Source organism: Streptomyces sp. NPDC047081 (genome assembly GCF_040643775.1).
Lineage (GTDB): Bacteria > Actinomycetota > Actinomycetes > Streptomycetales > Streptomycetaceae > Streptomyces.
On record NZ_JBEYUY010000019.1, the window covers coordinates 1 to 192,721 of the forward strand.

Below are 192,721 nucleotides of genomic sequence, written 5' to 3' on the forward strand. Positions count from 1 at the left end.
GCGGGAGCGGAACGTGCCCGTGGTCGACGGGCGGGCCGTGCCGGGGATCCAGCACCCGGCCACCCCGGCGGCTTTCTGCGGCCTTCGGACACCTCGCGGGCACCGCCACGCCAGGGGGCCCGCAGCAGTCTCGCTGCGGGCCCCCTGGCAATGCCGTACCTCTTCGCCCGGACGTCCTAGGCCTCGTCCCGGCGGAGCGTCGGCTTGAGCTCCTTGAGCCGGCCCAGCAGGCCGTTGACGAAGGCGGGCGACTCGTCCGTGGAGAACTCCTTGGCGAGCTGCACCATCTCGTCGAGGACGACGGCGTCCGGGACCGCGTCGACCCAGATCAGCTCGTAGGCGCCCAGGCGCAGGATGTTGCGGTCCACGACCGGCATCCGGTCCAGCGTCCAGCCCACCGAGTACTGCGCGATCAGCTCGTCGATCCGCTTCGCCTGCTTGGCGTAGCCCTCGATCAGCTGCATCGTGTACTCGCTCACCGGCGGCTGCCGGGTGTCGTCCCGGGACAGCCGGATCCAGTCCGCGAGGACCGTCAGGACGTCCGCGCCGCGCTGGTCGCCCTCGAAGAGGATCTGGAAGGCGCGCTTGCGGGCCGTGTTGCGGGCAGCCACGGTTAGCTGTTCACCCGGCCGAGGTAGTCGCTGGTGCGGGTGTCGACCTTGATCTTCTCACCGGTGGTGATGAAGAGCGGGACCTGGATCTGGTGACCGGTCTCCAGGGTGGCGGGCTTGGTGCCGCCGGTGGAGCGGTCGCCCTGCAGGCCCGGCTCGGTCTCCTGGACGACGAGCTCGACGGCGGCCGGGAGCTCGACGAAGAGCACCTCGCCCTCGTGCTGCGCGACGGTCGCGGTGAAGCCCTCGATGAGGAAGTTGGCGGCGTCGCCGACGGCCTTGCGGTCGACCATCAGCTGGTCGTAGGTCTCCATGTCCATGAAGACGAAGTACTCGCCGTCCATGTACGAGAACTGCATGTCGCGCTTGTCGACAGTGGCCGTCTCGACCTTGACGCCGGCGTTGAACGTCTTGTCGACGACCTTGCCGGAGAGCACGTTCTTGAGCTTGGTGCGCACGAAGGCAGGGCCCTTGCCGGGCTTGACGTGCTGGAACTCGACGACGGACCAGAGCTGGCCGCCTTCGAGCTTGAGCACCAGGCCGTTCTTGAGGTCGTTCGTGGAAGCCACGGTTGCGGAATCTCCTGGACTGACGTGGACGACCCCGGCGCACGCCTCTGCCTAGAGGGCGAGCAGCTCCTTGGTCGTGATGGTGAGTAGCTCGGGTCCGCCGTCCGCCTCGGGGCGGACGACGAGCGTGTCATCGATCCGGACGCCGCCCCGGCCCGGGAGGTGGACCCCCGGTTCGACGGTGACCGGCACGCAAGCGTCCAGTTTACCCATGGCCGCAGGGGCCAGCTGCGGGTCCTCGTCGATTTCGAGCCCTACACCGTGTCCGGTCAGGGCGGGAAGTCCCTCGCCGTATCCCGCGGAGTCCAGCACCTGCCGTGCCGCGCGGTCCACGTCCCGGTAGGCCGCGCCGGGGGCCAGGCTCTCCCGCCCGGCGCGCTGGGCGGCGAAGACCAGGTCGTACAGCTCGATCTGCCAGTCCGCGGGCGAGGTGCCGATGACGAACGTACGGCCGATCTCGCAGCGGTAGCCGCGGTAGGTGGCGCCGAGGCAGACGGAGAGGAAGTCGCCCTCCTCGACGCGGCGGTCGGTGGGGCGGTGGCCTCGGCGGCCCGCGTTGGGGCCGGTGGCGACGGAGGTGGCGAAGGCGGGGCCGTCGGCGCCGTGGTCGACCAGGCGGCGTTCCAGTTCGAGGGCGAGGTGGCGTTCCGTGCGGCCGACGAGGATCGACTCCAGGAGTTCACCGAGGGCCTGGTCGGCGATCTCGGCGCCGATGCGGAGGGAGGAGATCTCCTCCTCGTCCTTCACCACCCTGAGCTGCTCCACCGCACCGCCGAGGTCCGCGACGCGGAGGCGGGGGGCGACGGAGCGGATGGCCCGGTACCGGGTGACCGTGAGGTGCTGCTCCTCCAGGGCGAGGGAGTCGGTGCCCTGGGCCGCGGCGAAGTCCGCGGCGGCGACGGCGGGGTCGCCGAAGGTGCCGGGCAGGGTCTGGATGCGGAGGGTCTCGTCGGGGCGGGCTTCTGTGGGGCGGTCCTCCGGGGGGCCTGCGCAGAGGAGCAGGTCCTCGGTCCTGCTCAGGAGTAGGACGGTGCCGTGTGGGGTTGGGCCGGCGAGGTAGCGGACGTTGGCCGGGTGGGAGACGAGCGCTGCCGCGTTGCCGGCGGCGTTGAACTGCTCCCTCAGCCGGGTTCGGCGGATTGCGTACATCTCGGACATGAGATGAGCGTAGGAGGGGTGGGGGTTTTGTGCCGGTTGGGAGGGTGCCGTTCGGGGGACGGGGTGCCGGGTGGTGTTGTGTGCCGGGTGCGGGTCATGGGGGCTGAGCGCGCAGTTCCCCGCGCCCCTTAGGGGCGTGCACTCATCCCTGGTTACCAGTTGGGTGGGCTTGCGATCGACCTTGCCAGTACGTCGTCCAGGACTCGGGCCGTCTGGGGGACGTCCAGTTGGCTGTTGTCGATGATCGGGAGGCCCGAGCCGTACCAGCCCGCCATGCGGCCGTGGATGCGGGCCACCTCCTCGTCGGTGAGGCGGCGGTTGCCGGCGCGTTGGGCGTTGCGTTCCAGGACTATTTCGAGGCCCGGGAGGAGGACCACCGGGAGGAGGCCGGGGCCCACGTGGCGTTTCCAGCCGCCCAGGCCCACCACCGGGCGGTCGGGGAAGACCGCGTCGTCGAGGATGCAGGAGATGCCGTTGGCCAGGAAGTTGCGGGCGGCGAAGCCGCAGGTGCGGCGGGCCAGGCGGTACTGGGCCTCGGAGTGGTCGTTCCAGCCCGACTGGGGGTCGGCGAAGCCCGAGCGGACCCATTCGCGTACGTCGTCGAGGCTGATGTGGGCGGTGGGGACACGGCGGTGGTCCGCCCAGTACTTGGCGACGCTCGTCTTGCCGGCGCCCGCGGGGCCGATCAGCAGGACCGCGAGGGTGGTGGTGGCCGGGTCGGGGGCCGCGGTGGTGGGCGGGGCGCTGGGCATGGCGACCGGGGCGCCGGACGGCAGCGGGACATGGCCGGTGGTGTCCGGGGCCGGTGGGGACGGTACGTGGTGGGGGGCGGGCTGGGGCGGGGCCGTGGGGGCTCCGGGGTAGCCAGGGGCGGGCGGCGGCGGAGGCACCGGGGCCGAACCCTGGTGCGACGGCGGCACGGAGCCCGGGGGCGGCGGCACGGGGGTCGGGCCCTGGTGGGGGCCCGGGTGACCCGGGTGGTGTGCGGCCGGCGTCCAGCCGGCGGCCGGTCCGTGCCCCGGCTGGTGGGGCGGCGGCAGCGGAGAACCCACTGCGTGCTGCATCCGGTGCCACTCCGTCTCGTACAGGCAATCGACGCTGGCAGCGGGGCATGCACCCCGCTCCCTACCGAACGGTACCTTCCCCGGCCGCCATTTGGTGAACGGCCGGGAACGGCCCTAAGTGCCCATGCCCGTAAGGCAAATCGGGCGGACGGCGCGCCGGCGGACTTACTCGCCCACTTCGCCGTACGCGGCGAGCAGCACGGCCGGGTCCGGGCCCTCCAGGACGGTCGGCTTGGCCAGGCCGTCCAGGACGATGAAGCGCAGCAGGTCGCCGCGGGACTTCTTGTCGACCTTCATCGCCTCCAGCAGCTTGGGCCACTGGTCGTAGCGGTAGTGGAGGGGAAGGCCGACGGCTTCGAGGATCGTGCGGTGGCGGTCGGCCGTGGCATCGTCCAACCTGCCCGCCAGGCGCCCGAGTTCGGCGGCGAAGTGCATGCCCACCGCGACCGCCGCGCCGTGCCGCCACTTGTAGCGCTCGTTCTTCTCGATCGCATGGCCCAGCGTGTGGCCGTAGTTGAGGATCTCCCGAAGGCCCGACTCCTTCAGGTCCGCCGAGACGACCTCGGCCTTGACCCGGATGGAGCGCTCGATGAGCTCGGCGGTGTGCGGGCCCGCCGGAGTGCGCGCCGCCTCGGGGTCGGACTCGACGAGGTCCAGGATCACGGGGTCTGCGATGAAACCGGCCTTGATGATCTCGGCGAGCCCGGAGACGTAGTCGTTGACCGGGAGGGAATCCAGCGCGGCCAGGTCGCACAGCACACCGGCCGGCGGGAAGAAGGCGCCGACGAGGTTCTTGCCCTCGGCGGTGTTGATGCCGGTCTTGCCGCCGACGGCCGCGTCCACCATCGCCAGGACGGTGGTGGGAATCGCGATCCAGCGCACTCCGCGCAGCCAGGTCGCGGCCACGAAACCGGCGAGGTCCGTGGTGGATCCGCCGCCGACGCCCACGATGACGTCGGTGCGGGTGAAGCCGGACTGGCCCAGCGCCTTCCAGCAGTAGGCGGCGACCTCGGCGGTCTTGGCCTCCTCCGCGTTCGGCACCTGGATGGCGACGGCCTCGTACCCCTGCCCGGCGAGGTCGGCGCGCAGCGCGTCACCGGTCTCGGCGAGCGCTTCGGGGTGGATCACGGCCACCCGCTTGGCCTTCTCCCCGATCAACCCACCGAGCTCGCCCAGCAGTTGACGGCCCACCAGGACCTCGTACGGGTCACTGCCGGCGGTCCCGCCGACCTGGATCCGGGTGACTGCCTCGCTCATGCTTCTTTCAACTCCAGTGCGTCGAGGGCGACTTGGGCGACCTCTTCTGGTGTACGGCCGTCAGTGGCCACCACCGCGGTCGCGACCTCCTCGTACAGCGCGCGCCGCGCCTCCATCAGCTCGCGCCACTGCTTGCGCGGGTTGACTGCGAGCAGCGGGCGCGCCTGGTTCAGGCCGGTGCGCTTGACCGCCTCCTCGACGTCCATCGAGAGGTAGAGCACCCGGTGCTCGGCGAGCAGCGCGCGCGTGTCCGGATCGAGGATGGAGCCGCCGCCCAGCGCCAGCACGCCGTCGTGCTCGGCGAGCGCCCGCTGCACGGCCCGCTTCTCGATGGCACGGAAGACCGGCTCGCCCTCGTCCACGAAGATCTCGGCGATGGTCCGGCCCTCGGCCGCGACGATGTCGTCATCGGTGTCCCGGTAGGCGACCCCGAGTCGCTCGGCCAGCAGCTCGCCGACAGTGGACTTGCCCACGCCCATCGGGCCGACCAGCACGACGACAGGCACTGCGCTCACCGGATGGCCAGGTTGTCGAGGTACGAGCGCACGTTGCGCCGGGTCTCGGTGACCGAGTCGCCGCCGAACTTCTCCGCGACCGCGTCCGCGAGGACCAGCGCGACCATCGCCTCGGCGACGATGCCCGCGGCCGGAACCGCCGACACGTCGGAGCGCTGGTGATGCGCCTGGGCGGCCTCACCGGTGGCCACGTCCACGGTCTGCAGGGCCCGCGGCACGGTCGCGATCGGCTTCATCGCGGCGCGGACCCTCAGCAGCTCACCCGTGGTCAGACCGCCCTCGGTGCCACCGGAGCGCCCGGAGACGCGCCGGATGCCCTCGGGGGTGTTGACGATCTCGTCGTGCGCCTTGGAGCCGGGGACCCGGGCCAGGTCGAAGCCGTCGCCGATCTCGACGCCCTTGATCGCCTGGATGCCCATCAGCGCACCGGCCAGCCGGGCGTCCAGCTTGCGGTCCCAGTGCACGTGCGAGCCCAGGCCCACCGGGACGTCGTACGCGAGCACCTCGACCACCCCGCCGAGGGTGTCACCGTCCTTGTGGGCCTGGTCGACCTCGGCCACCATCGCCTTCGACGCGTCCGCGTCCAGGCAGCGCAGCGGGTCGGCGTCCAGCCTCTCGACATCGGCCGGGGTCGGGTACACACCCGCCGGGGCCTTCACCGAGCACAGCTCGACGACATGGCTGACGATCTCGATGCCCGCCGTCTCCTTGAGGTATGAACGAGCCACGGCGCCGAGCGCCACGCGGGCCGCGGTCTCCCGGGCCGAGGCGCGCTCCAGGATCGGGCGGGCCTCGTCGAAGCCGTACTTCTGCATGCCCGCCAGGTCGGCGTGACCGGGGCGCGGGCGGGTCAGCGGGGCGTTGCGGGCCAGGCCCGCGAGGATCTCCGGGTCGATGGGGTCGGCCGCCATGACCTGCTCCCACTTGGGCCACTCGGTGTTGCCCACCATGATCGCGACCGGCGAACCGAGGGTCAGGCCGTGCCGCACACCGCCGAGGAAGGTGACCTCGTCGCGCTCGAACTTCATGCGCGCGCCGCGTCCATAGCCGAGCCGGCGCCGGGCCAGGTGGTCCGCCACCATCTCCGTGGTGATCGGCACGCCGGCGGGAAGGCCCTCCAGCGTCGCCACGAGTGCGGGACCGTGGGACTCCCCCGCGGTCAGCCAGCGCAACCTGCTCAACGGTGCTCCTCAGTGCTCGCGCCCTGGTACTGCCCTGCGTACGCACGTCCTCGCGTACGGCGACGGCTCGACCAGGTGCGCGGCCCTGGCCCGCCACCCCCGATCCTCCCACGTCCGGGCGGCGGCTCAGATCCGAGTCCGGCAAACGGACAGATCAGGCCAGCTGTGCGGCCTCGCGCATCGCGGCCAGCGGCGACCGGGGGTCCCCGGTGAACTGACGGAACTGGAAGACGGCCTGGTGGACCAGCAGATCGAGGCCGCTCAGGATGTGCCCGCCGCGCTGCTGCCAGGCGGCGGCGAGCGGCGTGGGCCAGGGCTCGTAGAGCACGTCGAAGAGAGTGCCGACCTGGGCGGGAAGCCGCTCGGCCAGCTCGTCGGTACCCCCGGCGGGCGTCGTCGAGATCACCAGGGGCGCCTCGAAGGCCCGTACCGCGTCGGCCCAGTCCGCCGGCCGGACCTGGACCCCGAGCCGCTCCCCCCACTGCCGCATCTCGGCGGCGCGCCGCTCGCTGCGCACGTACACGGTCACCTCACCGGTGCAGACACGGGCGAGTGCGGCGAGGGCGGAGGAGGCGGTGGCGCCGGCGCCCAGAATGGCCGCCGACTCGGTCTTCTCGACGCCCTTCTCGTGCAGCGCGGCGACCAGGCCGGGGATGTCGGTGTTGTCGCCGACCTTGCTTCCGTCGGGCCGGAAGACCACGGTGTTGACGGCCTCGACGGAGGCCGCCGTGTCGGTGATCTCGTCGAGCAGCGGTATGACCGCCCGCTTGAGCGGCATGGTCAGGGACAGCCCCGCCCACTCCGGTCCGAGCCGCTCGAAGAATCCGGGCAGCGCGGCCTCGTCGATCTCGAACCTGTCGTACGACCAGTCGTCCAGGCCGAGCGCCCGGTACGCCGCGTTGTGCAGCTGCGGCGACAGGGAGTGGGCGATGGGCGAGCCGAGCACGGCCGCCCGTCGGGTTGCTGCCATCAGTTCTTGTTCCTCGACGCGTTGAACTCCTCGACGAGTCTGTTGTGCTCGGCGAGGGTCTTCGTGAACTTGCTGGTCTTGCCGTCCAGCGAGATGAAGTAGTACCAGCCGTCTTTCGTCGGGGCGAGCGCGCCCTTGAGCGCGTCCTCACCGGGGTTGTCGATGGGACCGGGAGGCAGGCCCTTGACGTAGTACGTGTTGTACGGGTTGTTGTACTTCCGCAGCTCGGAGATGCTCAGGTCGATCTTGCTCTGGTTCTTGATGTAGTTGTACGTCGAGTCGAACTCGAGCGAGCCGTAGGTCTCGGGGTTGCCGGGCTTGAGGCGGTTGTAGACCACCTCGGCCATCTTGCGGAAATCGTCGTGGCTGACACCCTCGGCCTGCACGAGGCTCGCCACGGTGAGCAGCTGCCAGGGGTTGTCGAGTCCGAGGCTCTTGGCCTTCTTCGTCAGGCCCAGTTCCTCGTACTTGTCGTTGGCGCGGGTGACCATCTCCTTGAGGACGGTCTCGGGCTTCTGGCCCTTGGCGGCCGCGTAGCTGGAGGGGTAGAGGAACCCTTCCAGCGGGTCCTTGACGTTGGCGTGGTCGAGCGCCCAGGAGGGCAGACCGAGCTTCTTGTAGTCCTGCTTGGCGACCTTGGCCGTGGTGCCGTCCGCCACCCCGAGGCTCTTGTCGATCAGCTCGTAGATCTTCGAGTTGCGCCAGCCCTCGGCGATAATCAGGTTGCTACGGCTCTTCGGGCTGAGCATCAGTTCGACCGCGCTCGCGGCCGACATCTGTTTCTCCAGCGTGTAGACGCCGTCCTGGATCGTCTTGCCCTTGGGGTTCGACTCCTGAGCGGACACGAACGCGTCGACGCTCTCGACGACGCCCGCCTCCTTCAGCTTCTGCCCGATGACATAGCCGCCGGCGCCCTTCGGGATGACCACCTGGACCTTCGACCCGTTGCCGTCGCCCGCGTAGTCCGGGGCCGGGCCGAAACGATTTTGGTAGAACTGCCAGCCGAAATAGCCGACGCCGCCGAGGCCGCCGCCGAAGACCAGCACGAGCACCAGACAGGCGCAGCCGTTGCGGCTCTTCTTCTTGGGCTTCTTGCCGCCGCGGGCCTTGCGGCCGGCCCGCGGGTCGTCGTCCTCGTCCGCCTCGTCGTCGTTGTCGTCGCCGCCCGCGAAGAAGGCGTGTTCGCCCTGGTCGGGGCCCGGGTCCCAGTCGGTCTGCGGCGGTTCGGGCTCGGCCTGCCTGCGGCTCGGCGGTTCGGGCGGCGGGTAGGCGTCCGGGGTGCCGTAGTAGTCGTCACCACCGCCGTAGGCGGCGGCCTGCTGGGCGTACGGGTCCTGGGGGTCCGTGTACTGGACATGCGTGTGCGTGCCCTGGCCCCAGCCCTGCTGGTCGTACGACTGCTGCTGGCCCTGACCTGCGTAGTACTGCTGGTCGTACTCCTGGTACTGCTGCTGGTACTGCTGCGCCTGACCGTATCCGGCCTGCTGGCCGTCGCCCCAGCCGCCGTACTGCTGCTGCGGCTGCTCTGGATAGTGCTGCGGCTGGCCGCCGTAGGGGGACTGCTGGCCGTTGGCCTGCTGCCCTCCCCATCCGTCGTCCCCGTAGTACGGGTCCTCCGGATGCCACGGTTCGGAGCCTTGGCCCCGGCCATACTCAGTCATCGATCCCCTAGAGCCGCGAGGCGGTGATCACGCGGCCCTTTCGGGCCTGCCATCGTTCCGCCTCTTTCTGTGCGGCGCCTGTTCGAACGCCGCCACATCGCGCGGAACGTTACCGTATCGCGATCAGATGACCACTTCGACGCCCTCGCCGGGTGCTTTACCTGACACCCGTTCGGATTCCAGGGCCTGCTGCAGGATGATCACAGCGGCTGCCTGGTCGATGACCGAGCGGCCCTTCTTGGCCTTCACGCCTGAGGCGCGCAGTCCCTGACTGGCCGTCACCGTGGTCATCCGCTCGTCGACCAGGCGGACGGGGATCGGTTTGATGCCCTTGGCCAGCTCCTGCGCGAAGGCCCGAACCTTTACCGCGGCCGGGCCCTCGCCCCCCTTGAGGGAGCGAGGGAGTCCGACGACGACCTCGATCGGCTCGTACTCCTCGACCAGCTGGCGCAGTCGGCGGTGGGCCTGGGGGATGTCCCGGCCGGGGACCGTCTCGACCGGTGTGGCGAGGATCCCGTCGGGGTCGCAGGAGGCGACCCCGATCCGGGCGTCCCCGACGTCGATCGCGAGCCGGCGGCCCCGGCGCATGGACCGGCCCTCCCCGGTCTGGCCCTCGCCGGTCACTTGGCCGTGTCCGCCACGAGACGCTCGACCGCGTCGACGGCCTCGCCGATCGCGGCCGGGTTCTGGCCGCCGCCCTGGGCGACGTCCGGCTTGCCTCCACCGCCGCCGCCGAGGGTCTTGGCGGCCGTGCGGACCAGGTCACCGGCCTTGAGACCGCGCTCGCGGGCGGGTTCGTTGGTCGCGATGACCGTGAGGGGCTTGCCGTTGTTGACCGTGAAGACGGCCACGACCGCGGCCCGTCCGCCCTGGATGCGGCCGCGCACGTCGAGGACCAGCCTGCGCAGGTCGTCGGGGGTCGTACCGTCCGGGACCTGACCGGTGACGACCGCGATGCCGCGGACGTCCTTGGCGGACTCGGCGAGTCCGGCGGCGGCCTGCAGCACCTTCTCGGCGCGGAACTTCTCGATCTCCTTCTCGGCGTCCTTCAGCTTGCCGAGCATCGAGGAGACCTTCTCGGGGAGTTCCTCCGAGCGGCCCTTGAGCAGCTCGGTCAGCTGGTTGACGACCGTGTGCTCGCGGGCGAGGAAGTTGTAGGCGTCCACACCGACGAGGGCCTCGATACGGCGGACACCCGAGCCGATCGACGATTCGCCGAGCAGCTTCACCAGGCCCAGCTGGGCGGTGTTGTGGACGTGCGTGCCGCCGCACAGCTCCTTGGAGAAGTCGCCGATGGTCACCACGCGGACCCGCTCGCCGTACTTCTCGCCGAACTCGGCGATGGCGCCCTGCTTCTTGGCCTCGTCGATGCCCATGATGTCGGCGCGGACGTCGAGGTCGCGGGCGAGGACCTCGTTGATCTGCTGCTCGACGTCGCTCATCACGGCCGTCGGCACGGCGGACGGCGAACCGAAGTCGAAGCGGAAGCGGCCCGGCTGGTTCTCGGAACCGGCCTGGGCGGCCGTCGGCCCGAGCGCGTCACGCAGCGCCTGGTGGGTGAGGTGCGTGGCGGAGTGGGCGCGGGCGATGGCCTTGCGGCGACGGGCGTCGATGGAGGCGACGGCCTTGGCGCCGACGGTGACCTCGCCGACCTGGACGACGCCCTTGTGGACGTAGACGCCCGGGACCGGCTTCTGGCAGTCGCGGATCTCGATGACGGCACCGGAGTCGACCTTGATCTTGCCGGTGTCGCCGATCTGGCCGCCGCCCTCGGCGTAGAAGGGGGTGCGGTCGAGGACGATCTCGACCTCGTCGCCCTCGGTGGCGGCCGGCGAGGAGGTGCCGTCGACGAGGATGCCGACGACGGTGGACTCGCCCTCGGTGTCGGAGTAGCCGATGAAGTCGGTCTCGCCGACCTTGTCCGCGATCTCGCGGTAGGCGCCGGCGCCGGCGTGGCCGGTCTTCTTGGCCTGGGCGTCGGCCTTGGCGCGCTCCCGCTGCTCCTTCATCAGGCGGCGGAAGCCGTCCTCGTCCACGGAGAGGCCCTGCTCGGCGGCCATCTCCAGGGTGAGGTCGATCGGGAAGCCCCAGGTGTCGTGGAGCAGGAACGCCTTGTCACCGGCGAGGACCGTGCCGCCGGACTCCTTGGTCTCGGTGACGGCGGTGTCGAGGATGTTGGTGCCGGCCTTGAGTGTCTTGAGGAAGGCGTTCTCCTCGGCGACGGCGACCTTCTCGATGCGCTCGCGGTCGGTGACGAGCTCCGGGTACTGCTGGCCCATCATCGCGATCACGGTGTCGATGAGGTCGAGGACGACCGGGCCGGTGGCGCCGAGCAGACGCATGTTGCGGATGGCGCGGCGCATGATGCGGCGCAGGACGTAGCCGCGGCCCTCGTTGCCGGGAGTCACGCCGTCGCCGATGAGCATCACCGACGTACGCATGTGGTCCGTGACGACGCGCAGCGAGACGTCCGAGGCGTGGGCGTCGCCGTAGTGGACGCCGGTCAGCTCGGTGGCCTTCTTGATGACGGCCATCGAGGTGTCGATCTCGTACATGTTCTGCACGCCCTGCAGAATCATGGCGAGACGCTCCAGGCCGAGGCCCGTGTCGATGTTCTTGCTGGGGAGCTCGCCGAGGATCTCGAAGTTGTCCTTGCCGATGCCCTCGCCGCGCTCGTACTGCATGAAGACGAGGTTCCAGATCTCCACGTACCGCTCGTCGTTGACGGCCGGTCCGCCCTCGACGCCGAACTCCGGGCCGCGGTCGTAGTTGATCTCGGAACAGGGGCCGCACGGACCCGGGACGCCCATGGACCAGTAGTTGTCCTTCATGCCGAGGCGCTGGATGCGCTCCTTCGGCACGCCGACGACCTCGTGCCAGATGCGCTCGGCCTCGTCGTCGTCCTTGTAGACGGTGATCCAGAGGCGGTCGGCCTCAAGGCCGTAACCACCCTTGTCCTGGGGGCTGGTGAGCAGCTCCCAGGCGTACTTGATGGCGCCTTCCTTGAAGTAGTCGCCGAAGGAGAAGTTGCCGCACATCTGGAAGAACGTGCCGTGCCGGGTGGTCTTGCCGACCTCTTCGATGTCCGGGGTGCGCACGCACTTCTGGACGCTGGTGGCGCGGTCGAAGGGCGGCTTGACCTCACCCAGGAAGTAGGGCTTGAAGGGCACCATGCCGGCCGGGACGAGGAGCAGAGTCGGGTCGTCCGCGATGAGCGACGCCGAAGGGACGACGGTGTGCCCGCGCTCCTCGAAGAAGCTCAGCCAGCGGCGGCGAATCTCGGCCGACTCCATCAGTGGTCCTCATTCCGGTTGTACGAGTACGTCTGGTACGTCGAGCCCTCGACGTACTTCGGGCTGTTGCGGTTCTCGATGGCGGTGTACCGCCGGGCGGCGGGGAGTTCGGGGGCCACGTTGATACCGAGGGCCTCGCCGAGCTCGTCCTCCCGCTGGGCCATGTTGTCGCGGACGTCCAGCGCGAAGCCGACCGCGCGGTCCTTGAGCCGGTGACCGGCGTCGATGGCCTTGTTGGCGGCGGTGACGGCGAGGTTCTGAGGCGTCAGCTGCTTCAGCTTGCGGTTGACCTTGGTGGTGGCCCACACACCGGCGGCGACACCCGTGGTGAACCAGAACGTACGGCGGAACATCGGTCGGCTCAGTCCCTCTTCCCGCGGTTCTCGCGATCCTTGCGCTTCTCCCGCCGCGACGCCGGGACCGTCCGGCCCACGATCACGGTACGCCGGGACTCCTTGGCGGGCACGTCCTCCCGGCGGGCGCCCAGGGCCCGGCGGACGCCGTAGCCGAAGGCCGCGACCTTGACCAGGGGGCCACCGAAGGTGGAGGCGACGGTGGTCGACAGCGCCGACGCGTTCGACGTGACCTCCTGGACGTCCGTCGCGATCGCGTCCACCCGGTCGATCTGCGTCTGCGCGGAGCGCACCGCCGCGGAGGCGTCGGCCAGCAGCGGGACGGCCTGGTCGGTCACGTCCGCCACCAGCTTGGTGGTCGCCTTGAGCGTCTGGGCCACCCTCGCCAGCGCGACGGCGAGGAAGGAGACCAGGATCGCCCAGAAGACGGCCACCAGGATCCCGGCCACCTCTCCACCGGACACCTGGCACCTGCTCTCATGAACACCTGTAGATAACGGTGCCGAGCCTATCGCGCCGGGAACGGCGCTCCGCACCGGATTACCCTCCGCACGCGGCCGAGTTGCGCGAAGCGATTGTACGGACTGAATACGGTTCAGTACGCTCCGTATTCCATGCGGGATCATCAGCGCGGCGGCGGCTTCGCCAACGGCAATCTGCCCCTGGAGCTCAACGCCTTCGTCGGACGTGCGGCCGAACTGGCCGGGCTGGCACGGGCGCTCGACGCCGCACGGCTGGTGACCGTCACCGGGCCGGGCGGGGTCGGCAAGTCACGGCTCGCGGCCCGGGCGGCCGCGCGGTGCGCGCCGCTCGACGGGGTGTGGCGGGTGGAGCTGGCGCCGGTGCGCGACGCGGAGTTCGTCGACTACGCCGTCGTAGAAACCCTCGGTCTGAAGGATCACACGACCCGGCTGCCGCGCGAGACGCTGCTCGCGCATCTCGCCGAGCGGCAACTCCTGTTGGTTCTGGACGGGTTCGAGCATCTGGTGGACGAGTGTGCCGGGCTGGTGGCCGAGCTGCTGCGCGAGCTGCCCGGGCTGCGGGTGCTCGCGGTGGGGCGCCGCCCGCTGACGGTGGCGGGTGAGCGGGTGTTCCCGCTGGCGCCGCTGGGCGAACAGGACGCGGTCGAGCTGCTGCGCGAGCGGGCGGCGCAGCACGGGCCGGTGCCGGTGGACGGTCCGGAGGTACGGGAGCTGTGCCGGCGCCTCGACGGGATCCCCCTCGCTGTCGAGCTGGCGGCGGGGCGGCTGCGGGCGCTGTCGCCCGGGCAGTTGCTGGACCGGCTCGACGACCGGTTCCGGCTGCTGACCGGCGGCGGCCGGGACGTGCTCCCCCGCCACCAGACGCTGCGCACGGCGATCGGCTGGAGCCATGAACTGTGCACCCCGCGCGAGCGGCTGCTCTGGTCGCGTCTTTCGGTGTTCGCCGGGCCGTTCGAGCTGGAGGCCGTGGAGTACGTGTGCAGCGGGCACGGGCTGGACGCCGACGACGTCCTCGACGTGCTCGGCGAGCTGCTCGCGCAGTCGGTGCTCGGCCGCGAGGAGACACCGGTGGGCACCCGCTACCGCATGCTCGACACGGTCCGGGCGTACGGCGCCGAGTGGCTGGAGGCGACGGGGGACGCGGCCCGGCTCAGGCGGCGGCACCGGGACTGGTACCTGGGCCTCGCGACCTGGTGCGAGCTGGACTGGTTCTCGCCGCGCCAGGCCGAGGTGGCCGCACGGGTGGAGGCGGAGCTGCCGAACCTGCGGTGCGCGCTCGAACACTGCCTGAGCGAGCCCGGCGAGGCGCATCTGGGCCAGTACCTGGCGGGCTCGCTGTGGTTCTACTGGGCGGGCTGCGGGCGGCTGTCGGAGGGGCGGCACTGGCTGGAGCAGGTCGTCCAGCTGGACTCGGGCCACGAGCAGTCCCGGCTGAAGGCGCTGTGGGTGCTCGGTTACGTCGCGATCCTCCAGGGCGACAGCGTGCCCGCGCTGGCCGCGCTCGCCGAGTGCCGCGAGGAGGCGGAGCGCTCGGCCGACCCTATGGCGCTCGCGTACGCGGAGCACCGCACGGGCTGTCTCGCCCTGGTCACGGACGACATGCCGCGCGCGGAAACGCTGCTGCGCTCGGCCCTCGACCGCTACCAGGAGATCGGCGAGCTCAACAGCAACGTCCTGATGGGGCAGGTCGAGCTGGCGATGGCGCGGGCCTTCCAGGGCGATCTGCCGGGCGCGGTGCGGATGTGCGAGGACGTGCGCCGGGTCTGCGAGGACCACGGCGAGCGCTGGACCCGCTCGTACGCGCTGTTCGTCCTGGCGTACGCGGCCTGGGCCGAGGGCGATCCGGCCGCGGCCCGTGCCCTGCTCACCGACTGCCTGGGCAGCGCGCACGCGTTCCACGACCTGCTCGGCTCGGTGCTGGCGGTGGAGCTGCTGGCCCTGGTCACGGTGGTGGAGGGCGATGCCGCCGAGGCCGCGGTGCTGCAGGGCGCGGCGGGGCGGATGTGGCCGTCGGTGGGGCTGCCGCTGTTCGGCTCGGCGTACTACAACGCCCCGCACGAGCTGTGCGAGGCGACGGCCCGGGAGCGGCTGGGCGACGAGCGGTACGAGGAGTGCGTACGGGAGGGTGCGCGGCTGGTGCGGGAGGCTGCGGTGTCCCGGGCGCTGGAGCGGCGGCTGGACGCGCTGCCGGCGCCGCGCGGGCCGGTGCGGCACACGAGGGCAACCGTGCAGATGCACGAACCCGCCGCCTCCCGTGCCCGGAAGGGCGGGGAGACGGCGGGCTGAGGTGGTGCTACCGCCTGCTGAGGATGATCAGCGGGCGTAGTACTCGACGACGAGCTGCTCGTCGCAGATGACCGGAACTTCCTTGCGGTTCGGCTCACGGTCCAGGCGGAACGCCAGGGCCTTGAGGTTCACCTGCAGGTAGCGGGGGGTCTCACCGTCGGCCGCGAAGCCACCCTCGCGGGCGATCTCGAACAGCGGCTTCTGGCGGCTGCGCTCGCGGACCATCACGACGTCGTCGGGACGGACGCGGAACGAGGGCTTGTCGACCTTCTGGCCGTTGACCTCGATGTGGCCGTGAACGACCATCTGACGGGCCTGGTAGATGGTGCGGGCGATGCCCGAACGCAGGACCAGGGCGTCGAGACGGCGCTCGAGCTCCACGATCAGGGCCTCACCGGTCTTGCCCTGCACCTTGGAGGCACGCTCGTAGGCGCGGACCAGCTGGCGCTCGGAGATGTCGTACTGCGCGCGCAGACGCTGCTTCTCCAGCAGACGGACCTTGTAGTCCGAGTTCTGCTTGCGGCCACGGCCGTGCTCACCCGGCGGGTAGGGGCGGGCCTCGAAGTACTTGACGGCCTTCGGGGTCAGCGCGATGCCGAGGGCACGCGACTTCTTGACCTTGGGGCGGGACTGATTCGCCACTGTTTCTCGTTTCCTTGTTTTCGGCTCGTCAGGGTTGAGGGAGGTCGCATCCGCAGCCGGGGAAACCCGCCGGGTCCTTTGACGGACCTGGTGGGCAGCCGCTCCCTGGTCTGGGCACATACGTGCAGCACGCGAGTGGCCCACCGACCGGTCCCGTCGTACGACGAGTGGTGGTGGGCTGCCCGCGACACCAATCGAACGGTGCGCGACGCTCCTGGAACCCGCTGGGGGTTCCGGCTGACCGTCCCGTTCTGACAGCACGGGACACAGCACTCCGAGGGATTCTACAGGGTGCTCAGGACCGCTTCCGACCGAGGTGCTTCCTGGTCCACTCGACGGCGTCCGCGTACCGCGTCTCCGCCCCGTGCCGGGTCGGCGCGTAGTACTCGCGGTCCTTGAGGGCGTCCGGCGCGTACTGCTGCTCGGCGATCCCCTCGGGCAGGTCGTGCGGATACACGTACCCCTGCGCGTGCCCGAGCTTGGCGGCCCCCTTGTAGTGCCCGTCGCGCAGATGCGGCGGCACCTGCCCGGCCATTCCCTTGCGTACGTCCTCCAGGGCGGCGCCGATCGCCATGGTCGCGGCGTTCGACTTCGGGGCCAGGGCGAGGGCGATGGTGGCGTGGCTGAGGGTGAGGGCGGCCTCGGGGAAGCCGATCATGGCGACGGCCTGGGCGGCGGCGACCGCGATCGGCAGGGCATTGGGGTCGGCCAGGCCGATGTCCTCGCTCGCGGAGATCATCAGGCGGCGGGCGATGAAGCGGGGGTCCTCGCCGGCCTCGATCATACGGGCCAGGTAGTGCAGGGCGGCGTCGACGTCCGAGCCCCTGATGGACTTGATGAGGGCGCTGGCGACGTCGTAGTGCTGGTCGCCGTCGCGGTCGTACTTGACCGCGGCCCGGTCGACGACCTCCTCCAGGGTGGTGAGGGAGATCTCCGTCTCGCCCGTGTCGAGGGCGGCGCCGGCGGCGGCCTCCAGGGCGGTCAGGGCTCGGCGGGCGTCGCCGCCGGCGATGCGCAGGAGGTGGTCCTCGGTGTCCTCGGGCAGGGCGACGGCGTCCTTCAGGCCGCGCTCGTCGCTCAGCGCGCGCTTGAGGAGCCCGCGGACGTCCTCGTCGGTGAGGGGTTCGAGGGTGAGGAGCAGGGAGCGGGACAGGAGCGGGGAGATCACCGAGAAGTACGGGTTCTCGGTCGTCGCCGCGATCAAGGTCACCCAGCGGTTCTCGACCGCGGGGAGCAGGGAGTCCTGCTGGGCCTTGCTGAAGCGGTGGATCTCGTCGAGGAAGAGGACGGTCTCCTTGCCGTATCCCCCGGTGGCGCGGCGGGCGCCGTCGATGACCGCGCGGACCTCCTTGACGCCCGCGGTGATCGCCGACAGCTCGACGAAGCGCTTGTTGGTGGCCTTCGAGACGACATAGGCGAGGGTGGTCTTGCCGGTGCCGGGCGGGCCCCAGAGGATCACCGAGGACGGGCCCGCCGGGCCGCCCGCGCCCTCGCCGACCAGTCGGCGCAGGGGCGAGCCGGGCTTGAGCAGGTGCTGCTGGCCCACCACCTCGTCGAGGGTGCGCGGGCGCATCCGCACCGCCAGGGGGCTCCCGGTCGGGTCCTTCTCCTGGCGTTCTTCGGCGGCGGCGGTGAACAGGTCGGGCTCCACGCTGAAACCCTAAATCACCGCACTGACAATCCCTCCGGGCCCTTGCAAAGACCGGGTCAGCTGGTCCAGAAGTCCCACCAGCGCGTGAGCACCAGCATGCCGATGATCCCGATGTGCAGGACCGGCACGACCCAGGTGAACTCGCCGAAGAAGCTCTTCAGCCAGCGCGGGGTCGGCAGGAAGTCGTTGCGGATGTTGAACGAGGTGACGTACCAGAACATCGTGATCGTCGCGACCCAGGCCAGCGAGCACCACAGGCACAGGGCGTTGATCCGGTACAGGGACTGGAACTGCAGCCAGGTGCAGAAGGCGACGCCGAAGAGCGTGCCGAAGTTGAAGGTGAGCCAGTACCAGCGCGGGAAGCGGGCGCGGGTCAGCAGGCTCACGCCGACACAGATGACGATGCCGTAGCAGACCAGGCCGAGCATCGGGTTGGGGAATCCGAAGGCGGCGGCCTGCTTGGACTCCATGACGCTGCCGCAGGAGACGACCGGGTTGAGGCTGCAGCCGGGCGTGTAGCTCTTGCCCGCGACCTTGGCCTCCAGCAGCTTGAACTTGTCGGCCGTGATGACCCACGCCGCGAGCAGGCCGGCCGCGCCGGTGATGATCAGCAGCAGCGAGAACGCACGGCTGCCGCCCACCGTCCGGGGCCCGTCGGGCGCGTGCTCCTCGGAGGGCTCGGGCTCGGTGGAGACGTCCTTGACTGTCGTCTTGCTCATCACGCCGATTCCGTCTGCTTGAGAGTTGGACCTTCTTCGGGCAGGGGCCATTGTGCCGCACTGGAGCCGCTGTCCACCGTTCGGTGGACATAAGGAAGTACGCACGGTCGTCCCTGAGCGTTCGGTTCCGGACGAGGCTCGTCGCATGACAGCACACGCGAACGAACTCGCGGTGGACGTACGGGGGCTGCGCAAGCAGTACGGGGACGTGACCGCGGTGGACGGCATCGATCTCGGCATCCGCCGGGGCGAGGTGTTCGGCCTGCTCGGACCCAATGGCGCGGGCAAGAGCACCACGGTGGAGATCCTCCAGGGCAACCGGGACCGGGACGGGGGCGAGGTGTCGGTGCTGGGGTCCGATCCGGCGACCGGCACGCGCGCGTGGAGGTCCCGTGTCGGAATCGTCTGGCAGGACGAATCGGCGCCCGCGGAGTTGACGGTGCGCGAGACCGTACGGCACTTCGCGCGCTACTACCCGCGGCCGCGCGACCCCGAGGAGGTCATCGGTCTGGTGGGTCTGGAGGCCAAGGCGGACAGCCGCATCAAGGCTCTGTCGGGCGGCCAGCGCCGCCGTCTCGACGTGGCCCTGGGGGTGATCGGCGACCCCGAGCTGCTGCTCCTGGACGAGCCGACGACCGGCTTCGACCCGGCGGCCCGGCGGCAGTTCTGGGACCTGATCCGGCTGCTCTCCGACGAGGGCACGACCATCGTGCTGACCACGCACTACCTGGAGGAGGCGGAGGCGCTCGCCGACCGGCTCGCGGTCGTCGCCAAGGGGCGGGTCGTCGCGGAGGGCGAGCCGGGCGCGCTGCGCGAGCGGTACGGCACCGGGGCCACCGTGCGGTGGACCGAGGCCGACGGCAGCCCGCGCGAGGAACTCACGGACACCCCGACCAGGACGGTCGCCGAGCTGATGCGCCGTTTCGACGGCGAGATCCCGGGGCTGCTGGTGACCCGCCCCACCCTGGAGGACGTGTACCTCCGGCTGACCGGACAGGAGGACGCGCGATGACGACGACCGCCGCACCGACCCGGACCGAGGCGCCCGCGGGGCGGCTGCCCGGGGCGTGGGGGCTGGGCTTCCAGCGGGGTCTGCTGGAGATCAAGCAGTTCTTCCGCCAGCGCGACCAGGTGGTCTTCACCTTCTCCTTCCCGGTCGTCTTCCTGTTCCTGTTCGCGTCGATCTTCCACGACGACGTGCACGGCAGCGGCGTCACCGCCTCGCAGTTGTACGTCCCCGCGATGATGGCCTCCGGCATCATGTCGACGAGCTTCCAGTCGCTCGGCATCTCGATCGCCGTGGAGCGCGACGAGAAGGTGCTGCGCCGGCTGCGGGGCACGCCGATGCCACCGGCCGCGTACTTCCTCGGCAAGATCTGGCTGGTTCTGTTCACCGGGATCGTGGAGACGGCGATCCTGCTGCTCGTCGGGACCGGCTTCTACGGCGTCGACCTGCCGACGGACGCGTCCCGCTGGTTCGACTTCGCGTGGATCTTCGTGCTCGGGCTGACCGGGTGCTCGCTGCTGGGCATCGCGATCAGCTCGGTGCCCAAGTCGGCGAAGAGCGCGAGCTCGGTCGTCGTACTCCCGTTCCTGGTCCTGCAGTTCATCTCCGGGGTGTACATCTCGATCGACACGATCCCGGACTGGATGCTGAACATCGGCGCCCTGTTCCCGCTGAAGTGGCTGTGCCAGGGGCTGCGGGGCGTGTTCCTGCCCGACTCGGCGCGGGTGCTGGAGCAGGCGGGGAGCTGGGAGTTCGGGCGGATCGCGCTGGTGCTCGGGGCGTGGTGCGTCGGAGGATTGGTGCTGTGTCTGCTGACGTTCCGCTGGAAGGACCGGCGCACGGGATGAGCGGCCCGGCCGTGGCGCGTGACGTGCACGCCTGGGACCGGACGATCCGGCTCTGGGACGCGTACTTCGCGGTCGCCTGGGCGGCCACGCTCGCCTTCGTGCTCAACGCGGCGCACCCGGCCACTCCGGTCCGGGTGGCCGCGACCCTGCTGCTGGTGCCGCTGGTGCCCTGGTACGTGGTGGTGGGGCGCCCGCTGCTCCAGGAGGACCCGCCGGAGCAGCGGCGGGCGTTGCGCTATCTCGCCGGGGCGAGCGCGCTGTTCCTGCCGTCCGCCGTGCTGGTCGGCGAGACCCGGCTGATGGCGTTCGCGCTCATCCCCCAGTGCTTCATGACCCTGCGCATGCGGTGGTCCCTGGTGGTCGTCACCGTGATCAACCTGGCGCCGGTCGCGGGCTGGGCGCTGCTGTGGCGGCCGGACGCCGAGGCGCTGATCGCCAACTTCCTGTTCTCCGCGGTCACCCTCGTCTTCTCCGTGGTGATCGGCAGCTGGATCATCCGCATCATCGAACAGAGCATGGAGCGGGCGGAGTTGATCGCCGAGCTGGACGCGAGCCGCCACGAGATCTCCCGGCTGTCCGCCGCGCACGGCGCGTCGACCGAGCGCGAACGCATGGCCCGGGAGATCCACGACACCCTCGCGCAGGGCTTCACCAGTCTGCTGATGCTGATCCAGGCGGTGGAGGCCGAGCTGGACGACGACCTCCCGCAGGCCCGCCGCCATCTCGCCCTGATGGACGAGACGGCCCGGCAGAACCTCGCCGAGGCCCGCGCCCTGGTCGCCGGCGGCTCCCCCGCCGACCTGGACGGTGCCTCCCTCCCGGACGCCCTGCACCGCCTCGCCGCCCGCCACGGGGCGACCCTGGACGTGACCGGCCCGGTACGCCCGCTGCCCGCGGGCCCCGAGGTGGTGGCGCTGCGCTCCTGCCAGGAGGCCCTGGCCAACGCCCGCAAGCACGCGGGGAGTTCGGCGGCGGTGGGCATAGCGCTGACCTACGCCGACGACACCCTCACCCTCTCCGTACGGGACGACGGCTGCGGCTTCGACCCGGCCACCCCCTGCGAGGGCTACGGTCTCGCCGGACTGCGCGCCCGCGCCACGGAGGTCGGCGGCACGGCCCGTATCCGCAGCGCCCCGGGCGACGGCACGACCGTGACCGTCAGCCTGCCGGTATCCCCGTCGAGGAGCTCTTCGTGATCCGCATCATCCTGGCCGACGACCACCCCGTCGTACGGGAGGGTCTGCGGGCGATGCTCAGCGCCGAACCGGACCTGGAGGTGATCGCCGACGCGGCGAGCGGCCCGCAGGCGGAGGCACTCGCCGCCGAACTCCGGCCCGACATCGTGCTGATGGACCTGCGCATGCCGGGCGGTGGCGGCGTGGACTCGATCGTACGGATGACCGAGGCCGCGCTCCCGTGCCGGGTGATCGTCCTGACGACGTACGAGACGGACCGCGACATCCTGCGCGCGGTGGAAGCCGGAGCGGCCGGCTACCTGCTCAAGGACATGCCCCGCGCCGAACTGGCGGAAGCGGTACGGTCAGCGGCCCGCGGCGAGACGGTACTGGCCCCGTCGGTCGCGGCCCGCCTGGTCGACCAACTCCGCACCAAGCCGGACCGCCCCCGGCTCTCCGAACGGGAAACAGCGGTACTGCGACTGGTGGCGGAGGGCTGCACGAACGCGGAGATCGGGCGCCGGTTGTTCATCGGTGAGTCGACCGTGAAGACACACCTGCTGCGGATCTTCGGGAAACTCGGCGTCGACGACCGGACCGCCGCGGTGACCAACGCCATGCGCCATGGGTTGCTGGACCAATGACGGGCTTCACCGGCTGCCGCACGAACGCGGAGATCGGGCGCTGGCCGCGCGGCGGTAGCCGCAAATCGACAGGGCCATCGGTGAGTCGACCGTGAAGACCCATCTCCTGCGTGTCTTCGGCAAGTTGGGTGTGGCCGACCGCACGGCAGCTGTCACCAGTGCCATGCGGTACGGCCTTCTGGACTGACTCAGCCCAGGCGGGACTCCAGTTCCGCCACGATCTCGTTCACGCCGACCGCCGTCTGCTCGCCGGACTCCATGTCCTTGAGCTGTACGACGCCCTCGGCGAGGTCGCGTTCGCCGGCGACCACCGTGTAGCGGGCGCCGCTGCGGTTGGCGTTCTTCATCGCGCCCTTGAGGCCCTTGGCGCCGTAGGAGAAGTCCGCGGCGATGCCGAGCTTGCGCAACTCGGTGACCTTGGCGAACAGGATCCGCCGGGCCTCCTCGCCGAGCGGCACCGCGTAGACACTCGTGGCGGACGGGATGTCCAGCTCCACGCCCTCCGCCTCCAGCGCCAGGACCGTGCGGTCGACGCCGAGGGCCCAGCCGACGGACGGCAGCGCGGGACCGCCGATCATCTCCGACAGACCGTCGTAACGACCGCCGCCGCCCACCGCGGACTGGGATCCCAGACCGTCGTGCACGAACTCGAAGGTGGTACGGGTGTAGTAGTCCAGGCCCCGGACCAGCTTCGGGTCGTCCTCGAACGAAACGCCCGCCGCCGTGATCAGCTCGCGGACCTCCTCGTGGTACGCCTTGCACGCGTCGCAGAGGTAGTCGCGCAGCAGCGGGGCGTCACCGAGCTGCTTCTGGACCGACTCGCGCTTGTCGTCGAGGACGCGGAGGGGGTTGATCTCCGCCCGGCGCTGGGTGTCCTCGTCCAGGTCGAGGCCGCGCAGGAAGTCCTGGAGGGCGGCCCGGTACACCGGACGGCACTCCTTGTCGCCCAGGCTGTTCAGCAGGATGCGGAAGTTGCTCAGCCCCAGCGAGCGGTACGCCTGGTCGGCCAGGATGATCAGCTCGGCGTCCAGCGCCGGGTCCTCCGCGCCGATCGCCTCGGCGCCGACCTGCGAGAAGTGCCTGTAACGGCCCTTCTGCGGGCGCTCGTAGCGGTAGTAGGAGCCGGAGTACCAGAGCTTGACCGGCAGGTTGCCGAGCTTGTGCAGGTTGGCCTCGAGCGCCGCGCGCAGCACGGACGCCGTGCCCTCGGGGCGCAGGGCGAGCCTGTCGCCGCCCTTGGTCTCGAAGGCGTACATCTCCTTGGTCACGATGTCGGTGGACTCGCCGACACCGCGCGCGAAGAGCTCCACGCTCTCGAAGCCGGGGGTCTCGATGTAGCCGTAACCGGAGTTGCGCAGCGGCGCGGCGATCGCCTCGCGGACCGCCAGGTACTTGGCGCTGTCCGGCGGGATCAGGTCGTACGTGCCCTTGGGGGCCTTGAAGGTGCTCACGGGAAGTCTCTCGTCACATTCCTCGTCGGGGAGCGGGCTGGGCTCCCTGGCCGGCGGCCACCTGCCGCAAGTACGGGTTGGTGGCGCGCTCCTGGCCGATGGTCGTCTGGGGGCCGTGGCCGGACAGCACCACGGTCGAGTCGTCGAGCGGCAGGCACACGCGGGCCAGCGAGTCGAGCATCTCGGCCATGTCACCGCCGGGCAGGTCGGTGCGTCCGATGGAGCCGGCGAAGAGCAGATCGCCCGAGAAGAACACCGCGGGGATGTCCGTCGTCTCGGGCATCTGGAAGGTCACCGACCCCTTGGTATGGCCCGGCGCGTGCGCGACGGAGAACTCCAGGCCCGCGAGCGCCAGCCGCGTGCCGTCGGTCAGCTCCCGCACGTCGTCCGGCTCCCCCACGGTCAGCTCGCCCATCAGCGGCATGCCGATGGAGCGGCCGAGGGCCTTCTCCGGGTCCGCCATCATGTAGCGGTCCTCGGGGTGGATCCACGCGGGCACGTCGTGCGCGCCGCACACCGGGACGACCGAGGCCACGTGGTCGATGTGGCCATGGGTGAGGACGACGGCGACGGGCTTGAGCCGATGCTTCTTCAGCGCTTCCTCGACGCCTTCGGTGGCCTGGTGGCCCGGGTCGATGATCACGCACTCCTCACCGGCGGCGGGGGCGACGAGATAACAGTTCGTCCCCCAGGCCCCGGCGGGGAACCCGGCAATGAGCACGATCGTCCTTCGTTGTGTCGATACGGGCGGCTGCAGCTGTGGTCAACGAACGGATACAGCTGCCGTCAGAGCCTACCGGCGCTGCCGAATCCTCAGCGAACCCATATACGGTACGGGGCACACGCAGGCGGTCGGCCCACCAGTCGCACGCGTACCGGTCGGCGTACGAGAGGCATGAGGAGAAAACCCCGTGGTCACCCAGGAACAGCGGAAGCGGCAGCTCGCGCGGGAGAAGTTCTTGCGGCAGCAGCAGCGGCGCACGGAGGCGCGGCGCAAGGCGCGCATGCGCAACTCGGTGATCGCCTCGGTGCTGGGCGTGGTCGTGATCGGCAGCGTGGCGATCTACACGACCGGCGTGCTGAAGAACGACGACAAGGCCGACGCGAGCTCGCAGACGACGCCGAGCGCGGCGGCCACCAGCAAGGCGCCGGACCCGTGCGAGAAGGCCGCCGCGGGCTCCGTGAAGAAGCTCAGCTGGAAGAAGGAACCGGCGGTCACCATCGACAAGTCGGCGAAGTACACGATGAAGCTCGCCACGACGTGCGGTGACATAGACATCGCGCTCAACGCGTCGGCGGCCCCGCACACCGTGAACTCCTTCGACTTCCTGGCCGGAAAGGGCTACTTCGACCACACGAAGTGCCACCGCCTCACCACCAACGGCATCTACGTGCTGCAGTGCGGCGACCCCACGGGCAGCGGCAGCGGCGGCCCCGGCTACACGATTCCGGACGAGAACCTGAAGGACAAAAGCCTGAAGGGCGGCGTCTACCCGGCGGGCACGGTCGCCATGGCGAACACCGGGCAGAAGCACACCGGCGGCAGCCAGTTCTTCCTCGTCTATCAGGACAGTCAGCTGCCGGCCAGCTACACACCGTTCGGCACCGTTTCCGAATCGGGCATGAAGGTGCTGAAGAAAATCGCCGCGGCGGGCGAGAGCACGGGCCAGGGCGACGGAGCCCCGAACGCGACGGTCGTGATCAACAAGGCGACGGTCACGAAATCCTGACCCCGTCAGCACCGCTTCGGGGTCGCATCACGACCCCGAGGTGCGAAATTTCGGTCGCGCGGGATGCGGACAGGCAACCCGCCGGTCGCCTATGTTGGCCGTGACGAAACTGTGGACGATGCCCGGGGGCGGTGAGGCCCCTCGCAGGCATCATGTGGAGGAGGCGCTGTGAGCAGCGACCCGTGGGGCCGCGTCGACGAGACGGGGACCGTGTACGTGCGTACGGCCGACGGCGAGCAGGTCGTCGGTTCCTGGCAGGCCGGCTCTCCTGAGGAGGCGCTGGCCTATTTTGAACGCAAGTACGAGGGCCTGGTTGTCGAGATCGGCCTCCTCGAGAAGCGCGTGAAGACCACCGACCTGTCGGCGAAGGACGCGCAGACCGCGATCGACCACATCCGTGAGCAGGTCGACGCGCACCACGCGGTCGGCGATCTGGACGCCCTGAAGGTCCGTCTGGACAAGCTGGTCGCGACGGTCGACGCGCGGCGCGAGGAGCGCAAGCAGCAGCGCGCGAAGCAGTCCGACGAGGCGCGGCACGCCAAGGAGGAGCTGGTCGTCGAGGCGGAGCAGCTGGCCCAGTCCGACCAGTGGCGGGCCGCCGGTGAGCGGCTGCGGGCCCTGGTGGACACCTGGAAGGGTCTGCCGCGGCTCGACCGCAAGTCGGACGACGAGCTGTGGCACCGCTTCTCGCACGCCCGCTCGGCGTTCTCCAAGCGCCGCAAGGCCCACTTCGCGGCGCTCGACGCGCAGCGCGAGGAAGCCCGCAAGACCAAGGAGCGGCTGGTCGCCGAGGCCGAGTCGCTGTCCGGATCGACGGACTGGGGCCCGACGGCCGCGCGCTACCGCGAGCTGATGACGGAGTGGAAGGCCGCGGGCCGCGCCCAGCGCGAGCACGAGGACGACCTGTGGAACCGTTTCCGCGGTGCCCAGGACATCTTCTTCGCCGCCCGCAGCTCGGTCTTCGCGGAGCGGGACGCCGAGCAGTCGGAGAACCTGAAGCTGAAGGAGGAGCTGGCCGAGGAGGCCGAGAAGATCCTCCCGGTGACGGACCTCAGGACGGCGCGTGCCGCGTTCCGCTCGATCAACGAACGCTGGGAGGCCATCGGCCACGTCCCGCGGGACGCCCGGCCGAAGGTCGAGGGCCGGATGCACGCGGTGGAGCGGGCGATCCAGGAGGCCGAGGAGGCCGAGTGGCGCCGCACCAACCCGGAGGCACGCGCGCGTGCCGAGGGCCTCACCGGCCAGCTCCAGGCGGCCGTGGACAAGCTGCGGGGCCAGATCGAGCAGGCCCGCGCCCAGGGCAACAACGCGAAGGCCGACAAGCTGGAGCGTGAGCTGGAGGGCCGCCAGGCGCTCCTGGACCAGGCACTGAAGGGTCTGCAGGAGTTCGGCGGCTAGATCGGCTCGCATTGATGCCTGTACGACGAGAGGGGCCCCGTACATCGCGTACGGGGCCCCTCTCGTCGTATGCCCTATGACCTGCGCGCCGACGTCACGCGGTACACGTCGTACACGCCCTCCACGCCCCGCACGGCCTTCAGTACGTGCCCGAGGTGCTTGGGGTCGCCCATCTCGAAGGTGAAGCGGGAGGTGGCGACCCGGTCGCGGGACGTCTGGACGGCCGCCGACAGGATGTTGACGTGCTGGTCGGACAGGACGCGGGTGACGTCCGAGAGGAGCCGGGAGCGGTCCAGGGCCTCGACCTGGATGGCGACCAGGAAGACCGAGGACTGGGTGGGCGCCCACTCGACCTCGAGGATGCGCTCGGGTTCGCGGGACAGTGACTCCACGTTCACGCAGTCGCTGCGGTGAACCGATACTCCGCTACCGCGTGTGACGAAGCCGATGATGGGGTCGCCGGGGACGGGAGTACAACAGCGGGCCAGCTTGACCCACACGTCCTCGACGCCCTTGACGATGACGCCCGGGTCGGCGCTGGAGCGGCGCTTACGGCTGCGGCTGCGGGTCGGCGGGACCGACTCGTCGATCTCCTCGGTGGCCGCCTCCTCGCCGCCGAGCGCGGAGACCAGCTTCTGCACGACGTTCTGCGCGGAGACATGGCCCTCGCCGATCGCCGCGTACAGCGCGGAGATGTCCGGATAGCGCATCTCGTGCGCGAGCGTGACCAGGGAGTCGCCGGTGAGGATGCGCTGGATCGGCAGGTTCTGCTTGCGCATCGCGCGGACGATGGCGTCCTTGCCCTGCTCGATCGCCTCGTCGCGGCGCTCCTTGGAGAACCAGGCGCGGATCTTGTTCCGGGCGCGGGGCGACTTGACGAAGCCGAGCCAGTCGCGGGACGGGCCGGCGCCGGCCGCCTTGGAGGTGAAGACCTCCACCAAGTCGCCGTTGTCCAGGGTGGATTCGAGGGGTACGAGGCGGCCGTTGACCCGTGCTCCTATGGTCCGGTGGCCGACCTCCGTGTGGACCGCGTACGCGAAGTCCACCGGTGTGGCCCCGGCCGGGAGCGCTATGACGTCGCCCTTCGGCGTGAAGACGAAGACCTCGTTACGGGACAGGTCGAAGCGCAGGGACTCCAGGAACTCGCCCGGGTCCTCGGTCTCCTTCTGCCAGTCCAGGAGCTGGCGCAGCCACGCCATGTCGTTGAGGTGGTCGTCCTTCTTGCCGGCCTTGGGCACGTCGGTGCGCACCTTGGAGGCTCCGGCGACGGCCTCCTGCTTGTACTTCCAGTGCGCGGCGATGCCGTACTCGGCGCGGCGGTGCATGTCGAACGTGCGGATCTGGAGTTCGACCGGCTTGCCGTTGGGGCCGATGACCGTCGTGTGCAGCGACTGGTACATGTTGAACTTGGGCATCGCGATGTAGTCCTTGAACCGCCCCGGAACCGGGTTCCAGCGGGCGTGGACGGTGCCCAGGGCCGCGTAGCAGTCGCGGACGGTGTCGACGAGGACTCGGATGCCGACGAGGTCGTAGATCTCCGCGAAGTCGCGACCTCGTACGATCATCTTCTGGTAGACGCTGTAGTAGTGCTTCGGGCGGCCGGTGACCGTCGCCTTGATGCGGGCCGCGCGCAGGTCCTGCTGGACCTCGTCGGTCACTATGGCCAGGTACTCGTCACGCTTGGGCGCCCGCTCGGCGACGAGCCGCACGATCTCGTCGTACATCTTGGGGTAGAGGATCGCGAAGGCGAGGTCCTCCAGCTCCCACTTGATGGTGTTCATGCCCAGGCGGTGGGCGAGCGGCGCGTAGATCTCGAGGGTCTCGCGCGCCTTCTTCTCCTGCTTCTCGCGCTTGAGGTAGCGCATGGTGCGCATGTTGTGCAGGCGGTCGGCGAGCTTGATGACCAGGACGCGCGGGTCCTTGGCCATGGCGACGACCATCTTGCGCACGGTCTCGGCCTGCGCGGCCTCGCCGAACTTGACCTTGTCCAGCTTGGTGACGCCGTCGACGAGCAGGGCGACCGAGTCGCCGAAGTCGCGGCGGAGCTGGTCGAGGCCGTACTCGGTGTCCTCGACGGTGTCGTGCAGCAGACCGGCCATGAGAGTGGCCGGATCCATACCCAGCTCGGCGAGGATCGTCGTCACCGCGAGCGGGTGCGTGATGTACGGGTCGCCGCTCTTGCGCTTCTGGCCGCGGTGCCAGCGTTCGGCGACCTGGTAGGCCTTCTCGATCTGGCGGAGGGTGGCCGTCTCGATCTTCGGGTCGTTGCTGCGCACTATCCGCAGCAGCGGTTCCAGGACCGGGTTGTACGGGTTGGAGCGCTGGACGCCGAGGCGGGCGAGGCGGGCACGGACGCGGTTGGAGGAGCCGGTACGGGGCTGGCCGGTGTTCGGGCGGACCGCGGCGGGGGTGGGGACCGGGCGCTCGGGCGGGGCCGGCTTGGGGCGCGACTGCTCGGCGGACTTGTCGACGGGCGCGGACTGGGCGTGCTCGACCGGCCCGGCACTGTCGTTCTTCGGCTGCGGTGTGCTCGGCGCGGGCTTGGCCGCGGCTGCCGAGGCGGGCTCGGGCTTGGCGGCGGTCAGGTTCTGGGCCTCGTCTGGCAAGAGGACTCCTCGTGCGCGATCCGGGTCCCCCGGTCAGGCTCCGGAGACCCCATGGTAGCGATCCTGGGCTCCGGGATCGCCTTCAGGCCAATGTGAGGGACGTCTACCCGAGTAACACGGGGGGCTACCGCCGGCATTCCGGGAGGTGAAGCGGGGGTGCCCGAAGGGTGTGCAACACGGAACGGCCGCCCCGGACAGATGCCGGGGCGGCCGTTCTCGTATCGCTTACGAGGCGTGCTGCGGGCGTCAGACCACCAGCAGGGCCTCCAGTGGGGCGCCGCCGAGAGCCGGCTCCAGGCGGGCCCGGCCCGAGAGGAAGCCCAGCTCCATGAGGACCGCCAGGCCCGCCACCTCGGCGCCCGCCCGGCGGATCAGCTCGATGGACGCTTCCGCCGTGCCGCCCGTCGCCAGGACGTCGTCGACGATCAGGATGCGGTCGTCGGCCGACAGGTCCTCGGCGTGGACCTCGATCTCCGCCGAGCCGTACTCCAGGTCGTACGCCTGGCTGAGCGTGGCTCCGGGGAGCTTGCCCGCCTTGCGTACGGGGATGAAGCCGAGGCCGGCCCGGACGGCGACCGGGGCGCCCAGGATGAAGCCCCGGGCCTCCAGGCCGACGACCTTGGTGGCGCCGGTGCTGGTGGCGATCTCCGCCAGCGCGCCGGTGAGCGCCGTGAAGGCGGCCGGGTCGGCCAGGAGCGGGGTGATGTCCTTGAACATCACACCCGGCTCCGGGTAGTCGGCCACGTCACGGATGCGGCTGAGCAGCAGCTCCTCGATGCCGGTCACCGCGCGCGCTTCCCGGAGGGACGGCCACGGCCGCGGTTGCGGGACGCCGGCTGGTTGCGCGGGCCGACGACCGCCGGGGCGGCGTCCTCCGGCTCCTCGTCGTGCAGCAGGTCCGCGCCGCGGGCCTCCGCCTGCTCCTCCTCGCTGGCCGCCTGGGCGCGCTTGGCGAGGACGCGCTTCTTGAGCGCCTTCATCTGCGGCTCGCGCTCCTTGAGGTCGGCGACGAGCGGCGTGGCGATGAAGATCGAGGAGTACGCACCGGCCGCGAGGCCGACGAACAGCGACAGCGAGATGTCGTTGAGCATGCCGGCGCCGAGGATGCCGCCACCGATGAAGAGCAGGCCGCCGACCGGCAGCAGCGCGACGACGGTCGTGTTGATGGACCGCATCAGGGTGCTGTTGATCGAGCGGTTGGCGACGTCGCTGAAGGTCCAGCGGGTCTGCTTGGTGATGTCCTTCGTCTGCTCCTTGAGGCTGTCGAAGACGACGACCGTGTCGTAGAGCGAGTAACCGAGGATGGTGAGCAGACCGATCACGGTGCCCGGTGTGACCTCGAAGCCGACGAGGGCGTAGATACCGGTGGTGATGGTGATGTCGTGGATCAGGGCGACGAGCGCCGCCACGGCCATGCGCCACTCGAAGGCGATCGCCAGGTAGATCACGACGAGGACCATGAAGATCGCCAGGCCCTGCCAGGCCTTGTTGGCGATCTGGTCGCCCCAGCTCGGGCCGACCAGGTCGGCGTTGATGTTCTCCGAGTCGACCTTCAGGTCGGTGGCGAGCTTGTCCTTGATCGCGTCGGACTTGTCGGTGTCGATGCCCGCGATCTGGATGCGCAGGCTGCCGTCGCCGAGCTTCTGGACGATCGCGTCGTGGCCGGACGCGTCCTCCGCGAAGCTCTCGGCCGAGGCGACCGAGGTGGTCATGTGCTTCGGGGTGGTGAAGACCGCGCCGCCCTGGAACTCGATGCCCATGTTCAGGCCGCGCACCGCCAGGCCGAGGATGGCCGTGATGGTGATCAGGATGGAGACGCCGTACCAGATCTTGCGCTTTCCGACGAAGTCGTAGCCGACCTCGCCGCGGTGCAGACGGGCGCCGAGGCTGCCGAGTTTCGACATCTCACGCTTCCTTCGGGTCGACGGGGGCGGAACGACGGGTGCGGCGCAGCGGTGGCTTGGCGCCGAGGGCCTTCGGGTCGAGGCCGGACCACTTGTGGCCCTGGGCGAAGAACTTCCGGCGGGCGAGGATCGTCATCAGCGGCTTGGTGAACAGGAAGACGACGACCACGTCGAGCACGGTGGTCAGACCGAGCGTGAACGCGAAGCCCTGGACCTTGCCGACGGTCACGATGAACAGCACCGCGGCGGCGAGGAACGACACGAAGTCGGAGACCAGGATGGTGCGCCGGGCGCGCGGCCAGGCCCGCTCGACGGCCGGGCGCAGCGAGCGGCCCTCGCGGATCTCGTCCCTGATGCGTTCGAAGAACACGATGAACGAGTCCGCGGTGATGCCGATCGCGACGATCGCACCGCAGACGGCCGGCAGGTTCAGCGCGAAGCCGATGGCCGGGCCGAGCAGGGACATGATCACGTAGGTGAGGATCGCGGAGACCAGCAGCGACGGGATGGCGATGACCGACAGGCCCCGGTAGAAGATCAGCAGGTAGATGACGACCAGCGCGAGGCCGATCGCGCCCGCGATCAGACCGGCGTGCAGCTGCTCGCCGCCGAGCGCGGCGGTCACCGTGGTGACGCTGTCCTCCTTGAAGGTCAGCGGCAGGGCGCCGTACGACAGCATGTTGGCGAGGCTCTGCGCCTCTTCCTGGGTGAAGCTGCCGGAGATCTCCGCGCTGCCGCCGGTGAGCGCCTCGCTGACCGAGGGGTCGGAGACGACGTCACCGTCGAGGACGATGGCGAACTGGTTCTGCGGCGACTGGTTCTGCGCGAGCTGTCCGGTGATGGTGCCGAACTTCTTGGTGCCCTTGCCCGTGAAGTCCATGGTCACGGTCCAGCCGGCGGCGGTCGTCGTGTTGAAGACGGCCTGGGCCTTCTTCACGTCGGTGCCGTCGACCGCGGCCGGGCCGAGGATGTACTTCTGCCACTGGCCCTGCGAGTTCTGGCCGCAGGCGACCGTGGAGTCGGTGGGCTTGACGCCCTTGCCGGCGGTGGCGCGGACCGACTTCTTGGTGCAGTCCAGGGCGGTGTACTCGGCCTCCAGCTTGGCGGCCGCGGCGTCTGTGGCGGAGCTGCTGCTCGCGGACGGGGAGGCGCTCGCGGAGGCGCTGGAGGAGGCCTTCGCGCTGGACGAGGCGGTGGCGCTGGGCGTCGAGTCGGCCTTCAGGGCGTCCGTGACAGCGCGGCCCTGCGAGGTGGCGGTGGCCGACGGGGTCGAGGAGGTCGCCTTGTCGGTGGCCTTCTCGGACGCGCTGCTGGAGGGGCTGCTCGAAGCGCTGCTGGAGCTGCTCGGCGACGGCGTGGTCGTGGCCGCCGCGCCGGAGAGCTCGGTGGCGATCACCGGGCGGAAGTACAGCTTGGCGGTGGTGCCGACCTGCTCGCGTGCTTCCTTGGAGTTCGTGCCCTTGGGGATGTTGACGATGATGTTCTTGTCGCCCTGGGTCTGAACCTCGGCCTCCGAGACACCAAGACCATTGACACGGCGGTTCATGATGTCGACCGCGGTGTCCATGTTGGTCTTGTTGATCGCGGATTCCTGGCCCTTCTCCGGGACCGCCCGCAGCGTGATGCTCGTACCACCGGCCAGGTCGATGCCCAGCCGCGGTGTGGTGTGTCCGGAGGCGAACATGCCGCCGGTGAGCGCCACGATGGCGATCAGGATGAGGGCCAGCGAGCGCCCCGGCTTGCTCTGGGCGCTCGCGCTCCGGCCCTTCTTAGGTGCTGCCACCTTCTCGTACTCCCTCTCGGGCCGCTCCGCGCCGGGTCAGCGCGGTGGCGGCCATGACATGGTGTCGGGATCCCCGTGTGCGAGATGCGCACGTCCAGGGGCGCGCGGGGTCTGCCGCGCGTCCCTGGAGTGACTACTTCGCCTCGGAGTCGCCGTCGGTCTTCTTCGGCTCCTCGTCCGACTTCGCCTCGGCGGCGACGGTCTCGTCGGCCGAGTCCTCGGGCGCGTCCTTCTTGCCGAGGTCGACGGACTTGTCGTCGGAGGCGGCGGCAGCTTCGTCGGCGGAGTCGTCGGTCTCGGTGAGGGAGGAGGCGTCGTCCGGGACGACGTCGGAGTCGGACTTCAGGTCGTGCTCGATGCCGTGCACGATGCGGTTGTACTCGTCGTCGCTGAGCACGGAACCGATGGCGTTCTTCGCGAAGAGGAGCTCGACGCCCGGGCCGGCGTCCAGGAGGACCGTGTCCTCGTTGACCTCCTTGACCGTCGCGTACATGCCCCCGATCGTGCGGACGCCGCTGCCGGGCTGCATCTCGTTGCGCATCTGGGCGGCCTGCGCCTGCTTGCGCTTGGCCGAGCGGGTCATGAGGAACATGGCCCCGATGAGCACGATGAACGGGAGGAGCATGGTGATATTCACGGGACGGAGTTTCCTTCGCACGACCGCGATGGAGAGCGGCCTCATGGATGGGGGTATGTATACCGCCGACAAAGGCGGCATCGGCGGAGTCTAAGCGAGTCCGCGCGCATGGAACAACGCTCAGCATGGCACCTGGGTTCCTGACCCGGCCAATGCCCGCGCCGTCACAATGGCATCACGTCCCGAACAGGTCCTGTTGTCCGTTTCCTGTGCCCGCGGAGCGGGGCGGGGTGAGACCGAGATGCGCCCATGCGGCGGGGGTGCCGACCCGTCCGCGCGGGGTCCGCGCGAGCAGTCCTTCCCGTACGAGGAAGGGCTCGGCCACCTCTTCGACGGTCTCGCGCTCCTCCCCCACCGCGACGGCGAGGGTGGACAGCCCGACCGGGCCGCCGCCGAACAGCTTGAGCAGGGCCTCCAGGACGGCACGGTCGAGCCGGTCCAGGCCGCGGGCGTCGACCTCGTACACCTTGAGCGCCGCCGCCGCGATGTCCCGGGTGATGAGCCCGTCGGCCTTGACCTGCGCGTAGTCGCGCACGCGGCGCAGCAGGCGGTTGGCGATACGGGGCGTGCCGCGGGAGCGGCCGGCGATCTCGGCGGCGCCGTCGGCCTCGATCTCGACGTCGAGGAGGTTCGCCGAGCGGTGGATGACGCGCTCCAGCTCGGCGGGCTCGTAGAACTCCATGTGCGCGGTGAAGCCGAAGCGGTCGCGCAGCGGGGGCGGCAGCAGGCCCGCGCGCGTGGTGGCGCCGACCAGGGTGAACGGGGGCAGTTCCAGGGGGATGGCGGTGGCGCCGGGGCCCTTGCCGACGATGACGTCGACGCGGAAGTCCTCCATCGCCATGTACAGCATCTCCTCGGCGGGCCTCGACATGCGGTGGATCTCGTCGAGGAAGAGGACCTCGCCCTCCTGGAGGGAGGAGAGGATCGCGGCCAGGTCGCCGGCGTGCTGGATGGCGGGGCCGGAGGTGATGCGGATCGGGGCGCCCATCTCGGCCGCGATGATCATCGAGAGGGTGGTCTTGCCGAGGCCGGGGGCGCCGGATAGCAGCACGTGGTCGGCGGTGGCGCCACGCGCGCGTGCGGCTCGCAGCACCAGGTCGAGCTGCTCGCGGACCTTCTCCTGGCCGATGAACTCGTCCAGGTCCTTGGGGCGCAGGGCGGCCTCGACGGCCTGGTCCTCGCGGTCGGCGACAGAACCGACCAGCCGCTCGGGGGCGGGGGCGTCGGTCGGGTCGTCCCAGTTCATGTCTGTGCCTTACTCGGTCAGCGGGCTCGGTTCAACGTCTGCAGGGCCGCCTTCAGCAACTGCCCGACCTGAGGCGTGCCCTCGGCGGCCTCCGCCTGCGGTGTCACGGCGGCGACGGCCTCGTCGGCCTCGCGGGTGGCATAGCCGAGGCCGATGAGGGCGGCGTGCAGCTGGTCGCGCCAGCCCTGGGTGACGGGGGCGCCGATCGCGGGGGCGCCGACGGGCTCGCCGAGGCGGTCCCTGAGCTCCAGGAGCAGCTTCTGGGCGCCCTTCTTGCCGATGCCGGGGACGGCGGTGAGGGCCTTCTCGTCGCTGGTGGCGATGGCCCGGCGCAGGGCGTCCGGGCTGTGCACGGCGAGCATCGCCTGGGCCAGGCGCGGGCCGACCCCGCTCGCGGTCTGCAGCAGCTCGAAGACCTGGCGCTCGTCGTCGTCCACGAAGCCGTACAGGGTGAGGGAGTCCTCGCGGACGACCAGTGAGGTGTGCAGCTTGGCGGGCTGTCCCATGCGCAGCGTGGACAGCGTGTTCGGGGTGCACTGCACGGCCATGCCGACACCGCCGACCTCGAGCACTGCCGCGTCGGGAGCGAGGGCGGCCACTGTGCCGCTCACGAAGGCGATCATGCCGTACGGCCTTTCGATGCGTGCAGGGCCACGGCCTGCTGGAGTCGGTTCTGCGCGGGGGCGCGCCAGATGTGGCAGATGGCGAGCGCGAGGGCGTCGGCCGCGTCGGCCGGCTTCGGGGGTGCGTCGAGCCGGAGCAGGCGGGTGACCATGGCGCCGACCTGGGCCTTGTCGGCGCGGCCGCTGCCGGTGACGGCGGCCTTGACCTCGCTGGGGGTGTGCAGGGCGACGGGGATGCCGCGGCGGGCGGCGCAGAGCATCGCGACGGCGCTGGCCTGGGCGGTGCCCATCACGGTCCGTACGTTGTGCTGGCTGAACACCCGCTCCACGGCGACGAATTCGGGCCGGTGCTCGTCCAGCCACGCCTCGATGCCCTGCTCGATCGCGACGAGCCGGTGGCCCAACTCGGCGTCCGCGGGCGTGCGTACGACGCCGACGCCCAGCATCGTGAGCGGCCGGCCCGCGACTCCCTCGACGACGCCCACGCCGCACCGCGTCAGACCGGGATCCACGCCCAGTACGCGCACGGCCCCTCCCCTCGGTGATCTTTGACTTCACGCCAGGCTAGCCGCTGCCACCGACAACGGCGGCGGGCCGGTGGGACGTGTTGTCCCACCGGCCCGCCGAAACCGTTCAGCGCGCGGCAGCGCTACGCGTCGACCTTCTCCATGACCTCGTCGCTGACGTCGAAGTTGGCGAAGACGTTCTGCACGTCGTCGCTGTCCTCGAGGGCGTCGATCAGCTTGAAGATCTTGCGGGCGCCCTCCTCGTCCAGCTCGACCTGCATGGTCGGGACGAAGTTGGCGTCGGCCGAGTCGTAGTCGATGCCGGACTCCTGGAGCGCGGTGCGGACCGCGACCAGGTCGGTGGCCTCGGAGAGCACCTCGAAGGACTCGCCCAGGTCGTTGACCTCCTCGGCGCCGGCGTCGAGCACGGCGCCCAGGACGTCGTCCTCGGACAGCTCGCCCTTGGGGACGATCACCACGCCCTTGCGGTTGAACAGGTACGACACGGAGCCCGGGTCGGCCATGGAGCCGCCGTTGCGGGTCATCGCGACGCGCACGTCGGAGGCGGCGCGGTTGCGGTTGTCGGTGAGGCACTCGATGAGCACCGCGACGCCGTTCGGGCCGTAACCCTCGTACATGATCGTCTCGTAGTTGGCGCCACCGGCCTCCAGGCCGGCGCCGCGCTTGACCGCCGAGTCGATGTTCTTGTTCGGGACCGACTGCTTCTTGGCCTTCTGGATGGCGTCGTAGAGGGTCGGGTTGCCGTCGATGTCGGCGCCGCCCATGCGGGCCGCGACCTCGATGTTCTTGATCAGCTTCGCGAAGAGCTTGCCGCGCTTGGCGTCGATCACGGCCTTCTTGTGCTTCGTCGTAGCCCATTTAGAGTGGCCGGACATCTGCCTGTCTCCTTCGCGTAACCCATCCAAACAACGAACGCCAGAGATCCTACTAGGACTCCGCCGCCCGGTTCGCGTGCACCATGTCGACGAACAGGGCGTGCACGCGGTGGTCGCCGGTCAGTTCCGGGTGGAACGACGTGGCGAGCGCGTTGCCCTGGCGGACCGCAACGATGTGGCCGTCGTGCTCGGCGAGCACCTCGGTCTCGGCGCCGACGGACTCGACCCAGGGGGCGCGGATGAAGACGCCCTCTACAGCATCGCCCGCGATTCCCTTGACGTCGACAGCCGCTTCGAAGGACTCGTTCTGCCGGCCGAAGGCGTTGCGGCGCACGATCATGTCGATGCCGCCGATCGTCTCCTGGCCCGAGCGCGGGTCGAGGATCTTGTCGGCGAGCATGATCAGGCCGGCGCAGGTGCCGTAGACGGGCATTCCGGCACGCACGCGCGCACGTAGCGGCTCCATCAGGCCGAACAGGACGGCCAGTTTGGAGATGGTGGTGGACTCGCCGCCGGGGATGACGAGGGCGTCCACCTCGGCGAGTTCCTCGGGGCGCCTGACCGGCCTGGCCACGGCGTCGGCCGCGGCCAGGGCGATGAGGTGCTCCCGTACGTCGCCCTGGAGTGCGAGCACTCCGACCACGGGATCGGTCATTACCAGCCTCGGTTCGCGTAACGCTCGGCCTCGGGGAGGGTGTCGCAGTTGATGCCGACCATGGCCTCGCCGAGGTTGCGGGACGCGTCCGCGATGATCTTGGGGTCGTCGTAGAAGGTGGTCGCCTTCACGATGGCGGCGGCGCGCTTGGCCGGGTCGCCGGACTTGAAGATGCCGGAGCCGACGAAGACGCCCTCGGCGCCGAGCTGGCGCATCAGCGCGGCGTCGGCCGGGGTGGCCACGCCACCGGCGGAGAACAGCACGACCGGCAGCTTGCCGAGCTCGGCGACCTCCTTGACCAGCTCGAACGGGGCGCGCAGCTCCTTGGCGGCGGCGTAGATCTCGTTGTTGTCGCAGCCGCGCAGCTTGGCGATCTCGCCCTTGATCTGGCGCAGGTGACGGACGGCCTCGACGACGTTGCCGGTGCCGGCCTCGCCCTTGGAGCGGATCATGGCCGCGCCCTCGGCGATACGGCGCAGGGCCTCGCCGAGGTTGGTGGCGCCGCAGACGAAGGGGGTGGTGAAGGCCCACTTGTCGGAGTGGTTGACCTCGTCGGCCGGGGTGAGGACCTCGGACTCGTCGATGTAGTCGACGCCGAGGGACTGGAGCACCTGGGCCTCGACGAAGTGGCCGATGCGGGACTTGGCCATGACCGGGATGGAGACGGCGTCGATGATGCCCTCGATCATGTCCGGGTCGGACATCCGGGCCACGCCGCCGTCCTTGCGGATGTCGGCCGGGACCCGCTCCAGGGCCATGACGGCGACGGCGCCCGCGTCCTCGGCGATCTTCGCCTGCTCCGGGGTGACGACGTCCATGATCACGCCGCCCTTGAGCTGCTCGGCCATGCCGCGCTTCACTCGGGCGGTGCCGGTCTCGGGGGCCTGGTTGTCGGTGGTGGACACGGGTGACCTCACTGAAGTGAAAGAGGGTTTCTGCGAACACCGAGGAAACGCGAGTGGACCAGTCCACGGCAAGGGCCAATGAACAGCCGGTGGATCCTTTTCGCGCGACCGCCCCTAGGCCGCCCTGTCGACCAGGGCCGCCGGCGGTTCGTCGTCCATCTCGAAGGCCATCGGGAAGGGGGCGTGGCCGGCCAGCCGGAACCAGCGGACCTTGCGGTGCTCGCGGAGCCGGCGGGCCGCGCCGACCGCGTCGTTGTGGAAGCGGCGGGCCATCGGGACCCGTCGTACGGCCTCGGTGAGCTCGTGGGCCGCCGCGTCTCCCCCGGGTGCCTCGCGCACCGCCTCCACCTGCGGGGCCTCCGCGAAGACCGCGCGCAGCGCCTGGCTCAACTCGCTCTCGGTGACCTCCCGTTGCTCCTCCTCGGCCTGCCGGGCGGCGTGTGCGGCCTCGTACAGGACGATCGACGCGGCCGGGTCCAGGACGCCCGAGGTGGCCAGTTCCTGGGCCACGGAGGCGCGTCGCAGCAGCTGGGCGTCGAGGGCGGCGCGGGCGGCGTCGATCCGGGCGTGCAGGCGGTCCAGGCGGCCCGCGGTCCAGCTCAGATAGAGGCCGATCGCGACCAGAACGGCGAGGATCCAGATGAGGGTTGGGGTCACGGGCGCACACACTACGCGCCGCCGGACCGGCCGGGATCATGCCCGGCCACCGGGCGCCCGGTCAGTCCCGCGCGAGCCCGAACCGCGCCCGGAGCCCCGGCCCCCGCTCGTCGTCCTCGGCCGCGGCCACCGCCGCCGCGCCGTCCGTCACCGTCTCGTACACCGACAGGATGTCCGCGCCGACCGTCGACCAGTCGAAGCGCCGCACGTGCGCGCTCCCGCGCTCGCGCAGCTCGGCCCGCCGCTCCGGATCACCGAGCAGTCGTACGGCCGCCTCAGCCAGCGCCTGCGAGTCCTCGTTGGCGAACAGTTCGCCCGCCGCGCCCTGGTCGAGGACCTGGGCGAAGGCGTCCAGGTCGGAGGCGAGCACCGGGGCGCCCGCCGACATGGCCTCGACGAGGATGATGCCGAAGCTCTCGCCGCCGGTGTTGGGTGCGACGTACAGGTCGACGCTGCGCAGGAAGCGGGCCTTGTCCTCGTCGCTGACCATGCCCAGGAACTCGACGCGGGAGCGGAGTTCGGCGGGCAGGGACTCGACCGCCTCCTCCTCGTCGCCGCGGCCGGCCACCAGGAGCCGCGTCTGCGGGCGCTCGGCGAGGATCTTCGGGAGGGCCTTCATCAGGACCGGCAGGCCCTTGCGGGGCTCGTCGATGCGGCCGATGAAGCCCAGGGTGTCGCCCTGCCATTCGGGCTTGGGCTTGGCCTTGGCGAAGAAGGCGACGTCCACGCCGTTCGGGATCACCACCGCGTCGCCGCCGAGGTGTTCGACGAGCGTGCGGCGCGCGTACTCGCTCACCGCGATCCGGGCGCTGATCTTCTCCAGGGCAGCCTGGAGGATCGAGTAGGCGGCGATCATCGCGCGCGAGCGGGGGTTGGAGGTGTGGAAGGTGGCGACGATCGGGCCCGAGGCCGCCCAGCAGGTCAGCAGGCCGAGGGACGGCGAGGTCGGCTCGTGGATGTGGATGACGTCGAAGCCGCCGTCGTGCAGCCAGCGGCGGACCCTGGCGGCCGACAGGAAGCCGAAGTTGAGGCGGGCCACCGAGCCGTTGTACGGCACCGGCACCGCGCGCCCCGCCGAGACGACGTACGGCGGCAGCGGGGTGTCGTCGTCCGCCGGGGCGAGGACGGAGACCTCGTGTCCCAGGCGGATGAAGTACTCGGCGAGGTCACGGATGTGGAACTGGACGCCGCCCGGGACGTCCCAGGAGTACGGGCAGACGATGCCGATCCTCACGAGGGCCCCTTACTGGGGTCGAGGTCCTTGAGCCACAAGCGCTGGAGCATGTGCCAGTCCTCCGGATGGTCGGCGATCCCCGTGGCGAAGGCATCGGCCAGCGCCTGTGTCATGACAGACGTCTTTTCGGCCCGGTTGCCTGTCTCGGGTACCTCGATCGGGGGATGCACTCGGCCCTGCATGACGGGCGAGTCGTCGTACCAGAGCGTGACCGGGAGCAGGAGCGCGCCGGTCTGCTGGGCGAGGAGGGCCGGGCCGGCCGGCATCCGGGTGGCCTCGCCGAAGAACCGCACCTCGACGCCCGAGGACGACAGGTCGCGCTCGGCCACCAGGCAGACCAGGCCGCCGTCGCGCAGCCGCCGGGCCAGGGTGCCGAAGGCGGTGCCGCCGCTGTGCGGGAGGACCTCCATGCCGAGGCCCTCGCGGTAGGCGACGAACCGGTCGTACAGGGTCTCGGGCTTGAGACGCTCGGCGACCGTGGTGAAGGGGGTTTCGAGCTTGGTGGTGACCCAGGCGCCGGCGAGGTCCCAGTTGGCCATGTGCGGCAGCGCGAGGATGACGCCCTTGTCGGAGGCGATCCCGTCGGTGAGGTGGTGCACGTCCTTGGGGTCGAAGCCGTTCTTTATGCGCTCGGCGCTCCAGGCGGGCAGCCGGAAGGACTCCATCCAGTAGCGCAGGTAGGAGCGCATGCCCGCGCGCGAGAGCTCGGCCAGGTGCTCGGGGCTCGCGTCGGGCAGCACGCGCGCGTAGTTGCTCTCCAGGCGCTGCACGCCCTTGCCACGACGCTTCCAGGCGAGGTCGGCGATGGTCCGCCCGAGGCGCACGGCGGCGGGCTCGGGGAGCTTCTTCACGGTGCTCCAGCCGAGTCCGTACAGCCCGTCCGTGAGCTGATCGCGGAGACTCACTTCGCCGCCTCCCTCCCCTGGGAGGCATTCTCGCTCTCCTGGGCGGCCGCGGCCGCCTCGGCATCGGCCGATTCCCGGCGGACCGTGACCACGCGCTGGACCAGCGTGACCAGGCTGCCGACGGCGACGACCCACAGGGCGACCGGCAGCAGGTACTGGATGCCGGGCACGCCGAACTTGTGCAGGCCCGCCAAACCGGCCGCGACCAGCGAGATCACCAGGCGCTCGGCGCGCTCGACGAGGCCGTTGACGGCGACCGGAAGGCCGATCGACTCGCCGCGGGCCTTGGTGTACGAGACCACCTGGCCGCTGGCCAGGCAGAAGATGGAGACCGCGCACAGCGCGATGTCGTCGCCACCACCGGCATACCAGAGGGCGAAGCCGCCGAAGATCGCGCCGTCGGCGACCCGGTCGAGGGTGGAGTCCAGGAAGGCGCCCCAGCGGCTGGAGCGGCCCAGCTGGCGGGCCATGTTGCCGTCGACGAGGTCGGAGAACACGAACAGCGTGATCACGACCGTGCCCCAGAAGAACTCGCCCATGGGGTAGAAGACCAGCGCGCCCGCGACCACTCCGGCGGTGCCCAGGAGCGTGACCGTGTCGGGGCTGACCCCCCGGCGGATGAGAAACGCGGCGAACGGTGTGAGGACACGCGTGAAGAATGCACGCGCGTACTTGTTCAGCATGGCCTTCCCGACGGTCGGTGTGGCCGCGCGGCCCCTGCTGGCCACCGGCTGGCCCATCGTAGCCACGCGCGCGTGTGTACGACGTCCGGGCACCCGGAGGCCCATGTCACGACCGCACGGCATACGGGTAACGGCGGGATCGCGTCGTCCGTATGGACGCACCGTGACGGGAGTGGAAAGCTCGAAGGACCGCGGGCGTCATCGGAGCCGCCACCGCACGCGGCCCGGCATGCCCGCGCCCACAGAGACCTCACCGTGCACGGGAGGCAAGGCCATGGGCGACAAGGCAAACGCACACCCCGGAGCCGCCGGCAGGGCTACAGCGGCCGACCACCCCGCGTCCGTACGGAATGTGGTGCTGGTCGGCCACTCCGGATCGGGCAAGACGACTTTGGTGGAAGCTCTCGCGCTGACCGCGGGGGCGGTGAACCGGGCGGGCCGTGTGGAGGACGGCGGCACCGTCTCGGACTACGACGAGATCGAGCACCGGCAGAACCGGTCGGTGCAGCTCTCCCTGGTGCCGGTGGAATGGGACGGCATCAAGGTCAATCTTCTCGACACCCCCGGATACGCCGACTTCGTCGGGGAGCTGAGGGCCGGTCTGCGAGCGGCGGACGCGGCCCTTTTCGTCGTCTCGGCCGCCGACGGCGTGGACGGCTCGACCCGCATGGTGTGGGAGGAGTGCGCCGCGGTGGGCATGCCGCGGGCGATCGTGATCACGCACCTGGAGGCGGCCCGCGCCGACTTCGAGGAGATGACCCGGACCTGCGCGGAGGCCTTCGGCGGGGACGATCCCGACGCCGTGCTCCCGCTCTACCTGCCGCTGCACGGCCCGCAGGGGCCCGACGGGCACGCGCCCGTGACGGGGCTGACCGGACTGCTGTCGCAGAAGCTGTTCGACTACTCGTCCGGTGAGCGCAAGGAGTCCGAGCCGGGCGAGGACCTGCTGCCGGGGATCGAGGAGGCGCGCAACCGGCTGATCGAGGGGATCATCGCGGAGAGCGAGGACGAGACCCTCATGGACCGCTACCTCGGCGGCGAGCAGATCGACTTCAAGACGCTCGTCGAGGACCTGGAGCGGGCCGTGGCGCGCGGGGTCTTCTTCCCGGTCCTGGCCGCCGCACCCGCGGCCGAGGGCGCCCGGCAGGGGCTCGGCACGGTCGAGCTGCTGGAGCTGATCACGGGCGGCTTCCCGACGCCGTTCGAGCACCCCACGCCGGGGGTCACGACCATCGACGGCAAGCCGCGCGAGATCAAGGCCTGCGACACGTCCGGTCCGCTGGTCGCGGAGGTCGTGAAGACCGCGTCCGACCCCTACGTCGGCCGGGTCTCGCTGGTGCGCGTCTTCTCGGGCACCCTGCGCCCCGACGAGACGGTGCACGTCTCGGGCCACGGACTGTCCGACCGCGGGCACGAGGACCACGACGTCGACGAACGCGTCGGCGCGCTGTCCACGCCCTTCGGCAAGCAGCAGCGCACGGTGACGCACGCCATCGCGGGCGACCTGGTGTGCGTGGCGAAGCTCGCCCGCGCCGAGACCGGTGACACCCTCTCCGCCAAGGACGACCCGCTGCTGATGGAGCCGTGGGAGATGCCCGACCCGCTGCTGCCGCTCGCCATCCAGGCGCACAGCAAGGCGGACGAGGACAAGCTCTCCATGGGGCTGTCCCGGCTGGTCGCCGAGGACCCGACGATGCGGCTCGAACAGAACCAGGACACCCACCAGGTGGTGCTGTGGTGCCTGGGCGAGGCGCACGCGGACGTGGCGCTGGAACGGCTGCGCAACCGCTACGGCGTCCAGGTCGACGTCGTACCGCACAAGGTGTCCCTGCGGGAGACCTTCGCCGGGAAGTCGGCCGGGCGCGGGCGGCATGTGAAGCAGTCCGGCGGGCACGGGCAGTACGCCATCTGCGAGATCGAGGTGGAGCCGCTGCCCGGCGGCTCGGGCATCGAGTTCGTGGACAAGGTGGTCGGCGGCGCGGTGCCGCGGCAGTTCATCCCCTCGGTCGAGAAGGGCGTAAGGGCCCAGGCCGCCAAGGGAGTTGCCGCCGGTTACGCGCTCATCGACGTGCGGGTGACCCTGCTCGACGGCAAGGCGCACTCCGTGGACTCCTCGGACGCGGCCTTCCAGACGGCGGGCGCGCTGGCGCTGCGGGAGGCGGCGGCCGACGCGAAGATCCATCTGCTGGAGCCGGTGGCCGAGGTGACCGTGCTGGTCGGCGACGACTACGTGGGCGCCGTGATGAGCGACCTGTCCGGGCGGCGCGGCCGGGTGCTGGGCACGGAACAGACCAGCGGCGGCCGCACCCTGATCCGGGCCGAGGTGCCCGAGATCGAGATCGGGCGGTACGCCGTGGACCTGCGCTCCCTGTCGCACGGCACCGCACGCTTCAACCGCAGTTACGCGCGGCACGAGCCGATGCCGACCCAGATCGCCGAAAGGATCCGCGAAGAGGCGCGCGACGCTTCGTAGTTGGGACCCCTCCCGTAGGCGGGCGGCTTCGGCCGTCCGCCTACGAATGTCAGTGGCTGCGGATACTCTGATGACGTGATCAAGTTGTCACGGGATCACCACGATGACCTGATCAACAGGTGTGCGGAGCAAGGAAGTCGGGAAGAGCCGCAGAGGCGACGTCCGACGGCGATCGGGGGCGGGAATGACCGTTGAGAGCGGCTACGGGGACATCTTCGGCCCACAGGTGCCCCGCACCGGCGACGAGGGGCAGACGGCGACGTACGCCCTGGCCTCCGCCGCCTACCGGGACAACCCGGTCGCGGACATAAAGAAGGCCGACAACGAGTGGCACCAGACCGAGGTCAAGCCGGGCCGCCCCTGGGCGAAGATCTTCCGGCCGAACCTCGGCGAGGCCTACTCCCGGGCGGTCGCGGACCGCATGATCGGGCCCGGCCGCAAGCCGCTGATCCAGTCCTTCGGCGCCGAGCCGCAGGTCGTCGTGGAGCACGCCCTCGCGGCGAACAACATCCGCAAGGACCGGGACAACCTGCTCTCGATCGTCATGGTGCTGTGCGGCCTGCTGTTCCTGCCCGGGCTCCTGGTCTGGCTGCTGATCTTCCAGATCCGTACGACCGTCGCCAAGCGCGAGGACAAGCGGGCCGGTGCCCTGGCGACGACCCTGCTGGTGGCGGTGGGCGCGCTCGCGGTGCTCTTCCTGATCAGGATGCCGTTCACCGGCTTCTGGGCGTGGTACGCGCGTGCGTGCGTCGTCATGCCGGTCATCGGCTGGTTCTGGGCCAAGCAGATCTGCGAGCGCACGGCGAAGGACCTGCGCGAGCGCTGGGACAGCCTGCTGGCCGGCAGCAGCGTCGGCGCGAAGGTGCCCGAGGCGGTGCCGACCAGCCCCGGTGAGACCAAGGCGGACGCGCTGCGCCAGTCCCTGGCCAAGCTCGCCGCCGAGCAGCAGTCGAACTCCGTGTTCTACGCCGGCCCCAAGGGCATCCTCGGCATGGGCACGCGCTGGGGCAGCTGGCAGCTCGCGGAGGACCTGGTCTCGGCCGACCCGACGCGGGAGATCCACCCGTTCCGCAGCTGGGACGTGATCCGGGCGATCCACGACGACCTGCGCATGCTGGAGCGCAACACCATCAACACCGGTGGTTTCCCGACGCCTTCGGTCCGGCACTGGATCGTCACGCCGATCGGGGAGGGCGCGAAGGCGGTGTCCCGGCCCGAGGGCACCGACGTGGAGGCCTACCAGGTCAAGTCGCACGCGATACAGGACATCTGCAACAAGCAGCAGTTCGGCGCGGGCGACCGGCACTACCTGGGCGTGCAGTGGACGCTGTGGGACGGGCAGCTGGTCATCACCATGATGATCACGGTGACCGTGCTGCACCAGACGCTGCGCATCGAGATCACCGGGCACGCGCTCGGTCCGGTGAACCCGCTGTTCACCAGCAAGCCGGAGGCGCCCACGAAGGAGGTCCAGAAGTCCTTCAAGCCGTGGGAGACCCGGAAGGTGGCCCTCCCCCTGGTCAACACCGACGAGGTCGTACGGCTGGCCGTGCGGGCGCCGATCAGCTGGTACCCGCCGCTGCTCAACTGGCTCGGCGGCACGATAGGCCTGCCCGAGCCGTTCGGCCTGCGGCACGCGTGGGCGGATCAGCCCTGGCGGCACCGCTTCATGGCGGACGACGCGCTGCGCGCGGCCACGCCGGTGCTGCGCGTCGTGCACGCGGCGGCGATACGGGTGCTCGGGGAGAACGGCGTGGACACGGACAAGTTCGGCACGCGGTCGGCGTTCCTGTCGACGAACGTTCAGGACGCGTCGCCCAAGAAGGCCGACGTCTACGACGCGTGAGCGGAAGTCACTCGCTGGGCCAGGCCTCCGCCAGCATCTTCCGGGTGTCCGCCAGCAGCTGCGGCAGCACACGCGTATGCCCCACCACCGGCATGAAGTTCGTGTCGCCTCCCCAGCGCGGGACGATGTGCTGGTGGAGGTGGGCCGCGATCCCGGCGCCGGCGACCGTGCCCTGGTTCATGCCGATGTTGAAGCCGTGGGCGCCGGAGGCGGTGCGCAGGGCCGTCATCGCCTGCTTGGTGAGAGCCGCCAGCTCGATCGTCTCCGCGTCCGTGAGGTCCGTGTAGTCGGCGACGTGGCGGTAGGGGACGACCATGAGGTGGCCGCCGTTGTAGGGGTAGAGGTTCAGGACGGCGTAGACGTGCTCACCGCGGCGGACGACCAGCCCGTCCTCGTCGGACTTGGCCGGAATCGAGCAGAAGGGGCAGCCGTCGTCGGCACCCGGGCCGGTCGGCTTGTTCTCACCCTGGATGTACGCCATCCGATGGGGCGTCCACAGACGCTGGAAGGCGTCCTGGATCCCCACTCCCAGCTGCTGCTCCGGCTCACTCGTCATGAAGTGCAGCATATGGCGTCGCCCGTTCGCGGCGTGTCGCCGGGGTTGCGGGAAAAGCCGGCCGGGCGAAGCTGGGGCAGTGGACGATGACAGTCGAGTGGCCCGCTGGCAGCAGCGCACCGAGCTGCCGCTGGCGCTGGCGTCGCTGGCCTTCCTCGCCTCGTACGCGGTCCGGGTCCTGTCCCCCGGCCTGCACGACGCGTGGCAGGACCTGTGTCTCGCGGTACTGCTGACCTCCTGGGCGCTCTTCGCCGTCGACTACGCGGTGTCCTGGCGGCTGAGCGGACAGCGGCTGCGCTTCGTACGGACGCACTGGCTGGACACGGTGGTGCTCCTGCTGCCGCTGCTGCGGCCGCTGCGGATCGTCAGGGTCTACGAGGCCGTGCAGCGCCGGCACGGCAGGCCGCGGCTCGCCCTGCACGCGCGCGTGATCGCGTACTCCGGACTGGCCACGGTACTGCTCGGTTTCGCCGGCGCCCTCGCCGTCTACCAGCAGGAACGCGGGGCGCCAGGCGCGTCGATGCGGTCGTTCGGGGACGCCGTCTGGTGGACCTGCGCAACGCTCACGACCGTGGGGTACGGGGACATCACCCCGGTGACGGGGCTGGGCCGCCTGATCGCGGTCGGGATGATGGCCATCGGCCTGGCCCTGCTGGGCGCGGTGACCGGCACCTTCGCCTCCTGGCTGCTGCAGGTCTTCGCCCGGGAGGACGACAGGAGGCCCCCGGGAAGCTGACTTCCCGGGGGCCCTCGGATCCGTACCGGATCAGACCTGCGCGCGCTCCTCCACGACCTTCACGATCTTCGCGATGGCCTCGTCGAACGGGATGCCGTTCTCCTGCGAGCCGTCGCGGTAGCGGAAGGACACCGAGTTGTTGGACATGTCCTCGTCGCCCGCGATGACCATGAAGGGCACCTTCTGCTTCTGGGCGTTGCGGATCTTCTTCTGCATCCGGTCGGAGGAGGAGTCCACCTCGACCCGCAGGCCCTTCTTCTTGGCCTCGGCGGCGAACTTCTCCAGGTACTCGACGTGCCCGTCGCCGATCGGGATGCCGACCGCCTGCACCGGGGCCAACCACGCCGGGAAGGCGCCCGCGTAGTGCTCCAGGAGGACGGCGAAGAAGCGCTCGATCGAGCCGAAGAGCGCGCGGTGGATCATGACCGGGCGCTGCTTGGAGCCGTCCGGACCCGTGTACTCCAGGTCGAAGCGCTCCGGCAGGTTGAAGTCAAGCTGGATCGTCGACATCTGCCAGGTGCGGCCGATCGCGTCCTTGGTCTGGACGGAGATCTTCGGGCCGTAGAAGGCGGCGCCGCCCGGGTCCGGGACCAGGGGCAGGCCCTGCTTCTCGGCGACCTGGCGGAGGGTCTCCGTGGCCTCCTCCCAGACCTCGTCGGTGCCGACGAACTTCTCCGGGTCCTTGGTGGACAGCTCCAGGTAGAAGTCGGTCAGACCGTAGTCGCGCAGCAGGCCGAGGACGAAGGTGAGCGTCTTGTCGAGCTCCTCAGACATCTGCTCACGGGTGCAGTAGATGTGCGCGTCGTCCTGCGTGAAGCCACGGGCACGGGTCAGACCGTGCACCACGCCCGACTTCTCGTACCGGTACACGGTCCCGAACTCGAAGAGGCGCAGCGGCAGTTCGCGGTAGGAGCGGCCGCGCGCGTCGAAGATCAGGTTGTGCATCGGGCAGTTCATGGGCTTGAGGTAGTAGTCCACGCCCTCGTCGAGCTGCATGGGCGGGTACATGCCGTCGGCGTACCAGTCCAGGTGCCCGGACGTCTCGAAGAGCTTCCCCTTCGTCGCGTGCGGGGTGTAGACGAACTCGTAGCCCTCCTCCTCGTGCCGACGGCGCGAGTAGTCCTCCATGACCCGGCGGATGATGCCGCCCTTGGGGTGGAAGACGGCGAGGCCGGAGCCGATCTGCTCGGGGATCGAGAAGAGGTCCAGCTCGTTGCCCAGCTTGCGGTGGTCGCGCTTCTCGGCCTCGGCGAGGAAGTCGAGGTACGCCTTCAGCTCGTCCTTGGAGGGCCAGGCGGTGCCGTAGATGCGCTGGAGCATCGGGTTCTTCTCGCTGCCGCGCCAGTAGGCGGCCGCGTTGCGCATCAGCTTGAACGCCGGGATCAGGCGGGTCGAGGGCAGGTGGGGACCGCGGCAGAGGTCCTTCCAGCACAGCTCGCCGGTCTTGGCGTCCAGGTTGTCGTAGATCGTCAGCTCACCGGCGCCGACCTCGACGTCCGCGCCGTCGTCGTGCGACGCCGAGCCCTTGAGGCCGATCAGTTCGAGCTTGTACGGCTCGTTCGCCAGCTCCTCGCGGGCGGCCTCGTCGGTCACCACGCGGCGCGAGAAGCGCTGCCCCCGCTTCTGGATCTCCTGCATCTTCTTCTCGATGGCCTTGAGATCCTCGGGCGTGAACGGCTTCTCGACGTCGAAGTCGTAGTAGAAGCCGTCCTTGACCGGCGGGCCGATGCCCAGCTTGGCCTCGGGGAACAACTCCTGCACGGCCTGCGCCATCACGTGCGCGGTGGAGTGGCGCAGGATGTTGAGGCCGTCCTCGGAGGTGATCTCCACCGGCTCCACGACCTCGCCCTCGGCCGGCGAGTACGCCAGGTCCTTGAGCTCACCCGCCACGCGCGCGGCGATGACCGAGCGCTCGCCGGCGAAGAGCTCGGCGGCCGTAGTGCCCGTCGTCACCACGCGCTCTTCCCGCTCGGAATCGCGTTGGATGATCACACGGACGTCTGACACCGGTCTCTCCTGACTGAAGGTGGGTGCGGCGCCATACCAGGAGCGCGCGCAATAGGGGATCGTACCGACCCCGACCCGCCGACCGCGAAACGGTCACCCACAGTCGGGGCTCAGTCGCAGTCGTCCCCGCTGCACGCCTCCTCGAAGAAGTCCAGGTTCTCGTGCAGCGACTTCATCAGCCGGTCCCGCTCCGCCTCGTCCACCTGCACCGGTACGACCCCGGAGGCGCCGGTCAGCCGCCGGAAGCCGCCCCGGCTCTCCAGCCGCCCGTGCACCCGCACCGGCAGCCCCACCAGGTGGGCGTGCCCTGCGATGCGGTAGTCCTCCTCGTCCAGGGTGATGCGGACGTGCGGTATCTCGGCCCCGGCGATCACCCGCAGCCGTACGCTGCCGTCCCCGCGCGTGCCCGACCTGCGCAGCCGTACCACCGTGCCGGTGATCCGGACGGGCACCGACGGTTCGTCGCGCAGATAGCGGGCGCCGGCCTCGCGCAGCACGGGCAGGTCGCCCGGCGAGAACTCGACGGGCTCGGCGGTGGCCGCGCAGTCCTCGGGCACCCCGGCGGCGGGCGCCCACTGCACGCCGATCCGGGCGCCCTCGGTGCCGCGCACGAGGGCGATCAGCGCCTCGGTGAGCTCCCGGCTGACGCCGGCCTCGACGGCGCCGTCGAAGGCGTCCATGCCGCCAGTGGCCCGCTGGTAGTCGATGGCCTCGCGGGCCGCGTACAGCGCCTGATGGAGGCGTACGGCGAGCGGGCGCCCGGTCCCGACGGGCACGAAGGCGGTCAGGCGGTCGCCGCCGGTCGCGGAGCCGACCAGGACGTTCTCCAGCTGCGCGGCGGCGGCGCGGCGGTGCCGGGCGCCGTAGTAGCCCGCACGCGCGCGCGTGGCGAGTGCGCCCGCGAGCAGCATCTGGCGGGCGGCGGCGCGCAGTTGTTCCTCGACGACCCAGGGCGCGGAGTCGGCCGGGCCGGTCGGTACATCCCGCCACCAGCGGATCTCGTCGCTGGGCACGGCGAGTCCGACCAGCACCTCGCGGGCGGAGGGCGTGCCGCTGCGGGCCAGGGCGACGAGCGCCTCGCCGAGCAGGTCGTCGCTGTCGGGGAAGGCCCGGCTCTCGGGCACGAGCAGGCTCGTAGCGCTGCCGCCGGGCCCCGGTGGGGTCCAGCGGCCGTACCGTCCGGCGGCGCCGCCGCGGCGCTGCCAGCCGTGCCGGTGCAGCAGGGCGCTCAGCACGGCCGGGTCGACCTCGTCGGGCTCGGGGGGCCGGTGCCAGGCCGCGCCGGCGATGTCGTCGGGGTGCGGCCTCACCGGCCGTACTGGCTCCTCCAGGGGGCGGTGCGTCATGGTCTGCCTCCCGTCCCGACCCGCGTCATGATCTCGCACAGCGCTCGGTCGTCGAAGATGCGTGAGGTCGGTATCCGCACGGTGGTCCGGGTCCGGCCGGTGATCGGATGCCCGGCCAGGTTGACCCAGTAGCAGCAGTGCCGCAGGTCGAGCCGGTCGTGTCCGGCTCTGAGCCACTGGTCCTGGGACCGGGGGACGATCATCACAACGAGGATCTTGTGCACCGAGACCGGCGTGCGCGCGAGCTTGCGCAGATGGTCGTTGTCCAGCGTGAAGGAGAAGAAGCGTCCGGAAGGATTGGGCGCGATCTGATACGTGCACTTCAGCTGCACCTTGATGGTCACCTCGTCGTCGACGGTGTGCCCGGGTGAGCCGTGACTGACGTGCCAGTCGATGCCGTTGTCCGGAAAGGGTTGCGACAGCGAGCAGCCGGCCGCCGCGGCGACGGCGTGCAGATATCCCACCTGCAGTGTCTCCATGCAGGCGGTGGTGGCGAGTGTGCCGCGAAGGGGGCCCGTGCGTTCGGGCAGCAGCCCGCCCCGCTCGGGCTGCGCTATCGCCATGACCAAACAGCCTTCCAAGCCAAGTGAATCCCCGCGTCGGGCCGCTGAACTGCAAAGACCCGTACTCCTGTTGTGTCCTTCCGGCGTAGTGCGCAAACAGCCCGGGTATCACCAAACAGGCAGAAGACGGGACGTCAGCTGCCGTGGGTGAACGAGGAGTTGTGTAGGCATGACGTGCTGGTACGAGGGGCCCCTGGCCGCTTTCGACACGGAGACCACGGGCGTTGACGTCGAGACCGACCGGATCGTGTCGGCCGCCGTCGTCGTCCAGGACGCCCCGGGCACCCGGCCCCGGGTGACCCGTTGGCTGGTCAACCCGGGTGTGCCCGTCCCCGAAGGGGCGACGGCGGTGCACGGGCTGACGGACGAACACCTGCAGCGCAACGGCCGCTGGCCGGCGCCGGTGATGTACGAGATAGCGGAGGCACTGGCCGAACAGGCGGCGATGGCCCGCCCGTTGGTCGTGATGAACGCGCCCTTCGACCTGACCCTCCTCGACCGCGAGCTGCGCCGCCATCGCGCGTCCTCGCTGGACCGCTGGTTCGAGGGCTCGGCACTGCGAGTGCTCGATCCCCGGGTCCTGGACAAGCACCTCGACCGCTACCGCAAGGGCCGCCGCACCCTGACCGACCTGTGCGCGCACTACGGCGTGACGCTGGAGGGCGCGCACGACGCGGGGGCCGACGCGCTGGCCGCGCTGGACGTCGTACGAGCGCTGGGGCGCCGTTTCGCGGCCCGCCTCGAACGCCTCTCCCCCGCCGAGCTGCACACCCTGCAGACGACGTGGCACGCCGCCCAGGCGCGCGGTCTGCAGGCGTGGTTCACCAAGAGCGGCACACCGGAGATCGTGAACACAGAGTGGCCGCTGCGGCCGGACCTGCCGGCGGCGGCGTAAGCAGGGCGGGCGTAAGAACGGTGTGGGAGGCGCCCGTCGGAGCGGGCGCCTCCGCTGCACCGGCGAGCTCACCAGGAGCCGCCACCGCCGCCTCCGCCCCCACCTCCTCCGCCACCGCCGCCGCTTGAGGGCGGTGCGGCGCTGGAGGACGAGGAGGCGGTGATCAGGCCGAGGGCGAAGCCGGTGGTGAAGCCCGAGGTGAGGGTCGAGCGGCGTCCGGGAGCGACCGTGGAGCCGGCGACGGCGCTGTTCCACACATAGGCCACGTCCAGTGCGACCGCCCACGCGGTGTTCAGCTCCAGCTGTTCCGCGTCGAGCGGCTCGTCGCCCGCGTGCGCGGCCGGGTCCATGAGGTAGCGGCGGAACGCCTCGGTCTTCAGCCAGAGTTCGGTGCCTCGAGGGCTGCGGATCTCCAGCTCCCAGGAGCGCAGCCGCAGCGCGAACCCGGCGCCCACGGCGATCAGGCCCGCCAGGAGGACGGGCAGGCCGGCCCCGTTCCGGCCGCCGTCCAGCCAGGCGCCGAGGCCGCTCACGACGAAGCCGAACAGGGTCGCGGCGGTGCCGACCGGGCGGCCGAGGCGGGCGCGGCGGGCGGCGGCCTCGTCCCACAGGCCGCTGCCCTCCTGCCAGGTGGTCAGTTCGTGCTGCAGGCTCCCCCAGGCCGACCGGAACTGGGGGTCACGCAGACCCAACGTGACCGAGTCGCGCCCCGAGAAGATGCTGCCGAACACGACCCTGGCGACCGGGTCGACCGGTGCGTCGGCCGGGTCACGACGTCTGAGGGTGGGGTGTAGCTCGCTGCCCTCGATCGTGATGTGCCCGTCGATCGCCGCGCCGAGCAGCCAGGCCACCTTGTGGTGCTCCTCGACACGCTCGGCGAGCAGGATCCCGCCCTGGGCCGGGGTCAGGCCCTCCGGGGGCACGCGGGACGGGGTGAGCGAGGCGGCGCGCCGTTCCAGGGAGACGCGCCGCGTCCGGCCGGGTGTGTCCCCGGCGATCCGGTCACGGCCGAGGAAGCGCAGCAGCCCGACGGTCGCGGCGCCGCACAGCAGCGTGAAACCCACTGCGAACAGGGCGACTTGCTGCCAGCTCCGGACGCTCGCGCCGACGGCCTTCCCGGAAGGCGCCGCGGGTAGCGCGGGCCGCCCTCCGGTCAGCTTCTGACCGCGGGTGGCGTACAGCGTGACGCCCTCGTGTCCGCGGAGCCTGCCGAGGGTGACGTCGAGGCTGCCGGGCCGGGACGTGCGCACGGCACAGGGGTCCTCGGAGCCGTCGGTGCCGTGCACGCAGCGGGTACCGGTGAGTTGGTACGGGGCCACGACATGGACCTCGACGTCGGAGCGGTCGACCTGCCATCCGATGCCGACGGCGTCCCAGGCGACCCTGCCCTTCTTCACCGCGTCCGTGAGCGTGTACTGGACCCGGTACCGGTGCACTCCGCTGACGGAGCCGTCCGGGTCGCCCACCTTGATCCGGGTGGCGATCTCGCGCTGGCCGTCGGGCTTCTCGTAGTGGTTGCCGATGTCGAGTTCCCAGGGCACCCGGTGGCCGTCCATGCTGACGACGACCTTGGCGTAGTCCTCGTCGTACACGAGATCCGGCAGGTCGCGGTAGATGCCGTGCCGGGTGGTGTCCGGGTCGCCGAAGTCGTAGTCGATGACCTCGGTGACCCGCATGCTGCCGTCGGCGGCCACCTCGGCGCCCACCCACATCGTGTTGACGCGCTCCACGTTCCCGCTCGTCCGGAACAGCCCGACGACGAAACCGAGCGCAAGTACGAGGAAGAAGAACTTCACCCAGGTGAAGGCCCTGCGCCTCCGGCCCATCGTCCTGACCGGCCCGGGTCTCCTGCCTTTCGCGGCACTCAAGGAAACAACCCCCCAATCGTCACGGGGGCCTCCCCAGCCCCCACGAAGATCGGAAGCGTAACCCGGTCGCGAGCACACAAGAAGAGCCGGTCCGCATCATGCGGACCGGCTCTTTCCCGGTGGGCGATACTGGGTTCGAACCAGTGACCTCTTCGGTGTGAACGAAGCGCTCTCCCACTGAGCTAATCGCCCGGGAACGCACTGAACCATACAGGTCTCCGCGGGTTTCCTTCAAACCGCTTCCAAGTACCCGGCCAGTCCACGCCGTCCGGCCCGCATCATCAGCCGGTGGTTCGCCCGGAACAGCGGCCGCCCGGGTACGGCGAGGCGCCTGAGCAGCGGCTTGTGCACGTCGACGACCTGTTCGTAACGCGCGAGGGCCCCGTCCCCGTGCACCGTGATCGTCCAGCGGGCCCACCCTTCGACATCGCCGGTCATGGCGATCTCCAGCACGCCCGCCTCCGGGTCGCGCCGCGTCTCGCGCGCGGTGAACCGCAGGTCGTACGGCAGTACCGACCGGATCCTGATGTTCCCGCTGGAGTCGTCGAGCCGGGCGACCTCCCGCACCTGGGGCCACCAGTGGGGGTAGTCCTCGGCCCGCTCCAGCACCTCGTACACGGTGGCGGGCGACGCGGACAGCGCCCAGAGGCTGCGGAAGCGGTAGTGCGTCCAGTCCATGGGGGCAGTCTGCCCGGGAAGTGAGTACGTACTGAGTACCCGCACTCATGTCGTACGACGTGACCCGGACCACACTCCGAGTCATGACGCATGTGCCGCCCCCGGCGGAGGAGTTGAGGCTCCTCGACGCCGAGCTGTGGCAGCTGGACGCCCGCAGGCTCCAGCTGCTCAACCGCCGAGCCTGGCTGGTCTCGACCCTGCAGTCCTCCGCGCAGATGCCCGCAGGACCGCCACGGCCCGCGCAGCCGCCCCGGCCGGAGGCCTCGGCACCGCGCGTGCAGAACATGCTGCTCCTGCTCGGCGGTGTCCTGCTCACCATCGCCGCGATGGTGTTCACGCTGGTCAGCTGGGGGCACCTGGGCATCACCGGGCGGGCCCTCGTGCTCGGCGCCCTCACCCTCGCCGTCCTGGCGGCCCCCGTGCCGCTGCTGCGCCGCGGGCTGCGCTCGACCGCCGAGTCGGTGGCCGGGCTGGGCCTGGCGCTGACGGCCCTGGACTCGTACGCGCTGCACGAGACCGCGTTCGCGGCGGCGGGCGGCACTTCGTACGCGGCAGCGGCCACCGCAGCGCTGGCCACCGCCTGGACGGCGTACGACCGCGTTCTCGGGGCAACGGGCGGGCGTCTGCGCCTGCCGCTGCCCGCGGCGGTGGCCGTGGCCCAACTCCCCCTGCTCCTCTGGGCGATCGCCGCCGACGCGGGCGCCCACGGCATCACGGCCGCGCTCCTCCTGACGGCCGGGATCGACACAGCTGTGGCGCTCCACAGCACCGCCAGGTCCGTACGGTTCGTCGCCGCCCTCGGCGCGTACGGCACGGGCGCGTGGGGCGCACTGACGGCCGGCTGGCTCACCTGGGACGCAGCCGGCCCGAGCGCCGCCGCCCGTGCGGCGGCGCTCCTCACTCTTGGGGCGGCGATCGCGGTGGGGGCCGCCTGGCGTTGGGAACGCCTGGCGGCGAGGGACACGGAGACGGCCCCGAACAGCACGCCCGGCGGCATCGCGGCAGGCGTCAACGCCGTCGTCGGTGGCCTGCTCCTGGTGGCGGCGGGCGGGGGTCTGCTCCGGGCGGCACTGCCCGGCGGCTGGACCGTGCCGGGGTATCTGGCCTGCGGTGTCGCGCTGTTGGCGGCGCTGTGGACCCCGTTGCCCGCGACCGTCCGGCGCGGACTCGTCCACGCCTCCACCGGCGTCCAGGCGCTCGCCGTCACCTGTGCGCTGCCGCTGGTCGGCGTCGCCCTGCTGGGCCCGCTGGGGTGGACGGGGCGGGCCTGGTCCGGCGTGCCGACGGACGCCCGGGCCGCCGTGACCGTGGACACGCCGTGGCCGCCGCACCCCGCGCAGCTGCTGCTCGCGCCGGCGGTCGTGGCAGCCGTACTCCTCCTCCTGGCCCGCTCCGACACCTGGCGCCGACAGGCCACGGCCGGGGCCACGATCCTCATCTGGGCGACCGTCATGGCAGTCGCCCCGACCCTCCAACTCCCCTACCCAATCGCCCTGTTGCTGCCGACCCTCACCACCGCCGCGGCCCTCGCGGCCGCCGCCTTCCTCCCCCGCCCCCTCCTCGCGACAACCCTCGCCCTCACCACCCCCATCGTCCTGGCCTTCCTCGCGCTGCCCTCCGAGGCGGCCACCCTCACGCTGCTGCCCGTCCTCACCGCCCTGTTCGCCACGGCGTCCCTGCGACCACACCTGACCCCGGTCTCGGCACCGATGGCCTTCGTGTACGGCACCGCACTCACCTGCGCTACGGGCGCGGCGGCGGGCTGGTCACCGCAGTACACGGCGCTGCTGGTCCTGACGATCCCGGCGACGGCGGCCCTCCTGGCTCCCCGCCTCGCGCACGCGCGCGTGCCGGTCGAGGTGACGGGCGCGACCGCCGCGCTCCTCGCCGTCGGCCTCGCGATCACCGACCCGCCGATGCTCGCGCTGGTCCTGGCCCTCTGCGGAGTGATCGCCGCCGCCATGGCCGTACGCCCCGACCGCCGCGCCGTCGGTTACGCGGCCGCCGCCCTCTTCGTCCTGGCCGCCTGGGTACGGCTGGCGGCCTGGGACGTCGGCGCCCCGGAGGCCTACACCCTGCCGGTCACCGTCCCGGCGCTGCTGGTCGGCGCCCTCCGCGGGCACCGCGCCCCGCGGACCTCGTCCTGGACGGCGTACGCCCCCGGACTCACCGCCACCCTGCTGCCGAGCCTCGCCGCGGCCTGGGACGACCCCCACTGGACCCGCCCCCTGCTGCTGGGCACGGCCGCCCTGCTGATCACCCTGCTGGGCGCCCGCCACCGCCTCCAGGCCCCGCTCGTGCTCGGCGGCTCGGTCCTGGTCCTGGACGCCCTGCACGAACTGGCCCCGTATCTGGTCCAGATGACCGACGCACTCCCCCGCTGGGCACCTCCCGCGCTCGCCGGCTTCCTGCTGCTGGCCCTGGGTGCCACGTACGAGCGGCGCATCAGGGACGTCCGACGGGTGCGGGAGGTGCTGGGAAGGATGAACTAGCCCGCTACGAGGGCATCTTGTCGCCGAGCAGCGCCAGATTCTCAATCGCGGCGAGCCCGTACAGCGCCGTGTCGTTGGTGGACACCCAGCTCGCCTCGCTGCCCGCGACCAGGGCCATCGGCCCGGTCACCTTCTCCGTCTTCCACGGCGACGACTCCATGTAGCCGTCCGAGCTGTAGAACTTCGTCCAGGCCCGCTTGGCGAGCGTCGCGTCCCCCGTCTGCACGGCGGCGTACGCGTCGAGCCGCGAGTGCCCCTGGAAGAGCAGCAGCGTCCCGAAGTCCGAGCCGTAGCGCGCCTTCTGCTCGGCCTTCGTGGCGTTGAAGTAGCGGCAGTAGTCGAAGTACGCCTCGTTGAACTTCGGCATGTCGACCAAGTCGATCAACTCGGCGCAGAGTTCATTGAGCCCGAAGACAGCGGACAGGTGCGAGACGCCGACCACCGGGGTCGTCGCGACGGCGAACTTCCCGGTGTCGAGGTCGTACAGCCCGCTGCCCTGCACAAAGCCGTTGGGCTGCGCGGCGATGCCCTCCATCGTCGACAGCACCCGTGCCTTGGCCTTCTCCCACTTGGGCCCCTTGCGCTCCCACTCGGTCAGCCAGGCCGACACGAGCCCGCTCCAGTCCGTACCGAACCCGATCGACAGGGCGTGCCGGTCCGGTGTGTACGGGTCGGTCCGCACCTTGCGCTGCGGGTCCAGGACGAGGAACGTCTCGTCGGAGTCGACATTGGCGTGCATGAGGTCGCCGACCCGCTCGTCCGCGGTGAGGAAGTAGTAGTAGCGCCGGTACGTCGTGTTGGCGATGCGCTGCTGCTTGGCGCTGTCGGCGTAGTGCTGCACCCCGTGCCGGGTGCCGAGCCCGGCCCACTGCCCGATGTGGTAGACGTCGACCTCGCCGGTGTGCCGGGTCATCGCCTCGGCGAACCGGAAGATGTCGGAGCGGCCGCTTCTGAGGTACGCGAACCACAGCCAGAGGTCCGGCGACAGCTCGGAGTTGTCCCAGGCGTAGCCGCCGATGTCGTACCGCCACACGTGCCGCACCGTGTCATAGGTGTGCATGATGTCGCCGTAGTCCCAGAAGCCGTACCAACGCCGTTGCTCCACCTGGTCCTTGTAGTAGGTGAAGAGGAAGTCGAGGTGGTCCTCGATCTTCGCCTTGGCCGGCGTGGAGCGGTCCGGCTCGGAGTACAGCCCCGGCCCGAACACCTTCGCCTTGATGAGCTGCTTGGGCGGCGCGGCGAGCTGCGGCAACACCCGTACGGCCTCGACCTGTTGGGCCAGCGTCCCGGGCGTCGGCGTCGACTCGTTGGCCCAGAAGAGGAGTTCGGAGGTACGGGCGATGCCGTACGGGGTGCCGAACTCCGGCTCGTAGTCCTCGTAGGTGATGTTGAGGCCTTCGAGCTGCTCGGCGTACGTGTCCTGGCCCATGCCGTCGTGGTAGAAGCGCAGGTCCATGGGCTGCGCCTCGGGCGACCAGAGCCAGAGGGTGACCTCGGCGGAGTCCGTGTGCACGTCCCGGATGTCGAGCTGCGCCGGGTACTTCTCCCAGAAGTCCCGCAGCCCGAAGGAGAATCCGCCGCTCGCGCCGCCGACGTAACCGAACCCGGACGCCCGCTTGCCACCGCCGGCGCCGATCCAGCCGTACCCCTTCTTGGTGCGTTTGCGCAGCGTGAAGCCGTCGGCGGAGAGCTGGGAGAGCGTGTAGTCGCCCCACTCGGGGATGTACTGCAGGCGGGTGGTCACCCGCTGGTCCCAGGTGGACGGGTCGGGCAGCTTCTGCCCGGCGTACTGCGCCGCCTGTACGGCCGCGCCCGGGTCGCGGCGCAGACCGGTGATGCCCTTGACGGCCTCCCGCAGCAGGCCGGTGCCCTCGCCGCCGATGCGGATGTGGCGGTCGTACGACTCGTCCCGCATCGGCACGTCGAAGCGCACGCCGAGCCCGCGGATGAAGTCCCCGCTCGCCTTGCCCGGTTCCTGTGTGCCGTCGTACGTGATGGTGTGCACCATCCGGAAGGAGTCGGCGCCCGCGTAGAAGTACAGCCGGATCGAGAACGGCAGCCAGCTCCGGTCGCCCTTGCGGTGCTTGCCGTCGATGCGCACCACCGCCCGTACGGGCCCGTCCTGTTCGACGGTCACCGCGCCGATCGCCCCGTCGAAGCGCTCGGTCTTCACCGTGCCCTGGTCCTCGTCCTCGATCTCCGGCTGGCGGATGAGGACGAGCCGGCCGTTCTTGGCGATCTCGGTCGAGCCGCGGGTCACGGACTTGACGATGGTCGAGCCGTTCTTGCCGATCTTCGCCGTGATGACGCCGGTCGACACGTCGATCGTGCCGCCGCTCTTGTCGACGGTGACCTTCCGGTCGGGGGCGGCCGAATCGCCGGCGGCGAGGGTGAGCTTGCCGGTGCCCGAACTCACCGCGTGCGCCGACCACTTGAGGGATCCGTCCGGCCAGTAGGCGATCGGCCAGGACTGCACGGGTACGGCCTTGCCGTCGGCGTCCGTGACGGCGAAGGCCTGGTCGGGCTGGTACACGCCCTTGGGCCAGGGCACACCGACGGTCGAACCGGGGGCGGCGCCCAGACCGCCGTCCTCCAGCCAGTCCAGGGTCACCGGCTCGGCGTCGGCGGCCTCGGCTCTGGGCGCGGCCTGAGCGTCCTTGGCACCGAGCGCCCAGCTGAACTGCGCGGCGGCTCCGGCGACGGCGGCGGCCTTGAGGAGGGACCTGCGGGGGATGGGAGACATTTGGGTCGGCCTTTCCTATCCAAGGTGCGGGTGGTCAGGGGCATGACAGATGTAGGTCACAGTGGTATGTCACATTGCACCAGGAGGGGCCATCAGTGGTATGTCACATACCACTGGTGCGGCCCTCACCGAAGCCGCCGCCGCTCCTCCACAGCAACAGCAGCCGCCACAACGGCCCCCACCACAGGAACCGCCAACGGCGCGACAATCCAGGCGGACAGCCCGACCAGAGCCAGCCCGCCGATGATCAAGAAGGACCCGGCAGGATCGAGCACGGTCCGCCGCCCGGCGGCAGCGAGCAGCGCCCGCCACCGCTCCCCCGGCGCCCAGACCGCCGCCGCGCGCAGCCCGGCCACGGCGGCCCCGATCAGCGCGAACAGCCCGACGGCCCCGACCAGCGGCCCGCCCGGAATCCCGGCACGCACCGCCTGGACGTCCACCCAGGCCACCGCCACCGCGGCCCACCCGCCGAGCCCGACGACCCACCCGCCGCGCGCAGCCGTACGGAAGTCACTCACGAACTCCCGCCAGCCACCGCCCTGGTGAGCCGTCCGCCGCCGCAGATGCCGGGCGCCGGCGGCGAAGGCCGCCGGGTAGGTGACCACGCCCAGCGACGCGACCGCGATCCACACCCCGGTCAGCAGACACTCGGCGAACACGGCGAACCGTTCCGCCAGGAACGACTCCTTACGTGGCTTCACTCGCACCTGGGCCATGACGACCGCCTCAGCCCTTCAGTCCGGAGGTCGCCATTCCGTCGATCAGATAGCGCTGGAAGGCGAGGAAGAAGAGCAGTACGGGCAGCAGCGCGACCAGGGACATCGCGATGAGACCGCCGTAGTTGGCGGCGACGCCGTCGGAGTCGCGGAACATCATCATGCCGAGGGAGACGGTGTACTTGCCGGGTTCGTTGAGGTAGATCAGCGGGCCCATGAAGTCGTTCCAGGCGTTGATGAAGGTGAAGATGGCGCTGGTGATGAGCGCGGGCCGGCACAGCGGCAGCACGATCGACCAGTAGATCCGGAAGTGCCCGCAGCCGTCGATGCGCGCCGCCTCGTCCAATTCCCTCGGCAGGTTGCGCATGAACTGCACCATGAGGAACACGAAGAACGCCTCCGTGGCCAGGTACTTGCCGAGCAGCAGCGGCACATAGGTGTTGATCAGCTCCAGCTTCTGGAACATCACGTACTGCGGGATGAGCAGCACGTGGTACGGCAGCAGGAGCGTGCCGATCATCAGGGAGAAGAGGAGGTTGCGGCCGGCGAACCTGATCTTGGCGAAGGCGTACGCCGTCAGGGAGCAGGAGATCAGGATGCCGACGACGGCGCCGCCGGCGTAGAAGAGGGAGTTCTGGAAGAAGGTCCAGATGGAGATGTCGGCGATGCCGTCGGCGAGGCCCTTGAAGTTCGCCAGGATCGGGTGGGACGGGAACAGCTGGAGGCTGTTGATGATGTCCTTGCTGGGCTTGAAGGACGCGCCGATCACCCACAGGACCGGGTAGAGGACGACGGCGAGCACCAGTAGCGAGCCGATGTGCCAGGCGAGCGAGCCGGTCCGCCTGCGGTTCAGGGACAGGGGTTTGGTGGTGGTCGCGCTCATCGGGCGTCCTCTGTGTCGTTCTCGTAGTGCACCCACTTCTTCTGCGACCAGAACAGGACGGCGGTCACCAGGGCCACAGCGAGCAGCAGCATCCAGGCCATCGCGGAGGCGAAGCCCATCTGGGCGTTCTTGAAGCCCTGTTGGTAGAGGTAGCAGGTGTAGACGAGCGTGGCGTCGGCCGGACCGCAGTACGTGTTGGAGACGACGTAGGCGGAGCCGAAGATCTGGAAGGAGTGGATGGTCTCCAGCAGGATGTTGAAGAAGAGCACCGGGGAGATCATCGGCAGGGTGATGTTCCAGAAGCGCCGGAAGGGCCCGGCCCCGTCCATCTCGGCCGCCTCGTACAGCTCCCTCGGCACCTGCTTGAGCCCGGCCAGGAAGATGACCATGGGCGCGCCGAACTGCCAGACGGTGAGCGCGACCAGGCAGTAGAGGATCCAGTCGGGGTTGCCGACCCAGCCGCCCGCGTGGATGCCGAAAGCGGACAGCGTACGGTCCACGACGGCGTCGTCGGAGAAGATCGACCGCCAGACGAAGGCGACGGAGACGCTCGCGCCGATGAGCGAGGGGGCGTAGAACGCGGCCCGGTAGAAGGCCTGGCCTCGGCGGCTCTGAGCGAGCAGCAGCGCGACTCCGAGGGCGAGCAGCAGTTTGAGGGGCGTGCCGATGATGACGTATTTCGCCGTCACCTCGACCGACTTCTGCCAGCGCGGGTCGTCGAACATCTTGGTGAAGTTGTCGAGCCCGACCCACTTCGGGGTGTTGAAGAGGTTGTAGTCGGTGAACGCGAAGTAGAGCGAGGCGACCATGGGGCCCGCGGTCAGCAGCAGGAAGCCCGCGATCCACGGAGACATGAAGAGGTAGCCGGCGAGGTTCTCCCGGCGGCCCCGCCGCTTGACGGCGGCGGGGGCGGCGGAGCGGACCTTCCGGGTGGCGGTCGGTGAGTCCTTGACGAGCGTCACGGTGCTTCCCCATCGTTTCCGGTGCGGTCCGGGTCAGGCCTGGAAGGCGGCCTGTGCCTCGTCGAAGAACTGCTTCACCGCGTCGGAGGTCTTGACCTTGCCGAGGCCCAGGTCGCCGCCGATGCGCAGGAAGGCGGCCTCGATGGTGTCGGCGCCGGAGGGGTGCGGCGTGATCGTGCCGAGGACACCGGCCTTGGCGGTGTCGGTCTCGTACTGCGCGATCTCCTTGTTGACGGTGTCCGTCGGCTTGAAGGCGTCGTACTGCTCGGTGCTCGCGAGGATGCCGCGGTCGTAGCCCATGATCTTGCCGACCTCGGGGTCGTGGACCATGAAGTCGATGAACTGGGCGACTTCCTTGGGGTGCTGGGTGCGCGCGGAGCCGCTCAGCATCAGCGAGGCGAGGTACTGGCCGGTGTGCTTGCCGTCCATGGTGGGGATCGGCGCGAGGCCGTATTCGCTGTCACCCTCGGCCGAGTAGCGGACGGTGAAGTTGTCCCAGGTGAATTCGGAGGCCCCGTGCCCGGCGGACAGCGAGGACTTGGGGCGGTCCTGCGCGACGATCTTGGGGTCGGTGATGATCCCGGCCTTGGTCCGGTTGTAGCCGTCCTGCCACCACTCCGTCAGATCGGCCTTGTCGAAGCCGAGGCCGTCCTTGGTGTAGAAGGCCTTTCCGTTCTGCCGCAGGTACAGGTCGTACAGGTACATGATGCTGAAGTAGCCCGTGTCACCTGGGACCTTGGTCTTGTCGTGGATGGTCTTGAGGGCCTTGAAGTAGTCGTCCCAGGTCCAGCCGGCCTGCGGATCGACGCCGGCCTTCTGGAAGACCTTCTTGTCGATGACCAGCGCCATGGTGTTGGAGCCGACCGGGACGCCGAGCTGCTTGCCGTCGACCTCGCCGACCTTGGTGACGCCGGCCCGGAAGTTGTCGAGGCTGAGATTGCCGGCGTCGATCTGCGACTTGAGGTCGAGCAGAACGCTTCTCTTGTCGTACTTCCTAAGGAATGTGACGGCGTTTTGGAAAACGTCCGGCGGATTTCCGCCCGAGGCCTGCGTCTGGAACTTCTCCCAGAAAGAGACGTAGTCCTGGAAGTCCGTCTTCACCTTGATCTTCGGATACTTCTTCTCGAAGAGCTTGATGGTCTGGTTGATCTTCTTGGCCCGCTCGTCGGCCCCCCACCACGAGTAACGGATCGTCACCGTCCCGTCGGCGGACGTGCCGCTGTTCCCCCCGCACCCGGTCGTCGCGGCCAGCCCCAGCGTGGCCGCTCCGGCCCCGGCGGCCTTGAGGATCGTACGCCTCTCAACATTCCTGCTGGTTCCCACAGTCGGGCCCTCCCGGCATCGTCGCCGCCTGCATGAATCGTTTCAAGTAAGCGCTTGCTGGCACAAGTTACGGAGGGCCTCGGGGTGCGTCAATGATTCGGACAGGAATTTCTTGTGGGTTCACAAAGAGGCCGGGCGGCGGCGGGAGGTGGGTCGGCGTGGCAATGTGCGCGAAGTCGCAGGTGAGGGGCGCACGGTCGGCGGGCCGAACGGAAACCGGCCTGCCGGGCGTGATGGGCGTACGGCCGAAACCGGTCCCGGCGCCGGGGAGTTGACGGGGTGTCCGGTGAGGGACGGTGGGTGCGTGGTCGAACGGCGTCACCGGCTACCGGGGGTGACGGCGGGGCGCCGTACCCACGCACGCAACACGACGGCGGCCCACCTGCACTGATGCAGGTGGGCCGCCGTCTCCGGGTGGGCGATACTGGGTTCGAACCAGTGACCTCTTCGGTGTGAACGAAGCGCTCTCCCACTGAGCTAATCGCCCGGACGCAGGAAGAACATTACCCCATGTCAGGGGGTGCCTCCGCACCCTCCGCGCGGATCACTGGTCCTCGATCTTCCAGGGCATCACGAAGCCGAACTTCCAGAGGTAGACGCCGACCAGGACGGCCACGATCGTCAGGCCGATCGCCGTCAGCGTGATGTTGCGGCGCCGCACCTTGGGGTCGAGGGCCTTCTGCGCCGCCTCGGTGACCTTGCGCTTGGTCCAGCGGAGCACCAGCTGGGCCCAGACGAACTCGGTGGCCCAGATCGCCATGCCGGCGAAGATCACGACCCAGCCCGGTCCGGGCAGGGGCAGCATGACGATGCCGGCGGCCACAACGGCGAGGCCGATCACGAAGACGCCGACCTGCCAGCTCAGATGCAGTGCGCGACGCCGCTTGATGAACTCCGGCGCCCTGGAACCGAGCCCCCGCTCGCTCCCCGCCTCGTCCGGCTCCGCCTCTTCCGATGCCACGGCGACCTCGCCCGACGAGCCCTCGGTTCCGCTACTCCCCGTATTCATACGGCCAAACTTTACCTTACTTTACTGAGCGGAAACCAGTCACCGGAATGGCCGTAGGGTGCGAAGGGCCTCTCGGCCGGAAGAGTTACGTAAAGGCACGCAAAACACTCAGAGGGGTTTACAACGGCACCGTAGGTGGCATGTCGATTTCGCCGACGTGCGAATCCCCGAGCGCACACTGAGCGAAAGGCCCTGGCGCTTATGAACACCACGGTCAGCTGCGAGCTGCACCTGCGCCTCGTTGTGTCGAGCGAGTCCTCCCTGCCTGTCCCCGCAGGCCTGCGGTACGACACGGCCGACCCCTACGCCGTGCACGCCACCTTCCACACCGGAGCCGAGGAGACCGTCGAGTGGGTGTTCGCCCGCGACCTCCTCGCGGAAGGCCTGCACCGGCCCACCGGCACCGGCGACGTCCGTGTCTGGCCGTCGCGCAGCCACGGTCAGGGCGTCGTGTGCATCGCCCTGAGCTCCCCGGAGGGCGAGGCCCTGCTGGAAGCCCCGGCGCGAGCCCTCGAGTCCTTCCTGAAGCGGACGGACGCCGCCGTGCCCCCCGGCACGGAACACCGGCATTTCGACCTCGATCAGGAGCTCTCCCACATCCTGGCGGAGAGCTGAGGGCGAGGCCCCACAAGCCGCCCGGCGCCGTCGACTCGGGGTGACGGCTCGGGCCAGAACAACCGCATAGGGAACATGCCGACGCCGTCCCGCACCGGGACGGCGTCGGCATGTCCGCGTCCACCGCGCGCCGGGCGGGATCCCACCGGGACCGTGATCGGCCCCTGCTCCGGCGAAACCAATTACCATCGGCCAGCATCGGCGGGCTTGCGCCCGACCCACAGGCCAGGGAGCGAAACGTGCTGATCACCCACGACACCCGGTGCGCCCTCGACACCGTGGTGGATCTGGTGAACACCGCGCCGGAGGACGACACCACACCGGACGGACTGCCGGACGTCGCTGCTCTGACGGATTTCGTACGAAACCACGAAGTCAGCGATGTCGGGCTGCTGTCGGAGTTCGACCTGTCGGCCGTGCGGAAGATCCGCGGGCGGTTCGCCACGGTCTTCGCGGCGCCCGACGCCCGCACCGCGGCCGGTCAGATCAACGAGCTCGTCGCCGCGGCGGGCACCACGCCCCGTCTGACCGACCACGACGGCTACGACTGGCATGTGCACTACTTCGCGCCCGGCGCGTCCGTCGCCGACCACCTCGCGGCCGACTGCGGAATGGCGCTGGCCTTCTTCGTGGTCGCCGGTGAGCAGGAGCGGCTGCGCCGCTGCGAGGCGCCGGACTGCCGGCGCGCCTTCGTGGACCTGTCCCGCAATCGCTCGCGGCGGTACTGCGACAGCCGTACCTGCGGGAACCGGCTGCATGTGGCCGCCTACCGGGCGCGGCGCAAGGAGGCCGCGGGCTGACACGGCCCAGGCGGCGTCGACGTGATCCCCGACGGGTGGCGCCGGGGATCACGGGTACGGCTCACAGCATCAGCAGATCGTGCAACGAGGCCATGAGCAGCAGACACCCGATCACCGCCAGGAAGATCATCAGCGGTGGCTGGGAAAGGGCGAAGAGGCACCCGCGCGGCTCGTCCTTCGGCGGCGCGGTTTCGCCTTGTGTCGTGTCCAGCATCTCGCGCCGATGATGGCGCAGACTGGCCACCTGGCGCGATCAACACGCCCGGAATGAGCGGGAGTTCGCCGAATTCCGTGATGTCCGGTTCGGGTCTTGATCACTTCGGTGCGGCGCGATGATCCACTGTGTCGTTTCAGTCGTCATGCGCCGGTCATATGCCGTGCTTCTTCAGGATCGCCTCGATGTCACTGAAGTCCTCGGCGGACTCGGAGCGGGGCGCGGTCGCGGGCCGGGTCGCCGGGCGGGTGCCCGGGCCGAGCGAGGGCGCCGACGCCGTCGGAGCCACCGCGCCTCGTTGTGCCGCGGCCTTGGCCTCCTTGCGCTCCTTGCGGGTGCCGCCGCGGCGGCGCTCCACCGCGCGCGTGCTGGAGAACAGCAGCCAGGCAGCGCCGAGCACACCGAAGCCCGCCCAGGCCGTCGGGCTGAAGGCGGTGTCCGCCAGCCACTGCACGGTCCCGGTCATCACCAGACCGAGCGGCACCAGCGAGTAGGCGGCCAGGCGGGCGGCCGCGAGGAACCGCTTTCGGTACGCCGTGACCGCCGCGATGCCCAGGCCGGCCGCGGCGGCGGCGGAACAGACGGTCTCGGCAATCATCCGGTCCTCCAGGCAGTCCTAGGCAGTCCTCGGCGAGCGGGCACTTTTCGTCCCTTCCATCCTGCACCGCCCGGACCCCGCCGGGCCATGCCTCGGGCGGACATCAGGGACATCTCCGGGTCGGCTCCTCCGCAGGTGCCGGTCCCGCGCCCACCCCTGGGTGTGGATCGGGGTCGCGGGCGCGGGCCGTCGCGGCCGTGCAGCGGTCGGGCCCCGCGACCTCCGATTCGTCCACCCCCCTCCCGACCTGGGACACTGACCGCATGAGCGACTCCTCCCCCGTGCCCACCGCCGCGCCCGTCCTCGACGTCTGGTGCGAACTCCAGTGCCCCGACTGCCGCAGCGCCCTGGCCGACCTGAGCGCCCTGCGCGCCCGCTACGGCGACCGGCTCGAACTGCGGCTGCGGCACTTCCCGCTGGAGAAGCACAAGCACGCCTTCGCCGCCGCGCAGGCCGCCGAGGAAGCGTTGGAGCAGGGCAAGGGCTGGGAGTACGTCGAGGCCGTGCTCGGCCGGGTCGAGGAGCTGGACCGTAAGGGAGAACCCCTCCTGGTCGAGATCGCCGGCGAACTCGGGCTGGACGCCGACGAGTTCGACACCGCGCTGATCGACGGCCGGCACATGCTGATCGTCGACGCCGACCAGGCCGAGGGCAAGGCCATCGGCGTGACCGGGACGCCGACGTACGTCATCGGCGGGGAGCGCCTCGACGGCGGCAAGAGCCAGAAGGGGCTGCGGGAGCGGATCGAGGAGATCGCCGACCGGCTGCTGGCCGAAGGGGCCTGAGCCTCAGAGCAGTTCCTTGAACAGGTTGTGGTCGGTGGTCTCGTAGCCGAGGGACTCGTAGAGCCGTTCGGCCGGGGTGTTGTCCGCGAAGACGTGGAGGGCGATGCGGTCCTTGCCGCCCTCGGCACCCTGGGCCTCCGCGAGCAGCATCAGCGTACGGCCGTGGCCGCGCCCCCGATGGCCCTCGTCCACCTCGACGTTGAGGACGTACGCCATCTCGGGCCACAGCCCCAGCCACAGGGTGCCGGCCCGTACGCCCTCGTGCTCCAGGACGCTGATCAGCGTGTTCTCGGTCGCCAGACCGTGCGGCAGCCAGCGGGTCTGCCCCTGCTTCGCCTTGGCGTGCGCCTCCGCCTCGGGCACGCCGCGGTCGATCAGACTCTGCGCGAAGCGGGCCTCGTCGTCCTTGAGCCAGGGCCCGAACTCGGCCTCGGTCATGGGCCGGGCGACGCTCCCGGCCGGAAGTGCCGGCGCGGGCCCGTCCAGCCGTTTGGCCATGTTGCGGCTGCGCCGGACGTACCCGAGTGCCGTGGCGAGCCGGAGGGCGGCCTCGGCGCCGCCGGGCACGGACACCTCGATGCGCGTGCAGCCCCAGCCCCGGACGACCTCCTCGGCGGCGAGCGCGGCCACCGTGCCGCGGCCCCGCCCGCGGTCCGGCTCCTCGATGTACAGCTCGGCGAGACGGGCCACGCCCAGGCCGTACTCGGGGTGGGTCGAGAGGTGTATCCCGCCCACGGGACGGCTGTTCACGCACACCCGGTAGCGGCGCGACCGCGTCCCGTCGGCGTTGTGCTGGAGCGGCTCGGTCGGCCGCAGGGTCGTCGTCATCAGGGGTGTTCTACCCGCCGTACCCGCCCGTGTCAGCCAAATATCGGCTGGCTCTCACGGATCCTGGTCGTCCCCGGAGCGCTCGTCGAAGACCCGCATCGCCTTCGCGGTCACCGGCCCGGGCGCGCCCGGCAGTTCGCGGTCGTCGACGCGGTGGACCGCCTGGACATCGCGCAGGGTGGAGGTGAGGAAGACCTCGTCCGCCCGCTCCAGGACGTCCAGCGGGAGATCGGTCTCCTTGGCGCCGGTCCACTCGACCGTCAGCGCGCGCGTGATGCCCGCGAGGCAGCCGGAGGCGACCGGCGGGGTGTGGATCTCGCCGTCGAGGACGACGAAGACGTTCGAGCCCGTCCCCTCGCAGAGCTGTCCGACCGTGTTGGCGAACAGGGCCTCGGAGGCGCCGTGTTGGTGGGCGCGGGCGAGAGCGACGACGTTCTCGGCGTACGAGGTGGTCTTCAGGCCGGTGAGGGCGCCGCGTTCGTTGCGGGTCCAGGGGACCGTGACGACGGCCGTCGAGTCGGGGCGGCGGGTGGTCTCGCCGAGGGCGACCACGAGGGTCGGGCCATGCTCGCCGCGGTCGGAGCCGAGGGGGCCGTGGCCGCCGGTGTAGGTGATGCGCAGCCGGCCGAGCGCCATCGGGTTGGCCGCCAGTACGGCGGCGCAGGCGCGACGGACCTCGTCGTGGTCGGGGTCGGGCAGGCCGAGGCCGCGCGCCGAGCGGGTCAGCCGGTCCAGGTGCCGGGTCAGCGCGAACGGCTTCCCGTCGGTCGCCTTCACCGTCTCGAAGATGCCGTCGCCCACGGTCAGTCCGTGGTCGAAGACGGAGACGCGGGCGGACTCGATGTCCTGCAGCCCGCCGTCGAGCCAGATCTTCACGTTGCCAGTCCCTCTCCACTCACCTCGTACGTGCCCGACGCTACCGCGAGCAGCCGGGCCGCCTTCAGTTCGGTCTCCCGCCACTCCGCCTCGGGGTCGGAGCCCCAGGTGATGCCCGCGCCGGTGCCGAAGCGGAGCTCCCCGGCCGCGCGGTCGATCCAGAACGTACGGATGCCGACGGCCAGCTCGCCGGTTCCGCGGTCGGCGTCGACCCAGCCGATGCCGCCGCAGTAGGGGCCGCGCGGTGCCGTTTCCAGGGCGTCGATGATCCGCAGCGCGCTGGACTTGGGCGCGCCGGTGACCGAGCCCGGCGGGAAGGCCGCGTCGAGCAGCTCGGGCCAGCCGGCGTCCTCGCGCAGCTCGCCGCGGACCGTGGAGACGAGGTGGACGAGCCCGGGGTGCTTCTCCACGGCGCACAGGTCGGGGACGGTGACGCTGCCGGTGGCGCAGACGCGCCCGATGTCGTTGCGGACCAGGTCCACGATCATCACGTTCTCGGCGTAGTCCTTCTCCAGCAGATCGGCCTCGGTGCGCCCGGTGCCCTTGATCGGTCCGGACTCGACGACCCGCCCGTCACGGCGCAGGAAGAGCTCGGGCGAGGCGGTGGCGAGCTCGACCCCGTGTCCGGGCAGCCGGATCGTTCCTGCGTACGGCGCCGGGTTGCCGCGGGCGAGCAGCGCGGTGAGGGCGTCCACGTCGGCGTCCGGCGGCACGGGGGCGGTGAGCACCCGGCAGAGGTTCGCCTGGTAGACCTCGCCGGCCGCGATGTGCTCCCGGATCCGGCGCACACCGGCCGTGTACGCGGCGCGGTCGAGGGACGACGTCCAGTCACCGGCGGCGGGCCCGTGCCACGCCCCGGGCACCGGCGCGGGCACCGGTTCGTTCCGTACGTCCCTGAAGCGGGCGCAGGTCAGACGGCCCTCGAAGTCCGCGGCGACGGCCCAGAAACCGGTGGAGTCCAGGGCCGCGGGATCGCCGGTGACGTCGAGGAGGCCGGTGGCGACGCGGGTGCCGAAGCGGGCGAGGGGAGGGAGGTCGTGCACGCGGTCGAGTCTATGGCGGGTGTCCGAATGGTGACCTCGACGTGTCCCCGAGGACGCCCTGGCCACGCCCGTGAGCAGGTGCAGCGCAGCACGCTGCGCAAACGCGTTTTTGTACTGGCCCCGGAATCCGCTAGAGTTCAACACGTCGCCGGGACGCGCAAGCGGATCGGAAGGACAGGCGAACGTAGCTCAGTTGGTAGAGCGCAACCTTGCCAAGGTTGAGGTCGCGAGTTCGAACCTCGTCGTTCGCTCGGAAGAGCAAGGGGGATCATCCCGAACCCCCTCACTCCTGGTGGAGTGGCCGAGAGGCGAGGCAACGGCCTGCAAAGCCGTCTACACGGGTTCAAATCCCGTCTCCACCTCCAAGGACGATTAGCTCAGCGGGAGAGCGCTTCCCTGACACGGAAGAGGTCACTGGTTCAATCCCAGTATCGTCCACTGGATCCCTGGATCCTCCGCGCGATTAGCTCAGCGGGAGAGCGCTTCCCTGACACGGAAGAGGTCACTGGTTCAATCCCAGTATCGCGCACGCAGCACACACGATCTTGATCGTGGTTCCCGCGCGATTAGCTCAGCGGGAGAGCGCTTCCCTGACACGGAAGAGGTCACTGGTTCAATCCCAGTATCGCGCACATACCGAAGCCCCCGGCCCTGCGGCCGGGGGCTTCCTCGTGGTTCCGGTCAGCTGGAGAACAGCATGTGGCCGAAGCTCTTGTGGCGGTGGTGACCGCCGTGGTGGCCGCCGTAGTGACCACCACCGTGTCCGCCGCCGTGCGGGGCGCCCCAGGCGGGCGCGGGCGGGGCCGGGTAGGCCTGCGGGGCGCCCGGGGGCGGCGGCGCGGGCTGCTGCCACTGGGACTCCAGGCGGGTCAGCGCCTCCAGCTCGCCGTAGTCGAGAAAGATCCCGCGGCAGCCGCTGCACTGCTCGATCTGGACACCGTTGCGGTTGTACGTGTGCATCGGCGCGTGACACTTCGGACACTGCATCGTCGGCTCAACTCCTAGCCCGTCGGTCCTGCTTCGCGTTTCGCCAGGACAGACTCTGTCCGGCTGCGGTCGGTTGCACCCTACTTCGGGAAATCCGGCGCCAACTCCGGTGGGAGGGAACTCATTCGGGCACATGCGTCGATCATGGACATCTCGATCTCGTCCAGGTCCCGGTTCTCCGCCGTGGCCTTGGTGATCGCGCGGGCGGCGGTCTGCACCGTGAGGGCGCGGGCCGGGACGTCCAGGGCGGGCCAGGGGTCGCCGTCGGCGGGGACGGCCGGGCCGCCGGCGGCCCGGTAGGCGGTGAGGAAGCGGGTCCACTCGTCGGGCGGGAGGAGTCCGCAGGCGTACCAGGCGGCGGGGCGGGCGAGGTCCCAGGCGGGGACGCCGGTACCGAGGTCGTCGACGTCGATGAGAAGCCAGGGGCCGTCCGGTGCGGGATGCCGGACAAGCTGGCCGAGGTGGAGGTCGCCGTGGCAGAGGGTGCCGCTGTCCGGCATGGGCGCCTCGGCCCGGGCCCACGCGGGGAGGGTGCGCCAGGCGTGGAGGACGGGTTGTGCGGCGGGGTGGGTGGCGGCGGTCGTCGTGAGCCGGGCGATGGCTTGGGCCGCCTTGGCGGGGCCGCGCATGGGGGGTAGGGAGTGCGCGGTGGCGGGTGGGGTCGGGGCGGGGCTGAGGAGGGTGGGCTTGCGGGGCGTCGGCGGGAGGGCCGCGGAGGCGGTGTCAGGTGCGGGATTGGGGGAGGAGAGCGCGGGGCTTACGGATGCAACGGTCGTGGAGGCGGGATCAGGTGCGGGGCCGGGGAAGGAGAGGGCGCGGCCTACGGACTCGACAGGCGTCAGGGCGGAGGCACTGGTGGGGGCCGAGCTGAGGAGTGAGGGCACGCACGGCGCAGGCGGGGTGGGCATGGGCGTGGGCGTGGACACGGGGCTTCGGTGGAGGTGGGCCAGGAGGGTGCCGGCGGCCTCCCATGGAGCGGCGTCCGGGTCGTCCGGGTCCACCGGGGTGCCGTAGGGCCAGAAGGTCACCAGGCGGCCGTGCAGTTCCACCGGGGCCGGGGTGAGCGGGGCCAGGAGGATGCCGGGGAGGCGGGTGGCCGTGCTAAGGCGGAGGGTGAGGTCGGCCAGGGGGGTGCCGGGGGCGTGGGCCTTGGCGACCGTGTCCGCGTGGCGGACGACCGTGGCGTCGGGACGGTCGGCGAGGACGGCCGCGCCACAGGGGCAGGAGGCGGGGGCGGGGCGTGCGTGGGCCTTGGCCTTGGCTCGGGCGGTGAGCTCGGAGAGCAAGGGGGTGGCGGTCACGGGGCTCCCTGGAGTGCGGTGGCTGCTCCGCAGGGTACGGCGGGGACTGCCGGCGCGGTCCACGGGTTCTCCGGCAGAGGCGGCTCCGGTGCGGCGCCGTACCGTTTTCGGGCAGAGCAATGCCGGTTTCGGGCAAAGCAATGCCGGCGCAGCTCCCCAGCTGCGCCGGCATTTTTGCCGTCCGCCGCACCCCCGTCCCCACGGGGTTTCATGGGTGGATGTCCCCGCCCGGACCGCTCTTCCGGGCCTGGGGTCGCCGCTCAGCGCCCCAGCATCACGCCCACGGACGACGCCTGTGTGGCCACTGTCTCCCAGCCGTCGAAGACGAAGAAGAGCAGGGCCGCCAGGGGGAGGACCATGAGCGTCGCCACCAGGGGGTGGCGGCGGCCCGTGCGGCGGCGGAGCTCTGTGCGCTCGCTTGTGCGGATCATCGTCCGCGGTGCCGTTAGGGCCATGGTCCCTCTCCTGACCGTTCAGTTGTCGTTGGCAGCGGCGGGTGTCTGACCTCGGGGGACGAGTGCTGCACCCGCCGCTTGACCTCAAATCTAGGCGTCCGGCGCTCGTCGCACGTCATGCCCTCGTACCGATTGCCGGGCCTCCCGGAGGATGAGCCATCAGGTGGGGAGTACTCCCCTGGGTGGAGACGTGGACCTAGGTCTCAGGGTCTTCCCCGAGGGGACGCCCGGAGTGTCCCGCCTTTTCTGAGCTGTCCTCCCGCGGCACCGGCTGCTCGACCAGCGCCAGCACCCGGGTGGCCATGAAACGGGCGGTACGGACCACGGAGCCGCTCCGGGTGACTTCGCTCACTTCCACGACACCTCGTCGTACCGCCGTCTCCACCCTGCGTCCCGCCCTGCTCGCCACCACCTCATAGGTGCGGGTCGTGTCGCCCGCGTCCACGACTATCTCCACGCGATCACCCTTCACGTGTTCAATCCCCCTTCTGTGACGGGTGGTTGGGAGCCGGGCGAGGGCTAAGTGCGCCTGTCCGCGCGCTCCCTGACCGTCCTTCAAGTCTCCCACCCGGCACTGACAATCCATCTGGACGAGAGGGCGCGGCCTCTGCGCGCGGGCGGCCGGGTAAACGTAAGCTGTGCCACGTCACACGGACCGGGCAGCGGGGATGAACATGGCGATGATGCGCCTGAGGCGCGAGGACCCGCGCGTCGTCGGCTCGTTCAGGCTTCACAGACGGCTCGGCGCGGGCGGGATGGGCGTTGTCTACCTGGGCTCCGACAAGAAGGGGCAGCGGGTAGCGCTGAAGGTCATCCGGCCCGATCTGGCGGAGGATCAGGAGTTCCGGTCGCGGTTCGCGCGCGAGGTCTCGGCCGCGCGGCGGATCAGGGGCGGGTGCACGGCCCGGCTGGTCGCGGCGGATCTCGACGCGGACCGTCCGTGGTTCGCCACGCAGTACGTGCCCGGGCCCTCCCTGCACGACAAGGTCGCCGACGAGGGGCCGCTCAGCGCGGCCGACGTCGCGGCCGTGGGGGCCGCGCTGTCCGAGGGGCTCGTCGCCGTGCACGAGGCCGGGGTCGTGCACCGGGATCTCAAGCCGTCCAACATCCTGCTGTCCCCCAAGGGGCCGCGGATCATCGACTTCGGCATCGCCTGGGCCACCGGGGCCTCCACACTCACGCACGTCGGTACGGCCGTCGGCTCCCCCGGCTTCCTCGCGCCGGAGCAGGTGCGCGGCGCCGCGGTCACGCCGGCGACGGACGTGTTCTCGCTCGGTGCGACCCTGGCGTACGCGTCCATGGCCGACTCGCCCTTCGGGCACGGCAGTTCCGAGGTGATGCTGTACCGGGTCGTGCACGAGGAGCCTCAGCTGCACGGCGTACCGGACGCGCTCGCTCCGCTGGTGCGCGCCTGTCTGGCGAAGGATCCGACGGAGCGGCCCAGCACGCTCCAACTGTCGCTGCGGCTCAAGGAGATCGCCGCGCGCGAGGCGAACGGGCCGGCCGATGTGCGCCCGCCCGGGCCGCGCGTGAACGAGGCCGACCGGCCCACCGGCCGGCTCGCCGACACCTACCCGGAACCGCAGCGCGAGCAGCAGCGCCGGCCACAGGGCACCCCGCCACCGCGCGGAGCGTCCCCGTCGTCGTCCCGCGGGCCCGCTCCGGTGCGCGGTGGCGGGGTTCCGTCGCGGGGCGGCAGCACGGGGAGTGCGTCGCGCGGTGGTACGGCGGCCGGAGGTCCCGCGTCCCGTGGGGGTACGGGGTCATCGGTTCCGCGGAGCAGCGGCGCATCGGCGTCGCGTTCCGGGGCGCGGCCCACGCCCACGTCACGGAACGGCGCCCGCCCGGCCGGCGGCAACCGGCCCGGACCTCGCAGCGGTACGGGTCGTCCGGCTCCCCGGGCCACGGGCACGGGCCGACGCCCCGCCAATCCCCGGCTCCTCCGTCAACGCCTGTTCGTGTTCGTGGTCGTGACGCTGCTGGTGGCCCTCGGCATCGCCGCGGCCCAGGGCTGCCAGGGACCGTCACGGGGTCTCGGCGGCGACCGGGTTGTCGTACGGAATGAGCAGCAGCATGTACGACCGAGTCCGGCGTCGCAGGTGCCGGAAGGGAAACCGACCGCGGGTCAGTAGGGCGTCACAGGCCCGGCAGGATGTCCTCGAAGAACTCTCGGTCGCCCTCGAAGAGTGGGGTCAAGGCGAGGAATTCCTCCGGGGTCACCCAGCGGGTCTCCGCCACCTCGACCGGGTCGGGGACGATGTCGCCGTGGGCCGCGTCCGCCGTCCACCAGTGGAGGCGGAAGCGGCCGTCGTCCGTTTCCGATTCCCAGACCTTGGCGCCCGGGGAGACGGAGAGGCCGACCTCCTCCTGAACCTCTCTGACCAGCGCCTCCTGCTGGGTCTCCCCCGGTTCCAGCTTGCCGCTGAGCGGTTGCCAGTAGCCGGGGCGGGAAACGGACGGGCCGCGCCGGATGGCCAGGACCCGGCCGTCCCGGCGCAGTACCGCGACGATCGCCTCGCGCCGGACCAAGGCGCTACCCCTGCGGGCGGCCCGTGGCCACCGCGTAGAAGGCGACCGCGGCCGCCGCGCCGACGTTGAGGGAGTCGACGCCGTGGGACATCGGGATGCGTACCCACTCGTCGGCGGCGACCAGCGCCTGCGTGGACAGGCCGTCGCCCTCCGCGCCGAGCATCAGCGCCACGCGGTCCATCCTGTGCGGGGCGGCCTCGTCGAGGGACCGGGCCTTCTCGTCGGGGGTGAGGGCGAGAAGGGTGAAGCCGGCCTCGCGGACCGACTCCAGGCTTTTCGGCCAGGTGTCGAGACGGGCGTACGGGACCGAGAAGACCGCGCCCATCGACACCTTGACGCTACGGCGGTACAGCGGGTCCGCGCAGTCGGGCGACAGCAGTACCGCGTCCATGCCGAGGGCCGCCGCCGAGCGGAAGATCGCGCCGATGTTGGTGTGGTCGTTGACCGACTCCATGACGACGACCCGGCGGGTGGTCTGGAGCAGGTCGGCGGCCGTGGGCAGGGGCTTGCGCTGCATGGAGGCGAGCGCGCCGCGGTGCACGTGGTAGCCGGTGACCCGCTCGGCGAGCTCCGGGCTGACCGCGTACACCGGGGCCGGGAGCTCGTCGATCACGTCGCGCATGACGTCGACCCACTTTGCGGACAGCAGCATGGAGCGCATCTCGTAGCCCGCGTCCTTGGCCCGTCTGATGACCTTCTCGCCCTCGGCGATGAACAGGCCCTCGGCCGGCTCTCGCTTGCGGCGCAGTTCGACATCGGTCAGGCCCGTGTAGTCGCGCAGGCGGGGGTCGTCGGGATCCTCGACGGTGATGAGATCGGCCACAGGGTGATACTGCCTTGTCCTGGGTGTGGTGCCAACGGCTCGGAACGGGTTGGGTTACCCGCGGTTACGCGGACGCGCTCGGTCCGACGGCCGGGAGAGGCCCGGTCCGCCGATCAGGACGGCCGCGGTCCGACCGTCACCACCTCGCCGATGACGATGACCGACGGGGCCTTGACCTCCTCCGCGACGACCGTCTCGGCGATCGTGGCGAGCGTCGCGTCGACCCGGCGCTGGGCGGCCGTGGTGCCCTCCTGGATCACGGCGACCGGGGTGTCGGGGGACTTGCCGTGCGCGACGAGGGTCTCGGCGACCTTCCCGATCGTGCCGACGCCCATGAGGATCACCAGCGTGCCGGTCAGCTTGGCGAGCGAGGGCCAGTCGACCAGGGAGCGCGCGTCGTCGGGCGCGATGTGCCCGCTGACCACGGTGAACTCGTGCGCGACGCCCCGGTGCGTGACCGGGATGCCGGCCGCGCCCGGCACCGAGATCGAGCTGGAGATGCCGGGGACCACGGTGCACGGGATGCCGGCCTCGGCGAGCGCGTTGACCTCCTCCATCCCGCGGCCGTAGACGAAGGGGTCGCCGCCCTTCAGCCGTACGACCGACTTGCCCTGCTTTGCATGCTCGATCAGGGCGTTGTTGATGGCCTCCTGGGCCATGAAGCGTCCGTACGGCAGCTTGGCCGCGTCGATCACCTCGACGCTGGAGGGGAGTTCGGCGAGCAGGTCACGGGGGCCCAGGTGGTCGGTGATGACCACGTCGGCCTCGGCGAGCAGGCGCCGGCCGCGGACGGTGATGAGGTCCGGGTCGCCGGGGCCGCCGCCGACCAGCGCGACGCCGGGCGTGCGGGTGCGGTGGTGCGGGGCGACGAGGGTGCCGTCGCGCAGGCCCTCGACGACCGCGTCCCGGATGGCGGCGGTGTGGCGCGGGTCGCGGCCGCGGGCGTCGGTGGTGAGGACGGCGACCGTGACGCCCTCGCTGTGCCCGGTGGCCGGGGTCCACGCGGTGGCGGCGTCGGCGTCGTCGGAGCGCACGCACCACACGCGGTTGCGCTCGGCCTCGGCGGAGGCGGCGGCGTTCGCCTCGGCGTCACTGGTCGCGATCAGGGCGTACCAGGCGTCCGCCAGGTCACCGTCGGCGTACCGGCGCCGCTCCCAGCCGATCTCCCCCGCGTCCGCCATCGCCTCGACGGAGGGGGTCACCTCGGGAGACACCAGGAGGATGTCCGCGCCGGCCGCGATCAGCGCCGGGAGGCGGCGCTGGGCGACCTGGCCGCCGCCGAGGATGACGACCCGGCGGCCGGTGAGGCGGAGGCCTACGGGGTAGGCGGGGTGTTCGGCCATGAGGTGCGGCTCCTCGTCCTGGCAATGCGATGGGTGCTACGGCGCTGGAGCAGCCCTGACGTGCGGATATTTAGGGTGGCTTCGGATTTGAAGATGGCTTCAGCGTACGGCCGGGGTGGGGTGCACGCAGGAGCGCGTACCCCACCCCGGCCCGGGGTCACTTCTCGGTGACGCCCGCCGAGTCGAAGGTCGCGACCTCGTGCATGGCGCGGGCCGTGCTCTGCACCAGCGGCAGGGCGAGCAGCGCGCCCGTGCCCTCGCCGAGCCGGAGGTCGAGGTCGACCAGCGGGCGCAGGCCGAGCTTGTTGAGCGCGGCCACATGGCCGGGCTCGGCGCTGCGGTGGCCCGCGATGCAGGCCGCGAGGACCTCGGGGGCGATCGCGCGGGCCACCAGCGCGGCGGCACCGGCGCTGACGCCGTCCAGGATCACCGGCGTACGCAGCGAGGCACCGCCCAGCAGCAGACCCACGATCGCCGCGTGCTCGAAGCCGCCGATCGCGGCGAGTACGCCGATGGGGTCGGCCGGGTCGGGCTGGTGCAGCTCGATGGCGCGGCGGACGACCTCGGTCTTGCGGGCGAGGGTCTCGTCGTTGATGCCGGTGCCGCGGCCGGTGACCTCGGCCGGGTCGGTGTCCGTGAAGACGGAGATCAGGGCGGCCGAAGCGGTGGTGTTGGCGATGCCCATCTCACCGGTCAGCAGCGCCTTGTTGCCGGCCGCGACCAGGTCACGGGCGGTCTCGATGCCGACCTCGATGGCCTGCTTGGCCTCCTCGCGGGTCATGGCGGGCCCGGTGGTCATGTCGGAGGTACCGGCACGGACCTTGCGGGGCAGCAGCCCGGGGGTGGCCGGCAGCTCGGCGGCCACCCCGACGTCCACGACACACACCTCGGCGCCGACCTGCCCGGCGAAGGCGTTGCAGACCGCGCCGCCGCCGAGGAAGTTGGCGACCATCTGGGCGGTGACCTCCTGCGGCCAGGGGGTGACGCCCTGGGCGTGCACGCCGTGGTCACCGGCGAAGATCGCGACGGCCGCGGGCTCCGGGATCGGCGGCGGGCACTGGCGCGAGAGCCCGGACAGCTGCGCGGAGATGATCTCCAGCATGCCGAGCGCGCCGGCCGGCTTGGTCATCCGCTTCTGCCGCTCCCAGGCCTCGCCGAGCGCCTTGGCGTCGAGCGGGCGGATCTGGGCGACGGTCTCGGCGAGCAGGTCGTGCGGGTCCTCGCCGGGCAGGGCGCGACGGCCGTACGTCTCCTCGTGCACGACCCACGACAGCGGGCGCCGCTTGGACCAGCCGGCCTGCATCAGCTCGGGCTCGTCCGGGAACTCGTCGACGTACCCCACGCACAGGTACGCGATGACCTCGAGGTGCTCCGGCAGCCCCAGCGCCCGCACCATCTCGCGCTCGTCGAAGAAGCTGACCCAGCCGACGCCGAGGCCTTCGGCGCGGGCGGCGAGCCAGAGGTTCTCGACGGCGAGGGCGGCGGAGTAGGGGGCCATCTGCGGCTGGGTGTGCCGGCCGAGCGTGTGCCGGCCGCCGCGGGTGGGGTCGGCGGTGACGACGATGTTGACCGGGGTGTCGAGGATGGCCTCGATCTTCAGTTCCTTGAACTGCTTCGCCCGGCCCTTGGGCAGCGACTTCGCGTACGCCTCCCGCTGCCGCATGGCCAGTTCGTGCATGCCGCGCCGGGTGTCGGCGGAGCGGATCACGACGAAGTCCCAGGGCTGGGAGTGGCCGACGGAGGGGGCGGTGTGGGCCGCCTCCAGCACGCGCAGCAGCACCTCGTGCGGGATCGGATCACTGCGGAAGCCGTTGCGGATGTCACGGCGCTCCCGCATGACCTTCATGACGGCCTCGCGCTCGGCGTCGTCGTAGGGGGGCGCGGCCGGGCCGGTGGACTGACGTACTTCTTCCACTGCGGCCGTGCTCTCTTCCTGATCGGCGGCCCTGGTGTCCAGGTCCTCCGCGTGCTGTACGAGTTCGGTGTCGGCGTCCCGGGGAGCGGGGACGGTTGCGACGGCCTCCGCCGGGGGCTCCTCCTCCGGGGGGAGGGTGAGGGGGTGCGGCGGGGTCGGCGCGAGGTGGGGGGTGGTGGGGACGGTGCCGTCCACGGGGACGAACTGGCCGAGGGGGGCGGGGGGTTCGGGGTGCGTGGGGACTGGCACTGGGGCGAGGGCTGCGGGGTCAGTGCCGGCTTCGGCTTCGGCGAGGATCTCGGCAGGAGCTTCGGTGGGGGTTTCCACGGGAGTGTCGCCGGGGGCTCCCGCGGGCGTCTCGTCGAGGGGTTCGACGGAGAGCCCGGGCAGCGGTTCGGCGGGGAGGCCGGAGAGAGGTTGGGCAGGGAGCTCGGCAAGCGGTTCGACCGAGGGCCCGGAGGGGGCGTCGGTGGGGGCTGCCGCGGGCGTTCCGGAAGCGACCTCGGTGAGGGCTTCGGCCGGGGTCGCATCGGGGTGCTCGGGGGCGTCGGCGGCTTGCGGCGCGAGTTCTGGCTGGTCCGGGGCGGGGGTTACGGCAGCTTCCGGCAAGAGTCCCGGCTGGTCGCCGGTGGGGGTGACCGCACCCTGCGGCGCGAGCTCCGGCTGATCACCGGTGGGGATTACGGCAGCTTCCGGCGCAAGCAGCGACTCGTCGGCGGTGGGGGTGAGCGCGGACTCCGGTGCGGGACCCGGCTGGTCAGCGGTGGGAGTCACGGCGGTGTCGGGGGCGTGTCCGGCGGCCAGGGGCTGGGAGGCCTCGGGCAGGGGGGCGGCCGAAGTGGGGTCGGCCGAGGGGTGGGGTGCGTCCAGGACCGGCGTCTCGGCGGGGGCACTGGGCACGTCGACGGCGGCGTTCACCGGTGTGTTCAGGTGCGCGGCGGCAGGTTGTGCGTCAGCATCAGGCTCTGCAGCGGGGGGCTGAGAGGCTTCCGCAGCCGGCGGGAAGGGGGTTGCTTCGGCAGGTACGACGGTGTCGGCAGCCGGAGTTGCAGTGGCGGCGGCGAGGTGCGCGGCGGCGTCGGCCTGTGGCGCCTCGGGGGTCTCGACGGCGGGCGACGCGACCGGCTCCGGAGCCTGGAGGGCGTCCGGGGACGGCACCTCAGAGAGCTGGCCCGGCTGAGCTGCCACGGCAGCGTCGGAGAGTTGGGAATGGTCGGCTACGACGGCATCGGGACCCGGACCACTCCCGGCCGGCCCGTGCCCAGGCTCGACCGCCTCAAGGACCGTACCGTCCGCAGGTACGACAGCCTCGGCCACCTGCGCGCTCTCCGGCGCGGCGGCCTCGACGGCTGGCGTCGGCACACCGTACGCACCCTCACCGCTCTGCCCGCCATGACCACCGTGAGAGAAGTCGGCGCCCTGCCCAGCGTGCCCACCGACCGCGAGGTCTCCGGCATGCCCGGCATACGCGAAGTCACCGTTCTGCCCTTCACCCCCCGACTCCGCAGCCTCCGCCTCCGCCGCGATGCGCGTCATGACCGCCTGGGCCGCGCCCACCGGCTCGGCGTTCTGGTCCTGCGGCGGGACAACCGTTTCCGCAGCCGGGGCCTCCGGGGCGACCGGGGGCTGGGTGGGCCAAGGGGTCGCGGACTGGGGGTGCTGGTCGTGCAGCGCCGGTGTGTCGAGGTACTCCGGGCCGATCGTCGGCGGGCCGGCGTGGCGGACCGGCGCGCCCGCCGGGCCGCGGTCGGCCAGCGAGCGGACCGGGCTCGCCGAGGCGTCGGGGATGGGCGGGCCGAGGTGGAGCGGGCGCCGCGGGGTGACCGGGGCCGCCGCCGCGGCCTGGGCCGGTGCCGGGATCGGCGTCGGGTTCGGGAGGCGGACGCCGCCGAGGTCGACCGAGCCGCTGTCGCGGCCCGCCGTCTCGTGCGGGCCGGGCTCGTGCACGGCCTCGACGACCGGCTCGGGCGCGGGCGGCGCGACCTCGTTGCCCCAGGGGCTCTGCGCGCCCGGCAGCAGCAACAGGTCTTCGTCCTCGGCGGTGGTCTCGGAGAGGTAGGTGTACGCACCGTGCGCGGTCACGCCCGGCTGTTCCACCATGCCTGCGCTCTCCGGCAGTCCCTCGCCCGGGACCTGGCCGGTGTCCGTCATGCGTACCCCTCGCCCATCGGTTAGTGCTTCTGCGACCAGCTCACCGGAAACGGCGCACTGACCGCCCCCGTAGTGAAGAACGAGCGTGCGTGCCCAGCGGCACGAACGACCCGCCCCTAAAAGGCGACAAAGCCATTCAGTGGCATTCTCGCGGCCGTTCGACCGTCACGACAGCTTGATCCGCGACGGCCCGCTGTGGACTGCGCCACGTTGCGCGTCCTCCGGTTCTGCCGTACCACACCCACCCCAAAAGGGGCGCGTTTTCCGGACATTGGCGAACGAAGTGCCGGGCCACCCGGTGCGGTGCAACGATCGGCCAGCCTACCGCGAGCGGTACGACTACCGGATCACCGGGACGGCAGAAAACAGGATCACTGGGACGGCGGCGGGGTCACTGCGCGCGCTCCGGGAGCACGGCGCTGAGCAGGAACGCGACGCTCCGCTCCGTCTCCGTCCAGGCCCTGGTGTCGAGTTCGACGGACTGGATGAGGGCGCACTCGACGCGGTAGCCGTGCTCGGTGAGGTCGCGGCCGACGAGTTCGGCCGCGTCGCGGGTCGAGGCGTGGGCGACGATGCGCTGCGGGCGGCGGTCGGCGACCGCGGAGACCACGGCCGCTCCCCCGCCGCCGACGCGCACGACGTCGGGTTCGGGGAGGTTCTCCAGGACGTGCGGGGCGGTGCCCTGGACGATCTGCAACTGGACCCCGAAGCGCCGGGCGGCGGCGTCCGTGCGGGCGCAGGAGTCCAGCGTGCGGTCGACGGCGATGACGGCGGCGCCGGCGCGCGCGGCCTCCACGGCGAAGGCACCGCTGCCGCAGCCGATGTCCCACACGAGGTCTCCGACGCGCGGTCCCAGCCGGGCGAGTTGGGCGGCGCGGAGCAGATCCGTCTCGCCCTCGCCGAGCGGACCGTCGTACACCTCGTCGGGCTGTGTCCAGCCGCGGGGGCCGGCGCTCGGGTCGCGGCCGGCGAGCCAGCCGCCGCTCTCGCCGGCGACGCCGGGTGCGACGGGGCCGCCGATGACGATGACGACGTTCGGGTCGCGCCAGGTGTGGTCGGCGGCCTTGTCGGAGGTGACGACGGTGACCTGCTCGCGTTCGGTGCCGAGTTCCTCGCAGATGACGAAGGTGCGGTGGACGCCCTCCATCAGCAGGCCGAGTTCGGCGGGGCCGGCGCCGGGTGAGGTGAGGACGGCGACCTTGGTGTGGGCGCGGCACACATTCACCGCGCGTCGCAGGGTGCGCCGGTGTGCGACGACCACCTGTGCGTCGTCCCAGGGCATGCCTGCCCGGGCGAAGGCGGCGGCGACGGAGGAGACGGCGGGGACGACCTCGACCTCCAGGCCGAACTCGGGTGCGCGCAGGGTCCGTACGACTCCGAAGAACCCGGGATCGCCGTCCGCGAGCACCACCGCGGTGCCGCGGTGGCCGGCGATCCGGCGGGCGGCGAGGGCGACGCTGCCGAGGCGGATGCGCTCGGCGGCCGGGGGCACCTCGGGGAGCGCCAGGTGGTGGGCGGCACCGGCCACCAGCGTGGCGGCGCCCAGGGCGGAGCGTGCCGCGGCGGTCAGCGGCGAGCCGTCCCAGCCGATCACCGTGACACGGTCGGCCATCGTCGTCGGTCTCCAGGGGGTTTGCGCAGGTAGGGCTGTGAGGGTACCTGGTGTCGGGTGCCGTGGATCGGGCGGTGCCCTCCCTCTCGTGCCCCCAGGGTTCAGTTCCAGTCGGTGTAGGAGGTGAAACCACCGGTGTCGGCGAGCTGCTCGCCCGCGCCGTCGAGGTCCTCGGGCAGCAGGCTCCACACGATGTAGTCGGTGCGCACGTCGCTCCAGGTGCCGTCGTCGGCCCGGACGCGCGCTATGCAGGCGCCGCGCAGCACGCCCTCGCTGATACAGCCGATCTTCTGCGCGACCTGCTGGGAGGCGGTGTTGTCGGCGGCCGTGCGCAGCTCGATGCGCTCGAACTTCTGGTCGGTGAAGAGCCATTGGGCGGTGGCGAGCGCGGCCTCGGAGGCGTAGCCCTCGCCGCGTGCCCAGGGCGCGATGATGTACGACATCTCGGTGGAGCGCACCCGCCAGTTGGTCTTGGCGAGCTGGACGACGCCGACCAGGCGCTGGGTGAGGAACTCGGTGACGGCGAAGTCGAGTCCGCGGCCGGCCTCCCGCTCGGCGGGCGCGTACTCGGTGATCCAGCCGCGGGCCTGTTCCTCGGAGTAGGGCTGCGGCACGGCAGTCCAGGCCCCGACCTGTTCGTCGTTCATCATCTCGGCCAGCGCGGGCACGTCGTCCTCATCGAGGGGACGCAGCACCAACCGCTCCGTGCTGATGGAGATGTTGGGGAAGGTGCCAGCCATGCGCTGCTCCGTAACCTTTGGAAAATGTTCAGGGCCTGCTGAACTGCCCAGCATGCAGCATGACGGTCCGGAACCGCACCACGGGGTCCACTCCGGGTGAGCGAGTGGACCCCGTGCGTGGCGATACGCCGTATACGTGAGGTTAGAACGAAGGGATGACCGAGCCCTGGTACTTGTCCTCGATGAACTTCTTGACCTCGGGCGAGGTCAGGAGCTTCGCGAGCTTCTTGACCCGCGGGTCCTTCTCGTTGCCCTCCTTGACCGCGAGGAAGTTGCCGTACGGGCTGTTCTTCGCGGACTCCAGGACGAGGGCGTCCTTGGCGGGCTTGATGCCGGCGGAGATGGCGTAGTTGCCGTTGACGACGGCGGCGTCCACGTCGTCCAGGGACCGTGCGGTCTGGGCCGCCTCGACCTCCTTGAACTTGAGGTTCTTCGGGTTCTTGGTGATGTCCTGCGGGGTCGCCTCGCTGCCCGCGCCGTCCTTGAGGGTGATGAGCCCGTTCGCGGCGAGCAGCTTCAGGGCACGCGCCTCGTTCACGGCGTCGTTCGGGACGGCGATGGTCGCACCGCTCTTCAGGGCGTCGGCCTTCTTGACCTTGTGGGAGTAGAGGCCGAGCGGCTCCAGGTGCACCGTGACGACGGGCACGATGTGGGTGCCGCGCTTCTTGTTGAAGTCGTCGAGGTACGGCTGGTTCTGGAAGTAGTTGGCGTCCACCGAGCCGTCCTCGGTCGCGGTGTTCGGGACGATGTAGTCCTGGAACTCCTTGACCTCCAGGTCGAGTCCGGCCTTCTTCGCCAGGTTCTTCTTGACGAAGTCCAGGATCTCGGCGTGCGGGGTCGGGCTCGCGGCGACGACGAGCGGACCGCTGTAGTCCGAGGAGCTGGAGGAGGATTCGGAACCCGAACCGCAGGCGGTCAGCCCGAAGGTGAGGGCTCCGGCCGCGAGGACAGCAATGGTGAGCTTTGCGGTGTTACGCACGAAAAGTGCCTTTCCTTTTGGGTGCAGCGACCCCGCGATCGGTGGTGCGGGGAGTCTGAGAGGGGCTACTTGGCTTTCAGCAGCCGTAGCTTCGGCGCCGGTCCGGAGCGTCCGCCGCGGCCGTGCAGCGAGCGGGCCGCGAAGTCGCCGGCGAACTGGATGAGCGAGATGACCACGGCGAGGATCGCCACGGTGATCCACATCAGTTCGGTCTCGAAGCGCTGGTAGCCGTAGCGGATGGCGATGTCGCCGAGGCCGCCCGCGCCGACCGTGCCGGCCATGGCGGAGTAGCCGATGAGGGCGACGATCGTGGTGGTGGTGCCGGCGATCAGGGACGGCAGCGATTCCGGCACGAGGACCTTGCGCACGATCGTCCAGGTGTTGCCGCCCATCGACTGCACAGCCTCGACGAGCCCGCCGTCCACTTCGCGGACAGCCGTCTCGACCAGGCGCGCGAAGAAGGGGATCGCGCCGATCGCGAGCGGCACGATCGCGGCCTCGCGGCCGATGGTCGTCCCGGTGATCCAGCGCGTGAAGGTCATCAGCGCGACCATCAGGATGATGAAGGGCATCGACCGGGCGACGTTCACGACCTGCCCGATGACCTTGTTGGCGACGACGTTCTGCAGCAGTCCGCCCCGGTCGGTCAGGACGAGCAGGATGCCGAGCGGGAGTCCGCCGACGACGGCGATAAGTGTGGACCAGCCGACCATGTAGAGGGTGTCCCAACACGCCTGGGACAGCAGCGGCGACATCTCCGACCAGCTCACTTGGCGCCCTCCACGAGCAGTACGGGCTCCTGGCCCACGACGTCGATCTGCAGGCCCTGTTCGCGCAGGAAGCCGATCGGCACCACGTTGTCCTCGTAGCGGCCGGGCAGTTCGATGCGCATCCGGCCGACCTGGAGGCCGCCGACGGTGTCGATGGCGGCGCCGAGGATCGAGATGTCGATGTTGTAGGTGCGCGAGAGCTGGGAGATGACCGGCTGGGTGGCGGCCTCGCCGTGGAAGGTGACGTCGACGACGGTGCGGTCGTCGCCGGTGGCCTCGCCGGCGACCGGGAAGAGGGCGGAGGCCAGCTCCGAGCCGGGGGTGGCGAGCAGTTCGCTCACCGTCCCGGACTCCACGATCCGTCCGTTCTCCATCAGGGCGGCGGAGTCGCAGATCGACTTCACGACGTCCATCTCGTGGGTGATGAGCAGGACGGTGAGGCCCAGCTGCCGGTTCAGGTCGCGCAGCAGTTGGAGGATCGAGCGGGTGGTCTCCGGGTCGAGGGCGCTGGTCGCCTCGTCGGACAACAGCACCTTGGGGTCGCCGGCCAGCGCTCGGGCGATGCCGACCCGCTGCTTCTGCCCGCCCGAGAGCTGGGCCGGGTAGGCCTTGGCCTTCTCGGCGAGCCCGACGAGGTCGAGCAGCTCCAGAGCCTTCCGGGACCGCTCCTTGCCCGACTTCCCGAGGATCTCCAGCGGCAGCTCGACGTTGTCCTGGACGGTCCGCGAGGAGAGCAGGTTGAAGTGCTGGAAGACCATGCCGATACGGCTGCGCGCCTGCCGCAGCTCCTTGCCGGCCCGGGGTCCGCGCCCGGCGAGGGCGGTGAGGTCCTGCCCGGCGACGGTGACCGTCCCGGACGTCGGGCGCTCCAGCAGATTGACGCAGCGGATGAGCGAGGACTTGCCGGCGCCGGACTGGCCGATGACGCCGTACACCTCGCCTTCGCGGACGTGCAGGTCGACGCCGTCGAGGGCGGTGACCGCACGGCCGCGCGAGCGGTAGACCTTGGTCAGGCCCGTGGTGGTGATCACTGGGGTTTCCATCACTGTCGAGTACGAGGGCGTGGGTGTGCCCCGGTACGGGAGGGAATGCGTGCGCGGGCAACTCTTCACGTACGGCGTTCGGCGTACGGACATGCCACAAGGGCTCGCTTCGGGGCTCCCCCACTCTCGGCTTCGCTCGAGCGGGGGCACCCCCATGGCTCAGGAGGTGGTGCGGGGGCCCTCTAGAAGGCGCACATTCGACACATACAACGAGCACCGGGCGTCAGGGTCGCCTCGGTCGCAAAGCTGCGGCTGCTCGTCGTAGTCATGCGATCAGTAAAACAGAAGTACGGTCCTGACAAAGCGCCGCTGTCCGCATGCGGACAGCGGCGGACGGGTTTCAGCCGCGGACGGAGATCTCCACTCCCCCGTCGGTGACCAGTGCGGACAGGGCCGAGAGGTCCTTCACCACGAGGTCGGCGTCGAGCTCGTGGGCCTGGTGGGTTGTGGTCAACGCCACGGTGGTCATTCCGGCGGCGCGGCCGGCCGCGAGCCCCGCGGGGGCGTCCTCGAAGACGACGCAGTGGGCCGGGTCGACGCCGAGCTGGCGGGCGGCGAGGAGGTAGGGCTCGGGGTCGGGCTTGCCGCGGGTGATCTCGTCGGCAGTGATCATCGTCTTGGGCAGGATGCCGACGGCGTCGAGGCGAGCCTCGGCGAGGCGCCGGGTGGCGGAGGTGACGACGGCCCAGCGGTCGGCGGGCAGCGAGTCGAGGAAGTCCTTGGTGCCGGGCAGCAGGTGAACGCCCCCGTTGGGCACGTCCTCCACCTCCAGCAGCTCGATCCGCGCCACGGCCTCGGCGACGACCTCGGCGGGCAGCAGGTCGGCGGCTATCTCCGCGGCCGGCCGCCCGTGCAGCTCGACCCGCCCGAACTGCTCGGCGGTGATCCCGTACTCCCCCGCCCACCGGGTCCAGCACCGGTCCACGGAGGCGAGGGAGGACACGAGGGTGCCGTCGTTGTCGAAGAGAAGGGCTTGCGCGTGGATCGTCATGGTCTAGACCCTACGGTGTACGACGGGGTCGGCGGCGTCGGCCCTTTTCGGCCGTAATAAGGTCACGGCATGCTCACTGCCCTGACGCTGGCGACCGGTGTCGCCGCGCTGCTGCTCGCCGCCTGGTGCGGCTGGGCCGCCTACCGGGACCAGCCGACGAAGGACTGGCACTTCATCGGAATGGCCGTGGTGTCGCTGCTGGCCGTGGTGCAGCTGGTGATCGGGATCGTGCAGCTGGCCCGGGGCGAGAAGCCGGAGCAGGGAACGACGATCTTCGTGGCGTATCTGATCGGCGCCTTCGCGTGCATTCCGGCGGCGGGCTTCATGTCGCTCGCCGAGCGGACCCGGTGGGGCTCGGTCACGGTGGCCGCCGGCGGTGTGGTCCTGGCCGTCCTCGAAGTGCGGCTCTACGACATCTGGGGAGGGTGAGTTGACCACCGTGGAAGAGAAGCCGAAGCGGCTCATCAGCGGGCCGGGCATGCTGCTCGTCTGGTTCTACGGCGTGATGGTCGTCGGCGCGGTGTCGCGCTCCGTGTACCAGATCGCGACCGAGTTCGACCGCGCGCCGCTCGCCTACTCGCTGTCGGCGGTCGCCGGTGTCGTCTACGGCTTCATCACGTACTCGCTGGTCCGCGGCGGCGAGACCGCCCGCAAGGCGGCACAGGTGTGCTGCGCCGCCGAACTCGCGGGTGTGCTGATCGTCGGCACCTGGACCCTGGTCGACAAGTCGGCCTTCCCGGACGCGACGGTCTGGTCGGACTACGGCATGGGGTACGTGTTCATCCCCGTACTGCTGCCGCTGTCCGCGCTGTACTGGCTGCGGAAGAACCGCACGGTCACGCAGTAGTGACGTACGCCTCGGCCGGCTTCTCCAGCACGATCATGGGGACGCCGTCGTCGCCCTGGGAAGTACCTACGGTCTCGTAGCCCACGCGGCGGTACAGCCGCAGGTTGCCCTCGCTGCGGTGGCCGGTGTGCAGGCGGAAGCGCTTGGCGCCGCGCTCCTCGGCCAGCGCCGACTCGGCCGCCCGCAGCAGGCGCGCGCCGATGCCGTGGCCCTGCAGGCGGGGGTGGACGCAGAGCTTGCCGATGGAGGCCGAGCCGTCCTCGGTGACCCGGCCGCGCACCGAGCCGACCACTTCTTCGCCGAGCCGTGCCACGAAGACGCAGTCCGCGGCCACCTCCTGACGGACCGAGTCCAGACTCTGGACGAGCGGGTCGATGCGGTAGTTGCCGTACAGCGCCGCCTCGCTCTGGAAGCACAGGTACTGCAGCCTGAAGATCTGCTCTGCATCCTGCTCGGTCGCCACCGAGATGGTCACGCTCATGCCCATGTGCGCACGCCTCCCGCTCACCTGATCGCCATTTCGTCCCTCACTCCTATCCCCGCACTTCGCGGGCCGCAACCTCCGGTGTGAGCAAACGACGGAGACATCCCAGGCATCTGGAACGTTCCGGGCCGAGACTTCCCTGTGAGATACCCAACTCCCCCGCGATTTCCCGGTATGTCAGGTCTTTCGGTGAGAGCAGGGCCTCCATCAGCCGGGGGCAGCGGCCGGGCAGCCGGCGCACCGCGTCCCGCAGAGCCCGGCGGCGGGCGGCCGCGAGGGCCAGGTGCTCGGGGCCGCGCTCGGTGTCGTCCACCGGCTCAGTGTCGTACGGCCGTTCGAGGCGGTGGGTACGGCGGGTGCGGCGGGCCTCGGAGCGGACGGCCCGGCGCAGCCAGTCCGGCGGGTCGAGGGGCGGGCCGTCCGTGTCCAGGCGCTCCAGGAGGCGCAGCCAGACCGCCTGTTCCAGGTCGCCGGGCTCGGTACCGGAGGCATGAGCCTCCGCGGAGGCCTCGGCGGTGAGCAGGGGGCGCAGGGTGGCCACGAGGTCGTACGTCATATGCGGCACGACGCGGCCGCCCGGGCGGCGGGTTGCCCGGGCGGCCGACTCTCACCCCAACCGGGGCTTTTCGCTCAGCCGTTGACGAAGTCCTCGCGGGCGAGGACACCGGTGTCGGCGTTGTCGGTGAAGACGCCGTCGATGCCGGTCGCGAAGTACCGCTTGAAGGCGCCGAAGGGGTCGCCGTACGCGTCGGCGTCGGTGCCCTTGCGGTACTCCAGCGGCAGGAAGGGGTTCTCGTTGCGCATGGTGTACGGGTGCAGGATCAGGCCGACCTTGTGGGCGTCGGAGACGAGGGTGGTCTCCTTGTCGAGGCTGCCGTCCGCCTTCTTCGTGATGATCAGGTCGAGCGTCGGGCCGAGGCCCTGCGCGTAGCCGGCGATCTCCCTGAGCCCCTTGGGGGTGATCAGGTCGGCGACGGTGCGCGTGTCTCCGGCCTCGACGAAGTCCCACGGGCGGGTGTTGGCCGCGGACAGCAGCACGACCAGCGGGTTGTCGACGAGGGTGTTGAGGCGCTGGATGCTGCTGGGCTCGAAGGACTGCAGGATGACCGGCGAGTTCCGCTTGTCCTTGCCGTACTTGTGCAGCAGCTTGGCGACCCGCTCCTCCAGGCCGAGGCCCAGCTTGCGGAAGTAGGTGGGGTGCTTGGTCTCGGGGTAGATCCAGACCTGCCTGCCGCGCTTGCGGGTCTGCTCGTCCTGCCACTTGAGGACTTCCTCGAAGGTGGGGATCTCCCAGCGGCCGTTGTAGATGGTGTTGTGCGGGCGGTTGGCCGGGATGCGCTCGATGGCGCGCAGCGTCTTCAGCTCGGCGAGCGTGAAGTCCTCGGTGAACCAGCCGGTGGTGGAGACGCCGTCGAGGACCTTGGTGGTCTTGCGTCCGGCGAATTCGGGGTGGTCGGCGACGTTCGTCGTGCCGCCGATCTCCGGCTCGTGCCGGCACACCAGATGGCCGTCCTTGGTGGGGACCAGGTCGCCGGCCTCGACGATGTCGGCGCCCAGGTCGAGGGCGAGGTTGTAGGAGCCGAAGGTGTGCTCCGGCCGGTAACCGCTGGCACCGCGGTGACCGATGATCGTCGGCTTCGGCAGGCTCTTGAGCCCGCCGAAGCCGTACTGCGTGGCGCCGGCGGCTCTCGCCGTACCGGACAGGCCCAGGACGGCTCCGCCCGCGCTGAGCACCGCCGCCCCGAGGAGCGCCCGCCGCCCGGTGGTGCCTGTCTGCCCGTTCTCCTGCGTTCCCATGAGCGCCTCCCCTGACGTCGGCTTCTGGATGCGGGCCGATCGTAGGTGCGTGTACATGACGCGAGGGAGACCTCGGCCGGAACACGCGGGTGACGCCCGATGTCGTATGAGGAAGGGTGTCTGACGAGGTGTCCGCTCACCCTTTCGGCGTACGCGAGCTGTGTCACATCGTTGCGCCCCGGTTACCCGGGGTCCACGGCACGTCACCCCAGGTAAACCCGCGTCAACAGTGCGTAAGACCTGGGTGAACCCGATGTGCGAGACCCCGGAGACCGGGAGTATCGTCCTCACCTGCACAGACTCATACCAAAACCCTTGACACCGGAGGGCCCGTTGTCCCGCTTCGCGCTCATCAAGGCAGTGCTCGGACCGATCATGCGCCTGATGTTCCGCCCACAGGTGGAGGGCGTGGAGCACATCCCGGCGGAAGGGCCGGTCATCCTGGCCGGCAACCACCTCACGTTCATCGACTCGATGATCCTGCCGCTGGTCTGCGACCGTCAGGTCCTCTTCATCGGCAAGGACGAGTACGTCACCGGCAAGGGCCTCAAGGGCCGCCTGATGGCGTGGTTCTTCACCGGCGTCGGCATGATCCCGGTGGACCGGGACGGGGCGAACGGCGGGGTGGCCGCGCTCATGACCGGGCGCCGCGTGCTGGAGGAGGGCAAGGTCTTCGGGATCTACCCCGAGGGCACGCGGTCACCCGACGGGCGGTTGTACCGCGGCCGCACCGGCATCGCGCGGCTCACGATGATGACCGGGGCGCCGGTGGTGCCGTTCGCGATGATCGGCACGGACAAGTTGCAGCCGGGGGGTGCGGGGATGCCCCGTCCCGGGCGGGTCACGGTCCGGTTCGGCGAGGCGATGGAGTTCTCGCGGTACGACGGGATGGACCGGGATCGGTATGTGCTGCGGGCGGTGACTGACTCTGTGATGGCTGAGGTCATGCGGCTTTCGGGGCAGGAGTACGTGGACATGTATGCGACGAAGGCGAAGGCCGCGTAGTCGCTCTACAGCCGTTCGTTTCGGAGCATGAACCATGCTGCGATAGCCGTCGCCAGCAGGACGATTGCGCCCACGCCCGCTGCGATCGACAGGCCGTCGACGAAGGCCTCTCGGGCAGACGTCAGTAGAGCCTGCGCCGCGTCCGTCGGCATTCCCGCCGCCGCCTCCACCGCGCCGCCCAGTGACTCGTGCGCCCCGACCGGTGTGCCCGCCGGAGCCGGGAAGCCCCGGTAGACGCCCGTCACGATCGAGCCCAGGATCGCGATGCCCAGGGCCGCGCCCAGTTCGTAGGCCGTTTCCGAGACCGCCGATGCCGCTCCCGCCTGTTCCTTCGGGACCGACGACAGGATCACGTCCGACGTCACCGTGAAGGAGAAGCCGGCGCCGATGCCCACGAAGAGCAGGGCGGTGCCCAGGAGCGGGTAGCCCGTCGACTCGTCGATCACCGTGAGCGCGGCCAGGGCGAGGCCGATCGCCGCCAGGCCGCCCGAGACCACCGCGCGGACCGAGAAGCGGCGCGCCGCCCGGCCCGCGATCAGTCCGGCGACCACCGCGCCCACCGCCGCCGGGATCTCCGCCAGGCCCGCCTCGAACGGGCGCCTGCCCTGGACCAGTTGCAGGTACTGGGAGAGGAAGAAGACCAGGCCCGACAGGCCGAGGATCGTCAGCAGGTCGGCCAGGACCGCGCCGCTGAAGCCGCGGTGGCGGAACAGGCGCATGTCCAGGAGCGGGGTGGGGAGCGTCAGTTGGCGGCGGACGAACCAGTACAGGGCCGTCAGGCCGAGTACCGCCGCGGCCATCGCGTCCCACGAGAAGCCGTGCGTCGCCGCCTGCTTGACCGCATACACCACCGCGATCATGCCGATGAGCGACAGCGCCACGCTCAGTAGGTCCCACGGACCGGGATTCGGGTTCCTCGACTCCGGGAGGAGCTTGATGCCTACCGCCACCAGGACCGCCATCACCGGCAGGTTGATGAGGAAGACCGAGCCCCACCAGAAGTGTTCGAGGAGGAAGCCGCCCGCGATCGGGCCGATCGCCGTGCCTGCCGAGGCCGTCGCTCCCCAGATGCCCACCGCGAGGCTGCGTTCGCGCGGGTCGTGGAAGAGGTTGCGGATCAGGGCCAGGGTCGCCGGCATGAGCGTCGCGCCCGCAACGCCGAGCAGGGCCCGGGCCAGGATCATCAACTCCGGTGTCGTGGCGTAGGCGTTGAGGATCGAGATCGCGCCGAAGGCAGTAGCGCCTACCAGGAGGATCCGCTTGCGGCCTATGCGGTCGCCGAGGCTGCCCATCGAGACCAGGAGGCCGGCGATCACGAAGGAGTAGACGTCGCCTATCCAGAGGAGCTGGGTGCCGGAGGGCTTGAGGTCCTCGCTGATGTACGGGGTCGCCAGGCCGAGGACGGTCGCGTCGACGGCCACCAGCAGCACGGCGAGCACGAGGACGGACAGCGCCAGCCAACGGCCGGGACGCTTCACCGCCTCGGTCGTGGTCGCCGGCTGCAGGGCGCTGGTCATGATTCCTCTCTCCGTAGTGCGCCACCGAGCAACAGCTCGGTGATCATGAAGGTGAAGTCCTTGGCTGCCACCCGGCCCTCCAGCACCGCCCAGGCGCCCGAGGCCAGCAGGCCGTAGAGCGCCTCGGTGAGCCAGGCCGGGGTCAGGTCGATGCGGAACTCGCCGCTCTCCTGTCCGCGCCGGAACAGCGCGGAGATACGCTCGTCGATCCGGGTCCAGCCCGCGTTCTGCTGCTCGCCCTCGAAGAGCTGGTTCTCGGTGTAGAGGAAGGCCAGCAGGGCGGCCGACGGCTCGAACGCCCGGACCAGGCGCCGTACGGCGTCCGCCGCCGGGCCCTCGTCCGCGCGGGCCGTGTCCAGTGCCGACTCGCACTCGGCGATGCCGAGCGACTCCAGCGCGCGCACCAGCGCGTCGCGGCCCGCGAAGTGGCGGTGCAGCGTGGCGCGGCTGATGCCGGCCGCCTTGGCGACCTCGTCCATCGTCGCGGTGGACTTGCGGGTCAGCAGCGCCGCGGCGGCGCGCAGTACGTGGTCACGGTCGACAGCCATGAGACGAGCATAGCCCATGTGAGACATTCATGTCTCATTATGGGCGTCCTCGTCTCATGGTTCAGCGGGGCATGTCGGCTCTCAGTGCCAGGGCAGGCTGCTGCGCCTGGCCCAGTACTCCTGCGGTTCCTCGACCAGTTCGGCGAGGCGGGTCAGCTGGTCCTCGTCGAGGTCGACCACCGCCGCGTGCAGGTTGGAGGCCAGCTGGGTGACCGTCGCCGCGCCCGAGAGGACCACCCCGGCCCATGGCTGGCGCAGAATCAGGGCCAGGGCCACGGCGTCGCAGCCCAGGGACGTTTCCGCGGCCACGGCCTTCAGGGCTTCCGGCGCGTACGGGTCGGCGAGGCGGCCGTTGGCCATGCCCTCCTTGACGATCACCGTGAGGCCGGCGTCCTGTGCCTCGGCGAGGGCGGGGGCGGCCGAGGTCTCCAGGACGTTGTACGTCGACTGGACGGTACGGAAGAGGGGCTCGCCGTCGACCGTCACGGCGAGGGCGGCGCGGGTGGCGTCCGCCTGGGCGGGGCCGCTGGTGGAGAAGCCGATGGTGGTGCCCTGCGCGGCGGCCTCCGCGAGCTTGGCGTGGAGTTCCTTGTCGGTGAGGGCGGGGCTGTCCGGGGTCACCGAGTGGATCTGGTAGAGGTCGAGGCGATCGCCGAGCAGGGCGGCGGTCTCGGCGCGCTGACGCTCGTACGTGCCGAGGCTGTGGTCCTTGACCTCGTGCTTCTCCGCGTCCGTCGTCCAGCCGGCGGTGTAGGTGTAGCCCCACTTGCTGCCCACCACGATGTCGTCGATGTCGGGGCGGGCGCTGAGCCAGTCGGCGAGGAACTCCTCGGAGCGGCCGTAGGAGCGGGCCACGTCGAAGTAGCGGACGCCCTGGAAGTAGGCGGCGTCGAGGAGTTCGTGGGTACGGGCGCGCAGCGCGTCGACACTGCGGCCCTCGGGGAGGTCCTCGTCGCGGCCGAGGTTGATGTAGCCGGGTCGCCCGACCGCGGCGAGGCCCAGGCCGATGTGGCAGGTGGGGGTCGTCGCTGAGGCGAGACGGGCGAAGGGCATCGCGGGCTCCGTTCGGTCGGTACGGCTCATGACCAACGTAACCGCGATGCCCTTCCGGCATGCGTGCCGGTTTACTTCTTGGCGTTCGCCCACTCGTGCTGGGCCGCCACGTCCGTCTTCACCTCGGCGAGCTGGATCGCGACCGCGCTGGGGGCCGTACCGCCGCGGCCGTTGCGGGAGGCGAGGGCGCCCGGCACGTTCAGCACCGTGCGGACCTCGGGGGTGAGGTGGGCGGAGATCTTCGCGAACTGGTCGTCGGTCAGCTCGTCGAGCTCCTTGCCCTCGGCCTCGGCCGCCTTCACGCACTCGCCGGCGACCTCGTGGGCCACGCGGAACGGGACGCCCTGCTTGACCAGCCACTCGGCGATGTCGGTGGCGAGGGAGAAGCCGGCCGGAGCCAGTTCCTCCATGCGCTCGCGGTGCACCGTGAGCGTGGCCATCATGCCGGTGAAGGCCGGGAGCAGGACCTCCAGCTGGTCGATGGAGTCGAAGACCGGCTCCTTGTCCTCCTGGAGGTCGCGGTTGTACGCGAGCGGGAGGGCCTTGAGCGTGGCCATCAGGCCGGTCAGGTTGCCGATCAGGCGACCGGACTTGCCGCGCGCCAGTTCCGCGATGTCGGGGTTCTTCTTCTGCGGCATGATCGACGAGCCCGTGGAGAAGGCGTCATGCAGGGTCACGAAGGAGAACTCCTTCGTGTTCCAGATGATGACCTCCTCGGCGATCCGGGAGAGGTTCACGCCGATCATCGCGGTGATGAAGGCGAACTCGGCGACGAAGTCGCGGGAGGCCGTGCCGTCGATGGAGTTCGCGGAGCTGCCGTGCTCGAAGCCGAGGTCGGCCGCCACCGCCTCCGGGTCCAGGCCGAGGGAGGAACCGGCGAGGGCGCCGGCGCCGTACGGGGAGACCGCCGTGCGCTCGTCCCACTGGCGCAGCCGCTCCGCGTCCCGGGACAGGGACTGGACGTGGGCCAGGACGTGGTGGGCGAACAGGACCGGCTGGGCGTGCTGGAGGTGGGTGCGGCCGGGCATCGCCACGTCCGGGTGGGCCTCCGCCAGGCCGATCAGGGCGTCCTGGAGGTCGGCGATCAGGCCGCCGACCGTGCGGGCGTGGTCCCGCAGGTACATGCGGAAGAGGGTCGCCACCTGGTCGTTGCGGGAGCGGCCGGCGCGGAGCTTGCCGCCGAGGTCGGGGCCGAGGCGCTCCAGCAGGCCGCGCTCCAGGGCGGTGTGCACGTCCTCGTCGGCGATCGTGCCCACGAACGAGCCGTCGGCGACGTCGGCCTCCAGCTGGTCGAGCCCGGCGATCATCCGCTGGAGCTCGTCCTCGGTGAGCAGGCCCGCCTTGTGCAGCACGCGCGCGTGGGCGCGCGAACCGGCGATGTCGTAGGGCGCCAGTCGCCAGTCGAAGTGGACGGACGCGGACAGCTTCGCCAGGGCCTCGGCGGGACCGTCGGCGAAACGGCCGCCCCAGAGCCGTACGTCACCGCTGTTGCTGCTCACTTGCGTTGCTCCTAGGGAGGGTGGGTCGGTGTCGGGCCGGAACTTCAGGCCAGGTCGCGCTTGGACGCGATCTTCGCCGACAGACTGTAGATGTCGATGAAGCCCTTGGCCGCGGACTGGTCGAAGGTGTCACCAGTGTCGTACGTCGCGAGGTCGAAGTCGTACAGGGACGACGCGGAACGCCGGCCCGTCACGACCGCCCGGCCGCCGTGCAGGGTCATGCGGATGTCGCCGTTCACGTGCTCGTTGGCCTCGTCGACGAAGCCGTCGAGCGCCCGCTTGAGCGGGGAGAACCACTGGCCGTCGTAGACGAGTTCGCCCCAGCGCTGCTCCACCTGCCGCTTGTAGCGGGCGAGTTCGCGCTCGACGGTGACGTTCTCCAGCTCCTGGTGGGCGGTGATCAGGGCGATCGCGCCCGGGGCCTCGTACACCTCGCGGGACTTGATGCCCACCAGGCGGTCCTCGACCATGTCGATCCGGCCGACGCCCTGGGCGCCGGCGCGCTCGTTCAGCTGCTGGATCGCCTGGAGGACGGTGACGGGCCTGCCGTCGATGGCGACCGGGGCGCCCTTCTCGAAGGTGACGATCACCTCGTCGGGCTCGCGGGCCACGGCCGGGTTCTGCGTGTACTCGTAGACGTCCTCGATCGGCGCGTTCCAGATGTCCTCCAGGAAGCCCGTCTCGACGGCGCGTCCGAAGACGTTCTGGTCGATGGAGTACGGGGACTTCCTGGTGGTGGCGATCGGGAGCTGCTTCTGCTCGCAGAACGCGATCGCCCTGTCGCGGGTCATCGCGTAGTCGCGGACCGGGGCGATGCACCTGAGGCCGGGGGCGAGGGCGGCGATGCCGGCCTCGAAGCGGACCTGGTCGTTGCCCTTGCCGGTGCAGCCGTGGGCGACGGTCGTGGCTCCGTGCTTCTTCGCGGCGGCGACGAGGTGCTTGACGATCGTCGGCCGGGAGAGCGCGGAGACCAGCGGATAGCGGTCCATGTAGAGGGCGTTGGCCTTGATCGCCGGGAGGCAGTACTCCTCGGCGAACTCGTCCTTGGCGTCGGCGACTTCGGCCTCCACGGCGCCGCAGGCGAGGGCGCGCTTGCGGATGACGTCCAGGTCCTCGCCGCCCTGGCCGACGTCCACCGCGACCGCGATGACCTCGGCGCCGGTCTCCTCGGCGATCCAGCCGATGGCGACGGAGGTGTCCAGACCGCCGGAGTAGGCGAGTACGACGCGCTCGGTCACGGGGGTGCTCCTTCCATCGCGTTCCACTCTCATGCATGAGTATGCAGAGTTATGCATGATTCGTCAATCTGACGGGGGCTTGAACACGCGCAACCGCTTTCCCGTACCTCTCGCCGAACGCAGGCGCCGCGTTTGTACACCCCAGCCACACACCAGTGACCCAACCGTCACCCCACACCCGAGTGAGGCATCCGCATGTCCAGGGCTCTCCCGAAGTACAACAAGCGTCGCGTCGCGATCATCGGCGGCGCTGCCGCGGTGGCGCTGTCCGGAGCGGTCATCGCCGGTACCGCCCTCGCCGGGACACCGTCCAAGAGCAGCGGGGACAACGCCCGCACCCTGGCCGCGTCCCCGGGCACCATCACCTGCCCGGACGTCGCATCCCAGCTCCCGGCGATCCCCGCCTCCGCCCAGGCCGAGGTCACCCGCAACCTCACACTGCTGCAGACGCAGATCGACGAGGCCAACAAGCGACTGGTCGACACCGTGGGCCAGGGCGGCGACAACTTCGTCCAGAACGCCATCCTCGGCCCCCTGGAGGACAAGCGGATCGCCACCATCAACCGCATCGCCACGGCCATCGGGCGTACGGCGGACAAGCCGCAGGGCCTGGACGCGCTCGCGCCCTGCACGCTCAACGCCGACGGCGCGGCCGGCTCGGGTGCCGAGACCGGTACCGACACGGGTGCGGACACGGGCACGGGCGCGGAGGCCACGGCCACTCCGAGCGAGACCGCTTCGGCGGCGGACGACACGGGGGCCGGCGCCGACGCCTCCGCGGCGGGCACGATCACCTGCCCGGACGTCGCCTCCCAGCTCCCCGCGATCCCCGCCTCCGCCCAGGCCGAGGTCACCCGCAACCTCACGCTGCTGCAGACCCAGATCGACGAGGCCAACAAGCGACTGGTCGACACGGTCGGTCAGGGCGGCGACAACTTCGTCCAGAACGCCATCCTCGGCCCGCTCGCCGACAAGCGGAAGTCGACGATCGACCGCATCGCCATCGCGATCGGCCGTACGGCGGACAAGCCGACCGGCCTGGACTCGCTGGCTGCCTGCACGCTCACCAAGTGACGTGACAGGCGCTGTGGCCGCCCCGTTTGTGCGCCGGCCGGGGCGGCCACGGCGGGGGTCCGGCGGCCTCCCCGCAACCGGGGCCCGACGAGCCTGGATGGCCCATTCGCGGTGCCGTGGCCGCCTTCGCCGTCTACGGTCTGAGCCATGCGAAGCGCTCTCGCCGCCGGTGCCCTGATGTCCGCGTCCCTTCTCGTGCTCGGCGCGGCGGCGCCGAGCGTCGCCGTCCCGCCGCTGCCCGCACGGATGGCCGACACCGGGGGCGGCACGCAGCTGATCACCGCCGTGGCCGCGAAGGCGAGCTCGACGACGGGCACGGTGACGTGGTGGGACCTGCGCAACGGGCAGTGGGTGAAGGCCGGTTCGGCCGCCGCCCGGTTCGGGGCGAAGGGACTCGTCGAGGGCACCGAGCGCAAACAGGGCACGAACACCACGCCCACCGGCCTGTACGACCTTCCCTTCGCGTTCGGCATCAAGGCGGCCCCGAGCGGCACCACCTACAAGTACCGCGCGGTGCACAGCAGTTCATGGTGGTGCGAGGACAACGACTCCCGCTCGTACAACCGTTGGACCGAGCCCCTCGCGGCCGACTGCCGGGCCTCCGAGTCGGAGCGGCTCGGCGCGTACCCGACGCAGTACGCGTACGCGCTCGTCATCGGCTTCAACTACCGCACGCCGGTGCGCAAGCGGGGAGCCGGCATCTTCCTCCACGTCAACGGGCGTGGGGCGACGGCCGGTTGTGTGTCCGTGGCCGGCGACGCCATGAAGGCGATCCTCAAGTGGGCGACTCCGGGGAAGAAGCCGCACATCGCGATCGGGACGACCGGCGGAAGTACGGTCATCACCCAGTACTGAGCCGTACGGAGAACGTGGTCGAGCCGGGCCTGCTCTCCAGGGTCACGCTTCCGTCGTGTGCCTCCGCGACCGCGGCCACGATCGACAGGCCCAGGCCCGCGCCTCCCGTGGCCTCCTTGGTGCGGCGGTCGGCCCGGGTGAAGCGTTCGAAGACGCCCGGGCGGATGTCCTCGGGGACGCCGGGGCCGTCGTCGTGGACCTGGAGCAGCGCCGTGGTGCCGTCCGTCTCCAGGGTCACCGTGACCTTCGTGCCGACGGGCGTGTGCAAACGCGCGTTGGCCAACAGGTTGGCCAACACCTGTTGCAGGCGGTGTTCGTCGCCGGTGACCGTGACCGGGTCCTCCGGGAGGTCCAGTTCCCAGCGGTGATCGGGGCCCGCGGCCCGCGCGTCGGTCACCGAGTCCAGCACCAGCCGGGTGAGGTCCACCGGCTCGGACGCCAGGGGGCGGCCCGCGTCCAGGCGGGCCAGGAGCAGCAGGTCGTCCACCATCGCGCCCATCCGGGACGACTCGGCGGCGATGCGCTCCAGCGCTCGGGTGATCTCCGGCGGGACCGGGCCGGGGTGCAGCAGCGCCAGTTCCGCGTGGCCGCGGACCGAGGCGACCGGGGTCCGCAGCTCGTGGCTGGCGTCGGCCGCGAAGCTGCGCAGCCGCTCCTCGCTGGCGTGCCGTTTCGTCAGCGCGTCCTCGACATGGCCCAGCATCCGGTTGAAGGCGCCGGCGACCCGGCCCACCTCGCTGCGCGGGTCGGACTCCGGGGCCCGCGGCGGCAGCGCCACCTCTCCGCTGGCCAGCGGGAGTTCACTGACCCGGGTGGCGGTCGCCGCGACCCGGCTCAGCGGGCGCAGCGACCAGCGCACCCACAGGGCGCCCGCGACGCCCGCGAGGGTGAGGGCGGCGCCGAAGACGATCCCGGCGACCAGTTCGAGGCGGTGGACGGTGGCCTCCACCGGCTCCAGGGGCAGGCCGGTGATCAGGACGTCGCCGTCGATGCCCTGGGAGGCGAGGACCCGGTAGTGGTCCAGGGCGGAGAGCTCGACGGTGTGTCCCTTGCCGTCGGCCGGGATCTCGGCGAGCCGTTTCCGGTCGCGGTCGTTCAGGGGGACGCTGTGGGTGCCGTTCGAGCGGACGACCGCCGCGGTGGTGACCGTGCCGTCGACCAGCCTGGCGCCGAAGGTTCCGGTGGACTGGCGGCGGGTGTCGCCGTGCTCGTCGCCGTCGTGGTCGTCCGGGAGCTGCCCGTTGTGCTCCAGGCTGACGGCGAACCGGTTCCCGGCCTGGGTCAGCTGCTCATCGAGCCGGCTGGTGAGGAAGCCCTGCAGCTCGATGACCGCGGCCACCCCGACCGCCGCGCAGCTCACCGCGAGGAGCACCACCAGGCCGACGGTGAGCCGGGCCCGCAGCGTGCGCGGGCGCGGAAGCCGGCGCCACTGGAGCCTCATGGGGTCACCGGCTTGAGCACGTATCCGGCGCCCCGCACCGTGTGGATCATCGGCTCGCGGCCCGCGTCCACCTTCTTGCGCAGGTAGGAGATGTACAGCTCGACCACATGGGCGCGGCCCCCGAAGTCGTACGACCACACACGGTCGAGGATCTGCGCCTTGCTGAGGACGCGGCGCGGGTTGCGCATCAGGAAGCGCAGCAGCTCGAACTCGGTCGGGGACAGTTCGATCAGCGCGCCCGCGCGGGTGACCTCGTGGGAGTCCTCGTCCATGACCAGGTCGCCGACGGTCAGGCGTGGGCCCTCGTCGAGCTGGCGGGCCATGCCGGCGCGGCGCAGCAGGCCGCGCACCCGGGCGACGACCTCCTCCAGGCTGAAGGGCTTGGTGACGTAGTCGTCGCCGCCCGCGGTGATGCCCGCGACGCGGTCCTCGACGGCGTCCCGCGCGGTGAGGAAGAGGACGCAGACGTCCGGTTTCACGGCATGCAGGGAGCGCAGCACGGCGAAGCCGTCGGTGTCGGGGAGCATCACGTCGAGCACGACCGCGTCCGGCATCAGCTCACGGGCCTCGGTGAGCGCGCTCGCGCCGTCGCCGGCCGAGCGGACCTGCCAGCCCTCGTAGCGCAGGGCGCCGGAGAGCACCTCGGCGAGGTCCGGGTCGTCGTCGACGACGAGGACGCGCAGCGGGGTGCCGTCGGGGCGGGTGAGGGCGGGTCGGCCGGAGCGGGTGGTGTTCATCGCCCTACCAGGATCACCCCTCGGACGGGCCGAGGGCGCCGCCGGATGCTCTGAGTTTCCTCTGAGTGGGCTCTGCGGGCGCCGGTTCAGAGGGTCCTGAGAAGTTCGCGCTGCACAGTTGCGTCCGGAACAGGCGAAAGGACGCACACATGACCACCGTGTACGAGCGGCGGACGGCACCGGCCGTGGCGCCGGCCGCGCGACGCTCCCCCGCGGGCGCCGTGCTCGCCCTGCTGTGGGCCGGGGCGGCGGCCGTGGTCGCCCTGTGGTGGGCGGACACCGGCTCCGTGGTCGGGTCGGCCGGCTGGCTGACCGGGGCCGGGCGGATCGCCGGGCTGCTGTGCGGGTACGCCTGCGCGGTCCTCGTCGGCATGATGGCGCGGGTGCCGCTGCTGGAGCGGCGGATCGGCTCCGACCGGGTGGCCCGCTGGCACGCGATGGCCGGCCGCTACACCGTCTGCCTGCTGCTCGCGCACATCACGCTGATCCTCCTCGGGTACGCCGCCCAGGACCGCGCCTCCCTCTGGCACGAGACGGTCACCGTCGTCCTGGACTACCCGGACATGCTGAAGGCCACCTTCGGCACGCTGATCCTCTTCGCGGTCGGCATCACCTCGGCCCGCGCGGTGCGCCGCCGTACCAGCTACGAGTTCTGGTACTACGTCCATCTGCTCACCTACGCGGCCGTGTTCCTGGCCTTCTTCCACCAGCTCACGCTCGGCAACGAGTTCAACGGGCACGCCGGTGCGACGGCCGCCTGGTACACGCTCTACCTGGGCGTCGCCGCCCTGGTGGTCTGGTTCCGGGTGCTGGTGCCGCTGCGGCTCAACCTGCGGCACCGGATGCGGGTGGAGTCGGTGCACCGGGAGGCGCCAGGCGTGTACTCGGTCGTCGTGAAGGGGCGGCGGCTGGACGAACTCGGGGCGCGCGCCGGGCAGTTCTTCCGCTGGCGGTTCTTCGGCGAGGGCATGGGCTGGACCTCGACGCCGTACTCGCTGTCGGCGCCGCCGCGCCCGGACCTGATGCGGATCACCGTCAAGGCGCTCGGCGACCACAGCGCGGCCGTCTCCCTGCTGCGGCCCGGCACCCGGGTGTGGGCGGAGGGGCCGTACGGCTCGATGACCGAGGACCGGCAGACCTCGGCGAAGTCCCTGCTGATCGGCGCCGGCGTCGGCATCACCCCGCTGCGGGCCCTGTTCGAGACGCTGCCCGGCGAGGTCACCCTGCTGTACCGGGCGCGGACGGCCGAGGACCTCGCGCTGGGCGGGGAGCTGGAGGCCATCGCCCGCTGGCGGGGCGCGAAGGTGCTGTACGCCCTGAACGGGCCGGACGGACGGCGCCCGAGCCTGTCCGCCCAGTCGTTGCGCGCGACCTTCCCCGACCTGGCGGGCCACGACGTATACATATGCGGCCCGCACGGCTTCGCCCGCGAGTTGTACGAGGCGCTGCGCACCGCCGGTGTGCCGGACCGCCGTATCCACCACGAGTCCTTCGAACTCTGAGAGCTGTGAGGCAGCCCCGTGCACGCGTTGAAGAAGAACCGACCCCTGCGCCGGATCGTGCTGGCCAGTGCCGCCACCGTCTCCGGAATGGTGATGCTGCTGTCGCTGAAGCCGCACTCCACTCCGGACGTGGGCCTGGCCGTGCCCGCGCCGTCCAGCAGTTCGAGCGCGTCGGCCGGGTCCAGTGGGTCCAGTGGTTCCAGCGGCTCGACCGGCGTCAGCAAGACGGTGACCGGCGACTCGGTGGACACCCGCTGGGGTCCGGTCCAGGTCAAAATCACGGTCAAGAGCGGCAAGTTGACCGACGTCACCGCGGTCGTCTACCCGACGGAGAACCCGCGGGACCAGGAGATCAACAGCTACGCGATACCGAAGCTGCGCACCGAGGCGCTGCAGGCGCAGAGCGCGGACATCGACACCGTCTCGGGCGCCACGTACACAAGTGAGGGTTACCGCCAGTCACTTCAGTCCGCACTGGACTCGGCAAAGGGCTGAACGCACCGGCGTCACGGCACGTATTCCAGGGCCAAGGGACCACGCCATCCCCCCTTGCCCCCGCCCCGGAGGAATCGTGACCACCACGCTCGCAGGCGGCCGCGCCGCCCGCCGCCAGACGATGCGCCGCATCCGCCCGCGCCGTTCCCCGGCGACCGTCCTGCTGCTCGCCGTGTTCGCAGGCGCGGCGGGCGTGATGTGGCTCTGGTGGCACAACACGCCCTCCATCGCCGACCAGAACGGCAAGATCCTCAACGCGGGCCGGATCACCGGCCTGCTGGCCGGCTATCTGATGGCACTGGTCGTGCTGCAGATGGCCCGCGTGCCCGCCCTGGAACGGCGCGTCGGCTCCGACCGGGTGGCGCGCTGGCACGCGATGAGCGGCCGCTACACGCTCTGCCTGATCGTCGCGCACGTCTTCCTGACCATGTGGGGCTACGCCCTGCAGGCGGGCAAGACGCTCGGCGACATCGTCCAGCAGACGATCGACTCCATCAACCAGCTGCCGGACATGGGCAAGGCGGCCATCGGCACCGGCCTGTTCGTGGTGATCGGCCTGACGTCGATCGGCCCGGTCCGCCGCCGGATCCCGTACGACACCTGGTACCACGTCCATCTGCTGACGTACGCGGCGGTGTTCCTCACCTTCTGGCACCAGATCACCACCGGCAACGACTTCGCCGTCGAGCCCACCGCGAAGACCTTCTGGTACGCGCTGTACGGCTCGGTCACCGCGCTGGTGATCTGGTACCGCATCCTCGTCCCGATCCGGCTGAACATGCGGCACCGCATGCGCGTCGAGGCGGTCATCGAGGAGACCCCGGGCATCGTGTCGGTGCTGATCGGCGGGCGGAAGCTGCACCGGATGGGCGCGGAGGCGGGGCAGTTCTTCCGGTGGCGGTTCCTCGCGCCGGGCATGCGGTTCTCCTCCCACCCGTACTCGCTGTCGGCGGCGCCCCGTCCGGACATGCTGCGGATCACCGTGAAGGCGATCGGCGACCACAGCGCCCGGCTGCGCGAGCTGAGGCCCGGGACCCGGGTGTGGGCCGAGGGGCCGTACGGCGCGATGACCGCGCAGCGGCGCAGCCGCGGCAAGGTGCTGCTGGTCGCCGGTGGCGTGGGCATCACGCCGATGCGGGCGCTGTTCGAGACGCTGCCGGGCGCGGCCGGTGACATCACACTGCTCTACCGGGCCAACACCACGCAGGACCTGGCCCTGTGGGACGAGCTCGCCGCCATCGCCGACGACCGCGGCGCGCGCCTGATGTACGCCGTGAACAGCCCGGACGGGGAGCGCCCCGACATCTCGGCGGACCGGCTGCGGCAGAAGCTGCCGGACATCGAGAAGCACGACGTGTTCATGTGCGGCCCGGCCGGGTTCGCGCAGTCCGTGTACGAAGCACTGCGCGGCGCGGGAGTGCCCGCCCGCCGCATCCATCACGAGTCGTTCGAGATGTGAGCGACGGGACTTCTGGAGACTGGGTACCGATGAAGAAGAGTCACCCCATCCGGCGTGTCGTGCTGGCCACCGCCGCCACCGTCTCGGGTGTCGTGCTGCTGCTGTCACTGAAACCGGCGTCCGACCCGAACGCCCAGGCGGCCGGCGCGGCCCCGCAGCAGACGGCCGCGGCCCAGGAGTCGCCGCAGGGCGGATCCTCGGCGGCCGGCGCAGCGAACGGCACGGTCGACGGCGCCGTGGTGCAGACGGAGTACGGCAACGTCCAGGTACGGCTGACCGTCGCGGGCGGCAAGATCACCAAGGCCGAGGCGATCCAGGCGCCCAAGGGCGGCACCAGCGACCAGAAGACCGCCCTGTCGATCCCCAAGCTGACCCAGGAGACGGTCACCGCGCAGAGCGCGCAGATCGACTCGGTGTCCGGCGCGACGTACACGAGCAACGGCTACAAGCAGTCACTCCAGTCCGCGCTGGACAAGATGAAGGCGAGCAGCACCCCGTCACAGAGCGCGTCGAGCGGCTCCGGGGGCGGCGCGGCCCAGGCCAAGACGGTCACCGGCAAGGTCGTACAGACCCAGTACGGCCCGGTGCAGGTCCGGATCACCGTCGCGAACGGCAAGATCACCAAGGCGGACGCGGTGCAGGCGCCCAAGGGCGGCACCAGCGACCAGAAGACCGCCCTGTCCGTCCCCAAGCTCAACCAGGAGGCGGTGGCGGCCGGCAGCGCGCAGATCGACTCCGTGTCCGGGGCGACGTACACCAGCAACGGCTACAAACAGTCGCTCCAGTCCGCCCTGGACCAGGCCGGTGGCTGAGTCGGTGGCGGAATCCGCAGAAGCTCCCGTCGCGGTGCGCCGGCATGCGGAGGAGGTCATGGGGACCGTCTTCTCCTTCGACGTCCGCGGCGGGGAGCCCGGTGCGGTGCAGGCGGCGCTCGGGGAAGCGATCGCCGGACTGCACCGGGTCAACGAGGTGTTCAGCACCTACCGCGAGGACAGCCAGGTCTCCCGGCTGGCCCGCGGCGAACTGACCGTCGAGGAGTGCGACCCCGAGGTCGCCGAGGTCCTGGAGCTGGGCGCGGAGGCCGAGCGCACGAGCGACGGCTGGTTCAGCCTGCGCTACGAGGGCCGCCTCGACCCGACCGGAATCGTCAAGGGCTGGGCGACGGAACGCGCGGCCCGCCGGCTGCGGGCGGCCGGCGCGACCGGAGTGAGCGTCAACGGCGGCGGGGACGTCCAGATGTACGGCGCCCCGGAGGCGCACCGCCCCTGGCGCGTCGGCGTGGCCGACCCGCTCCGTCCGGGCGGCCTCGCGGCGGTCGTCTCGGCGGCGGGCGCCGACGAGTTGGCAGTCGCGACCTCCGGCACGGCGGAACGCGGCGCCCACATCGTCGACCCCCGCACGGGCCGCTCCGCGGTGACCGACCTGGTCGCGGTGACGGTCGTGGCCCCGAAACTCACCTGGGCGGACTGCTGGGCGACGGCGGCCTTCGCGATGGGTTCGCGGGACGGCCTGCGCTGGCTGGAGTCGTTGCCGGACGTGGAGGCCTTGCTGATCACGGCGGGCGACGAGGTGAGATGCACAGGGGGCCTGGCATCCCGCCTCGGGTGAATGGGTTCAGTGCCCGTTCTGAGCCAGTCTCAGCAGATGCTCCGCCAGCGCCTGGCCTCCGGTCGGGTCGCGGCTGATCAGCAGCAGCGTGTCGTCGCCCGCGATCGTCCCGAGGATGTCGTGCAACTCGGCCTGATCGATGGCCGACGCGAGGAACTGCGCAGCACCCGGCGGCGTCCGTAGCACCACCAGGTTCGCCGACGCCTCCGCGGAGATCAGCAGCTCCTGGGAGAGCCGCCGCATCCGCTCCTCCTTCGCCGACTCCCCCAGCGGTGCCCGGGGGGTCCGGAAACCCCCCTCGCTGGGCACCGCGTAGATCAGGTCGCCGTCGGTGTTGCGGATCTTCACCGCGTTCAGCTCGTCGAGGTCCCGGCTGAGCGTCGCCTGTGTGACCGTCAGCCCGTCGTCGGCCAGCAGCTTCGCCAACTGGCTCTGCGAGCGGACCGGTTGCCGGTTGAGGATGTCCACGATCCGGCGATGCCGCGCGGTGCGCGTCTGCGGCACGGCGGGCCCCGCGTGCTGTGCGTCGTCCTGCGCCTGACTCATCGTCGTCTCATTCTCCGGATCGTCCGTCCCCGTAGGCGTCGTCCAGGATGCCGGGCAGCGCCCCGAGGAACGCGTCCGCCTCACCGTCCCCGAGCGTCAGCGGCGGCATCAGCCGTACGACGTCGGCGGCTGGCGCGTTCACCAGGAAACCGGCCTCCTGGGCCGCCTGCTGCACCTTCGGCGCGAGCGGCCCGGTGAGCACGATACCCAGGAGAAGCCCCGCGCCCCGGACATGGCCGATCAACGGGTGGCCCAGAGACTCGATTCCGTCCCGCAGCCTGCCGCTCTGCCGCTTGACGTTCTCCAGCAACCCCTCGTTCTCGATCGTGTCGAGCACGGCGAGTCCCGCGGCGCAGGCGACCGGGTTGCCGCCGAAGGTCGTGCCGTGGTGCCCCGGCTGCAGCAGCTCCGCGGCCCGCCCGAACGCGACGGTCGCGCCCAGCGGCAGCCCACCGCCGAGCCCCTTCGCGAGCGTGACCACGTCCGGCAGCACGCCCTCGTGGGCCTGGTACTCGAACCAGTTCCCGGTCCGGCCGATCCCGGTCTGCACCTCGTCCAGGACCAGCAGCGCACCGTGTGCGGCGGTGATCGCCCGGGCCGCCTTGAGGTAGCCGGCGGGCGGGACCACGACCCCGTTCTCGCCCTGGATCGGCTCGATGATCACGAGCGCGGTCTCCTCGGTGACGGCGGCCGCGAGGGCCTGCGCGTCGCCGTACGGGACATGCGTGACGTCGCCGGGCAGCGGCAGGAACGGCTCCTGCTTGCCGGGCTGGCCGGTGAGCGCGAGGGCGCCCATCGTCCGGCCGTGGAAGCCGCCCTGGGTCGCGACCATGTGGGTGCGCCCGGTGAGCCGGCCGATCTTGAAGGCGCCCTCGTTGGCCTCGGCCCCGGAGTTGCAGAAGAAGACCTTGCCGTCCCGCCCGAAGAGCTGGAGCAGCTTCTCGGCGAGCGCGACGGGCGGCTCGGCGATGAACAGGTTGGAGACATGGCCGAGCGAGGCGATCTGCGTGCTCACGGCCTCGACGATCGCCGGGTGGGCGTGCCCGAGCGCGTTGACCGCGATGCCGCCGACGAAGTCGGTGTACTCCTTGCCGTCGGCGTCCCACAACTTGGCGCCGGCGCCGCGCACGAGGGGCAGCCGGGGGGTGCCGTAGTTGTTCATGAGCGAGCCCTGCCACCGCTGGGTCAGGTCTGCGTTCGCGGTCATTCGGCATCCCCCTCTTCGGCATCGGGCACGACCATCGTGCCGATGCCCTCGTCGGTGAAGATCTCCAGCAGGATCGAGTGCTGGACCCGGCCGTCGATGACGCGGGCGGTGTTGACGCCGCCTCGTACGGCGTGCAGACAGCCCTCCATCTTCGGCACCATGCCGGAGCTCAACTCCGGCAGCAGCTTCTCCAGTTGGGAAGCCGTGAGGCGGCTGATCACCTCGTCGCTGTTCGGCCAGTCCTCGTAGAGACCCTCGACGTCCGTGAGGACCATGAGAGTCTCCGCTCCAAGAGCAGCAGCGAGTGCCGCAGCCGCCGTGTCAGCATTGACGTTGTAGACATGTCCGTCGTCCTGGCTACGGGCGATCGACGAGACGACCGGGATCCGGCCGTCGGCGAGCAGTGCCTCGATCGCGCCCGTGTCGATCTCGGTGATCTCGCCCACCCGCCCGATGTCGACCAACTCCCCGTCGATCTCGGGCTGGTGCTTGGTGGCGGTGATGGTGTGCGCGTCCTCGCCGGTCAACCCGACGGCCAGCGGCCCGTGTTCGTTGAGCAGGTTGACCAGCTCGCGCTGCACCTGCCCGGCCAGCACCATCCGTACGACGTCCATGGCGTCCTCGGTGGTGACGCGCAGGCCGGCCTTGAACTCGCTGACGATGCCGTGCTTGTCGAGGGCGGCGCTGATCTGCGGGCCGCCGCCGTGCACGACGACGGGTTTGAGCCCGGCGTGGTGCAGGAAGACGACGTCCTGGGCGAACGCGGCCTTGAGGTCCTCGTCGATCATGGCGTTGCCGCCGAACTTGATGACGACCGTCCTGCCGTTGTGCTTGACCAGCCAGGGCAGCGCCTCGATGAGGATCTGGGCCTTGGGGAGCGCGGTGTGCTTACGCGTGGTGCTCATGATGAATAGGCGCTGTTCTCGTGGACGTAGTCGGCGGTGAGGTCGTTGGTCCAGATGGTGGCGGTCTCGGACCCGGCGGCGAGGTCGGCGACGATGTGCACCTCGCGGTAGCGCATGTCGACCTTGTCGCGGTCCTCGCCGACTCCGCCGGCCTTGCAGACCCAGACGCCGTTGATGGCGACGTTCAACCGGTCGGGCTCGAAGGCGGCCTTGGTGGTGCCGATGGCGCTCAGCACCCGGCCCCAGTTGGGGTCCTCGCCGTGGATCGCGCACTTGAGGAGGTTGTTGCGGGCGATGGAGCGGCCCACCTCGACGGCGTCGTCCTCGCTCGCCGCGTTGACGACCTCCACCTTGATGTCCTTGCTGGCGCCCTCGGCGTCCCGGATCAGCTGCTGGCCGAGGTCGTCGCAGACCTGCCGTACCGCCTCCGCGAACTCCTCGTACTCCGGGGTGACTTCGGAGGCGCCGGACGCGAGCAGCAGCACGGTGTCGTTGGTGGACATGCAGCCGTCGGAGTCGACGCGGTCGAAGGTGGTGCGGGTGGCGGCCCGAAGTGCCTTGTCCAGTACGTCGCTCTCGACGACCGCGTCCGTGGTGAGGACGACCAGCATGGTGGCGAGGCCAGGGGCGAGCATGCCCGCGCCCTTGGCCATGCCGCCGACGGTCCAGCCGTCCTTGGTGACGACGGACGTCTTGTGGACGGAGTCGGTGGTCTTGATGGCGATGGCGGCCTTCTCGCCGCCGTGCTCGGAGAGTTGGGCGGCCGCCGTCTCGACTCCTGGGAGCAGCTTGTCCATCGGGAGCAGGACGCCGATGAGGCCGGTGGAGCAGACGGCGACCTCGATCGCGCCGCGGCCGAGCACCTCGGCGACCTTCTCGGCGGTCGCGTGGGTGTCCTGGAAGCCCTTGGGGCCCGTACAGGCGTTGGCGCCACCGGAGTTGAGGACGACGGCCGACACCTGGCCGCCCTTCAGCACCTGCTCGGACCACAGCACCGGCGCGGCCTTCACACGGTTGGAGGTGAAGACACCGGCGGCGGCGCGGCGCGGACCGTTGTTGACCACGAGGGCCAGGTCCGGGTTGCCGTTCTCCTTGATCCCGGCGGCGATGCCCGCGGCCGTGAATCCCTTTGCTGCCGTCACGCTCACGGCGCAACTCCGATCGTCGTCAGCCCGGTGGACTCGTCCAGTCCGAGGGCGAGGTTCATGCTCTGGACGGCACCGCCCGCGGTGCCCTTGGTCAGGTTGTCGATGGCGCTGATCGCGATGATGCGGCCGGCGGCCTCGTCGTACGCGACCTGCACCTGAACGGCGTTGGAACCGTAGACGGACGCCGTGGCGGGCCACTGGCCCTCGGGCAGCAGGTGGACGAAGGGCTCGTCGGCGTAGGCCTTCTCGTAGGCGGCGCGGACGGACTCGCCGGTGACCCCGGCGACCGCCTTCGCGCTGCACGTGGCGAGGATGCCGCGGGCCATCGGCGCGAGCGTCGGCGTGAAGGAGACGGACACCCGCTCCCCCGCCGCCCCACTGAGGTTCTGGATGATCTCGGGCGTGTGCCGGTGACCGCCGCCGACGCCGTACGGCGACATGGAGCCCATGACCTCGGAGCCGAGCAGGTGCGGCTTGGGTGCCTTGCCCGCGCCGGAGGTGCCGGAGGCGGCGACGATCACCGCCTCGTTCTCGGCGAGGCCGGCCGCGTAGGCCGGGAACAGTGCCAGCGAGGCGGCCGTGGGGTAGCAACCGGGCACCGCGATGCGCTTGGACCCCTCCAGCGCGGCACGGGCGCCCGGCAGTTCGGGGAGGCCGTAGGGCCAGGTCCCGGCGTGCGCGGAGCCGTAGAACCTCTCCCAGTCGGCCGGGTCCTTCAGCCGGAAGTCGGCGCCCATGTCGACGACCAGGACGTCCGGACCGAGCTGCTCGGCGACGGCGGCGGACTGGCCGTGGGGCAGGGCGAGGAAGACGACCTCGTGGCCGGCGAGGACCTCGGGGGTGGTCTCCTGGAGTGTCCGGTCGGCCAGCGGCAGCAGGTGCGGCTGGAGCGCGCCGAGCTTCTGGCCGGCGTTGGAGTTGCCGGTCAGGGCGCCGATCTCGACCTCGGAGTGCGCGAGGAGCAGACGCAGGAGCTCTCCGCCCGCGTATCCGCTCGCTCCGGCCACCGCCGCACGTACCGCCATGTCATCCTCCTCCTGGACGGCACGACTATACGTAACGCTGCATGTTTATGCAATCCCAGCGGTCTCGACGGTGTCGGCCTTCGGCAGCATGATCCAGCGGGAGACGACGAAGGTCACCGGGATGGCCACCAGGGAGGCGAGCAGCGGGGAGACGCGGCTGCTGAAGTGGAGGAGGTCGACGAGGACGTAGACCCCCGTCGTGGTGATCACGAAATTGGCCGCGTTCGTGAGCGGGAACAGCAGGAATTTCTTCAAGGTCGGACGGGTCCGGTAGGTGAACCGCGCATTGAGGAAAAAGGAACCGGTCATGCTGATGAAGGTCGCGAGAATATGCGCGGCCAGGTAAGGCATGTGCGATAGGAACAGCAGATAGGGCGCGTAATAGGTGCCCGTGTTCAGGACGCCGATGGCCGCGAAGGTGAGCATCTGCCGCGTCATCACTGGATGAGATCCTTCGCTCGCTTCACGTTGCTGGCCTTCACCAGGAAGTGCGGGCGGCCCTTCACCTCGTAGTAGATCCGGCCGGTGTACTCGCCTATGACACCCAGCATGACCATCTGGACCCCGGCGACACCCGTGACGGCCGTGATGATGGTGACATAGCCGGGTGTCTGCACGCCGTTGACGAGGGCCGCGCCCACGATCCAGGCGGTGTAGAGCCCGGCGACCGTCAGCAGGCCCATGCCGAGGTAGAGCGCGGCGCGCAGCGGGCGGTTGTTGAAGGAGAGGACGCCGTCGAGGCCGTAGTTGAGCAGCCCCCTGAAGGTCCAGGAGCTGCGGCCGGCCTCGCGCACGGCGTTCTCGTACTCGAAGGTCGTGCTGGGGAAGCCGACCCACGCGAACAGGCCCTTGGAGAAGCGGTTGTACTCGGTGAGGTCGAGGACCGCGTCCACCACACGGCGGGACATCAGGCGGAAGTCGCCGACGCCGTCGACGAGTTCGACGTCGACCAGGCGGTTGACGAGCCGGTAGTAGAGGCGGGCGGTGAAGGTACGGGCCATGCCGTCGCCGGTCCTGGTGCGGCGGGCGATGACCTGGTCGTGGCCCTGCGCGCGCAGCTCGACCATGCGCTTGATCAGCTCCGGCGGGTGCTGGAGATCCGCGTCCATGACGATCACGCAGTCGCCGGAGGCGTTCCGCAGACCGGCCAGCAGGGCGGCCTCCTTGCCGAAGTTGCGGCTGAAGGACACGTATCGCACGCGTGCGTCGAGGTCGGCGAGGCGCTGCAGTACGTGGAGCGTGCGGTCGCGGCTGCCGTCGTCGACGTACACGAACTCCATGTCGTGGCCGAGCGGAAGGAGTTCCTCCGCGACCTTCTGGACCTCGGTGTGGAAGCTTTCGAGGACTTCTTCCTCGTTGTAACAGGGCGCGACGATCGATATCAGCATGGTTCCCCCTGGTGCACGGGTTCAGCGAGCGCCGGTCACGCGCTCGAGCGGTCGGGCGGGTGCGGTCGTGGGTGCCGGCGCGTGCGGCGCGCGTCGGCGGCGGACGGCGGTGAGGACGCCGAGCAGGCCGAGGGTCAGCAGCGAGGCGCCCCCGACGGTCGCGCCGAGCCGCAGCCCGGGCGGGTGGAAGGTGCAGGTCAGACTGTTCGACGAGCCGTCGAGGGGTACGGCGATCAGGCCGTGGTACGCCTTTGCCGGTACGGCGGTGTCGTCGCCCGCCGCGCAGCGCCAGCCGGCGATGCGCGGGGCCGCGATCACGGCAACCCCCTTGCTGCCCGCGGGGAGTTGGGCCTTGACGGTGGCGTCGTCGACGGAGACCCGGGTGGCGCCGGTGGCCTTGAGGTGCTCGACGGCGGTGTGCAGCGCGGCGGTGTCGAGACAGCCGACGGCGCCCTGCGGGACGCGGCTGTCGCGGTTCGGGGTGAGTTCGATCCGGAGGTTGCCGGAGGCCGGGACCGTGCCGAGGCGCTGCATCGCCGCGATCTTGGTGACCAGGGCGTCGGACCGGAACCGCCCGGTCGGGCCGCCGGTGGTCTGTGCGGTGCCGGAGTAGTGCGGGGCCCAGAGGTAGACCTCGCTGCCGGCCGGGCACTTGGCGGTGATGGTCGGCTTCCCGGTGCCGGCGGGGACGAGCAGCCCGGGGTGCGCGGCGTCGCCCGGGGTCGGGGGCTTGCCGGTGCCGGTGCGGATCGTGATGTGCGGGACGGCGTAGACGCGGGCGCCCAGCAGGAGTTCCTGGTTGCGGTACGGCGACGGGCCCCACTTGCCCGGGGTCGCGGCGGACGGTCGTACCGTCACCAGGGGCGGGACGTCCTGCCGGGTCACCGTCGGGCGGCTGCCGTCCTGCGCGAACCAGTTCTGGTGCGGGTCCGGCGGGGAGTGCACGCGGGCGCCGATGGAGAAGACCGCGTCGGTGACGGGGTTGTCGAGGCTCTGCAGGCTGCGGCCGCGTGAGGTCCAGCCGCCGCCGAGGGCGGAGAGCGTGCGGCTGAGGACGTCCGAGGTGAGGCTGCTGTAGTACTGCGCACCCTCACCGCCCACCACCATGGGGTCGTTGGCGACGGTCTGCTCACGCCCCGGGTCGGTCCGGTACCGCGGCCACGCATCGACCCGCGCGATCACATCGGCCTGCTCCTGCTGCCGGTCACCCCAGGGCGCGTAGTCGTCCATGTGATCGAGCCGCAGCCGACTGGCCTGGGCCGAGGTGGCCATGGCCTCACCGAACTCCCCACCGAACAGGAGGAGTACGGCAAGGACGACGAGGGCGGTGCGGCGGCGGGGGGCCGGGGCGGGGCTGCCTGCGGAGCGGGGCCCGGCGACCGAGCGCGGCTCACTGTCGAAGCGGGGCTCAGCGATGTCCGTGACGCCCTCGGCGGTCGCGCCGCCTCCCCCGGCCGCGTACCGCAGCAACACCAACCCGCCCGCCGCGCCCATCACCGCGAGCCCGAACACCGCCCACGTGACGTGGTGCACCAGCGCGCTCCGGCTCGCCGCAGCCGCGATCAGCGCCAGCAGCGCGCCCGCCGCACCCAGTGCCCGCAGGTCCGGTGGGCCGTACGCGAGGGACTGCCAGGCGGCGATCACCAGGAGGCCGCACAGGACGAAGGCCTGGCGGTACGGGCTGCCCTGGGGCGTGGCGAAGGCGTGCCAGACCAGGTGGGTCGGGCCCCACTGGAGCGACAGCGCCACCGCGGCGACCAGCACCGTCCAGCCCAGACGCGTCCGGCGCGGGACCGCGCGGTGGAAGGGCAGGGCGAGGGCGAGCAGGAGGGCCGCCGTGCCGGCGTAGACGGCCGGGCTGCCGAAGCTGTACGTCGTCGGCAGCAGCCGGGCCAGGAAGTCCTCGGTCGGCACCGGCTTGAAGTCCACGACCCGGCCCGGGTAGGCGTGCTTGGTGCCGAAGTACACGACCGTCACGAGCGGCGCGGCGAGCCCCACGCCCAGGCCGACGGTGAGCGCGGCGCGACCCGCGGTCCGCAGTCGCTGCCGGCTGGAGAGGTCGGCGAGCCACAGCCGGAGCAGCAGCACCAGGCCGGCGGCGAGGGTGGCCATGTAGGCCGTGTAGAAGTTGGCGATCCAGGCGAGGGCCACGATCAGCACGCCGAGCAGCGGCCGCCTGCGCCGCAGCGTCCACTCGCCGACCAGGCACAGCAGCGGGAAGGCGAGCAGTCCGTCGAGCCACATCGGGTTGTACGAGGCGACCGCGAGGCTCCAGCCGCACAGCGCGTACGACGCCCCGAGCAGCCCCGCTCCCCACCAACGGCCGCGGCGCAGGACCAGCAGCAGCCAGGCCATGGCGGCACCGGCGGCCGCCGTCTTCAGCACCGTGATGACGTACACCGCGAGGTCGATCTCGTCCCGCGGGAAGACGCCGACGAGCAGGGCGAACGGGCTGCCGAGGTAGGTGCCCACGTCGGGCAGGAAGCCGGAGCCGAAGCCGGACTGCCAGTTGACGAACAGGCCGCCGTGCGCCCGTCCGTGCAGCAGGTCCCACAGGTGGGCGTGGAAGGGTACGTACTGGTTGCCCAGGTCGTTGACGTCGCGGGTACGGGATCCGAAGGGGTAGCTGCCCGCGAGGGCGTCCGCGGCGCAGAACACGGCGCCGGTGAGCACCGCGGCGAGCAGGGCGGCAGCCCCCTTCGGTGAGAAATGGCCGCTCGAAACGGCTTTGGACAGGGTCGAGCGATCCATTCCTTGGTACTCCCCGCGGGTTATTGATTCGCGGAGTTAGACGGACCGACTTTCCCTTCGGTTGCCTCTCTCACAGGAAGTGGCAAGGTTGGTTCCGAATAACGGAATGCCTGTTGAATAACTTGGTTAACGGCCGGGAAACAAAAATATCCCGGCATCTTATTTAACGGTGAATTCAGCGCGTTTTCCGGGCCGCGTAGGCCCGCGCCGCCCGCACCCGGTTGCCGCACTTGGTCGTGCACCAGCGCCGCGCGCCGTGCGAGCGCAGGAACCAGCGGTCGCAGCCCTGGGCCTCGCACTCGGCGAGCTGCGCGGCCTCGGCGCCGGTCAGCAGGTCGGTGGCGTCCTCGGCGAGGAGGGAGAGCGCGGCGGCGGCCGGGTTGCCGGCGTCGGGTTCGTCGGCGCGGTGCGGGCCGTCGGCGGTCCAGGCGAGGCGCGGGGTGGAGGGGGCCGCCGCGAGCGCCGCGTTCAGGGTGGCGAGATGTCCGGCCGCCGGGCGCTCGTGGGCGCCGTACGCCTCGAAGAGTGCGCGGAGCGCCTCGCGGAGGCCGAGGAGCCTGCCGAACTGCCGGCCGTTCAGGGCCACGCGGTCGGGCAGCAGCTCGTGCCGGACGAGCCACAGGTGTCCGGCCTCGGTGTCCTCGAGCAGGTCGACCTCGCGGTGGCCGAGCGCAAAACGCGTGTTGACCAGGGCCAGCGAGAGGTAGAGCTCCTCTCCGGGGACCTGGAGCTGGGACAGGTAGACAGGGGCCTCGTCATCCACGGCCTCATGGTAGTGCTTGCGATTCTCCGTGAGGAGACCTAGCGTTCTCACGGAAAACAGACATGGAAACCATGAGAGGTGGCAGGCCGTGGGCTTCGACGTGGACGTGCTGCGCAGGGACTTCCCGATCCTGGAGCGGACGGTGGACAGCGGCGCCCGGCTCGTCTACCTGGACTCCGGCGCCACCACCCAGAAGCCGCTCCAGGTGCTCGACGCCGAGCGGGACTTCTACCTCACCCACAACGCGGCCGTGCACCGCGGCGCGCACCAGCTGGCCGGGGAGGCGACGGAGGCCTACGAGGGCGCGCGGGGCACGGTGGCCCGGTTCGTCGGGGCGCGGGACGACGAGATCGTCTTCACCAGGAACACCACCGAGGGCATCAACCTCGTCGCCTACGCGCTGGGCAACGCCCGCCGGCTCGGCCCCGGCGACCGGATCGTGGTCACGGAGATGGAGCACCACGCCAACCTGGTGCCCTGGCAGCAGCTGGCCGAGCGGACGGGCGCGACGCTGGACTGGTTCGGCCTGACCGACGAGGGCCGCCTGGACCTGACCCGGATCGACGAGCTCCTCGACGAGCGCACCAGGGTGCTGGCCGTCAGCCACCAGTCGAACGTCCTCGGCACCCTCAACCCGGTGCGCGAACTGGCCGACCGCGCCCATGAGTTCGGCACCCTGGTCGTGGTCGACGGCGCCCAGTCGGTCCCCCACCGCCCGGTCGACGTACGCGAGCTGGGCGCGGACTTCCTCGCCTTCTCCGGCCACAAGATGCTCGGCCCGAACGGCGTCGGCGTGCTGTGGGGCAGGCGTGAACTCCTCGCGGATCTCCCGCCGTTCCTCACCGGCGGCTCGATGATCGAGATCGTCGAGATGGACCGCACCACCTTCCTGCCCCCGCCGCAGCGCTTCGAGGCGGGCGTGCCGATGACGTCCCAGACGGTGGGGCTCGCGGCGGCCGTGGAGTACCTGGAGGCGCTGGGCATGGCGGAGGTGGCGGCGTACGAGGAGCAGCTCACCGCCCGCGCCCTGGAGCTGCTCGGCGAGGTGCCCGGCGTGCGGATCGTCGGCCCGGGCGACCTCACCGACCGCGGCTCGGCGGTCTCCTTCACCGTGGACGGCATCCACCCGCACGACGTGGGCCAGGTCCTGGACGAGCGGGGCGTCGCCGTCCGCGTCGGCCACCACTGCGCCCGCCCGATCGTGAAGCGGTACGGCATCCCGGCGACGACCCGGGCGAGCTTCTACGTGTACAACACGCCGGACGAGGTGGACGCGCTGGTGGCGGGTGTCCGGGCGGCTCAGGCGTACTTCGGCGGGTGATCACCGGGTCGCCTTGACCTGGAGCGTGCTCGAACTCCTACGGTCTTGTCCATGACCAACGCAGACATGAGTGAGAGCACCACCCGTGACGAGCGTTTCGCCCGTGGCCTGGAGATGCTGCAGAGCGTCGTCGGGGATGCGGGGCAGCGGGCCGTCGACTCGCTCGCCGACATCAGCCCGGAGATGGGCCACCAGATCGTCGCCTGGGGCTTCGGCGAGATCTACTCCCGGCCCGAACTCGCCCCGCGCGACCGCCAGTTGGTGACCCTGGGCATGCTCACCGCGCTCGGCGGCTGCGAGCCCCAGCTGGAGGTGCACATCAAGGCGTCCCTGAACGTGGGCCTCACCCCCGAGCAGATCGTCGAGGCGCTGCTGCACTCGGCGGGGTACTGCGGCTTCCCCAAGGCCCTGAACGCCACCGCCGTCGCGAAGAAGGTCTTCACCGAACGCGGGCTGCTGCCCCCGGGACAGCAGCCCGCGAAGGAGTCCCCGGCTACTTCTGCCTGATCCGCAGGAAGGTGATCGAGTTCGCCGGGAAGGTGTACGTGAACCTGTCGGCGACCCCGTCGAAGGTGGACGTCACCGGGGCGACGGCCGTGTTCGTCTCGGTGTTCACCGCGTCGGGCGCGGCGGCGAGCCGGGTCACGCGGGCCTTGGACGCGACCTTGGCGCCGCCGAGGTCGATCGCCGTACGGGCCGCCGAGGACTGGGCGTTGACGACCTTGACGATCAGGTCGCCGGTCTTCTTGTCCTCGGTGACGACCTGGCGGAAGGGCTCGGCCGGCTTGTCGTCGGTGAAGCTGCCCCACTCCTGGCCGTCGAGGTAGAGGGTGACCTGGCGGCCCCGCACCTTGATGTCGACGTCGTAGGCACGGCCGGTCTCGACCGACCCGGCCTTGGAGATCAGCGTCGACTTGCCGCCGTCCACGGCCTGCTCGACGGCGGTCTGGGTGTTGTTCCAGCCGCCGATGTTCCACCAGTAGTAGTTGCCGGTGTCCTTGACGCCGAAGGCGACGAGGAAGCCCTCCTTGCCGGACTTCTTGGTGGCCTTCACATGCAGGTCGTAGTCGTGCCAACTCGGGTCGCCGGCCTGGACCATGGTGTTCTCGGCGGTGTCCGAGGTCTCGACGTACTGTCCGTCCTGGACCGCCCAGCTCCCGCCGCCGGTGTGCGTCCACTGCGAGGCGTCACCGGAGAAGTCGTCGCTGAGCAGCGTGTTCCCGTCGGCGCCGGTCACCTTCACGTCGTCGTACGCGGCGCTCGTGTTCCAGGTCGACAGGCCGACGGCGCCGGTGATCGGGCCGAGCAGCGAGGGCGTGCCGGTGGCGGTCGAGGGGACGACCCGGTCGCCGACATTCGTCATGAACAGCTTTTGGACCTCGTAGTTGGCCGAGCCCCAGGAGGCGTGGTTGTTGAACCACACCATGTCCGGGCTCCACTGCACGTAGTCCTCGTTGGCGAACAGCGGCGCGTACGAGGCGAGTCTGACGACGTCGGCGTTTCGCTCGAGGCCGGTCATGTACGCGGCCTCGGCGAGCCCGCTCTTGAAGGCGTTGCCCCAGGAGGCGTACTCGCCCAGGAAGACCTTGGGCCCGCTCCTGTCATAGGAGTCGTAGCGGTCGTTGTTCTGCAGGAACCACTGCGGGCTGTTGTAGTAGTGCTCGTCGACCATGTCGACCTTGGCGTCCCTGTTCAGCTGCCAGGCCGTGTCGAAGGTCGAACCGGCGTCGTCGGGGCCGGAGTTGGAGATCACCTGCATGTACGGGTACTTCGCCTGGATGGCGGCCCGGAACTGCTTGAAGCGGGCGAAGAACTCGTCCGGGAGGTTCTCCTCGTTGCCGACCTCGATGTGGGTGAGGTGGAAGGGCTTCGGGTGGCCCATCTGGGCGCGCTTCCTGCCCCACTCACTCGTCACCGGCCCGTTGGCGAACTCGATGAGGTCGAGGGTGTCCTGGATGTGTCGCTTGAGCAGCGCGGGGTCGTCGACGGCCTTGTTCTGGCCGCAGCCGGTGACCAACGCCGGGACGACGGGCAGCGGCATGGCGCCGATGTCCTCGGCGAAGCGGAAGTACTCGTAGTAGCCGAGGCCGTAACTCTGGTTGTAGCCCCAGAAGTTGGAGTTGGTGGCGCGCGTCTCGACCGGGCCGATGGTGTCCTTCCACTGGTACGAGCGCTTGCGCTGATAGCCGGAGGCCTCGCTGTAGTCCTCCATGGACCCGGTGTTGACCAGGCAGCCGCCGGGGAAGCGCACGAAGCCCGGGTGCAGGGCGGCGACCTTCTCGGCGAGGTCCTTGCGCAGGCCGTTCGGCTCGTTCTTGTAGGTGTCGCGCGGGAAGAGGGACACCATGTCGAGGGCGGTCGCGGCCGAAGTGGCCACGGTGAGGCGGCCGTCGGAGCTGGTGCGGGTGGCGGTGAACGTGGTCTTGTACTGGGCCCAGCCGCCCTTGCGCACGGCGACCCGGCGGGCGGTGGCCAGGGTGCCGTCGGCGTCCTGCAGCGAGACGGTCAGCGCGGTGCCGCTCCCGGCCCGGGCCCACACCGAGAAGTCGTACTTCCTGCCCGCCTCGACACGGATGCCGGTGTTGTATCCCGCGTTCGTGACGGACGAACCGGCGCCCAGGGAGAGGTAGTCGCGGTTACGGGCGTTCAGGCGCCCGTCGTCGTCCACGACCTGCGCGCTGCCGGTGACGGTCCACGCGGTGAGCGGGGTGTACGAGGTGTTGTCGGCGGTCGAGTACTCGAAGGACCGATTCTGCACGAGCTCGGCGTACAGACCGCCGTCGGCGGCCCGGTTGATGTCCTCGAAGAAGACGCCGTACATCGTCTTGTCGATCTTCGCGCCCTTGGTACCGGGGTCGACGGTGATCGAGTAGTCGGTGACGTCCTCGGCGTGGGCGGGGGACGGCAGGAGGCCGACGGCCAGCAGGAAAGCGCTTGCACCGAGGCCGAGTCTCAGGCGGGTGCGGGTGGTGCGTGACATGGATACTCCGCGGCTCTTGATGGATCGTTCTGAACGGCTCGTTCGTTCGAAATATCAGACAGCGGTCAGTACTTCGAACGGCAAGATAGGGAAGGGGCGTGTGCACGTCAATGGGGCCCGCGTGGGGACGTAGGGTCGGGGGCATGGACGAGCTGCTGCCCCATCTCCTCGTGTTCGGCGCTCTGGCCCTGGTCATGGGAGCGTTCACCGGGCTGGCGCGGCTGATCCGCCGCCGTGGTGGAACCGGCGGGGGCCTGGGCGCGGCGCTGGCCGCCTACGAGGAGGCCTTCCGGGCCACGAGCCATGCCGCGCACTACGAGATCCGGGCGGAGGCCGAGCGGAAGGACCCGCTGGAGTCACCAGATCCCCAGCGGATCAGGGCGAAGAGAGGGCGATGATGGGTGAGTTCCGGCCGGTGGCGGACGCGCTGGCCTATCTCGCCGGGAGTTGGCGGGTTGCGCGGACAGTGCGGGATCTGGCGAGCGGGGACGAGGGGCGGTTCGAGGGCGTGACGCTGTTCAGCCCGCTGGAGGGTGGCGGGCTGCTGCACGAGGAGGCCGGGACCTTCACCTGGCAGGGCGTCGCGCGGCCCGCCGAGCGCACCCTGCGTTTCCTGCCCGGCAGTTCAGCGGGGACGGCGGACGTCCGTTTCGCCGACGGCCGTCCCTTTCACGACCTCGACCTGACCACCGGTCGTCACCTCACCGACCACCCCTGCTCGGCGGACCTCTACCGAGGCGAGTTCACCGTGCGGGACGCGGATCACTGGCGGACGGTGTGGCGGGTGGGCGGTCCCGCCAAGGACCTGGTGCTGACGACCGACTACGTGCGCGAGGGCTGAGCGGGCGTGCCGTCGAGGCGGAGGTTCCAGCGGCCGGCGCGGCCGGTGACGGTGGTCGTGGACAGCGGGCGGACGTCGATGTTCCAGTAGCTCGACGGGGGCGCCTTCAGGGCGTAGACGAGCGCGGCCCGGATGACGGACGGCTCCGCGACGGCGACGATACGGCCGCCCTCCTCGAAGGGGCGGGTGTCGAGCCAGTTGCCGACGCGGGCGACGAAGGCCATCAGGGACTCGCCGCCGTGCGGGGTGGAGCGCGGGTCGGCGAGCCAGGCGTCCACCGCCTCGGGCTCGCGGGCCATGGCCTCGCCGAGGGTCAGACCGCGCCAACGGCCCATGTCGCAGTCACGGAGGGCGAGTTGCACGAGAGGGGCGTAGCCCAGCGCGTCGCCGGTGGCGCGGCTGCGCGGGGTGGGCGAGCAGTAGCGCAGCTCGGCGGCCGCGAGCGGGATCAGGTCGTGGGCGACGTGCTGGACCTCGTCCCAGCCTGCCTGGTCCAGCGGACGGTCGTCCTCGAAGCGCTCGGCGAGCAGCGGGGAGCTGCGCGCGGCGGCGACGAAAGTGACCCGAAGTGGCATGCGGTGATGGTGTGACGTGAAAGTGCGCAGGTCAAGGGGTGTTGGTGAGGATTCACGGAAGGTGCCCGAAACCTTACTTCGAGGTCAGGATCTGCCGGACATGTCACTCGAAAACGAGGGCCATCCAGATGCCGGGGTCGGCGAGCGGCTCGAAGCCGAGCTTGGCGTAGACGCCGTGGGCGTCGGCGGTGGCGAGCATGATGCGGCGCAGGCCGAGGGGCTGGAGGTGGTCGCGTACGGCGCCGACGAGGGCGGTGCCGATGTTCTTGCCGCGGACGGAGCGGTCGACGTAGACGTCGCAGAGCCAGGCGAAGGTGGCGTGGTCGGTGACGACACGGGCGTAAGCCACCTGCTCCCCCGACCCGGCGTCGTACACCCCGAAGTTGAGCGACCCGGCGATGGCCCGCTCCTGCTTCTCGCGGGGGCGGCCGGTCGCCCAGTAGGCGTCGGTGGACAGCCACCGGTGCACACGGCCGACGTCGAGCCGCTCGGGGTCGGTGGAGATCTCGTAGCCGTCGGGGAGGGGCGGGGTGTCGGTCATGGCGGGAGACTGGCAGGTCGGGGGGTGGGGCGTCGAGGGGTTTTCCCGGTGGCCGAGTGGCCGAGGGTGTTGTCAGTGGCGGGTGCGAGGCTGGGTGCCATGACGGGGATGACGACTGCGGCGGACTACGGGTGGCTGAAGGAGCGATACGAGTTCCTGATGGAGGCGTACTGCATGACGCTGGTTCAGGGGCTCGCACCCGAGGAGCTGCTCCGGCGGCTGGGGGCCGAGCCCCGGGGCCGGATCGTGGGAGTGGACGGGCTGAGCGAGCCGTCGTACGCCGGGCGAGAGCCGTCCCGGCTGTTCGTCGGTTGCGCGGTCGTAGGCAACTGGTCGCTCATGGCCGAGTTCAACGGCTACCTCGGCGTCACGAACGCCGTCATGCTGCCCGTCTCGCGCGGTCGCACGGTGGTCTCCCACTTCCTCAACGTCAACGCGGTGGACCACTTCTGCTGGTACGAGAACGGCGAGCTGCGCCTGGACTTCGAACCGCTCTTCGCCCACGAGCGCTACGGCTCCCGTCCCGACGAACTGCTCGCCGAGATGCGCGAGTCGGGCTTCGACCTGACCGAGCGCGAGGAGTACGACGACGAGTACTACGAGGCGCTCACTGGGGCCTCCTTCGCCCTGGCCCACCGCATCACCGGCATACGCCTGACGCCGGAGCTCTTCGCGTCGGCGGAGTTCACGTGCGGGACGGTCCCGATGCCGCGCGCCTAGAGCGCCTCTTCGCAAGCCGTACGCAACCGCCGTACCCCCTCCGTGATCTCCCCCGCCCCCGCCACCGCCGCGAAGCTCAGCCTCGCGTGGGCCGCCGGGGGTTCGGCGCTGAAGTACGGGCGGCCCGGGGTGAGCGCCACGCCCGCTCGCAGGGCCGCGGACGTGAAGGCCGTGTCGTCCGTGCCGTCGGGGAGGCGGAGCCAGAGGTGGTAGCCGCCGGACGGGATGTGCGGGAGCGCGAGGTCGGGGAGCGTGAGGCCCAGGGCCGTGGTCATGGTGTCGCGGCGGGACTTCAGCTCGGACGAGATCGTGCGGAGGTGGCGCGGCCAGGCCGGGGACCCGACGAGTTCGAGCGCCGCCTCCTGGAGCGGGCGGGGCACGAAGAAGGTGTCGACGATCTGGATGGCACGCAGGCGTTCCAGGACCGGACCGTGCGCGGCGAGGGCGCCGATACGGAAGCTCGGTGAGGTCGCCTTGGTGAGCGAGCTGACGTGGACGACCACACCGTCGGGGTCGTCGGCGGCCAGCGGACTCGGCAGCGGGCCCGCGTCCTCGTGCACCAGCCGCCGTACGAAGTCGTCCTCCACCACGAACGCGCCCGCCTCCCGGGCGATACGGAGAACCTCGCCCCGCCGCTCGGGCGCGAGGACCGCGCCGGTCGGGTTCTGGAACAGGGGCTGGCAGACGAAGACCCGCGCGCCGGTCGCGCGGAACGCGTCGGCGAGGAGGGCGGGTCTGACGCCGTCCGCGTCGACCGGGACCGGGACCGGGCGCAGGCCCGCCGCGCGGGCGATCGCCAACATGCCGGGATACGTGGGGGATTCGACGAGGACCGGTGCGCCGGGCGGGGCCACCGCGCGCAGGGCCGTGGTCAGCGCCGACTGGCCGCCCGCGGTGATCAGCACGTCGGCCGCGGTGACCCTGCCGCCGATGCCGCGCGCGAACCACTCCCGCAGCTCCGGAAGCCCCTCCATCGGCGGCCTGCCCCAGGCACCGGGACGCCGGCCCGCCCGCGCCAGCGCCGCCGCCATCGCCCGCTCCGGCTGCAACGACGGGTGCAGATAGCCGCCGTTGAACTCCACGACGCCCGGCGGGGGCGCGGCGAGGGAGACGACGACGCCGGACGCGTCCACCGTGCGCGGTACGAGGTCGGCGGCGCCGTCCGCGCTGAGCGCGACCTCCTGCCAGGAGGTGTCGCCGACGGTCGGCACGGCCGTGGCACGCGGCTCGGCCCGGAAGGCACCGGCGCCGGGCCGGGTGACGACCAGCCCCTCGGCGGCGAGCTGTGCCAGGGCCCGCGAGACGGTCACGGGACTGACCCGGTAGCGCTCGACGAGGGCCCGGCTCGACGGGAGCTTTCCGCCGGGAGAGTAGCGGTCGAGCTCCCGCTTCAGCTGTTCCGCCAGTTCACCGACACTGCTACGCTCTTGCATGAGAGCACAGAGTAGCGCTACTGCCCCAACCTCGATAGCGGTGGTCACCCCGCCGAAGGCCAACACCACCGGCACCCTCCAGGCCGCCCTCGGTGTCGTCGCCTTCTCGCTCACCTTCCCCGCCACCGCATGGGGACTCGAGGGGTTCGGGCCCTGGGCGCTCGTCGCCGTGCGCAGTGTGCTCGCCGCGGTCATCGCCGGAGTCTGTCTGCTGGCCCTGCGGATAGCCGTGCCCCAGCGACAGCACTGGACCGGGCTTCTGGTCGTCGGCAGCGGAGTCGTCGTCGGGTTCCCCCTCCTCACCACCCTCGCGCTGCGGACCTCCACCACCGCGCACGCGGCCGTCGTCGTCGGGCTGTTGCCGCTCACCACCGCGCTGTTCTCCGCCCTGCGCATGGGCAGCCGCCCCTCCCGCACCTTCTGGGTCGCGGCGTTCGCGGGCGCGGCAGCGGTCGTCGCGTTCACCGTGCAGCAGAGCGGCGGTGCGCTCACGACCGCCGACCTGTACCTTTTCGGCGCCCTGCTGGTGTGCGCGGCCGGCTACACGGAGGGCGGCCGGCTGGCCCGCGTCATGCCGGGCTGGCAGGTCATCGGCTGGGCGCTGGTGATGTGTCTGCCGCTGACCGTGCCGGCCGCCGCGGTCGCGCTGTCGTACGAGCCGGTGCACCTGACCCCGCACAGCGTGGCCGGGCTGCTGTGGGTCGCGGCTGGCTCGCAGTTCCTCGGCCTGGTCGTCTGGTACCGGGGCATGGCGGCGATCGGCATCCCCAAGGCCAGCCAGTTGCAGTTGGCCCAGCCCCTGCTCACACTGGTGTGGTCGGTGCTGCTGCTCGGCGAGCACCTGACGGTGGCCGCACCGCTGACGGCCGCGGCGGTACTGGTGTGCATCGCCGTCACCCAGCGGGCGCGAGGCTGACCGGCGCTCCCGCGCCGGTTCCAACCGCGGCCCGGGGCCGTAAAATCGGGGCCACGGACCGTTGCTCCCGCACCTGGTGAGGAGGCCCTACAGATGCGTGCAACCGTGGGCGACCAGCTTGTCCAGCACGGCAGGGTGGTCGGACAGCAGGACAAGGTCGGCGAGATCGTCGAAGTGATGGGCCAGGAGGGCAACCCTCCGTACCGCGTCCGCTTCGAGGACGGGCACACGGGCATCTGCTCGCCCGGCCCGGACACCGAGATCCGGCACAGGGAAACGCAGTAGCGGATCAGCGCGGGGGCTTCGCCGGCTGCTTGTAGTGGTCGGCGACGACCCGTGCCATCGCGCCGATGGGATCCGTCGCCAGTTCCTTCGCGGCGAAGAAGGCGTGGCCGCGCACCTGCGGGTACTTGGCGGCCAGGGTCAGATGCCGGGAGAGTTCGGCGGGATCCTGCCAGGCGGCGGGCTGCGCCGGGTCACCGGCCTTGTAGAGGGCCTCGCCGATGTACAGCTTCGTCGCCGTGCCCTTCGCCACGCCAGCCCACCAGGACACGAGCTTGGCGTAGTCGGCCGCGGCGAAGCCGATGTTCCAGTAGATCTGAGGGGCGATGTAGTCGATCCAGTTCTGGCGCACCCACTTGCGGGTGTCCGCGTGGAGATCGTCGTACGTCTGCACCCCCGCCTTGGTGTCCGAGCCGTGCGAGTCGGTCGCGATGTTCCGCCACACGCCGAAGGGGCTGATGCCGAACTGCGTGCCGGGCCGGATCTCCTTGATGCGGGCCGCCGTCTCCCGCACCAGCTTGTCGATGTTGCTGCGGCGCCAGGCGGCCCGGTTCGCGAAGCCGGCGCCGTAACGGTCGTACGCGGCGTCGTCGTCGAAGGTCTGCCCGGCCACCGGGTACGGGTAGAAGTAGTCGTCGAAGTGCACGGCGTCGACGGGGTACTTCTTCACCGCGTCGAGGATCGCGTTCTCGACGAAGGCCCGGACCTGAGGCAGCCCCGGGTTGTAGTAGAGCTTGCCGCCGTACTTCACCACCCAGTCGGGGTGCTTGCGCGCGGGGTGCGAGGCGATGAGCTTGCTCGGGTCGGACTGGTTGGAGATCCGGTACGGGTTGAACCAGGCGTGCAGCTGGAGGCCGCGGGCGTGGGCCTCCTTGACCGCCGTGCCGAGCGGGTCCCAGCCCGGGGCCTTGCCCTGGGTACCGGTGAGGACGTTCGACCAGGGCTCGTACGGCGAGGGCCAGAGCGCGTCGGCGGTGGGCCGTACCTGGAAGATCACGGTGTTGAGGCGGTCCTTGACGGCCCGGTCGAGGATCGCGATCAGCTCGGCCTTCTGCTGGGCCGCGGTCAGCCCCGGCTTGGACGGCCAGTCCCGGTTGGCCACGGTGGCCACCCACACGCCCCGCAGCTCGCCGGACGCCCGCCGGCGCGGAGCCTTGTCGTCCGTGCCGCCAGCCATCGCCGCACCGGCCGCCACCGCGCCACCCCCCGCCACGAGTGCCGACAGGGCCGTCACCGCGAACGCCCGCCGCGACAGCCGAGACCTCCGGTGCAGCATTCCCCTACCTCCATCTGCCGATGCGCCTGCCCGGGCGCGATTCTGGACCCGGGCCGCCTCCGGCGTCAGCCTGCCACGCGGTACCCGAACGATCGATCAACGATCGCCGGAGGTAACGTGCAGGTTCGGAGCAGGCACCGAACCACCGGGGACCCTGCCGGATTCGTAGATCAGCGAAGGGGACGATGTGACCGACATCGAGCGCGTCGGAGTGGTCGGCTGCGGCCAGATGGGAGCGGGCATCGCCGAGGTGTGCGCCCGGTCCGGCCTGGACGTGAAGGTCGCCGAGACCACCGGCGAGGCCCTGGAGATCGGCCGGACCCGGCTGTTCAACTCCCTCGCCAAGGCCGCCGAGCGCGGCAAGATCACCGAGCAGGAGCGGGACGAGACGCTCGCGCGCCTCAGCTTCACCACCGACCTCGGCGAGTTCGCCGACCGCGACCTGGTGATCGAGGCCGTCGTCGAGAACGAGCAGGTGAAGACGGAGATCTTCCAGGTCCTCGACCAGGTGGTGACCCGCCCGGACGCGATCCTCGCCTCCAACACCTCCTCGATCCCGCTGGTGAAGCTCGCGGTCGCCACCTCGCGCCCGGACCACATCGTCGGCATCCACTTCTTCAACCCGGCCCCGGTGCAAAAGCTCGTCGAGCTGATCCCGGCGCTGACCACCTCCGAGGGCACGCTCAGCCGCGCCCAGGTCTTCGCCGAGAAGGTGCTCGGCAAGCACGCGATCCGCGCGCAGGACCGTTCCGGCTTCGTGGTCAACGCGCTCCTGGTGCCGTATCTCCTCTCCGCGATCCGCATGTTCGAGTCGGGCATCGCGGGCCGCGAGGACATCGACAACGGCATGGAGATGGGCTGCGCCCACCCGATGGGCCCGCTGAAGCTGTCCGACCTGATCGGCCTGGACACCATCGTCTCGATCGCCAACTCGATGTACGAGGAGTACAAGGAGCCGCTGTACGCCGCTCCCCCACTGCTCCAGCGCATGGTCGACGCGGGCCGGCTGGGCCGGAAGACCGGCTCGGGCTTCTACACCTACGGCTGACGGCGACCGCCGCTTGCACAGTGCCCGTTCCAGGGTGCTGATTACACAGTGCTACGACCGCGGGCCCGGCACCCTTCGGAGCGCCGGGCCCGTGGCATTCACACACCGTGTGCGCGGCGGGCCCGCATATGCCGCGCGCACACGCTCCCCACGCGCCCACCAGGCGAGTTGACTCTTCATGCGCATGCAAGGGATGTGACGACTACGGAAAGGAGCGGACTCGTGACCGCCGACCCCGAGCATCCCGTGGCACTTGGAGAACTCGCAGAGTTACGCCGTCGCCTCGACGTCGCCTACGCGCGCGTCGAGGGAGGGCTGGCCCTGCTCAACCATCGCACCGAGGAGACCGACAAGGAGATGGACGACCTCAGCGCACGGATCGTCGCGCTGGAGCACGCCCGCTGGCCGTTGCCCGCGATAGCGACACTGACCGCGGTGGGCGCGCTGGTGGCGACACTCTGGCAGGCGCTGGGCCACTGAACGCCGGTTGGGGCAGCGCCCCTTCAGGGGCGCGGGGCTGTGTTGCACGTGCGGCTACCGCCGCGCGGGCGCGACCAGCCACGACGGCGCCGCAGACAACGACGGCCCACCGCGCAGCGCTACGCGTCCTGGCCGAGCCTGAGGTGGTGCAGGAGCAGTAACGCGGCCGCCATGTTGGCGGCCGGGACCTCCCCGCGGGCGATCATGTCGGGGACGAGCTTGAGCGGGACCCACTCCCGGCGGTCCGACTCGAAGTCGTCCACGGGGTGTCCGGTGTACTCGCCCTCGTCCGACCAGTAGATGTGGTGCCGGGCGTCGGTGAGGCCGTTGGACGGCTCCACCGTCATCAGGTGGTGCAGGGGCCCCGGCCGCCAGCCGGTCTCCTCCTCCAGTTCCCTGGCGGCCGCCACGGCGATGTCCTCGCCGTCCTCGACCACCCCGGCCGCGAGTTCCCACCCCCAGCTGTCGGTGATGAATCGGTGCCGCCACAGCAGCAGCACCTCGTTCGCCTCGTTCACCACCGTCGCCACGGCCACCGGCCGCAGCCGTATCAGGAAGTGATCGAGGTGCCGCCCGTCGGGCAGCTGTACATCGGCGAGATTGACGCTGAACCAGCGGTTTGAGTACACAGGCTGTTCGTTCTGTTTCGTCCACTGCACGGTTCTGCCACCTTCCGTCGAGTAAGTGGCAATATCGCAGCAGGGACTGTGGGTCGGCGGTGCTCGGGAACCGGTCTACAGCGGTACGCGCAGTGCCCCGTCGATGAGTTCGGCGGCCTCGGCGGTGCCCGCGCAGCCGCTGCGCACCAGGTGTTCGCGCACCGCCCGGAGTCTGTCGCGCAGCCGCTGGGACTCCATTCCACGGGCCTGTTCGGCCATCTGCACCGCTGTGGCCACCGCCTTGTCGGCGTTTCCGCGGCGCAGTTCGATCGTGCTGAGCATGGCGAGCCGGTGCACGCGCCCCCGGTCGTGCGCCGGGTTGTCCACGGCGGCCGCGGCGTGCTCCCCCGCCGCCACCAGTTCCCCGAGACTCAGCAACGCCTCCGCCACCTGGACGTTGACCAACCCGGGCTGGACATAGCCCGTTTCGTCGGGTTCGTATCCGCGCCGGATGCGTTCGGCGGCCTGCTCGGCACGCCGGATGCAGGACAGCGCGGTCGTGCCGTCACCGAGGTGTGCGTACGCCTTGGCCTGCATCGCGTAGAGATCGCAGGCGAGCGCCGGTGTGATGTGTTTGCCGGCGGCGCGCAGCGCGGCCTCCGCGAACGCGACGGCCTGCCGGTACTCCCGCATGAAGAGCGCCTGGTTGACCAGCAGGGCGATCACATACGCGCCAAGTCCCCGGTCCCCGCTGGCCTTGGCGAGCCTGAGCGCCTGGTGGAAGTAGCGCTGGGCGAGCCCGTGCGCGTCGGAGTCGTAGGCGCAGATGCCGGCGATCGCCACCAACCCGCCCGTCGCCCGGTGCAGTTGGCGGCCCGTGGCATCGGTGTAGCTGCCCCGCAGCAGCGGGGCGGCCTCGGCGTTCAGGAAGCCGACGATCCGCGTGCGCGTCGCGATCCCGCCCGCCTTGCGGTACATCTGCTCGTAGTGGGTGCGGGCGGCCCGCAGCATCTCCAGGTCGGCGGGGGTGACCCGATGCCGCCCACCCCGCGACACGTCCACGTCCTCGGGCGGGTTCTCCCACTCCCACACGGGCATGACCGCGGGCGTGCCGGTCACCGCGGGCGCACCCAGTATGTGCGGGCGCTGCTGCTCGTCGGAGCGCCACAGCGCGGTGGCCCGCTCGACGAAGCCGGAGAGGGAGGTGCCGTGCGGGGCGGACGGCTCGCCCGGCACCCCGAGCCCGATGTCGTCGAGCGTGACGGGCCGGTGCAGGCGCCCCGCCAGGACCTCGCAGATCAGGTCGGGCACCTGCCCTCGCGGCCGCTGGCCCTTCAACCACCGTGCGACGGCGGTGTGTTCGTACCGCAACGCGAGCCCGCGCGCCCGCCCCGCCTGATTGACGTGTGCCGCCAACCCCGCGTGCGAGATCCCGGCCTCGTCCAGGATCGCGTCGAGCAGAGTGTTGGGCTGCATATATGCCCCCCGGGAGCCTCGGTGCCGTCAGAGTAGTGCGAGCGGCTTCACACGGGGTGTGAACGGAGTGCCCGAATCCGCAGCGTACGCGCACTGTCGCGGAGAGTTTCGGGCCGGTTGACTGAAATGCCTCGCAAGAGGCCGGCCGGGCCGCCGGCTCCCCCTCGTACAGTGCGGCGGCCCGCTTCCGCGCCGTCCGCCCAGCTGCCTGCCCGACACTCCGTGGCGGGGCGGACGGCGCCGCCGACCGGACCAGACACGAACACCGATACCGACACCGAAGAACCAACCGACCCGCCGAGACCACGCGGGAGCGCCGGGCGCACCGCGGGGGTACGTGGCGGTTCGCGGCCTCGACGTCACGTGAGGCGGTGCGCCCGGTGTCCGACCGGCTCACCTGGAGGCTGTCGTACGACATGACGGCGGTCGTTGCGCAGGAGCAGCAGCGCGACGTCGTCGGCGGGCCTGCCGCCGGTGTGGCGCAGCAGCCCCGCCAGCACGGCGCGCAGCACCGACTGCGGGGAGACCGGCCCGGCCGCGACGGCCTCGGCGAGCGCGGCCGGCAGCGGAAAGAACCGGCCATGACCGTCACGGGCGTCCTCGACACCGTCCGTGTGCAGGAAGAGGGTCTCGCCGGGCAGGAGTTGACCGCAGCGGACGGCGGGCAGCTCGGCGGGCAGCGGGAACGGCCCGAGGGGAGGCAGCGGTTCGGCCCGGGTGAGGGGCTCCGCCCGGGCCCCGCTGAGCAGATACGGCCACGGATGCCCGCAGTTGAGGACGCGCACCTCCCCGTCCGGCCGGATCTCCAGCAGCAGTAAGGTGACGAACTCCTCGGCGACCGGACTCTCCGGCTCGCCCCCGGCGGAGGGATGCTCGGCACGGGCCCGCTCCCTCAGATGCCGCCCCAGCGCCCGCTCCAGCCGCCGCAGCACACACGCCAGATCCACCTCGTCGTGCACGGCCTCCCGAAAACTCCCGAGCACAGCGGCGACGGTCCCGACGGCCGCCAGCCCATGCCCCCGCACATCCCCCATCACCACCCGCACCCCGTGCTCGGTGGCGATGACCTCGTACAGGTCCCCGCCGATCACGGCCCCCCGATCCGCGGACAACTGCGCGGCGGCGACATTCAGCCCGTCGACCCGAGGCGGCAACGGCCGCAGCAACACGCTCTGCGCAACCCCCGCGACCTTCTTGACCTCCCGCAGCTCACGCAGCAGAGCATGCCGGACATGGAGTATCAGCCCGGTCCCCACGGCGAAGAACACGGCACTGGTGACGATCCGAGCCCCCAGCCCGTTCTGCTGGGCGAGCGGACAGGCCAGCTTGTAGGTGATCGCCACGGCCCCCCATGCCGTAGGAAGCCCCAACGCGAGCAAGCGCTTGCGATTCATGCCGATGGCCCCCCATACAGGCCCCGAGAGCACAGCCGGACCGACCCCGAAAGGCCGGTCCGATTCTGTCGACCACATGACCCGCAAGGACCAGATCACCCAGATTCATCACCCGGATGAGTGACACGCCCCCAGCCACTCGCATTTATGCAGGTGAGGGGCATATTCACGGAGGGTTGCGCAGCGCCCCTTCTTTTAGGGGCGCGGGGAACTGCGCGACAAGCCACGACGAACCCGCAGCCGCCAACGAACAACAGCTCCCCGCCCCTTGGGCGAACTAGCCCCTCAGCACCGCCCCCACACGCTCCCCCGCAAGGGCAACCGCCGCATCCCGAGCAGCAGTCGCTTCCTCGACGGTCAGCGTGCGATCGGCAGCCCGGAACCGCAGCGCATACGCAAGGGACTTCCGCCCCTCACCGAGCTGCTCCTCGTTCTCGTACACGTCGAACAGCCGGATGCCCTCAAGGAGTTCACCCGCTCCGTCCCGCAAGGCAGCCTCGACATCGGCATGCGGCACGAACTTGTCGACCACGAGCGCGACATCCTGCGTAGCCACCGGGAACGTGGAAATGCTCGGCGCCTGAGGCGTGTCGTTGCCGACAGACTCAACCGCATCCAGGTCCAACTCCATCGCACTGGTCCGCTCCGGCAGCCCCAGCGCCTTCACGACCCGCGGATGCAGCTCACCGGCATGCCCGACAACCGTCTCCGCCCCGTCCACGACGAGCACGAACTCGGCACAGCGACCGGGATGCCACGGCCCGTACTGCCCCTTGCGGACGACCAGTTCGGCCCCGGCCTCCCGCGCCACCGCGCGCCCCGCCTCGACGGCGTCGGCCCAGTCCGCGGGGCGGCCCTTGCCCCACCAGCCGGCCTGCTCACGCGCACCGGCGAGCACGGCGGCCACATGCCGCGGCTGCTCCGGCAGCGCCGCGTCGAGCCCGGCGATCTCCTCGTCGGTCGGCCGCCGGTCCACCGGCAGCGCGACGGCGACCTTCCGCTCCTCGCGCGGAAGGAAGACCAGCCCGGTCTCGAACAGGGCGAGGTCGTGCGAACCCCGCCCGTTGTTGCGCCGCAGCGCACCCAGCAGACCCGGCAGCAGCGAGGTCCGCAGCGCGGGCTCCTCGTCGCTGAGCGGGTTGGTGAGCTTCACGACCTTGCGGCCCGGGTCGTCCGCATCCAGGAGCAGCTGGTCGAAGATCTGCTCGCTGATGAACGGGTAGTTCGGCGCCTCGACATAGCCCGCCCCGGCCAGCGCCCGGCCGACCCGGCGGTGCAGCCGTTGCCGGTGGGTCAGGCCGCGGCCCGAGGGGAGCTTGGGCAGCGTGGAGGGCAGGTTCTCGTAGCCCTCCAGGCGGATGACCTCTTCGGCGAGGTCGTTGATCTCGGTGAGGTCGGGCCGCCAGGACGGGACGGTGACGATCAGCTCGTCCTGCCCGTACACGTCGCAGCCGATCTCCTGCAGCCGTCGTACGACCGTCTCGCGGCCGTAGTCGACGCCGGCGACCTTGTCGGGGTGGTCGGCCGGGACGGCGATGGTGTGCGGCGCGGAGGGGGCGACGACCTCGGTGACGCCGGCCTCGGCGGTGCCGCCCGCGAGGAGGACCAGCAGGTCGACCGTGCGCTGCGCGGCAGCGGCCGCGGCCTGCGGGTCGACGCCCCGCTCGAAGCGGCGGGAGGCCTCGGAGGACAGCTTGTGGCGACGGGCCGTACGCGCGATCGACACCGCGTTGAAGTGGGCGGCCTCGATGACGACGTCGGTCGTGCCCTCCCCTTCCTGGTGGTCGGCGATCTCGGTGTTGGCGCCGCCCATGACACCGGCGAGGCCGATGGGGCCGCGGTCGTCGGTGATGACCAGGTCCTCGGCGTGCAGCTTCCGCTCGGTGCCGTCGAGGGTGACGATCTTCTCGCCCTCGGTCGCGCGGCGGACGCCGATCGTGCCCTGGACCAGCGAGCGGTCGTAGGCGTGCAGCGGCTGACCGAGCTCCATCATCACGTAGTTGGTGACGTCGACCGCGAGGGAGATCGGGCGCATGCCGACCTTCTGGAGGCGGCGCTGGAGCCAGATCGGCGAGCGGGCCTCGGGGCTGAGGCCGGTCACCGTGCGGGCGGTGAAGCGGTCGCAGCCGTGCGGGTCGGAGACCTGGACGGGGTAGCCGAAGGCGTTCGGGCCGGGTACGTCGATGAGCGCCGGGTCGCGCAGCGGCAGGCCGTAGGCGATGGCGGTCTCGCGGGCCACGCCGCGGATGGACAGGCAGTCGCCGCGGTTGGCGGTGACGGCGATGTCCAGGACCTCGTCGACCAGTTCGAGCAGCTCGATGGCGTCCTTGCCGACCTCGGTCTCCGGCGGCAGCACGATGATGCCGTGCGTGCCGTCGTCGCCCATGCCCAGCTCGTCGCTGGAGCAGATCATGCCGTGGGACGTCTTGCCGTACGTCTTGCGCGCGGAGATCGAGAAGCCGCCGGGCAGGGTGGCACCCGGGAGCACGACCACGACCTTGTCGCCGACCGCGAAGTTCCGGGCGCCGCAGACGATCTCCTGGGGCTCGCCGGTGCCGTTGGCCTGGCCGACGTTCACCGTGCAGAAGCGGATCGGCTTCTTGAAGCCCTCCAGCTCCTCGATGGTCAGCACCTGGCCGACGACGAGCGGGCCCTTGAGGTCGGCGCCGAGGTGCTCGACGGTCTCGACCTCGAGGCCGGCGGAAATGAGCTTGGCCTGGACGTCACGCCCGGTCTGAGTCGCCGGCAGGTCGACGTACTCCCGCAGCCAAGAAAGCGGGACCCGCATCAGATCTCCATCCCGAACGGCCGGGTGAACCGGACGTCACCCTCGACCATGTCTCGCATGTCTTCGACGTTGTGGCGGAACATCAGCATCCGCTCGATGCCGAACCCGAAGGCGAAGCCGCTGTACTTCTCCGGGTCGACGCCGCAGGCGGTCAGCACCTTGGGGTTGACCATCCCGCAGCCGCCCAGCTCGATCCAGCCCTCGGAGGAGCAGGTACGGCAGGGGCGGTCGGGGTTGCCGACGGACTCGCCGCGGCAGACGTAGCACACCATGTCCATCTCGGCGGACGGCTCGGTGAAGGGGAAGAAGTTCGGGCGCAGCCGGGTCTTCATGCCCTCGCCGAACAGCGACTGGACCATGTGGTCGAGGGTGCCCTTGAGGTCGGCCATGGTCAGGCCCTCGTCGACGGCGAGCAGCTCGACCTGGCGGAAGACCGGGGTGTGGGTCGCGTCCAGCTCGTCGGTGCGGTAGACGACGCCGGGGCAGATCACGTACACCGGCAGCTCGCGGCCGAGCAGCGAGCGGATCTGCACGGGCGAGGTGTGGGTGCGCAGCACGACGCCGGACTCGGTGCCGCCGTCCGGGCCCTCGATGAAGAAGGTGTCGGCCTCGCCGCGGGCCGGGTGGTCCGGGCCGATGTTCAGGGCGTCGAAGTTGAACCACTCGGCCTCGACCTGCGGGCCCTCGGCGACCTCGTAGCCCATGGCCACGAAGACGTCCTCGATACGCTCGGACAGGGTGGTGAGCGGGTGGCGGGCGCCGGCCGGTACGCGGTCGTACGGCAGCGTGACGTCCACCGACTCCTCGACCAGCACGCGTGCGTCGCGCTCGGCCTCCAGCTCGGCCTGGCGGCCGGCGAGGGCCTTGTTCACGGCGCCCCGGGCCTGGCCGACGAGCTTTCCGGCGGCGGCCTTGGCGTGCGGGGGCAGGGCGCCGATCTCGCGGTTGGCGAGGGCCAGCGGGGAGGTGCCCCCGGTGTGGGCGACCTTGGCCTCCTGGAGCGCGTCGAGGGAGTCCGCGGCTGCGAAGGCGGCGAGCGCCTCGTCCCGCATGCGCTCGATCTCTTCCGGTTTCAAGGCCTCGACCTCTACCGGGTCGTACGACTTATTCGGTGCCGACATCTCTTCCCGTGCTTCCGATTGGCTGGCGGATGGTCCCCGTGACCGGCGCTCTAAGCCGTGTGCAGGACACAAAGGTGCCAAAGGCCGAGTCTAACGGGGTGGAGGTATACGAATGCGCCCGCGGGCACTCAGCTCAGATAGGCCGGAGCGCTCACGGGCAACGTAAATCGGAACTCGGCGCCGCCCTGGGGGCCGCGGCCGACGGTGATGGTGCCGCCGTGGGCCTCGACGATGCCCTTGACGATGTAGAGCCCGAGGCCGGTGCCGCCGCGCTTGCTGCCCCGCCAGAAGCGGGTGAAGACGCGGTTCATGGACTCCTCCGGGATACCGGGCCCCTCGTCGCTCACCGTGACCGACGTGCCGGTGTCCTCGTCCTCGCGGGGGGACTCCGTGGCCGTGATGTCAATCGTGACGGTTCCCTCGCCGTGCCGCACGGCATTTTCGATGAGGTTGCTGAGCACCTGGTCGACCTTGTCGGGGTCGGCCCACAGGTCGGGCAGCGGCTGTTCGAGCCGGAGCAGGAACCGGTCGGCGGGCTGCCCGGCGGCGACGTACGCCTGGATGTGCCGTCCGACGGCCGCGCCTATGTCGACCGGCTGGCGCCGCACCTCAAGGCGTCCGCTGTCGATCCGCGAGATGTCGAGGAGCTCGGCGATGAGCCGGGTGACGCGGTCGGCGTCGGCGTCGACGGTCTCCAGCATCAGGCGCTTCTGGTCGTCGGTGAACCGTTCCCACTTGGCCAGCAGGGTGGCCGTGAAGCCCTTGACCGAGGTGAGCGGGGAGCGCAGTTCGTGGGCGACGGTGGCGATCAGCTCGGCGTGGCTGCGCTCGGTGCGGCGCCGCGCCTCGGTGTCGCGCAGGGAGACGACGACGCGGCGGACCGGGCCGGTGGGCTCGGCGCGGACATAGCGCGCGGAGACCAGCACCTCACGGCCGCCGGGGAGGAGGAGGTTGCGCTCGGGCTGTCGCCGCCGGATGGCGAGGCCGCCGTACGGATCGGTCAGCTGCCACCAGCGCCGCCCCTCCAGGTCCTCTAACGGCAGGGCCTTCTCCAGGCGCTGCCCGAGGGCCTCGTCGGCGGGGACCGCGGTGATGCGTTCGGCGGCGGCGTTGAAGCAGACGACCCGGCCGTCCTCGTCGGCCACGACCAGACCGTCGGGCAGCTCGTCGGGATCGACGCCCCCGCTCGTGCCCACACTCATCCCCGTACCCCACCTCTCAGCCGGCCAGGGGCCCCCGAGCTGGTCACCCTACTAGCTCTCGGTGACGGAGCGGCACCCTCCGGAGGCGCGCTGTGCACGGGCCGATGCATAGAGACATACGGCGGCGGCGGTGGCGAGGTTCAGACTCTCGGCCTTCCCGTGGATCGGGACGCGCACGACGGCGTCCGCGAGCGCGCGGGTCTCCTCCGGGAGCCCCCAGGCCTCGTTCCCGAACACCCAGGCGGTCGGCCCGCCCATGGTGCCCTTGTCGAGCTCGTCGTCGAGGTCGTCGGTCCCGGCCCCGTCGGCGGCGAGGATCCGCACGCCGGCCTTCCTGAGCCCGGCCACCGCCTCCTCGACCGGCACACCGACGGCGACGGGGAGGTGGAAGAGCGAGCCGACGGAGGCCCGTACGGCCTTGGGGTTGTACAGGTCCACAGACGCGTCCGTGAGTACGACGGCCTCGGCCCCGGCGGCGTCCGCGCACCGCAGCACGGTCCCGGCGTTCCCGGGGTCCCGCACGTTCGCGAGGACGGCGACCAGCTTGGGCCGGGCGGCGAGGATCTCCGCGAAGGGGGTGTCGAGGAACCGGCAGATCCCGACCAGCCCCTGCGGGGTGACGGTGGTGGAGATGTCGGCGATGACCTGCTCGGACGCGAGATGCACCCGGGCACCGATCTCCCGGACCCGGCCGATGATGTCGGCGTAGCGCTCCGCCGCCTCGACGGTCGCGAACAGTTCCACGAGCGTGGCGGTGCCGTCCGTGTCGTGCCCGGCCGCTTCCCTGACGGCCTGCGGCCCCTCCGCGAGGAACAGCCGGTCCTTGCCCCGGAAGTTCCGCTTGGCCAGCCGCCGGGCGGCGGCGACACGAGCGGAACGGGGGGAGATCAGCTCGGGGGTAACGGGCATCGCACTCACTCTCAGCACTCAACGAAACGGACCCGCGGGCAGAAGCCCGCGGGTCCGTACAGTCACGTCGGCCTAGGCCAAGCGCAGCGTCACGCGGCCTTGGGGGCGTTGACGTCCGACGGCAGCGCCTTCTGCGCGACCTCGACCAGGGCGGCGAACGCACCGGCGTCGTTGACGGCCAGCTCGGCGAGGATCTTGCGGTCGACCTCGACGTTGGCGGCCTTCAGGCCCTGGATGAAGCGGTTGTAGGTGATGCCGTTGGCGCGGGCAGCGGCGTTGATGCGCTGGATCCACAGCTGGCGGAAGTCGCCCTTGCGCTTCTTGCGGTCGTTGTAGTTGTAGACCAGCGAGTGGGTGACCTGCTCCTTGGCCTTGCGGTACAGGCGCGAACGCTGACCGCGGTAGCCGGAGGCCTGCTCGAGGATCGCCCGGCGCTTCTTGTGGGCGTTGACTGCCCGCTTGACGCGTGCCACTTGTTAACTCCTTGTAGCGGGGCCGTGGTTGGACTCACACGACCCGGTATCGATTGGGTCCCGGTGATGACGTCGGGCGCTCAGAGGCAGAGCGCCGCGTGCGTCACTTGCCGAGAAGCTTCTTGATCTTCTTGGCGTCGCCCGGGGCCATCTCGGCGTTGCCGGTGAGGCGGCGCGTCAGGCGCGACGACTTGTGCTCGAGCAGGTGGCGCTTGCCGGCGCGCTCGCGGAGCACCTTGCCGGAGCCGGTGACCTTGAAGCGCTTGCTGGCACCGCTGTGCGACTTGTTCTTCGGCATAGCGCCGTTATCTCCTCGTCGGTGGCGCTCCGGTGCCCGGTCGGAAAACCGGGCACGTCGGAACGTCGCTCTTGTTTCGGTTATGTCCCGGGGACCGGTGTCCCCGTGGATCACGCCTCGGCGGAAGCCTCGGCAGGAGCCTCGGTCTCCACGGCGGTCTCGACCTCGGCGGCGTTCTGCGACTTGCCGGGGTTGGCCTTCGCTTCGGCCTTGCGGGCTTCCTGCGCCTGGCGGGCCTCGGCCATCGCCTCGGTCTTCTTCTTGTGCGGACCGAGAACCATGATCATGTTGCGGCCGTCCTGCTTCGGGTTCGACTCCACGAAACCGAGGTCCTGGACGTCCTCCGCGAGACGCTGCAGCAGTCGGTAGCCGAGCTCGGGCCGGGACTGCTCGCGACCACGGAACATGATCGTGATCTTGACCTTGTCGCCCTGCTTGAGGAACCGGACGACGTGACCCTTCTTGGTGTCATAGTCGTGCGGGTCGATCTTCGGCCGGAGCTTCATCTCCTTGATGACCGTGTGCGCCTGGTTCTTGCGCGCCTCACGGGCCTTCATGGCCGACTCGTACTTGAACTTCCCGTAGTCCATGAGCTTGCACACGGGCGGACGGGCGTTCGCCGCTACCTCGACGAGGTCGAGGTCGTACTCCTGGGCAAGCTCCAGTGCCTTCGCCAGCGGGACGATGCCCACCTGCTCGCCACTGGGACCGACAAGTCGCACCTCGGGAACGCGAATCCGGTCGTTGATGCGGGGCTCGGCGCTGATGGATCCTCCTCGGTTAGCACCACACGGCGGTCTGGCGGACAGCCGCGTATGTCTCTTTCCTTAGACCTAACCGCGCCGAAGCATGAAAAATGCCCCGGACGATCACAGGCGGGGCTCCAAATACACTGCCGGAGCACCACCGCGATCACGCGGGGCGCGACTTCGGGCGACTCCATCGTCCGTACGGAACGATGGCGGCCGCCTGACCGGGGTGACCCGCCGTCCCGGAGGACGGTCAGGTGGGAGATCGGAGCCTCCACTTGTAGGCCGGGCACATGAATGTCCGGCCGGTCGTCACACAAGGTTAGCAGCTACCCGGGGGTGGTGCGAACCGGCCCGCACCGGGCCCTATCGTGTGGGACATGAGTGACACCCCTCCCGCGTCCCCTGACTCCCCCGGCTTCGACGAGATGACCCGCGACATCGCCGAGGTCCCCGCCGTCGAGGTGATCGTGACGGTGGCCGTGAACCTGATGAGCGCCGCCGCCGTGAAGCTCGGTCTGACCGAGGAGGGCGACAAGTACAAGGACCTGGACGAGGCCCGCAAGCTGGTCACCGCCCTCGCCGGCCTCCTCGACGCGTCCGTGACGGAGATCAGCTCCTTCCACGCCTCACCGCTGCGCGACGGCCTGAAGTCCCTCCAGCTGGCCTTCCGCGAGGCGTCGATCGTCCCGGACGAGCCCGGTCAGGGCCCGGGCGAGAAGTACACCGGTCCCGTCTACGGCTAGTCCCTCACCGTACGTACAAGGGCTCGCCAGGAGGCGTCGCCCCGACCGGCAGCAGAGCCAGGTCGAGGCCGCGCACCAGGCGGGCCCTCAGTGTCTCGTCGGCGGCGAGGCGCCGGGCGACCGCGTGGACGCTCGCGTCGTTCGGCATTCCGGGGTAGAGGACCAGGGCGAGCGTGCCGTCGCCCTGACCGGGTCCGAGGTAGGCCCGTTCCACCGCGCCCACGGCGGCGACGGCGGTACGCACCGATTCCACGACCGCCGGATCGGCGAGCGGATCGGCCGTCGTACGCCCCTCGGCGAGCGCGAGCAGCGCGGGCCCGGTCAGCTCGAACGGCACCGGACCGGCCAGGTCGAGCACCACCGTGTCCGCCTTCTCGTGCGCGGCGGCCTGCAGCGCCTGGTGCAGGGGTACGGCGACGGGGCGCGCCGCCGGGTCCCACCGGGCCAGCGAGTCGGTGGACGTGAAGGCGGGCAGGGCGGTCCGGGATCCGGCCTTCAGGGTCGGTACGGCCATGTCGCTGGTCTTCTCGTGGCGCAGCCCGTTCTCGTCCTCCTCGACCTCGCCGAGCACGGCGACGACGGGCACCAGGAGCCGGGCACCCTTCAGCGCCTCCAGGACCGGTGCCAGCGCGGTGCGGTCCTCGGCCCAGGCGGCGAGCGCGGCGCTCAGCCGGGGGTCGGCTGAGCCGTCGTCGTCGGGGAAGCCGGAGTCGGGAATGTTCTTGTTCGCCACGGTCACCGACCCTATCGGGCGGATATCGGGGGCTTGCTGCTGGGCTTGTGCGGCGCCGGAAACCGGCGGTTCACAGCCTTCACGGCTTTCTCAGATTTCCCTGACACACATCTAACGTCCGTCTAACGGCGCACACAGTCGCCGCCCGGACCATCGCGGCATGGAGTCCCCCAGAGCCCGCAGCAGCCGCCGCGCTCGTCCGTCCCGGACGCGCCCCATGCTCTACACCGCCCTCGCCACCGTCGCCATCGTCGGCGGTACGGCCGCCGGGACCGTGTACGTGAAGGCCCAGGCGCACTCGGGTGGGACCCCCGTATCGTCGGCGGGGTCGCCGACGGCCTCGACGTCGGCCACGGCGGACGGGGAGGAGTCGGTGGAACCTGTGGCGCAACCGGCGGTGGACTACGACTCGCTGCTCGCGAAGGCGATGAAGTCGGTGCCGGTCGGGGGCAAGGCCGAGGTGTCGGTGGCGGTGCTGGACATGGACTCCGGCGACAGTGCCACGTACGGCGACGGCGCCTTCGACACGGCGAGCATCGTGAAGGTCGACATCCTGGCGACGCTGCTGCTGCAGGCGCAGGACGCGGACCGGCAGCTGACGGCGACGGAGAAGGCGTACGCCGTCAAGATGATCGAGAACAGCGACAACACGTCCGCCTCCGCGCTGTGGGACGTCATCGGGAAGGCCGACGGGCTGGACGCCGCGAACAAGAAGTTCGGGCTGACCGGCACGGAGGGCGGCGACGGGGCGCTGTGGGGGCTGACCCAGACCACGGCCGCCGACCAGCTCAAGCTGCTCCAGCAGGTGTTCGGCGACGGCTCGAAGCTGAGCAAGGCGTCGCAGACGTACATCAAGGGCCTGATGGGGCGGATAGAGGCCGACCAGCACTGGGGGGTCTCGGCCGCGGCCGACGGTTCGAAGTGGGCGCTGAAGAACGGCTGGCTGGCCCGCAGCACCACGAACCTCTGGGACATCAACAGCATCGGGCGCGTGACGGTGGACGGCCACGACTACCTGGTGGCCACACTGTCCAAGGGCAACTCGACGCAGGCGAAGGGGATTTCGCTGGTGGAGGCGGCGGCGAAGGCGGCGGTGTCGGTGTTCACGGGAGACACGGCCACAGCGTCGGCCTCGACCTCCGCTTCGGCTTCGGCTTCCTAGCAGGCGATCCTAGAAGCCGTCGTCGTAACGGCCGCGCCTGCGACCGCGCCACAGCACCACCGCGACGACGAGCAGGACCCCGCCGAGGCTGCCCGCGAGCGGGGCGGCCCAACCGGTGGTGTCGTCATCGGACTTGGCGGTTTCCGGCCCTGAGCCGAAGTACTTCTTGCCGTAGGCGGCCACCTGCAGCCCCTCCGGCTTGAGCTTGCCGGCGGCCTTGATCGCGGCGGCCGGGTCGATCATGCCGAAGCCGCGGGAGTCGTCGCGGCCGCCGACCGGGGCGTCGCGGGCGGTGTCTTCGAGGAGCTTCTTGATCTGGGCGGGGGTCAGCCCGGGATGGGCGGCCTTGATCAGAGCGACCGCACCCGACACGAAAGCGGAAGCCGCACTGGTCCCCCACCCCTCGTAGTACTTGTGGTCGGGGTCGGCGATGACGATGCCGACGCCCGGGGCGCTGACCGTGGCGTACCAGCGGCGGGTGGAGAAGTCGGCGCGGGCGCCGAAGCGGTCGACGGCGGTGGCGGCGATGACGCCCGGGTAGGCGGCCGGGTAGGAGACGTGGTCGCCCTTCTTGCCGCCGTTGCCGGCGGAGGCGACGACGGTGACGTTCTTCTTCAGGGCGTACTGGACGGCCTCGTCCTCGGCGGGTTCGGGGTGGGCGGAGGCCGAGTCGTCGCCGAGGGAGAGGTTGATGACGTCGGCGCCGTGGTCGGCGGCCCAGCGGATGCCTTCGGCGAGGGCGTTGCCGCGGGAGGAACGGGCCTTGCTGCGTGCGGGGTCCTCGTCCTCCAGGATCACCCGCACCGGGAGGATCTTGGCCTCGGGGGCGATGCCCATGACGCCGTCGGCGTTGCCGACGCCGTGTCCGTGCCCGGCGATGATGCCGGCCATGGCGGTGCCGTGCCGGGCCCAGTTGCGCTGCCCCTTGGTGGCGCCGAAACCGATCATGTCCTTGGTGGGCAGGACGTTGCCGTCGAGGTCGGGGTGGTCGTCCTCGACCCCGGTGTCCAGTACGGCGACGGTGACGCCCTTGCCCTTGGTGGTCTGCCAGGCCTGCTGGGTGTGCATGGCGTCGAGGGCCCACTGCTGGGCGCGTATGCCGTCGGCGTGGGCGGCGGTGGAGGGCACGAGGGCGAGGGAGGCGGCGAGCAGCACGCTCATCCCTCCGAGCCGCAGAGTCCCTGATCGCCCTCCCGTCCTCCTCCTCATGAAGACTTCTCCGTGGCCGGACTGCTCACGTCTTTCCTCAGGGCTCGTTCGATGCGGTCGGCGAGGCCCTGGGCCTCGTTGCCGAGGCCGGACTGGGCGGCGGGGGTGGTGGCGCCGGACTTGGTGGCCTGTGCGGCGGGCTGGGGGGTGTCGACGGTACGGCCGTCGGCCCAGCCGGAGACGGCGTACACGACGACGGGGGCGTCGGTGAGGACGGAGAGGGTCCAGGAGGCGCGCTGCTTGGTGCCGAAGTCGGCGGCGGCGGTGTCCTTGGCCGCGTAGGGGCGGGGCAGGAGGTCGGTACGGGTGCCGAGGTTCTCGTCCCGGAAGCGCTTGGCGAGGGAGTCCATGGCGGTGGCGTCGGCGTCGGTGAAGAGGAGGCCGACGGTGGTGACGTAGCTCTGGGTGGCGTCGGTGTAGGTGGCGCGGATGAGCCGCTGGCATCCCACGGGTGCGAGGGCCTTGCCGAGCAGGGGGTCGAAGGCGCCCTTGCATCCGCTGTCCGGGGCGACGGCGATACGGGTCCAGGTGCGGTCGGCTCCGCCGGGGCCGGCGCCCCGGCCGTTGACGGTGGGCGGGAAGAGCTTGTCGACGGGAACGCTGTGCCACAGCGAGCCGGCGGCGGCAAAGGTGCCACTGGAGCCGCCGGCCTCATCATCCCCGGCCAGCCAACTCCCGGTCACGGCACCGCCGATGAGCCCGACCCCGAGCACAACACACGCGGCGACGGCCCCGGCCCGAGACCGCACCCGCCGAAGCCCACGCGGCCGCCCCTGCCCGTCGTACCCCTCGGGCTCCCCGAACGACACGACGGGCCGACTCGCCCCGGGGACGCCACCGGGGGCCATGGGGGCGCTCCAGGAGAGGGCGGGGTCCGGGGTTACGGAGGTGGTGGGGGGTGGTGGGGAGGGGTGGGTGGACGGCATGGGGGGCGTGTGGGAGGTGGGGGGGCGTGTGGGGGTGGGCGTTGGGCGGGTGGTCGGTGTGGGGGGTGCGGGGGTGGTTGGGCTCGGGTGGGTGGAGGGTGCCGGAGGTGTGGGGGTGGTTGAGCCTGTGCGGGGCGCCGAAGAGGTGGGGGCGTTCGAACCCGGACGCGTGGGCGCGGTCGAGCCTGTGCGAGTGCGGGGCGCCGAAGAGCTGGGCCCGCCCGAGCCCGGACGCGTGGGTGCGGACGAGTCCGTACGCGTGGGTGGCACCGGAGGTGCGGACCCGGCTGAGTCCGTGCGGGTGCTCTGGGTGGGGAGAGCTGCCCCGCCCGAGCGAGGGTCGGAGGTCGACGAGGTGGGCGATCCGGGCTGGCGTGCCGGGTCGGTGGGGGTGGAGGCCGAACGGGCGTCCGGGAGCGGCTGCGCCTTACGGCCGGGGCGGCGGAAGTCTTCAGGGGGCGTCGCGGAGCGATCGGAGCGGCGGAAGTCCTCGGGAGGCGTCGCGGAGCCGTCGGGGCGACGGAGGTCCTTGGGGGGTGCCGCGGGGCGGTCGGTCGCGGGTGAGGCAGGGCGCCGCGGCGGCTCGGCGGGCGCGGACGCCGGGCGCGCTTCGGGAAGCGGCTGGGCGACGGGACCGGGGCGGTAGCCCTCGGCGGACGCAGTGGAGCGGTCGGGCGTGGGCGAGCCGGGGTGCCGGGGCGGATCGGCGGGGGCGGCGGAGGCCGGGCGGGCGTCCGGGAGCGGCTGCGCGGCCCGGCCGAGGCGGTAGAAGCCGTCCGGGGGAGCCGGAGAGCGCCGGGGCGGGTCGGCGGGGGTGGAGGTCGGTTCGGTGTCCGGCATGGGGGGTGGGGCCGTGTTGGGGCGGCGGGAGGAGGCGGAGGGATGTGAGGGGGTTTCCGGGCGGGTCGGGGCCGGGCGTCCGGTGGACTCCTGGGCCGATTCGGCCGGGGGCGCGGCCGAGCGGTGGCTCGGGCGCGGGGGTACGGCGGTGTCGGGGGCGGACGCGCCGGTGGTGTCGCGGCGCGGTTCGGGGGGCGTGGACGGAGCGGCAGCAGGGGCGGGCTTGTTGCCACCCGACTCACGGTTCGCCGACGAAGCGGCGCCCGGGATGGGTGTCCCCGTCGCGTTGCGGCCAGGCTCACGGTTCGTCGGCGAATCGGCGCTCGGGGCGGGCATGCCAGTGGTGTCGCGGCGCGGCCCACGGCCCGCCGACGTAGAGGCAGGCGGGGTTGGCCCGCCTGCGATGTCCTCGTGAGAAGCGCGGCCGACCGACGGTGGGGTGTCCGGGAAGCGGGCGGAGGCCTGGGGAGGGGGTGGGTCGAGCGGGGCGTCCCAGGATTCGCCGGCGCTTGGACGCGGAGGGTGGGCGCGGCGCGACGCGGCTCGGTCGGTGCCGGACGCGCCCGCCGACAAGTCACCGTCAGTGCTCGCGCTCGCACCTGCACCGGTCGATCCCGCAGGCCGTCCGAACGCCGCGAACGGCTCCGAACCCCGCCACGGCGACCACACCCCACGTGAACCGCCCGCTACGGAACCACTCGCGTCCTGCCCCGCTGCGTCGGAACCACGTCCATACGACCCCGGAACATCGGACCCCCGCGAGCCCGACCTCCACGCGTCAGTCCCCTGCGCGTCGGTCCCCGGTGCAGAAGCCCGTGCCACACCAGCACCCGGCCCGCCGCTCCTCGACCCGTCCCCGGCCGCCACCGGCGCCCCAGGCCCCCAGGACTCAGCCCCCGCCACGCCATAAGCCCACGTGCTGCCCCCCTGGCCGGCAGACCCCCGGTCACCCGAGCCCTGGTCGCCGGTGCCCTCGGGCTCCCCGGCCTCCCCAGGCCCCCGCTCCCCCACCACAGGCGGCTGCGCCGGCAGCGGCGGTGTCGTCGGGCGTGGTGGGAATGAGGCGTGCTGCGCTTCCGTGCTCATGCACCCCCCGTTTCCTTCATCCCCGGGCCGTCCAGTCCTACGTCGTACGCGCACCGGCGTCCGTGTGCTCAACCGCGCGACACCGAACCCGCACCGAACCCGGGCCGAACTCGCCGCCGCCCGTCCCTCCCGGGCACGCATACCCGTGCGCGTGGACCGGCATCCCGCCGCAGGCCAAGCAGCCGGCGCCGTTCCGTCGTACGTGCGCGTCACTCTACGGGTTGCCCCCGCCCGAACGGGAACCAGTCCACCAGCCCGGGGCATCTGCCCGGAACGTCCCCCTACCCTGCGGTAATCCTGTCTGGCAGGCTTCGTTCATGACTGCGCACGCCGCCGACCGCGCCCGTTACGACCGGGCCACCGCCCATCTCGAGGCCCCTCTCGCCATCGTGGACCTGGAGGCCTTCGACGCCAACGCGGACGACCTCGTCCGCCGGGCCGGCGGCAAGCCGATCCGCGTCGCCAGCAAGTCCGTCCGCTGCCGGACCCTGCTCGAACGGGTCCTCGCGAAGGACGGTTTCGCGGGGATCATGTCCTTCACCCTGGCCGAATCGCTGTGGCTCGCGCGCGGCGGCTTCGACGACGTCCTGCTCGCCTACCCGTCCACCGACCGCGCCGGTTTCGCCGAACTCGCCGCCGACCCCAAGCTCGCCGCCGCCGTCACCGTGATGATCGACGACCCCGCCCAGCTCCGCCTCATCGACGAGGCCAGGGACGGCGGTCGTGAAGTCATCCGGGTCTGTCTGGAATTGGACACCTCGCTCAAGCTCCTCGGCGGGCGCGTGCGCGTCGGCGCCCGCCGCTCGCCGCTGCACTCCCCCGCCCAGGTCGCCGACCTCGCCCGCGCCGTCGCCCGGCGGCCCGGGTTCAAGGTCGTCGGGATCATGGCGTACGAGGGTCATATCGCCGGCGTGGGCGACTCCGTCGCCGGGCGGCCGCTCCGATCCCGTGCCGTACGGCTCATGCAGGCCACCGCCCGCCGCGAACTCGCCGAGCGGCGCGGAGAGGTCGTCCGGGCGGTGCGGGCCGTCGTACCGGATCTGGAGTTCGTCAACGGCGGCGGCACCGGCAGTGTGCAGTTCACCGCCGGCGAGGACGCCGTCACCGAGATCGGTGCCGGGTCAGGGTTGTACGTACCGCGGCTCTTCGACAACTACACCTCCTTCACCGGACGTCCGGCCGCGCTCTTCGCCCAGCCCGTCGTACGGCGGCCGGGCGTCGGGGTCGTGACCGTCCTCGGCGGCGGGTATCCCGCCTCCGGCGCGCCCGGCCGCGACCGGCTGCCCGTGCCTTACCTCCCCGAGGGGCTGCGTTACGACCCCCAGGAGGGTCCCGGCGAGGTGCAGACGCCGCTGCTCGGCTCCCCGGCCGACGACCTGCTGCTCGGCGACAAGGTGTGGTTCAGGCACGCCAAGGCCGGCGAGCTGTGCGAGCGGTTCGACGTGCTGCACCTGGTGGAGGGGGACGCGGTCACGGCCACCGTCCCGACCTACCGCGGGGAAGGACACACCTTCCTCTGATCGTGATCGGCTACACGGTGTCCGACTGGTCGGGGACCACGGAACCGTCCTCCCGCAGCAACGGCCCCCGGCTGCCGTCGGGGGCGTTGTAGGCCGTCGTCGAGCACGGGTAGGGGTCGGCCCGGCGTGGCAGCGGGTCGATGAACATCGGGTTGATCAGCCAGCGGCCGTCGGCGTCGTCGTGGGCGCGGCACATCAGTTCCGGCTTGTTGCGGTCGATGACGAGGTGCGCGCCCGTCGCGTCGCCGACGAAGGTGACGTCGGTGTCGGCGTCCCCGGCCGCGAGGGCCGGGCGGCGCGGCCACGGCCGGCGCTCCCAGGCGGCGGCGCCCTGGACGCCGTAGATCTCCTGGTTGATCCAGCAGCGCTTGCCGTCGATGTACGGGATCGCGCTGCCACGGGACGCGGGGACGCCCCCGCAGCCCTGGTTCCACGGCGTGATCCGGCCCCGTCGGTCCAGGACCGAGCGGATGGCGATGGTGTGGTCGGCGTCGATGCCGACGCCCCTCGACCAGACCTCGGTGATGGGTTCGGAGCCTGCCGAGACGATGTAGACGTCGAATCCGGCGCGCTGGAGGGTGCGGATCAGGTCGCGCTGCTGGTCGTAGTAGCGGACGTAGGCGGGGACCGTGTGGGTGCCCAGGGTGCGGGTGGTGCCGATGGGGGCCGTGAGGGCTTCCGTGCGGGCCGCTCGGGCGTAGGAGGCGAGTTCCGCGGGGGTGCGGCCCGCGAAGAGTTGGGGGACCCAGGCGTACTGGGGGACCGTGCGGCGGTGGTTCCAGGTGCCGGCGAAGGCGGGGGCGCCGGACGCGGTGGTGGCGTTCTCGCGGATGTCGAGGATCTGGTCCGTGCAGCGGGGGTTGGTGGAGGTGCGCAGGGGCTCGGGCGTGCCGGTGCCGCAGGCCTTGGCCAGGGCCTTGTCCGCCGCGTCCGTGAGCCAGGCGCTGGTGTCCTTCCAGCGGGCGGGGCGCAGGAGCTGGTCGTGGCGCAGGGCCCAGGAGAGCGTGGCGTCGGTGACGTCGTTCTTGGTGACCGTGTTGTCCCAGTCGAAGACGGCGACCGGGTGGCGGGCGGGGCCCGAGCAGGTGCCGCGTTCGTCGATCACCTGTTGCAGGTGGGCGCGGTTGTCGCCGTACCAAGTGGTCGACAGTTGCGGGCAGTTGGTGTCCGCCGTCGAAGGTGATGCGGGGGCGGCCGCCAGGGTGGCGGCCGCCAGCAGGGTCCACGCGAGAAGGTGTCGCATACGCGTGGACCGTACCGGTTCGTCCCTACAGGGGCGTGACGTACGCGCCCGCGATTCCGCCGTCCACCAGGAAGTCGGTGGCGTTGACGAAGGAGGAGTCGTCGCTGGCCAGGAAGGCGACGGCGGCGGCGATCTCGTCGGCCTCGGCGAACCGGCCGACCGGGATGTGGACCAGGCGGCGGGCGGCGCGCTCGGGGTCCTTGGCGAACAGCTCCTGCAGGAGCGGGGTGTTGACCGGGCCCGGGCAGAGGGCGTTCACGCGGATGCCCTCGCGGGCGAACTGCACGCCCAGCTCACGGGACATGGCGAGGACGCCGCCCTTGGAGGCCGTGTACGAGATCTGGCTGGTGGCCGCGCCCATCCTCGCCACGAAGGACGCCGTGTTGATGATGGAGCCCTTGCCCTGCCGCTGCATGTAGGGGATGGCGGCCTTGCAGCACAGGTAGACGGAGGTGAGGTTGACCTCCTGGACGCGCTTCCAGGCCTCCAGGCCGGTCTCCAGGATCGAGTCGTCGTCGGGCGGTGAGATGCCGGCGTTGTTGAAGGCGATGTCGACGCTGCCGTAGGTGTCGAAGGCGGTCTTGAAGAGCGCCTCGACCTGCTCGGGGTCGGTGACGTCGACCTTCACGAAGATCCCGCCGACCTCGTCGGCGGCGGCCTTGCCGCGGGCCTCGTCGACGTCGCCGCAGACGACGTGCGCGCCCTCTGAGGCGAGCCGGCGCGCGGTGGCGAGGCCGATGCCGCTGCCGGCTCCGGTGACGACGGCGGTACGGCCGACGAGACGGCGGCAGATGTTGTCTTCGGTCATGAGCGGTCAGGCCTCCGTGCTGATGAAGACGTTCTTGGTTTCGGTGAAGGCGGTCAGGGCGTCCGGGCCCAGCTCGCGGCCGACGCCGGACTGCTTGAAGCCGCCGAAGGGGGTCGAGTAGCGGACGCTGGAGTGCGAGTTGACGGACAGGTTGCCGGCCCGGACGCCCTGCGAGACGCGCAGCGCGCGGCCGACGTCCCGGGTCCAGATGGAGCCGGAGAGGCCGTACGGCGTCTCGTTGGCGAGGCGGACCGCGTCCTGTTCGTCGGTGAACGGGAGCAGGACGGCGACGGGGCCGAAGATCTCCTCGCGGGCGGCGGCGGAGTCGGGCCGTTCGCCGGTGAGGACGGTGGGCGGGAACCAGAAGCCGGGGCCCTCGGGCGCGCTGCCGCGCAGGGCGGGCGCGTCCGCGGGGACGTACCCGCGCACGCGGTCCAGCTGCCGGCGCGAGATCAGCGGGCCCATCTGCGTCTTCTCGTCGGCCGGGTCGCCCACGACGACGGCCGCGAGCACGTCGGCGAGGAGCGCGGAGACCTCGTCGTACACCGTCTCCTGGACCAGGATCCGGGTGCGGGCGCAGCAGTCCTGGCCGGAGTTGTCGAGGAAGGAGAAGGGGTCGACGGCGGCCTTGAGGTCGGCGTCGGCGAAGACGATGTTGGGGCTCTTGCCGCCGAGTTCGAGGGTGACGCGCTTGAGGAGCGCCGAGCCCTTCGCCAACACCTGTTTGCCCACGGCCGTTGACCCGGTGAAGACGATCTTCGCGACTCCCGGGTGCGAGACGAGGGCGTCGCCCGCCACCGGGCCGTACCCGGGCAGCACCTGGAAGAGGCCCTCCGGCAGCCCTGCCTCCAGGGCGAGTTCGGCGAGGCGCAGGGCGGTCAGCGGGGTCGTCTCTGCGGGCTTGAGGAGTACGGCATTGCCGGCGGCCAGCGCGGGGGCGGTGCCCCACGCGGCGATCGGCATGGGGAAGTTCCAGGGAGCGATGACGCCGACCACGCCAAGCGGTTCCAGGATGGTGACGTCCAGGCCGCCGGCCACCGGGATCTGGCGGCCCGTCAGGCGCTCGACGCCGCCCGCCGCGTAGTCGAGCAGGTCGCGGACGTTGCCCGCCTCCCAGCGAGCGTTGCCGACGGTGTGCCCGGCCTCGCGGACCTCCAACTGGGCGAGTTCTTCGAGGTGTTCGTCGACGGCGACCGCGAACCGGCGCAGCAGCCGGGCCCGGTCGGCGGGCGGGAGGGCGGCCCATCCGACCTGCGCGCCCGTGGCCCGTACGACGGCCGCGTCCACGTCGGCCGCGGTGGCGGCGGGCACGGTCGCGACGACCTCTTCCGTGGCCGGGTTGAGGACCTGGAGCTCATGCTCGTACGACAAGGAATCGACCTCTCACATGCGTTCGAAGGAGCGGCGCAGCTCCCAGTCGGTGACCGCGGCGTCGAAGGCCTCCAGCTCGACGCGGGCCATGTTGCGGTAGTGCGCGACGACCTCGTCGCCGAAGGCGGCCTTGGCGATCGGGCTGTTCTCCCAGAGCTCGGCGGCCTCGCGCAGGGTGGTCGGGACGTGCTCGTACTCGGCCGTGTACGCGTTCCCCGCGCAGGCCTCGGGCAACTCCAGCTTCTGCTCGATGCCGTGCAGCCCGGCCGCGACCAGCGCGGCGACGGCGAGATGGGGGTTGACGTCGCCGCCGGGCAACCGGTTCTCGAAGCGCAGGGAGCGGCCGTGCCCGACGACCCGCAGGGCGCAGGTCCGGTTGTCGTACCCCCAGGCGACCGCGGTCGGGGCGAACGAGCCCGGCTGGAACCGCTTGTAGGAGTTGATGTTGGGGGCGTAGAGCAGCGAGAAGTCGCGCAGCGCCGCCAGCTGTCCGGCCAGGAAGTGCCGCATGACGTCGGACATGCCGCCCTCGCCGTCGCCCGGCATGGCGTTGTTGCCGGCCGCATCGGCGAGCGAGAGGTGGATGTGGCAGGAGTTGCCCTCGCGCTCGTTGTACTTGGCCATGAAGGTGATCGACACGCCTTCCTGGGCGGCGATCTCCTTGGTGCCGGTCTTGTAGATGGCGTGCTGGTCGCAGGTGACCAGGGCGTCGTCGTACTTGAACGCGATCTCGTGCTGGCCGGGGTTGCACTCGCCCTTGGCGGACTCGACGGTCAGGCCGGCGCCCGCCATCTCGTTGCGGATCCGGCGGAGCAGGGGCTCGATACGGCCGGTCCCCAGCACCGAGTAGTCGATGTTGTACTGGTTCGCCGGCGTGAGGCCTCGGTAGTTGGCGTCCCAGGCCTGCTCGTAGGTGTCCTTGAAGACGATGAACTCCAGCTCCGTGCCGACCTTGGCGGTGAAGCCGTGCTCGGCGAGCCGGTCCAGCTGGCGGCGGAGGATCTGGCGGGGGGCGGCGACCACGGGCGAGCCGTCGTTCCAGGCGAGGTCGGCGATGAGCATCGCCGTACCGGCGTTCCAGGGAACGCGCCGCAGGGTGGACAGGTCCGGATGCATGGCGAAGTCTCCGTAGCCGCGGTCCCAGGAGGACATCGCGTACCCGTCGACCGTGTTCATCTCGGTGTCGACGGCGAGGAGGTAGTTGCAGCCCTCGGTGCCATGGTGGAGGACCTCGTCGAGGAAGAAGCGGGCGGCGAACCGCTTGCCCTGGAGGCGCCCTTGCATGTCCGGGAAGGCCAGGACGACAGTGTCGATCTCACCGCTCGCGACGAGGGCGTGCAGCTCCTCGACGCTCAACGGGGGTGTGCGGTCTGCCACGGGAGAGCTCCTTCGGCTGCTGCGCTTTTTCCACCGGGCCGGAAGCCATAAGGTATTGCGGAGAACCATTGCTTGGGAAGGGGGTACGGCCGGATGTCGCTGGATCCAGACGGCAGCCTGGAGGACCGGTTGACGCCGGTGCTGCGGCCGGTGCGGGCGGGGAACGGCTTCGAGGAGGCGCTGGAGCAGATCCTGCAGGTGGTACGGCTGGGCCTGGTGCCGGGGGGCGAGCGGCTGCCGGCCGAGCGGGAGCTGGCGGAGCGGCTGGGGATCAGCCGGGTGACGCTGCGCGAGGTGCTCAAGGTGCTGCAGGACCAGGGGCTGGTGGAGTCGCGGCGCGGGCGCTACGGCGGCACCTTCGTGCTGCCGCGCACGGACGCGGGCGGCGAGGACGAGCTGCGGCGGCGGATCACCGAGGTCGACATCGAGGACGTGCTGCGCTTCCGGGAGGTGCTGGAGGTCGGGGCGGCGGGACTGTGTGCGGCGCACGGGCTGACGGACGAGCAGGCGGACCGCCTCCGGGAGGCCCTCGCCCGCACGCACGACGCGCCCCTGGCCGACTACCGCCGCCTGGACACGCTGCTGCACCTGACACTGGCCGAACTGTGCGGCTCACCGACGCTCACCGCGCAGTACGCGGCGGTACGGGCGTCGGTGAACGACCTGCTCGACTGCATCCCGCTGCTCGTACGCAACCTCGAACACTCCCAGCGGCAGCACATCGCGCTGGTCGAGGCGGTCCTCGACGGGGACGCGGACGGGGCGCGGGAGATGATGCGGGAGCACTGCGCGGGGACGGCGGCACTGCTGCGGGGGTTCTTGGCATGAGCACCGGGCGCTCTTGCCCTTCGGCGGCAGTGCACTCCTGCTCCTCAGCGGCTGTGCGCTCTTGCCCTTCAGCGGCTGCCTCGGCAAAGGTATGAGGGCAATCCATTGCGGGGAGGAAGCATGAGCGACAGGCCGCTGATCGGCGTCAGCACGTATCTGGAGGCCGGGGCGCGCTGGGGTGTGTGGGAGCTGGAGGCGGCGCTGCTGCCGGCCGGCTATCCGCGCCTGGTGCAGCGGGCCGGGGGCCTCGCCGCGATGCTGCCGCCGGACGCGCCGGAGCAGGCGGCGGCGACGGTCGCCCGGCTCGACGGGCTGGTCATCGCGGGCGGCCCGGACGTCGAGCCGGTCCGTTACAGCGCCGAGCCCCACCCCCGGACCGGCCCGCCGGCCCGCGCCCGGGACGCCTGGGAACTGGCGCTGATCGACGCGGCCCTGTCCGCGGGCCTCCCCCTGCTGGGCATCTGCCGTGGCATGCAGCTCCTGAACGTCGCCCTCGGCGGCACGCTCGTGCAGCACATCGAGGGGCACGCGGAGGTGGTGGGCGTCTTCGGCAGCCACCCGGTCAAGCCGGTACCGGGGACGCGGTACGCGTCGATCGTCCCCGAGGAGACGTCCGTACCGACGTTCCACCACCAGTCGGTGGACCGCCTGGGCACCGGTCTGATCCCGTCGGCCTACGCGGAGGACGGCACGGTGGAGGCCGTCGAACTCCCGTCGGCGGAGGGCTGGGTGCTCGGCGTCCAGTGGCACCCGGAGATGGGCGAGGACGTCCGCGTCATGCGGGCCCTGGTCCGAGCCGCGTCCTGAGCCACGCGAGACCGGCCTCGCCCTGGGCACGCTGGAAGGGGCGGAGGGTGGGGAGGCCGGGCGGGGCGGGGAGCAGGGACTGCTCGACGAAGAAGCCGGTGAGCGCGGCGAGGGTGGCGGTGACGGCGTCCGGATCGGCTTCCCGGCCCAGCGGATGCCCGGCGAACACCTGCTGCGGGTCCGGTCCGCCCTGTGCGGCGACGCAGGGCAGCATGAAGAGCAGGTCGAACCAGGGAGCGGCGCGTACGGCGTGCGGCCAGTCGACGAAGACGACGCGGTCGTCGGCGGTGAGCAGCATGTTGTCGGCGCGGAGGTCGGCGTGCGCGAGGGTGTCACCGGCGGCCGCCTCCGGCCAGGCGGCGGCGAGTTCGGCGAGACGGGGCAGGTGGGCGAGGGTCCAGGGGTCGAGGCGGCCGCGGAGTCGCGGTTGCCCTTCCTGAGCGTGGAGCCGCTGCCAGCCGGAGAAGGCGTCGGCGAGCGACTCGGCGGCGGGCGGGGCGGCGACGGGAGACGGGGTGAGGCTGCGGCCCAGCTCGTACACGGCGTGCAGCACGCGCTCCAACTCGCCTTGCCGCCAGGGCACATGGGGCTGACGGCCGTCGATCTCCTCGAAGACCAGGGCGACCCAGGTGCCGTCGTCGTAGGAGCCGAGAAGGCACGGCGCCGGGACGGTGGGCGGGAGGGCGGCGGTGTTGCGGGCCTCGGCGCGGTGCAGGGCGGGGCTGTCCGGGTTGGTGTCGGCGCTGACCGCCTTGACGAAGGCGCGGCGGCCGGCGGCGGTGCGGATCCGGGCGGCGACGCCCGGGGAGAAGCCGCCGGGCTGGGTGCGGGCGTGCGTGACCGGCGTGCCGTCGAGGAGGTCGGCGACCGCGGCACGCACATGGGCGGGGAGGCCTTCCCAGGGGGTGCGGGCTCCTGTGGCGGGTGGGGCGGCGGACGGCTGCATACGTCATGGTGCGGGGCGGCGAGAACAGCGCGCCACGGGTTTTCACCCCGCGGCCTCCAACCCCGCGTGAGCGATAAAAAGCCCGGCTATCCCCGGGTCGGCGCAGAAGGTGCCGCTGCCCCGCGTCAGCGCAGAGGCTACTGCTACTCCTGCGTCAGCACAGAAGGTCCCGCTACCCGCCTCAGCACAGAAGGCCCCGCCACCCCGCCTCACCACAGAACGCCCCGCTACCCCCGCGTCAGCGACAAAAGGTCCCGAGCCGGTCCCACCGGGCGGTGTCCCGTCGGCCATACCGCGCGCAAGTCTCGTGCCAGCGCCACCCCTTCCACCGGCACGCTCACCAAGCGCCGCATCGCCAGCTCCTCCCCCACCGCCAGCTCGCTCAGGACCGCCGGGCCCGCGCCGCTCACCGCCGCCGCCTTCACCGCTGTCGTCGAGGAGAGTTCGATCAATGGGCGGGCGAGGCCGCCCAGGGCCGCGTCCAGGACCTGGCGGGTTCCCGAGCCCTTCTCGCGGAGGATCAGCGGGGTCGCCGCCAGCTCCGACGCCTCCAGCGGGCGTCGGCGGCGGGCCCACGCGTGGCCCGGGGCCGTCACCACGATCAGGCGGTCGTGGGCGATGACCGTCGAGTCCAGCCCTGCCGGGACGCTGACGCCCTCGACGAAGCCGAGGTCCGCCTCGCCCGACAGCAGCCGTTCCGCCACCGCCGCCGAGTTCCCGGCCAGCAGCGACACCGCCGTGTCCGGCCGCCCCGCCCGCAACGCCAGCAGCCACCCCGGCAACAGATACTCGGCGATCGTCATGCTCGCCGCCACCCTGAGCCGCGAGTCCCGCCGGTCCCGCAAGGCCTGCGCCCCCGCGTCGAAGGCCTCCGCCGCCTCCACGATCCGCCGCGCCCAGTCCGTCACCAGCGCACCCGCGTCCGTCAGCCGCGAGCCACGCGGTGAACGGTCCACCAGCGCCACCCCCAACTGCCGCTCCATCGACCGGATCCGGCTGCTCGCCGCCGGCTGGGTGATCCCCACCTCCCGCGCCGCCCCGCCCAGACTCCCCAGCCGCGCCACCGCCAGCAGCAGCTCCAGCGCGCCGAGATCGGGCACCCGGTGCGACAGCGAGCCGGGGGGCGTCGCCCGTTCCTCCGCGTTGCTCATAACTCCAGCTTATGTCCTCATAGAGGAGCACTCCCTGGTCGGGCCGGTCGGGCCGCGAGACGGTGAAGGCATGGTCACCGCCGTCCAGCCCCTCCCGCGCACCATCTCCGTCCGTCACCTCGGACCGAACTGGTACGCCTCCGTCATGGGCACCGCGATCGTCGCCACCGCGGGCGTCGCGCTCCCCGTGCCCGTCCCCCGCGCCCTCCTCGCCGCCGTCTGGGCGCTCTCCCTCACCCTGCTCCTGGTTCTCCTCGTCGCCCGCGCCCTGCACTGGACCCACCACCGCGACCAGGCCCGCGCCCACCTCCTCGACCCGGCGATGGCGCCCTTCTACGGCTGCCTGTCCATGGCCCTGCTGGCCGTCGGCGGCGGTGCGCTCACCGTCGGCCGGGACTGGATCGGACGCGACGCCGCCGTGGCCCTCGACGCCGTGCTGTTCGGCGCCGGGACGGTGATCGGACTCGCGGCCGCCGTCGCGGTCCCGTACCTCATGGCCGTACGACACAAGGTTGATGCGGCACAGGCGACTCCGGTGTGGCTGCTGCCCCTCGTCGCGCCGATGGTGTCCGCGGCGCTCGGGCCGCTGCTGGTGCCGTATCTGCCGTCGGGGCAGCCGCAGGAGACGCTGCTCCTCGCGTGTTTCGCGATGTTCGGGGTCAGTCTGCTCGCGACCCTGGTGATGCTGCCGCTGGTGTTCGGGCGGCTGATCACCGGCGGGCCGCTGCCGCTCGCGCTCACCCCGACCCTGTTCCTCGTCCTCGGGCCGCTCGGGCAGTCCACCACCGCCGTCGGCAAGTTCGCGGACTTCGCTCCCGGCGTCGTACCACCGCCCTACAGCGAGGGTTTCGGCGTCTTCGCCGTGCTGTACGGCGTGCCGGTTCTGGGGTTCGCGATGCTGTGGTTCGCCTTCGCCGGCGCCCATGTGCTGCGGGCCCGTCGGGACGGCATGGGGTTCGCGATGACCTGGTGGGCCTTCACCTTTCCCGTCGGTACCTGTGTCACGGGCGCGGAGGCGCTGGCCCGGCACACCGGGCTCGTCGTGTACGACTGGCTCGCCGTCGGGCTGTACGTCATCCTCGTGGCCGCCTGGGGCACCGCCGCCGTGCACACGGCACGCGGGCTGATCAGCGGAGAGCTGCTCGCAGGGCCTCGCCCAGCGCCCGTGGCGCCTCGGCCAACGACGGCCCGTACCAGGTGAGATGACGTCCGCTGACGAGCGCACAGGGCAGGCCCGGGAAGGCCTCCGGGCCGTCCTCGGCCGTGAAGGCGTACGGCTCGTCGGGCAGGACCACGACGTCCGGCGCCGTCGCCCGCAGCTCGTCGAGCGGGACGCGGGGGTAGCGGTCGGGATGGCTCGCGTAGGCGTGGTCCACGCCCAGGCGGGACAGGACGTCGCCCGCGAAGGTGTCGCGGCCGAGGACCATCCAGGGCCGGCGCCAGATCGGGACGACCGCGGTCGTACGGCGGTCCGGTGGCCGTAGCGCCGACCAGGTCTCCTCGGCCTCGTCCAGCCAGCGCGGGCGGGCGGCCGTGCCGCACGCCGTCAGTACCCGTTCCAGTTCGCGGAAGGCCTGCGAGACGTTCCGCACCTCCGTGACCAGGACCTCTACGCCCGCCGCGCGCAGGGCCGCCAGGTCGGGTTCGCGGTTCTCCTCCTCGTTGGCGATCACCAGGTCCGGCGCGAGCGCGAGGATCTGCTCCGGCTTGGGGTTCTTGGTGCCGCCGACACGCGTGACGTCCAGGTCCGCGGGATGGCTGCACCAGTCCGTGGCGCCGACCAGCGTGCCCGGCACGGACAGCGCGATGGCCTCCGTCAGCGACGGGACGAGCGAGACGACACGCGGTGGCACTAGCGGGACCGGCCCCGGAGCGCCTCGATGTGCTCCGCCACCGCGACGACGAGCAGCCGCGTGTCCGGCACGGTCGCCCGCCACCGGTGGCGCACCCCGCCGGTCAGGTACAGCGTGTCGCCGCGGCCGAGCCGGTACGCGCGGCCCTCCGCCTCGATCTCCACCGCGCCGTCGGCGACGTACATCAACTGGTCGTTGCGGTACTGGAATTCACGGCCCGCGTCATGGTCGCCGATGAACTCCGAGGCGTGCATCTGGTGATGACCGCGCACCAGGGAACGCACCCGCGGCTCGCCCTCGGGCTCGCCGGTCTCCATGCGCACCACGTCGACGCTGCACGCCGGGTCGGCCGCCGCGAGCAGCTCCACCGCGGTGGTGCGCAGGGCGTCGGCGACCTTCTCCAGGGAGGTGCGGCTGGGTCGCGCCCTGTCGTTCTCGACCTGGCTCAGGAAGGGCACCGACAGGCCGCTGCGCTCGGCCACGACGGCGAGGGTGAGATCCAGCGTCCGGCGGCGTCGCCGCACGGCCGCGCCCACGCGCAGGGGCTGGTCCTTGTGGTCGTCTTTGTGGTCGCCCATGACTCCGGCTCCTTCCTTCGCTCGTCGGCCCGAACATTTCGTATGAGTACTTCTGATGAGTTCTCTGCACCTTACGCAGGTTCGGCAAACCGTTTCACGCGCCCGTCACACACCCGTAAACACCGCGTGCGGTCAATTCGCCAACTCTCGCCAGTAGACCAGTTCCCCGCCCTCGCCGGGCCCGGAACCCTCCTTCGGGGCGAAGACGCTGACCAGCGGCGCCGGGCGCCCGTCCGGGTGGACGAGGAGGGCGACGGCCGGTTCGGCGGAGGCACGGCCGCCTCCGGGGGCGCGGATCGCCGACCGGTCGGCCGGTACGGCGGCGGGATCGTAGGCGTACGTCCGCAGGCTCCCGAGGCGCCCGGCCCTCGGCCTGCACGGCCGGGTCCCACTTGGTACAAGGCGTGTGCGGCCGCATGTGTTCCCGGCATTTACCCGAGCCCGGACAGCGCGATCAGGCCTGTGATCAGGCCTTGCGCTCCCGGGCGTGAAGTCCCTTGGTGCCGGGGCGAGTTGGCGGCCGGCGCGGCGGCGGCCGGGCCATCGCACCGTTGCGCCGTGCACCCTGGTGGTGTCCGGGGTGCACGGCACAACGGGAAGGTGTGCGTGACGCTTCGGGGGAACGGCAGGATTTTCCGGCCAACAGGGCGCCGAAGCTTGGGTATTGGCGTAGCGCTATGTGGTTGGCCGAATCCTTACCGTGCCCGAGGGGTGGGTCACGGGGTCATCCGGCCCACCATGTCGGGGTGCTCCTTGAGCCAGGCGGCGACCGCCTGCTCCTCGTGGCCCTGCCCGTACTTGTTGATCTCGGCCTCCAGACTGCCGAGCTCGCCCTCGCTCATATGGAAGCCCTTGATCCACTTGGTGAGCTGCGGGTACTGCTCCGGGAACTTCTCGTTCGCGATGGTGCGGATCGTGTTGCCCTCGCCGAAGAGCTTCTTGTCGTCCTTCAGCTTGGTGAGGCCGTACTGGCTGTAGGCCCAGTGCGGCGACCAGAGCACGACCGCGACCGGCTGCTTCTTGGCGTAGGCACGCTTGAGCTCGGCCAGCATCGCGGGCGTGGACCCGTCGACGACCTTGTACTCCTTGTCCAGGCCGTAGCCCGGCAGCACCTTGGTCTTGAGCAGGTTCATCTCACCGGTGCCGGGCTCGATCCCGATGATCTTCCCGCCGAAGGTGCTCGCCTTGCCCTTGAGGTCCTCGTACGACTTCACGCCCTTGACGTACGAGGGCACCGCGACCTCCAGCGAGGTCGGCTGGTACCAGGTCCCGAGGTCTTTCAGTCTGTCCTTGCTCTCGTCCCAGTAGTTCTTCTGGGCATACGGCAGCCAGGCGTCGAAGTTGACGTCCAGGTCGCCGGAGGCGAGGCCGGTGTAGACCGGGCCGACGTCCATCTGCTTGAGGTTCAGCTGGTAGCCGCGCCGCTCCAGGACGTTCTTCCAGAGGTAGGTGACGGCGATGTCCTCGTCCCAGGGGAACCAGGCGACGTTCACCGGCCGCTTCGCCTCGGCGGCGGTCCTGGCGCCCTGCACCGGGGCGAGCTTGTCGACCAGTCCCGGGTTCTCCTTCAGCCAGCCGCGCACGGCGTCCTGCTGCTTGCCCTTGCCCGCCTTGTTGATCTCGGCTTCCAGGCTGGTGAGCTGTTTCTCGTCCAGCTTGAAGTTCTTCAGCCACTTGCCGACGACCGGGTTCTCGCCCGCGAAGCCCTTGCGGGCCACGGTGTGGATGCCGTCGCCCGAACCCCAGGCGCCCTTGGGGTCCTTGAGCTTCTTGAGGTCGTAGTCGTTGTACGCCCAGTGCGGCGACCAGAGCGTGGTGACGATCGGCTTCTTCTGGCTGTACGCCCGCTTCAGCTCGGCCAGCATCGCCGGCGTGGAGCTGTCGACGACCTGGTACTCCTTGTCGAGGCCGTAGGCCTTGAGGACCTTGCTCTTGAGCAGCGCCATCTCACCGGCGCTGGACTCGATACCGGTGATCTTCCCGCCGAACTCCGAGGCCTTGCCCTTGAGATCGGCCAGGGAGTCGACATCCTTCATGTACGAGGGGACGGTCAGCTCCAGAGAGGTCTTGCTGTACCAGGCGCCGAGGTCGTCGAGCTGGCCGCCGTACTTCTTCCAGTACTGCTCGTGGGTCGTCGGCAGCCAGGCGCCGGTCATGAAGTCGGCGTTGCCCGAGGCGACGGAGGTGTAGAGCGGGCCCGCGTCGAACTGCTTCGCGTCGACCTGGTAGCCGCGTTCCTCCAGGATCTCCTTCCACAGGAAGGTGGAGGCGACGCCGTCGTCCCAGGGGACGTAACCGATGGTGATCTTCTTGCCCTGGCCGACGTTCTTGGCGTCGGCGACGGGGGCGGAGTCGCCGCTGCCGCCGAAGATGCCCATGCCGCCCGCCACGAGGGCGAGGACCACGACGCCGACCACGGCGATCTGCGGGCTCGGGCGGTACGACCAGATCTTCAGGCCCTGCGCGGCGCGGGCCTTGGCGGCGGCACGGCGGCCGAGCGGGGAGACCTGGGTGCCCAGCGCGCTCGTCATGCGGTCGAGGTAGATCGCGAGGATGACGATGGCCACGCCCGCCTCGGAGCCGAGGCCGACGTTCAGCTGGCCGATGGCCTCGTTGACGTCGCCGCCGAGGCCGCCGGTGCCGACCATGCCGGCGATCGCGGCCATGGACAGGCCCAGCATGATGACCTGGTTGACGCCGGCCATGACGGTCGGCAGCGCGAGCGGCAGCTGGACGCGCAGCAGGGTGTCGCGCGGTGTGGTGCCGAACGCCTCGGCGGCCTCGACCAGTTCCTTGTCGACCTGGCGGATGCCCAGTTCGGTCATGCGGACGCCGGGGGCGAGCGCGAAGATCAGGGTGGCGACGATGCCCGCGGAGGCGCCCGTGCCGAAGAACAGGATCGCCGGGATGAGGTAGATCATCGCGGGCAGCGTCTGCATGAAGTCCAGGACCGGGCGGACCAGGCCGCTGACCCGGTTCGAGCGGGCGGCCCAGATGCCGACCGGCACCGAGATCACCAGCGCGATGATCGTGGCGACCAGGACGAGCGACAGGGTGACCATCGCGTCGTCCCACAGTTCGAGGGAGTCGATGAAGGCGAATCCCGCGAAGGTGAGGACACCGGCGAGGGTGCCACGCAGCCAGAAGGCGAGCACGGCGAAGATGCCTGCGAGCAGAAGGGGTTGGGGCGCCTGGAGGACGGCGTTGATGCCGTCGTACGTGCCCGTGAAGACGGTCTTGAGGAAGTCGAAGAGCCAGGACGCGTGGCCGAGCAGCCAGTCGACCATGTCGTTGACCCAGTCGCCGAGCGGGATCCTAGGCACGGGTCACCGCCTTCTCGTCGCCGAGGAAGCCGACCAGGCGCTGCCTGGGGACCACGCCGACGAGTTCGCGCCGGTCGTCCAGGACGGCCACCGGGTGGCTCAACCGGGCGCTGATCGCGCAGAGTTCGGTGAACGGAGTGTCGGGGGTGGCGGTCTCGCAGCCGTTCGCGCAGCCGCAGTCGGCCTCGTCGCCGCGGACGTCCGTGTCCATGACGGCGGACGCGGTCAGCACGCGGGAGCGGTCGACGTCCTTGGTGAAGGAGGCGACGTAGTCGTCGGCGGGCCGGACCAGGATGTCCTCGGCGGTGCCGTTCTGGACGATCCGGCCGTCGCGCATGACGGCGATGCGGTCGCCCAGGCGCATGGCCTCGTTGAGGTCGTGGGTGATGAAGACGATCGTCTTCTTCAGGGTCTGCTGGAGCTGGAGCAGCTGGTCCTGCATGTCGCGGCGGATCAGCGGGTCCAGGGCGCTGAAGGACTCGTCCATCAGCAGCAGGTCGGCGTCGGTGGCGAGCGCGCGGGCGAGGCCGACGCGCTGCTGCATGCCGCCGGACAGCTCGTCCGGCCAGGACTTCTCCCATCCGGCCAGTCCACACAGGGCCAGCGCCTCGCCGGCGCGACGCTCGCGCTCGGCGCGGGGCACGCCCTGCACGGCCAGGCCGTAGGCGGCGTTCTCCAGCACGCTGCGGTGCGGGAAGAGCGCGAAGTGCTGGAAGACCATGCTGATCTTCCGGGCGCGCACCGCGCGCAGGTCGCGGGCGCCGAGCCCGGTCAGGTCCTGGCCGTCGAAGCGCACATGTCCTGCGGTCGGCTCCAGCAGGCCGTTGAGCATGCGCAGCAGGGTGGACTTGCCGGAGCCGGACAGGCCCATGACGACGAAGATCTGGCCCGGCTCCACGGTGAAGGAAGCGTCGATGACGGCGGCGGTCGTGCCGTCGGCGCGCAGTTCCTCCCGGTCGGCTCCCTGGCGGAGCCGTTCGGCTGCCTCGTCTGGTCGTCTGCCGAACACCTTGTAGAGCTGTTCGGCCTCTAGCCTGGCTGACACGCGTACCTCTCGGATCGGGGCAAGGGGGGAGAGGCCGCGCCTGCCCTCGCCCCACCAGGTCAAACGCGTCAGTGGTTCAGTTCACAACCAGTGCGTAGGATCGCCGCCGGTACTTCACATCGGTGTGGGCATGACGGGGGCGACCGTGGAAAGACCGGACGACCGGCGTGCGTCGGTGCTGCGCTTCGCGACGGAGCTGGTGGCGTGGGTCGCCACTCCCTGGGCGCTGTGGTCGTACTCGTGGCCGCTCGCGGTGCTGTCGGTGGTGGTGCTGATCGGTCTGCCGACCGTCTTCTCCACGCCGGGCGACAAGGCGAACGTGGTGGTCGCGGTTCCGGGGTGGGCCACGATCCTGCTCGTGCTGCTGCAGCTGGTCGCGGCCGTCGTCTCCGCGTGGGTGGTCATGCCGGTCTGGGCGGCCGTGCTCGTGTCGTCGCTGGCGGCGGCGACCCTGGTCACCGAGGTTCCGCGGTGGCGTTGGCTGCTCGCCGGCGGGTGACTGTCGGTGCCGTACGGCATGATGCGAGCGTGACCGGACGACTGATGCTCCTCGACACCGCCTCGCTCTACTTCCGCGCCTACTTCGGCGTCCCGGAGTCCGTGAAGGCCCCGGACGGCACGCCGGTGAACGCCGTGCGCGGGCTGCTGGAATTCATCGACCGGCTAGTGAAGGACCACCGGCCGAGCGATCTGGTGGCCTGCATGGACGCCGACTGGCGCCCGCAGTGGCGGGTCGACCTGATCCCCTCCTACAAGGCGCACCGCGTCGCCGAGGAGCATGAGGCGGGCCCGGACGAGGAGGAGGTGCCGGACACCCTGTCGCCGCAGGTGCCGGTGATCGAGGCGGTCCTGGACGCGCTGGGCATCGCGCGCGTGGGCGTCGAGCCGTACGAGGCGGACGACGTGATCGGCACCTTCACGGCGCACGCGAAGATCCCGGTCGACATCGTCACCGGCGACCGCGACCTGTACCAACTCGTGGACGACGCGCGGGGAGTTCGCGTGCTGTACCCGCTCAAGGGCGTCGGCACGCTGCAGTTGACCGACGAGGCGTGGCTGCGCGAGAAGTATGGGGTGGACGGCAAGGGGTACGCGGATCTGGCGCTGCTGCGCGGCGACCCGAGCGACGGGCTGCCGGGCGTGCCGGGCATCGGTGAGAAGACGGCGGCGAAGCTGCTCGCCGAGTTCGGGGACGTGGCCGGGATCATGGCCGCGGTCGAGGACCCGAAGGCGAAGCTGACGCCTTCGCAACGCAAGCGGCTCGACGAGTCGCGCCCGTACGTCGCGGTGGCGCCGAAGGTCGTCAAGGTCGCCGACGACGTCCCCCTTCCGGATGTCGACACGGCGCTGCCGCGCACCCCGCGCGACCCGGCGGCGTTGGACGAACTGGCGACACGGTGGGGGCTGGGCGGGTCACTGCACCGGCTGCTGACCACGCTCGGCGCCTGAAAGGCGACCACGCCCGGAACGTAAACATTGTTTCTGTTTTCAGAAATGTCGCTCTCATTAGGGTGTTGCCAGGGGGAGAGGTGCTAACTTAGGTAAGCCTAAGCAAGGAAGCATGGGAGGCCGTCATGGCAGAACGTCCGGCTCGGAGGCCGCGGAAGCCCCATTCCGCGCAGGTCGTCCGCACAGAACGGCTGACCCCGCACATGCAGCGCGTGGTCCTCGGCGGCGAGGGTCTGGCCGGTTTCGCGGCCGACACCTGCACCGACCACTACGTGAAGCTGCTGTTCCCTCCGACCCCCGGCGTGACCTACCCGGAACCCTTCGACATGGAGCGGATCCGCGAGGAACTCCCGCGCGAGCAGTGGCCGGTGACCCGCACCTACACCGTACGGGCCTTCGATCCCGTGTCCCATGAGCTGACCCTGGACTTCGTCATCCACGGCGACGAGGGGCTCGCCGGTCCCTGGGCGATGCGCGTCCAGCCGGGCGAGACGGTGCGCTTCATGGGCCCCGGCGGCGCCTACGCGCCCAGCCCGGAGGCCGACTGGCATCTGCTCGTCGGCGACGAGAGCGCGCTGCCCGCGATCGCCCGCTCCCTGGAGACGCTGCCCGACGGCGTCACGGCACACGCCTTCGTGGAGGTGTCGGGCCCCGAGGAGGAGCAGAAGATCGACTCCGACGTGGAGGTCGTCTGGCTGCACCGCGGCGACCGGCCGGTCGGCTCGCTGCTGTGCGAGGCCGTGCGGGCGCTGGAATTCCCGGAGGGTCGGCTGCACGCGTTCGTGCACGGCGAGGCGCACTTCGTGAAGGAGCTGCGCCAGCTGCTCCGGGTCGACCTGCAGATCCCCCGCGAGGACCTGTCGATCTCCGGCTACTGGCGGCTCGGCCACAACGAGGACGGCTGGCAGGCCTCCAAGCGGGAGTGGAACGCCCGGATCGAGGCCGAGCAGGAGGGCACGGCTTCGGCCGCGTGAAACGCACCGCGTGAGACGCACGAAGGGGCGGCACCCGATTCGCGGGTGCCGCCCCTTCGCCGTACTCAGACCGAGCGCTGGTACGACCTGAACGTCCGGATCGACAGCCACACCGCCGCCACCGCGAGCGCCAGCAGCGCCCCGCCGCGGCTGAGCACGTCACCCCAGTCGGGGTGCTCGGACAGTGCCGAACGGCCCGCGACCATCGCCCAGTTGAGCGGGTTGAAGTCGGCGATGTGCCGCATCCAGGAGGGCATCTGGGACGGCGCCATGAAGGCGGAGGACAGGAAGGTCAGCGGCAGCAGCAGGAAAGTGTTGATGCCGATGATCGACTCCCGCTCCTGGACCAGCATGCCCAGCGCGTTGGACAGCGCCCCGAAGATCGTGCCGAGCAGTACCGCGGCGAGCACCAGGATCGCGATGCCGCCGACGCCGCCCGGGTAGTCGGCGCCGCCGGCCAGGGCCAGCAGCACGATGACGACCGACTGGAACGCGGTGATCAGCCCGTTGTTGACGACGTTGCCGTTCATCAGCGCGGCCCGGCTGACCGGCGTGGTCAGGAACCGGTTGAGGGTTCCGCGCTGGATCTCCTCCAACGTGCCCATGCCGGCCCACATGTTGGAGCTGAGCGCGCTCATCACGACCACGCCCGGGACGAGGTAGTCGAGATACGTCGTGGTCCCGAAACCGCCCAGCTCGACGACCTTCTTGAAGAGGTTGCCGAACAGGAACAGCCAGATCACCGGCTGGATCAGCGTGATGATCGCGTAGGCGGGCTGCCTGGTGAACACCATGAGTTGACGCTGCGTCATGTACCAGGTCTGGGTGACGGCCGTGCTCATCGCGCACCTCCGGCGAGGACGAGGTTCTCGGTGGCTTCGGCGTCGGCCTCGGAGTAACGGCGGCCGGCATAGCGGAGGTAGACGTCGTCGAGGGAGGGCCGGGCGACGGTCGCGGCGGCGACACCGACCCCGGCCCGCTCCAGAGCACCGAGCAGCGTGGGTACGGCGGCTGCCCCGTCGTCGGCCCGGACGCTGATCCGGCGTCCGTCGACCAGCACCTCGTGCATGCCGGGCAGCCCGTTCAGGGCGCCGTCGAGCAGGGTGCGGCCGGCCTCGCCGACGGCTTCCCTGAGCTCCAAATGGACGGCGTCGCCGCGCAGTTCGCCCTTGAGGGAGTCGGGCGTGCCCTCCACGACCACACGCCCCCGGTCGACGATGGCGATGCGCTCGGCGAGCCGGTCGGCCTCGTCGAGGTAGTGCGTGGTGAGCAGGATGGTCAGCCCCTCCTCCCCCGCGAGCCGGTCGATCTCGTCCCACATCGCGGTGCGGGCCTCGGGGTCGAGCCCGGTGGTGGGCTCGTCCAGGAAGAGCACCTCGGGCCGGTGCACCAGTCCCAGGGCCACGTCGAGCCGGCGCCGCATACCGCCGGAGTAGCCCTTGACCGGGCGCCCCGCCGCCTCCGCGAGGCTGAAGCGGTCGAGCAGCTCGGCCACCCGCCTGTTCAGGGCGGCGCCCTTCAACCCGTAGAGCCTGCCCTGCAGTTGGAGGTTCTCGCGGCCCGTGGCGACCGGGTCGGCGCCGGAGCTCTGGGCGACCACGCCGATCGCGCGGCGCACCCGGTCGGGGTGGCGCAGCACGTCGTGCCCGGCGACGGCGGCCGTGCCCGAGTCGGGCTTCGCGAGGGTGGTGAGGATCTTGACGGTGGTGGACTTGCCGGCGCCGTTCGGGCCGAGGAGCCCGAAGACGGTGCCCGGTTCGACGGTGACGTCCATGCCGTTGAGGGCGGTGACGTCACCGCGGTAGGTCTTGATCAGCTGTCGCGCCTCGACCGCGGGCGCACGAGTACTACTCATGACGACTGCTCTCCATGATTGAGCGGATGTACGGCGATACGTCTGATCCGCTGGAAGAGCACCGGGCTATCCTGGGTGTGCCGCACCTCGATCGCCCGGATGTGCCTTTCGGCGGATTCAGCTCGGGGTTCGCGACCCCGGCAGGGCTGCTGCAACAGCCCGGTCGGGGTCCCTTCTCGTTGTGACGCGCTAGGTGAACTCCGGTGGCAGCTCCCCCGTTTCATGGAAGCGGCGCCACCCGTCGACGCCCGGCAGCGAGCCCTTCCGGATCTCCTCGACGAAGCCCCGGACCCACTCGGCCTGCGCCTCGACCATGTGCAGCTGGTACTCGACCTCCACCAGGAAGAGCCGCGGCACGGACTCGTAGAGCTTCTCCAGCGCTCCCCGGCCGCTGGCCACCTCGACCTCCAGGGTCTTCAGGCGCTGCTCCAGCAGCCGCACCACCTCGTCGGGATGCACGACCCCGAGGAAGGACAGCGCGCTCTCGAAGATCGGGAACTCCTTGGCCGGGACGGCCAGCAGGTCCGACATCCACTCGGTCGACTCCTCGCGCCCGGCCTCGGTGAGCCCGTAGACCGTGCGCTCGGGGCGGTTTCCCTGCCGCTGCACGTCCGTGACCTCGACGAAGCCATGCTTCTCGAGGCTCTGCACGACCGTGTAGAGCGAGCCGTAGTTGATCTTCGTGCTGGAGTCCTTGCCCTGGCTGCGCAGGGTCTGGGCGATCTCGTACGGATGCATCGGCTTCTGCCAGAGGGTGACCATCACGGCGAGCGCCAGCGGGTTGCTGAGCTTGCGGCGCTTCATGGCCACCATCCTCATCACCTCGTAACCGAATATCCGTAGCCGAACATATCGCGATCGCTCGCACCCGTCAATACACACGATGTATCGCGTTCGGAGAGGCGCCGCAAGGGCGTGAGGACTTGGGCCCGTCGTGGACATGGCCGCGTGACGCGGGTGAAACACCGCGTCCCTAATTTCTGTCGCCCGACAGGAATTCGCGCCCAAGGCAGGTGCCGCCGTGACGACAACCAGCCCCTCCGACGTACGCCCCGATCCGCCGCACTCCCCCGACGACGCCTCTCTCGCGGAGTTCGGCTACCGCCAGGAACTGCATCGCAGCCTGGGCCGCTATGCCTCGTTCGCGGCGGGCTTCTCCTTCATCTCCGTCCTGACGACGGTCTTCCAGTTCTTCGCCTTCGGGTACGCGTTCGGCGGCCCCGTCTTCTTCTGGACCTGGCCGGCGGTGCTGCTCGGGCAGCTGCTGGTGGCGGCCTGCTTCGCGGAACTGGCGGCGCGCTACCCGATCTCGGGCGCGATCTACCAGTGGTCGTCCCGCCTCTCGACCCCCGCCTTCGGCTGGTTCGCGGGCTGGATCATGGTGATCGGGCAGATCGTGGTGGTCGCGGCGGCGGCGCTCGCGCTGCAGATGGTGCTGCCGGCGATCTGGTCGGGCTTCCAGCTCGTGGGCACGGACCCGACGGTGACGTCATCGGACGGCGCGGCGAACGCGGCGGTCCTCGGCGTGATCCTGCTGGTGCTGACCACGCTGGTGAACGTCCTCGACAACCGCGTGATGTCGGTGATCAACCGGGTGGGCGTCACCGCCGAGATCATCGGCGCGGTCCTCATCATCGTCCTGCTGCTGACCCACTCCGAGCGCTCCCCCGGCATCACCTTCCACACCACGGGAGCGGCAAGTACCGGCCTGTTCGGGGCACTTGCGGTCGGCTCCTTCACGGCGGCGTACGTGATGATCGGCTTCGACAGCGCGGGTGAGATGAGCGAGGAGACCCATCACCCGCGCCGCACGGCTCCCCGCACGATCCTCACCGCCCTCGGCGCCGCGGGCCTCCTTGGCGGCCTGATCATCCTCGGCGGCCTGCTCGCGGCGCCCAGCATGACCGACGGCCACCTGGGCGTCGACGGCCTGAGCTACGTCCTCACGAGCAGCCTGGGCGACGGGGTCGGCAAGGTGCTGCTGGCCGACGTGGTGGTGGCGATCGCGGTGGCGACCCTGGCCATCCAGACGGCGGCCTGCCGCATGCTCTTCTCGATGGCCCGGGACGCCCAACTCCCCTTCTCCGCACGCCTGTCCCGCGTCAACCCGCGCACGGGCATGCCCAGCGCCCCCGCCCTGGTGGTGGGCGTCCTGGCAGCGGCCCTGCTGCTCCTCAACTTCGCCTCCCCGGACGCCTTCCTGGCCATCGGCACGACCTGCATCGTGATGCTGTACCTGGCGTACGCGATGGTCACGGGCCCACTCCTGATACGCCGCCTGCGCGGCGAGTTCACGTCCCAGGGCACGGACGAGACGGGCGCGAAGCTCTTCACCCTGGGCCGCTGGGGCATCCCGGCCAACGCCCTGGCCCTCGCCTACGGCCTCCTGATGACGGTCAACCTGGCGTGGCCGAGGGCGGAGGTGTACGACCCGGCGGGCGGGCACTGGTACTTCCAGTGGTTCACGGTGTTGTTCCTGGGCGTCACGGTTGGGCTGGGGGTCCTGTACCGGTGGACGCGTGCACGACACATGCAGGCTGCCGTGGAACCTGCCGAGGCTGCTCCGGAACCGATTCAATAGTTGAGCGGCCTGTCGGCGTCCGCCTTGCTCAGAGACGCATGGTCCAGCGCCGACGCCGTAGTGCGGGGCGTTGCGATCATGCGGAGGCCGCGGGGAGCGAGACTGATCCCCGCGTTGCTTCGCACATGCACGCCCGGCGCGGGGCGGAGTTGCCACCGGGCCGTGATGCTGGCCAGGGCGAGAGTGGCTTCGGTGATGCCGTACTGGTCGCCGATGCACTTGCGGGCTCCGCCACCGAACGGCACGAAGGCAGGTTGACGTGAGGGGGGGCCGGGGATGTCCCTCCATCGGTCCGGGGCGAATCGCTCGGGGTCGGGGTAATGGCCGAGGTGGTGGTGAATGAGGTAGGGGCTGTAGACGAGAGGAGTCCCTGCGGCCAGAGGTTGCCCGGCGAGTTCGGTGTCCCGGGTGACGGTCCGGGTGATGAGCCAACCAGCGGGGTACAGACGCAGGGTCTCCGTGAGGATCCGGCCAGTGACTTCGAGGCGCGGCAGGTCCTTGAGGGATGCGACGCGATCGTTGAGGACCTGGTCGGTCTCGGTGTGGAGCTGCCGTTCGACCTCGGGGTGCTGGGCGAGGAGGTGCAGGGACCAGGCCAGGAGGCTGGCGGTGGTCTCGGTGCCGGCGAAGAAGAAGTTCAGGCACTGATCAGTGATTTCGTCCTTGGTCAGGCCGGATGTGCCGTCAGTGGCGCCGTCGGACGGGGCCAGGAAGGTGGACAGCAGGTCGCGATGGCTCTGGCCGTCAGGCGTGGCGCGGCGGTGGTCGATGATGTCGCCGACGAGTGCGCGCAGGCGCGTTCGGGCGCGCTGGGAGCGGCGTAAAGCAGGGACAGGGAGCCTTTGCGCCCAGGCGGGGAGGGCTATTCGCAGGAGGAAGCCGTCCTGGATGGCCTTGAGGATGTCGAGAATCTCAGTGGTCCGCCGGTCGGAGATGCCGGCGAACATGGTGGCGACCAGGATGCGGCCGGTGAGGACTTGCATGTCGGCCAGGACGTCGATGGGTTTGCCGGTCTGCCACCGGTCGGTGATGGCCCTCACCTCGCGTTCCATGATCGACGCGTAGTCGGCGAGGCGGGCGGCTGTGAAGGCGGGTTGTATGAGTCGGCGTTGGCCGCGGTGCTGTGAGCGTGGGCACGTGGGCAGGCCGTTGCCGAGGGCGTCCCGTGTCCGGTCGACCATGGGGCCGCCCTTGTCAAAGGTGCGGTCGTCGGTGAGGACGTGGTGGGTCAGTTCCGGGGTGCACAGGACGTAGGCGCGCTGGAGGCCGAGTCGGATCGCGACCAGTTCTCCGTGGGCGGGTAGCGAGCGGAGGAACCTCAGAGGGTCACGCAGCAAGGTCAGGGCGTGCCCGAGGAGGGGGACAGCGCCGGGGGCAGTGCCGACTGTCGGTATGCGGACTGGAGTGGATGTCATGGCTTCTTCCCTCTGCTGTCGGTCTGCGGCACCGGGGGATCGGCCGGCTGTGTGCGGCGTGAATCGGCGTCGGGGTTGTGGTCGGCGACAGAAGCGAGGACGGTCTCGCTCGTCATGGCCGGCCGGTCTTTTGGTCTGCGTGCGGTGAAGCTGAGCGCGGTAGGCCGCCGCCGATGACCTCCCAGGTGCCCCCGCCTTTCCCGCGGGCCCGGGCCAAGACGAGCGGCCGTGTCCGTTCGCTGCTCACGGAGCCTCGCTTTTCAGCGGTCAAGCAGGTCCCACCACCAAGAGATGGCTTTCGCGGGCGGGTCGCGGCGGACGACGGAGGGTTTGTCGGCGTACTCGTACAGCGGGACGCCGGGCGCGGCAGGAGCCTGATGCAGAGTGGCGGAATCGATGTCCAGGGCGGTCGTATAGCGGGGAGCGGTGCGCTGGAAATCACTGTTGCCTCGGATCTTGTGGGCGAGCTGATCGAGATAGCGGCGCAGCTCGGGGCCGGCGCTGCGGGCGAGTTGTTCGCGCAGCTCCACGAAGAGCAGCATGATGCCGTCCAGCACAGCGACGGCCTCGGCCATCGCGTCCTGGGGAGAACAGCGATGCTCACGCTGCAGAATGTGAACGAGGTTCGACTCCAGGGAGTGCTGGTGGCACTCGTGCCAGTAGGAGGCCACGTCGTTGTAGCCGGCATGCAGCACTTGGGCGGCCCCGGTGATGGCCTGCACCTGAGGCCGGGCCGACTCGCGAGGCGGAAGGTCGGTACCCTCGCAGAACTGGATCATGAGAGTCGTGATGTGCTCGGCGCGGTCCAGAACTCCCACTATGAGGTGCTCGTCCAGACTCCGTATGCGGGCCGCGGAGCGGTCGCTGACCGAGCACGCGCTGCCCAGCAACCACCTGTAGTGATCGGCGATCCACCGCTCCACCAAGGACGCCGACGCAGACGCCCTCATCCGCACGGACAGATCCCGCAGCGCGAGGCTGAACCGGTTGCCGTCCAGGTGGGCCATCTCTGGATGCTCCAGGTGAGCCAGCATCCGGCACACCATGGAGTTGTAAGCCGCGGGGTCGGCCATCATAGGACCGGAGTCGGTGAAGTAGTCGTCGAATACGAACGCCCAGCAGACCCAGTCGGCGAACAACTGCAGCCGGTGCTCGTCGCCGTCGGGTGCGACGCCGCATGTCCAAGTGGCTGCCCGGGCGGCCCGCCCTCGCATCAGCGAGCGGCGGTCCAAGCCGAACCCGGCAAACCAAGGGCGAATGCGCTCTTCGATCCGGTCCACCGCGGGGTGGACCCGTGGCTCGATCGGGCACCACAGCGGCGGCACCACCAGGGTGGACTCCACGGCTTCGGCGGCCACCTGCAGTCCGCCGGAGTGCGCCAGGTTTGCGGCAAGCTCGAATGTCATTCGCAGCTCCTTCGCGCCCAGGACGGACGGGCTCGGCCATCAGCCGGGCCACGCACGAGCAACTACACGTGCTGGAATGCCAGATGCTCGAACATTACGCGCCAAAAACGGCGCACGGGAGGCACACGGGGGAGCAGGAAGGGGCAAGTTCAGCGAAGAGGACGGGACTTGCCTCCGGCCATGTCATGCTCAGTCGCTGTCGACCGGACGCCGAGCCCCGTCACTACTTGCGCACCCCTTGACCGCCGCAGACCCGCATCGCGATCACCTCGTAAACTTGATCGTGATGAGACGCCGCAGCCCCCCTCCGCCCTCTCCCCTGCCGCAGCGCGCAGGGGTGGATCCGGTACGGATGCGGTTGCCGGCCGGGGACGCGTGGGCGACCGTGCGGGATCACCTCGTGGCGCGGCTCGCGGCCGGGGCCGGGGTGATCGACGAGATGCTGGACGCCGGACGGATCGTGGACGCCGCCGGGCGTCCTGTGCCACGGGACATGGAATACGTGCCGGGGATGTTCTTGTGGTTCCACCGGGAGCTGCCCGACGAGGAGCCCGTGCCGTTCACGATCGACGTCCTCTACCAGGACGAGCACCTGGTGGTCGCCGACAAGCCGCATTTCCTGGCCACCACCCCGCGCGGCAGCCATGTGGCCGAAACGGCCCTGGCACGGCTGCGGCGGCAACTGGGCATCCCCGCGCTGGGCGCGGCGCACCGGCTGGACCGGCTGACGGCCGGACTGCTGCTGTTCACCGTGCGGCCCGAGGAGCGCGGCGCCTACCAGTCGCTGTTCCGTGACAAGCGAGTGGTGAAGGAGTACGAGGCGGTGGCCGCGTACGACCCCTCGCTGGCCCTGCCACGCACCGTGCGCAGCCGGATCGTCAAGGAGCGCGGGATCCTGGCGGCCCGCGAGGTCGACGGCGAGCCCAACGCCGTCAGCAGCATCGAGCTGCTGGAGCACCGGAACGGGCGTGGCCGGTACCGTCTGCTGCCGCGTACCGGGCAGACACACCAACTGAGGGTGCACATGAGCGCCTTGGGGGTCCCGATCCTCGGCGATCCCCTCTATCCGGTGGTGACCGACCCCGTGCCGGCCGGTGACTTCCGGCGTCCGCTCCAGTTGCTGGCGCGGGGCGTGGAGTTCACCGATCCGGTCACGGGGCACGAGCACCGTTTCGTCAGCCCACGTGCGCTGCAGGCCTGGTCGTCGTACGACGAGTGGACCGGGTAGCGCCGGTGGCCAGTCGGCTCAGTCGCCCCGCCACCAGCGCAGGAGCCGCCGGAAAACTCCCGGCCGGGTGGCCGGCTCTGGCGTCGCCGTCGGCGTCGGAGCGGTGGCCGGAGCGACGGGTTCCGGAACCGCCTTGTGCAGCTGTGGTGCGCTGACCTGCCAGTTGCTGGGACGCTGCACCGACGCCGGATGCTCGGGCTGCGCCATGGCGTCCTGTTGGGGTCTGGGGGCGAACCTCACAGGCAGTTCCACCAGGTGCCGGTTCGAGATGGACGACCGCCAGCTCAACTCGTCCTCCTCGCAGTCAAGTTGGATGTCGGGAAGGCGGGTCAGCAGCGCGTCGACGCCGACGTCGGCGATGGCGCGGCCGATGTCCTGGCCCGGACACTCGTGGGGGCCGCCGCCGAAGGCGAGGTGGGAGCGGTTGCCCTTCATGTTGGCCGTGAGGTCGGGGCGGACGCGCGGGTCGACGTTGCCCGGCGCGATTCCGAAGAGGAGAGCGTCGCCCTTGCGGATGACCTGGTCACCCAGTTCGGTGTCCTGCTTGGCGACGTAGGGGAGGATGGTGCTGAACGGCGGCTCGTCCCACAGGGACTGCTCGACGGCCTGAGGCACTGTCATCTGGCCCCCGTTGAGCTGGGCGCGGAACCCCGGGTCGGTGAGCACCACCCGCAGTACGTTGGCGAGCAGGTTGGTGGTGGTCTCGTACGCGGCGATGAGGACGACGCGCAGGTGCTGGCCGACCTCGTCGTCGTTGAGCCCTGCCGGGTGCCTGATGAGGTGGCTGGTGAAGTCGTCCTCGGGTTCGGCCCGGCGGCGGGCGGTGAGCCGCATCAGGACGTCCATGAGGTACGCGTTGCTGGCAAGGGCGGTCTCGGTGCCCTTGGGCAGGTCGCGGGTGGCATGCACGAGCCGGTCGTTGTACTCCTCGGGCATGCCGAGGATCTCGCACATCACCACCATCGGCAGGTGTTCGGCGAACTGGCTGACCAGTTCGGCCCTGCCACTCTCGCAGAACTTGTTGACGAGGTGCTGGGTCGCGCGGTTGATGTGGCGGCGGATGCCCCGGTGGTCGATGGTCGACATGGCGCCGGTGACCGCGCCACGCAGCCGCATGTGCTCGTCGCCCTCGGCGTGGCTGCAGACCGGCTGCCAGGCGAAGTGCGGCAGGAGCGGGTGGTCGGGCTTGATCGTGCCGTCCTGCATCGCGCTCCACAACCGGGGGTCACGGCAGAAGTGGGAGGGCGTGCGCACCATGTGCATGTTCTCGCTGTGGCCGAGCACCACCCAGATCGGCACATCCTCATGCAACAGCGCCGGTGCCACCGCCCCGTGCTGGGCCCGGAGTTCTTCGTACACAGCCCCCAGATCCTCCGCCCCCGGCCCATACAGCCGGCGCAGCCCGCCGGGGCCGAGGCCGTGGGCGGGGCAGCCGGGGGGTGGGGCGGTGGTGGGTGCGTCGGTGCCGGTCGGGAATCGGGGTTCAGGCGTCACGATGGTCGCTCCGAAGCTGAGGTGTTCCGGTGTACGGGGGTGATGGGTCGTGGGTCAGGGGATGTGAAGGCGCCTCAAGCCGGCGTCTTCGCCCGCGCGAGCGCGTGCAGGAAGCGCATCAGCGTCATCAGGACGTCCTTGCTGGAGGCCCGGCGGCGGGCGTCGCACTCGATGATCGGGATCTCATCCGGCAGGTCGAGGGCCGTACGCAACTCCGCGATCGGGTAACGCGGCGCGTCCGGGAAGGAGTTGACGGCGACGACGAAGGGCACGCCGCGCTCCTCCAGCCGCCCTATGACGTCGAAGCTGACCTCCAGGCGCCGGGTGTCGATCAGCACGACCGCGCCGAGCGCGCCCTCGAACAGGCCGTTCCACAGGAACCAGAAGCGTTCCTGGCCGGGCGTGCCGAAGAGGTAGAGCACCAGCTGTTCGGTGATGCTGATCCGGCCGAAGTCCATCGCGACGGTGGTGGCCGTCTTGGTGTCGGAGCCGAAGTTGTCGTCGACCCCGATGCCGGCCTGCGTCATCGTCTCCTCGGTGGTCAGCGGCCTGATCTCGCTGACCGAGCCGACCATCGTCGTCTTGCCGACTCCGAAGCCGCCCACGATCACGATCTTCACCGCGGCCTCGGCCGTGTGCGGCAGATGATCCTCCGAGCGTGGTCCGGGGATGGTGTCAGAGCCTTTGAAGTCCATGCATCACCGCTTCGAGAAGGGAACGGTCGGGGAGCGCCTGCCGGACGATCGGGGCGCGCGCCTGCACCAGCTCGGCCGTCAGCATGTCGGTGAGCAGCACGGTCACCACGCTGAACGGCAGGTTCAGATAGGCCGAGAGCTCGGCCACCGAGAGGGGGGCCGCGCAGAGCCGGAGCGTCGCCGACTGCTCCGGGGTGGCCGAGGCCGGCGGATCTGCGCGCGCCACGATTAACGTCACCAGGTCGATGTCGGCCCGCTCGCCGTCCGGTCCGGCGACGACGTACAGCCGTTCCGGGGCCTTCTCGGCGCCCTCTTTGACGGGTTGCGGGGGTGGCGGCGGCTCCTGCTTGGGATATCGCCGCCGGCGTTGCGGAGGAGTCATACGGCCTGCCCGTTGCGCCGGGGCGGACTGGTGAGGTGGGCGCCGATGCGGACCACGAGGTCGCGCATGCGGTTGCTCATGAGGCCCGGCTCGGCGACCACGTCGGACAGGACCGCGAGGTAGGCGTTGGCTCCGGCGGCCATCAGGTAGAAGTAGCCGCCGTTGATCTCGATGAGGACCATCTTCATCCGGCCGTCGCTGTCCGGGATCTCCTGGGCGACGGCACCCGCCAGGCTCTGCAGGCCCGCACAGGCCGCGGCGACGCGGTCGGCCGCGTCGGGATCACCTCCGTAGCGAGCGATGCGCAGGCCGTCGGCGGAGAGCACCACGATCATCTCGATGCCGGGTACTCCGTCGGCGAGATCCTTGAGCATCCAGTCGAAGTTGGCTCGCTGCTGGATCACTTGGGGTCCCTCTCCTCGTCGGCCTCAACACGGGCCGGCTCGTTGCTCGGCTGGTCAATGTCGAACGGGTCCGGCGTGCCCTTCAGTCCGTTCCAGAACGCCTCGACCCAGAGCCCCGGTTCGGGCTCGTCCTTCTGCTCCGGCTCCGGCTCCGGCTCGCGCGCCGCCCAGGCGGGCCGGGACTCCCGGGCCTCCCGCTCGGCCTCTTCGGCCGCGGCCTGCTGGGCGAGCCGCACGCTGAGCGGGGTCTTGACCCGGCTGCGCCGCTGCGGCAGCCCGCCTGCCGTCCACTCGGTGACGACGGGGACCTCGTCCTCCATGGAGACGCCGGCGGGGATGCGCGGGCTGGTGGGGCGGCGGCGCTTGACGGGGCGATTGGGGCCCTCGATGCCGCCGATGTCGAGCTTGGGCGCCGAGGTGGCGCCGATGCCGTGGGCGAGGCCGGGCGCCTCCTCCTCGGTCGTCATCACGCGCGGCACGATGAGCACGGCGCGGACTCCGCCGTACGCCGAGGCACGCAGCGCGATCTGCATGTCGTACGCCTTGCACAGGCGGCCCACGACGGCGAGGCCGAGGCGTGGGGACTCGCCGAGCTCCTGCACGTCGACGCCCGCCATGGCCTGCTCCAGCAAGTTCTCGATCTTGGTGCGGGCCTCTTCGCTGAGGCTGACGCCGGCGTCCTCGATCTCGATGGCGATGCCGGTCTGCACCTCGCTCGCGGTGACGTGCACCTTGGTCTGCGGCGGCGAGTAGCGGGTGGCGTTGTCGAGGAGTTCGGCGCAGGCGTGGATGACCGGCTCGACGGAGATGCCGCGGATGTTGACCTTGGCGATGTTGTCCAGCGAGATGCGCCGGTACTCCAGGATCCGGGACATGGCGCCGCGCAGCACGCTGTACAGCGGGACGGGCTGCGGCCACTGTCGGCCGGGGCGGCCGCCGCCGAGGACGGAGATCGAGTCGGCGAGCCGGCCGATCAGCGCGGTGCCGTGGTCGATGCGCAGCAGGTCGTCGAAGACCTCGGGGTTGCGGCCGTGGTCCTCCTCCATCTCCCTGAGTTCCTTGGCCTGTTGGTGCACGATCGCCTGGACGCGGCGGGCGATGCTGACGAAGGAGCGCTGCGAGGAGTCCCGCATCGCTTCCTCGGTGTCGACGATGTCGAGCACCGTCCGGAGCAACCGCAGCTGCCCGTCGGACAGTTCGGCGTAGCTCGGGTCGACGTTCGGGAGTTGGCGAATCACCTCTGCGGGCGAATTTCCCTTGCGCAACCAGTAGATCGCGGTCGGCGCGATTTCGTGCGCGAGGCGGAGCATCTGCTGTTCGTGCCCGGCGAGGCGCTGTTCCAGATACGCAGTGTGATGGGAGGTCTGTTCGCGCAGGGCACGCAGGCTGCGGCCGCGTCGTACGGCCTCGGCAGCCGCCGCGATCACCAGCAGGGTGGCGGCGCCACCGCACCAGCCGACGGCGGCCCGGGCCGGGTCGGACACCACGGCGACGGCGGCCCCGGTCGCCGCGGCCATCAGTATCGCGGGGAGCAACAGCACGCGCGCGTAGGGAAGTTCACGGCGGCCGGGAGGGGATTGAACACTCACCATGTAAGCCCTCTGAAACGAATCGGCTGGGAGTCGCGCATATAGGGAACAAGCGCACGAATACATCTCAACTCGGTGCGCTGCGGGCGAGCTTAGTCCGACCGGATCATCGCCGTGTCATATTCAGCAACCGCCTGAAACAGGGCGCGCGAAGCGAGTACGCTCACTCCATTTACACGCTGCGCCCCCGTTCGAACACGATGCGTCACGGGGAACGGGCATACGATGATCACTCACCGTGACGGGTGAAGTCCGGCCCCGACCCGTGACCCGGGTGTCGGTTCAGGCGCCGGCGATGCGCAGCGCGGCGTCCGCCGTGGCCTCCGCGAACACCGACACCGGCCGCTCGGAATCGGAGCGGCGCACCAGGATCACGCCCTCGATCAACCCGAACAGCAGGTCCGTACGGAGGTCGAGCTCGCTCTTGGCGAGCGCGCCACCGGCGTCCGTGGCGGCGAGCAACTGCCGGTAGGCGTCCTTGAGTTCGGCGCGCACGGCGTGGAAGCCGGCGAACCGCTCGGCCCGCACCTCCGGGAGCAGGTACAGGGCGCCGAGGTTGTGCGGGCCGCCGCACAGCAGCTCGACGTCGGCGCGGCACAGCTCCCACAGCCGGTCCTCGGCCTGGACGGTGTCGTCGGCGAGGAGTTCACGGGCGTACGTCAGCGAGGGCGTGACCGTGGACTCCAGGAGCTCGGCGAGGAGTTCCTCCTTGCCGGAGACGTAGTGGTACATGGAGGCCTGCCGCATGCCCGCGCGCTCGGCGACCGCACGGGTGGTGGTGGCCGCGTAGCCGCGGGTGGTGAACAACTCGGCGGCGGCCGCGAGCAGTTCGTCGCGCGGCTCGAGCCCGCTGTCCGGCCGCTGCGCGGCCCGCGGTCTGCCGACCCGGCGCCCACCTGTCGTACCCATGGCCTCGATCCTCGCACACGCAGGTCAGCGGCGGTCTGCGGACGATCCCGGTGAGGGGTCGGTAACCGACCGGCAACGTGCGGGCAATGCCGACGACCCGCCCCGCGCCTAATTTCTGTCGGGCGACAGAAATACCCGAGCGACTGAGACAAGCGCCCCCAGCGCCCAGCCCGCAGCCCGCAGCCCGCACCAGGAGGTCCCGCGATGGCGACAGAGACCACGTACGGAGCCCGCGACCACGCCCGCGCCCAGGAGGGCACCCGCGCCGAGGCCATGCCCGTCGTCCCGGCCGCCGACTGGCCGGACCCGCCCTGCGCGGCGGGCCACCTGGTCTGGGCGGAGACCGTCGCGGGCGGCAACTACACGCACCGGGTCCTGGCCCGCGGCACCGAGCTGCGCCTGACCGACCTGCGCGGCGACGCCTGCGCGCATCTGCTGCTGTACGTGGCCGACCGGCCCTGGGAGCGGCTGAACGTCGCCGACACGGTCAAGGTCCAGTGGAACGCCTACCTCGGCGAGGGCCGGCTGCTCCTGTCCGACCAGGGCCGGGTGCTGGCGAGCGTCGTCGCGGACACCTCCGGCCGGCACGACTCCCTGTGCGGCACCTCCACCCTCGTCCGCAACACCGAGCGGTACGGCGACGGCACCCCGCAGTCCGGCTCGCCCGCGGGCCGTGAGCTGTTCAAGCTGGCGGCCGCGAAGAACGGCCTGGAACCACGGGACCTGCCACCCTCGCTCTCCTTCTTCCAGGGCGTGGCGGTCCGCGAGGACGGCTCCCTCGACTTCGCCGGCTCGACCGGCCCCGGCGGCAGCGTCACGCTCCGCGCCGAGCAGGACCTGACGGTGCTGATCGCCAACGTGCCGCACCCGGCCGACCCGCGCCCCGACTACGTCAGCACCCCGCTGGAGGTCCTGGCCTGGCGCGCCGCGCCGACCGCCCCCGGCGACCCGCTGTGGGAAGCCACGCCCGAGGGCCGCCGCGCCTTCCTGAACACCTCCGAATTCCTCGCCGCCAGGGGGCTCGCATGAGCACGAACACCTCAACGACCGTGCGTACGGCCGTCGTTCCGGCGCGCGCCGCCTGGTCGTCGGTCGTCCGCACCGGCCAGACGCTCACCATCACCGACCTGTACGGCAACCAGGCCGTGGACTTCCTCGTCTACGACGCCCACGACACCTCGGTCCGCTACAGCGCGCCCGACACCATCCACGCCCAGGGCGGCATCTTCCTGACCACGGGCAGCGTGCTGATGTCGAACGAGCACACCCCGCTGATGACGGTCGTCGACGACGAGGTCGGCCGGCACGACACGGTCGGCGGCGCGTGCTCCAAGGAGTCCAACACCCTCCGCTACGGGCACCACACCTGGTCCCAGCACGCGTGCGTGGACAACTTCCTCGCCGAGGGCGCCAAGTACGGCCTCGGCAAAAGGGACTTGGTCTCCAACATCAACTGGTACATGAACGTGCCGGTCGAGAAGGACGGCACCCTCGGCATCGTCGACGGCCTCTCGGCCCCCGGTCTGAAGCTGACCCTGCGCGCCGAGCGGGACGTACTGGTGCTGGTCTCCAACTGCCCCCAGATCAACAACCCTTGCAACGGCTTCGACCCGACGGCCGTGCAGATGACCATCGAGGCCGCCGCTGCGGGGGACACCGCATGAGCTTCGACAAGCTGCTGGTCGCCAACCGGGGCGAGATCGCGGTACGGATCATCCGCACCGCCCGCGAACTCGGCCTGCGCACGATCGCCGTGTACTCCGACCCCGACCGCTCCGCCCCGCACGTCCGGCTCGCCGACGAGGCGGTACGGCTCGGCCCGGCGCCCGCGAAGGAGTCGTACCTCGACCCCGACCTGGTGCTGAGGGCGGCCAAGGACTCCGGCGCGGGCGCGATCCACCCCGGCTACGGCTTCCTGTCCGAGGACGCGGCCTTCGCGCGCCGCTGCGAGGACGCCGGAATCGTGTTCGTCGGCCCGACACCCGAGCAGCTGGAGCTGTTCGGCGCCAAACACACCGCGCGGGCCGCGGCCGAGGCGGCGGGGGTTCCGCTGGCACCGGGGACGGGTCTGCTGGCGTCGCTGGAGGAGGCCCGCGCGAAGGCCGCGGCGATCGGCTATCCGGTGATGCTCAAGGCGACCGGCGGCGGTGGCGGTATCGGTATGTCGGCATGTCGATCGGCCGATGAACTGACCGACGCCTGGGAGCGGGTGCAGCGCGTCGCCGCCGCCTCCTTCTCCTCCGCCGGCGTCTTCCTGGAGCGCCTGGTGGAGCACGCCCGCCACGTCGAGGTCCAGGTCTTCGGCGACGGCGAGGGCAGGGTCGTCACCTTCGGCGACCGCGACTGCTCCCTCCAGCGCCGCAATCAGAAGGTGCTGGAGGAGGCCCCAGCCCCCGGGCTCCCACCCCACGTGCGCGAGCAACTGGCCACCTCCGCCCGCGACTTGTGCGCCTCCGTCGGCTACCGCTCCGCCGGGACCGTCGAGTTCGTGTACGACGCCGCCCGCGAGGAGGCCTACTTCCTGGAGGTCAACACCCGTCTCCAGGTGGAGCATCCGGTCACCGAGGAGGTGTACGGCGTCGATCTGGTCGCCTGGATGCTGCGCCTGGCGCGCGGCGAGCGCGAGGGCGTGCGCGACCCCGGCGCACCGCGCGGCCACGCCGTCGAGGCCCGCCTCTACGCCGAGGACCCCTCACGCGAACACCGCCCGAGCGCGGGCCTGTTGACGCGGGTCGAGTTCCCGCCGGGCGTGCGCGTCGACGGCTGGGTGGAGACCGGAACCGAGGTGACGACGTCGTACGACCCGATGCTCGCGAAGATCATCGCGTACGGCACCGACCGCGCCCACGCGCTGGAACGGCTCGACGAGGCCCTCTCCCGCACCCGCGTCGACGGCATCGAGACAAACCTCGGACTGGTGCGGGCCGCGCTCAGGAACCGGGACTTCGCGGCGGCGACCCACTCGACGGCGACCCTGGCGGCCGTGGCCGACCCGACCCCGCGCATCGAGGTCGTCTCCGGCGGCACCCTCACCACCGTCCAGGACTGGCCCGGCCGCACCGGCTACTGGCAGGTCGGCGTGCCCCCGTCCGGCCCGATGGACGACCTCGCCTTCCGCCTCGGCAACCGCGCACTCGGCAACGAGGAGGGCGCTCCGGGTCTCGAATGCACCCTCCAGGGCCCGTCGTTGAGGTTCACGCACCCGACGACGGTGTGCGTGACGGGCGCCCCTGCGGAAGTGAGCGTGGACGGGCGGCCGGTCCCCCAGTGGGAGCCCGTGACCGTGCCCGCGAACGCCCTGCTGCAGATCGGCGCACCCGCCCAACACGGGCTGCGCACCTACGTGTTGTTCGCGGGCGGCGGCCTCGACGTGCCCGCCTTCCTCGGCAGCGCGAGCACCTTCACGCTGGGCCGGTTCGGCGGGCACGGCGGCCGGGCGCTGCGCACGGGCGACGTACTGCACGGCGGAGCCACCGCCGAGGGAACACCGGTGACCGACCGCCCCTCCTACACCTCCACCTGGCACATCGGCGCCGTCGAAGGCCCGCACGCGGCACCGGAGTTCTTCACCGAGGACGACATCCGCGACTTCTACGCCGCCGACTGGAAGGTCCACTTCAACTCGGCCCGCACCGGTGTACGCCTGGTCGGACCCAAGCCGCGCTGGGCCCGCACCGACGGCGGCGAGGCGGGCCTGCACCCCTCCAACATCCACGACACCCCGTACTCGGTGGGCGCCGTCGACTACACCGGCGACATGCCGGTGCTGCTCGGCCCCGACGGCCCCTCCCTCGGCGGATTCGTCTGCCCGGCAACGGTGTTGAGCACCGAACGCTGGAAACTGGGCCAGCTGCGGCCGGGCGACACCGTGAAGTTCGTGCCCGTGACGGTCGACGGCTCACCGCGCCCCGAGATCGTGGACGGCGGCGTACTCGCGCGGGACGGCGATGTGACGTTCCGCCGCAGCGGCGACGACAACCTGCTGGTCGAATTCGGCGAGATGCAGCTCGACCTGGCCCTGCGCATGCGCGTCCACGCCCTGATGGAAGCGGTCACGGAAGCCGAGCTCGACGGCGTCACGGACCTCACACCGGGCATCCGCTCCCTCCAGGTCCAGACGAACCCGGCCCGCCTCCCCCAGCATGAACTCCTCACCCTGGTAAGGGAGATCACGGCGACCCTGCCCCCCACCGACGAACTGGTCGTCCCCTCCCGCACCGTCCACCTCCCCCTCTCCTGGGACGACCCGGCGACCCGCGAGGCGATTGCCCGCTACATGGCGGGCGTCCGCGACGACGCGCCCTGGTGCCCCTGGAACATCGAGTTCATCCGCCGGGTCAACGGCCTGGACTCGGTGAACGACGTGTACGCCACGGTCTTCGACGCGGAGTACCTCGTACTGGGCCTGGGCGACGTCTACTTGGGCGCCCCGGTCGCCACCCCTCTCGATCCCCGCCACCGCCTGGTGACGACGAAGTACAACCCCGCCCGCACCTGGACCGCCGAGAACTCGGTCGGCATCGGCGGCGCCTACCTGTGCATCTACGGCATGGAGGGCCCCGGCGGCTACCAGTTCGTCGGCCGCACCACCCAGGTCTGGTCGCCCTGGCAGCAGCGCGGCGCCTTCGAACCCGGCTCCCCCTGGCTGCTCCGCTTCTTCGACCGCATCAAGTGGTATCCGGTCGACGCGGACGAACTCCTCGAACTCCGGGCCGACATCACGTCGGGCCGCTTCGTGCCCCGCGTCGAGGAGGGCACCTTCTCGCTCGCCGACCACCGCGCCTTCCTCGCCGAACACGCGGAGTCGATACGGGAGTTCAGGACCCGGCAGCAGACGGCCTTCGCGGCCGAGCGGGACGCCTGGGAGGCGGCGGGCGAGTTCACGCGGGCAGAGGCGGCGAGCGCACCGGCCCCTCCCCCGGCCGAGGTGACGATCCCGCCCGGCGGCCAGCTGATCGAGGCCGAATTCGCGGCGTCCGTCTGGCAGTTGAACGTCCAACCCGGCGACGAGGTCACAGCCGGACAACCCCTCCTCACCCTGGAGGCGATGAAGATGGAGTCCAGGGTGCCCGCGCCGACGGCCGGCGTGGTGACGGAGATCCTGGCCAGGCTGGGCGACCAGGTGGAGGCGGGCACGGCACTGATCGTCCTGGCCCCCGCCGCGAGCTGAAAGAGGAACGAGCGATGTCCACCACCGTCTCCCGAGTCCGCGCCGCCTACGCCCGCATCGAGGCGGTGGACCGCCCCGAGATCTGGATCGACCTGCGCCCGCAGGAGGAGGTCGAGGCGGAGGCCAGAGCGCTGGACGAACGAGTCGCAGCCGGCGAACAACTCCCCCTCGCGGGCCGCCTGTTCGCCGCCAAGGGCAACATCGACGTGGCCGGCCTCCCGACGACCGCGGGCTGCCCTGCGTACGCCTACGAGCCCGAAGCGGACGCGCCGGTGGTCGCCCGCCTCCGCGCGGCGGGCGCGATAGCGCTGGGCACGACGAACCTGGACCAGTTCGCGACGGGCCTGGTGGGCACCCGCTCCCCGCACGGCGCGGTCCGCAACGCCCACGACCCCTCACGCATCAGCGGCGGCTCCAGCTCGGGCTCGGCGGTCGCGGTCGCCCTCGGCCTGGTCGACCTGGCCCTCGGTACGGACACGGCGGGCTCGGGCCGGGTCCCGGCCGCCTTCAACGGCATCGTCGGCCTCAAACCGACCCGAGGCCTGGTCCCGACGACGGGCGTGGTCCCGGCCTGCGCCTCCATCGACTGCGTGACGGTCTTCGCCCGCACCCTCCCGGAGGCGGAACAGGCCCTGTCCTTCATGACCTCCCCACCGACCCGCGCCCTCCCACCGCTCCCCCAGCGAGGCCCGGGCCCCTGGCGCATCGCGGTCCCGCCACGCGACCAGCTGGGCGAGCTGGACGAGGGCTGGGCGGAGGCGTACGAGGCGGCGGTACGACAGCTCGCCGAGGCGGGCGCGGACATCCGCACCCTCGACCTGACGCCGTTCACCGAGGCCGCCGCGATGCTGTACGAGGGCGCGTTCGTGGCCGAGCGCTACACGGCGGTGGGTGCATTTGTCGACAAGGCAACAGCAGACAACACCGAGGGTCTGGACCCCACCGTCGCCGGCATCATCACCCGCGCCCGAGACATCCCGGCCCACCGCCTGTACGCCGACATGGACCGCCTGGAAGCCCTCCGCACCCGAGCCCTGACCGAACTCGCCGACGCGGACGCCCTGCTACTCCCCACAACCCCGGGCCACCCCACCCTCGCCGAGGTGGCGGCCGACCCGCTGGGCGCCAACGCCCGCCTGGGCCGCTTCACCAACTCGACAAACCTCTTCGACCTGGCGGCGGTGGCCGTCCCCGCAGGCGAGGTGAACGCCCTCCCCTTCGGCGTCATGCTGATCGGCCCGGCATTCACGGACGACCGCCTGGCGAGAATCGCAACACTCCTCCAGCCGGAAACCCGCTTGGCAGTGGTGGGCGCCCACCTGACAGGCCAGCCCCTGAACCCCCAACTCCTGTCCCTGGGCGCCCGCTTGGACCACACGACGACAACGGCCCCGACGTACCGCCTGCACGCACTGAGGACGGAGCCCCCGAAGCCGGGGCTTGAGTACGTAGGCGAGGGAGGCGCCAAGATCGAAGCAGAGGTCTGGCGCCTACCGGCCGAGGGCCTGGGCCACCTGCTGACCGCACTCCCCCGCCCCATGGCCTTGGGAAGCGTCGAACTGGCAGACGGCAGCCGGGTCCCAGGCTTCCTGTGCGAGCCGAGCGCGCTGAAGGAAGCCGAGGACATCACCCAATACACCGGCTGGCGGAACTATGTGAACCGCAGGCCCAGCTGAGGTTCTTTCAGGGGCGCGGGGCTGTATAAATTTGCGGCTCCGCCGCGCGGGCGCGACCAGCCCCCACCCACCCGCACCCGCGCCCCAACCCGTCACCCCACAGACGAGTAGGCCACAACCCCCCGCAGCAACAGATCAACAGCCTTCCGCGCGTTCTTCGCCACAGTCGACCCCTCCCCGCCAGAAACCGGAGCCGCAGCCGAAATCTGCCCCAGCACATCAATCACCTGCTTGCACCACCGCACAAAGTCCCCGGCCGGCATCTCCGCCTCCCGCAGGACCTCGTCAAGCCCCTTCCCAGAGGCCCACATGTACGCGGCCCAGGCGAACCCGAGATCCGGCTCCCGCTGCCCGACCCCTTCGGACTGCGTGATCCGGAACTCCTCCTCGAGCCCGTCCAGCCGCCCCCAGATCCGCACCATCTCGCCCAGCGCGGCCTTGGCCTTCCCGGACGGCAGCTTCGGCGCCATCGCGTCGTCGCCCACCCGAGCCTCGTACACCAAAGCCGAGACACAAGCCGCAAGCTCCGCAGGCCCGAGCCCTTCCCAGACCCCGGCCCGCAGACACTCACTGGCCAACAGATCGAGCTCGCCGTACAGCCGCGCAAGCCGCTTCCCGTGCTCGGTGACGTCGTCACCCCGCAGATAGTCGAGCTCGGTCAACAGGGCGACGATGCGGTCGAAGGTCCGCGCGATCGTGTTCGTCCGCCCCTCGATCCGCCGCTCCAACTGCGACGTGTCCCGCAGCAGCCGGTGATACCGCTCGGCCCAACGCGCATGGTCCTCACGGTCGTTGCACCCATGGCAGGGATGCGCCCGGATCGCCGTACGCAGCCGCGCGATCTCCCGGTCGTCGGCGGCCTGCGACCGCTTCTTGCGCGCCCGCTCCGGCGGAATGTGCCCCGCCTTGGTCCGCAGCGCGGACGCGAGGTCCCGACGGGACTGCGGCGAGCGGGGGTTGAAGGACTTCGGGATCCGCATCCGCTCCAGCGCCTCGACCGGCACCGGGAAGTCCATCGAGGCCAGCCGCTTGACCTGCCGCTCGGCGGTCAGCACCAGGGGCCGGGGCCCGTCGTGGTGCTCGAACCCGCGGTGGCCGTTCGACCGCCCCGCAGGCAGCCCCGGATCGAGCACCAGCGCCAGCCCGGCGTACTTCCCGGTCGGCACATGGATGACGTCACCCGGCTTGAGCTTCTCCAGCGCGACCGCGGCCTCGGCCCGCCGCTCGGCGGCCCCCTGCCGGGCCAGCTCGGTCTCCCGGTCCTTGAGCTCGCGCCGCAGCCGCGCGTACTCCTCGAAGTCCCCGAGGTGGCAGGTCATGGACTCCTTGTAGCCCTCGAGCCCCTCCTCGTTGCGCTGCACCTGCCGCGAGATGCCCACGACCGACTTGTCGGCCTGGAACTGCGCGAAGGACGTCTCAAGCAGCTCACGCGACCGGTGCCGCCCGAACTGCTCGACGAGGTTGACCGCCATGTTGTACGACGGCTTGAAGCTGGACCGCAGCGGGTACGTGCGCGTGCCGGCCAGCCCCGCCAGATGCTCGGGGCTCATCCCGCGCTGCCACAGCACGACGGCATGCCCCTCTACGTCGATCCCCCGACGCCCGGCACGCCCGGTCAGCTGCGTGTACTCGCCCGGGGTGATGTCCGCGTGCTGCTCGCCGTTCCACTTGACGAGCTTCTCCAACACCACGGAGCGCGCGGGCATGTTGATGCCGAGAGCCAGCGTCTCCGTGGCGAACACGGCCTTCACCAGGCCCCGTACGAACAGCTCCTCGACGACCTCCTTGAACGTCGGCAGCATGCCCGCGTGATGGGCCGCGATACCGCGCTCCAGGCCCTCCAGCCACTCGTAGTACCCCAGGACGTGCAGGTCCTCGGTCGGGATCGACGCCGTGCGCTCCTCGACGAGGGAGCGCACCCGCTCCCGCGCCTCCTCATCGTTCAGCCGAAGGCCCGCGAACAGGCACTGCTGTACGGCCGCCTCGCAGGCGGCGCGGCTGAAGATGAAGGTGATGGCGGGCAGCAGTCCCTCGGCGTCGAGCCGCTCGATGACCTCGGGGCGGCCCGGCGTCCACACGCGCGAGCGCTGTCTGCGCTCCCGCTCCCGGTCGGCCTCGCGCATCGCACGGCCGCGTCTGCGGTCCTGGTACGAGGGCCGCTGGGCCTCCATGCGGGCCAGCCTGGTGAGGTCGGGGTTGACGGCCTTCTTGCTGCCCTCGCCCTCCTCGAACAGGTCGTACATCCGCCGCCCGGCGAGCACGTGCTGGAACAGCGGCACGGGCCGGTGCTCGGAGACGATCACCTCGGTGTCGCCGCGCACGGTGTCCAGCCAGTCGCCGAACTCCTCGGCGTTGGACACGGTGGCCGACAGGGACACCAGGGTCACCGACTCGGGGAGGTGGATGATCACCTCTTCCCACACGGCGCCCCGGAAGCGGTCGGAGAGGTAGTGCACCTCGTCCATGACCACGTATCCGAGGCCGAGGAGGGTCTGGGAACCGGCGTACAGCATGTTCCTGAGCACCTCGGTGGTCATGACGACCACCGGGGCCTCGGAGTTGACGCTGTTGTCGCCGGTCAGCAGGCCGACCTTGTCGGCGCCGTAACGGCGGCACAGGTCGGCGTACTTCTGGTTCGACAGTGCCTTGATGGGTGTCGTGTAGAAGCACTTCTTGCCCTGCTGGAGGGCGAGGTGGACGGCGAACTCGCCCACGATCGTCTTGCCGGAGCCGGTGGGCGCGGCGACCAGCACTCCCTTGCCCGCTTCGAGTGCCCGGCAGGCCTCGATCTGGAAGGGATCGAGGCCGAAGTCGTACATCTCGCGGAAGGAGGCGAGCGCGGTGGCCTGCTCGGCAGCGCGACTGCGGGCAGCCGCGTACCGCTCGGCCGGTGAGAGGTCCTCTGTCATCGTGCTTTCGAGCGTACCGGGCCCCACTGACAACAGGACGATCATTATCCGGAACCCGGGCCCTCAAACACCGAGAGGTGCCCACGTCACCAGGGACGGGGCACCTCTCGTCAGTGCTTGTGAGCGGAGGCTCAGGTCACATCGTCGTAGCCGTTGACCCGGTCCGTGCTCGACTGCTCGGGCAGCGCCCGGCTCGCGGAGACGGTCTCGACCTCGCCGATGTCCTCGGGGGTGAGGTCCAGATCGGAGGCCTCGTCGTCGGCGGGGCCCTCCTCCTCGCGGCGGCGCTTGCGGCGGTCGTTCAGCAGCGAGAAGACCGCGGCTCCGAAGTACAGCACCCAGATCGGACCGGCGAGGGCCAGCATGGAGAGCGGGTCGGTGCTCGGGGTCGCGACCGCCGCGAACACCGTGATGCCCATGATCATGCCGCGCCACCAGCCGAGCATCCGCTTGCCGCTCAGCACCCCGGTGAGGTTGAGCATGACCAGCAGCAGCGGGAGCTCGAAGGAGAGACCGAAGACGAGCACCATGCGCGTCACGAGGTCGAGCAGATCGTCGAGCGGCAGAAGGTTGTTGACGTCCTTCGGCGTGAAGCCGATCAGCACCTTCGCCGTGGTCGGGAGCACCGCGTAGGCGAAGTAGGCGCCACCGAAGAACAGGGGCACGCCCGTGCCGACGAACGCGTAGGCGTACTTGCGCTCGTGCTTGTGCAGGCCGGGGGCGACGAAGGCCCACAGCTGGTACAACCACACCGGAGAAGCGAGCACGACACCGGCCATCAGGGACACCTTCAGGGCCAGCGTGAAGGGCGTGAGCAGACCGTTGATCGTGATCTGCGCGCACTGCTGGCTCTTCGTGTGCGAGTTCTGCAGCTGCTCGAAGGTCTGCGAGCAGCCGACGGAGTCCAGCACCGGCTTGGTGATGATGTTGATGATGTCGTTGTAGAAGAAGGCGGCCACGGCCGTGACGACCACGATGGCCAGCATCGCCTTCGCGAGCCGGTTGCGGAGCTCACGAAGGTGATCCGCAAGGGGCATCCGCCCCTCGGGATCCTTCTCCTTGTTGCGGGCAGACTTGGGCAACCCACGTCCTCATCTCGTGCGGCAGGCCGGAGGCGTCCGGCCCTGCATCAGGCCTTGGTGGTGTCCGTCGGCTCGGTGACCGGGCGCGAGCTGGTCACGTCGCCGGGAGAGGCCTGGATGGTGCGCTGCGCCGGGGGCTGCTCGCCGTTGTTCGGCGGGCCGGCCGGGGTGGCCGAGCTGCTGCCCTCTTCCTTCATCGCCTTGGCCTCGCTCTTGAGGATGCGAGCGGACTTGCCGAGCGAGCGCGCCATGTCGGGAAGCTTCTTCGCGCCGAACAGCAGGATGATGACGACGAGGATGAGAATGATCTCGGGGGCGCCGAGCCTTCCGAACATAAGTCTTTACCTTCTCACCGAGGCGGCTGGGGGTGGGATGCTGTCCGACCGGTCGGACACCTGTCCGATCGACCGTGCTGGCAGCGATCGTAACGCTCAGGGGTAAACGTGAGGCAATCCCCGTGCGTACTCCCGGTCCGCGGTCCGCGCCTCGTTCTCCGGGCCGCGACCAGCAGCGTACCTGCCAGTGTGGCCCGGGTGACAGGTCGAAGTGACCCAAACCGCCTGCGGCGCAGGACTCACACCATCCGCACAGCGGGACTCAGAGGGAGTCCACAGCTCTGGCGGTGCTCACCGCGGCCCGCTCCAGGTCCTCGGCGGCCCTGTTGATACGGCGCGCGGAGTCCGTGACCTGCCTGCCGAGGCGCTGCGCCTCCAGGAACACCCGCACGGCGAACACTCCGAGCACGGCGAGACCCAGGAAACCCACAGCTACCGCGAACATCGGCCAGAACATGACGCCGAGACTAGACCCTCTTACGGAGTGTGCAGGCGCAGGGTCCTGACCCCGCCGCCGGTCAGCAGCTCCACGATCCGCTCACCGGCCGGTTTGCGGACCGAGGCGCCGCACTCCGGGCAGGTGAAGGAGTAGAAGGTGCTGCGGCTGGTGGCCCCGATGGCGAGCCGCAGTGCGCTCGCGCCGAGCTCGAAGCTCCCCCGGCAGTCCGGGCACCCCGCCCGGAACACGACCGCCGAGACACTTCTCATCCCGGCGAACGCGGACGCGACCGACATGCCCTGCACACCCGACACCGACGACTCGCTCAAAGCCCCTGCTCCCCTTCTTTTTGGTCGTTCGCCTACGAGGTGCCTCAGCCGGTGCCGAGGAGACGACCGCACCCCAAGCCACAGCTCCAACACCAGCCCAAGCCACAACCCCATCACCAACCCCAGTCACGCCCNC

177 protein-coding genes, 7 tRNA genes and 1 pseudogene are annotated in these 192,721 nt (G+C 70.8%); 56 read left to right on the forward strand and 129 right to left on the reverse strand.

Annotation, left to right across the window (positions count from 1 at the left end; translation table 11 throughout):
• Positions 1 to 176 precede the first annotated feature (176 nt).
• The 13 genes from nusB to ABZ848_RS30940 form a co-directional block, all read right to left on the reverse strand.
• Positions 177 to 611, reverse strand: a complete 435-nt coding sequence (nusB, locus tag ABZ848_RS30880; RefSeq protein WP_360837197.1) for a transcription antitermination factor NusB — start codon at positions 609 to 611, stop codon at positions 177 to 179.
• 2 nt (positions 612 to 613) lie between these two features.
• Positions 614 to 1,180, reverse strand: a complete 567-nt coding sequence (gene efp, locus ABZ848_RS30885) for an elongation factor P (RefSeq protein WP_020117452.1) — start codon at positions 1,178 to 1,180, stop codon at positions 614 to 616.
• 51 nt (positions 1,181 to 1,231) lie between these two features.
• The gene (locus ABZ848_RS30890) at positions 1,232 to 2,338 is read right to left on the reverse strand and encodes an aminopeptidase P family protein (RefSeq protein ID WP_360837199.1); all 1,107 of its coding nucleotides are present in this window, start codon (positions 2,336 to 2,338) and stop codon (positions 1,232 to 1,234) included.
• Positions 2,339 to 2,490: 152 nt separating this feature from the next.
• A complete protein-coding gene (locus ABZ848_RS30895) occupies positions 2,491 to 3,402 on the reverse strand; it encodes a Pro-rich N-terminal domain-containing protein (RefSeq protein ID WP_360837200.1) in 912 nt (303 codons plus the stop codon).
• 165 nt (positions 3,403 to 3,567) lie between these two features.
• Entirely contained in the window at positions 3,568 to 4,659 is a 1,092-nt protein-coding gene (gene aroB, locus ABZ848_RS30900; protein ID WP_360837201.1) for a 3-dehydroquinate synthase, read from the reverse strand.
• Positions 4,656 to 5,174, reverse strand: a complete 519-nt coding sequence (locus ABZ848_RS30905; protein WP_360837203.1) for a shikimate kinase — start codon at positions 5,172 to 5,174, stop codon at positions 4,656 to 4,658. Before ABZ848_RS30905 ends, aroB begins: the two co-directional genes overlap by 4 nt.
• Entirely contained in the window at positions 5,171 to 6,355 is a 1,185-nt protein-coding gene (aroC, locus tag ABZ848_RS30910) for a chorismate synthase (RefSeq protein WP_360837205.1), read from the reverse strand. The genes ABZ848_RS30905 and aroC overlap by 4 nt, the downstream gene beginning before the upstream one ends.
• Before the next feature lie 154 nt (positions 6,356 to 6,509).
• A complete protein-coding gene (locus ABZ848_RS30915; protein ID WP_360837207.1) occupies positions 6,510 to 7,325 on the reverse strand; it encodes a shikimate dehydrogenase in 816 nt (271 codons plus the stop codon).
• Complete coding sequence (gene mltG, locus ABZ848_RS30920) at positions 7,325 to 8,986, reverse strand: endolytic transglycosylase MltG (protein ID WP_360837208.1); 1,662 nt, start codon at positions 8,984 to 8,986, stop codon at positions 7,325 to 7,327. Before mltG ends, ABZ848_RS30915 begins: the two co-directional genes overlap by 1 nt.
• 123 nt (positions 8,987 to 9,109) lie before the next feature.
• Positions 9,110 to 9,574: a Holliday junction resolvase RuvX gene (gene ruvX, locus ABZ848_RS30925; protein WP_360837209.1), complete on the reverse strand. Its 465-nt coding sequence runs from the start codon at positions 9,572 to 9,574 to the stop codon at positions 9,110 to 9,112.
• Positions 9,575 to 9,606: 32 nt separating this feature from the next.
• Positions 9,607 to 12,279 carry an alanine--tRNA ligase gene (gene alaS, locus ABZ848_RS30930; protein WP_360837211.1) on the reverse strand — a complete coding sequence of 891 codons (2,673 nt, stop codon included), beginning with the start codon at positions 12,277 to 12,279 and terminating at the stop codon, positions 9,607 to 9,609.
• The gene (locus ABZ848_RS30935) at positions 12,279 to 12,632 is read right to left on the reverse strand and encodes a hypothetical protein (protein WP_360837212.1); all 354 of its coding nucleotides are present in this window, start codon (positions 12,630 to 12,632) and stop codon (positions 12,279 to 12,281) included. The genes alaS and ABZ848_RS30935 overlap by 1 nt, the downstream gene beginning before the upstream one ends.
• Before the next feature lie 8 nt (positions 12,633 to 12,640).
• Positions 12,641 to 13,096: a DUF948 domain-containing protein gene (locus ABZ848_RS30940; RefSeq protein ID WP_360837214.1), complete on the reverse strand. Its 456-nt coding sequence runs from the start codon at positions 13,094 to 13,096 to the stop codon at positions 12,641 to 12,643.
• A 150-nt stretch (positions 13,097 to 13,246) separates the two neighbouring features.
• On the opposite strand from ABZ848_RS30940, the gene ABZ848_RS30945 reads away from it, so the two are divergent.
• Complete coding sequence (locus tag ABZ848_RS30945; RefSeq protein ID WP_360837216.1) at positions 13,247 to 15,400, forward strand: regulator; 2,154 nt, start codon at positions 13,247 to 13,249, stop codon at positions 15,398 to 15,400.
• A gap of 27 nt (positions 15,401 to 15,427) precedes the next feature.
• Here ABZ848_RS30945 and rpsD read toward each other — a convergent pair whose 3' ends face one another.
• From rpsD to ABZ848_RS30960, 3 genes are all read right to left on the reverse strand, one after another.
• Positions 15,428 to 16,042 (reverse strand): 30S ribosomal protein S4, encoded by a 615-nt coding sequence (gene rpsD, locus ABZ848_RS30950; RefSeq protein WP_242774931.1) that lies wholly within the window; start codon positions 16,040 to 16,042, stop codon positions 15,428 to 15,430.
• A 295-nt stretch (positions 16,043 to 16,337) separates the two neighbouring features.
• The gene (locus tag ABZ848_RS30955; RefSeq protein WP_360837218.1) at positions 16,338 to 17,693 is read right to left on the reverse strand and encodes a replication-associated recombination protein A; all 1,356 of its coding nucleotides are present in this window, start codon (positions 17,691 to 17,693) and stop codon (positions 16,338 to 16,340) included.
• Between the two features lie 56 nt (positions 17,694 to 17,749).
• Complete coding sequence (locus tag ABZ848_RS30960) at positions 17,750 to 18,412, reverse strand: vitamin K epoxide reductase family protein (protein ID WP_360837220.1); 663 nt, start codon at positions 18,410 to 18,412, stop codon at positions 17,750 to 17,752.
• Between the two features lie 145 nt (positions 18,413 to 18,557).
• On the opposite strand from ABZ848_RS30960, the gene ABZ848_RS30965 reads away from it, so the two are divergent.
• The 5 genes and pseudogenes from ABZ848_RS30965 to ABZ848_RS30985 form a co-directional block, all read left to right on the forward strand.
• On the forward strand, positions 18,558 to 19,424 hold the full coding sequence (locus ABZ848_RS30965) for an ABC transporter ATP-binding protein (protein ID WP_360837222.1): 867 nt from the start codon (positions 18,558 to 18,560) through the stop codon (positions 19,422 to 19,424).
• Positions 19,421 to 20,266 (forward strand): ABC transporter permease, encoded by an 846-nt coding sequence (locus ABZ848_RS30970; RefSeq protein ID WP_360837223.1) that lies wholly within the window; start codon positions 19,421 to 19,423, stop codon positions 20,264 to 20,266. Before ABZ848_RS30965 ends, ABZ848_RS30970 begins: the two co-directional genes overlap by 4 nt.
• The gene (locus tag ABZ848_RS30975) at positions 20,263 to 21,462 is read left to right on the forward strand and encodes a sensor histidine kinase (protein ID WP_360837474.1); all 1,200 of its coding nucleotides are present in this window, start codon (positions 20,263 to 20,265) and stop codon (positions 21,460 to 21,462) included. Before ABZ848_RS30970 ends, ABZ848_RS30975 begins: the two co-directional genes overlap by 4 nt.
• Complete coding sequence (locus tag ABZ848_RS30980; protein ID WP_360837225.1) at positions 21,459 to 22,085, forward strand: response regulator transcription factor; 627 nt, start codon at positions 21,459 to 21,461, stop codon at positions 22,083 to 22,085. The genes ABZ848_RS30975 and ABZ848_RS30980 overlap by 4 nt, the downstream gene beginning before the upstream one ends.
• Positions 22,086 to 22,161: 76 nt before the next feature.
• Positions 22,162 to 22,272 (forward strand): annotated as a pseudogene (locus ABZ848_RS30985) (LuxR C-terminal-related transcriptional regulator); the annotation flags it as partial.
• Position 22,273: 1 nt separating this feature from the next.
• Here the strand turns inward: ABZ848_RS30985 and hisS are convergent.
• Together hisS and ABZ848_RS30995 are read right to left on the reverse strand one after the other, a co-directional pair.
• Complete coding sequence (hisS, locus tag ABZ848_RS30990; RefSeq protein WP_360837227.1) at positions 22,274 to 23,536, reverse strand: histidine--tRNA ligase; 1,263 nt, start codon at positions 23,534 to 23,536, stop codon at positions 22,274 to 22,276.
• Between the two features lie 13 nt (positions 23,537 to 23,549).
• Positions 23,550 to 24,257, reverse strand: a complete 708-nt coding sequence (locus ABZ848_RS30995; RefSeq protein ID WP_360837228.1) for an MBL fold metallo-hydrolase — start codon at positions 24,255 to 24,257, stop codon at positions 23,550 to 23,552.
• Positions 24,258 to 24,447: 190 nt separating this feature from the next.
• On the opposite strand from ABZ848_RS30995, the gene ABZ848_RS31000 reads away from it, so the two are divergent.
• The gene (locus ABZ848_RS31000; protein WP_360837230.1) at positions 24,448 to 25,266 is read left to right on the forward strand and encodes a peptidylprolyl isomerase; all 819 of its coding nucleotides are present in this window, start codon (positions 24,448 to 24,450) and stop codon (positions 25,264 to 25,266) included.
• A gap of 168 nt (positions 25,267 to 25,434) precedes the next feature.
• Positions 25,435 to 26,664: a DUF349 domain-containing protein gene (locus tag ABZ848_RS31005; protein ID WP_360837231.1), complete on the forward strand. Its 1,230-nt coding sequence runs from the start codon at positions 25,435 to 25,437 to the stop codon at positions 26,662 to 26,664.
• A 74-nt stretch (positions 26,665 to 26,738) separates the two neighbouring features.
• On the opposite strand, the gene ABZ848_RS31010 is transcribed toward ABZ848_RS31005, so the two are convergent.
• The 15 genes from ABZ848_RS31010 to pgsA all read right to left on the reverse strand — a co-directional run bounded on the left by ABZ848_RS31010 (position 26,739) and on the right by pgsA (position 41,961).
• Positions 26,739 to 29,270 (reverse strand): bifunctional (p)ppGpp synthetase/guanosine-3',5'-bis(diphosphate) 3'-pyrophosphohydrolase, encoded by a 2,532-nt coding sequence (locus ABZ848_RS31010; RefSeq protein WP_360837232.1) that lies wholly within the window; start codon positions 29,268 to 29,270, stop codon positions 26,739 to 26,741.
• Between the two features lie 246 nt (positions 29,271 to 29,516).
• The gene (locus ABZ848_RS31015) at positions 29,517 to 30,056 is read right to left on the reverse strand and encodes an adenine phosphoribosyltransferase (RefSeq protein ID WP_360837233.1); all 540 of its coding nucleotides are present in this window, start codon (positions 30,054 to 30,056) and stop codon (positions 29,517 to 29,519) included.
• Positions 30,053 to 31,174 carry a protein translocase subunit SecF gene (gene secF / locus ABZ848_RS31020; protein WP_360837235.1) on the reverse strand — a complete coding sequence of 374 codons (1,122 nt, stop codon included), beginning with the start codon at positions 31,172 to 31,174 and terminating at the stop codon, positions 30,053 to 30,055. The genes ABZ848_RS31015 and secF overlap by 4 nt, the downstream gene beginning before the upstream one ends.
• A gap of 1 nt (position 31,175) precedes the next feature.
• Entirely contained in the window at positions 31,176 to 32,957 is a 1,782-nt protein-coding gene (gene secD / locus ABZ848_RS31025) for a protein translocase subunit SecD (RefSeq protein WP_360837237.1), read from the reverse strand.
• Between the two features lie 133 nt (positions 32,958 to 33,090).
• Positions 33,091 to 33,594 (reverse strand): preprotein translocase subunit YajC, encoded by a 504-nt coding sequence (gene yajC, locus ABZ848_RS31030; protein ID WP_360837239.1) that lies wholly within the window; start codon positions 33,592 to 33,594, stop codon positions 33,091 to 33,093.
• Positions 33,595 to 33,769: 175 nt separating this feature from the next.
• On the reverse strand, positions 33,770 to 34,840 hold the full coding sequence (ruvB, locus tag ABZ848_RS31035) for a Holliday junction branch migration DNA helicase RuvB (protein WP_360837241.1): 1,071 nt from the start codon (positions 34,838 to 34,840) through the stop codon (positions 33,770 to 33,772).
• Between the two features lie 17 nt (positions 34,841 to 34,857).
• Complete coding sequence (gene ruvA / locus ABZ848_RS31040; protein WP_360837242.1) at positions 34,858 to 35,463, reverse strand: Holliday junction branch migration protein RuvA; 606 nt, start codon at positions 35,461 to 35,463, stop codon at positions 34,858 to 34,860.
• Positions 35,460 to 35,990, reverse strand: coding sequence for a crossover junction endodeoxyribonuclease RuvC (gene ruvC / locus ABZ848_RS31045; protein WP_360837243.1), 531 nt, complete (start codon positions 35,988 to 35,990; stop codon positions 35,460 to 35,462). Before ruvC ends, ruvA begins: the two co-directional genes overlap by 4 nt.
• Positions 35,991 to 36,112: 122 nt before the next feature.
• On the reverse strand, positions 36,113 to 36,865 hold the full coding sequence (locus tag ABZ848_RS31050; RefSeq protein WP_360837245.1) for a YebC/PmpR family DNA-binding transcriptional regulator: 753 nt from the start codon (positions 36,863 to 36,865) through the stop codon (positions 36,113 to 36,115).
• Positions 36,866 to 36,917: 52 nt separating this feature from the next.
• The gene (pdxT, locus tag ABZ848_RS31055; protein ID WP_360837247.1) at positions 36,918 to 37,520 is read right to left on the reverse strand and encodes a pyridoxal 5'-phosphate synthase glutaminase subunit PdxT; all 603 of its coding nucleotides are present in this window, start codon (positions 37,518 to 37,520) and stop codon (positions 36,918 to 36,920) included.
• Positions 37,520 to 38,425, reverse strand: coding sequence for a pyridoxal 5'-phosphate synthase lyase subunit PdxS (pdxS, locus tag ABZ848_RS31060; RefSeq protein ID WP_360837249.1), 906 nt, complete (start codon positions 38,423 to 38,425; stop codon positions 37,520 to 37,522). The genes pdxT and pdxS overlap by 1 nt, the downstream gene beginning before the upstream one ends.
• Positions 38,426 to 38,539: 114 nt before the next feature.
• A complete protein-coding gene (locus ABZ848_RS31065; protein ID WP_360837251.1) occupies positions 38,540 to 39,082 on the reverse strand; it encodes a hypothetical protein in 543 nt (180 codons plus the stop codon).
• 61 nt (positions 39,083 to 39,143) lie between these two features.
• On the reverse strand, positions 39,144 to 40,316 hold the full coding sequence (locus ABZ848_RS31070; protein ID WP_360837252.1) for a glycosyltransferase family 4 protein: 1,173 nt from the start codon (positions 40,314 to 40,316) through the stop codon (positions 39,144 to 39,146).
• A complete protein-coding gene (locus tag ABZ848_RS31075) occupies positions 40,313 to 41,221 on the reverse strand; it encodes a phosphatidylinositol mannoside acyltransferase (protein ID WP_360837254.1) in 909 nt (302 codons plus the stop codon). Before ABZ848_RS31075 ends, ABZ848_RS31070 begins: the two co-directional genes overlap by 4 nt.
• Positions 41,218 to 41,961: a phosphatidylinositol phosphate synthase gene (pgsA, locus tag ABZ848_RS31080; RefSeq protein ID WP_360837476.1), complete on the reverse strand. Its 744-nt coding sequence runs from the start codon at positions 41,959 to 41,961 to the stop codon at positions 41,218 to 41,220. The genes ABZ848_RS31075 and pgsA overlap by 4 nt, the downstream gene beginning before the upstream one ends.
• Before the next feature lie 217 nt (positions 41,962 to 42,178).
• On the opposite strand from pgsA, the gene ABZ848_RS31085 reads away from it, so the two are divergent.
• Positions 42,179 to 44,377, forward strand: coding sequence for an elongation factor G-like protein EF-G2 (locus ABZ848_RS31085; protein WP_360837255.1), 2,199 nt, complete (start codon positions 42,179 to 42,181; stop codon positions 44,375 to 44,377).
• A 184-nt stretch (positions 44,378 to 44,561) separates the two neighbouring features.
• The gene (locus ABZ848_RS31090) at positions 44,562 to 46,223 is read left to right on the forward strand and encodes a hypothetical protein (protein ID WP_360837257.1); all 1,662 of its coding nucleotides are present in this window, start codon (positions 44,562 to 44,564) and stop codon (positions 46,221 to 46,223) included.
• 7 nt (positions 46,224 to 46,230) lie between these two features.
• Here ABZ848_RS31090 and ABZ848_RS31095 read toward each other — a convergent pair whose 3' ends face one another.
• Complete coding sequence (locus ABZ848_RS31095) at positions 46,231 to 46,791, reverse strand: HIT domain-containing protein (protein WP_360837259.1); 561 nt, start codon at positions 46,789 to 46,791, stop codon at positions 46,231 to 46,233.
• A gap of 67 nt (positions 46,792 to 46,858) precedes the next feature.
• On the opposite strand from ABZ848_RS31095, the gene ABZ848_RS31100 reads away from it, so the two are divergent.
• The gene (locus ABZ848_RS31100) at positions 46,859 to 47,515 is read left to right on the forward strand and encodes an ion channel (protein ID WP_360837261.1); all 657 of its coding nucleotides are present in this window, start codon (positions 46,859 to 46,861) and stop codon (positions 47,513 to 47,515) included.
• Positions 47,516 to 47,545: 30 nt separating this feature from the next.
• On the opposite strand, the gene thrS is transcribed toward ABZ848_RS31100, so the two are convergent.
• The 3 genes from thrS to ABZ848_RS31115 all read right to left on the reverse strand — a co-directional run bounded on the left by thrS (position 47,546) and on the right by ABZ848_RS31115 (position 51,431).
• A complete protein-coding gene (gene thrS / locus ABZ848_RS31105) occupies positions 47,546 to 49,522 on the reverse strand; it encodes a threonine--tRNA ligase (protein ID WP_360837263.1) in 1,977 nt (658 codons plus the stop codon).
• A 110-nt stretch (positions 49,523 to 49,632) separates the two neighbouring features.
• Positions 49,633 to 50,868 carry a hypothetical protein gene (locus tag ABZ848_RS31110; RefSeq protein WP_360837264.1) on the reverse strand — a complete coding sequence of 412 codons (1,236 nt, stop codon included), beginning with the start codon at positions 50,866 to 50,868 and terminating at the stop codon, positions 49,633 to 49,635.
• Positions 50,865 to 51,431 (reverse strand): DUF4365 domain-containing protein, encoded by a 567-nt coding sequence (locus tag ABZ848_RS31115; RefSeq protein ID WP_360837266.1) that lies wholly within the window; start codon positions 51,429 to 51,431, stop codon positions 50,865 to 50,867. Before ABZ848_RS31115 ends, ABZ848_RS31110 begins: the two co-directional genes overlap by 4 nt.
• A gap of 169 nt (positions 51,432 to 51,600) precedes the next feature.
• Between ABZ848_RS31115 and ABZ848_RS31120 the strand changes: the two genes are divergently transcribed.
• Positions 51,601 to 52,326: a 3'-5' exonuclease gene (locus tag ABZ848_RS31120; RefSeq protein WP_360837268.1), complete on the forward strand. Its 726-nt coding sequence runs from the start codon at positions 51,601 to 51,603 to the stop codon at positions 52,324 to 52,326.
• A gap of 68 nt (positions 52,327 to 52,394) precedes the next feature.
• Here ABZ848_RS31120 and ABZ848_RS31125 read toward each other — a convergent pair whose 3' ends face one another.
• The 3 genes from ABZ848_RS31125 to ABZ848_RS31135 all read right to left on the reverse strand — a co-directional run bounded on the left by ABZ848_RS31125 (position 52,395) and on the right by ABZ848_RS31135 (position 54,872).
• On the reverse strand, positions 52,395 to 54,152 hold the full coding sequence (locus ABZ848_RS31125; protein WP_360837270.1) for a DUF2207 domain-containing protein: 1,758 nt from the start codon (positions 54,150 to 54,152) through the stop codon (positions 52,395 to 52,397).
• A 162-nt stretch (positions 54,153 to 54,314) separates the two neighbouring features.
• Positions 54,315 to 54,386, reverse strand: a tRNA-Val gene (locus ABZ848_RS31130).
• Between the two features lie 39 nt (positions 54,387 to 54,425).
• Positions 54,426 to 54,872: an SRPBCC family protein gene (locus ABZ848_RS31135; protein ID WP_360837272.1), complete on the reverse strand. Its 447-nt coding sequence runs from the start codon at positions 54,870 to 54,872 to the stop codon at positions 54,426 to 54,428.
• A gap of 47 nt (positions 54,873 to 54,919) precedes the next feature.
• Between ABZ848_RS31135 and ABZ848_RS31140 the strand changes: the two genes are divergently transcribed.
• A complete protein-coding gene (locus ABZ848_RS31140) occupies positions 54,920 to 57,364 on the forward strand; it encodes a hypothetical protein (protein ID WP_360837274.1) in 2,445 nt (814 codons plus the stop codon).
• 4 nt (positions 57,365 to 57,368) lie between these two features.
• Here ABZ848_RS31140 and ABZ848_RS31145 read toward each other — a convergent pair whose 3' ends face one another.
• From ABZ848_RS31145 to ABZ848_RS31175, 7 genes are all read right to left on the reverse strand, one after another.
• Positions 57,369 to 60,107: a Tat pathway signal sequence domain protein gene (locus tag ABZ848_RS31145; protein ID WP_360837276.1), complete on the reverse strand. Its 2,739-nt coding sequence runs from the start codon at positions 60,105 to 60,107 to the stop codon at positions 57,369 to 57,371.
• Positions 60,108 to 60,232: 125 nt separating this feature from the next.
• A complete protein-coding gene (locus tag ABZ848_RS31150; RefSeq protein ID WP_360837278.1) occupies positions 60,233 to 60,823 on the reverse strand; it encodes a hypothetical protein in 591 nt (196 codons plus the stop codon).
• Between the two features lie 10 nt (positions 60,824 to 60,833).
• The gene (locus ABZ848_RS31155) at positions 60,834 to 61,706 is read right to left on the reverse strand and encodes a carbohydrate ABC transporter permease (protein WP_360837280.1); all 873 of its coding nucleotides are present in this window, start codon (positions 61,704 to 61,706) and stop codon (positions 60,834 to 60,836) included.
• Entirely contained in the window at positions 61,703 to 62,668 is a 966-nt protein-coding gene (locus ABZ848_RS31160; RefSeq protein WP_360837281.1) for a sugar ABC transporter permease, read from the reverse strand. Before ABZ848_RS31160 ends, ABZ848_RS31155 begins: the two co-directional genes overlap by 4 nt.
• A 33-nt stretch (positions 62,669 to 62,701) precedes the next feature.
• Positions 62,702 to 63,991 carry an extracellular solute-binding protein gene (locus tag ABZ848_RS31165; RefSeq protein WP_360837283.1) on the reverse strand — a complete coding sequence of 430 codons (1,290 nt, stop codon included), beginning with the start codon at positions 63,989 to 63,991 and terminating at the stop codon, positions 62,702 to 62,704.
• 415 nt (positions 63,992 to 64,406) lie between these two features.
• Positions 64,407 to 64,478, reverse strand: a tRNA-Val gene (locus tag ABZ848_RS31170).
• 57 nt (positions 64,479 to 64,535) lie between these two features.
• Entirely contained in the window at positions 64,536 to 65,000 is a 465-nt protein-coding gene (locus ABZ848_RS31175; RefSeq protein ID WP_360837285.1) for a TIGR02611 family protein, read from the reverse strand.
• A 201-nt stretch (positions 65,001 to 65,201) separates the two neighbouring features.
• Between ABZ848_RS31175 and ABZ848_RS31180 the strand changes: the two genes are divergently transcribed.
• Positions 65,202 to 65,615 carry an SsgA family sporulation/cell division regulator gene (locus ABZ848_RS31180; protein WP_004002642.1) on the forward strand — a complete coding sequence of 138 codons (414 nt, stop codon included), beginning with the start codon at positions 65,202 to 65,204 and terminating at the stop codon, positions 65,613 to 65,615.
• Between the two features lie 239 nt (positions 65,616 to 65,854).
• Positions 65,855 to 66,415, forward strand: a complete 561-nt coding sequence (locus ABZ848_RS31185; protein WP_360837286.1) for a CGNR zinc finger domain-containing protein — start codon at positions 65,855 to 65,857, stop codon at positions 66,413 to 66,415.
• 61 nt (positions 66,416 to 66,476) lie between these two features.
• On the opposite strand, the gene ABZ848_RS31190 is transcribed toward ABZ848_RS31185, so the two are convergent.
• Both ABZ848_RS31190 and ABZ848_RS31195 read right to left on the reverse strand, forming a co-directional pair.
• Positions 66,477 to 66,659, reverse strand: a complete 183-nt coding sequence (locus ABZ848_RS31190; protein ID WP_360837490.1) for a hypothetical protein — start codon at positions 66,657 to 66,659, stop codon at positions 66,477 to 66,479.
• Between the two features lie 124 nt (positions 66,660 to 66,783).
• Entirely contained in the window at positions 66,784 to 67,227 is a 444-nt protein-coding gene (locus ABZ848_RS31195) for a hypothetical protein (RefSeq protein ID WP_360837288.1), read from the reverse strand.
• A gap of 263 nt (positions 67,228 to 67,490) precedes the next feature.
• Between ABZ848_RS31195 and ABZ848_RS31200 the strand changes: the two genes are divergently transcribed.
• Positions 67,491 to 68,012 carry a DsbA family protein gene (locus ABZ848_RS31200; protein WP_360837290.1) on the forward strand — a complete coding sequence of 174 codons (522 nt, stop codon included), beginning with the start codon at positions 67,491 to 67,493 and terminating at the stop codon, positions 68,010 to 68,012.
• Between the two features lie 3 nt (positions 68,013 to 68,015).
• Here ABZ848_RS31200 and ABZ848_RS31205 read toward each other — a convergent pair whose 3' ends face one another.
• The 3 genes from ABZ848_RS31205 to ABZ848_RS31215 are packed head-to-tail and all read right to left on the reverse strand — an operon-like array spanning position 68,016 to position 70,759.
• Positions 68,016 to 68,840, reverse strand: a complete 825-nt coding sequence (locus tag ABZ848_RS31205) for a GNAT family N-acetyltransferase (protein ID WP_360837291.1) — start codon at positions 68,838 to 68,840, stop codon at positions 68,016 to 68,018.
• A gap of 54 nt (positions 68,841 to 68,894) precedes the next feature.
• On the reverse strand, positions 68,895 to 69,716 hold the full coding sequence (locus ABZ848_RS31210) for an aminodeoxychorismate lyase (RefSeq protein WP_360837293.1): 822 nt from the start codon (positions 69,714 to 69,716) through the stop codon (positions 68,895 to 68,897).
• Positions 69,713 to 70,759 (reverse strand): chorismate-binding protein, encoded by a 1,047-nt coding sequence (locus ABZ848_RS31215; RefSeq protein WP_360837294.1) that lies wholly within the window; start codon positions 70,757 to 70,759, stop codon positions 69,713 to 69,715. The genes ABZ848_RS31210 and ABZ848_RS31215 overlap by 4 nt, the downstream gene beginning before the upstream one ends.
• A gap of 178 nt (positions 70,760 to 70,937) precedes the next feature.
• Here ABZ848_RS31215 and ABZ848_RS31220 point away from each other — a divergent pair.
• From ABZ848_RS31220 to ABZ848_RS31240, 5 genes are all read left to right on the forward strand, one after another.
• A tRNA-Gly gene (locus ABZ848_RS31220) sits at positions 70,938 to 71,010 on the forward strand.
• Positions 71,011 to 71,050: 40 nt separating this feature from the next.
• Positions 71,051 to 71,124, forward strand: a tRNA-Cys gene (locus ABZ848_RS31225).
• A 1-nt stretch (position 71,125) separates the two neighbouring features.
• Positions 71,126 to 71,197 (forward strand) — tRNA-Val (locus tag ABZ848_RS31230).
• Positions 71,198 to 71,216: 19 nt separating this feature from the next.
• Positions 71,217 to 71,288, forward strand: a tRNA-Val gene (locus ABZ848_RS31235).
• 31 nt (positions 71,289 to 71,319) lie between these two features.
• Positions 71,320 to 71,391 (forward strand) — tRNA-Val (locus ABZ848_RS31240).
• Positions 71,392 to 71,440: 49 nt separating this feature from the next.
• Here ABZ848_RS31240 and ABZ848_RS31245 read toward each other — a convergent pair.
• The 4 genes from ABZ848_RS31245 to ABZ848_RS31260 form a co-directional block, all read right to left on the reverse strand.
• The gene (locus ABZ848_RS31245) at positions 71,441 to 71,746 is read right to left on the reverse strand and encodes a zf-TFIIB domain-containing protein (RefSeq protein WP_360837295.1); all 306 of its coding nucleotides are present in this window, start codon (positions 71,744 to 71,746) and stop codon (positions 71,441 to 71,443) included.
• An 80-nt stretch (positions 71,747 to 71,826) separates the two neighbouring features.
• Positions 71,827 to 73,047: a phosphotransferase gene (locus ABZ848_RS31250; RefSeq protein WP_360837297.1), complete on the reverse strand. Its 1,221-nt coding sequence runs from the start codon at positions 73,045 to 73,047 to the stop codon at positions 71,827 to 71,829.
• Positions 73,048 to 73,307: 260 nt separating this feature from the next.
• Positions 73,308 to 73,502 (reverse strand): hypothetical protein, encoded by a 195-nt coding sequence (locus ABZ848_RS31255; protein ID WP_360837299.1) that lies wholly within the window; start codon positions 73,500 to 73,502, stop codon positions 73,308 to 73,310.
• 196 nt (positions 73,503 to 73,698) lie between these two features.
• Positions 73,699 to 73,974: a hypothetical protein gene (locus tag ABZ848_RS31260; protein WP_360837301.1), complete on the reverse strand. Its 276-nt coding sequence runs from the start codon at positions 73,972 to 73,974 to the stop codon at positions 73,699 to 73,701.
• Positions 73,975 to 74,170: 196 nt separating this feature from the next.
• Between ABZ848_RS31260 and ABZ848_RS31265 the strand changes: the two genes are divergently transcribed.
• Positions 74,171 to 75,634 (forward strand): protein kinase, encoded by a 1,464-nt coding sequence (locus ABZ848_RS31265; protein WP_360837478.1) that lies wholly within the window; start codon positions 74,171 to 74,173, stop codon positions 75,632 to 75,634.
• Positions 75,635 to 75,638: 4 nt separating this feature from the next.
• Here ABZ848_RS31265 and ABZ848_RS31270 read toward each other — a convergent pair whose 3' ends face one another.
• The 10 genes from ABZ848_RS31270 to ABZ848_RS31315 form a co-directional block, all read right to left on the reverse strand.
• Positions 75,639 to 76,031, reverse strand: a complete 393-nt coding sequence (locus ABZ848_RS31270; RefSeq protein ID WP_360837303.1) for an NUDIX domain-containing protein — start codon at positions 76,029 to 76,031, stop codon at positions 75,639 to 75,641.
• 4 nt (positions 76,032 to 76,035) lie between these two features.
• Positions 76,036 to 76,854 carry an RNA methyltransferase gene (locus ABZ848_RS31275; protein WP_360837305.1) on the reverse strand — a complete coding sequence of 273 codons (819 nt, stop codon included), beginning with the start codon at positions 76,852 to 76,854 and terminating at the stop codon, positions 76,036 to 76,038.
• A 113-nt stretch (positions 76,855 to 76,967) separates the two neighbouring features.
• The gene (gene cobA / locus ABZ848_RS31280; RefSeq protein ID WP_360837307.1) at positions 76,968 to 78,197 is read right to left on the reverse strand and encodes a uroporphyrinogen-III C-methyltransferase; all 1,230 of its coding nucleotides are present in this window, start codon (positions 78,195 to 78,197) and stop codon (positions 76,968 to 76,970) included.
• A 157-nt stretch (positions 78,198 to 78,354) separates the two neighbouring features.
• A complete protein-coding gene (cobT, locus tag ABZ848_RS31285) occupies positions 78,355 to 82,263 on the reverse strand; it encodes a nicotinate-nucleotide--dimethylbenzimidazole phosphoribosyltransferase (RefSeq protein WP_360837309.1) in 3,909 nt (1,302 codons plus the stop codon).
• 391 nt (positions 82,264 to 82,654) lie between these two features.
• Positions 82,655 to 83,875, reverse strand: coding sequence for a precorrin-6y C5,15-methyltransferase (decarboxylating) subunit CbiE (cbiE, locus tag ABZ848_RS31290; protein ID WP_360837311.1), 1,221 nt, complete (start codon positions 83,873 to 83,875; stop codon positions 82,655 to 82,657).
• Positions 83,876 to 83,976: 101 nt separating this feature from the next.
• Positions 83,977 to 84,615 carry a GNAT family N-acetyltransferase gene (locus tag ABZ848_RS31295; protein WP_360837312.1) on the reverse strand — a complete coding sequence of 213 codons (639 nt, stop codon included), beginning with the start codon at positions 84,613 to 84,615 and terminating at the stop codon, positions 83,977 to 83,979.
• A 142-nt stretch (positions 84,616 to 84,757) separates the two neighbouring features.
• On the reverse strand, positions 84,758 to 85,594 hold the full coding sequence (locus ABZ848_RS31300; RefSeq protein ID WP_360837314.1) for a MetQ/NlpA family ABC transporter substrate-binding protein: 837 nt from the start codon (positions 85,592 to 85,594) through the stop codon (positions 84,758 to 84,760).
• 65 nt (positions 85,595 to 85,659) lie between these two features.
• The gene (locus ABZ848_RS31305; RefSeq protein ID WP_360837316.1) at positions 85,660 to 86,364 is read right to left on the reverse strand and encodes a methionine ABC transporter permease; all 705 of its coding nucleotides are present in this window, start codon (positions 86,362 to 86,364) and stop codon (positions 85,660 to 85,662) included.
• Positions 86,361 to 87,395, reverse strand: a complete 1,035-nt coding sequence (locus ABZ848_RS31310) for an ATP-binding cassette domain-containing protein (RefSeq protein ID WP_360837318.1) — start codon at positions 87,393 to 87,395, stop codon at positions 86,361 to 86,363. The genes ABZ848_RS31305 and ABZ848_RS31310 overlap by 4 nt, the downstream gene beginning before the upstream one ends.
• 352 nt (positions 87,396 to 87,747) lie before the next feature.
• A complete protein-coding gene (locus ABZ848_RS31315) occupies positions 87,748 to 88,398 on the reverse strand; it encodes an HAD-IA family hydrolase (protein WP_360837320.1) in 651 nt (216 codons plus the stop codon).
• Between the two features lie 69 nt (positions 88,399 to 88,467).
• Here ABZ848_RS31315 and ABZ848_RS31320 point away from each other — a divergent pair, with 69 nt between their 5' ends.
• Together ABZ848_RS31320 and ABZ848_RS31325 are read left to right on the forward strand one after the other, a co-directional pair.
• Positions 88,468 to 88,827: a hypothetical protein gene (locus tag ABZ848_RS31320; protein WP_360837322.1), complete on the forward strand. Its 360-nt coding sequence runs from the start codon at positions 88,468 to 88,470 to the stop codon at positions 88,825 to 88,827.
• A gap of 1 nt (position 88,828) precedes the next feature.
• The gene (locus tag ABZ848_RS31325) at positions 88,829 to 89,245 is read left to right on the forward strand and encodes a hypothetical protein (protein ID WP_360837324.1); all 417 of its coding nucleotides are present in this window, start codon (positions 88,829 to 88,831) and stop codon (positions 89,243 to 89,245) included.
• On the opposite strand, the gene ABZ848_RS31330 is transcribed toward ABZ848_RS31325, so the two are convergent.
• From ABZ848_RS31330 to ABZ848_RS31340, 3 genes are all read right to left on the reverse strand, one after another.
• Positions 89,235 to 89,732 carry a GNAT family N-acetyltransferase gene (locus ABZ848_RS31330; RefSeq protein ID WP_360837326.1) on the reverse strand — a complete coding sequence of 166 codons (498 nt, stop codon included), beginning with the start codon at positions 89,730 to 89,732 and terminating at the stop codon, positions 89,235 to 89,237. The two genes, ABZ848_RS31325 and ABZ848_RS31330, sit on opposite strands and share 11 nt — an antisense overlap.
• A 46-nt stretch (positions 89,733 to 89,778) precedes the next feature.
• Positions 89,779 to 90,285, reverse strand: coding sequence for a sigma-70 family RNA polymerase sigma factor (locus ABZ848_RS31335; RefSeq protein WP_360837327.1), 507 nt, complete (start codon positions 90,283 to 90,285; stop codon positions 89,779 to 89,781).
• 74 nt (positions 90,286 to 90,359) lie between these two features.
• On the reverse strand, positions 90,360 to 91,526 hold the full coding sequence (locus ABZ848_RS31340) for a glycerophosphodiester phosphodiesterase (RefSeq protein WP_360837329.1): 1,167 nt from the start codon (positions 91,524 to 91,526) through the stop codon (positions 90,360 to 90,362).
• 333 nt (positions 91,527 to 91,859) lie between these two features.
• On the opposite strand from ABZ848_RS31340, the gene ABZ848_RS31345 reads away from it, so the two are divergent.
• Positions 91,860 to 92,531, forward strand: coding sequence for a lysophospholipid acyltransferase family protein (locus ABZ848_RS31345; protein ID WP_242770889.1), 672 nt, complete (start codon positions 91,860 to 91,862; stop codon positions 92,529 to 92,531).
• A gap of 5 nt (positions 92,532 to 92,536) precedes the next feature.
• Here the strand turns inward: ABZ848_RS31345 and ABZ848_RS31350 are convergent, their stop codons facing one another.
• From ABZ848_RS31350 to ABZ848_RS31370, 5 genes are all read right to left on the reverse strand, one after another.
• The gene (locus ABZ848_RS31350) at positions 92,537 to 94,048 is read right to left on the reverse strand and encodes an MFS transporter (RefSeq protein ID WP_360837331.1); all 1,512 of its coding nucleotides are present in this window, start codon (positions 94,046 to 94,048) and stop codon (positions 92,537 to 92,539) included.
• Positions 94,045 to 94,596 (reverse strand): helix-turn-helix domain-containing protein, encoded by a 552-nt coding sequence (locus ABZ848_RS31355; RefSeq protein ID WP_360837333.1) that lies wholly within the window; start codon positions 94,594 to 94,596, stop codon positions 94,045 to 94,047. The genes ABZ848_RS31350 and ABZ848_RS31355 overlap by 4 nt, the downstream gene beginning before the upstream one ends.
• A gap of 81 nt (positions 94,597 to 94,677) precedes the next feature.
• Complete coding sequence (locus tag ABZ848_RS31360) at positions 94,678 to 95,649, reverse strand: aldo/keto reductase (protein ID WP_360837335.1); 972 nt, start codon at positions 95,647 to 95,649, stop codon at positions 94,678 to 94,680.
• Between the two features lie 71 nt (positions 95,650 to 95,720).
• Positions 95,721 to 97,148 (reverse strand): argininosuccinate lyase, encoded by a 1,428-nt coding sequence (argH, locus tag ABZ848_RS31365; protein ID WP_360837337.1) that lies wholly within the window; start codon positions 97,146 to 97,148, stop codon positions 95,721 to 95,723.
• Between the two features lie 44 nt (positions 97,149 to 97,192).
• Positions 97,193 to 98,386: an argininosuccinate synthase gene (locus ABZ848_RS31370; protein WP_360837339.1), complete on the reverse strand. Its 1,194-nt coding sequence runs from the start codon at positions 98,384 to 98,386 to the stop codon at positions 97,193 to 97,195.
• A gap of 195 nt (positions 98,387 to 98,581) precedes the next feature.
• Between ABZ848_RS31370 and ABZ848_RS31375 the strand changes: the two genes are divergently transcribed.
• Together ABZ848_RS31375 and ABZ848_RS31380 are read left to right on the forward strand one after the other, a co-directional pair.
• The gene (locus ABZ848_RS31375; RefSeq protein ID WP_360837341.1) at positions 98,582 to 99,460 is read left to right on the forward strand and encodes a hypothetical protein; all 879 of its coding nucleotides are present in this window, start codon (positions 98,582 to 98,584) and stop codon (positions 99,458 to 99,460) included.
• Between the two features lie 147 nt (positions 99,461 to 99,607).
• On the forward strand, positions 99,608 to 100,315 hold the full coding sequence (locus ABZ848_RS31380) for a L,D-transpeptidase family protein (RefSeq protein ID WP_360837343.1): 708 nt from the start codon (positions 99,608 to 99,610) through the stop codon (positions 100,313 to 100,315).
• On the opposite strand, the gene ABZ848_RS31385 is transcribed toward ABZ848_RS31380, so the two are convergent.
• Positions 100,302 to 101,756 (reverse strand): HAMP domain-containing sensor histidine kinase, encoded by a 1,455-nt coding sequence (locus tag ABZ848_RS31385; protein ID WP_360837345.1) that lies wholly within the window; start codon positions 101,754 to 101,756, stop codon positions 100,302 to 100,304. The two genes, ABZ848_RS31380 and ABZ848_RS31385, sit on opposite strands and share 14 nt — an antisense overlap.
• The gene (locus ABZ848_RS31390; RefSeq protein ID WP_360837346.1) at positions 101,753 to 102,493 is read right to left on the reverse strand and encodes a response regulator transcription factor; all 741 of its coding nucleotides are present in this window, start codon (positions 102,491 to 102,493) and stop codon (positions 101,753 to 101,755) included. The genes ABZ848_RS31385 and ABZ848_RS31390 overlap by 4 nt, the downstream gene beginning before the upstream one ends.
• Positions 102,494 to 102,642: 149 nt before the next feature.
• Here ABZ848_RS31390 and ABZ848_RS31395 point away from each other — a divergent pair, with 149 nt between their 5' ends.
• The 5 genes from ABZ848_RS31395 (at position 102,643) to ABZ848_RS31415 (ending at position 107,557) form a co-directional block, all read left to right on the forward strand.
• On the forward strand, positions 102,643 to 103,995 hold the full coding sequence (locus ABZ848_RS31395; protein WP_360837348.1) for a ferredoxin reductase family protein: 1,353 nt from the start codon (positions 102,643 to 102,645) through the stop codon (positions 103,993 to 103,995).
• 18 nt (positions 103,996 to 104,013) lie between these two features.
• Positions 104,014 to 104,490 carry an FMN-binding protein gene (locus ABZ848_RS31400; RefSeq protein WP_360837350.1) on the forward strand — a complete coding sequence of 159 codons (477 nt, stop codon included), beginning with the start codon at positions 104,014 to 104,016 and terminating at the stop codon, positions 104,488 to 104,490.
• A 76-nt stretch (positions 104,491 to 104,566) separates the two neighbouring features.
• Entirely contained in the window at positions 104,567 to 105,949 is a 1,383-nt protein-coding gene (locus tag ABZ848_RS31405) for a ferredoxin reductase family protein (RefSeq protein WP_360837352.1), read from the forward strand.
• 29 nt (positions 105,950 to 105,978) lie between these two features.
• Positions 105,979 to 106,761 (forward strand): FMN-binding protein, encoded by a 783-nt coding sequence (locus ABZ848_RS31410; protein ID WP_360837354.1) that lies wholly within the window; start codon positions 105,979 to 105,981, stop codon positions 106,759 to 106,761.
• A gap of 58 nt (positions 106,762 to 106,819) precedes the next feature.
• Positions 106,820 to 107,557, forward strand: a complete 738-nt coding sequence (locus tag ABZ848_RS31415) for an FAD:protein FMN transferase (RefSeq protein WP_360837356.1) — start codon at positions 106,820 to 106,822, stop codon at positions 107,555 to 107,557.
• 6 nt (positions 107,558 to 107,563) lie between these two features.
• Here ABZ848_RS31415 and ABZ848_RS31420 read toward each other — a convergent pair whose 3' ends face one another.
• The 9 genes from ABZ848_RS31420 to ABZ848_RS31460 form a co-directional block, all read right to left on the reverse strand.
• A complete protein-coding gene (locus ABZ848_RS31420; protein ID WP_360837357.1) occupies positions 107,564 to 108,103 on the reverse strand; it encodes an arginine repressor in 540 nt (179 codons plus the stop codon).
• 7 nt (positions 108,104 to 108,110) lie between these two features.
• On the reverse strand, positions 108,111 to 109,310 hold the full coding sequence (locus ABZ848_RS31425) for an acetylornithine transaminase (protein ID WP_360837358.1): 1,200 nt from the start codon (positions 109,308 to 109,310) through the stop codon (positions 108,111 to 108,113).
• Complete coding sequence (gene argB / locus ABZ848_RS31430) at positions 109,307 to 110,215, reverse strand: acetylglutamate kinase (protein WP_360837360.1); 909 nt, start codon at positions 110,213 to 110,215, stop codon at positions 109,307 to 109,309. The genes ABZ848_RS31425 and argB overlap by 4 nt, the downstream gene beginning before the upstream one ends.
• Positions 110,212 to 111,363: a bifunctional glutamate N-acetyltransferase/amino-acid acetyltransferase ArgJ gene (gene argJ / locus ABZ848_RS31435; RefSeq protein ID WP_360837362.1), complete on the reverse strand. Its 1,152-nt coding sequence runs from the start codon at positions 111,361 to 111,363 to the stop codon at positions 110,212 to 110,214. Before argJ ends, argB begins: the two co-directional genes overlap by 4 nt.
• Entirely contained in the window at positions 111,360 to 112,388 is a 1,029-nt protein-coding gene (gene argC, locus ABZ848_RS31440) for an N-acetyl-gamma-glutamyl-phosphate reductase (RefSeq protein WP_360837363.1), read from the reverse strand. The genes argJ and argC overlap by 4 nt, the downstream gene beginning before the upstream one ends.
• Positions 112,389 to 112,433: 45 nt before the next feature.
• Positions 112,434 to 112,826 carry a GtrA family protein gene (locus ABZ848_RS31445; protein ID WP_360837365.1) on the reverse strand — a complete coding sequence of 131 codons (393 nt, stop codon included), beginning with the start codon at positions 112,824 to 112,826 and terminating at the stop codon, positions 112,434 to 112,436.
• Positions 112,826 to 113,776 carry a glycosyltransferase family 2 protein gene (locus tag ABZ848_RS31450; RefSeq protein ID WP_360837367.1) on the reverse strand — a complete coding sequence of 317 codons (951 nt, stop codon included), beginning with the start codon at positions 113,774 to 113,776 and terminating at the stop codon, positions 112,826 to 112,828. The genes ABZ848_RS31445 and ABZ848_RS31450 overlap by 1 nt, the downstream gene beginning before the upstream one ends.
• Positions 113,777 to 113,797: 21 nt before the next feature.
• A complete protein-coding gene (locus ABZ848_RS31455; RefSeq protein WP_360837369.1) occupies positions 113,798 to 116,527 on the reverse strand; it encodes a YfhO family protein in 2,730 nt (909 codons plus the stop codon).
• Between the two features lie 175 nt (positions 116,528 to 116,702).
• Entirely contained in the window at positions 116,703 to 117,290 is a 588-nt protein-coding gene (locus tag ABZ848_RS31460; RefSeq protein ID WP_360837370.1) for an ABATE domain-containing protein, read from the reverse strand.
• An 88-nt stretch (positions 117,291 to 117,378) separates the two neighbouring features.
• On the opposite strand from ABZ848_RS31460, the gene ABZ848_RS31465 reads away from it, so the two are divergent.
• A complete protein-coding gene (locus tag ABZ848_RS31465; protein ID WP_360837371.1) occupies positions 117,379 to 118,611 on the forward strand; it encodes a cysteine desulfurase in 1,233 nt (410 codons plus the stop codon).
• Positions 118,612 to 118,677: 66 nt separating this feature from the next.
• Entirely contained in the window at positions 118,678 to 119,118 is a 441-nt protein-coding gene (locus ABZ848_RS31470) for a carboxymuconolactone decarboxylase family protein (RefSeq protein ID WP_360837480.1), read from the forward strand.
• Here the strand turns inward: ABZ848_RS31470 and ABZ848_RS31475 are convergent.
• Entirely contained in the window at positions 119,105 to 121,591 is a 2,487-nt protein-coding gene (locus ABZ848_RS31475; protein ID WP_360837373.1) for an alpha-L-arabinofuranosidase C-terminal domain-containing protein, read from the reverse strand. The genes ABZ848_RS31470 and ABZ848_RS31475 overlap by 14 nt on opposite strands.
• 143 nt (positions 121,592 to 121,734) lie before the next feature.
• Between ABZ848_RS31475 and ABZ848_RS31480 the strand changes: the two genes are divergently transcribed.
• Both ABZ848_RS31480 and ABZ848_RS31485 read left to right on the forward strand, forming a co-directional pair.
• Positions 121,735 to 121,989 (forward strand): hypothetical protein, encoded by a 255-nt coding sequence (locus ABZ848_RS31480; protein WP_360837375.1) that lies wholly within the window; start codon positions 121,735 to 121,737, stop codon positions 121,987 to 121,989.
• Complete coding sequence (locus tag ABZ848_RS31485) at positions 121,989 to 122,432, forward strand: DUF6314 family protein (protein WP_360837482.1); 444 nt, start codon at positions 121,989 to 121,991, stop codon at positions 122,430 to 122,432. Before ABZ848_RS31480 ends, ABZ848_RS31485 begins: the two co-directional genes overlap by 1 nt.
• On the opposite strand, the gene ABZ848_RS31490 is transcribed toward ABZ848_RS31485, so the two are convergent.
• Entirely contained in the window at positions 122,414 to 123,007 is a 594-nt protein-coding gene (locus ABZ848_RS31490; protein ID WP_360837376.1) for a histidine phosphatase family protein, read from the reverse strand. The two genes, ABZ848_RS31485 and ABZ848_RS31490, sit on opposite strands and share 19 nt — an antisense overlap.
• A 103-nt stretch (positions 123,008 to 123,110) precedes the next feature.
• Entirely contained in the window at positions 123,111 to 123,548 is a 438-nt protein-coding gene (locus ABZ848_RS31495) for a GNAT family N-acetyltransferase (protein WP_360837377.1), read from the reverse strand.
• Between the two features lie 108 nt (positions 123,549 to 123,656).
• Between ABZ848_RS31495 and ABZ848_RS31500 the strand changes: the two genes are divergently transcribed.
• Positions 123,657 to 124,268: a DUF6461 domain-containing protein gene (locus ABZ848_RS31500; RefSeq protein WP_360837379.1), complete on the forward strand. Its 612-nt coding sequence runs from the start codon at positions 123,657 to 123,659 to the stop codon at positions 124,266 to 124,268.
• Here the strand turns inward: ABZ848_RS31500 and ABZ848_RS31505 are convergent.
• Entirely contained in the window at positions 124,265 to 125,701 is a 1,437-nt protein-coding gene (locus tag ABZ848_RS31505; RefSeq protein WP_360837381.1) for a PLP-dependent aminotransferase family protein, read from the reverse strand. The two genes, ABZ848_RS31500 and ABZ848_RS31505, sit on opposite strands and share 4 nt — an antisense overlap.
• Between ABZ848_RS31505 and ABZ848_RS31510 the strand changes: the two genes are divergently transcribed.
• Together ABZ848_RS31510 and ABZ848_RS31515 are read left to right on the forward strand one after the other, a co-directional pair.
• Positions 125,700 to 126,617: a DMT family transporter gene (locus ABZ848_RS31510; protein WP_360837382.1), complete on the forward strand. Its 918-nt coding sequence runs from the start codon at positions 125,700 to 125,702 to the stop codon at positions 126,615 to 126,617. The two genes, ABZ848_RS31505 and ABZ848_RS31510, sit on opposite strands and share 2 nt — an antisense overlap.
• A gap of 93 nt (positions 126,618 to 126,710) precedes the next feature.
• Complete coding sequence (locus tag ABZ848_RS31515) at positions 126,711 to 126,902, forward strand: DUF1918 domain-containing protein (RefSeq protein WP_360837384.1); 192 nt, start codon at positions 126,711 to 126,713, stop codon at positions 126,900 to 126,902.
• Positions 126,903 to 126,906: 4 nt separating this feature from the next.
• On the opposite strand, the gene ABZ848_RS31520 is transcribed toward ABZ848_RS31515, so the two are convergent.
• Positions 126,907 to 128,175 carry a family 10 glycosylhydrolase gene (locus ABZ848_RS31520; RefSeq protein ID WP_360837386.1) on the reverse strand — a complete coding sequence of 423 codons (1,269 nt, stop codon included), beginning with the start codon at positions 128,173 to 128,175 and terminating at the stop codon, positions 126,907 to 126,909.
• Positions 128,176 to 128,362: 187 nt separating this feature from the next.
• Between ABZ848_RS31520 and ABZ848_RS31525 the strand changes: the two genes are divergently transcribed.
• Together ABZ848_RS31525 and ABZ848_RS31530 are read left to right on the forward strand one after the other, a co-directional pair.
• Complete coding sequence (locus tag ABZ848_RS31525; protein WP_360837388.1) at positions 128,363 to 129,223, forward strand: 3-hydroxybutyryl-CoA dehydrogenase; 861 nt, start codon at positions 128,363 to 128,365, stop codon at positions 129,221 to 129,223.
• Positions 129,224 to 129,445: 222 nt separating this feature from the next.
• Positions 129,446 to 129,703, forward strand: coding sequence for a hypothetical protein (locus ABZ848_RS31530; RefSeq protein ID WP_360837484.1), 258 nt, complete (start codon positions 129,446 to 129,448; stop codon positions 129,701 to 129,703).
• A gap of 119 nt (positions 129,704 to 129,822) precedes the next feature.
• On the opposite strand, the gene ABZ848_RS31535 is transcribed toward ABZ848_RS31530, so the two are convergent.
• From ABZ848_RS31535 to infC, 10 genes are all read right to left on the reverse strand, one after another.
• Positions 129,823 to 130,362, reverse strand: a complete 540-nt coding sequence (locus ABZ848_RS31535; protein ID WP_360837390.1) for an NUDIX hydrolase — start codon at positions 130,360 to 130,362, stop codon at positions 129,823 to 129,825.
• Between the two features lie 75 nt (positions 130,363 to 130,437).
• Positions 130,438 to 131,778, reverse strand: a complete 1,341-nt coding sequence (locus tag ABZ848_RS31540) for a transcriptional regulator (protein ID WP_360837391.1) — start codon at positions 131,776 to 131,778, stop codon at positions 130,438 to 130,440.
• 359 nt (positions 131,779 to 132,137) lie between these two features.
• The gene (locus tag ABZ848_RS31545) at positions 132,138 to 133,172 is read right to left on the reverse strand and encodes a PP2C family protein-serine/threonine phosphatase (RefSeq protein WP_360837393.1); all 1,035 of its coding nucleotides are present in this window, start codon (positions 133,170 to 133,172) and stop codon (positions 132,138 to 132,140) included.
• Between the two features lie 277 nt (positions 133,173 to 133,449).
• Complete coding sequence (gene pheT / locus ABZ848_RS31550) at positions 133,450 to 135,960, reverse strand: phenylalanine--tRNA ligase subunit beta (RefSeq protein WP_360837394.1); 2,511 nt, start codon at positions 135,958 to 135,960, stop codon at positions 133,450 to 133,452.
• On the reverse strand, positions 135,960 to 137,081 hold the full coding sequence (gene pheS, locus ABZ848_RS31555) for a phenylalanine--tRNA ligase subunit alpha (RefSeq protein ID WP_360837396.1): 1,122 nt from the start codon (positions 137,079 to 137,081) through the stop codon (positions 135,960 to 135,962). Before pheS ends, pheT begins: the two co-directional genes overlap by 1 nt.
• Positions 137,082 to 137,209: 128 nt before the next feature.
• Positions 137,210 to 138,283: an ATP-binding protein gene (locus ABZ848_RS31560; RefSeq protein WP_360837398.1), complete on the reverse strand. Its 1,074-nt coding sequence runs from the start codon at positions 138,281 to 138,283 to the stop codon at positions 137,210 to 137,212.
• A 51-nt stretch (positions 138,284 to 138,334) separates the two neighbouring features.
• Complete coding sequence (locus ABZ848_RS31565) at positions 138,335 to 139,192, reverse strand: RNA methyltransferase (protein ID WP_360837400.1); 858 nt, start codon at positions 139,190 to 139,192, stop codon at positions 138,335 to 138,337.
• A gap of 89 nt (positions 139,193 to 139,281) precedes the next feature.
• Positions 139,282 to 139,665, reverse strand: coding sequence for a 50S ribosomal protein L20 (gene rplT / locus ABZ848_RS31570; protein WP_004002577.1), 384 nt, complete (start codon positions 139,663 to 139,665; stop codon positions 139,282 to 139,284).
• Between the two features lie 103 nt (positions 139,666 to 139,768).
• Positions 139,769 to 139,963: a 50S ribosomal protein L35 gene (gene rpmI / locus ABZ848_RS31575; RefSeq protein ID WP_007829094.1), complete on the reverse strand. Its 195-nt coding sequence runs from the start codon at positions 139,961 to 139,963 to the stop codon at positions 139,769 to 139,771.
• A gap of 110 nt (positions 139,964 to 140,073) precedes the next feature.
• Positions 140,074 to 140,730 carry a translation initiation factor IF-3 gene (gene infC, locus ABZ848_RS31580; RefSeq protein WP_242771274.1) on the reverse strand — a complete coding sequence of 219 codons (657 nt, stop codon included), beginning with the start codon at positions 140,728 to 140,730 and terminating at the stop codon, positions 140,074 to 140,076.
• Between the two features lie 362 nt (positions 140,731 to 141,092).
• Between infC and ABZ848_RS31585 the strand changes: the two genes are divergently transcribed.
• A complete protein-coding gene (locus tag ABZ848_RS31585; RefSeq protein ID WP_242770747.1) occupies positions 141,093 to 141,458 on the forward strand; it encodes a DUF1844 domain-containing protein in 366 nt (121 codons plus the stop codon).
• Between the two features lie 4 nt (positions 141,459 to 141,462).
• Here the strand turns inward: ABZ848_RS31585 and ABZ848_RS31590 are convergent, their stop codons facing one another.
• Positions 141,463 to 142,191 carry an SseB family protein gene (locus tag ABZ848_RS31590; protein ID WP_360837402.1) on the reverse strand — a complete coding sequence of 243 codons (729 nt, stop codon included), beginning with the start codon at positions 142,189 to 142,191 and terminating at the stop codon, positions 141,463 to 141,465.
• A gap of 160 nt (positions 142,192 to 142,351) precedes the next feature.
• Between ABZ848_RS31590 and ABZ848_RS31595 the strand changes: the two genes are divergently transcribed.
• On the forward strand, positions 142,352 to 143,353 hold the full coding sequence (locus ABZ848_RS31595) for a serine hydrolase (protein WP_360837404.1): 1,002 nt from the start codon (positions 142,352 to 142,354) through the stop codon (positions 143,351 to 143,353).
• 9 nt (positions 143,354 to 143,362) lie between these two features.
• Here the strand turns inward: ABZ848_RS31595 and mycP are convergent, their stop codons facing one another.
• Positions 143,363 to 144,514 (reverse strand): type VII secretion-associated serine protease mycosin, encoded by a 1,152-nt coding sequence (gene mycP / locus ABZ848_RS31600; protein ID WP_360837406.1) that lies wholly within the window; start codon positions 144,512 to 144,514, stop codon positions 143,363 to 143,365.
• 44 nt (positions 144,515 to 144,558) lie between these two features.
• Complete coding sequence (locus ABZ848_RS31605; protein WP_360837408.1) at positions 144,559 to 145,488, reverse strand: hypothetical protein; 930 nt, start codon at positions 145,486 to 145,488, stop codon at positions 144,559 to 144,561.
• A 2,243-nt stretch (positions 145,489 to 147,731) separates the two neighbouring features.
• Here ABZ848_RS31605 and ABZ848_RS31610 point away from each other — a divergent pair.
• Entirely contained in the window at positions 147,732 to 148,934 is a 1,203-nt protein-coding gene (locus tag ABZ848_RS31610) for an amino acid deaminase/aldolase (protein ID WP_360837409.1), read from the forward strand.
• Between the two features lie 10 nt (positions 148,935 to 148,944).
• Here ABZ848_RS31610 and ABZ848_RS31615 read toward each other — a convergent pair whose 3' ends face one another.
• From ABZ848_RS31615 to ABZ848_RS31630, 4 genes are read right to left on the reverse strand one after another with little or no spacing between them, the layout of a single operon-like run.
• Entirely contained in the window at positions 148,945 to 150,177 is a 1,233-nt protein-coding gene (locus tag ABZ848_RS31615; RefSeq protein WP_360837411.1) for a haloacid dehalogenase-like hydrolase, read from the reverse strand.
• 25 nt (positions 150,178 to 150,202) lie between these two features.
• On the reverse strand, positions 150,203 to 150,985 hold the full coding sequence (locus tag ABZ848_RS31620; RefSeq protein WP_360837413.1) for a 3-oxoacyl-ACP reductase: 783 nt from the start codon (positions 150,983 to 150,985) through the stop codon (positions 150,203 to 150,205).
• A 6-nt stretch (positions 150,986 to 150,991) separates the two neighbouring features.
• A complete protein-coding gene (locus ABZ848_RS31625) occupies positions 150,992 to 152,356 on the reverse strand; it encodes an aldehyde dehydrogenase family protein (RefSeq protein WP_360837414.1) in 1,365 nt (454 codons plus the stop codon).
• A 12-nt stretch (positions 152,357 to 152,368) separates the two neighbouring features.
• A complete protein-coding gene (locus ABZ848_RS31630; protein WP_360837415.1) occupies positions 152,369 to 153,733 on the reverse strand; it encodes a glutamine synthetase family protein in 1,365 nt (454 codons plus the stop codon).
• 93 nt (positions 153,734 to 153,826) lie between these two features.
• On the opposite strand from ABZ848_RS31630, the gene ABZ848_RS31635 reads away from it, so the two are divergent.
• Together ABZ848_RS31635 and ABZ848_RS31640 are read left to right on the forward strand one after the other, a co-directional pair.
• Entirely contained in the window at positions 153,827 to 154,561 is a 735-nt protein-coding gene (locus ABZ848_RS31635) for an FCD domain-containing protein (protein ID WP_360837417.1), read from the forward strand.
• Between the two features lie 120 nt (positions 154,562 to 154,681).
• A complete protein-coding gene (locus tag ABZ848_RS31640) occupies positions 154,682 to 155,368 on the forward strand; it encodes a gamma-glutamyl-gamma-aminobutyrate hydrolase family protein (protein ID WP_360837419.1) in 687 nt (228 codons plus the stop codon).
• Here ABZ848_RS31640 and ABZ848_RS31645 read toward each other — a convergent pair.
• A complete protein-coding gene (locus tag ABZ848_RS31645; RefSeq protein WP_360837420.1) occupies positions 155,337 to 156,314 on the reverse strand; it encodes a phosphotransferase in 978 nt (325 codons plus the stop codon). The two genes, ABZ848_RS31640 and ABZ848_RS31645, sit on opposite strands and share 32 nt — an antisense overlap.
• Positions 156,315 to 156,541: 227 nt before the next feature.
• Complete coding sequence (locus ABZ848_RS31650) at positions 156,542 to 157,465, reverse strand: LysR family transcriptional regulator (RefSeq protein ID WP_360837421.1); 924 nt, start codon at positions 157,463 to 157,465, stop codon at positions 156,542 to 156,544.
• Between the two features lie 70 nt (positions 157,466 to 157,535).
• On the opposite strand from ABZ848_RS31650, the gene ABZ848_RS31655 reads away from it, so the two are divergent.
• Positions 157,536 to 158,666 (forward strand): TDT family transporter, encoded by a 1,131-nt coding sequence (locus ABZ848_RS31655; RefSeq protein ID WP_360837423.1) that lies wholly within the window; start codon positions 157,536 to 157,538, stop codon positions 158,664 to 158,666.
• Here ABZ848_RS31655 and ABZ848_RS31660 read toward each other — a convergent pair.
• The 4 genes from ABZ848_RS31660 to ABZ848_RS31675 all read right to left on the reverse strand — a co-directional run bounded on the left by ABZ848_RS31660 (position 158,593) and on the right by ABZ848_RS31675 (position 164,264).
• Positions 158,593 to 159,318 carry a helical backbone metal receptor gene (locus tag ABZ848_RS31660; protein WP_360837424.1) on the reverse strand — a complete coding sequence of 242 codons (726 nt, stop codon included), beginning with the start codon at positions 159,316 to 159,318 and terminating at the stop codon, positions 158,593 to 158,595. The genes ABZ848_RS31655 and ABZ848_RS31660 overlap by 74 nt on opposite strands.
• Positions 159,318 to 159,896, reverse strand: coding sequence for an XRE family transcriptional regulator (locus ABZ848_RS31665; RefSeq protein WP_360837426.1), 579 nt, complete (start codon positions 159,894 to 159,896; stop codon positions 159,318 to 159,320). The genes ABZ848_RS31660 and ABZ848_RS31665 overlap by 1 nt, the downstream gene beginning before the upstream one ends.
• A 716-nt stretch (positions 159,897 to 160,612) precedes the next feature.
• Positions 160,613 to 163,219 (reverse strand): ABC transporter permease/substrate binding protein, encoded by a 2,607-nt coding sequence (locus ABZ848_RS31670; RefSeq protein WP_360837427.1) that lies wholly within the window; start codon positions 163,217 to 163,219, stop codon positions 160,613 to 160,615.
• Positions 163,212 to 164,264 (reverse strand): glycine betaine/L-proline ABC transporter ATP-binding protein, encoded by a 1,053-nt coding sequence (locus tag ABZ848_RS31675; protein WP_360837429.1) that lies wholly within the window; start codon positions 164,262 to 164,264, stop codon positions 163,212 to 163,214. The genes ABZ848_RS31670 and ABZ848_RS31675 overlap by 8 nt, the downstream gene beginning before the upstream one ends.
• A gap of 145 nt (positions 164,265 to 164,409) precedes the next feature.
• Here ABZ848_RS31675 and ABZ848_RS31680 point away from each other — a divergent pair, with 145 nt between their 5' ends.
• From ABZ848_RS31680 to ABZ848_RS31690, 3 genes are all read left to right on the forward strand, one after another.
• Positions 164,410 to 164,763, forward strand: coding sequence for a hypothetical protein (locus ABZ848_RS31680; protein ID WP_360837431.1), 354 nt, complete (start codon positions 164,410 to 164,412; stop codon positions 164,761 to 164,763).
• Between the two features lie 44 nt (positions 164,764 to 164,807).
• Positions 164,808 to 165,713 carry a 5'-3' exonuclease gene (locus ABZ848_RS31685; RefSeq protein WP_360837486.1) on the forward strand — a complete coding sequence of 302 codons (906 nt, stop codon included), beginning with the start codon at positions 164,808 to 164,810 and terminating at the stop codon, positions 165,711 to 165,713.
• Between the two features lie 125 nt (positions 165,714 to 165,838).
• Positions 165,839 to 166,687 carry a siderophore-interacting protein gene (locus ABZ848_RS31690; RefSeq protein WP_360837433.1) on the forward strand — a complete coding sequence of 283 codons (849 nt, stop codon included), beginning with the start codon at positions 165,839 to 165,841 and terminating at the stop codon, positions 166,685 to 166,687.
• Positions 166,688 to 166,752: 65 nt separating this feature from the next.
• On the opposite strand, the gene ABZ848_RS31695 is transcribed toward ABZ848_RS31690, so the two are convergent.
• The 3 genes from ABZ848_RS31695 to ABZ848_RS31705 all read right to left on the reverse strand — a co-directional run bounded on the left by ABZ848_RS31695 (position 166,753) and on the right by ABZ848_RS31705 (position 169,346).
• Positions 166,753 to 167,529: an ABC transporter permease gene (locus ABZ848_RS31695; RefSeq protein ID WP_360837435.1), complete on the reverse strand. Its 777-nt coding sequence runs from the start codon at positions 167,527 to 167,529 to the stop codon at positions 166,753 to 166,755.
• Entirely contained in the window at positions 167,526 to 168,542 is a 1,017-nt protein-coding gene (locus tag ABZ848_RS31700) for an ATP-binding cassette domain-containing protein (RefSeq protein ID WP_360837437.1), read from the reverse strand. The genes ABZ848_RS31695 and ABZ848_RS31700 overlap by 4 nt, the downstream gene beginning before the upstream one ends.
• Before the next feature lie 189 nt (positions 168,543 to 168,731).
• Positions 168,732 to 169,346, reverse strand: coding sequence for a PadR family transcriptional regulator (locus ABZ848_RS31705; protein WP_360837488.1), 615 nt, complete (start codon positions 169,344 to 169,346; stop codon positions 168,732 to 168,734).
• A 217-nt stretch (positions 169,347 to 169,563) separates the two neighbouring features.
• Here ABZ848_RS31705 and ABZ848_RS31710 point away from each other — a divergent pair, with 217 nt between their 5' ends.
• Entirely contained in the window at positions 169,564 to 171,123 is a 1,560-nt protein-coding gene (locus ABZ848_RS31710; protein ID WP_360837439.1) for an amino acid permease, read from the forward strand.
• Here the strand turns inward: ABZ848_RS31710 and ABZ848_RS31715 are convergent.
• Both ABZ848_RS31715 and ABZ848_RS31720 read right to left on the reverse strand, forming a co-directional pair.
• A complete protein-coding gene (locus ABZ848_RS31715; RefSeq protein WP_360837441.1) occupies positions 171,117 to 172,538 on the reverse strand; it encodes a cytochrome P450 in 1,422 nt (473 codons plus the stop codon). The two genes, ABZ848_RS31710 and ABZ848_RS31715, sit on opposite strands and share 7 nt — an antisense overlap.
• A gap of 260 nt (positions 172,539 to 172,798) precedes the next feature.
• Positions 172,799 to 173,944 carry a hypothetical protein gene (locus tag ABZ848_RS31720; protein ID WP_360837443.1) on the reverse strand — a complete coding sequence of 382 codons (1,146 nt, stop codon included), beginning with the start codon at positions 173,942 to 173,944 and terminating at the stop codon, positions 172,799 to 172,801.
• 286 nt (positions 173,945 to 174,230) lie between these two features.
• Between ABZ848_RS31720 and ABZ848_RS31725 the strand changes: the two genes are divergently transcribed.
• On the forward strand, positions 174,231 to 175,172 hold the full coding sequence (locus ABZ848_RS31725) for an RluA family pseudouridine synthase (RefSeq protein WP_360837445.1): 942 nt from the start codon (positions 174,231 to 174,233) through the stop codon (positions 175,170 to 175,172).
• A gap of 18 nt (positions 175,173 to 175,190) precedes the next feature.
• Here the strand turns inward: ABZ848_RS31725 and ABZ848_RS31730 are convergent, their stop codons facing one another.
• The 6 genes from ABZ848_RS31730 to ABZ848_RS31755 form a co-directional block, all read right to left on the reverse strand.
• Positions 175,191 to 176,666 (reverse strand): cytochrome P450, encoded by a 1,476-nt coding sequence (locus tag ABZ848_RS31730; RefSeq protein WP_360837447.1) that lies wholly within the window; start codon positions 176,664 to 176,666, stop codon positions 175,191 to 175,193.
• Positions 176,667 to 176,740: 74 nt separating this feature from the next.
• Complete coding sequence (locus ABZ848_RS31735) at positions 176,741 to 177,361, reverse strand: ATP/GTP-binding protein (protein WP_360837449.1); 621 nt, start codon at positions 177,359 to 177,361, stop codon at positions 176,741 to 176,743.
• Entirely contained in the window at positions 177,342 to 177,743 is a 402-nt protein-coding gene (locus ABZ848_RS31740; protein ID WP_360837451.1) for a DUF742 domain-containing protein, read from the reverse strand. Before ABZ848_RS31740 ends, ABZ848_RS31735 begins: the two co-directional genes overlap by 20 nt.
• A complete protein-coding gene (locus ABZ848_RS31745; protein WP_360837453.1) occupies positions 177,740 to 178,147 on the reverse strand; it encodes a roadblock/LC7 domain-containing protein in 408 nt (135 codons plus the stop codon). The genes ABZ848_RS31740 and ABZ848_RS31745 overlap by 4 nt, the downstream gene beginning before the upstream one ends.
• The gene (locus ABZ848_RS31750; protein WP_360837455.1) at positions 178,144 to 179,739 is read right to left on the reverse strand and encodes an ATP-binding protein; all 1,596 of its coding nucleotides are present in this window, start codon (positions 179,737 to 179,739) and stop codon (positions 178,144 to 178,146) included. Before ABZ848_RS31750 ends, ABZ848_RS31745 begins: the two co-directional genes overlap by 4 nt.
• Before the next feature lie 279 nt (positions 179,740 to 180,018).
• Positions 180,019 to 180,645: a helix-turn-helix domain-containing protein gene (locus ABZ848_RS31755; RefSeq protein ID WP_360837457.1), complete on the reverse strand. Its 627-nt coding sequence runs from the start codon at positions 180,643 to 180,645 to the stop codon at positions 180,019 to 180,021.
• A gap of 204 nt (positions 180,646 to 180,849) precedes the next feature.
• Here ABZ848_RS31755 and ABZ848_RS31760 point away from each other — a divergent pair, with 204 nt between their 5' ends.
• Genes ABZ848_RS31760 through atzF form a run of 4 tightly spaced genes read left to right on the forward strand, consistent with a single transcriptional unit; the run spans position 180,850 to position 187,491 of the window.
• Positions 180,850 to 181,674, forward strand: coding sequence for an urea amidolyase associated protein UAAP1 (locus ABZ848_RS31760; protein WP_360837459.1), 825 nt, complete (start codon positions 180,850 to 180,852; stop codon positions 181,672 to 181,674).
• Positions 181,671 to 182,309 (forward strand): urea amidolyase associated protein UAAP2, encoded by a 639-nt coding sequence (locus ABZ848_RS31765; protein ID WP_360837461.1) that lies wholly within the window; start codon positions 181,671 to 181,673, stop codon positions 182,307 to 182,309. The genes ABZ848_RS31760 and ABZ848_RS31765 overlap by 4 nt, the downstream gene beginning before the upstream one ends.
• Positions 182,306 to 185,815 carry a 5-oxoprolinase/urea amidolyase family protein gene (locus ABZ848_RS31770; RefSeq protein WP_360837463.1) on the forward strand — a complete coding sequence of 1,170 codons (3,510 nt, stop codon included), beginning with the start codon at positions 182,306 to 182,308 and terminating at the stop codon, positions 185,813 to 185,815. The genes ABZ848_RS31765 and ABZ848_RS31770 overlap by 4 nt, the downstream gene beginning before the upstream one ends.
• A gap of 14 nt (positions 185,816 to 185,829) precedes the next feature.
• Positions 185,830 to 187,491 (forward strand): allophanate hydrolase, encoded by a 1,662-nt coding sequence (atzF, locus tag ABZ848_RS31775; protein WP_360837465.1) that lies wholly within the window; start codon positions 185,830 to 185,832, stop codon positions 187,489 to 187,491.
• 92 nt (positions 187,492 to 187,583) lie between these two features.
• Here the strand turns inward: atzF and ABZ848_RS31780 are convergent, their stop codons facing one another.
• From ABZ848_RS31780 to ABZ848_RS31800, 5 genes are all read right to left on the reverse strand, one after another.
• Positions 187,584 to 190,445, reverse strand: a complete 2,862-nt coding sequence (locus ABZ848_RS31780; RefSeq protein ID WP_360837467.1) for a DEAD/DEAH box helicase — start codon at positions 190,443 to 190,445, stop codon at positions 187,584 to 187,586.
• A gap of 86 nt (positions 190,446 to 190,531) precedes the next feature.
• Positions 190,532 to 191,482: a twin-arginine translocase subunit TatC gene (gene tatC / locus ABZ848_RS31785; RefSeq protein ID WP_360837469.1), complete on the reverse strand. Its 951-nt coding sequence runs from the start codon at positions 191,480 to 191,482 to the stop codon at positions 190,532 to 190,534.
• A gap of 47 nt (positions 191,483 to 191,529) precedes the next feature.
• On the reverse strand, positions 191,530 to 191,817 hold the full coding sequence (tatA, locus tag ABZ848_RS31790) for a Sec-independent protein translocase subunit TatA (RefSeq protein WP_360837471.1): 288 nt from the start codon (positions 191,815 to 191,817) through the stop codon (positions 191,530 to 191,532).
• 262 nt (positions 191,818 to 192,079) lie between these two features.
• On the reverse strand, positions 192,080 to 192,274 hold the full coding sequence (locus ABZ848_RS31795; RefSeq protein ID WP_360837472.1) for a hypothetical protein: 195 nt from the start codon (positions 192,272 to 192,274) through the stop codon (positions 192,080 to 192,082).
• A 20-nt stretch (positions 192,275 to 192,294) separates the two neighbouring features.
• Complete coding sequence (locus tag ABZ848_RS31800; protein WP_360837473.1) at positions 192,295 to 192,585, reverse strand: hypothetical protein; 291 nt, start codon at positions 192,583 to 192,585, stop codon at positions 192,295 to 192,297.
• Positions 192,586 to 192,721 lie beyond the last annotated feature (136 nt).

Excerpts from the sequence above, each read along its gene's own strand:
- ABZ848_RS30890 (WP_360837199.1), bottom strand. The coding sequence starts at position 2,338 with ATGTCCGAGATGTACGCAATCCGCCGAACCCGGCTGAGGGAGCAGTTC.
- ABZ848_RS30895 (WP_360837200.1), bottom strand. The coding sequence starts at position 3,402 with ATGCAGCACGCAGTGGGTTCTCCGCTGCCGCCGCCCCACCAGCCGGGG.
- aroB (WP_360837201.1), bottom strand. The coding sequence starts at position 4,659 with ATGAGCGAGGCAGTCACCCGGATCCAGGTCGGCGGGACCGCCGGCAGT.
- ABZ848_RS30915 (WP_360837207.1), bottom strand. The coding sequence starts at position 7,325 with ATGGCAGCAACCCGACGGGCGGCCGTGCTCGGCTCGCCCATCGCCCAC.
- mltG (WP_360837208.1), bottom strand. The coding sequence starts at position 8,986 with ATGACTGAGTATGGCCGGGGCCAAGGCTCCGAACCGTGGCATCCGGAG.
- ruvX (WP_360837209.1), bottom strand. The coding sequence starts at position 9,574 with ATGCGCCGGGGCCGCCGGCTCGCGATCGACGTCGGGGACGCCCGGATC.
- alaS (WP_360837211.1), bottom strand. The coding sequence starts at position 12,279 with ATGGAGTCGGCCGAGATTCGCCGCCGCTGGCTGAGCTTCTTCGAGGAG.
- ABZ848_RS30935 (WP_360837212.1), bottom strand. The coding sequence starts at position 12,632 with ATGTTCCGCCGTACGTTCTGGTTCACCACGGGTGTCGCCGCCGGTGTG.
- ABZ848_RS30945 (WP_360837216.1), top strand. The coding sequence starts at position 13,247 with ATGCGGGATCATCAGCGCGGCGGCGGCTTCGCCAACGGCAATCTGCCC.
- ABZ848_RS30960 (WP_360837220.1), bottom strand. The coding sequence starts at position 18,412 with ATGAGCAAGACGACAGTCAAGGACGTCTCCACCGAGCCCGAGCCCTCC.
- ABZ848_RS30965 (WP_360837222.1), top strand. The coding sequence starts at position 18,558 with ATGACAGCACACGCGAACGAACTCGCGGTGGACGTACGGGGGCTGCGC.
- ABZ848_RS30970 (WP_360837223.1), top strand. The coding sequence starts at position 19,421 with ATGACGACGACCGCCGCACCGACCCGGACCGAGGCGCCCGCGGGGCGG.
- ABZ848_RS30975 (WP_360837474.1), top strand. The coding sequence starts at position 20,263 with ATGAGCGGCCCGGCCGTGGCGCGTGACGTGCACGCCTGGGACCGGACG.
- secF (WP_360837235.1), bottom strand. The coding sequence starts at position 31,174 with ATGTCGAAACTCGGCAGCCTCGGCGCCCGTCTGCACCGCGGCGAGGTC.
- ruvB (WP_360837241.1), bottom strand. The coding sequence starts at position 34,840 with ATGAACTGGGACGACCCGACCGACGCCCCCGCCCCCGAGCGGCTGGTC.
- ruvA (WP_360837242.1), bottom strand. The coding sequence starts at position 35,463 with ATGATCGCCTTCGTGAGCGGCACAGTGGCCGCCCTCGCTCCCGACGCG.
- ABZ848_RS31050 (WP_360837245.1), bottom strand. The coding sequence starts at position 36,865 with ATGTCCGGCCACTCTAAATGGGCTACGACGAAGCACAAGAAGGCCGTG.
- pdxT (WP_360837247.1), bottom strand. The coding sequence starts at position 37,520 with ATGACCGATCCCGTGGTCGGAGTGCTCGCACTCCAGGGCGACGTACGG.
- pgsA (WP_360837476.1), bottom strand. The coding sequence starts at position 41,961 with ATGGGCCAGCCGGTGGCCAGCAGGGGCCGCGCGGCCACACCGACCGTC.
- ABZ848_RS31085 (WP_360837255.1), top strand. The coding sequence starts at position 42,179 with ATGGGCGACAAGGCAAACGCACACCCCGGAGCCGCCGGCAGGGCTACA.
- ABZ848_RS31090 (WP_360837257.1), top strand. The coding sequence starts at position 44,562 with ATGACCGTTGAGAGCGGCTACGGGGACATCTTCGGCCCACAGGTGCCC.
- ABZ848_RS31095 (WP_360837259.1), bottom strand. The coding sequence starts at position 46,791 with ATGCTGCACTTCATGACGAGTGAGCCGGAGCAGCAGCTGGGAGTGGGG.
- ABZ848_RS31110 (WP_360837264.1), bottom strand. The coding sequence starts at position 50,868 with ATGACGCACCGCCCCCTGGAGGAGCCAGTACGGCCGGTGAGGCCGCAC.
- ABZ848_RS31115 (WP_360837266.1), bottom strand. The coding sequence starts at position 51,431 with ATGGCGATAGCGCAGCCCGAGCGGGGCGGGCTGCTGCCCGAACGCACG.
- ABZ848_RS31120 (WP_360837268.1), top strand. The coding sequence starts at position 51,601 with ATGACGTGCTGGTACGAGGGGCCCCTGGCCGCTTTCGACACGGAGACC.
- ABZ848_RS31125 (WP_360837270.1), bottom strand. The coding sequence starts at position 54,152 with ATGGGCCGGAGGCGCAGGGCCTTCACCTGGGTGAAGTTCTTCTTCCTC.
- ABZ848_RS31135 (WP_360837272.1), bottom strand. The coding sequence starts at position 54,872 with ATGGACTGGACGCACTACCGCTTCCGCAGCCTCTGGGCGCTGTCCGCG.
- ABZ848_RS31140 (WP_360837274.1), top strand. The coding sequence starts at position 54,920 with ATGTCGTACGACGTGACCCGGACCACACTCCGAGTCATGACGCATGTG.
- ABZ848_RS31145 (WP_360837276.1), bottom strand. The coding sequence starts at position 60,107 with ATGTCTCCCATCCCCCGCAGGTCCCTCCTCAAGGCCGCCGCCGTCGCC.
- ABZ848_RS31150 (WP_360837278.1), bottom strand. The coding sequence starts at position 60,823 with ATGGCCCAGGTGCGAGTGAAGCCACGTAAGGAGTCGTTCCTGGCGGAA.
- ABZ848_RS31155 (WP_360837280.1), bottom strand. The coding sequence starts at position 61,706 with ATGAGCGCGACCACCACCAAACCCCTGTCCCTGAACCGCAGGCGGACC.
- ABZ848_RS31175 (WP_360837285.1), bottom strand. The coding sequence starts at position 65,000 with ATGAATACGGGGAGTAGCGGAACCGAGGGCTCGTCGGGCGAGGTCGCC.
- ABZ848_RS31180 (WP_004002642.1), top strand. The coding sequence starts at position 65,202 with ATGAACACCACGGTCAGCTGCGAGCTGCACCTGCGCCTCGTTGTGTCG.
- ABZ848_RS31195 (WP_360837288.1), bottom strand. The coding sequence starts at position 67,227 with ATGATTGCCGAGACCGTCTGTTCCGCCGCCGCCGCGGCCGGCCTGGGC.
- ABZ848_RS31200 (WP_360837290.1), top strand. The coding sequence starts at position 67,491 with ATGAGCGACTCCTCCCCCGTGCCCACCGCCGCGCCCGTCCTCGACGTC.
- ABZ848_RS31205 (WP_360837291.1), bottom strand. The coding sequence starts at position 68,840 with ATGACGACGACCCTGCGGCCGACCGAGCCGCTCCAGCACAACGCCGAC.
- ABZ848_RS31245 (WP_360837295.1), bottom strand. The coding sequence starts at position 71,746 with ATGCAGTGTCCGAAGTGTCACGCGCCGATGCACACGTACAACCGCAAC.
- ABZ848_RS31255 (WP_360837299.1), bottom strand. The coding sequence starts at position 73,502 with ATGGCCCTAACGGCACCGCGGACGATGATCCGCACAAGCGAGCGCACA.
- ABZ848_RS31265 (WP_360837478.1), top strand. The coding sequence starts at position 74,171 with ATGAACATGGCGATGATGCGCCTGAGGCGCGAGGACCCGCGCGTCGTC.
- cobA (WP_360837307.1), bottom strand. The coding sequence starts at position 78,197 with ATGGCCGAACACCCCGCCTACCCCGTAGGCCTCCGCCTCACCGGCCGC.
- cobT (WP_360837309.1), bottom strand. The coding sequence starts at position 82,263 with ATGACGGACACCGGCCAGGTCCCGGGCGAGGGACTGCCGGAGAGCGCA.
- cbiE (WP_360837311.1), bottom strand. The coding sequence starts at position 83,875 with ATGGCCGACCGTGTCACGGTGATCGGCTGGGACGGCTCGCCGCTGACC.
- ABZ848_RS31295 (WP_360837312.1), bottom strand. The coding sequence starts at position 84,615 with ATGGCTGGCACCTTCCCCAACATCTCCATCAGCACGGAGCGGTTGGTG.
- ABZ848_RS31315 (WP_360837320.1), bottom strand. The coding sequence starts at position 88,398 with ATGACGATCCACGCGCAAGCCCTTCTCTTCGACAACGACGGCACCCTC.
- ABZ848_RS31320 (WP_360837322.1), top strand. The coding sequence starts at position 88,468 with ATGCTCACTGCCCTGACGCTGGCGACCGGTGTCGCCGCGCTGCTGCTC.
- ABZ848_RS31330 (WP_360837326.1), bottom strand. The coding sequence starts at position 89,732 with ATGGGCATGAGCGTGACCATCTCGGTGGCGACCGAGCAGGATGCAGAG.
- ABZ848_RS31335 (WP_360837327.1), bottom strand. The coding sequence starts at position 90,285 with ATGACGTACGACCTCGTGGCCACCCTGCGCCCCCTGCTCACCGCCGAG.
- ABZ848_RS31340 (WP_360837329.1), bottom strand. The coding sequence starts at position 91,526 with ATGGGAACGCAGGAGAACGGGCAGACAGGCACCACCGGGCGGCGGGCG.
- ABZ848_RS31350 (WP_360837331.1), bottom strand. The coding sequence starts at position 94,048 with ATGACCAGCGCCCTGCAGCCGGCGACCACGACCGAGGCGGTGAAGCGT.
- ABZ848_RS31355 (WP_360837333.1), bottom strand. The coding sequence starts at position 94,596 with ATGGCTGTCGACCGTGACCACGTACTGCGCGCCGCCGCGGCGCTGCTG.
- ABZ848_RS31360 (WP_360837335.1), bottom strand. The coding sequence starts at position 95,649 with ATGCCCTTCGCCCGTCTCGCCTCAGCGACGACCCCCACCTGCCACATC.
- ABZ848_RS31375 (WP_360837341.1), top strand. The coding sequence starts at position 98,582 with ATGTCCAGGGCTCTCCCGAAGTACAACAAGCGTCGCGTCGCGATCATC.
- ABZ848_RS31380 (WP_360837343.1), top strand. The coding sequence starts at position 99,608 with ATGCGAAGCGCTCTCGCCGCCGGTGCCCTGATGTCCGCGTCCCTTCTC.
- ABZ848_RS31385 (WP_360837345.1), bottom strand. The coding sequence starts at position 101,756 with ATGAGGCTCCAGTGGCGCCGGCTTCCGCGCCCGCGCACGCTGCGGGCC.
- ABZ848_RS31390 (WP_360837346.1), bottom strand. The coding sequence starts at position 102,493 with ATGAACACCACCCGCTCCGGCCGACCCGCCCTCACCCGCCCCGACGGC.
- ABZ848_RS31395 (WP_360837348.1), top strand. The coding sequence starts at position 102,643 with ATGACCACCGTGTACGAGCGGCGGACGGCACCGGCCGTGGCGCCGGCC.
- ABZ848_RS31410 (WP_360837354.1), top strand. The coding sequence starts at position 105,979 with ATGAAGAAGAGTCACCCCATCCGGCGTGTCGTGCTGGCCACCGCCGCC.
- ABZ848_RS31415 (WP_360837356.1), top strand. The coding sequence starts at position 106,820 with ATGGGGACCGTCTTCTCCTTCGACGTCCGCGGCGGGGAGCCCGGTGCG.
- ABZ848_RS31420 (WP_360837357.1), bottom strand. The coding sequence starts at position 108,103 with ATGAGTCAGGCGCAGGACGACGCACAGCACGCGGGGCCCGCCGTGCCG.
- ABZ848_RS31425 (WP_360837358.1), bottom strand. The coding sequence starts at position 109,310 with ATGACCGCGAACGCAGACCTGACCCAGCGGTGGCAGGGCTCGCTCATG.
- argB (WP_360837360.1), bottom strand. The coding sequence starts at position 110,215 with ATGAGCACCACGCGTAAGCACACCGCGCTCCCCAAGGCCCAGATCCTC.
- argC (WP_360837363.1), bottom strand. The coding sequence starts at position 112,388 with ATGGCGGTACGTGCGGCGGTGGCCGGAGCGAGCGGATACGCGGGCGGA.
- ABZ848_RS31445 (WP_360837365.1), bottom strand. The coding sequence starts at position 112,826 with ATGACGCGGCAGATGCTCACCTTCGCGGCCATCGGCGTCCTGAACACG.
- ABZ848_RS31450 (WP_360837367.1), bottom strand. The coding sequence starts at position 113,776 with ATGCTGATATCGATCGTCGCGCCCTGTTACAACGAGGAAGAAGTCCTC.
- ABZ848_RS31455 (WP_360837369.1), bottom strand. The coding sequence starts at position 116,527 with ATGGATCGCTCGACCCTGTCCAAAGCCGTTTCGAGCGGCCATTTCTCA.
- ABZ848_RS31470 (WP_360837480.1), top strand. The coding sequence starts at position 118,678 with ATGAGTGAGAGCACCACCCGTGACGAGCGTTTCGCCCGTGGCCTGGAG.
- ABZ848_RS31475 (WP_360837373.1), bottom strand. The coding sequence starts at position 121,591 with ATGTCACGCACCACCCGCACCCGCCTGAGACTCGGCCTCGGTGCAAGC.
- ABZ848_RS31480 (WP_360837375.1), top strand. The coding sequence starts at position 121,735 with ATGGACGAGCTGCTGCCCCATCTCCTCGTGTTCGGCGCTCTGGCCCTG.
- ABZ848_RS31485 (WP_360837482.1), top strand. The coding sequence starts at position 121,989 with ATGGGTGAGTTCCGGCCGGTGGCGGACGCGCTGGCCTATCTCGCCGGG.
- ABZ848_RS31490 (WP_360837376.1), bottom strand. The coding sequence starts at position 123,007 with ATGCCACTTCGGGTCACTTTCGTCGCCGCCGCGCGCAGCTCCCCGCTG.
- ABZ848_RS31495 (WP_360837377.1), bottom strand. The coding sequence starts at position 123,548 with ATGACCGACACCCCGCCCCTCCCCGACGGCTACGAGATCTCCACCGAC.
- ABZ848_RS31500 (WP_360837379.1), top strand. The coding sequence starts at position 123,657 with ATGACGACTGCGGCGGACTACGGGTGGCTGAAGGAGCGATACGAGTTC.
- ABZ848_RS31510 (WP_360837382.1), top strand. The coding sequence starts at position 125,700 with ATGAGAGCACAGAGTAGCGCTACTGCCCCAACCTCGATAGCGGTGGTC.
- ABZ848_RS31505 (WP_360837381.1), bottom strand. The coding sequence starts at position 125,701 with ATGCAAGAGCGTAGCAGTGTCGGTGAACTGGCGGAACAGCTGAAGCGG.
- ABZ848_RS31515 (WP_360837384.1), top strand. The coding sequence starts at position 126,711 with ATGCGTGCAACCGTGGGCGACCAGCTTGTCCAGCACGGCAGGGTGGTC.
- ABZ848_RS31520 (WP_360837386.1), bottom strand. The coding sequence starts at position 128,175 with ATGCTGCACCGGAGGTCTCGGCTGTCGCGGCGGGCGTTCGCGGTGACG.
- ABZ848_RS31540 (WP_360837391.1), bottom strand. The coding sequence starts at position 131,778 with ATGCAGCCCAACACTCTGCTCGACGCGATCCTGGACGAGGCCGGGATC.
- ABZ848_RS31545 (WP_360837393.1), bottom strand. The coding sequence starts at position 133,172 with ATGAATCGCAAGCGCTTGCTCGCGTTGGGGCTTCCTACGGCATGGGGG.
- pheT (WP_360837394.1), bottom strand. The coding sequence starts at position 135,960 with ATGCGGGTCCCGCTTTCTTGGCTGCGGGAGTACGTCGACCTGCCGGCG.
- pheS (WP_360837396.1), bottom strand. The coding sequence starts at position 137,081 with ATGTCGGCACCGAATAAGTCGTACGACCCGGTAGAGGTCGAGGCCTTG.
- ABZ848_RS31560 (WP_360837398.1), bottom strand. The coding sequence starts at position 138,283 with ATGAGTGTGGGCACGAGCGGGGGCGTCGATCCCGACGAGCTGCCCGAC.
- ABZ848_RS31565 (WP_360837400.1), bottom strand. The coding sequence starts at position 139,192 with ATGCCCGTTACCCCCGAGCTGATCTCCCCCCGTTCCGCTCGTGTCGCC.
- rpmI (WP_007829094.1), bottom strand. The coding sequence starts at position 139,963 with ATGCCGAAGAACAAGTCGCACAGCGGTGCCAGCAAGCGCTTCAAGGTC.
- ABZ848_RS31585 (WP_242770747.1), top strand. The coding sequence starts at position 141,093 with ATGAGTGACACCCCTCCCGCGTCCCCTGACTCCCCCGGCTTCGACGAG.
- ABZ848_RS31595 (WP_360837404.1), top strand. The coding sequence starts at position 142,352 with ATGGAGTCCCCCAGAGCCCGCAGCAGCCGCCGCGCTCGTCCGTCCCGG.
- mycP (WP_360837406.1), bottom strand. The coding sequence starts at position 144,514 with ATGAGCGTGCTGCTCGCCGCCTCCCTCGCCCTCGTGCCCTCCACCGCC.
- ABZ848_RS31605 (WP_360837408.1), bottom strand. The coding sequence starts at position 145,488 with ATGCCGTCCACCCACCCCTCCCCACCACCCCCCACCACCTCCGTAACC.
- ABZ848_RS31610 (WP_360837409.1), top strand. The coding sequence starts at position 147,732 with ATGACTGCGCACGCCGCCGACCGCGCCCGTTACGACCGGGCCACCGCC.
- ABZ848_RS31615 (WP_360837411.1), bottom strand. The coding sequence starts at position 150,177 with ATGCGACACCTTCTCGCGTGGACCCTGCTGGCGGCCGCCACCCTGGCG.
- ABZ848_RS31620 (WP_360837413.1), bottom strand. The coding sequence starts at position 150,985 with ATGACCGAAGACAACATCTGCCGCCGTCTCGTCGGCCGTACCGCCGTC.
- ABZ848_RS31635 (WP_360837417.1), top strand. The coding sequence starts at position 153,827 with ATGTCGCTGGATCCAGACGGCAGCCTGGAGGACCGGTTGACGCCGGTG.
- ABZ848_RS31640 (WP_360837419.1), top strand. The coding sequence starts at position 154,682 with ATGAGCGACAGGCCGCTGATCGGCGTCAGCACGTATCTGGAGGCCGGG.
- ABZ848_RS31645 (WP_360837420.1), bottom strand. The coding sequence starts at position 156,314 with ATGCAGCCGTCCGCCGCCCCACCCGCCACAGGAGCCCGCACCCCCTGG.
- ABZ848_RS31650 (WP_360837421.1), bottom strand. The coding sequence starts at position 157,465 with ATGAGCAACGCGGAGGAACGGGCGACGCCCCCCGGCTCGCTGTCGCAC.
- ABZ848_RS31655 (WP_360837423.1), top strand. The coding sequence starts at position 157,536 with ATGGTCACCGCCGTCCAGCCCCTCCCGCGCACCATCTCCGTCCGTCAC.
- ABZ848_RS31665 (WP_360837426.1), bottom strand. The coding sequence starts at position 159,896 with ATGGGCGACCACAAAGACGACCACAAGGACCAGCCCCTGCGCGTGGGC.
- ABZ848_RS31685 (WP_360837486.1), top strand. The coding sequence starts at position 164,808 with ATGCTCCTCGACACCGCCTCGCTCTACTTCCGCGCCTACTTCGGCGTC.
- ABZ848_RS31690 (WP_360837433.1), top strand. The coding sequence starts at position 165,839 with ATGGCAGAACGTCCGGCTCGGAGGCCGCGGAAGCCCCATTCCGCGCAG.
- ABZ848_RS31695 (WP_360837435.1), bottom strand. The coding sequence starts at position 167,529 with ATGAGCACGGCCGTCACCCAGACCTGGTACATGACGCAGCGTCAACTC.
- ABZ848_RS31700 (WP_360837437.1), bottom strand. The coding sequence starts at position 168,542 with ATGAGTAGTACTCGTGCGCCCGCGGTCGAGGCGCGACAGCTGATCAAG.
- ABZ848_RS31705 (WP_360837488.1), bottom strand. The coding sequence starts at position 169,346 with ATGAAGCGCCGCAAGCTCAGCAACCCGCTGGCGCTCGCCGTGATGGTC.
- ABZ848_RS31715 (WP_360837441.1), bottom strand. The coding sequence starts at position 172,538 with ATGACATCCACTCCAGTCCGCATACCGACAGTCGGCACTGCCCCCGGC.
- ABZ848_RS31720 (WP_360837443.1), bottom strand. The coding sequence starts at position 173,944 with ATGACATTCGAGCTTGCCGCAAACCTGGCGCACTCCGGCGGACTGCAG.
- ABZ848_RS31725 (WP_360837445.1), top strand. The coding sequence starts at position 174,231 with ATGAGACGCCGCAGCCCCCCTCCGCCCTCTCCCCTGCCGCAGCGCGCA.
- ABZ848_RS31735 (WP_360837449.1), bottom strand. The coding sequence starts at position 177,361 with ATGGACTTCAAAGGCTCTGACACCATCCCCGGACCACGCTCGGAGGAT.
- ABZ848_RS31740 (WP_360837451.1), bottom strand. The coding sequence starts at position 177,743 with ATGACTCCTCCGCAACGCCGGCGGCGATATCCCAAGCAGGAGCCGCCG.
- ABZ848_RS31750 (WP_360837455.1), bottom strand. The coding sequence starts at position 179,739 with ATGGTGAGTGTTCAATCCCCTCCCGGCCGCCGTGAACTTCCCTACGCG.
- ABZ848_RS31755 (WP_360837457.1), bottom strand. The coding sequence starts at position 180,645 with ATGGGTACGACAGGTGGGCGCCGGGTCGGCAGACCGCGGGCCGCGCAG.
- ABZ848_RS31760 (WP_360837459.1), top strand. The coding sequence starts at position 180,850 with ATGGCGACAGAGACCACGTACGGAGCCCGCGACCACGCCCGCGCCCAG.
- ABZ848_RS31765 (WP_360837461.1), top strand. The coding sequence starts at position 181,671 with ATGAGCACGAACACCTCAACGACCGTGCGTACGGCCGTCGTTCCGGCG.
- ABZ848_RS31770 (WP_360837463.1), top strand. The coding sequence starts at position 182,306 with ATGAGCTTCGACAAGCTGCTGGTCGCCAACCGGGGCGAGATCGCGGTA.
- atzF (WP_360837465.1), top strand. The coding sequence starts at position 185,830 with ATGTCCACCACCGTCTCCCGAGTCCGCGCCGCCTACGCCCGCATCGAG.
- ABZ848_RS31780 (WP_360837467.1), bottom strand. The coding sequence starts at position 190,445 with ATGATCGTCCTGTTGTCAGTGGGGCCCGGTACGCTCGAAAGCACGATG.
- tatA (WP_360837471.1), bottom strand. The coding sequence starts at position 191,817 with ATGTTCGGAAGGCTCGGCGCCCCCGAGATCATTCTCATCCTCGTCGTC.
- ABZ848_RS31795 (WP_360837472.1), bottom strand. The coding sequence starts at position 192,274 with ATGTTCTGGCCGATGTTCGCGGTAGCTGTGGGTTTCCTGGGTCTCGCC.